Origin of the sequence: Halorubrum ruber, from assembly GCF_018228765.1 — an archaeon.
GTDB lineage: Archaea > Halobacteriota > Halobacteria > Halobacteriales > Haloferacaceae > Halorubrum > Halorubrum ruber.
Genome location: NZ_CP073695.1, coordinates 1,901,662 through 2,127,816 on the forward strand (window position 1 = coordinate 1,901,662; position 226,155 = coordinate 2,127,816).

General features: G+C 68.4%; 211 protein-coding genes, 3 tRNA genes and 10 pseudogenes (2 of these 224 cut by a window edge). 102 read left to right on the plus strand and 122 right to left on the minus strand.

Translation table 11 applies throughout. The features are described from left to right. A protein-coding gene (locus tag J7656_RS09410) for an ATP-binding protein (protein WP_211553134.1) crosses the window boundary here: on the minus strand, positions 1-45 show its start. It extends 1,521 nt beyond the left edge of the window; the window shows 45 of its 1,566 coding nt (coding positions 1-45); its start codon is at positions 43-45; the stop codon falls past the left edge of the window. 174 nt (positions 46-219) lie between these two features. Between J7656_RS09410 and J7656_RS09415 the strand changes: the two genes are divergently transcribed. From J7656_RS09415 to J7656_RS09425, 3 genes are all read left to right on the plus strand, one after another. Next, positions 220-1,386, plus strand: coding sequence for a pyridoxal-phosphate-dependent aminotransferase family protein (locus tag J7656_RS09415; protein WP_017343131.1), 1,167 nt, complete (start codon positions 220-222; stop codon positions 1,384-1,386). A gap of 78 nt (positions 1,387-1,464) precedes the next feature. Then, the gene (locus J7656_RS09420; protein WP_017343130.1) at positions 1,465-2,574 is read left to right on the plus strand and encodes a guanosine monophosphate reductase; all 1,110 of its coding nucleotides are present in this window, start codon (positions 1,465-1,467) and stop codon (positions 2,572-2,574) included. A gap of 151 nt (positions 2,575-2,725) precedes the next feature. After that, positions 2,726-3,445: a class I SAM-dependent methyltransferase gene (locus tag J7656_RS09425; protein WP_211553136.1), complete on the plus strand. Its 720-nt coding sequence runs from the start codon at positions 2,726-2,728 to the stop codon at positions 3,443-3,445. Positions 3,446-3,481: 36 nt separating this feature from the next. On the opposite strand, the gene J7656_RS09430 is transcribed toward J7656_RS09425, so the two are convergent. Then, positions 3,482-4,774 (minus strand): MFS transporter, encoded by a 1,293-nt coding sequence (locus J7656_RS09430; RefSeq protein ID WP_211553138.1) that lies wholly within the window; start codon positions 4,772-4,774, stop codon positions 3,482-3,484. A 98-nt stretch (positions 4,775-4,872) separates the two neighbouring features. On the opposite strand from J7656_RS09430, the gene J7656_RS15085 reads away from it, so the two are divergent. Next, entirely contained in the window at positions 4,873-5,001 is a 129-nt protein-coding gene (locus J7656_RS15085) for a hypothetical protein (RefSeq protein ID WP_017343127.1), read from the plus strand. 136 nt (positions 5,002-5,137) lie between these two features. Here the strand turns inward: J7656_RS15085 and J7656_RS09435 are convergent, their stop codons facing one another. From J7656_RS09435 to J7656_RS09455, 5 genes are all read right to left on the minus strand, one after another. Further along, positions 5,138-5,875, minus strand: a complete 738-nt coding sequence (locus J7656_RS09435) for an SDR family oxidoreductase (protein ID WP_017343126.1) — start codon at positions 5,873-5,875, stop codon at positions 5,138-5,140. A gap of 76 nt (positions 5,876-5,951) precedes the next feature. Further along, entirely contained in the window at positions 5,952-6,338 is a 387-nt protein-coding gene (locus J7656_RS09440; protein WP_017343125.1) for a nuclear transport factor 2 family protein, read from the minus strand. A gap of 67 nt (positions 6,339-6,405) precedes the next feature. Next, the gene (locus tag J7656_RS09445; RefSeq protein ID WP_017343124.1) at positions 6,406-6,624 is read right to left on the minus strand and encodes a YgaP family membrane protein; all 219 of its coding nucleotides are present in this window, start codon (positions 6,622-6,624) and stop codon (positions 6,406-6,408) included. 151 nt (positions 6,625-6,775) lie between these two features. Continuing rightward, positions 6,776-7,237 (minus strand): HVO_A0114 family putative DNA-binding protein, encoded by a 462-nt coding sequence (locus tag J7656_RS09450; protein ID WP_017343123.1) that lies wholly within the window; start codon positions 7,235-7,237, stop codon positions 6,776-6,778. After that, positions 7,230-7,439 (minus strand): hypothetical protein, encoded by a 210-nt coding sequence (locus J7656_RS09455; RefSeq protein WP_237738324.1) that lies wholly within the window; start codon positions 7,437-7,439, stop codon positions 7,230-7,232. Before J7656_RS09455 ends, J7656_RS09450 begins: the two co-directional genes overlap by 8 nt. A gap of 539 nt (positions 7,440-7,978) precedes the next feature. Between J7656_RS09455 and J7656_RS09460 the strand changes: the two genes are divergently transcribed. Beyond that, on the plus strand, positions 7,979-9,001 hold the full coding sequence (locus J7656_RS09460; protein ID WP_211553140.1) for a tyrosine-type recombinase/integrase: 1,023 nt from the start codon (positions 7,979-7,981) through the stop codon (positions 8,999-9,001). A 643-nt stretch (positions 9,002-9,644) separates the two neighbouring features. Here J7656_RS09460 and J7656_RS09465 read toward each other — a convergent pair. From J7656_RS09465 to J7656_RS09475, 3 genes are all read right to left on the minus strand, one after another. Further along, entirely contained in the window at positions 9,645-10,712 is a 1,068-nt protein-coding gene (locus tag J7656_RS09465) for a hypothetical protein (RefSeq protein WP_211553141.1), read from the minus strand. A gap of 226 nt (positions 10,713-10,938) precedes the next feature. After that, positions 10,939-12,558: a hypothetical protein gene (locus J7656_RS09470; protein ID WP_211553142.1), complete on the minus strand. Its 1,620-nt coding sequence runs from the start codon at positions 12,556-12,558 to the stop codon at positions 10,939-10,941. Between the two features lie 542 nt (positions 12,559-13,100). Next, positions 13,101-13,174, minus strand: a tRNA-Lys gene (locus tag J7656_RS09475). A 202-nt stretch (positions 13,175-13,376) separates the two neighbouring features. On the opposite strand from J7656_RS09475, the gene J7656_RS09480 reads away from it, so the two are divergent. Beyond that, on the plus strand, positions 13,377-14,843 hold the full coding sequence (locus J7656_RS09480) for a DHH family phosphoesterase (protein ID WP_211553143.1): 1,467 nt from the start codon (positions 13,377-13,379) through the stop codon (positions 14,841-14,843). 214 nt (positions 14,844-15,057) lie between these two features. Here the strand turns inward: J7656_RS09480 and J7656_RS09485 are convergent, their stop codons facing one another. Further along, entirely contained in the window at positions 15,058-16,032 is a 975-nt protein-coding gene (locus J7656_RS09485; RefSeq protein WP_017343118.1) for a nucleotidyltransferase family protein, read from the minus strand. Positions 16,033-16,186: 154 nt separating this feature from the next. Here J7656_RS09485 and J7656_RS09490 point away from each other — a divergent pair, with 154 nt between their 5' ends. Then, positions 16,187-16,489, plus strand: coding sequence for a transcriptional regulator (locus J7656_RS09490; RefSeq protein ID WP_211553144.1), 303 nt, complete (start codon positions 16,187-16,189; stop codon positions 16,487-16,489). Positions 16,490-16,522: 33 nt separating this feature from the next. Here J7656_RS09490 and J7656_RS09495 read toward each other — a convergent pair whose 3' ends face one another. Then, positions 16,523-17,200, minus strand: coding sequence for a type 1 glutamine amidotransferase domain-containing protein (locus J7656_RS09495; RefSeq protein WP_211553145.1), 678 nt, complete (start codon positions 17,198-17,200; stop codon positions 16,523-16,525). A gap of 482 nt (positions 17,201-17,682) precedes the next feature. Here J7656_RS09495 and J7656_RS15090 point away from each other — a divergent pair, with 482 nt between their 5' ends. Continuing rightward, the gene (locus J7656_RS15090; protein ID WP_283091175.1) at positions 17,683-17,817 is read left to right on the plus strand and encodes a hypothetical protein; all 135 of its coding nucleotides are present in this window, start codon (positions 17,683-17,685) and stop codon (positions 17,815-17,817) included. A 65-nt stretch (positions 17,818-17,882) separates the two neighbouring features. Here J7656_RS15090 and hpt read toward each other — a convergent pair whose 3' ends face one another. The 3 genes from hpt to J7656_RS09510 all read right to left on the minus strand — a co-directional run bounded on the left by hpt (position 17,883) and on the right by J7656_RS09510 (position 19,983). Beyond that, positions 17,883-18,452 (minus strand): hypoxanthine/guanine phosphoribosyltransferase, encoded by a 570-nt coding sequence (hpt, locus tag J7656_RS09500; RefSeq protein WP_006628363.1) that lies wholly within the window; start codon positions 18,450-18,452, stop codon positions 17,883-17,885. Between the two features lie 443 nt (positions 18,453-18,895). Beyond that, complete coding sequence (locus J7656_RS09505; RefSeq protein WP_211553146.1) at positions 18,896-19,672, minus strand: enoyl-CoA hydratase/isomerase family protein; 777 nt, start codon at positions 19,670-19,672, stop codon at positions 18,896-18,898. A gap of 89 nt (positions 19,673-19,761) precedes the next feature. Then, on the minus strand, positions 19,762-19,983 hold the full coding sequence (locus J7656_RS09510) for a hypothetical protein (protein WP_017343112.1): 222 nt from the start codon (positions 19,981-19,983) through the stop codon (positions 19,762-19,764). A 105-nt stretch (positions 19,984-20,088) separates the two neighbouring features. Between J7656_RS09510 and aroC the strand changes: the two genes are divergently transcribed. Further along, entirely contained in the window at positions 20,089-21,276 is a 1,188-nt protein-coding gene (gene aroC, locus J7656_RS09515) for a chorismate synthase (RefSeq protein ID WP_211553148.1), read from the plus strand. Between the two features lie 107 nt (positions 21,277-21,383). Further along, positions 21,384-21,707 (plus strand): MarR family transcriptional regulator, encoded by a 324-nt coding sequence (locus J7656_RS09520; RefSeq protein ID WP_211553150.1) that lies wholly within the window; start codon positions 21,384-21,386, stop codon positions 21,705-21,707. A gap of 22 nt (positions 21,708-21,729) precedes the next feature. Here the strand turns inward: J7656_RS09520 and J7656_RS09525 are convergent, their stop codons facing one another. The 3 genes from J7656_RS09525 to J7656_RS09535 all read right to left on the minus strand — a co-directional run bounded on the left by J7656_RS09525 (position 21,730) and on the right by J7656_RS09535 (position 23,575). Beyond that, positions 21,730-21,939: a hypothetical protein gene (locus tag J7656_RS09525; protein WP_211553152.1), complete on the minus strand. Its 210-nt coding sequence runs from the start codon at positions 21,937-21,939 to the stop codon at positions 21,730-21,732. Positions 21,940-21,990: 51 nt separating this feature from the next. Then, on the minus strand, positions 21,991-22,941 hold the full coding sequence (locus J7656_RS09530; RefSeq protein WP_211553154.1) for a ZIP family metal transporter: 951 nt from the start codon (positions 22,939-22,941) through the stop codon (positions 21,991-21,993). Between the two features lie 70 nt (positions 22,942-23,011). Further along, entirely contained in the window at positions 23,012-23,575 is a 564-nt protein-coding gene (locus tag J7656_RS09535; RefSeq protein ID WP_211553156.1) for a TIGR04206 family protein, read from the minus strand. A gap of 88 nt (positions 23,576-23,663) precedes the next feature. Between J7656_RS09535 and J7656_RS09540 the strand changes: the two genes are divergently transcribed. Continuing rightward, positions 23,664-24,521 (plus strand): DUF7847 domain-containing protein, encoded by an 858-nt coding sequence (locus tag J7656_RS09540; RefSeq protein ID WP_017343109.1) that lies wholly within the window; start codon positions 23,664-23,666, stop codon positions 24,519-24,521. 24 nt (positions 24,522-24,545) lie between these two features. Continuing rightward, a pseudogene (locus J7656_RS09545) lies at positions 24,546-25,310 on the plus strand (hypothetical protein); the annotation flags it as partial. A gap of 55 nt (positions 25,311-25,365) precedes the next feature. Here J7656_RS09545 and J7656_RS09550 read toward each other — a convergent pair. After that, a pseudogene (locus tag J7656_RS09550) lies at positions 25,366-26,708 on the minus strand (alkaline phosphatase family protein). Positions 26,709-26,843: 135 nt separating this feature from the next. Here J7656_RS09550 and J7656_RS09555 point away from each other — a divergent pair. The 5 genes from J7656_RS09555 (at position 26,844) to J7656_RS09575 (ending at position 32,338) form a co-directional block, all read left to right on the plus strand. Beyond that, complete coding sequence (locus J7656_RS09555) at positions 26,844-27,815, plus strand: phosphoadenosine phosphosulfate reductase family protein (protein WP_211553160.1); 972 nt, start codon at positions 26,844-26,846, stop codon at positions 27,813-27,815. 456 nt (positions 27,816-28,271) lie between these two features. Beyond that, a complete protein-coding gene (locus J7656_RS09560) occupies positions 28,272-29,276 on the plus strand; it encodes an arsenic resistance protein (RefSeq protein WP_211553162.1) in 1,005 nt (334 codons plus the stop codon). 131 nt (positions 29,277-29,407) lie between these two features. Beyond that, positions 29,408-30,136, plus strand: coding sequence for a type 1 glutamine amidotransferase (locus J7656_RS09565; protein ID WP_017343104.1), 729 nt, complete (start codon positions 29,408-29,410; stop codon positions 30,134-30,136). A gap of 126 nt (positions 30,137-30,262) precedes the next feature. Continuing rightward, positions 30,263-31,168 carry a 4Fe-4S binding protein gene (locus J7656_RS09570; RefSeq protein ID WP_211553164.1) on the plus strand — a complete coding sequence of 302 codons (906 nt, stop codon included), beginning with the start codon at positions 30,263-30,265 and terminating at the stop codon, positions 31,166-31,168. 249 nt (positions 31,169-31,417) lie between these two features. Beyond that, positions 31,418-32,338, plus strand: a complete 921-nt coding sequence (locus J7656_RS09575) for an NAD(P)/FAD-dependent oxidoreductase (RefSeq protein WP_211553166.1) — start codon at positions 31,418-31,420, stop codon at positions 32,336-32,338. 5 nt (positions 32,339-32,343) lie between these two features. Here the strand turns inward: J7656_RS09575 and J7656_RS09580 are convergent, their stop codons facing one another. Then, positions 32,344-33,615: a saccharopine dehydrogenase family protein gene (locus J7656_RS09580; RefSeq protein WP_211553168.1), complete on the minus strand. Its 1,272-nt coding sequence runs from the start codon at positions 33,613-33,615 to the stop codon at positions 32,344-32,346. Positions 33,616-33,761: 146 nt separating this feature from the next. Between J7656_RS09580 and J7656_RS09585 the strand changes: the two genes are divergently transcribed. The 4 genes from J7656_RS09585 to J7656_RS09600 all read left to right on the plus strand — a co-directional run bounded on the left by J7656_RS09585 (position 33,762) and on the right by J7656_RS09600 (position 34,973). Further along, a complete protein-coding gene (locus tag J7656_RS09585) occupies positions 33,762-34,025 on the plus strand; it encodes a hypothetical protein (protein WP_026046207.1) in 264 nt (87 codons plus the stop codon). Further along, a complete protein-coding gene (locus J7656_RS09590) occupies positions 34,018-34,227 on the plus strand; it encodes a hypothetical protein (RefSeq protein ID WP_026046206.1) in 210 nt (69 codons plus the stop codon). Before J7656_RS09585 ends, J7656_RS09590 begins: the two co-directional genes overlap by 8 nt. A 144-nt stretch (positions 34,228-34,371) precedes the next feature. Continuing rightward, on the plus strand, positions 34,372-34,644 hold the full coding sequence (locus tag J7656_RS09595) for a DUF433 domain-containing protein (protein ID WP_017343099.1): 273 nt from the start codon (positions 34,372-34,374) through the stop codon (positions 34,642-34,644). 2 nt (positions 34,645-34,646) lie between these two features. Then, on the plus strand, positions 34,647-34,973 hold the full coding sequence (locus J7656_RS09600; RefSeq protein ID WP_017343098.1) for a DUF5615 family PIN-like protein: 327 nt from the start codon (positions 34,647-34,649) through the stop codon (positions 34,971-34,973). A gap of 1 nt (position 34,974) precedes the next feature. On the opposite strand, the gene J7656_RS09605 is transcribed toward J7656_RS09600, so the two are convergent. The 4 genes and pseudogenes from J7656_RS09605 to J7656_RS14990 form a co-directional block, all read right to left on the minus strand. Continuing rightward, entirely contained in the window at positions 34,975-35,886 is a 912-nt protein-coding gene (locus J7656_RS09605; RefSeq protein ID WP_211553170.1) for an NAD-dependent epimerase/dehydratase family protein, read from the minus strand. Positions 35,887-35,995: 109 nt separating this feature from the next. Further along, entirely contained in the window at positions 35,996-36,748 is a 753-nt protein-coding gene (gene aglF, locus J7656_RS09610) for a UTP--glucose-1-phosphate uridylyltransferase AglF (protein ID WP_017343096.1), read from the minus strand. 118 nt (positions 36,749-36,866) lie between these two features. Next, positions 36,867-37,274 carry a glycosyltransferase family 2 protein gene (locus tag J7656_RS14985; RefSeq protein WP_249191446.1) on the minus strand — a complete coding sequence of 136 codons (408 nt, stop codon included), beginning with the start codon at positions 37,272-37,274 and terminating at the stop codon, positions 36,867-36,869. 116 nt (positions 37,275-37,390) lie between these two features. Beyond that, positions 37,391-37,651, minus strand: a pseudogene (locus tag J7656_RS14990) (glycosyltransferase family 2 protein); the annotation flags it as partial. Positions 37,652-38,100: 449 nt separating this feature from the next. Here J7656_RS14990 and J7656_RS09620 point away from each other — a divergent pair. The 4 genes from J7656_RS09620 to J7656_RS09635 all read left to right on the plus strand — a co-directional run bounded on the left by J7656_RS09620 (position 38,101) and on the right by J7656_RS09635 (position 41,564). Next, a complete protein-coding gene (locus J7656_RS09620) occupies positions 38,101-38,778 on the plus strand; it encodes an AAC(3) family N-acetyltransferase (RefSeq protein WP_249191447.1) in 678 nt (225 codons plus the stop codon). A gap of 335 nt (positions 38,779-39,113) precedes the next feature. Next, complete coding sequence (locus tag J7656_RS09625; RefSeq protein ID WP_017343093.1) at positions 39,114-40,403, plus strand: glycosyltransferase family 4 protein; 1,290 nt, start codon at positions 39,114-39,116, stop codon at positions 40,401-40,403. A 110-nt stretch (positions 40,404-40,513) separates the two neighbouring features. Beyond that, positions 40,514-41,020, plus strand: coding sequence for an NUDIX hydrolase (locus J7656_RS09630; RefSeq protein ID WP_017343092.1), 507 nt, complete (start codon positions 40,514-40,516; stop codon positions 41,018-41,020). A 19-nt stretch (positions 41,021-41,039) separates the two neighbouring features. Further along, the gene (locus J7656_RS09635; RefSeq protein ID WP_017343091.1) at positions 41,040-41,564 is read left to right on the plus strand and encodes a DUF7344 domain-containing protein; all 525 of its coding nucleotides are present in this window, start codon (positions 41,040-41,042) and stop codon (positions 41,562-41,564) included. A gap of 58 nt (positions 41,565-41,622) precedes the next feature. On the opposite strand, the gene J7656_RS09640 is transcribed toward J7656_RS09635, so the two are convergent. Both J7656_RS09640 and J7656_RS09645 read right to left on the minus strand, forming a co-directional pair. Continuing rightward, positions 41,623-42,192 (minus strand): metal-dependent hydrolase, encoded by a 570-nt coding sequence (locus J7656_RS09640; protein WP_017343090.1) that lies wholly within the window; start codon positions 42,190-42,192, stop codon positions 41,623-41,625. Positions 42,193-42,195: 3 nt separating this feature from the next. Next, a complete protein-coding gene (locus J7656_RS09645; protein WP_017343089.1) occupies positions 42,196-43,152 on the minus strand; it encodes a DUF1616 domain-containing protein in 957 nt (318 codons plus the stop codon). Between the two features lie 304 nt (positions 43,153-43,456). Here J7656_RS09645 and J7656_RS09650 point away from each other — a divergent pair, with 304 nt between their 5' ends. Then, positions 43,457-43,759, plus strand: a complete 303-nt coding sequence (locus tag J7656_RS09650) for a winged helix-turn-helix domain-containing protein (RefSeq protein ID WP_017343088.1) — start codon at positions 43,457-43,459, stop codon at positions 43,757-43,759. Here the strand turns inward: J7656_RS09650 and J7656_RS09655 are convergent. Then, entirely contained in the window at positions 43,756-45,852 is a 2,097-nt protein-coding gene (locus tag J7656_RS09655; RefSeq protein WP_211553172.1) for a hypothetical protein, read from the minus strand. The two genes, J7656_RS09650 and J7656_RS09655, sit on opposite strands and share 4 nt — an antisense overlap. Before the next feature lie 216 nt (positions 45,853-46,068). Between J7656_RS09655 and J7656_RS09660 the strand changes: the two genes are divergently transcribed. After that, positions 46,069-47,193, plus strand: coding sequence for a DUF354 domain-containing protein (locus J7656_RS09660; protein WP_017343086.1), 1,125 nt, complete (start codon positions 46,069-46,071; stop codon positions 47,191-47,193). Then, a complete protein-coding gene (locus tag J7656_RS09665; protein WP_017343085.1) occupies positions 47,190-48,527 on the plus strand; it encodes a prenyltransferase/squalene oxidase repeat-containing protein in 1,338 nt (445 codons plus the stop codon). Before J7656_RS09660 ends, J7656_RS09665 begins: the two co-directional genes overlap by 4 nt. Before the next feature lie 43 nt (positions 48,528-48,570). On the opposite strand, the gene wecB is transcribed toward J7656_RS09665, so the two are convergent. The 6 genes and pseudogenes from wecB to J7656_RS09695 form a co-directional block, all read right to left on the minus strand. Beyond that, positions 48,571-49,674 (minus strand): non-hydrolyzing UDP-N-acetylglucosamine 2-epimerase, encoded by a 1,104-nt coding sequence (gene wecB / locus J7656_RS09670; RefSeq protein ID WP_425490598.1) that lies wholly within the window; start codon positions 49,672-49,674, stop codon positions 48,571-48,573. A 2-nt stretch (positions 49,675-49,676) separates the two neighbouring features. Then, entirely contained in the window at positions 49,677-50,897 is a 1,221-nt protein-coding gene (locus J7656_RS09675; protein ID WP_017343083.1) for a glycosyltransferase family 2 protein, read from the minus strand. Continuing rightward, positions 50,897-52,290: pseudogene (locus J7656_RS09680) on the minus strand (nucleotide sugar dehydrogenase). Before J7656_RS09680 ends, J7656_RS09675 begins: the two are co-directional and overlap by 1 nt. After that, positions 52,287-53,273, minus strand: a complete 987-nt coding sequence (locus tag J7656_RS09685; RefSeq protein WP_017343081.1) for a Gfo/Idh/MocA family protein — start codon at positions 53,271-53,273, stop codon at positions 52,287-52,289. The pseudogene J7656_RS09680 and the gene J7656_RS09685 overlap by 4 nt, the downstream one beginning before the upstream one ends. Further along, entirely contained in the window at positions 53,266-54,393 is a 1,128-nt protein-coding gene (locus tag J7656_RS09690) for a DegT/DnrJ/EryC1/StrS family aminotransferase (protein WP_017343080.1), read from the minus strand. Before J7656_RS09690 ends, J7656_RS09685 begins: the two co-directional genes overlap by 8 nt. Continuing rightward, on the minus strand, positions 54,390-55,010 hold the full coding sequence (locus J7656_RS09695; protein ID WP_017343079.1) for an acyltransferase: 621 nt from the start codon (positions 55,008-55,010) through the stop codon (positions 54,390-54,392). Before J7656_RS09695 ends, J7656_RS09690 begins: the two co-directional genes overlap by 4 nt. A gap of 370 nt (positions 55,011-55,380) precedes the next feature. On the opposite strand from J7656_RS09695, the gene J7656_RS09700 reads away from it, so the two are divergent. Continuing rightward, a complete protein-coding gene (locus tag J7656_RS09700; RefSeq protein ID WP_249191448.1) occupies positions 55,381-57,195 on the plus strand; it encodes a COG1361 family protein in 1,815 nt (604 codons plus the stop codon). 67 nt (positions 57,196-57,262) lie between these two features. Here J7656_RS09700 and J7656_RS09705 read toward each other — a convergent pair whose 3' ends face one another. Together J7656_RS09705 and J7656_RS09710 are read right to left on the minus strand one after the other, a co-directional pair. Beyond that, positions 57,263-58,462 (minus strand): WD40/YVTN/BNR-like repeat-containing protein, encoded by a 1,200-nt coding sequence (locus J7656_RS09705; RefSeq protein ID WP_211553176.1) that lies wholly within the window; start codon positions 58,460-58,462, stop codon positions 57,263-57,265. Between the two features lie 8 nt (positions 58,463-58,470). Continuing rightward, complete coding sequence (locus J7656_RS09710; RefSeq protein WP_017343076.1) at positions 58,471-59,739, minus strand: Gfo/Idh/MocA family protein; 1,269 nt, start codon at positions 59,737-59,739, stop codon at positions 58,471-58,473. 138 nt (positions 59,740-59,877) lie between these two features. Here J7656_RS09710 and J7656_RS09715 point away from each other — a divergent pair, with 138 nt between their 5' ends. Continuing rightward, entirely contained in the window at positions 59,878-60,849 is a 972-nt protein-coding gene (locus tag J7656_RS09715) for a glycosyltransferase family 2 protein (protein WP_249191449.1), read from the plus strand. A 116-nt stretch (positions 60,850-60,965) separates the two neighbouring features. Here the strand turns inward: J7656_RS09715 and J7656_RS09720 are convergent, their stop codons facing one another. From J7656_RS09720 to J7656_RS09750, 7 genes and pseudogenes are all read right to left on the minus strand, one after another. Beyond that, complete coding sequence (locus tag J7656_RS09720; RefSeq protein ID WP_017343074.1) at positions 60,966-61,199, minus strand: hypothetical protein; 234 nt, start codon at positions 61,197-61,199, stop codon at positions 60,966-60,968. A gap of 82 nt (positions 61,200-61,281) precedes the next feature. Then, positions 61,282-61,500: a hypothetical protein gene (locus J7656_RS09725; RefSeq protein ID WP_017343073.1), complete on the minus strand. Its 219-nt coding sequence runs from the start codon at positions 61,498-61,500 to the stop codon at positions 61,282-61,284. 132 nt (positions 61,501-61,632) lie between these two features. Then, positions 61,633-64,506 (minus strand): hypothetical protein, encoded by a 2,874-nt coding sequence (locus tag J7656_RS09730; RefSeq protein WP_017343072.1) that lies wholly within the window; start codon positions 64,504-64,506, stop codon positions 61,633-61,635. Between the two features lie 318 nt (positions 64,507-64,824). Next, a complete protein-coding gene (locus J7656_RS09735; protein WP_211553180.1) occupies positions 64,825-66,549 on the minus strand; it encodes a hypothetical protein in 1,725 nt (574 codons plus the stop codon). Continuing rightward, positions 66,546-68,135: an alkaline phosphatase family protein gene (locus J7656_RS09740; RefSeq protein WP_211553182.1), complete on the minus strand. Its 1,590-nt coding sequence runs from the start codon at positions 68,133-68,135 to the stop codon at positions 66,546-66,548. The genes J7656_RS09735 and J7656_RS09740 overlap by 4 nt, the downstream gene beginning before the upstream one ends. 139 nt (positions 68,136-68,274) lie before the next feature. Beyond that, positions 68,275-69,448: pseudogene (locus J7656_RS15270) on the minus strand (FG-GAP repeat domain-containing protein). A gap of 107 nt (positions 69,449-69,555) precedes the next feature. Next, positions 69,556-71,061 carry a lipopolysaccharide biosynthesis protein gene (locus J7656_RS09750; protein ID WP_026046205.1) on the minus strand — a complete coding sequence of 502 codons (1,506 nt, stop codon included), beginning with the start codon at positions 71,059-71,061 and terminating at the stop codon, positions 69,556-69,558. A 199-nt stretch (positions 71,062-71,260) separates the two neighbouring features. Here J7656_RS09750 and J7656_RS09755 point away from each other — a divergent pair, with 199 nt between their 5' ends. Beyond that, on the plus strand, positions 71,261-72,214 hold the full coding sequence (locus tag J7656_RS09755) for a glycosyltransferase family 2 protein (RefSeq protein ID WP_017343067.1): 954 nt from the start codon (positions 71,261-71,263) through the stop codon (positions 72,212-72,214). On the opposite strand, the gene glmS (J7656_RS09760) is transcribed toward J7656_RS09755, so the two are convergent. Next, a complete protein-coding gene (gene glmS, locus J7656_RS09760; RefSeq protein ID WP_017343066.1) occupies positions 72,204-74,018 on the minus strand; it encodes a glutamine--fructose-6-phosphate transaminase (isomerizing) in 1,815 nt (604 codons plus the stop codon). The two genes, J7656_RS09755 and glmS (J7656_RS09760), sit on opposite strands and share 11 nt — an antisense overlap. Further along, the gene (locus J7656_RS15095; RefSeq protein ID WP_017343065.1) at positions 74,018-74,149 is read right to left on the minus strand and encodes a hypothetical protein; all 132 of its coding nucleotides are present in this window, start codon (positions 74,147-74,149) and stop codon (positions 74,018-74,020) included. The genes glmS (J7656_RS09760) and J7656_RS15095 overlap by 1 nt, the downstream gene beginning before the upstream one ends. Positions 74,150-74,536: 387 nt before the next feature. Here J7656_RS15095 and J7656_RS09765 point away from each other — a divergent pair, with 387 nt between their 5' ends. The 5 genes from J7656_RS09765 to J7656_RS09785 all read left to right on the plus strand — a co-directional run bounded on the left by J7656_RS09765 (position 74,537) and on the right by J7656_RS09785 (position 76,925). Continuing rightward, on the plus strand, positions 74,537-75,133 hold the full coding sequence (locus J7656_RS09765; RefSeq protein ID WP_017343064.1) for a DUF7344 domain-containing protein: 597 nt from the start codon (positions 74,537-74,539) through the stop codon (positions 75,131-75,133). A 201-nt stretch (positions 75,134-75,334) separates the two neighbouring features. Further along, positions 75,335-75,889, plus strand: coding sequence for a DUF7344 domain-containing protein (locus J7656_RS09770; protein WP_044965628.1), 555 nt, complete (start codon positions 75,335-75,337; stop codon positions 75,887-75,889). 112 nt (positions 75,890-76,001) lie between these two features. Next, complete coding sequence (locus J7656_RS09775) at positions 76,002-76,265, plus strand: HalOD1 output domain-containing protein (RefSeq protein WP_017343062.1); 264 nt, start codon at positions 76,002-76,004, stop codon at positions 76,263-76,265. 90 nt (positions 76,266-76,355) lie between these two features. Then, positions 76,356-76,670 (plus strand): HalOD1 output domain-containing protein, encoded by a 315-nt coding sequence (locus tag J7656_RS09780; RefSeq protein WP_017343061.1) that lies wholly within the window; start codon positions 76,356-76,358, stop codon positions 76,668-76,670. A gap of 78 nt (positions 76,671-76,748) precedes the next feature. After that, the gene (locus J7656_RS09785) at positions 76,749-76,925 is read left to right on the plus strand and encodes a DUF7511 domain-containing protein (RefSeq protein ID WP_017343060.1); all 177 of its coding nucleotides are present in this window, start codon (positions 76,749-76,751) and stop codon (positions 76,923-76,925) included. Positions 76,926-77,359: 434 nt separating this feature from the next. On the opposite strand, the gene J7656_RS09790 is transcribed toward J7656_RS09785, so the two are convergent. Next, a complete protein-coding gene (locus J7656_RS09790) occupies positions 77,360-77,596 on the minus strand; it encodes a HalOD1 output domain-containing protein (protein WP_017343058.1) in 237 nt (78 codons plus the stop codon). A 51-nt stretch (positions 77,597-77,647) separates the two neighbouring features. Further along, entirely contained in the window at positions 77,648-78,445 is a 798-nt protein-coding gene (locus J7656_RS09795) for a TrmB family transcriptional regulator (RefSeq protein WP_017343057.1), read from the minus strand. 464 nt (positions 78,446-78,909) lie between these two features. Here J7656_RS09795 and J7656_RS09800 point away from each other — a divergent pair, with 464 nt between their 5' ends. The 4 genes from J7656_RS09800 (at position 78,910) to glmM (ending at position 83,153) form a co-directional block, all read left to right on the plus strand. Beyond that, on the plus strand, positions 78,910-79,713 hold the full coding sequence (locus J7656_RS09800; protein WP_026046204.1) for a TrmB family transcriptional regulator: 804 nt from the start codon (positions 78,910-78,912) through the stop codon (positions 79,711-79,713). A gap of 294 nt (positions 79,714-80,007) precedes the next feature. Beyond that, entirely contained in the window at positions 80,008-81,507 is a 1,500-nt protein-coding gene (locus J7656_RS09805; protein WP_017343055.1) for a lipopolysaccharide biosynthesis protein, read from the plus strand. 79 nt (positions 81,508-81,586) lie between these two features. After that, on the plus strand, positions 81,587-81,772 hold the full coding sequence (locus tag J7656_RS09810; RefSeq protein WP_017343054.1) for a hypothetical protein: 186 nt from the start codon (positions 81,587-81,589) through the stop codon (positions 81,770-81,772). 40 nt (positions 81,773-81,812) lie between these two features. Further along, on the plus strand, positions 81,813-83,153 hold the full coding sequence (glmM, locus tag J7656_RS09815) for a phosphoglucosamine mutase (RefSeq protein WP_017343053.1): 1,341 nt from the start codon (positions 81,813-81,815) through the stop codon (positions 83,151-83,153). Here glmM and J7656_RS09820 read toward each other — a convergent pair. Beyond that, on the minus strand, positions 83,150-83,605 hold the full coding sequence (locus J7656_RS09820) for a toxin-antitoxin system TumE family protein (RefSeq protein ID WP_017343052.1): 456 nt from the start codon (positions 83,603-83,605) through the stop codon (positions 83,150-83,152). The two genes, glmM and J7656_RS09820, sit on opposite strands and share 4 nt — an antisense overlap. Positions 83,606-83,620: 15 nt before the next feature. Then, positions 83,621-84,178, minus strand: a complete 558-nt coding sequence (locus J7656_RS09825) for a DUF7342 family protein (protein WP_017343051.1) — start codon at positions 84,176-84,178, stop codon at positions 83,621-83,623. 128 nt (positions 84,179-84,306) lie between these two features. Here J7656_RS09825 and glmU point away from each other — a divergent pair, with 128 nt between their 5' ends. Next, on the plus strand, positions 84,307-85,515 hold the full coding sequence (gene glmU, locus J7656_RS09830; protein ID WP_017343050.1) for a bifunctional sugar-1-phosphate nucleotidylyltransferase/acetyltransferase: 1,209 nt from the start codon (positions 84,307-84,309) through the stop codon (positions 85,513-85,515). 24 nt (positions 85,516-85,539) lie between these two features. Here the strand turns inward: glmU and J7656_RS09835 are convergent, their stop codons facing one another. Then, positions 85,540-87,783, minus strand: a complete 2,244-nt coding sequence (locus J7656_RS09835) for a hypothetical protein (protein ID WP_211553183.1) — start codon at positions 87,781-87,783, stop codon at positions 85,540-85,542. 120 nt (positions 87,784-87,903) lie between these two features. Between J7656_RS09835 and J7656_RS09840 the strand changes: the two genes are divergently transcribed. Continuing rightward, positions 87,904-89,067: a sensor histidine kinase gene (locus tag J7656_RS09840; protein ID WP_249191450.1), complete on the plus strand. Its 1,164-nt coding sequence runs from the start codon at positions 87,904-87,906 to the stop codon at positions 89,065-89,067. 26 nt (positions 89,068-89,093) lie between these two features. Here J7656_RS09840 and J7656_RS09845 read toward each other — a convergent pair whose 3' ends face one another. From J7656_RS09845 to J7656_RS09855, 3 genes are all read right to left on the minus strand, one after another. After that, on the minus strand, positions 89,094-91,034 hold the full coding sequence (locus J7656_RS09845; RefSeq protein WP_211553184.1) for a glycosyltransferase family 2 protein: 1,941 nt from the start codon (positions 91,032-91,034) through the stop codon (positions 89,094-89,096). Next, the gene (locus tag J7656_RS09850; protein ID WP_044965623.1) at positions 91,031-92,128 is read right to left on the minus strand and encodes a HEAT repeat domain-containing protein; all 1,098 of its coding nucleotides are present in this window, start codon (positions 92,126-92,128) and stop codon (positions 91,031-91,033) included. The genes J7656_RS09845 and J7656_RS09850 overlap by 4 nt, the downstream gene beginning before the upstream one ends. Before the next feature lie 176 nt (positions 92,129-92,304). Then, on the minus strand, positions 92,305-92,685 hold the full coding sequence (locus J7656_RS09855) for a response regulator transcription factor (protein WP_211553185.1): 381 nt from the start codon (positions 92,683-92,685) through the stop codon (positions 92,305-92,307). Positions 92,686-92,777: 92 nt separating this feature from the next. Between J7656_RS09855 and J7656_RS09860 the strand changes: the two genes are divergently transcribed. The 3 genes from J7656_RS09860 (at position 92,778) to J7656_RS15000 (ending at position 96,078) form a co-directional block, all read left to right on the plus strand. Then, entirely contained in the window at positions 92,778-93,953 is a 1,176-nt protein-coding gene (locus J7656_RS09860) for a sugar phosphate nucleotidyltransferase (protein WP_017343044.1), read from the plus strand. A 2-nt stretch (positions 93,954-93,955) separates the two neighbouring features. Beyond that, complete coding sequence (glmS, locus tag J7656_RS09865) at positions 93,956-95,830, plus strand: glutamine--fructose-6-phosphate transaminase (isomerizing) (RefSeq protein WP_211553186.1); 1,875 nt, start codon at positions 93,956-93,958, stop codon at positions 95,828-95,830. An 86-nt stretch (positions 95,831-95,916) separates the two neighbouring features. Further along, the gene (locus J7656_RS15000; protein ID WP_017343042.1) at positions 95,917-96,078 is read left to right on the plus strand and encodes a PIN domain-containing protein; all 162 of its coding nucleotides are present in this window, start codon (positions 95,917-95,919) and stop codon (positions 96,076-96,078) included. A 40-nt stretch (positions 96,079-96,118) separates the two neighbouring features. On the opposite strand, the gene J7656_RS09875 is transcribed toward J7656_RS15000, so the two are convergent. After that, complete coding sequence (locus J7656_RS09875; RefSeq protein WP_211553188.1) at positions 96,119-96,943, minus strand: SWIM zinc finger family protein; 825 nt, start codon at positions 96,941-96,943, stop codon at positions 96,119-96,121. Positions 96,944-97,021: 78 nt separating this feature from the next. On the opposite strand from J7656_RS09875, the gene J7656_RS15005 reads away from it, so the two are divergent. Then, entirely contained in the window at positions 97,022-97,384 is a 363-nt protein-coding gene (locus J7656_RS15005) for an ATP-binding protein (protein ID WP_249191451.1), read from the plus strand. A gap of 202 nt (positions 97,385-97,586) precedes the next feature. Here J7656_RS15005 and aglM read toward each other — a convergent pair whose 3' ends face one another. Beyond that, a complete protein-coding gene (gene aglM / locus J7656_RS09885; RefSeq protein ID WP_211553189.1) occupies positions 97,587-98,909 on the minus strand; it encodes a UDP-glucose 6-dehydrogenase AglM in 1,323 nt (440 codons plus the stop codon). A 135-nt stretch (positions 98,910-99,044) separates the two neighbouring features. Here aglM and aglG point away from each other — a divergent pair, with 135 nt between their 5' ends. After that, entirely contained in the window at positions 99,045-99,959 is a 915-nt protein-coding gene (aglG, locus tag J7656_RS09890) for a glucosyl-dolichyl phosphate glucuronosyltransferase (protein ID WP_211553191.1), read from the plus strand. A 39-nt stretch (positions 99,960-99,998) separates the two neighbouring features. Then, on the plus strand, positions 99,999-101,135 hold the full coding sequence (locus J7656_RS09895) for a glycosyltransferase family 4 protein (RefSeq protein WP_211553193.1): 1,137 nt from the start codon (positions 99,999-100,001) through the stop codon (positions 101,133-101,135). Here the strand turns inward: J7656_RS09895 and J7656_RS09900 are convergent. The 3 genes from J7656_RS09900 to J7656_RS09910 form a co-directional block, all read right to left on the minus strand. Next, positions 101,125-102,543 carry an oligosaccharide flippase family protein gene (locus J7656_RS09900; RefSeq protein ID WP_211553195.1) on the minus strand — a complete coding sequence of 473 codons (1,419 nt, stop codon included), beginning with the start codon at positions 102,541-102,543 and terminating at the stop codon, positions 101,125-101,127. The genes J7656_RS09895 and J7656_RS09900 overlap by 11 nt on opposite strands. A gap of 61 nt (positions 102,544-102,604) precedes the next feature. After that, complete coding sequence (locus tag J7656_RS09905) at positions 102,605-104,077, minus strand: sulfatase-like hydrolase/transferase (protein ID WP_249191452.1); 1,473 nt, start codon at positions 104,075-104,077, stop codon at positions 102,605-102,607. A 57-nt stretch (positions 104,078-104,134) separates the two neighbouring features. Then, on the minus strand, positions 104,135-105,151 hold the full coding sequence (locus J7656_RS09910; protein WP_211553199.1) for a glycosyltransferase family 4 protein: 1,017 nt from the start codon (positions 105,149-105,151) through the stop codon (positions 104,135-104,137). Between the two features lie 1,052 nt (positions 105,152-106,203). Between J7656_RS09910 and J7656_RS09915 the strand changes: the two genes are divergently transcribed. The 4 genes and pseudogenes from J7656_RS09915 to J7656_RS15275 form a co-directional block, all read left to right on the plus strand. Beyond that, positions 106,204-107,286: a glycosyltransferase family 4 protein gene (locus tag J7656_RS09915; RefSeq protein ID WP_211553201.1), complete on the plus strand. Its 1,083-nt coding sequence runs from the start codon at positions 106,204-106,206 to the stop codon at positions 107,284-107,286. Between the two features lie 229 nt (positions 107,287-107,515). Further along, entirely contained in the window at positions 107,516-108,592 is a 1,077-nt protein-coding gene (locus J7656_RS09920) for a glycosyltransferase family 4 protein (protein WP_283091181.1), read from the plus strand. Then, complete coding sequence (locus J7656_RS09925; protein WP_211553203.1) at positions 108,589-109,239, plus strand: class I SAM-dependent methyltransferase; 651 nt, start codon at positions 108,589-108,591, stop codon at positions 109,237-109,239. Before J7656_RS09920 ends, J7656_RS09925 begins: the two co-directional genes overlap by 4 nt. A 76-nt stretch (positions 109,240-109,315) precedes the next feature. Further along, positions 109,316-109,605: pseudogene (locus J7656_RS15275) on the plus strand (sugar phosphate nucleotidyltransferase); the annotation flags it as partial. 227 nt (positions 109,606-109,832) lie between these two features. On the opposite strand, the gene J7656_RS09930 reads toward J7656_RS15275, so the two are convergent. Beyond that, positions 109,833-110,786, minus strand: a complete 954-nt coding sequence (locus J7656_RS09930) for an NAD-dependent epimerase/dehydratase family protein (RefSeq protein ID WP_211553204.1) — start codon at positions 110,784-110,786, stop codon at positions 109,833-109,835. Positions 110,787-110,981: 195 nt separating this feature from the next. Here J7656_RS09930 and J7656_RS09935 point away from each other — a divergent pair, with 195 nt between their 5' ends. Beyond that, a complete protein-coding gene (locus tag J7656_RS09935; RefSeq protein WP_211553205.1) occupies positions 110,982-114,128 on the plus strand; it encodes an oligosaccharyl transferase, archaeosortase A system-associated in 3,147 nt (1,048 codons plus the stop codon). 80 nt (positions 114,129-114,208) lie between these two features. Then, positions 114,209-115,153, plus strand: coding sequence for a DUF368 domain-containing protein (locus J7656_RS09940; RefSeq protein WP_211553206.1), 945 nt, complete (start codon positions 114,209-114,211; stop codon positions 115,151-115,153). Positions 115,154-115,190: 37 nt separating this feature from the next. Here J7656_RS09940 and J7656_RS09945 read toward each other — a convergent pair whose 3' ends face one another. Together J7656_RS09945 and J7656_RS09950 are read right to left on the minus strand one after the other, a co-directional pair. After that, complete coding sequence (locus J7656_RS09945; protein ID WP_017343031.1) at positions 115,191-115,535, minus strand: DUF5615 family PIN-like protein; 345 nt, start codon at positions 115,533-115,535, stop codon at positions 115,191-115,193. Between the two features lie 3 nt (positions 115,536-115,538). After that, positions 115,539-115,844 carry a DUF433 domain-containing protein gene (locus tag J7656_RS09950; protein ID WP_155118188.1) on the minus strand — a complete coding sequence of 102 codons (306 nt, stop codon included), beginning with the start codon at positions 115,842-115,844 and terminating at the stop codon, positions 115,539-115,541. Positions 115,845-115,971: 127 nt separating this feature from the next. On the opposite strand from J7656_RS09950, the gene J7656_RS09955 reads away from it, so the two are divergent. The 4 genes from J7656_RS09955 to J7656_RS09970 all read left to right on the plus strand — a co-directional run bounded on the left by J7656_RS09955 (position 115,972) and on the right by J7656_RS09970 (position 118,202). Further along, the gene (locus J7656_RS09955; RefSeq protein ID WP_017343029.1) at positions 115,972-116,532 is read left to right on the plus strand and encodes a thioredoxin family protein; all 561 of its coding nucleotides are present in this window, start codon (positions 115,972-115,974) and stop codon (positions 116,530-116,532) included. A gap of 97 nt (positions 116,533-116,629) precedes the next feature. Continuing rightward, on the plus strand, positions 116,630-117,325 hold the full coding sequence (locus J7656_RS09960; RefSeq protein WP_211554568.1) for a hypothetical protein: 696 nt from the start codon (positions 116,630-116,632) through the stop codon (positions 117,323-117,325). Between the two features lie 78 nt (positions 117,326-117,403). Next, complete coding sequence (locus tag J7656_RS09965; protein WP_017343027.1) at positions 117,404-117,820, plus strand: JAB/MPN domain protein-containing protein; 417 nt, start codon at positions 117,404-117,406, stop codon at positions 117,818-117,820. A gap of 55 nt (positions 117,821-117,875) precedes the next feature. Next, entirely contained in the window at positions 117,876-118,202 is a 327-nt protein-coding gene (locus J7656_RS09970; protein WP_017343026.1) for a DUF5789 family protein, read from the plus strand. A gap of 37 nt (positions 118,203-118,239) precedes the next feature. Here J7656_RS09970 and J7656_RS09975 read toward each other — a convergent pair whose 3' ends face one another. The 3 genes from J7656_RS09975 to J7656_RS09985 form a co-directional block, all read right to left on the minus strand. Then, a complete protein-coding gene (locus J7656_RS09975; protein ID WP_017343025.1) occupies positions 118,240-118,545 on the minus strand; it encodes a PRC-barrel domain-containing protein in 306 nt (101 codons plus the stop codon). A gap of 90 nt (positions 118,546-118,635) precedes the next feature. Continuing rightward, positions 118,636-120,915: an LUD domain-containing protein gene (locus tag J7656_RS09980; protein ID WP_017343024.1), complete on the minus strand. Its 2,280-nt coding sequence runs from the start codon at positions 120,913-120,915 to the stop codon at positions 118,636-118,638. Continuing rightward, on the minus strand, positions 120,912-121,490 hold the full coding sequence (locus tag J7656_RS09985) for an LUD domain-containing protein (protein WP_211553207.1): 579 nt from the start codon (positions 121,488-121,490) through the stop codon (positions 120,912-120,914). Before J7656_RS09985 ends, J7656_RS09980 begins: the two co-directional genes overlap by 4 nt. 159 nt (positions 121,491-121,649) lie before the next feature. On the opposite strand from J7656_RS09985, the gene J7656_RS09990 reads away from it, so the two are divergent. Beyond that, entirely contained in the window at positions 121,650-124,727 is a 3,078-nt protein-coding gene (locus J7656_RS09990) for an FAD-binding and (Fe-S)-binding domain-containing protein (protein ID WP_211553209.1), read from the plus strand. 51 nt (positions 124,728-124,778) lie between these two features. Here the strand turns inward: J7656_RS09990 and J7656_RS09995 are convergent, their stop codons facing one another. The 3 genes from J7656_RS09995 to J7656_RS10005 form a co-directional block, all read right to left on the minus strand. Continuing rightward, positions 124,779-124,988 carry a hypothetical protein gene (locus J7656_RS09995; RefSeq protein WP_211553211.1) on the minus strand — a complete coding sequence of 70 codons (210 nt, stop codon included), beginning with the start codon at positions 124,986-124,988 and terminating at the stop codon, positions 124,779-124,781. 21 nt (positions 124,989-125,009) lie between these two features. Then, the gene (locus J7656_RS10000; protein ID WP_211553215.1) at positions 125,010-126,005 is read right to left on the minus strand and encodes a DUF5787 family protein; all 996 of its coding nucleotides are present in this window, start codon (positions 126,003-126,005) and stop codon (positions 125,010-125,012) included. Positions 126,006-126,088: 83 nt separating this feature from the next. After that, positions 126,089-126,535 (minus strand): bis(5'-nucleosyl)-tetraphosphatase, encoded by a 447-nt coding sequence (locus J7656_RS10005; protein ID WP_004596138.1) that lies wholly within the window; start codon positions 126,533-126,535, stop codon positions 126,089-126,091. Between the two features lie 173 nt (positions 126,536-126,708). Between J7656_RS10005 and J7656_RS10010 the strand changes: the two genes are divergently transcribed. Continuing rightward, the gene (locus J7656_RS10010) at positions 126,709-127,041 is read left to right on the plus strand and encodes an uS10/mL48 family ribosomal protein (RefSeq protein ID WP_004596139.1); all 333 of its coding nucleotides are present in this window, start codon (positions 126,709-126,711) and stop codon (positions 127,039-127,041) included. A 93-nt stretch (positions 127,042-127,134) separates the two neighbouring features. Here the strand turns inward: J7656_RS10010 and tgtA are convergent, their stop codons facing one another. The 8 genes from tgtA to J7656_RS10050 all read right to left on the minus strand — a co-directional run bounded on the left by tgtA (position 127,135) and on the right by J7656_RS10050 (position 135,058). After that, positions 127,135-128,613, minus strand: coding sequence for a tRNA guanosine(15) transglycosylase TgtA (gene tgtA, locus J7656_RS10015; protein WP_211553217.1), 1,479 nt, complete (start codon positions 128,611-128,613; stop codon positions 127,135-127,137). 82 nt (positions 128,614-128,695) lie between these two features. Continuing rightward, entirely contained in the window at positions 128,696-129,472 is a 777-nt protein-coding gene (locus tag J7656_RS10020) for a Nif3-like dinuclear metal center hexameric protein (RefSeq protein WP_017343018.1), read from the minus strand. A 629-nt stretch (positions 129,473-130,101) separates the two neighbouring features. Then, positions 130,102-131,442 (minus strand): glutamyl-tRNA reductase, encoded by a 1,341-nt coding sequence (gene hemA, locus J7656_RS10025; RefSeq protein ID WP_017343017.1) that lies wholly within the window; start codon positions 131,440-131,442, stop codon positions 130,102-130,104. Next, positions 131,439-132,152 carry a precorrin-2 dehydrogenase/sirohydrochlorin ferrochelatase family protein gene (locus J7656_RS10030; RefSeq protein WP_017343016.1) on the minus strand — a complete coding sequence of 238 codons (714 nt, stop codon included), beginning with the start codon at positions 132,150-132,152 and terminating at the stop codon, positions 131,439-131,441. The genes hemA and J7656_RS10030 overlap by 4 nt, the downstream gene beginning before the upstream one ends. 31 nt (positions 132,153-132,183) lie before the next feature. Further along, on the minus strand, positions 132,184-133,269 hold the full coding sequence (gene ahbB / locus J7656_RS10035; protein WP_211553219.1) for a siroheme decarboxylase subunit beta: 1,086 nt from the start codon (positions 133,267-133,269) through the stop codon (positions 132,184-132,186). Between the two features lie 75 nt (positions 133,270-133,344). Then, the gene (locus J7656_RS10040; RefSeq protein WP_211553220.1) at positions 133,345-133,812 is read right to left on the minus strand and encodes a DUF7112 family protein; all 468 of its coding nucleotides are present in this window, start codon (positions 133,810-133,812) and stop codon (positions 133,345-133,347) included. A gap of 10 nt (positions 133,813-133,822) precedes the next feature. After that, positions 133,823-134,227 carry a 30S ribosomal protein S6e gene (locus J7656_RS10045; RefSeq protein WP_211553221.1) on the minus strand — a complete coding sequence of 135 codons (405 nt, stop codon included), beginning with the start codon at positions 134,225-134,227 and terminating at the stop codon, positions 133,823-133,825. A gap of 66 nt (positions 134,228-134,293) precedes the next feature. After that, complete coding sequence (locus J7656_RS10050) at positions 134,294-135,058, minus strand: lipoyl protein ligase domain-containing protein (RefSeq protein WP_211553222.1); 765 nt, start codon at positions 135,056-135,058, stop codon at positions 134,294-134,296. Positions 135,059-135,203: 145 nt separating this feature from the next. Here J7656_RS10050 and J7656_RS10055 point away from each other — a divergent pair, with 145 nt between their 5' ends. From J7656_RS10055 to J7656_RS10065, 3 genes are all read left to right on the plus strand, one after another. After that, positions 135,204-136,880 (plus strand): sensor histidine kinase, encoded by a 1,677-nt coding sequence (locus tag J7656_RS10055; RefSeq protein WP_211553223.1) that lies wholly within the window; start codon positions 135,204-135,206, stop codon positions 136,878-136,880. Next, positions 136,877-137,872: a DUF8155 domain-containing protein gene (locus tag J7656_RS10060; RefSeq protein ID WP_211553224.1), complete on the plus strand. Its 996-nt coding sequence runs from the start codon at positions 136,877-136,879 to the stop codon at positions 137,870-137,872. The genes J7656_RS10055 and J7656_RS10060 overlap by 4 nt, the downstream gene beginning before the upstream one ends. A gap of 73 nt (positions 137,873-137,945) precedes the next feature. Further along, entirely contained in the window at positions 137,946-138,443 is a 498-nt protein-coding gene (locus J7656_RS10065; RefSeq protein WP_211553225.1) for a PaaI family thioesterase, read from the plus strand. Here the strand turns inward: J7656_RS10065 and J7656_RS10070 are convergent. The 3 genes from J7656_RS10070 to J7656_RS10080 form a co-directional block, all read right to left on the minus strand. After that, positions 138,413-140,431 (minus strand): molybdopterin biosynthesis protein, encoded by a 2,019-nt coding sequence (locus J7656_RS10070; protein ID WP_211553227.1) that lies wholly within the window; start codon positions 140,429-140,431, stop codon positions 138,413-138,415. The genes J7656_RS10065 and J7656_RS10070 overlap by 31 nt on opposite strands. Further along, positions 140,428-141,684 carry a molybdopterin molybdotransferase MoeA gene (locus J7656_RS10075; protein ID WP_017343008.1) on the minus strand — a complete coding sequence of 419 codons (1,257 nt, stop codon included), beginning with the start codon at positions 141,682-141,684 and terminating at the stop codon, positions 140,428-140,430. Before J7656_RS10075 ends, J7656_RS10070 begins: the two co-directional genes overlap by 4 nt. Before the next feature lie 79 nt (positions 141,685-141,763). Further along, on the minus strand, positions 141,764-142,690 hold the full coding sequence (locus tag J7656_RS10080) for a CehA/McbA family metallohydrolase (RefSeq protein WP_017343007.1): 927 nt from the start codon (positions 142,688-142,690) through the stop codon (positions 141,764-141,766). A gap of 227 nt (positions 142,691-142,917) precedes the next feature. Between J7656_RS10080 and J7656_RS10085 the strand changes: the two genes are divergently transcribed. After that, positions 142,918-143,403, plus strand: a complete 486-nt coding sequence (locus J7656_RS10085; RefSeq protein WP_017343006.1) for a MaoC family dehydratase — start codon at positions 142,918-142,920, stop codon at positions 143,401-143,403. 18 nt (positions 143,404-143,421) lie between these two features. Here J7656_RS10085 and cyaB read toward each other — a convergent pair whose 3' ends face one another. Beyond that, positions 143,422-144,021, minus strand: coding sequence for a class IV adenylate cyclase (cyaB, locus tag J7656_RS10090; protein WP_017343005.1), 600 nt, complete (start codon positions 144,019-144,021; stop codon positions 143,422-143,424). Between the two features lie 176 nt (positions 144,022-144,197). On the opposite strand from cyaB, the gene J7656_RS10095 reads away from it, so the two are divergent. Together J7656_RS10095 and J7656_RS10100 are read left to right on the plus strand one after the other, a co-directional pair. Further along, positions 144,198-145,133 carry an FKBP-type peptidyl-prolyl cis-trans isomerase gene (locus tag J7656_RS10095; RefSeq protein ID WP_017343004.1) on the plus strand — a complete coding sequence of 312 codons (936 nt, stop codon included), beginning with the start codon at positions 144,198-144,200 and terminating at the stop codon, positions 145,131-145,133. Between the two features lie 133 nt (positions 145,134-145,266). Then, positions 145,267-145,527, plus strand: a complete 261-nt coding sequence (locus J7656_RS10100) for a DUF8049 family protein (RefSeq protein ID WP_211553229.1) — start codon at positions 145,267-145,269, stop codon at positions 145,525-145,527. 26 nt (positions 145,528-145,553) lie between these two features. Here the strand turns inward: J7656_RS10100 and J7656_RS10105 are convergent, their stop codons facing one another. The 4 genes from J7656_RS10105 to J7656_RS10120 form a co-directional block, all read right to left on the minus strand. Beyond that, positions 145,554-146,174, minus strand: a complete 621-nt coding sequence (locus J7656_RS10105; protein ID WP_211553231.1) for an RAD55 family ATPase — start codon at positions 146,172-146,174, stop codon at positions 145,554-145,556. A gap of 104 nt (positions 146,175-146,278) precedes the next feature. Next, a complete protein-coding gene (locus J7656_RS10110; RefSeq protein ID WP_211553233.1) occupies positions 146,279-147,001 on the minus strand; it encodes a nucleotide-binding protein in 723 nt (240 codons plus the stop codon). Between the two features lie 49 nt (positions 147,002-147,050). Continuing rightward, on the minus strand, positions 147,051-147,425 hold the full coding sequence (locus tag J7656_RS10115) for a YlbF/YmcA family competence regulator (protein WP_017343000.1): 375 nt from the start codon (positions 147,423-147,425) through the stop codon (positions 147,051-147,053). Between the two features lie 71 nt (positions 147,426-147,496). Continuing rightward, the gene (locus J7656_RS10120; protein WP_211553235.1) at positions 147,497-148,174 is read right to left on the minus strand and encodes an alpha/beta hydrolase; all 678 of its coding nucleotides are present in this window, start codon (positions 148,172-148,174) and stop codon (positions 147,497-147,499) included. A gap of 179 nt (positions 148,175-148,353) precedes the next feature. Here J7656_RS10120 and dph2 point away from each other — a divergent pair, with 179 nt between their 5' ends. After that, positions 148,354-149,397, plus strand: a complete 1,044-nt coding sequence (dph2, locus tag J7656_RS10125; protein WP_211553237.1) for a diphthamide biosynthesis enzyme Dph2 — start codon at positions 148,354-148,356, stop codon at positions 149,395-149,397. Between the two features lie 1,205 nt (positions 149,398-150,602). Here the strand turns inward: dph2 and J7656_RS10130 are convergent. Beyond that, entirely contained in the window at positions 150,603-150,818 is a 216-nt protein-coding gene (locus J7656_RS10130) for a DUF8015 family protein (RefSeq protein ID WP_017342997.1), read from the minus strand. After that, a complete protein-coding gene (locus tag J7656_RS10135) occupies positions 150,815-151,015 on the minus strand; it encodes a hypothetical protein (protein ID WP_007993996.1) in 201 nt (66 codons plus the stop codon). The genes J7656_RS10130 and J7656_RS10135 overlap by 4 nt, the downstream gene beginning before the upstream one ends. Before the next feature lie 183 nt (positions 151,016-151,198). On the opposite strand from J7656_RS10135, the gene J7656_RS10140 reads away from it, so the two are divergent. Continuing rightward, positions 151,199-152,353, plus strand: a complete 1,155-nt coding sequence (locus tag J7656_RS10140) for a cobalamin-independent methionine synthase II family protein (protein ID WP_017342996.1) — start codon at positions 151,199-151,201, stop codon at positions 152,351-152,353. A 107-nt stretch (positions 152,354-152,460) separates the two neighbouring features. After that, entirely contained in the window at positions 152,461-153,537 is a 1,077-nt protein-coding gene (locus tag J7656_RS10145) for an ATP-binding response regulator (RefSeq protein WP_017342995.1), read from the plus strand. A 9-nt stretch (positions 153,538-153,546) separates the two neighbouring features. On the opposite strand, the gene J7656_RS10150 is transcribed toward J7656_RS10145, so the two are convergent. Beyond that, on the minus strand, positions 153,547-154,014 hold the full coding sequence (locus tag J7656_RS10150; RefSeq protein WP_017342994.1) for a TIGR00725 family protein: 468 nt from the start codon (positions 154,012-154,014) through the stop codon (positions 153,547-153,549). A gap of 139 nt (positions 154,015-154,153) precedes the next feature. Between J7656_RS10150 and J7656_RS10155 the strand changes: the two genes are divergently transcribed. The 3 genes from J7656_RS10155 to J7656_RS10165 all read left to right on the plus strand — a co-directional run bounded on the left by J7656_RS10155 (position 154,154) and on the right by J7656_RS10165 (position 157,562). Continuing rightward, positions 154,154-154,810, plus strand: coding sequence for an HAD family hydrolase (locus tag J7656_RS10155; RefSeq protein WP_017342993.1), 657 nt, complete (start codon positions 154,154-154,156; stop codon positions 154,808-154,810). 115 nt (positions 154,811-154,925) lie between these two features. Further along, positions 154,926-157,331, plus strand: coding sequence for an ATP-dependent DNA helicase (locus J7656_RS10160; protein ID WP_017342992.1), 2,406 nt, complete (start codon positions 154,926-154,928; stop codon positions 157,329-157,331). A gap of 78 nt (positions 157,332-157,409) precedes the next feature. Then, positions 157,410-157,562, plus strand: coding sequence for a hypothetical protein (locus J7656_RS10165; protein ID WP_211553239.1), 153 nt, complete (start codon positions 157,410-157,412; stop codon positions 157,560-157,562). Positions 157,563-157,604: 42 nt separating this feature from the next. Here J7656_RS10165 and J7656_RS10170 read toward each other — a convergent pair whose 3' ends face one another. The 4 genes from J7656_RS10170 to J7656_RS10185 form a co-directional block, all read right to left on the minus strand. Then, entirely contained in the window at positions 157,605-158,780 is a 1,176-nt protein-coding gene (locus J7656_RS10170) for a M24 family metallopeptidase (protein WP_017342990.1), read from the minus strand. Between the two features lie 73 nt (positions 158,781-158,853). Next, a complete protein-coding gene (locus tag J7656_RS10175) occupies positions 158,854-159,465 on the minus strand; it encodes a translation initiation factor IF-2 subunit beta (protein ID WP_017342989.1) in 612 nt (203 codons plus the stop codon). A gap of 253 nt (positions 159,466-159,718) precedes the next feature. Beyond that, a tRNA-Met gene (locus J7656_RS10180) sits at positions 159,719-159,793 on the minus strand. A gap of 158 nt (positions 159,794-159,951) precedes the next feature. Further along, positions 159,952-160,191 (minus strand): hypothetical protein, encoded by a 240-nt coding sequence (locus tag J7656_RS10185; RefSeq protein WP_017342988.1) that lies wholly within the window; start codon positions 160,189-160,191, stop codon positions 159,952-159,954. Between the two features lie 99 nt (positions 160,192-160,290). Here J7656_RS10185 and J7656_RS10190 point away from each other — a divergent pair, with 99 nt between their 5' ends. Then, positions 160,291-161,907, plus strand: a complete 1,617-nt coding sequence (locus J7656_RS10190; RefSeq protein WP_017342987.1) for a long-chain-fatty-acid--CoA ligase — start codon at positions 160,291-160,293, stop codon at positions 161,905-161,907. Between the two features lie 64 nt (positions 161,908-161,971). Here J7656_RS10190 and J7656_RS10195 read toward each other — a convergent pair whose 3' ends face one another. Next, positions 161,972-162,367: a DUF5779 family protein gene (locus tag J7656_RS10195; RefSeq protein WP_017342986.1), complete on the minus strand. Its 396-nt coding sequence runs from the start codon at positions 162,365-162,367 to the stop codon at positions 161,972-161,974. Between the two features lie 106 nt (positions 162,368-162,473). On the opposite strand from J7656_RS10195, the gene J7656_RS10200 reads away from it, so the two are divergent. Together J7656_RS10200 and J7656_RS10205 are read left to right on the plus strand one after the other, a co-directional pair. Then, complete coding sequence (locus J7656_RS10200) at positions 162,474-163,154, plus strand: DsbA family protein (RefSeq protein WP_017342985.1); 681 nt, start codon at positions 162,474-162,476, stop codon at positions 163,152-163,154. A 93-nt stretch (positions 163,155-163,247) separates the two neighbouring features. After that, entirely contained in the window at positions 163,248-164,591 is a 1,344-nt protein-coding gene (locus tag J7656_RS10205) for an MFS transporter (protein WP_017342984.1), read from the plus strand. Between the two features lie 70 nt (positions 164,592-164,661). Here the strand turns inward: J7656_RS10205 and J7656_RS10210 are convergent, their stop codons facing one another. Further along, positions 164,662-165,717, minus strand: a complete 1,056-nt coding sequence (locus J7656_RS10210) for a M42 family metallopeptidase (RefSeq protein WP_017342983.1) — start codon at positions 165,715-165,717, stop codon at positions 164,662-164,664. 151 nt (positions 165,718-165,868) lie between these two features. On the opposite strand from J7656_RS10210, the gene J7656_RS10215 reads away from it, so the two are divergent. Further along, positions 165,869-166,642, plus strand: coding sequence for a prephenate dehydrogenase (locus tag J7656_RS10215; RefSeq protein ID WP_017342982.1), 774 nt, complete (start codon positions 165,869-165,871; stop codon positions 166,640-166,642). Between the two features lie 52 nt (positions 166,643-166,694). Next, a complete protein-coding gene (locus J7656_RS10220; protein WP_017342981.1) occupies positions 166,695-168,158 on the plus strand; it encodes a small ribosomal subunit Rsm22 family protein in 1,464 nt (487 codons plus the stop codon). Between the two features lie 31 nt (positions 168,159-168,189). Here J7656_RS10220 and J7656_RS10225 read toward each other — a convergent pair whose 3' ends face one another. Together J7656_RS10225 and J7656_RS10230 are read right to left on the minus strand one after the other, a co-directional pair. After that, the gene (locus J7656_RS10225; protein ID WP_211553240.1) at positions 168,190-168,921 is read right to left on the minus strand and encodes an SOS response-associated peptidase; all 732 of its coding nucleotides are present in this window, start codon (positions 168,919-168,921) and stop codon (positions 168,190-168,192) included. A 25-nt stretch (positions 168,922-168,946) separates the two neighbouring features. Then, positions 168,947-169,704, minus strand: a pseudogene (locus tag J7656_RS10230) (glycerophosphodiester phosphodiesterase). A 98-nt stretch (positions 169,705-169,802) separates the two neighbouring features. Between J7656_RS10230 and J7656_RS10235 the strand changes: the two are divergent. Then, positions 169,803-170,569, plus strand: a pseudogene (locus J7656_RS10235) (ribonuclease H-like domain-containing protein). Positions 170,570-170,678: 109 nt separating this feature from the next. Here the strand turns inward: J7656_RS10235 and J7656_RS10240 are convergent. After that, positions 170,679-171,887: a polymer-forming cytoskeletal protein gene (locus J7656_RS10240; protein WP_211553241.1), complete on the minus strand. Its 1,209-nt coding sequence runs from the start codon at positions 171,885-171,887 to the stop codon at positions 170,679-170,681. A 169-nt stretch (positions 171,888-172,056) separates the two neighbouring features. Between J7656_RS10240 and J7656_RS10245 the strand changes: the two genes are divergently transcribed. From J7656_RS10245 to J7656_RS10260, 4 genes are all read left to right on the plus strand, one after another. Continuing rightward, positions 172,057-172,239 (plus strand): DUF5786 family protein, encoded by a 183-nt coding sequence (locus J7656_RS10245; protein WP_017342976.1) that lies wholly within the window; start codon positions 172,057-172,059, stop codon positions 172,237-172,239. A gap of 140 nt (positions 172,240-172,379) precedes the next feature. Continuing rightward, positions 172,380-172,628 carry a hypothetical protein gene (locus J7656_RS10250; protein ID WP_026046198.1) on the plus strand — a complete coding sequence of 83 codons (249 nt, stop codon included), beginning with the start codon at positions 172,380-172,382 and terminating at the stop codon, positions 172,626-172,628. 115 nt (positions 172,629-172,743) lie between these two features. Continuing rightward, positions 172,744-172,941 (plus strand): DUF5800 family protein, encoded by a 198-nt coding sequence (locus J7656_RS10255; RefSeq protein ID WP_008445671.1) that lies wholly within the window; start codon positions 172,744-172,746, stop codon positions 172,939-172,941. Between the two features lie 102 nt (positions 172,942-173,043). After that, positions 173,044-173,244, plus strand: a complete 201-nt coding sequence (locus J7656_RS10260; RefSeq protein ID WP_017342975.1) for a hypothetical protein — start codon at positions 173,044-173,046, stop codon at positions 173,242-173,244. A 927-nt stretch (positions 173,245-174,171) separates the two neighbouring features. Here the strand turns inward: J7656_RS10260 and J7656_RS10265 are convergent. From J7656_RS10265 to J7656_RS15320, 6 genes are all read right to left on the minus strand, one after another. After that, the gene (locus J7656_RS10265; RefSeq protein WP_082224245.1) at positions 174,172-174,387 is read right to left on the minus strand and encodes a hypothetical protein; all 216 of its coding nucleotides are present in this window, start codon (positions 174,385-174,387) and stop codon (positions 174,172-174,174) included. A gap of 401 nt (positions 174,388-174,788) precedes the next feature. Further along, positions 174,789-174,963: transfer RNA gene (locus J7656_RS10270), tRNA-Trp, on the minus strand. A gap of 89 nt (positions 174,964-175,052) precedes the next feature. Beyond that, the gene (locus tag J7656_RS10275) at positions 175,053-176,033 is read right to left on the minus strand and encodes a hypothetical protein (protein WP_017342973.1); all 981 of its coding nucleotides are present in this window, start codon (positions 176,031-176,033) and stop codon (positions 175,053-175,055) included. Between the two features lie 105 nt (positions 176,034-176,138). After that, positions 176,139-176,366 carry a DUF5795 family protein gene (locus tag J7656_RS10280; RefSeq protein ID WP_017342972.1) on the minus strand — a complete coding sequence of 76 codons (228 nt, stop codon included), beginning with the start codon at positions 176,364-176,366 and terminating at the stop codon, positions 176,139-176,141. 105 nt (positions 176,367-176,471) lie between these two features. Next, positions 176,472-177,476 carry a DUF5794 domain-containing protein gene (locus J7656_RS10285; protein ID WP_211553242.1) on the minus strand — a complete coding sequence of 335 codons (1,005 nt, stop codon included), beginning with the start codon at positions 177,474-177,476 and terminating at the stop codon, positions 176,472-176,474. Next, complete coding sequence (locus tag J7656_RS15320; protein ID WP_484494414.1) at positions 177,477-177,908, minus strand: DUF8099 family protein; 432 nt, start codon at positions 177,906-177,908, stop codon at positions 177,477-177,479. It abuts the gene before it with no gap. Positions 177,909-177,999: 91 nt separating this feature from the next. On the opposite strand from J7656_RS15320, the gene guaB reads away from it, so the two are divergent. The 3 genes from guaB (at position 178,000) to J7656_RS10300 (ending at position 182,313) form a co-directional block, all read left to right on the plus strand. Beyond that, positions 178,000-179,487 carry an IMP dehydrogenase gene (guaB, locus tag J7656_RS10290; RefSeq protein ID WP_017342969.1) on the plus strand — a complete coding sequence of 496 codons (1,488 nt, stop codon included), beginning with the start codon at positions 178,000-178,002 and terminating at the stop codon, positions 179,485-179,487. A gap of 176 nt (positions 179,488-179,663) precedes the next feature. Next, entirely contained in the window at positions 179,664-180,248 is a 585-nt protein-coding gene (locus J7656_RS10295) for a HalX domain-containing protein (protein WP_017342968.1), read from the plus strand. A 70-nt stretch (positions 180,249-180,318) separates the two neighbouring features. Beyond that, positions 180,319-182,313, plus strand: coding sequence for a DEAD/DEAH box helicase (locus tag J7656_RS10300; protein WP_211553243.1), 1,995 nt, complete (start codon positions 180,319-180,321; stop codon positions 182,311-182,313). 52 nt (positions 182,314-182,365) lie between these two features. Here the strand turns inward: J7656_RS10300 and J7656_RS10305 are convergent, their stop codons facing one another. After that, positions 182,366-183,427, minus strand: coding sequence for a phytoene/squalene synthase family protein (locus tag J7656_RS10305; RefSeq protein ID WP_017342966.1), 1,062 nt, complete (start codon positions 183,425-183,427; stop codon positions 182,366-182,368). A gap of 177 nt (positions 183,428-183,604) precedes the next feature. Between J7656_RS10305 and J7656_RS10310 the strand changes: the two are divergent. After that, positions 183,605-184,749 (plus strand): annotated as a pseudogene (locus J7656_RS10310) (acyl-CoA dehydrogenase family protein). 18 nt (positions 184,750-184,767) lie between these two features. Here the strand turns inward: J7656_RS10310 and J7656_RS10315 are convergent. Together J7656_RS10315 and J7656_RS10320 are read right to left on the minus strand one after the other, a co-directional pair. Beyond that, entirely contained in the window at positions 184,768-186,783 is a 2,016-nt protein-coding gene (locus J7656_RS10315; RefSeq protein ID WP_211553244.1) for a PH domain-containing protein, read from the minus strand. After that, on the minus strand, positions 186,780-187,244 hold the full coding sequence (locus J7656_RS10320) for a PH domain-containing protein (protein WP_017342963.1): 465 nt from the start codon (positions 187,242-187,244) through the stop codon (positions 186,780-186,782). The genes J7656_RS10315 and J7656_RS10320 overlap by 4 nt, the downstream gene beginning before the upstream one ends. Before the next feature lie 181 nt (positions 187,245-187,425). On the opposite strand from J7656_RS10320, the gene J7656_RS10325 reads away from it, so the two are divergent. After that, positions 187,426-188,715: a Glu/Leu/Phe/Val family dehydrogenase gene (locus tag J7656_RS10325; protein ID WP_026046197.1), complete on the plus strand. Its 1,290-nt coding sequence runs from the start codon at positions 187,426-187,428 to the stop codon at positions 188,713-188,715. Positions 188,716-189,246: 531 nt separating this feature from the next. Here the strand turns inward: J7656_RS10325 and J7656_RS10330 are convergent. Both J7656_RS10330 and J7656_RS10335 read right to left on the minus strand, forming a co-directional pair. Continuing rightward, entirely contained in the window at positions 189,247-189,957 is a 711-nt protein-coding gene (locus tag J7656_RS10330) for a YqjF family protein (protein ID WP_211553246.1), read from the minus strand. 69 nt (positions 189,958-190,026) lie between these two features. Then, the gene (locus J7656_RS10335; protein WP_211553248.1) at positions 190,027-190,953 is read right to left on the minus strand and encodes a cation diffusion facilitator family transporter; all 927 of its coding nucleotides are present in this window, start codon (positions 190,951-190,953) and stop codon (positions 190,027-190,029) included. A gap of 184 nt (positions 190,954-191,137) precedes the next feature. Between J7656_RS10335 and J7656_RS10340 the strand changes: the two genes are divergently transcribed. Further along, positions 191,138-191,839: an HD domain-containing protein gene (locus J7656_RS10340; protein ID WP_017342959.1), complete on the plus strand. Its 702-nt coding sequence runs from the start codon at positions 191,138-191,140 to the stop codon at positions 191,837-191,839. 32 nt (positions 191,840-191,871) lie between these two features. On the opposite strand, the gene J7656_RS10345 is transcribed toward J7656_RS10340, so the two are convergent. Then, complete coding sequence (locus J7656_RS10345; RefSeq protein ID WP_211553250.1) at positions 191,872-192,627, minus strand: TetR/AcrR family transcriptional regulator; 756 nt, start codon at positions 192,625-192,627, stop codon at positions 191,872-191,874. Positions 192,628-192,829: 202 nt separating this feature from the next. Here J7656_RS10345 and J7656_RS10350 point away from each other — a divergent pair, with 202 nt between their 5' ends. Both J7656_RS10350 and J7656_RS10355 read left to right on the plus strand, forming a co-directional pair. Then, on the plus strand, positions 192,830-194,545 hold the full coding sequence (locus J7656_RS10350) for a COG1361 S-layer family protein (RefSeq protein WP_017342957.1): 1,716 nt from the start codon (positions 192,830-192,832) through the stop codon (positions 194,543-194,545). A 60-nt stretch (positions 194,546-194,605) separates the two neighbouring features. After that, the gene (locus J7656_RS10355) at positions 194,606-197,104 is read left to right on the plus strand and encodes an efflux RND transporter permease subunit (protein ID WP_211553251.1); all 2,499 of its coding nucleotides are present in this window, start codon (positions 194,606-194,608) and stop codon (positions 197,102-197,104) included. 46 nt (positions 197,105-197,150) lie between these two features. Here J7656_RS10355 and J7656_RS10360 read toward each other — a convergent pair whose 3' ends face one another. Further along, positions 197,151-197,573 carry a hypothetical protein gene (locus tag J7656_RS10360; protein ID WP_017342955.1) on the minus strand — a complete coding sequence of 141 codons (423 nt, stop codon included), beginning with the start codon at positions 197,571-197,573 and terminating at the stop codon, positions 197,151-197,153. Between the two features lie 252 nt (positions 197,574-197,825). On the opposite strand from J7656_RS10360, the gene coxB reads away from it, so the two are divergent. Both coxB and J7656_RS10370 read left to right on the plus strand, forming a co-directional pair. Next, positions 197,826-198,614: a cytochrome c oxidase subunit II gene (gene coxB / locus J7656_RS10365; protein WP_017342954.1), complete on the plus strand. Its 789-nt coding sequence runs from the start codon at positions 197,826-197,828 to the stop codon at positions 198,612-198,614. Beyond that, the gene (locus tag J7656_RS10370) at positions 198,611-201,109 is read left to right on the plus strand and encodes a cbb3-type cytochrome c oxidase subunit I (RefSeq protein WP_211553252.1); all 2,499 of its coding nucleotides are present in this window, start codon (positions 198,611-198,613) and stop codon (positions 201,107-201,109) included. The genes coxB and J7656_RS10370 overlap by 4 nt, the downstream gene beginning before the upstream one ends. A gap of 39 nt (positions 201,110-201,148) precedes the next feature. Here the strand turns inward: J7656_RS10370 and J7656_RS10375 are convergent, their stop codons facing one another. Next, the gene (locus J7656_RS10375) at positions 201,149-201,688 is read right to left on the minus strand and encodes a zinc ribbon domain-containing protein (RefSeq protein ID WP_017342952.1); all 540 of its coding nucleotides are present in this window, start codon (positions 201,686-201,688) and stop codon (positions 201,149-201,151) included. 79 nt (positions 201,689-201,767) lie between these two features. Here J7656_RS10375 and J7656_RS10380 point away from each other — a divergent pair, with 79 nt between their 5' ends. Next, the gene (locus J7656_RS10380; protein WP_017342951.1) at positions 201,768-201,911 is read left to right on the plus strand and encodes a hypothetical protein; all 144 of its coding nucleotides are present in this window, start codon (positions 201,768-201,770) and stop codon (positions 201,909-201,911) included. Between the two features lie 83 nt (positions 201,912-201,994). Further along, complete coding sequence (locus J7656_RS10385; protein ID WP_211553253.1) at positions 201,995-202,987, plus strand: NAD-dependent epimerase/dehydratase family protein; 993 nt, start codon at positions 201,995-201,997, stop codon at positions 202,985-202,987. 63 nt (positions 202,988-203,050) lie between these two features. On the opposite strand, the gene J7656_RS10390 is transcribed toward J7656_RS10385, so the two are convergent. Beyond that, positions 203,051-203,800 carry a GNAT family N-acetyltransferase gene (locus J7656_RS10390; RefSeq protein ID WP_211553254.1) on the minus strand — a complete coding sequence of 250 codons (750 nt, stop codon included), beginning with the start codon at positions 203,798-203,800 and terminating at the stop codon, positions 203,051-203,053. 196 nt (positions 203,801-203,996) lie between these two features. On the opposite strand from J7656_RS10390, the gene J7656_RS10395 reads away from it, so the two are divergent. Then, positions 203,997-205,484: an aldehyde dehydrogenase family protein gene (locus tag J7656_RS10395; protein WP_211553255.1), complete on the plus strand. Its 1,488-nt coding sequence runs from the start codon at positions 203,997-203,999 to the stop codon at positions 205,482-205,484. An 815-nt stretch (positions 205,485-206,299) separates the two neighbouring features. Here J7656_RS10395 and J7656_RS10400 read toward each other — a convergent pair. Continuing rightward, positions 206,300-206,575, minus strand: coding sequence for a cytochrome C oxidase subunit IV family protein (locus tag J7656_RS10400; protein ID WP_096393276.1), 276 nt, complete (start codon positions 206,573-206,575; stop codon positions 206,300-206,302). A 180-nt stretch (positions 206,576-206,755) separates the two neighbouring features. Here J7656_RS10400 and J7656_RS10405 point away from each other — a divergent pair, with 180 nt between their 5' ends. After that, positions 206,756-207,274 carry a hypothetical protein gene (locus J7656_RS10405; protein ID WP_211553257.1) on the plus strand — a complete coding sequence of 173 codons (519 nt, stop codon included), beginning with the start codon at positions 206,756-206,758 and terminating at the stop codon, positions 207,272-207,274. 59 nt (positions 207,275-207,333) lie between these two features. Here the strand turns inward: J7656_RS10405 and J7656_RS10410 are convergent, their stop codons facing one another. Next, positions 207,334-207,840 (minus strand): halocyanin domain-containing protein, encoded by a 507-nt coding sequence (locus J7656_RS10410; protein ID WP_017342946.1) that lies wholly within the window; start codon positions 207,838-207,840, stop codon positions 207,334-207,336. A 145-nt stretch (positions 207,841-207,985) separates the two neighbouring features. Between J7656_RS10410 and J7656_RS10415 the strand changes: the two genes are divergently transcribed. Continuing rightward, complete coding sequence (locus tag J7656_RS10415; protein WP_017342945.1) at positions 207,986-208,576, plus strand: hypothetical protein; 591 nt, start codon at positions 207,986-207,988, stop codon at positions 208,574-208,576. 40 nt (positions 208,577-208,616) lie between these two features. Here J7656_RS10415 and J7656_RS10420 read toward each other — a convergent pair whose 3' ends face one another. Beyond that, entirely contained in the window at positions 208,617-209,765 is a 1,149-nt protein-coding gene (locus tag J7656_RS10420) for an acyl-CoA dehydrogenase family protein (RefSeq protein WP_017342944.1), read from the minus strand. Positions 209,766-209,870: 105 nt separating this feature from the next. Between J7656_RS10420 and J7656_RS10425 the strand changes: the two genes are divergently transcribed. Both J7656_RS10425 and J7656_RS10430 read left to right on the plus strand, forming a co-directional pair. Next, positions 209,871-212,267, plus strand: a complete 2,397-nt coding sequence (locus J7656_RS10425) for a beta-glucosidase family protein (RefSeq protein WP_211554570.1) — start codon at positions 209,871-209,873, stop codon at positions 212,265-212,267. Positions 212,268-212,314: 47 nt separating this feature from the next. After that, the gene (locus J7656_RS10430; RefSeq protein ID WP_211553258.1) at positions 212,315-213,112 is read left to right on the plus strand and encodes an RIO1 family regulatory kinase/ATPase domain-containing protein; all 798 of its coding nucleotides are present in this window, start codon (positions 212,315-212,317) and stop codon (positions 213,110-213,112) included. A 37-nt stretch (positions 213,113-213,149) separates the two neighbouring features. Here the strand turns inward: J7656_RS10430 and J7656_RS10435 are convergent, their stop codons facing one another. The 6 genes and pseudogenes from J7656_RS10435 to J7656_RS10460 form a co-directional block, all read right to left on the minus strand. Continuing rightward, the gene (locus J7656_RS10435) at positions 213,150-214,085 is read right to left on the minus strand and encodes a DMT family transporter (protein WP_211553259.1); all 936 of its coding nucleotides are present in this window, start codon (positions 214,083-214,085) and stop codon (positions 213,150-213,152) included. A 28-nt stretch (positions 214,086-214,113) separates the two neighbouring features. Beyond that, a complete protein-coding gene (locus J7656_RS10440; protein WP_044965613.1) occupies positions 214,114-214,866 on the minus strand; it encodes an ABC transporter ATP-binding protein in 753 nt (250 codons plus the stop codon). Positions 214,867-214,874: 8 nt separating this feature from the next. After that, positions 214,875-215,663, minus strand: a complete 789-nt coding sequence (locus J7656_RS10445; protein WP_026046195.1) for an ABC transporter ATP-binding protein — start codon at positions 215,661-215,663, stop codon at positions 214,875-214,877. Then, positions 215,656-216,837 (minus strand): branched-chain amino acid ABC transporter permease, encoded by a 1,182-nt coding sequence (locus J7656_RS10450; protein WP_017342939.1) that lies wholly within the window; start codon positions 216,835-216,837, stop codon positions 215,656-215,658. The genes J7656_RS10445 and J7656_RS10450 overlap by 8 nt, the downstream gene beginning before the upstream one ends. After that, positions 216,834-217,793 carry a branched-chain amino acid ABC transporter permease gene (locus J7656_RS10455; protein WP_211553260.1) on the minus strand — a complete coding sequence of 320 codons (960 nt, stop codon included), beginning with the start codon at positions 217,791-217,793 and terminating at the stop codon, positions 216,834-216,836. Before J7656_RS10455 ends, J7656_RS10450 begins: the two co-directional genes overlap by 4 nt. 9 nt (positions 217,794-217,802) lie before the next feature. Continuing rightward, positions 217,803-219,135, minus strand: a pseudogene (locus tag J7656_RS10460) (ABC transporter substrate-binding protein). A 181-nt stretch (positions 219,136-219,316) separates the two neighbouring features. Here J7656_RS10460 and J7656_RS10465 point away from each other — a divergent pair. Beyond that, entirely contained in the window at positions 219,317-220,198 is an 882-nt protein-coding gene (locus J7656_RS10465) for a proline dehydrogenase family protein (RefSeq protein WP_211553261.1), read from the plus strand. 406 nt (positions 220,199-220,604) lie between these two features. Here the strand turns inward: J7656_RS10465 and J7656_RS10470 are convergent, their stop codons facing one another. Then, positions 220,605-220,814 carry a hypothetical protein gene (locus J7656_RS10470; RefSeq protein ID WP_249191454.1) on the minus strand — a complete coding sequence of 70 codons (210 nt, stop codon included), beginning with the start codon at positions 220,812-220,814 and terminating at the stop codon, positions 220,605-220,607. Between the two features lie 346 nt (positions 220,815-221,160). Further along, positions 221,161-221,898: a helix-turn-helix domain-containing protein gene (locus J7656_RS10475; protein ID WP_211553262.1), complete on the minus strand. Its 738-nt coding sequence runs from the start codon at positions 221,896-221,898 to the stop codon at positions 221,161-221,163. An 89-nt stretch (positions 221,899-221,987) separates the two neighbouring features. Here J7656_RS10475 and J7656_RS10480 point away from each other — a divergent pair, with 89 nt between their 5' ends. Beyond that, positions 221,988-223,508: an aldehyde dehydrogenase family protein gene (locus tag J7656_RS10480; protein ID WP_017342932.1), complete on the plus strand. Its 1,521-nt coding sequence runs from the start codon at positions 221,988-221,990 to the stop codon at positions 223,506-223,508. A 42-nt stretch (positions 223,509-223,550) separates the two neighbouring features. Here J7656_RS10480 and J7656_RS10485 read toward each other — a convergent pair whose 3' ends face one another. Beyond that, positions 223,551-224,456: a transcriptional regulator TbsP domain-containing protein gene (locus J7656_RS10485; RefSeq protein ID WP_211553264.1), complete on the minus strand. Its 906-nt coding sequence runs from the start codon at positions 224,454-224,456 to the stop codon at positions 223,551-223,553. A 130-nt stretch (positions 224,457-224,586) separates the two neighbouring features. Here J7656_RS10485 and J7656_RS10490 point away from each other — a divergent pair, with 130 nt between their 5' ends. Further along, positions 224,587-225,384 (plus strand): aldo/keto reductase, encoded by a 798-nt coding sequence (locus J7656_RS10490; protein WP_211553265.1) that lies wholly within the window; start codon positions 224,587-224,589, stop codon positions 225,382-225,384. Between the two features lie 30 nt (positions 225,385-225,414). Here J7656_RS10490 and J7656_RS10495 read toward each other — a convergent pair whose 3' ends face one another. Further along, positions 225,415-226,155: the 3' portion of a phosphotransferase family protein gene (locus J7656_RS10495; RefSeq protein WP_017342929.1), read on the minus strand. It continues 315 nt past the right edge of the window; the window shows 741 of its 1,056 coding nt (coding positions 316-1,056); its start codon lies off the right edge, out of view; its stop codon occupies positions 225,415-225,417.

Consider the following 226,155-nt stretch of genomic DNA (forward strand, 5'->3'; position numbering starts at 1 on the left):
TCGGAGGTCTTGGTCCGAGTCCGATCCACGCGCCGAGTCGGGCATGCGAGCGGGTACGCGGCGCGACGGTTTAGGTGCCGGGGATCCGCGGTCGAATCGGCCTCACTGACGGCGTTTCGAATCGATATGCGCTCCGTGACGCTCGGTCCGCAGGGTCGTTTTGGGCCGATCGTTCCCGGTTCCGTCGGGTTTTTCACGCCGCTGGTCCGGATCCGAGGTATGTCGAACGCCCACGCCGAGCGCGACGCCGAGGAGCGACCGCCCGAGGTCGGGGAGCTGACGCCGCCGGACCGCACGCTGATGGGCCCCGGTCCGAGCGACGTCCACCCGCGCGTGCTCAAGGCGATGAGCACGCCGCTGGTCGGCCACCTCGACCCCTCGTTCGTCGAGATCATGGACGAGGTACAGGAGCTGCTGCGCTACACGTTCCGGACGGACAACCAGTGGACGATTCCGGTGTCGGGGACGGGCTCCGCCTCGATGGAGGCCGCGATCGGCAATCTCGTCGAACCGGGCGACACGATGCTGGTCCCGACGAACGGCTACTTCGGCGGCCGGATGAAGTCGATGGCCGAGCGCGCGGGCGGCGAGGTCGTCGAAGTGGAGGCGCCGTGGGGCGAGCCGCTCGACCCCGTCGACGTTGAGCGCGCGTTCGACGCACACCAGCCCGACGTGTTCGGGTTCGTCCACGCGGAGACCTCGACGGGCGTCCTCCAGCCGGACGTCCCCGAGCTGACCGACATCGCGCACGACCACGACGCCTTCGTGATCGCCGACTGCGTCACCTCGCTGGGCGGCGTCGAGATGCGCGTCGACGAGTGGGGCGTCGACGTCGCCTACTCGGGCCCGCAGAAGTGCCTCTCGTGTCCGCCCGGCGCGAGCCCGCTCACGCTCAACGACCGCGCGATGGACAAGGTACTCGACCGCGAGGAACAGCCCCGGTCGTGGTACCTCGACCTCTCCCTCCTTGAGGGGTACTGGGGCGACGACCGCTCGTACCACCACACGGCGCCGATCACGAACGTGTACGCGCTCCGCGAGGCGCTCCGGCTCGTCGCCGAGGAGGGCATCGAGGAGCGGTGGGCGCGCCACCGCGAGGTCGCCGGCGAGCTGAAGTCGGGGCTTCAGGACCTCGGATTAGAGATGAACGCCCCCGACGAGTACTGGCTCCCGAGCCTGAACGCGGTACAGGTACCCGACGGCGTCGACGACGGCGCCGTCATCGACCATCTCTTGGAGGAGTACGACCTCGAAATCGCCTCCGGCCTCGGCGACCTCGAAGGCGACATCTGGCGGATCGGCTGTATGGGCTACTCCGCCCGGCCGAAGAACGTCGAGTACGTCCTCGCGGCGCTGGAGGACGCGCTGGCAGAGCAGGGGTTCTGAGCGGTCGCCGCGGCGCGTCTGCGGGGGTCCCGACCATCGAGGGGTTTTTTCGTGTCCGTCTCTCTCCTCGGTAAGGGTATGAACGATCTACGAACCGGACTGAGTTACGGGGACGTGCTGTTGGTCCCCCAGCGGTCGCCGGTCGACAGCCGGAGCGACGTCGACCTCTCGACGCCGCTCACGCCAAGCATCGAGCTGGAGACGCCGCTCGTCTCGGCCGCGATGGACACCGTCACGGAGGCGGCGTTGGCGATCGGCCTCTCCCGGGCCGGCGGGATCGGCGTCCTCCACCGGTTCCTCACCGTCGACGAGCAGGCGGCGCAGGTCGAGCGCGTGGTCGCGGCCGGCGAGCGCGTCGCCGCCGCGGTCGGGATTAACGAGGACTACGAGGCCCGGAGCGCCGCGCTGGTCGCGGCCGACGTGGACGCGCTCGTGGTCGACGTCGCGCACGGGCACCTCGACAGGGCGGTCGCGGCGGTCGAGGAGATCGCGGACGCGTTCCCGGAGACGGACCTGATCGCCGGCAACGTCGCCACGCCCGCCGGCGTCGAGGACCTCGCGGCCGCGGGCGCCGACTGCGTGAAGGTCGGCATCGGTCCGGGGTCGCACTGTACCACGCGGAAGGTCGCCGGCGCCGGCGTCCCGCAGCTGACCGCGGTCGACGACTGCGCGACCGCGGCCGAGGACCTAGACGTCACGATCTGCGCCGACGGCGGGATCCGCACCTCCGGGGACGCGGTGAAGGCGCTGATGGCGGGCGCCGACACGGTAATGCTCGGCAGCCTCTTCGCCGGGTCGGAGGAGGCGCCGGGTGCGGTCGTCGAAGTCGACGGGACGCGGTACAAGCGGTCGCGCGGGATGGCGACGACCGCCGCCGCCGAGGCCCGCGACGACAAGGGCGCGGACGTTGGCGCCGACGAGGGCGTCGAGGCGCTGACGCCGTACAAGGGTCCGGTCGCGACGGTCGCCGAGGAGTTCTGTCAGGGGATCCGCTCGGGGCTCTCCTACTGCGGGGGTCACACGATCGGACGCGCCCGGGAGCGGGCCGAGTTCATCCGCGTCGCCCCCGGAGCGAAGGAGCGCGAGGGGTTCCACACCGACGACGACTGGGAGGGGATCAGCGTGGACAGCGAGACGAAGCGAGTCACCGACCCGACTGCGGAATCGACCGCCGAGAGCGACGACTGAACCGCGCTCCGCGGCGGGTCCGACGGCGGAACGGCCGGTCAGGTGGCCAGTCTCAGGAACCACCTCCGCTCGGAGGCGGCGTCCGCCCGTGTGTGTCACTGCGAAGCCATCTCACGGACCGCTTTTGCCGTCCGGCGGACAGGCCGGGCACATGACCGACGCATTCGGACGCGCGATCCGCGACCACCACCGCGGCGAGCGGACGGAGCCGCTCTACCAGGGCGATGGCGAGGAGACACGCGAGCATCCGATACAGGACTTCTACTTCAGCGAATTCGACCCTGAGAGCGACGCCGGTTCGTGGCCGGCGTCGCGGCTGGAGGGCCCCCTCGTCGACCTCGGTGCCGGGGCGGGCCGGCACGCGCTGCGGTTTCAGGAGCGGTTCGAGACGGTCGCCGTCGAGCCCAGTCCGGCGCTCGTCGAGACGATGCGCGACCGCGGCGTCGCGGACGCCCGCGAGGGCGACATGTTCGCCCTCCGGGAGGCGTTCGGGCGCGACCGGTTCGCCTCCGCTCTTGCGATCGGGACGCAGGCCGGACTGGCGGGGTCGATGCGGGGGCTCTCCGCGTTCCTCGGCGATCTCGCGTTCGTAACGACGCCCGACGCGACCGCCGTCGTCGACTGCTACGATCCGGACCACCCGGCGGCCGCCGACCTGCTCGGCTACCGCGAGGACCCGACGCCGGGGCTCGCGGGCCGCGTCATGTGGTTCGAATACGACGGCAAGCGCGACCCGACGCTCCGCTTCAGGCTCTTCTCGCCGGACCGACTCCGCGAGGCGGCGATCGGAACCGGCTGGGCGGTCGACGCGGTCGACCGCGAGGGGTCGGGTGACGGCCCGCACTACCGGGCCGCGCTCCGGAAGCGGTAGGAGAGGCCCGCGGCCCTCGCTCCGCGAATCCACGCTCTACCACGCCGTCAGCGCCGCACGCCCGTGGTCGTGCGTGAGGATCGCGAGGAAGGCGAGCACGCCGGTGATCGCGAACGCGCCGCCGACGTAGAAGACGGAGCCCATGCTCACCTCGACCATCAGCCAGCCGGCGATCAGCGGCCCGGCCACGGAGCCCGGCCGCCAGACGAGTTCGCGGATACCGAAGCTGGAGGCGACGCCGCCGTCGTCGGTGCCCTCGTCGGCGAACAGCGCCATGCTCGCCGGCTCGCGGAAGGAGTCCGCGACGCCGAGCAGCCCGGAGAACGCGACGAGCGGGAGGTACGCGGGCGGCAGGTCGCCGAGGATCGGGAGCGTCACGCCGGCGCCGAGCGCGCTCCCGATGGCCGCCGAAAACGGGATCGCCATCGCGATCACGCCGTAGGCGCCGCCCCCGGCGAAGACGAACAGCGACCGGCCGTACGCGTCCGAGAGCCGCCCCGTGAACAGCTGGCCGACCATGTTGGTCGCCTTCTCGGCGGTGACGGTGACGCCGATGGCGATCCCGGTGACGCCGAGGCCGCCGGCGGCCATCTCCGTGCTGACGTAGATCGGGACCCACGTCCGCACCATCGTCACGGCGAAGGCGTACTGGGCGCGGAACGTCGTCATCGTGAGGATCCGCCGGTTGACGGCCAGGTCCGAGAACGGGAACCCCTCGACGCGCGTGTCGTCGTCGTCGAGGAAGAGCCACGTCACGGCCCACGCGGCGACCATCAACGCCGCGATGACCGCGAAGATGGGGCCGAAGCCGACCGCGTCGTACATCGCGCCGGCCGACAGCGACCCGACGATCGAGGCCGCGAAGGAGGCGGCGTTCGCCTTCCCGATCTTGTCGGCGCGCGCTCCCACGTCGGCGATCTGCCCGACCAGCGATAACGTCATCAGCCCCGTGCCGGTGACTACGAGCCCCTGGAGCGCGCGCACGAGGATGAACGACCCCGACGAGTCGACGAGCGGGAACAACGCGTACACGCCGGTGCCGACCGCGAGCACGCCGAGCAGGACGGTCCGCTTGTCGAAGCGGTCGCCCGCCCACGCCAGCGGCACCACGGCGACGGTCTGCGCGAGCGTGAACCCCGTCGTGTACATCCCGATGACGAACCCGGCCGAGACCGTGACGCCCAGCACCGTCGTCGCTTGCGGGTCGAGCGCGTTGATGTACGTCCCCAACAGGGTGATGAGCGTGATGAACCCGAACCCCTCGGCGAACCGCGTGAGGTAGAGCGCCCAGAACTGCGTTCGGCTCGCCCCGGCCGTCGCGTTGCTCACACCGGATCGGCGCGCAGCGATTTAAAAGGAATTTCGGTTCGAAGGCCGCGGCGGTGCGCGCCGAAGCTATTTGTCCGTCAGCGCCGTCGGCCCCGGACATGGGCGACCGAGCCTGCGACCGGGAGTTCTGTCCGGAGTGCGACCTCGCGGTGGCGCGCACCGACGACTCCTGTCCGGAATGCGGCGCGCCGATCGACCGCCTCGACGAGACGTCGCCCGAGCGCTGAGCCGGCGCGTTCCGCCGTCGGCGTGTCCGCCGTCGCGCGCCCCGCCATCGGCGTGTTCCACCGTCAGCACGTTCCACCGTCGGCGCGCTTTCGCGCAGTCCCGCTTCCGCCCAGTCCCGCTCTCGCCCAGTCCCGCTCACATGGTGTCGGCGTACTTGTCCCGTCGGTAGAGGTCGATCTCGTGGGCCGACGAGCCGGGCCGCGACGCGGCAAAGGCGATCGCCTCTGCGACCTCCTCCGGCTCGGTGACGCTCCCGGGCTCGAACCGCTCCTCGAACGGCTCCCCGTCCTCGCTGCCGAACTCGGTGCGGACCTCCGAGGGGTTGACCACCGAGACCGCCACGCCGTCGTCGCCGGCCTGCGCCGCGACGCTGTGGGCGAACCCGCGGATCCACCACTTCGTCGCGGCGTACACGGGGTTGAACGATCGAGGGAACTCCCCGGCGAAGCTGCCGACGGCGACGAGCGTTCCCTCGCTCTCCCGGAGGTGTGGGAGCGCCTCGCGCGTGAGAAAGAACGCCCCGTCGACGTTCGTCTCCTGCATCGCGAAGTACTCCTCGTCGGTCATCTCCGCCACGTCGCTCCCGCGGGCGAGCCCCGCGTTGACGACGGCGACGTCGAGGCCGCCGAACTCGTCGACCGCGGCCTCGACCGCCGCCGCCGACGTCGCCGACTCGCGGACGTCGCCGTCGGCGACGACCGCCTCGACGCCGTACGCCGCCCGGACGTCGTCCGCGACCGATTCGAGCGCGTCGCGCCGCCGCGCGACGAGGACGAGGTTCGCGCCGCGCTCCGCGAGCGCGTGCGCCGTCGCTTCGCCGATTCCCGAGCTCGCTCCGGTGATCACCGCCGCCGCGCCGTCGAGGTCCGTCATGGGCGTCCGATCGGCGGCGGGGCTGATAAATATCGGCGTCGCGCGCTCTCGCGCCGAGCGGACCGCCGTCCCGCGGTCAGAAGTCGACGGCGGCGCTCACGTGGAGGCCGACGAAGCGCCACCCGTCGTCCCGCCGCGCGAGCGTCCCGCTCCAGCGGGTGTCGAACTCTCGGCGTCGCCCCGTTTCCGCGTCCGTCCACGCCATCGCGACCGCGTCGCTGAACCACGCGTGGTCGTCGCGCTCCGTGACGCGGAGATCGCGGCTTTCCACGCGCCAGTCCGTCGTGGTCTCGGTCTGCGCCCGGAGTCCCTCGCGGATCCGGCCGCTCCCGACGAGCCGCTCTGAGACGCCGAACTTGACGTACGGGTCGTCGCCGTCGCGCTCGTCGGCGACGTACGGCGCCAGCGGGTCGCCCGCCCGAAGCGCGTCGTAGTACGAGCGGACGGTCTCGCGTGCGTTCATACGGGACGCCACGCGCTCGGCGGAGAAGTGTTTCGGGGTCGCGGGCGATGAGCGCTCCCGAGCTCGGTCAGTCCACCGGACAGCGGTCGATCCCGAGGACGCGGTACAGCAGACACCGCCGCGTGGCGCCCTCGACGACGAGCACGGCGCCGGCGACCGCGAGCCCGACGGCGGAGACGACGGGCACGCTGACGTCCGTCGTCGCGACGAGGACCGCGAGGACCACGACGGCGACGCCGCCGATGACTCGCGCCATCGCGTCGATTCGGCCGATGTTTCGTTTCACGTCCGCACGTGGGTGCTGTGCCGTCAAAAGCGTTGAGTCAGGCGAAAAATCAGTATCGACCCGCCTTGTGCGGCAGTGAGCGAAGCCGTCACCTCGTCGACTGTGATCTTATGAGATATTTCCAGTGATGTCTTCCCGTAAGAAGAGACCCTCAGACCGCCGTGGGCTCCTCGCCGGCGTCGCTCACGACGAGTTCCACGTCGAGGCGGATACGCTCGTACGGGAGGTACGGTCGCTTGGCGCGGTCGTCGTCTTCGACGAGGAACACGATTCCGTAGTCGGCTAAGAGGGTAACGTCGTCGTGGACCGTCTTGTAGCTGCGGTCGAGCGTCTCGGCGAGCGCGCTAATGCTCTCGGCGGCGCCGTCGACGTCCAGCAGCGTCTGAAGCACCTCGATCCGCCGGTCGGTGAGGATCTTCCGGAGCTCGCCGACCGTCCCGAACGACACCACCGCGGGTCGCGCCTCGCCGTCGTCGACCGCCTCGACCGCGTCGAGCGTGTCCTCGAACGCCTCGTCGAACGACTCGACAGTGAGACGGAGGACTGCCGGGTGCGGGCGGTCGCGAGGGTCGCTGTACTTGTCGGGCCAGCCGTCGTGGTCGGGGTCAGTCATGGGTGTTCTCCGTGTCCGCCAGTGCCGCGATCTCGTTCAGGAACCGCGTCACGTGAGCCGCGAGACCGTAGAACTCGATTTCGGCGTCCTCGCCGAACCGAACGTGTCGGTGGTGCCAGCCGAGATTATCGTCGTCGTGTGCGTCGTCGTACCTGAGCAGTTCGCCGGTTTCCGGTGGTAGTACTGAAACCGGTAGAACCACCCGTCCGGGTAGTCGTCGTCGCGGATCGCGAATATCTCGACGCGTCCCCCGGGGACGGCGCGGTTCAACTCGATCGGGCGGTGATCCGGCATCTCCCCTACTCATAATGTATGACCTCATACTACAGGATTCTGGTTACGTTTCGCTCTCGGCGTTCTTCGAAGACCGCTTGAGCCGCATTCCCTTCGGCGTCGAGATCGACGTCGCTCTGTTGCTCAACGCTGCTCATAACCCCACCCCTGAGCCGGTGAAAAAGCGCAGAAACCTGTCAGTAGAAGGTAAAAACGGTTATATGAGGAGCGGGCCGGGCGCGATTGTGAACTACGAGAAGACGGTCGCTCGCTTCGCTCGCGCTGCGACTTCTCTACTTCAAATCGCTTCCGTCCGGTTCCCTCACCGCATCGCTATCGCTCTGCGGTTCAGTGTACGGGCCGGGCGCGATTTGAACGCCTCACGCCGTGTACCCGCCGTACACGGGCGCTCGGCAGGTGATGGATACCGGGAGATCGCTGTTGGTGAGTTGAGCGCGAGGCCCACCAATGACAACCGATCTCAAGCCGATCGATCCGCAGGAAGCAAAGGAGTGGTATCTCGAAAACCGTCGCGGTGAATTGGCGGATGCGACCTACAAAGCGCACAAGTATCGACTCTCTCCCTTCGTGGAGTGGTGCGATACCGAAGGAGACGTGAGCAACATAAACGACCTAAGCGGTCGGCACTTCCACCAGTACAAGAAGTGGCGACGAGAGAAGGGCGACTGTAACAAGGTCACGATGGCGACGCAACTGAGTACGCTCAAGGTCTTCATCGACTTCTGCGAAAGCATTGACGCAGTCCGTCCCGGTCTGTCCGACTACATCGATCCGCCGACAATGAAGAACAAGGAGGATGTGAACGACGACTACGTCGATGCGGAAACCGCTCAGGCGATTATCGAGTACCAACGGAACTTCAACTACTCCCAACGCGAACACGTCATCTTCGAGCTACTGTGGCACACGGGGATGCGAAACGGTGCGCTTCGAGCTATCGATCTCGACGACTTCGACCAAGATGAGCGCACTCTCGAAGTACATCACCGTCCGGATCGAGGAACCCCGCTTAAGAACGGGAAAGAAGGCCAGCGTGTCGTCTCTCTCAAACCGAAGGTCAATCAGATCGTGCGGGATTACATCGACCATCACCGATTCGGTAAAACGGACGATTATGGACGCGAACCGCTACTAACGACTCGCCAAGGCCGCATCTCGAAGACGTCCATTCGGAGCAACTGCTACCGTGCTACTCGCCCCTGCGAGTATGGGCTTGACTGTCCCCACGATAGAAACCCCGACGACTGCGAGGCCGCAAGTTCCTATCACGCGGCCTCAAAGTGTCCGTCCTCCCACGCTTCGCACTCGTTGAGGAAAGGAGCAATCACGCACGCACGAAGGAGCGAAGTTCCGATCGAAGCGGTGTCAGAGCGGATGGACGTGAGTGCTGACGTGCTGAAGAAGCACTACGACAAGCGCACTAAGAGACAGGAAATGAAGAACCGACGGGGTTACTTCGACAACATCTAACAGGAAGCGGATGAGCATTGAGGGTGATTACTGACGATCCCCTCACAGCTACCCGACTACATTCAACAAGCCGCATCTGGAGTGTTTTCTTTTATAAACCATAGTTTCTCTATATTTTGCTATCCATCTGCCTTACTGCGATTCTCGCAACATAACTTAGAGGAGTGGGGTTGTGTGTTGTGTGGATATGAGAGTTGTAGATCCACACTAAGAGTAGAGGGAAACCCAACGAAACATGTGGTACCTATTCCGACTCAATGAATCGACACACCGGATAGAACACTACCCGGATGTACCACCAGCATATATGAGTAAGTTCCTCCGAGCAATTTCTCGTCTGGAGTCTGGAATTTGGGCTACTGAGTGCGACATTATTCCCCGTATAGGGGAGAATCGAAACGGAGAGAATGGAAGGTCGTGACAGCTCCCTGCTTTCGTCTCACGCAATCCCATGACGTGCCACCGGGGACGCATCGTGGAGTATTTGGACGGTATGAGTAGCCTTCTGGAGGCGCGTAATGACTAAAATTCTCTTTATCCCACGAAACAGTATTCAGCGCCTTCCCAACAGGTGGTGCGGGATCAGATGTGAAAGACCCGAGAGATACTCATACAGTTTGGAGCCAAGGACATTAGAGGAGAATTAAGAGAACCTTTCCTCTTCTCCTATGAGAGGATCTCCCATTTCCCTGTTTTCTGGAGTGTGGAAATTCCAGCTATCTCCACCAAATTCTACTTCGACTAATTTTTCCGGGCGATATTCCTGATTGTGGTATTCATTCGATAGTTCAGCCAAAATCTGTGCGTTGCCATCGCCATACATAGCTTCAAAGACTGTATTTGCTGTATCTATATCGTGAGGTCTTACATTCGGCTCGTCATCAGCACCAAAAATTACATAGCTCCAATCCTGTAATTTGTCAGCTCGGTAATCACGCACTTCTTCTTCAGTAGCATCATTATTTTCTATACCTCTCTCAATTAGAGCTTGTACTGATTGGTAATCCTGAGCAACATTCTGTGCCCAATCTGTATTATCTCTAAGGTCCGCCAGGTATTCTGGTTCTCCACTTCCAGGCCTATTTACTTGTCTGTTGTATGTTTCTGGGTCTGGGTCCAAGATTACTGGTTGGCTCTGTAGTTCTCCGTTTTCTACTTTGTAAAATTCGAATATTGATTCGCTATCACTTGTGAAACTCCAGTTCCGGTTGAGTACTACAGAGTTTTCTGCGTTGTCTCTTTTTCCTTTTATTCTGTGATACTCTGAAAAGATAGATGCGTAGTTTTCTTTTGAGAGTTCCTCTACAAGTGCGTCTCTTTCCTCTTCTACGGTTTCTGCTCCTTCCAGTACGCTGTTGATTGTTTCTGCTCTTGTTGCCGATACAGGCCCCGCTTCGATCATCTGATCGGTGTAGGCCCCGAGGCCGTTCAGTGGTATTCCGTTGCGAGTATCTTTCTCCCACTGAGGAGTCTGTTCTTCTTCCTCTTGCCCTTCCTCTGGATCAGAACTGTTGTCTTCTGCGGATTCAGAGTCACCTGTATCTGAACCATTACCAGCAGGATTTGTGTCAGATTCTTCGAGTCCACTGTTTCCCTCCTCTTCAGTAGAACCGGTATTTCCCGTACAACCTGCTATTGCTCCTGCCCCGGCGATTGTAAGAACTCCTCTTGCGAACGACCTCCTGTCTGAACTCGGTTGTTTTTCACTCATCTCTCAGGTTGGGTTCGTTATCCTACATGTGTGCGATACTGTACTTAAATATTGTAGACGAAGTAACCAGACAGGTGAGTCATTCTCTGGTTGGACGTTATCCGCTGGAAGCCCCTCTTTCTTTTATAAGTGATAACAGCGATAGGGAAACGCACCCCGGCGCAGTACAGCGGTTTCGCAACATAACTTAGTGGTTGTTGGTGGTGTGTTGTGTGTAGGAGAAGGGTTAGATGGGTTTGTCCGGAACATCAACGTCTTCGTATTCGGTGAACTTCGGTTCCTCTACGATCCCTCGAAGGAACTCCCATGTTACATCCGGCTTGAACTCCGACCCGTACTGTTCCTCAAACCAGTCCCACGTCGGTTGCCACCCTTTGAGGAGGTGACGACAGGCTACACGTATTCGTTCTTGATGGGTAAGTGACTCAATGTCATCCAGTTCGGCCTTTCGTTGGAGGTCTTCAGCCGGATTGCCCGAGTTCTTTCGCGCCGGCCAGATCTCCTTGGATTCGCTGGTAGATGTTTCCCCGCTCGATGTTGCCGCCTTTGTCGAGCCGGACGCACCAACGTCGTACCCTTGATCGGAGAGGTACTTCCGAGCGGCATCACGGCCTCCGTCTTCACGGCTGAGGTGGAAGCCTGTTTTTAGCGCCTCGATCTTCGTGACTGAGTGGATGATGGAGCTTCGACTTCGACCACCGTGAATTACGACGTAGTCGCCGGTTCGATATTCGCCGTTGATCCACTTCTCGTAGTCCTTTCGCGCTCCCTCTGAAAGCTGGAGTGGGCCGTGTTCTGACTCTTTCGTGAAGCTCTCATCACAGCCAACCGCCTCGATGAACCGAACTGGCACCATCGGCGCACGGGAGCGACGATCCTCTTGAACGAATACTCCACCCTTCACCTCCACTACCGCGAGACTCCGGGGGTTTCCTCCTGCGTGTGCGTACGGAGAGAACTCCTTCGCGTTGTACATCGACCACTCTGGTACATCGTAGGTATTCTCTGGGTATTCCCTCTGCTCAATGAGTGGCGTCTCAATATCGCTCTCAGGACTGTCCAGAGTGAGCGCGAACTCTTCCCCGTCCAGTTGTGGGGAGAACGTCGCTTCGAGCATATCGAGGTACGAGTCGGGGTATTCGTGGTCTTTACCAGCAGTTCGGATGATCCGGTCGTTCTCCCATGACGGATCGATTCGCACCTTTTGGAACTCGCCAGCACTTTTTCGGTGGGTTGCTCCGGGAAGTCGGAATTGCTGTTTCGGCTTGTAGATCCCCGTGTCGAGTTCCGCACCAGTCTCCTCACAGAACTGCTCAGCTTTCCCCCGAATTTCCGTCAACTGCGCATGTGTGAAGAATTTCGGGAGATGAACGTGGATCGACCGACTACCCGAATACCAGAACGTACACTCAGCGGGAGAAACACTCAGTTCCTCCTCCACGAACCCCCGAATCCACTCGACCATCGTAGGGAAAGAGACGCCGTCATCGCGAGCGTCACTCTCGGCATAGACAGGATAACAGACGCGGCCAGCGCCCTCGCACTCTCCTTGGATCTCCTTGACGATGTTCGCACTCCCCTTGATGGCGTAGGGGGAGTCAGCGAACTTCTCCAGCTGAGCGAGTTGGTCGTCCGTGACGAAGTAGATCGCACTCGATGTAATTGCCCCCTCAGGAACAGGCTCGTACAGCGACCGGAGTTTCAGTTCTTGTGTCTGACCGCCCCCATCCCGTGGAAACCCATACCGAACGAGTGGTGTCGTATTCGGATGAGCCGTCTCGAACCAGTCAGTAACAGTTGTCTTGCCACTATTCGCTGTCGTGCGCGTAGATACGTCAATCGCCATTATATGAAGTGCTGAAGGCTCTCAGCGGTTCGTTATCCACTCTCCTCAATGCGTTGACACTCCGAGAGGAACTCGATAGTTGCGACTCGTGAGTTGAGAGTCCCGCGAGAATCTGCCTTCAATTTAATGACAACGTCCAAGCGGAAATAGGTACCGGAAATCCACAGACTGCGTCGATGTAGCCGTCAAATGATTAGAGAGATGGAGGGTGATCTTGCGCGGTTGAACCCCCGGAGTTGAGGGCAGATGTGGTTAAAGAATGGACTACTTCGTCCAGAACTCCTCACTTCGTAGCTCTCATAGAGACAGTACACCGGAATATCCCCCAGTTCATACGCGCGCTCAAAGGTGTCAAATTCGAGGATGTATAGGCTGACTAAAATCGGCTAAGACGTAACTCGGGTATAGCATCGGGTCGCACCACATACGAAACGAACTGACGCCGATTATCGGGGTATTCCCGAACCTTCTAATGGCCCTAATGCGTAGATAGAGGTAGTTCAGCCGCTAACAGCCTGACTCGGTATCCGTCCTTCAGAAAGCGGGCCGGGCGCGATTTGAACACGCGACCGACGGATTAAGAGTCCGTCGCTCTCCCTAACTGAGCTACCGGCCCTCACGAGTTCGTATCCGGGTCATGGTAAAAGGCCTTTTCATTCGACCCCGTCGCCGCCGGGCGGATGCCGGTCGAATCGCACGAATGCGGCGGTGTCACATTCTCGATCGGGTGGGCGAAGCTGTCGCCCTTCGCGGCTTCGTTGACGCGGTACGGCGGAGAGAGCGCACTCGTTAAGTGTCGTGCCGCGGAAATCCCTTCAATGAGTAGTGGGGCATCCGGATCCGCGCGGACCCGGTACGCGATCCTCGGCTGTGGGAGCGTCGGGCACGCCGTCGCTGAGGAACTGACCGAGCGCGGGAAGGACGTCCTCATCCTCGACCGCGACGAGAGCCGGGTGGAGGCGCTCCGCGACCAGGACCTCAACGCGCGCGTTCAGGACATCGCCGAGCCGGACGTCGTCGATGAGCTCGACGACCGCGACATCGTGTTGATCCTCGCCAGCGACGTGGAGGCGAACAAGGCCGCCGTCTCCGCGGTCAGGGAGACCGGGGGCGACCACTACGTCGTCGTCCGGGCCTCCGACCCCGTCAGCGAGGACGAGCTGCGCGAGCGCGGCGCGGACGTGGTGATCAACCCCTCGACGGTGATCGCCGACAGCGCGCTTCAGTCGCTGGAGACCGGCGAGCTGGAGTACATGGCCCGCCAGCTCGCGGAGATCATCGAGGAGGGGGGCGACCGGATGGCGATCCTCACCCACGACAACCCCGAGCCGGACTCGATCGCGTCCGCGACCGCGCTTCAGGCGATCGCGGAGGCGTTCGGCGTCGACGCCGACATCATCTACTCCGGCGATGTCGGCCATCAGGAGAACCGGGCGTTCGTCAACCTCCTCGGGATCGACCTGCTCGCCCGCGGCGAGGCGCCGCCGCTCTCGGAGTACGAGACGGTCGCGGCCGTCGACCTCGCGAAGGCCGCCGCCGAGGACCTCGACCTCGACGTGTCGATCGACATCTACCTCGACCACCTGGAGTCGGAGGTGCCGTTCGACGCGCGCTTCGTCGACGTGCGCACCAACGTCTCCTCGACGTCGACGATCCTCACGAAGTACCTCCAGGAGTTCGACCAGTCGCCCTCCGAGGCGGTGGCGACCGCCCTCCTCTACGGGATCCGCGCCGAGACGCTCGACTTCAAGCGGGACACGACCCCCGCCGACCTGACCGCCGCCGCGTACCTCCACCCGTTCGCGAACCACGACACGCTCGAACAGGTGGAGTCGCCGTCGATGAGCCCGGAGACGCTGGACGTGCTGGCGGAGGCGATCCAGAACCGCGAGGTCCAGGGGAGCCACCTCTTTTCGACGGCCGGGTTCATCCGCGACCGCGAGGCGCTCGCGCAGGCCGCGCAACATCTCCTCAATCTGGAGGGGATCACGACGACGGCCGTGCTGGGCATCGCCGACGAGAAGATCTACCTCGCGGCGCGCTCGAAGGACATCCGGCTGAACATCGGCAACGTCCTCGACGAGGCGTTCTCCGAGATGGGCGACGCCGCCGGCCACTCGACGCAGGGCTCCTTAGAGATCCCGCTCGGCATCTTCACCGGCATCGAGGCGAGCGGCGAGAACCGGGACACGCTCCTCCACCTCACCGAGGAGGCGGTCCGCCGGAAGCTGTTCGACGCGCTCGGCGTTGAGGGCGGAAGCGGCGACAACTCGAACGGGTCCTGAACTCGGTGCGCATCGCCGGGGTCGTTTTCCGACTCGGAGCCGTAGCTCCGGACGCGACACCGCATGTACGTCCCCGACGATCCGCCGGCGACCCCGCTCTCGACTGCTACCACCACACGCACGAGCAGGCCGGCACAGACTAACGGGTCCGGCACAGACCGACGGGCTCGGAGCCGGATTTCGCAGGAAAGGACGGCCGAGCCGCGGAGTCGGCTTAGAAGTCGTCGCCCTCGGTGATCGAGGTGTGCGAGCCGATCAGCGCGCCGGAGAGGTCGACGCCCTCTAAGGTGGCGCCCGTGTCGATCACGGAGTTGCGGACCTCGGAGTCGGTGATCGTCGCGTCCTCGAACACGACCGCGCGATCGAGCGTCGAGTCGGTCACCGTCGCGCCCGACATGACGTGGACCACGTCGCCGAGGTCGCTCCCCTCGACGGTCGCGTCGTCGGCGACGAGCGTGCCGCCGTCGAGGGCGTACTCAACCGCGTCGAGGTAGCTGTCGGCGGTGCCGATGTCGAACCACGCGCCGTCGAAGGTGTACGCGTGGACCGGCCCGCGCTGCTGGAGCCACTGGAGGAACCAGCCCGGCTCGTCGGGGTTGTTGTCGTCTTCGAGGTACGTGGTGAGCTTCGGGAGCGTCTCCGCGGGGAACGCGTAGCAGGCGATGGAGACGAGTGTCGACTGCGGGTCCTCGGGCTTCTCTTGGAAGTCGATCACCTCGTCGCCGTCGAGCTGGACGAGCCCGTACGACTTCGCGCGCTCGCGGTCGCCCACGTCGTAGGCGGCCAGCGTCGGCGTCCCCTTGTCGTGGAAGAAGTCGGCGAAGTCGCCGAGATCGAAGCTGATCATGTTGTCGCCGGCGACGACGATCAGGTCGTCGTCGACGCCCTCGCGGTCGACGAGCTGTTCGAGCGCCCCCACGACGCCGAACTTCTCGTCTTCCTCGACGGTCTCCTCCACCGAGAGCGTCGGCTTCTCGAAGGGACTGTCCGCGAGGTACTCCGCGAACGTGTCGGCGAAGCGCTCGTTCGTCGAGACGAACACCTCGTCGACCCGGTCGTCGGCCTCCAAGTCCTCGAATATCTCGTCGATGACGGTGTTCTCGCCCACCGGGAGGAACATCTTCGGCCGGTGTTCGGTGATCGGCCAGAGCCTGGTCGCGTAGCCACCCGCGAGTACGACAGCTTTCATACCCCTCCTGTCTCACCCCGGTGACATACCTCTTGTGCCCGCGTCATCGGTCGGACCGCTCGCGCCGGCGATGTCGTGCGCCCGCGGCGTCGGTCCCCCGAGCCGCGGCGTCGCGATCCCGGACGGTTTTGCTCGTCGCCGTCGAAGTTCGCCCATGGAGACGACACGCCAGCGGATCGCCGACGCGCTCCGCGAGGAGCCCCGGACGGCGAGCGACCTCGCTGAGGCGCTGTCGCTGCCGACGCCGGTCGTGTACGAACACCTCGAACACGTCTCGCGGTCGGTGCGAGAGGGAAACGACGGCAGCGAAGGCGACGCGGACGAGGAGTTCCTCGTCGCGCCGCCGACCTGCCGCGAGTGCGGCTTCGACGGCTTCGACGACCCAGTCAACGAGCCCTCGCGGTGTCCCGAGTGTAAGAGCGAGCGGATCGAAGAGCCGGCATTCGTGATCCGGTAGGGAGGCGGTGCGGCCGCCGTTGCGGAGCGATGCCTACAGTTCGTCGAGCAGCGTCGCGGCCGCGGCCGCGGAGGAGCCCGGGCCGCGGGCGGTGATCAGGTCGCCGTCGACCGTGACGCTCTCGTCGGCGTCGAGCTCGGCGTCGAAGTCGGCGCCCGCGAGGACGACCTCGTCTTCGACCCAGTACGGGAGCTTCCGGCCGTCGGGCATCACATCGTTCTCGTCGACGATGTCCGCTTCCCACTCGTTGGGGAACCCGGTGACGGCGCGCCCCTCGACGAGCGGCGTTCCGTCGGCCTCGCGCGTGAACGCGAGAATCCCGACCGCGTGACAGACGACCAGGGCGACACCCTCGTCGCCCGCGACCGCGTCGAGCAGGAGCTGACGGGCGTGGCGGTCCTGGTTCACGTCCCAGACGGTGCCGTGGCCGCCGGGGAAGACGACCGCGTCGTAGTCGGCGGCGTCCACCGTCGCGATCGGTTCGGGGTCGTTCAGCTCGGGATGCTCCTCGTCGACCTCGCGGAGCTCCGCGACTCGCTCCTCGCCCCCTGCGGCCTCGGGGTCGAGCGAGCGCTCGTCGACGACCGGCGGCGACCCCGAGGGCGTCGCAACCGTCACGTCGACGCCCTCCGCCTCCAGCGTCGTCAGCGGCTCGATACACTCCTCGGCCCAGTACCCTTCCTCGCTCACGACGAACAGCGCTTCAGTCATGTGTACCCCACCATTCGCGACCTCGACATAAAAGGCGCCCGCGCCCGGCAGTCGCGAGGGACGGCGCGGGCTTTATAAACAACCGGGGCGGTGCGGTCGGCGCGTGCCCGTGAGCGGCCGCCCTCGGCGGCCGCGAACGGCACCGCGCGAGGGAGTCGGGCGCCCGGAGCGAAGCGGAGGGCGGCCGACGAGGCTGGGGAGGCGTGAGGCTGCGGTTGCTGTGCGTTCCCGCGAGCAGGGAGGGACCGGAGGTCCCTCCGGCAGCCGGCGCGTAGCGCCGGCGACGAAGCGAGCGGGAGCACGGAAGTCGCAGCCCGCGCAGCGAACGGAGTGAGCGAGCAGGACCGTCTTCCGGAGGGGTGGGACTCAAAGGGGCAGCCGTGAGGGCGGCGCAGGCGACGCAAGCACTGGAAGGAGCGAACGGAGTGAGCGACTGAAGCGCACAGCGAGCCTGCGCCGCCCTCACGGCTGGGGCTTTGGAGGTGTTCGCCGTTGATCCGCAGTCAGCCATTTATAAGCAAGCGGCTGGGGCTTTGGCGGCGTTCGCCGTCGATCCGCAGTCAGCCATTTATAAGCAAGCGGCCGGGGCTTTGGAGGCGTTCGCCGCCGCTACGTAGTCGACTATTTATAAGAGGATGACCGAGGATTTCGCGGGTTTTACTGCTGCGCTGCTCCGGACGACTTATTCGTCGCCCTGGGCGTCGACGATCACGACCTCGCCGTCCTCGACGGTGACGTTGATCAGCGTCTTCACGTTGTAATCGGTGTCGTCGAGCTCGTTCGGGCCGGCCTTCTTGATCACGGCGACCACGTCGACGACCTCCGCGCCGACCTCGTCGGTGAGCGCGTCGAGGATGGCCTTCATCGTGCCGCCCGTCGAGAGCACGTCGTCGAGCACGAGCACGCGGTCGCCCTCCTCGACGTCGTTGATGTACATCTCAGACTCGGAGTAGCCGGTCTCTTGGAACAGCGGCACCTCGCCGTCGAGGCCGTACTGGCGCTTCCGGATGACGACGAGGGGGATGTCGGTCATCAAAGAGAGCGCGGTGGAGATGTGGATCCCCATCGCCGCGGGGGTGACGATCTTGTCGACGTTCTCCAGCTCGGCCTTCCGGATGATCCGGATGACGATCTCCCGGAGCAGCTCCGGTTCGAGCATCGGGACGCCGTCGCTGATCGGGTGGACGAAGTACTGGTACTCGCCTTTCTCGATGATCGGCGCGTCGAGGAGCGACTGCCGCAACTGGTCCATGTCGCCGGTACTCGGGCGGATTAATAAAGCGTGGCGGTTACGGAATCGCGATGAGAGGTGATGGCACGGAGCGGGGGAATCGAACGTCCGCTTATGAATCTCGCAGCGATCAGAACGCCACCGAAGCCCCGGCCGCGAGGCGGACGCACGCTCGGGGCGGTCCTCGCTCGTTCGCTCCGCTCACTCGCTGCGGTCCTACCGTCGTCATCAGAACGCTTCACGTTCTGATTGGCTCACGAGAGCTCCGCTCTCGTGAACGCCTGCGCCCGCCTCGCGGCCGCCCCTTCGAGTCCCGCCCCGCACAGCACCTCTCGCCTCCCCAGCCTCGCCGTTCGCTCCGGGCTCCCTCCGGTCGCCCGTCGCTCACGGCGTCCCTCGCACGCGCTCCTCGCGCCCTATCGGGCGCTCGGAGGCGCGCGCCACCGCGTCCGTTCGCAACTCTACTACTCGAACTCCGGCTCGCGCTTCTCCAAGAACGCCTCCATCCCCTCGCGCTGGTCGTGCGTGCCGAACAGGCCGGCCCACGCCCGGCGCTCCAAGGCCAGCCCGGTCGACGCCGACCCCTCGCCGGCCGCGTTGAGCGCCTCCTTCGCGGCTCGCAGCGCGGTCGCGGGCTTCGCGGCTAACTCGCCCGCCAGCTCGTCGATCCGGTCGTCGAACTCTGCGTCGGCGACGACCTCGCCGACGAAGCCGACCTCGGCCGCCTCGGCCGCGTCGATCCGCTCGCCGAGGAAGATCAGCCGGCGGGCGACCTCGTCGCCGACGAGCGCCGGGAGCCGCTGGGTGCCGCCCCAGCCCGGAATGATGCCGAGGTCGATCTCCGTCTGTCCGAGGACCGCGCTCTCGGCGGCGACGCGGAGGTCACAGGCCAAGGCGAGTTCGCAGCCCCCGCCGAAGGCGTACCCGTCGACCGCGGCGATCGTCGGCGCCGGGAACGTCTCGATGGCCTCCGCGACGCGGTGGCCGAGCTCTGCGTACGCCTGCGCCTCGGGCGTCGACATGTCGACCATGTAGGAGATGTCCGCGCCCGCGACGAACGCGTCGTCGCCCGCGCCGGCGATCACGAGGACGCGGGCGTCGCGGTCGGCGGCCTCGTCTAACGCCCCCTCGATCGCTTCGAGCGTCTCGACGGTGAGCGCGTTGAGCTGTTCCGGTCGGTCGACGGTGATCGTCGCGACCCCGCGGTCGTCGACGTCGAAGTCGATGGTATCCCGAGTCATACGGACCTCGTCGCGGGGCGGCGTGAAAACGGTTCGGCAGGCGGAACCTTGGCTGCTTCCGCTGGTCGGCGAGCCTCCCGTGTCCCCTATTAGACCTCTTCGCGGCTGTCGATCCCTGTGTAGATGAACCACGCCGTCGTGTACACGCCGACGAACAGCAGGTAGCCGACGATCAGCCCCCCGAGCTGTCGGCTCGCGAGCCCGTCGGGGAGCGTCCGCGAGAGGATCCCGAGCGCGAGGACGAAGACGACGAGGGAGAACAGCCCCGAGATGGCGTACACGCCGAGGTCCGAAGTGAGACGTTCGCGCACGCACCCACCAACGCGTTCCCGTTACATACCGCCATCGGTCGCGCGGCAGCCGACACCGGTTGCGCGGATTGCAACCCCTATATGCCCCCGGCCACACGTGAGGGTATGAACGGGAACCGGTTCGGCCGACTCTTCCAGCTGACGACCTACGGCGAGAGCCACGGCGACGCGATGGGCGTCACCGTCTCCGGCGTGCCCGCGGGCGTCGAGCTCGACGAGGAGGCCATCCAGGCGCAGCTCGACCGGCGCAAGCCGGGCCAGTCGATGATCACTACCTCGCGGGGCGAGCCCGACGAGGTCGTCGTCAACTCCGGCGTTCAGGACGGCTACACCACGGGGACGCCGATCGGGATGGTGATACAGAACAAGGACGCGCGCTCGGGCAAGTACGAGCCGTACGTCACCGCGCCGCGCCCCTCGCACGGCGACTACACCTACTCCGCGAAGTTCGGCACGCGCAACTGGGGCGGCGGCGGGCGCTCCTCAGCCCGGGAGACCGTCAACTGGGTCGCCGCGGGCGCGGTCGCCGAGCAGGTCCTCGACGCCTCCGACCACGACGTCGAGATCAAAGCGCACGTCAACCGCATCGGCGACGTCGAGGCCGACCCGGTGAGCTTCGACCAGCTCCTCGCGAACAGCGAGGAGAACGACGTGCGCTGCGCCGACCCCGACGCGGCCGCCGAGATGCAGGAGTTAATCGAGGAGTACCAAGAGAAGGGCGACTCGATCGGCGGCTCGATCTACTTCGAGTGTCGCGGCGTCCCGCGCGGGCTCGGCGCGCCGCGTTTCGACGGGTTCCCGAGCCGGCTCGGGCAGGCGATGTTCTCGATCCCGGCGACGACCGGCGTCGAGTTCGGCCTCGGGAAAGAGGCCGTCGACGTGACGGGCAGCGAGCGCAACGAGGACTGGACGTTCGACGACGGCGAGTCGTTCGACCACGTCGAGAGCGACGAGGGAGACCCCGTCCCCGAGGGGAACGACCACGGCGGCCTTCAGGGCGGGATAACCACGGGAGAGCCGATCTACGGAGAGGCCACGTGGCACGCGCCCACCTCGATCCCCAAGAAACAGCGCTCCGCCGACTGGGAGACCGGCGAGGAGAAGGAGATTCAGGTCGTCGGGCGCCACGACCCCGTCCTCCCGCCGCGGGCCGTCCCCGTCGTCGAGGCGATGCTCTACTGTACCGTCCTCGACTTCATGCTGCTCGCCGGGCGGATCAACCCCGACCGCGTCGACGGCAACCCGGGGCAGTACGACACCGACTACCACCCGAGCAGCCCGGAGAACGAGTAGCGGGCGAGGCGGTTCGGAGCGGCTTTTCGCGGTGGCAACTGATTCGAGAGGTGATACGTCGTTGACTCGCTCACAAATTCATTACAGAATATTACAGACTATGACACATGTCGATCGGTATCGACGCGTTCGATGACGAGCCGGAGGCGGCACTCGACGTCGCTTCCGGAACGCAGCCGTATCGAATCCTCGCGTTCCTCGCCGAACACGACGACCAAGCGTTCACCCAGACCGAGATCCACGAGGAGACGGGAATCAAGCGCGGGAGCGTCGGTGCCGTCCTATCGCGACTCGAGGACCGCGGACTCGTCCGCCATCGGGGTCGCTACTGGGCGATCGCCGAGAACGAGCGGCTCGCGTCGTTCGCCGCGCAACAGGCGGCGAGCTCGGCGTCGACGACGGACGATTACTACGGCGAGGACGGAGCGTGACCGAAGAAGGCGGCCTGGGTCCTCACTCCCCCGGCGACCACTCGCAGGCGTTCCCCGCGGTGAGGTCGTTCTCGTCGACGTGCGCGGAGAGGCACGCGTAGTTACAGAAGTACGTCGGCGAGCCACAGCCGTCGTCGCAGTCGCGCACACAGATCGGGTCGTGGTCGAAAATCCGCGAGCCGCAGTACGCGCAGGTCTCGTCGGCGTCGGGCGTCGACACGGTCGTGGACATAGCCGGAGACAGTACCTGCGGCGGTGAAAAGGCGTCGCACGTCTGTGCGACTCACACCACGATGACGGCGTCGACGACGACGAGCAGGACGAAGCCGAAGAGGAAGGCGCCGGTCGCGGCGTCCGCGTGTCCGTGGCCGTGTGAGGAGGGGATCAGCTCCCGGAAGACGACCGCGAGCATCGCACCCGCCGCGAATCCCGACGATATCGGAAACAGCCCGGCGCTGAGCCCGACGAGAGAGAAGCCGAAGAGGGACGCGACGACCTGCGGGACGACCCCCGAGAGCGTGGTGTACCAAATCACTCGCAGGTTCGACATCCCCGTCTCGGCCATCGGCACCGCGAACGCGAACCCGTCCGGGACGTTCTGAAGCCCGATCACGACCGCGAGCAGCAGCGCGACCTCCTCTAACCCGGAGGCGAACGCGACGCCGATCGCCAGCCCCTCCGGGGCGTTGTGGAGGGTGATCGCCCCGCCGATGAGGATCGCCTTCCGGAGCGAGGACTCGCGCTCGTCGATGAGCCCGCCGGCGCTCGCCGCCGGTCCGGCCTCGGGGTCTTCGCTTCGGGGAGCGTCCTCGGCGACCGGATCGTCGCTTCGGGGAGCGTCCTCGGCGACCGGATCGTCGCTTCGGGGAGCGTCCTCGGCGACCGGATCGTCGGCCGGCGCTTCCATCCCCGCGACGTCGTCCTCGGTCGCGCCGCCCTCCGCGAACCACTCCCGGTACTCCGCGTGGAGGTGCGGGACGAGGTAGTTCCCGCCGAGCAGCGCGAACCCGCCAAAGAGGACGCCCGTCATCACCGCTCGGAGCGTCCCCTCTTCCATGCCGGGGATCACGAGGCCGAACACGCTGGCGGCGACCATCAGTCCGGCCGCCAGCCCGAGGGCCGCGTCGTAGATCCGGTGTGTCACGCGGTCGCGGAAGAACACGGGGAGCGCCCCGAGACCTGTGGCGAGCCCCGCGACGCTCGTCACGCCGAGGACCGAGGCGAGCGTAGTCATGCGTTCCGTGAACGCGCCCGAGTTCATAAATGGGTGGGAGCGAGCGTCGCCGGTCCGCGGGGACCCGGGCTTAGCGAACCGCCACGCGCCGGAGGTCCCGCCCGTACGCCGCGACCGCGACGGCGAGGGTCGCGAGCGCGCTCGCGGGGAGGACGGCGAACCAGCCGGCGGTCGCGCCGACGCCGAACCGGACGCCCAGCCCCGCCGCCACCCACAGGGTCGCGGCCGCGGCGAGGACGAGGAGGCCGCCTGTGACCCGGCGGTCCTCCCGGCCGAGCGCGACGCCGCTCGTGGCGCTGCCGGCCGCGAGCAGGTGGAAACCGAGGGCGAGCGGCCACGCTCGGATCGACGGCGGGAGCGTCGCGAACGGTCGCGGCTGGTCGAGGAAGTACGCCCACACGGGGTAGCCGCCGACGCCGCTCCCGTCGCCGCCGAGCGTCACGAACCCCCAGAGGCTCACCAGCGTCGGGGCGTCGTCGCCGCCCGGAACGACCGCCATCGGGACCGCGAGCAGCGCGACGACGAGGAGCCACTCGACGCGCCCGCTGGTCGACGGCGAGCCCGCTCTCTCCCGCGAGACGGATCGCGACGTCGATTCCGCCGCCGAGCGCGACGCGTCGTCCGAACTCTCCATAGGAGGGGTTCGACGCCCGGGAGTAAGTATGGTCGGGACCGCGCTGGCGCCGAGGGGTTTTTACTGTCCTCGGAGGGACCGACCAGCCATGCCAGCCCTCCGCTCGATCCGTCCGGCCGTCGGTAGCGTCGCGAGGAACCCCGTCCTCGTCGCCGTCTCGGCGCTGTTCGCGCTCGCACAGCTCCCAGACCTGATCGTGGGACCGACGGCGAACCCGGAGCTGTCCGCGGCGGTGTCCGCGCTGACGTTCGGCGTGCTGATCCTCGTCGCTCCCTTCTTCCAAGGCGGCCTGCTCGCGATGGCGGACGAAGCGCTCGACGGGACGACGGGCGTCGCGACGCTCGTCTCGGGAGGTAAGGAACACTATCTCCCGCTGCTGGTCGCGTACCTCGCGCTGCTCGGAGTGAGCCTCGCGTTCGGCTTCCTCGCGTTCTTCGGCGCCCTCCTCGGGATCGCGGGCAGCGTCGCGAGCGAGCCCGCCGGGTTCCTCGCCGTCCCCGCCGAGGACGTCACGCTCCTGGCGGTGCTGGCGATCATCGTCGTCGGCCTGTTCGCCGCGTACCTGCTCGTCACGTTCTTTCTCCAGTTTTACGCCCACGCGATCGTCGTCGACGGCGCCGAACTCGTCGCCGGGTTCCGTCGCAGCGTCCGCGTCGTGCGGTCGAACCTCGGAGCCGCGTTCCTCTACACGGCCCTCCTGACCGGCGGCGGCGCGGCGTTCGGCCTCCTCGTCGCCGCCGCGTCGCTGTCGCTCGCACCGCCGCCGGCGATGGAGTCCGCCCCGGTGTGGGTCCCGACCGTCGAGGTCGGCACACTCGGCACCGTCGGAGTCGGGGTCGGAGTGATCGCGGTCACCGGCGTCCTCGGCGCGCTGTGGGCGACCTACTCGGTGGCGTTCTACCGCGCCTGCTCGGAGCGGACGCCCGCGGCGGGGCGTCAGGCGTAACTCGCCGCCCGCCGTACGGACCGTGTGAACACCGACGACGGCGGCCACCACGACGCGGCGGTCGACGCGCTGGCGACCCGGGAGTACGAGCGCGCCGGGGACCGCTACACCCGCGGCGGGCGACGCGTGCTCGCCGACCCGCGCCCCGAACTGGACCCGTTCGAACCGGACGAGAAGGGGTGGGTCGGCCAGGGGCTCCAACAGCTGCTCGCGGCGGCGGTCGCGTATCGCGTCGCTGGCGTCGACGAGCGCGCGAACCGACGCGCGGCCGAGGGGATCGCCGCCGCCCGCGACTTCGAGTCAGTCCTCTCGGCACCGGGACAGGCCGCCTGCCTCGGTGAGTTCGTGGCCGACTTCCGAGTCGCGGGCGGGCTCGGCGGCGCCGACGGAGCGTACGACGACGCCGCGGAGCGGTACGCCGCCGCGAGCGGCGAAATCGACTCCCCGCAGGCGCTCGCGACGACCCCGCTGTTCGAGGCCGCGGCCGCGACGATCAAGCAGGTCGCGCGGGGGCAGGCGGACGGCGAGATAGCGATCAAATGGGAGGACCTCCACGGGAGCGACCCGAGCCGACCGGGCGAGTTCCTCGCGCACCGCGCCCGATTCAAGAAACAGCGGTTCCCGGGGCTGGTCGAGCGCGCGGTCGACGACGGCCATCTCGCCGCGCCGCGGGGGACGACCGAGTACGACAACGACGGCCACCAGTGTCCGCACTGCGGGTCGAACCACGTGAACTGGGCTGGAACCGGGATCCTCTGTCTGCGGTGTTCGCGGCCGACGGAGGGTTTGAGGGCGCGCGTCGCGGGCGACGAGGCGGATCCGGCCTCCGTCGGTGCGACCGCCGTCAGCCCAGCAGGCTCTCGCCGTCGAACTCGTCGTCGGCCTCGACGTCCAGCAGGTCGAGGACGGTCGGCGTCACGTCGAAGAGGTTCGCGTCGGTGAGATCGAGGTCGGGGTCGGTCGAGTACAACAGCGAGTTCTCGAACTTGTGCATCCCGTTGCGGGGCCCCTCGGTGAAGACGGCCTCCTTGCCGCTGAACCCGGACTTGAGGTCGAACCCGTCCGCGGGGATGACGACGAGGTCGGGGGCGATATCGTCGTGGTCGCCGTCGAAGACGGTCTCGCCTTTCACGATCCGCTTGCACACCTGCCGGCCGTCGGGGCCGGTGAGCGATTCGAGGTCGTCGATGAGCTCCTCCCGGGTCGCCTCGTACTCGTCTTGTGGAACGACGCCCTCCGGCTCGCGCCCCTCTAAGTTGAGATAGAAGCGGCCGGGGATGAGCGAGTACGCGCGCGCCTCGTCGTCGATGTCGGTCAGCGAGTCGTGGTCGTCGTCCGCGTACGAGAGCCACCCCTCGTCGGCGAGGAACTGGTTGCAGTTCACCTCCCAGTTCAGCTCGGTGAACCCGTGGTCGGAGGCGACGATCAGCGTGGTGTCGTCGTCGAGCGAGTCGCGTATCTCGCCGATGTACCCGTCGAGCTTGCGGTAGAACTCGAGGAACTCTTCCTTGTACTCGCCGTCGGTCGCGTAGTCGCCGAACAGGAAGTGGTTCACGCGGTCCGTGCTCATGAAGACGCCGAAGAAGAGGCCCCAGTCGTCCTGTGCGAGGTAGTGGTCGAACGCCTCGTACCGGGCGTCGAGCGTCGCGTGCGCGTTCTCGATGAACTCCGTCTTGTCGTCGTCGTGGCCGAGCTTGGCGTTGACGTCGATCTTGTAGTCGAAGCCGTCGAGCGTCGCGCGCAGTTCTTCGTCGCTCGCCGCCGACTCCAGGTCGGGCGAGAGGAAGCCGGAGACCATCCGCTGGACCCGCGTCGACGGCGGGAACGTGACGGGGACGTTGAGGACGGTCGCGTCGCGGCCGGCGTCGGTGACGCGGTCCCACAGCCGGGTCGCCTCCACGTGGCGACCGAGCGGGACGTACGTCTCGTAGGAGTCGCGCTCGCGGTCCTGGAAGCCGTACACGCCCGTGGCGCCGGGGTTCACGCCGGTCGTGAGGCTCGGCCAGCACGCGCTCGACTCGGGGGGACGATGCTCTCTAAGCGGCCGCCGGAGCCGGTCTCGGCGACGTCGGTCAGGTTCTCGAAGACGTCGGGGTGGTCCTCGACGAGGTCGAGCGGTACGCCGTCGATCCCGAGGAAGACGACGCGCTCGTCGTCGTCGCCGCGGAGCCGGTCGAACAGACCCATGTCCGGAGGTTCCGGTGGAGCCGGCATATCCCTTGTGTTCCGCGGGACAGCGGCGGCGACCGCCCTCGGTCGGCGCTCCCTCGGGCGCCCGCGATTCAGAAAGCCTATTCGTCTCGGCGGCGACGGCTACGCCGTATGAGCGACGACTTCCCGGCGAGCGTCGACGTCGATTACACCGACGGTGAGGGGGAGACCCCCGAGGATTACCCGTCGATCCAGCACAAAATCGAGAAGGCGGTCGAGGTCACCCGCCGCGGGCTCGAACAGTACGACAACCCCGCGGTGATGTGGACGGGCGGGAAGGACTCCACGCTGACGCTGTACTTCATCAATCAGGTAGCCGAGGAGTACGGCCACGAGAAGCCGACCGCCGTCTTCATCGACCACTTCCAGCACTTCGACGACATCACCGACTTCGTCGAGCACTGGGCCGACGAGTGGGATATCGACCTCGTGTACGCCCGCAACGAGGACGTCGGCGACTACGTCGAGGAACACGGCCTCGAACCCGGCGACGACATCCCCGTCGACGCACTCTCGGAGCACAACCAGCACCACATCCGGGAGATCTTAGAGTTCGAGGAGGACTCGTTCCCGTTCCTGCTCGACACGTACGTCGGCAACCACCTGCTGAAGACGGTCGCGCTCAACGACGCCCTCGAGGAGCACGACATCGACGGCGTCATCTCCGGCGTCCGCTGGGACGAGCAGGAGGCCCGCGCGGACGAGACGTTCTTCTCGCCGCGCCACGACCCCGACCTGTTCCCGCCGCACGACCGCATCCAGCCCATCCTCCAGTTCGCCGAGGCCGACGTGTGGGAGGCCTTCTGGAACTTCGTCGTCCCGGACACCGTCGAGGCGTTCCCCGACGAGGGGTACATCCCGCAGGCCGACGACGACCTCCCCGAGGGCGTCACGCAGGAGGACGTGCCGATCTCGCCGAAATACTTCGCCGGGTTCCGCTCGCTCGGCAGCGAGGTCTCGACGGAGAAGACGACCGAGGAGCCCGCGTGGCTCCAGAACCTCGACGAGACGACCGAGCGCGCCGGCCGCGCCCAGGACAAGGAGGACCTGATGGAGCGCCTGCGCGACCTCGGCTACATGTAAGCCACGCGGGCGACGCGCGGTCAATCGACGAACGGCTCCTTCTTCGGTCACGCCCCCGAGATCGACGCCCTCGCGAGGTCGGACTGACTCCGTATTCGGTTCCGACGAGCGGATCACCGGCGTGTGATTGGACAGATCGCACATCTCTCCGTTCGCCTCTGTTCCCGGAGATCGGCGTTACATATATGCGATGAATGAGCGACAGTAGCGTTTGGCTGTGAAATGTGCGGCCGGAGTCGCGACCGAGGTCGTTCCGTCCGGCCGCAGTAGAATTGTGTATACCATACATTTTTGGTTGCGTCGTGCGTTATCGCGTATAGAGTCCCGAAGCCGGCCGGAGGCGTCGACGGCCGGCCGACCGGATGCTCGAGAGATGACAGAGCGAACGCCCGCCCGACGGAAGAGAGCGTATCGGCACGGCAAGCGCCCGCATCACGAACTGTCCATGTCCATCAGATGATACGCCCGTTCCTCACCGGAATCAAGGAGAACCTCATCTACGTCGTCGTCGCCTCGCTGGTCGCCGGGCTGGCCTTCGGCCAGGTCGCGGGCTCGGGGACGAAGGCGCTCCTGCGAGCCGCGGTCGTCCCGATCCTGTTCCTGATGATCTACCCGATGATGATCAACATCGACCTTCGGGAAGTGATCAACGTCCGCGACCACGCCGGTCCAGTGGGGTTGAGCCTGCTGATCAACTTCGGCGCGGCGCCGCTGTTCGCGGTCGCCCTCTCGCGAGGCTTCTTCGGCGGCGACATCGAGTACGCCGTCGGACTGTACTTCATCGCGCTCATCCCGACCTCCGGGATGACCGCCGCGTGGACGGGCCTCGCCGACGGAGACCTCGAGGCGGCGCTGGTCGCGATGGCGGTCAACCTGTTAGCGGCGATCGTGATTCTCCCGGCGTACCTCTCCGTACTCGTGCCCGCCGACATCGGGTTCGACCCCTCGGCGCTGTACCGACAGCTCGCGCAGGTGGTGGTCATCCCGATGGCCGCTGGGACGGTCACTCGATGGCTGTTGCTCCGCCGGTATTCCACGGCGGGTTTCAAGCGCCTGAAGCCGTTGTTCGGCGGGCTGTCGTCGCTCGGCGTGATGCTGATCGTGTTCGTCGCGATGACGATGCGGTCCGGGCAGATCCTCGCGGATCCCGTCGCGTCGGCGGTGACGGTCGTTCCGCTGGTGGTGTTTTACGCGGCGGTCCTCGGCGTCGCCGCGGCCGCCGGACGGACGCTGCTCGACCCGCGACGGGGCGTCGCGCTCGTGTACGCGACCAGCATGCGAAACCTGTCGATCGCGCTGGCGATCGTCGTCGCCGGGGACGCGGTGCCCTCCGGTGCGGTGTTACCGATCGCACTGGCGTACGTTATCCAGCCCCCGCTCGGCGCGGTCTACATGCACTATCGGCGCGACGTCGTCGGTGAGGGACGCTCTCTCCGTGAAGCGGTCGCGGAGTTCATCTGAGCGGCGGGCGTCTCGCCGTCGCGGTCCGGTACCGAGCGAGCGCCACCGGCTCTCGTCGGATCGACATCGATAGTGTGTGTATAGTACATTACACACAAAGTAATTTGACCGTAGTGCGCCTCGGTAGACACATGAGCGTAACGTTCGCAGTGATCGATGCGTCGGTGGGGGAGACGCCCGCGGAGTCGAACCTCCGTCGGGAACTCGACGCGGAGGTCGTCGTTTACAAGGCGAGCGAGGGCGAGTTCCCGCCGTCGGTGTCGGCGTCCGAATGGCGGTTCGACGGCGTCGTCATCAGCGGGTCACAGACCTCGGCGTACGACGACCGCGACTGGATTCACGAGCTGACGGAGTGGATCCGTCGGGTCCACCGGGCGGACGTGCCGACGCTGGGCATCTGCTGGGGACACCAGTTCCTCGCGCAGGCCCTCGGCGGGCGCGTCGTCGACATGGCGGAGTACGAACTCGGATACGAGCGGATCGTGCGCCTCGGCGACGACCCGCTGTTCGAGGGGATCCCGGAGCGGTTCGTCAGCTTCGAGACGCACTCCGACCGCGTCGCCGAACTCCCGCCGGGTGCGACGACGCTCGCACGCAACGGCCACGGCGTCCAAGCCTTCCGCATCGGCAGTAGCTACGGGATACAGTTCCACCCGGAGTACGACCGCGAGACGGCTGTCTGGGTGACGGAAGGGAAGGACCTTCCGGACGATCGGATCCGCTCCGTGCTGGACGGGATCACCGACGAATCCGTCGAGGCGGCGCGGGCGAGCAAGCAGATATTCGAGAACTTCCGGCGCCTCGCCGAGCGCCACCAGCCGGTCCGCCGGGCGGACCCGATCCCTCCTCGGACGAGGTGACCGGCGAACCCGCTGACGGAGCGGAGTCGCGACGGCCGAGCGGGTTGGCGAGATAGTATTGTGTAGAATTGTGGTTTTTCCAAACTACTAAGTCTGACGCGCCGGACAGGATCGTCTGCGTCGAAGATGAGCCTGCGAGACCGAGCAAGCGAACTCGTGGACAGGGCGCGGTCGGTGACGGCCGGTGAGCGAACGAAGCGACTCGTCGAGAGGGTCCGACGGGTACGCGACGGGGAGCCGTGGTTCGACAAGCGGGGGCTCGACACGATCCGCCGGCGGCCGGTTGGCGATGACTCGATCGAACGACGGCGACGCTGGCAGCGCTACCTCGGCGTCGCCTTCGTCGGACTGCTGGCGGCGGCGCTCTGGTACCCCCTCGTCGCGGGGGTCGGCGTCGTCGGCTGCGCCGCCGCGGCGGTCGGCGTCGGCGCCGTCCGCGGCCGGTTCTACTGTAATCACCTCTGTCCGCGCGGCGGCCTGCTCGACGGCTACGTCCGCCTGCTCAGCCGTGGAAAGCGGACGCCGGACTGGTTCAAGCATCCGCTGACCCGCGCGGCCGTGGCCCTGACGGCGTTCGGACTCTTGGGGACGGGACTCCACGCCGCGTGGCGGCAGGGCGGGTCGCTCGGCGTGCCGTTCCTCACGATGCTCGGCGTCAGCACGCTCGTCGCGGTCGTTCTCGGCGTCGTGTACCACCAGCGGGCCTGGTGTCAGATCTGCCCGGCCGGGACGCTCTCGCACGCCGTCCACCGCGTCGCGGAGGCGCTCGGTCGCGATCCGGCGCCGCGCGTCGAGGTCGACGCGGACGCCTGCGTGAGCTGCGGTCGCTGCGGGACGGTCTGCCGACAGGAGATCCGTCCGGGGCAGTACGCCGAGGGCGAGGTCACGGACCACGGCGACGTGTTCTCGCCGGGCGGTCTCGAGGGATCGGCCCGCGAGGTCGACGGCGTCGTCGACCACGCCGACTGCCTACAGTGCGCCGCCTGCGTCGAGGAGTGTCCGACGGACGCGCTGTCGCTCGACGAAGAGTAGCCGACTGCGACCCGACGACCCGCCTTCATCGCCCGGACGAGAATGTGTTGGATATACACAACGAGGCCGCGCGGGTGCCCGTCGCGTCGATCGTCGGCGAGTTCGAAGGGGGGGGGTTCAGGAGTACGGAACCGGTCTTCAGGACCGATTCGGGCCGCAAACCATCGATGGCGGATCGGTGTGGGTCGACTACCGCACGCCGAGCGGGCGCAACGCATAAGGTAGTATAGTGCGTTTGTTACAATACAGATGTCTGGTGTCGCGATCATCGGCGGCGGACCGACGGGACTGAACGCGGCCATCTACACGGCCCGCGCGGACAAGCGAACGCTGGTGTTTGACGACGGGGGCGGGACGACCCGGGACGTGGACACCATGGAGAACGTCTACGGGTTCCCGGACGGCGTCACCGGCCCGGAGCTCGTCGATCTGGGACGGGAACACGCCCAGAAGTACGGGGCCGAGATCGTCGAGGAGGAGGTCGTTCGGATCGAGCCGGAGGGCGAGCGGTACCGCGTCGAGACGACGGTCGACGAGTACGTCGTCGACGGCGTGATCCTCGCGACGGGCGCGGACTACGAGCGGCCGGCCATCGCGGACGTCGAGGCGTACGAGGGCCACGGAGTCTCCTACTGCGTCGAGTGTGACGCCTACTTCTACCGCGACAGCCCCGTCGCGGTCGTCGGCAACGACAACTACGCCGCGACGGAGGCGCTGATGCTGCTCGATTACACCGACGACGTCCGAATCCTCACCAACGGGTCGTCGTTCGAGGCCGGCGAGGAGCTCAAAGAGCGGGTCGACGACGCCGGGATCCCTGTCATCACCGACGACTTGGACCGACTCGCCGGCGGAGAAGTACTCGAGACCGTCGTGACAAAGGCGGGAGACGAGATTTCGGTCGACGGACTCTTCGTCGCGTTGGGTACCGCCGGTGGCACCGACCTCGCGGAGATGCTCGGCGTCCCCGTCGACGGCGACGACATCGTCACCGACCCCGACCAGTCGACGCCGGTCGACCGGGTGTACGCGGCGGGCGACGTCACCGGCGGCCACCAGCAGATCGCGACCTCCGTCGGCGAGGGCGCCCGCGCGGCGATCAACCTGCTCGAGGAGCTCCGCGGCGCCGACTACATCGACTACAAGAAGCTGGACTCACAGCCGGCCTGAGCGGCTTACTCGTCGACGGTCGGCCCGGCCTCGTCGACCGAGGCGGTGAACCCGACCTCGCGCAGTCGCTCCGCGAGCGGGAGGCCGATCCCCGACGCCGGCGTCAACACGCCGCCCTCGAACGGGGAGTCGACCTCGTCGTGGGCCAGAGAAACGGCCGACTCGCCAAGCATCCGCGCGGTCGCGCCGTAGCCGGGGTCGCGGTCGGCGCCGAACTCGGCCTCGACGGTGAAGGCACCGTCAGCGCCCGTGCCGCGCCCGAGAAGCCGGATCAGGAAGCTCCCGGCCTCCGCTTCCTCCCGCGTCGGCCCCTCGCCGGGGTCAGGGAAGAAGTACCGACGGAGCGCCGAGCGGATCGGTCCGACTGACATCGCGGCCGTGAACAGGCCGAGCCCGCCGGCGACGGCGCCCGCGGTCGCCGCGCCCCGCGGTCCGGTCCCGGTCGGGATGACTTCCGTACACCGGAACTCGCGGCCCCACGAGTAGTCGAGGAGCGCGTTGCTCCGGCGCACCACGCGCTCGTTCACCGGGGCCATCGGCGAGGGAGCGCTCCACCCGCCTCGAAGCGCGTCTCGCTGCGGCCAGCGCTGTTCGCCGGCGTCGACGCCGCTCCGCTCGCCCCGCGGCGCCAGCGAGTAGGGGTTCCGGAGCGCCTCCCGGGCGAGGGGGTCGGTCGCGGCCGCCTCGAACAGCTCGCCGAAGCTCGCCAGCGTGCCGCCGCTGACACTCCCGCTGCCGCCGTCGAGGTAGATCCGGACCGTGTCGCAGGGCGCGTCGTGTTCCTTCCTCGCGAACGACTGGACGAGCAGCGTACCGAGGTCCGCCGGGACGGAGTCGAACCCGCAGCTGTGGACGATCCGCGCGCCGTTCTCGACCGCGGCCTCGTGGAACCGGTCGACGGTCTCGCGCACCCAGTTCACCTCGCCGGTGAGGTCACAGTAGTCCGTGCCCGCCTCGACGCAGGCCTCGACCAGCGGCGACCCGAGTCGGGTGTACGGCCCGACAGTCGTACAGACGACCCGAGCGTCCTCGGCGATCGCGCGCAGGCTCTGGGGGTCGGTCGCGTCGCCCACGACGACGGGCATGTCGTCCCGCGCGTCGCCGCGACGGGCGAGGTCGTCGGCGAGCGCGTCGAGCTTCTCCCGGTTCCGCCCGCCGACGGCCAGCGAGAGCTCCTCGGGCCCGTACTGCTCGGTGAGGTGCTCGGCGGTGAACCGCCCGGCGACACCGGTCGCGCCCCACACCACGACGTCGTGCGTCGGATCGGCGTCGGTCATTCGGGCGCCACTACGGAGCGGCCGCGGTAAACTGGTGGGGTCCGGGTCCGCCGAGCGCGCGAACGAGGTCGGCCGGACGGGGATCCGAGCGACGCCGACCCTGCGCCACGCGCTACCTCTTTACATACACAGCCGCAACGACTGGTATGCCAGTCGGCACTCGGTTGTCACTACAGCTCGCGGACTTCGGGACCCGATCGCTCGTCACGCACGCGCTCATGGCGGGGGGGTTCGTGGGAGCGGTCGTCACGGGGCTGTTCGTGGAGGGGCAGGTCGGCACCGTCTCGATGGCGGCGTTCATCAACTTCACGGCCGGGCTGTGGATCTGTCAGTCCATCCACTCGCTCGGGAACGCGGCCACCGACGACGAGTACCAGGGCGTCCTCAAGGAGATCCTCAATCGTGTCTAGTGAACCCGGAATCGACACCGGCCGCTTCGGGCGAATCTTAGCGCTCGTCGGCTTCGTCACGACCGTCTTCCTGTTCCTCACGGCACAGCGACTGTCGGGCGACGCCTTCCAGATCGGCGCCGTCGCCATCGGGATGGTGGGGCTGGTCACCGCGATCATCGGCTTCCTCGTCGCCGCCGGCAGCGCGGTCGACGCGTCCTGACGCCGATCGGTCGATGGGAGAGCCCCGCAGTTGGATCTCCGGAGCAACCTGACGTGTCGTCCTAAACGCGTTTTCGTAGAGAGGAACTCGGCCTGAGCAGCGTTTTCGCCAAACTGTTATGCCGCTTCACGGAGAAATATGACCATGAGCGTGACCATCCCCGTTGTTTCGACGCCGAACGTACTCGGCGGGAAGCCGCGGGTAGAGGGAACGCGCGTCGGCGTCCACCAAGTAGGGTCGCTGGTCCGCGAGCACGACTGGTCGAGGGCGGCCGTCGCCGAGGAGTTCGGTCTGACGGCCGACGAGATCGACGCCGCTATCGAGTACTACGAGTCGAATCCCGACGAGATGGAAGCGGTCGCGGCGGAGGCGGAAGCGACTCGTGACCGACTGAGCGACGCGAGTCGGACGCAATAGTAATGCGGCTCCTCTGCGACCAGAACGTCGCACGTCGGTATATCGACGCCTGTATCGAAGCGCCCGACCTTCGGGCAGTCACTGTCCGTGATGCGCTCGATCCTCGTGCGACCGATCCCGATATCGCGGCGTACGCTCGCGAAAACGGGTATGTCGTGTTAACCGCAGACGATGACTTCTTCGAGTTGTCGGAACGATGTGGCTGTCTGTATTTCCATCAACTCGATCAGCCGCCTGTCGGCGACGTACTAACTGCTATCCGGCTGATCGATGACGCGTACGACGACCATACCGAGATCGTCGAGGTCGTCCCGGACGGGTGGGCCTGAGCTACTTGTACGATTCGCACACCATCTCGACGCCCTCCTCGAAGGAGATTTCCGGCTCCCAGCCGGTCGCCTCGTGGAACGTCGAGTAGTCGGCCATCGTGTCGTGGACGTAGCCGTCGAACGGGCACTCGATGTACTCGGGGTCGGTATCGGTCCCGAGCGCGTCGTTGATCATCGCGACCATCTCGTTGAACGAGTACGCCTCCTGAGTGCCGACGTTGTACACGCCGGTCAGCTCGTGGTCGGCGGCGAGTTCGCACGCGCGAGCGACGTCCGAGACGTGCGTGAAGTCGCGCGTCTGGGTGCCGTCGCCGAACAGCTCGGGCGCCTCGCCGTTCGCGATGGCGTCCGCGAACTGCGCGACCGTGTTCGCGTACTCGCCCTTGTGTTCCTCGTTGCCGCCGAAGCCCTGGTACACCGAGAAGAACCGCAGCCCGGCCATCGCCATGTCGTGGTGGTTGGCGTAGTACTCGGCGTAGCGCTCGCGCGCGAGCTTGGAAGCCTCGTAGGCGGTGTGGGCCTCCACGTCCATGTCGACCGGGGAAGGCTCGGTGCGGCTGCCGTAGATCGAGGAGGTCGAGGCGTAGACGACCGTCTCGCAACCTTCCTTCCGGGCGCGCTCGACGGTGTTGACGAACCCCTCGACGTTGACGCGGCAGCCGCGCTGGGGGTCGTTCTCGTGCATGTTCCGCGAGGAGAGCGCGGCGAGGTGGAAGACCACGTCGACGTCGACCGGGAACTCGCCGTCGACGACCGAGGCCTCGACGAACTCGACGTCGTCGTCGAGGTTCTCGGGCGTGCCGAGGTAGGTGTCGTCGACCGCGATCACGTCGTTGTCGCTTGCGAGCCGGTTCGCGAGGTTCGAGCCGATGAATCCGGCCCCGCCCGTGACGAGGACGCGTTTGTCCTGCATAGGCACGACTCCTCGCGGGCGGGGGTTGAGCGCTTCGGTTTCGAGGCCGCCGGCGGCCGCGGCGGCGCGGTCGACCGCCCCCCGAATTGACCGCCTCACCGTCGCGGGGTCAGTCGGTCGTCGGCTCGCCGCCGGTGACCGCCGACTCCGCCTCGGCGCGCAGGCGGCGCTCGGCGCGGTCGCGGTCCTCCGGGTACCCGACGTCGACCCGCCAGCCGTCCATCAGCGTCGCCTCGATGGTCCGGCCGGACTCCAGCAGCAGCCCGATTGTGTCCGGGAGTTCGTACTCCCCGCGGTCGGAGGGGCGAACAAGGCGACAGGCGTCGAACACCGCGGGCGAGAAGGTGTAAAAGCCCGTCATCACCGTGTTCGACGGCGGGTCGTCGGGCTTCTCGACCACCTCGACGATCTCGCCGTCCGCCGTGGTCCGACAGACGCCGTATCGCCCCGCCTCGTCGAGCGGGACCTCCTCGACTAAGAAGGCGGCGTCGACGTCACCGCGGCGCTGGCGCTCGACGACGTCCCCGAGGTTCGCGCGGAAGATGTTGTCGCCGAGCATCAGCGCGAAGTCGTCGTCGACGTGCGGCTCGGCCCGAAGTAGCGCGTGCGCGAGCCCGAGCTGCTCCTCCTGGTGGACGTACGTGATCGGCGTCCCCTCGAACTCGCCCCCGTACCGCTCGGTTATCTGCTCTCTCCGGTGGCCGACGACCACGACGAACTCCGAGATGCCGACCTCGGCCAGCTGCTCGAACACGTGTTCCAGCAGCGGTCGGCCGGCGACCTCGACGAGCGCCTTCGGCTTGTCGTCGGTCAGCGGCTTGAGCCTCGTGCCTTTCCCCGCCGCGAGGATGACTGCTTTCATATCCGTCTCTCCCCGAAACACGACCTAAAGTATGAGCCGCTTACGGGCTCTCGCCGGCGTTCGCCCGGTCGTGGGCGGGGATCGACGGGGCTCGCCTCGGTGCCCCCTTCGGCGGTCGCTACCGCTCGGCGCTCGCAGTCGGCGACGGGTCCCGGTCGTTCCCGGCGGCCTCGTGGCGACGCATCCCGCTGATCCGGCCCGCGGCCCGCGCCAGGGTGCCGGCACCGTGGAGCAGCGCCGACCGCACCGGGACGCCGAGGTAGTTCGCTGGCGTGAGCGCGTCCCCGGCGATCGCCAGCCACTGCTCCCGGCGGTTCCGGCCCGACTTGCTCCACAGGTACGGCTGCTCCCGCTCCTGTCGGTACGTTTTCGTGAGGTAGTCGGTCACCGAGTCCGCGTACGGGTGGTCGACGACAAGCTCCGGGTCGTAGTAGATCGGGGAGACGGTGAGCGTCCGCTCCGCGAGGTCGACCTCCTCGTGGCCCCACGGGATCGCCTCGTCCCACCCGCCGATCTCGTCGAACACGTCCCGGTGGACCCCATGTTACAGCCCCAGAACCGGGTGACGTAGCGCGGCTCGTCGCCGAAGTCGTAGTGCCCGGTGAGCTTCCCGGCGAAGACGTCGTCGCGTGGGTGGACCGTCCGGCCCGCGACGGCGGTCTCGGTCTCGAACACCTCAGACATCCGAGCGAGGTAGCCGTCTCGCGGCCGGGAGTCGTCGTCGAGGAACACCAGCTTGTCCGCCTCGGCGCGCTCGATGCCGGCGTTCCGCGCCGACGTCGCCGTCGATTCGCTCTGAAGGCACACCTCGTAGTCCGAGAAGGAGCCCTCGGCCAGGTAGTCGAGACACTCGACTTCGTCGGGGGGTTTCAGCGTGGGGATAACGACACTGATGTCCGGCATGTGGGACCAAACGAATCTCCAAGCTTTCGTTATAGATCGCTTATCGGTTCCCCCCGGTCGCCGCTCCGCTCCGGCGGCTTCCGGTCCGGTTCGGCGTCCGGGCTTCGGTTCCGACTCACGCGTCCCGACTTGGGGGGTTCGGTGGAGAGGAGGACGGCTCGACGGAGCGGAGAGCCAGCCCGATGGCGCGGTGGGCCCGACCGATCGAGGCGAAGGCACGACCGATCGAGGCGGAGGTACGGTCTGAGAGCCGTCGGGGTGAGAGGTCTGACCCCCCGGAACCGACGCGGCGGGGAACTCCGAGCTCCTCGCGACCGAGGTCCGGCGACTCCGACCGGGTCCGCCCGCCGGTAAGACGGGATTACCGCCGGATAGACCGGGCGTAACTACGTGACGACCGCTACGATCGACGAGTACGACCGCGGCGGTCGACCGCGGCGGACCCAGCCATGGCACCCGACCCACTGACCGAGGCCAGCAGGGCCGCGAACCTGGTCAAACACCAAGCGCTCAAGCGGCTGAACCGGCGACGGAGCGCCGGCGACGCCCCGGTTTCCCGGCTGGAGGCGCTCCTCGATCGCCACGGCGACGGGCACTCGAAGGCGTTCGTTCACGTCGGGCTGCGCGACGTGAAGCGGGCGTTCGGCGGCGACCCCTACGCCCTGGTCCGGTCGACGCTCGACGAGCGATTTCGAAGCGTGCTCGCCCCGGGGTTCACCGACTACTTCGAGACTTCGGGGGTGTACCACAAGCAGCACTCCCGGCCGAAGCACGGCACCTTCGGGAAGCTGTTCCTCCGGGACGCCGACTACCGGACCGACGACGCGATGAAGTCGATCCTCGTGCGGGGGCCGTACCGATTCGACGGCTGCCGCCACGCGGACAGCTACGCCGAGGACGGCTGCTTCGCCCGCCTCGTCGAGGAGGACACGCTGATAATCGACATCGGGACGCCGTGGATCACCTGCTCGCACCTCCACTACTTCGAGAGCCGCATGGGTCTCGACTACGTCTCCGAGGAGACGTTCGAGGGCGTGATCTGTTCTGAGGGGACGGCTGCGAGCCGATCGAGCAGACCTGCGGGGTCCGGACGTCGCCGTTCTACTCGTGGAACAAGCCGAAGCTGACACGGGACCTAGAGCGCGACGGGGCGATCCACAGGTACGACCTGAACGGGTTACGACTCCTCTTTTTCACGCTCGGCGATCTGAAGTCGTCGCTCGTCCCGCGCCTCGAGGCGGACCCGGCGTACCTCGTGACGCTGTGACGACGCGGCGTGATTCCGTAACGCGCAGTCGGGTGTCTCTCCGATACAGGGCCCTCGCGAAGCGTCACCCCGGTAGCCGACGGATAACAAACCTCGCCGCCGGGGAGGCATCGGTATGACCGACTACTCTCGGCCCGGACGGTCGAGTACAAGTTCGGACGATCCGGCCGACCGTCGCGAGCGGCGAGGGACGAAATGAGCGCCGTCGGCGAGGCAGACGGAGAGGCGAGCGCTGGGGGAGAGGGATCCGCCGGCGACGACTCGAATGAAGAAGCCGCCGCCGGACGGGGCGCCGAGGCGGCGAGCGTCGACGCGTCAACCGAGGTGCTCGTCGTCGGCCCCGCGGGGTATCGGACCGAGGGGACGGGGGGCATCGGTCGGTACATCGCCGAGCAGCGGCGGTACCTCGAAGACCGGGTCGACCTCGACATCGTCGACACCGCTGTCCGCACCCCGGAGGGACCGGTCGGGTACCTCCGGGCCGCGGCGGTCGTCCTGCTCGGCTGGATCGGGTTCCTCGCCCGCCGGCGCCCCGACGTCGTTCACGTCCACACGTCCCACTCGCTGTCGTTCTACCTCTCGGCGCCGTACGTCCTGCTCGCGCGGTGGCTGTGGCGACGGCCCGTGATACTCCACGTCCACGGCTCGTCGTTCGACTCGTTCGTCGAGGACGCGTCGGCGCCGGCCGCGCGGTTTCAGGGCGCGGTGTTCGACGCCTGCGACGCGGTCGTCGCCCTCTCGGAGGGGTGGCGAGACGTCCTCTCGGCGCGCGTCCCGCCAGAGCGCATCGTCGTCATCCCGAACGCGGTCGACCCGGACGAGTACGAGGTGGACCCGACCGCCGACCCGCCGCACCTCGTGTTCGTCTCCAACCACATCGAGCGGAAGGGGATCGTCGAGGTGACCGAGGCGATCAGTGAACTCCGGGCCGACGGGGTCCGGTTCCGCGCGACGATCGCCGGCAGCGGGCCGCTCTCGGGGCATGCCGAGGCGGTCGCCGACGCGCACGACGGCGTCGAGTACGTCGGCTTCGTCTCCGAGGAGCGGAAGCGCGAGCTCCTCGGCGAGGGGAGCGTCTACGTCCTCCCGACGAGCGCAGAGGGGCTCCCGATCGCCGTCTTGGAGGCGATGGCCGGGGGGAACGCGATCGTCTCGACCGACGTCGGCGGGATCCCCTCGATCGTCGACGAGGAGAACGGCGCCCTCGTCGCGCCCGGCGACGTGCGGGCGCTGACCGACGCCCTCGAGGTCCTGCTCTCTGACTCGGACCGGACCGAGCGCATGGGGCGGGAGAGCCGCCGGCGGATCGAGGCGTCGTACGCGTGGCCCGACGTGGTCGACGAGCTGCTCGCGCTGTACGCGCGGGTCCTCGACGGCAATCGGGACGCGAACGCGGTCGACGGCGGCTCGGGGGCGACCGAGGTCGACGGCGACAGAGACGCTGACGCGGCCGCCGACACGCGAGCGCGGAATCCGGATCACTGACGCGCGCGCCGTCGGAGAGCGGAGCGAGCGTCGGAAATCGGCGAGAAAGCCGTTCCTGTCGGGGGGTATGAGCCGTATAATAATCAACACGGCTCCTGTCGGTGGGAGGTATGCGAGACCGCTCCTCCGACGGCTCCGTCCGGCGGGTACGCGATGAGCGAAGCGCTCCGTCGGCTCCGCCGAGCGTGCCGGAGACCGTGGCGGAGCGGCGAGAACTGAGGGTCGGCGCCAAGGCGTTCGTCACGGACCGCGACCGGGTGCTACTCGTCGAGGAGCGCCACGAGGACGGCTCGACGTTCTGGACGCTTCCCGGCGGCGGCGTCGAGCCCGGGGAGTCGTTCGCGGCGTGTCTCCGCCGCGAGCTCCGGGAGGAGATACGGTGTCCGGCGAGCGTCGGCGAGCGGGTCGGTCGCTGCGTCTACCGGCACACGAGCCGGCCCGCGACGACCGTCTACGCGATCTTCGAGGCGTCCCTCGGATCGGCGCCGGAGCCCAACCCGAGAGAGCGCGTCCTCGACCACGCCTGGCGGCCGCCGACGGACCTCCCGCCGGCGACCCTCAACCCCGTCGAACGCTTCGTCGACCGGTCGATGACGGCCGCGGACGGAGACCGCTGAGCGGCCCATCGACCACACAATGACAGAACACCGGGAAGACGGACTGAGTCAGGACGCGCTGTTCAGCCTCCTCAGCAACCCGCGGCGACGGTTCATCCTTCAGCACCTGAACGGCATCGAGGGGAGCGTCAAGCTCCAAGCGCTCGCCGGGGAGGTCGCGGCGTGGGAGAACGAGACGGATCCGGAGTCGCTGACGGACAAACAGCGGAAGCGGCTGTACGTCTCGCTGTACCAGACGCACATTCCGAAGCTCGAGGAGGCCGGCATCGTCGAGTACGACCGCGACACGGGAGACATCAGGCTCACCGACCGGGGCAGCGACCTCAACCGGTACTTGGACAGGGACGCGACCGAGTCCGGCGGCGAGCGCCGCTGGGGACGGTACTACCTCGCCGTCGCGCTGGGCAGCGCCGCGGCGTACGCGGCGGTCGCGGTCGTCGGCGGGGCGTCGGACCGGGCCGCGCTGGTCGTGATCGGCGTCGGGTGGCTCCTGATCGCCGGGCTCGCGGCGTTCCACTACGCCGAGACGGAAGGAGAGATGTAGCCCCGGGAGGCGGGAGCGGGGGGTCGGCGCTTGGACGCGGACCCGGAGCGAGCCCCAGTCATTCGGACCGACGCGGTCGCCGCAACAGCCCCCAACCCGGTTTCCCGTCGAGGAACCACAGGGCGACGGTCCCGCAGAGCAGGAGCGCCTCGATCAGGAAGTACGACCGACCGGTCGCGCCGCCGAGGAGCGCCCGGCTGTCTAACAACAGCTGCCACGTCTTCGCGCCGAGCCCGGGCGCCGGCGCGGCGGGCGTCGAGTAGACCGGCCACAGGAACGCCGGGAGGACCGGGGGGCGACTGAACAGGGCGGCGAAGAGGAGGTCACCGAGGACGTGGCTCGCGTGCCCGACCGCGACCGCGACGCCGAACTCCGTGTACCCCTTCGACCGGAGGAAGAGCCCGAGTGCGACCGCGGCGGGAACGCCGACGAGCAGGGAGTGCGCAGCGCCGATCCCGTTGCTCAGCAGTCCGAACTGCCAGGCGAGCGGCTTGTCGACGAGGTCGGGCAGCTGCGTGGCGACCGCGAGGACAATGACCCCGCGGTCGCTCGGCCGCTCGCCCAGTCCGAGCCGCAGGAACGCGGAGAAGGCGACGTACCCGACCGCGAGGTGACCCCACGGCCACATCGGTCACGCACCGCCCGCGGGCCGGACGTCGACCCAGACGTACACGGTCCTGTACGCGGAGTCGGCCGTCGGGTTCTCCGGCGGTTCGCCCCGGTAGAGGTGGGTCACGAACCGGACGTTCTCGCCGACGAGCGTCGCGCGGAACGACTGGGACTCGCGCCGGCTCTCGCCGTCCGCCAGCTCGAAGGATTGTTGATCGATCCCCCGCTCGTCCACGACGACCACGGAGCGGCCGTCCACCTCGACCCGCTGGAGCTCCGTGACGGCCGTGTACTCGACCGAGCGGCCCTCGTCGTTCGTCACCCCGACGGTGACCGTCGCGGACTCGCCCTCGGTCAGCGCGTCCGGGTACTCGTTCGCGACGAGCTCTCCGCCCTGCTCCGTCAGCAGGTGGAGGTCGGTCCTCGCCTCCCCGTCCGCGGGGACGGTCACCGCCGCGCCGAGCGTCGCGACCGCGAGGAGGGCGGCGACCGCGAGGAGGACGGTCGCGGCGGTCGAACCGTCGGAGAGCCAGCCGGCCGGCCCCGACGCGTCGCCGCCCGCTCCGACCCCGCGCGACCGACCGCCGCTGTGCGGGGAGCGACGGGCGCGACGGACGACCGTCGCGCCGGCGACGAGGAGGACGTACGCCGAGACTGCCGCGACGAGCCCCCACCGGGTCAGCTCCCCAGCGACGAGGGAGACGAGGAGCGCCGCGAGTGGGAGCACCGCGAGGCTGCCGCCGAGCGAGAGCGCGAACCGCTCGGCGAGCGCGGCGAACGTCCACGGCCCCCGCTCGCGCTCGGCGTACGCGAACGCCGCCGTCACGTAGCCGGGCAGCACTAGCAGGAGCAGCGCAGCGAACGGGAGCCGGACGACGCTCGTCGTCCCGACCGCGACGACGACGATCGCGACCGCGACGAGGGCGCCGACCGCGAACAGGTCGCGGCTCGCCAGCAGCTCGTCGGCCGTCGAGCTCATCGCACTCGACCGCGCCGACGGTCCGTCCGGAGTCTCGCGCCGACGCCGCGCGACGCGGTCGACCTGGGGTGCCGATTGCTCATCTTACCGTCTCCTCCGCCGCGTCGGCGTATCGTTATGCGGCGCCTATCTCGGCCGTCCGCGGCGACCGACCGGCGGCCGCCGGCGCGGTAAGCCGACGTTACCGCCGGAGGGCGTTCGGATCGTCGGCCGCGAACCGGCCGAATTCGGGCGACCAGACCGCCGCGTTCGCCTCGGTAAACGATCTCCACGCCTTATGAGCGTCCGGCGGGAAGGGGGGCCGATGGAGAACGAGCGGAACGAAGACGCCACCGACGACTGGGACCAGATCGGGTTCATCATCAGCTCCAAGTACCGGACCGCGGTGCTGGGCGAACTCGTCGACGGCCCGTCCATCCCCTCGTCGATCGCGTCCCGGACCGGGCTCCCGATCACGCACATCTCGCGGGCGCTGCGCTCGCTCCGGGAGCGCTCACTTGTCGAGCTGCTCGTCTCAAAGGAGAAGCGGAAGGGACGCATCTACGGCGTCACGGAGAAGGGGAAGCGCCTCTGGAACCGCATCGAGGTCGAGGGGCTGGCGGACTAGCCCATCGGTCGCGCCGCTCGTTCCCCGTCGACCGCCGTCGCGAACTTTCCGTCGACGGCCGCTGCGGACGCGTTCGCGGGGGTGTCGACGAAGTAGATGGTGAGCTCGCCGTTGTCCCTGACCACTCCGACGTCGGGCTGTGCCGCCACGGCCTCGAAGCTCTCCTCTGGGTACCGCAGCCCCCGGTACGCGATCACCTCGCGCTGGCGGTCGGCCTCCGCGACCGCGAAGTAGTGGTCGCGCCTGACCGCCTCGTCGGCGCTGTTTGCGTAGTACGCCGGTAGCCCGTCGAGCATCCCCTGCGCCGGCACCGGCCCGCTCGACCGCGGTCTCGGCGTCACCGGCCCCTCCCACGGCGCCGACTCCGACCCGTACAGCGCGACCTCGTAGCGGTCGGAGGAGTGTCGCACGCCGCCGAACCACACCGGCGACCCCTCGGACTGGCTCGCGAACGTCCGCTCGTAGCCGTCCATCTCCCCCTCTGGGACGTGCGAGCCCGAGAGGTAGACGAACGGCGAGGGGAACACCGTGGCCAGCGACAGCGACAGCACCAACACGACCGCGACGACCGCGACGACCGACCGGGCCTCCGGGAGGGCGGCGGCGATCCGGCTCCACGTCGACCGGGCCCCGGCCGACGCGGCGCCGACGTCCGTCAGGGGCGACTCGTCGGCCACAAGGTACCGGACGCCGACCGCTCCGAATATCGTGGCGAGCATCATGAGGAAGCCGACGTGCCGGAACAGGTACGTCGAGATGGAGCCCACGAAGTGGGCCGCGAGGAACGGGAGCAGGGCCACGAGGCCCGCGAAGAACAGCGCGGTGACGTCCCGCGTGGTGTCGGTCTCCCGCCGCATCGACCGGTGGTCGTCGAGCGGGCCGAGGAACCCGGAGATACGGCCCAACACGACGGCCGCTGCCAGAAGCGAGTAGACTGCTCCGACGCCGAACAGCTTGACGAACAGCTCCGGCAGGCTCGCGCCGATCGAGGAGGCGGACTGCCCCTGCTCCTCGACGCGGGGCGTCGCGCTCCCGTCGCCCCTAACGAACTCGCTCACCGACTGGATCATCGCTTCCGCGGTGCTGACGAACGCCCAGTCGTGGGTCGCGATCCAGACCGCGAACGTCACCGTCAGCAGCGCCGTCTGCGCCGTCAGAAGCCGGTACCCCGCGACCGAGTGGGCCGGGCGGAACCGTCGGAACGCGTGCTGCGCGACCGTCATCCCGCCGAGCAGGAACAGCACGTTCAACGCGATCTGGGGGTGGACCACCACCAGCGCGATCACGACCGGTGGCAGGAGGTACGTCGTGGGGACGGGCCGGGTCGACCCCGCGGTCACGCTGACGGTGTCGCCGAACCGCGCCGCGTTGCGGCCGGCCGCGCCGGCCCCGTCCGCGAGGCGCTCGACGGTTCGCTCCCGCCCGTCGCCGCCGATCAGGTGCGCGAAGACGAGGTAGAGCACGAACGGGGTGAACAGCATGCCGATCGAGTACGTGTGGAAGTGGAGGTACGTACTCACGTTGTTGATCGGTAAGAGCAGGAACGCGGAGAACGCGCCGACCGCCAGGGCCCGCCGGTCCGGGACGAGGAACCAGACGCAGCACGCGACGCTCGCGAAGAACGACAGCGTGTACGTCCACATGACGAGCATCATGGCGCGGGTGATCTCCACGCCCGCGACCTTCGTGAGGCTCGTCGCGATCAGGTGGCCGCCGGGGTAGAGCAGGTCGAGCGGATCGCCGCCGCCGCTGATCGTCCGTGCGAAGCCGAGGTGGACGAGCGAGTCCGCCCGGCCGTAGAAGTGGTAGCCGCGGATCAGCGGGAGCCCGGCGACCGTCGCGGCCCCGAGCCCCGCGAGCAGCACCGCGGGCGCGAGGTACCGCTCGTCGGAGAGGCAGACGGCGATCGAGACGCCGCCCGCGACCGCGAGCGCCGCCCACGTCACCGCCGGCGTCGCCGCGTACACCGACACCTCGTAGCCCGTGGCTGGCGCCGCGCGGGCGGCGGCGATCCCCGACGCCAGCGCGAGGTAGCCGCCCGCGAGCGCGACCGGGGCGACTACCCCGCGGTCCGGTTTCGTCCGGGCTCTCACGCCGTATCACGTCGGTTCCGTTCCCGCGGGTCGCGGGTCCCCTGCCGGCCCCCGCGCCCGGCGGACTGGTGAACGAACACTACCCCGAACGACCCCGGTAGCGACTTTTGTTATACATCGGCTACCGGGTTCGGGGGCGTGCACGTCCCGGGTCCCGCCGCCCGGCGGCGAGGTAAGCGATCCATTACAATCGGCCGGTCGGCCGGAGACGACCCCATGCGAGTCGTCTTCTTCACGAACACGCCCGCCCACGTCCACCTGTACAGACACGCCGTCGACCGGCTCGAACGCGCCGGACACGACGTGCTCGTGCTGGGGCGAGACTACGGCTGTACGGTCGCGCTGTTAGACCGGTTCGACCTCCCGTACCGGGTGTACGGGGCGTGCGGGACGACGAAGGGGTCGGTGTTCCGGAACCTCCCGCGCCACTACGCGAACATCGTCCCCGCCGTCCGGTCGTTCGGTCCGGACGTGATCTTCGGCGTGGGCGCCTACGCGGCCCACGCCGGCCTGGCGAGCCGGACACCGGCGGTGCTGGTCCTCGACTCGGAGCCGACCTCGATCGACCACGCCATCTCGCGGCCGTTCGCCGCTGCGTTCCTCACGCCGCACGCCTTCCGGAAGGACCTCGGCGAGAACCACTACCAGTTCCGCGGCTTCTGCGAGACGGCGTACCTCCACCCGGACGTGTACCAGCCGAATCCTGAGATACGCGACGAGCTCGGACTCGACGCTGACGAGCCGTTCGTCCTGCTGCGGTTCAACGCGTTCGGCTCCCACCACGACGTCGGCCAGTCCGGGTTCACGCCGGAGCAGCGTCGGCGGCTGGTCGAGACGTTCGCGGAGCACGCCACGGTGTTCGTCTCGGACGAGGGCGGGACGGTCGACCTCGACGCGCTGCCGGCCCGCGAGTTCGACGTCCACCCGGCGCTGCTCCACGACGCCCTCTCCGCGGCGCGGCTCGTCGTCACCGACACGCAGACGGTCTGTACCGAGGCCGCGCTGCTCGGCACGCCGGTCGTCAGGTCGAACTCCTTCGTCGGGGACGGCGACATGGGGAACTTCACCGAGCTCGAACGGCAGGGGCTCGTCGTCAACACCGCCGACTTCGACGAGGTCCTCTCCACGGGCGTCGGCGTCCTGCTCGACGAGTCGATCGGCGTCGAGTGGCGGCGGCGCCGCAACGAGTACGTGGGCGGACTGGTCGACCTCACGGGGGTCATCGTCGCGTGCGCCGAGGCGGGCGGCCCCGAGGGCGTCCCCGGGCTCGAACGCTGGCGGGCCGGCACGGAGGAGTCCGGTCCGGACCGGAGCGCGCCCGTCACGGAGGAGTCGACGTGACGGCATCCGGCGCCGCGACGCGGCCGCTGGAGACGCCGGAGCGCGACGGGGAGGGCCGGCGCGTCACCGACGACGAGGCGGCGCGGGCGCTGGAGGCGACGCTCGCGTACGCCAGGGAGCGGGAGTACACGGGCTGGGACTACTTCGACGGGATGAGCAGCCGGTTCCGCCGGTGGCTCCCGGTCGAGAACAAGTGGCTGAACATCGCGGTCCAGGAGGGGATAAAGCGGTTCCCGGTCAACGTCCGCCGGCCGATGCTGGTGGAACAGCGGCAGAGCTTCAAGGGGACGGCGCTGTTCGTCATGGCCAATCGGGCGGCCGCCGAACGCGCCGCAGACGAGGGAGCCCCGGAGTCGAATCGACTGGACGCGGAGGGGTACCGCCGCGAGGCAGACCGGCTGTCCGCGTGGCTCGTCGAGAACCGGAGCCGGGGGTACGCGGGCTTCTGTGGCGGCCACCAGCACGCGACGCAGGGGCTCGACGAGCGGCTCCCGGCGCGACACCCCGGGATCGTCTCGACCGGCTACGCCGTGCGGGCGCTGCTGTCCGGGAGCGAGGCGAGCGGGGAGGGCACACGAGTACCCGATCGATTCGACGGGCTCGACCTCGACGCCGCCGGCTCGGCCGAGGGGTTCGCCGCGGTCGCGGAGTCGGCGCTCCCGTTCGTGTTCGAGGACCTGAACTACCGGGAGACCGGCGAGACGGCGCGGATCGACTACCACGCCAGCGCCGAGCCGGGCGAGACGACCGTCATCAACGCGAACGCCATCGGCGCCCGGCTCCTCCTCGACCTCCACGCGCGCCGGCCGCGGCCCGAACTCCGCGAGCGGGCGGAGCGGATCCTCGACTACGTCGCGGAGCGGCAGGCCCCGATCGGCGGGTGGTACTACACCGACCCGCCGTCCGCGTCGCACCTCTCGATGGACAACCACCACAACGGGTTCGTCCTCGAGTCGCTCCTCCGTTACCGGGAGGTGACCGGATCGACCCGGTACGACGAGACGCTGGAGCGCGGCCTGCGGTTCTACCGGGAGACGCTGTTCGAGCCGTCCGGTGCCCCGAACTGGGACGAGACGAGCGCCTACCCGAAGGACGTCCACGCCGCCGCGGAGGGGATCGTGCTGTTCAGCGCGGCGGGCGACACGGCGTTCGCGTCGCGGATCCTCGACTGGACGCTCTCGGAGCTGTACGCCGGCGACGGCCGCTTCCGCTACCAGAAGCGGCGGTTCTACACCAAGCGGTTCACGCTGATGCGGTGGTGCCAGGCGTGGATGGCGTTCGCGCTGGGCGAGTACCTCCGCGCGCGGCGGCGCGAAGAGAGCTCGAAGGACTGAACAGAAAAAAGGCCGTTCGACCGCGACCGCTTCGCTCCTGCCGTCACTTTTCGGCCGCGCGTTCTGCTACCGACGAGCCGTCGCCGAGTACCGACTCCAGTGCGTCGACGGTCCGACCGGCCGCGTCGCCGCCGCCGTAGAGCTCGGGCTTCGGCGGGAGCGGCGAGCGGTCGGTCAGCGCGGCCGCGATGCGGTCGGCGTCGCCGCCGACCAGGACGTTCCACCCCGCTTCGACGGTCTCGACCCACTCGGTCTCCTCGCGGAGCGTGACGCAGGGCGTGTCGAGGTAGAACGCCTCCTTCTGGACCCCGCCGGAGTCGGTTGCGACCTTCGACGCGTCCGCCAGCAGGCGAAGGAAGGCGACGTAGCCGACCGGGTCGACGAGTCGGAGCCGTTCCGCGGCGTCGTCGTACAGCCCGTGCTCGTGCAGCGCGGCCTCGGTCCGCGGGTGGAGCGGCAGGACCACGGGGTCGTCGACGGCCGCGAGCCCGTCCAGGATGGCGGCCAGCCGGTCCGGGTCGTCGGTGTTCGCCGCGCGGTGGACCGTCGCCAGCACGTACTCGTCGGGCCGGATCCCCGACACCGGGAGCGGCGTCGACTCGTCGAGCGCGCGGTCGCGGACCGCGAGAACGGCGTCGTACATCACGTCGCCGGTGACGACGACCTCGCCGCGGACGTTGTCCCCGCGGAGGGTCTCCGCGGCGTTCGCCGCGGGGGTGAGGAGGAGGTCCGAGCAGTGGTCGGTGAGGACGCGGTTCACCTCCTCCGGCATCGACCACTTCCCGCTCCGGAGACCGGCCTCGACGTGCGCCAGCGCCGGCTCGCGCTTGGCCGCGACCAGCGCGGCCGCGAGCGTCGAGTTCGTGTCGCCGTACACCAACACGACGTCGGGCGCCTCCTCGGCGATCACCTCGTCGAGCAGCCGCATCATCTCCGCCGTCTGCGGGGCGTGGTCGCCGGAGCCGACCCCGAGGTTGTAGTCCGGCTCGGGGATGTCCAGCTCCTCGAAGAACACGCCGGAAAGCGCCTCGTCGTAGTGTTGCCCCGTGTGGATCAGCACCTCCTCGTGGGCCTCTCGCAGCCGCCGCGAGACGGGGAACGCCTTCACGAACTGGGGGCGCGCGCCGACCACCGAGCAGACTCGCACGGTCACTCCTCCCCCGCCGGGGTCTCCTCACCCGGCGAGGCGTCCTCGGTCTCGACGTCGACCCGCCACGGGGGCGCTTCCGAGTCGACGCGAACCTCCAGGTCGGCGTTCCGCCGCCGCTCGCCCGCGACGCCCGCGAGGAACGCGGCGACCCCGACCAGCGCGAGCGCGACGCCGACGGAGGCCGCCGCGGGGACGAGCGAGAGCAGCGACCCGAGCCCGACGGCGAGCCCGGCGCCGACCGACCCGATCCCGAACAGCTGCGCGGCTGCGGTCGGGTCGCCGAACCCGCGGCCCCGCGCCGCGAACAGCCGTCCGAGGTAGCTCCGCAACAGGAGCAGCGAGAGCGCGGGGACGAACGAGCCGTAGCGGATGTGGCTGGTCTCGTCGCCGTACACCGCCCGCATCGGGACGTCGGCGATCCGGAGCCCCTGTCGGTTGAGCCGGACGAGCAGGTGGTTGCAGAACCCGTAGTCGTCGTACAGCGACTCGAAGGCGACACGGTCGAGCGCGGTCCGGGAGATGGCCGTGTACCCGTTCTGCGGGTCCGTCATCCGCCAGTAGCCGCTGGCGACCCGGGTGAGCCCGGTGAGCAGGACGTTGCCGAACGTCCGCCACCCGGACATGTCGCGCCGGTACTCCGTGTGCCAGAGCCGGTTCCCCTTCGCGTAGTCCGCGTCGCCGCTCACAACCGGGTCGATGATCCGGTCGAGGATCGACGGGTCCATCTGGCCGTCCCCGTTCATCACCGCCACGACGTCGACGCCCGCGTCGTCGGCGACGGCGTTGCGGTAGCCGGTCTTTATCGCGCCGCCGACGCCGGTGTTCTCCCGGTGGCGGAGCGCGACGATCCGCCGGTCCGGGAGCGCCGTCCCGGAGCGGGCGTCCCGGGCGGCGATCCGGTCCCGCCAGGCCGGCCCGGTCCCGTCGGGAATCGGCCCGGTCCCGTCGGGCATCGGCCCGGAGCCGTCGGCTATCGGCCCGGAGCCGTCGGTCCTGACCCCCGACGCCTCGGGGATCCCCCGCAGCCGACCGCCGGGCCGCTCCGATCCCTCGAACCCGTCGAGGGTCTCGCGGATCTCCGTCCACGTGTCGTCGGTCGAACGGTCGTCGACGACGTACACGCGGTCGACGAACGCGGGGACCGTCTCGATCACCTCGCCCACGAACCCCGCCTCGTTGTAGGCGGGGATCACGACCGCGACCGTGGCGCCCTCGTACATCACTCCCACCCCCGGCCGACGGTGTAGACGTCGTGGGCCGTCGCGGAGAGGTCGAGCGCCTGCCGGCCGTCCACGACGGGGATCCCGGTCCGCTCGCCGTCCGGACCCGTCCGCTCGAACGCGGTCCAGTCGAAGTCGTCGAACTCGTTGTGCGCGGTGACGAGGACCGCGGCGTCGACGTCGCGGGCCGCGATCTCGTCGAGCGGGACGTGTTCGCCGGGCATCTCCGGCAGCGCGTCGAGGATCGGGTCCACCGCGAGGACGGTGGCCCCGAGGCGGTCGAGCCGGTGGGCGATGTCGATCGCCGGCGACGCCCGCGTCTCCGGGACGCCGGCGCGGTAGGCCACGCCGAACAGCGCGACCGTCGCGCCGTCGACCGACCCCGTCGCCTCGAGTTGGTCGACGAGCGTTTCGACGACGAACCCCGGCATCCGCTCGTTGACGTCGCGTGCCGTCCGGATCAGCGCCGCGCGGTCGTCGATCCCGTCGAGGAGGAAGTACGGGTAGTACGGGATGCAGTGGCCGCCGACCCCGGCGCCCGGCGTCAGGATGTCGCAGAACGGCTGCGTGTTCGCGGCCTCGATGGTCTCGACCACGTCGACCCCGAACTCGTCGGTCAGCGTCGCCAGCTCGTTGGCGAGCGCGATGTTGACGTCGCGGTAGACCCCCTCGAACAGCTTGACGCACTCCGCGGTCCGCGCGTCGCTGGTGCGGATCACCTCGTTGTCGGTCAGCTCGTCGTAGACGAACTCGGCGACGCGGGCGCTCTCGGCGTCGACCCCGCCGACGATCTTCGGATACGACCCGCGGATGTCCTCCAGCGCGCGGCCGCTGGCGGTGCGCTCCGGGGTGTGTGCGAGGCCGAACTCGCCCGGCTCGCGGTCGCCGGCGGTCAGGATCGGCCCGATAACGTCGGCGCACGTCCCCGGGGGACGGTCGACTCCACGAACACCGCGTCGCCCGGGTCGAGGCCGGCGCGAACGGTCTCGGCGGCCGCCTCGAGCGCCGCGAGGTCGGGGTCGTCGTCCCCGTCGATCACGGTGGGGACGACGATCACGTGGACGCGCGCGGCCGACGCCGCGGCCTCGCCGTCCGTCGTGGCGACGAAACGCCCGTCGGCGACCGCGTTCGACAGCAGCGACGACACCCCCGGCTCGTGGTCGAAGGGGTTGGCCCCGTCGTTCAGCGCCGCGACCCGCCCGGGGTCGATATCCACGCCGGTGACCGCGCCGGTCGCCTCGGCGTACACGAGCGACAGCGGCAGGCCGATCTTCCCCATCCCGTACACCGCGACGGGGACCTCTCCCGCGCGGAAGGCCGCCCGCTGGCGCGCCGCGCTCGCGTCGGCGCCGTACAGCCCGACGGTCTCCGTCGGCGGGGCATTCGCGGTCATCGTCCACCCGTCCCGGCGACGGTCGCCTCGGGACCGTCGACCGCGTCGCGGATCCGGCGGACCAGCTCGATCGCTCGGAGCCCGTCCTCGCCGGTGACCTCGGGGGTCGACCCCGTCTTCGCCGCCGACACGAACGACTCCAGCTCCGCGCGGAGCGGCTCGCCGTTGGCGACCTGCGGCCGCTCGACGACGCTCTCGGAGCGGTACCGGACGTCGCCGTCCGACTCGACGTAGCCGGGGAGCGAGCGCCGGTGTATCTTCACCGACTGCGTGAGGTAGTCCACGGTCACCCGGCACTCGCGGCCGGTGACGGCGAGCTCGCGGACCTTCTGGTGGGTGATCCGGCTCGCCGTCAGCGTCCCCAACACGCCGTTGTCGAGCGTGAGCGTCGCCGCGACGTGAGGGTCGCCGTCGACCCCGGCCGCGTACGTCTCCGCGACGTCGGCGTCGAACAGCGACAGCACGACGTCGAGGTCGTGGATCATCAGGTCCTCGACCACGCCGTCCGCGTTCTCGCGGTCGACCGGCGGGCCGAGCCGCCGCGCGTCGACCGCGAGCACCTCCATCTCCGGTAACACGTCGCCGAGGGCCCGCACGGCCGGGTTGAACCGCTCGATGTGCCCGACCTGGAGCCGGAGGTCGTTCCGGTCGGCGAGCGCGATCAGCTCGCGGCCCTCGTCGGGGTCGTCGACGAACGGCTTCTCGACGAGGACGTGGGTGTCGGCCTCCAGCGCCTCGCGCACGATGGGCGCGTGGAAGCGGGTCGGGACGACCACCGAGACGGCGTCGACCGCCTGGAGCAGCGTCCCCCGGTTGAGCGCCCGCGTCCCGTGTTTCTCGGCGACCTCCGTCGCGCGGTCCCAGTCGGTGTCCGCGACGCCGACGAGCTCGGCGTCAGGCGTGTTGGCGTACACGCGGGCGTGGTGCGCGCCCATGCTCCCGACGCCGACGACGCCGACGCGGAGCGGCCCGTCGTCAGTCATCGGCGGCCACCTCCGTCTCGGCGAGGCCGTAGTGGCCCCGCACGGCGGCGGCGACCCGGTCGACCGCCTCGTCGGTGAGCCCCGGGTGTACCGGCAGCGACACGACCTCGTCGGCGAGCCGGCGCGCCGTCGGAACCGCCGGGTCGTACCCGTCGTACGCCGGCTGGTCCGGGATGGTCGTCGGGTAGTAGACGGCCGTGTCCACCCCGCGCTCGTCGAGGTGCTCGCGGAGCGCGGCCCGGTCCTGACACCGGACCGTGTACTGGTGGTAGACGTGGCGCCGCCCCGGCGGCTCCGTCGGGAGCGTCAGCTCGGGGACGTCCTCCAGCGCCGCGGAGAGCCGCACCGCGTTCTTGCGGCGGCGGGCGTTGTACGCCGGGAGCTTCCGGAGCTGCTCGACGCCGATCCCGGCCGCGAGGCTCGTCATCCGGAGGTTATGGCCCACGGAGACGTGGTCGTAGCCGCGCTCGGCGCCGTCCGCGCGCCCGTGATTGACGAAGCGGGCGGCGCGGTCGGCGACCTCCTCGTCGTCCGTGACGACCATCCCGCCCTCCCCGGTCGTCATGTTCTTCGTCGGGTAAAACGAGAAGCAGCCGGCGTCGCCGAGCGCGCCGACGGACGTCCCCTCGTAGGCCGCCCCGTGCGCCTGCGCGGCGTCCTCGATCAGCGCGAGGTCGTGCTCGTCCGCGATCGCATTCAGCCGGCCCATGTCCGCCGGCAGCCCGTACAGGTGGACCGGCAGGATCGCGGCGACGTCGTCGGTCGCCGCGACCGCGTCCTCGACCGCGTCCGGGTCGATCGTGTACGTCTCGGGGTCGACGTCCGCGAACACCGGCTCGGCGCCGCAGAGTCGGACCGCGTTCGCGCTCGCGACGAAGGAGAACGGGGTTGTGACGACCGCGTCGCCCTCGCCGATCCCGAGGCCCTCCAGCGCCGCGTGGAGGGCCGCGGTCCCGTTGGCGACCGCGACGCCGCGCTCGGCGCCGCAGTGGTCCGCGAAGGCGCGCTCGAACTCCCGGACGACGGGGCCGTCGGCCAGCCGACCGCCCGTGAGCACCTCGCGCACCCGCTCTATCTCCCGCTCGCCGACGTCGGGGTCGGCGATGGCGACCCGGCTCATGCTATCGAGTTCGAGCCGTCGAGCGGTTCCGGGAGGTCACGGGGCGCGGCGGGGACGCCGGCCGCGAGCGTCTCGGGCGGGACGTCCTCGGTGACGACCGCGCCGGCGGCCACGAACGCCCGCTCGCCGACGGTGACGCCGGGGAGCACGGTCGCGTTGGCCCCGACGGAGACTGAGTCGGCGAGCTTGGGTCCGTCGAGGTCGACATCACGCCGGACCGGGTACGGGTCGTTCGTCAGCACCGCGTTCGGGCCGACGAACACGTCGTCGCCGATCGCGGTCTCCTGCGGGACGTACACCCCGCTCTGGAGGCTGACGCGCGAGCCGATCGTCGTCTCGCCGTCGACGATCGCGTTCGTCCCGACGAGCACGTCGTCACCGAGCTCGGTGTGTTCCCTGACGAGGGCGTTGTGTCCGGTCGTGAACCCGTCGCCTGCCCGCACGTCGGCGTACACGACCGATCCGGACCGCACCGTCGCGTCGTCGCCGACGACCGTGGGACCGGCGTCGTCGGCGTACTCGTACCCGAGCGTCGCCCGCTCGCTTACCGTCGACCCCGCGCCGAGCCTGACGTCCGCGACCGTCGACTCCGGGGCGCTTCGTTGTGAGTCTCGCATGGTTCGTTCGTGTGGCGCTGGGGCCGGTCCGGCCATTGTTATAGAGAGGCTTGCCGGGGTACGATCCCCATACCCGGCCGGTAGCGGCGTCCAGGCGACGGCCGAAGACGGGTCTCGAGGGCGCCGCAGTCGGCGAGTTCGAATCGGAGCGAGGCGGAGTACGGCGGGCGACCGCGCCGGCGGTCCACGCGCTCGGAGCGGATCGCTCCCGCGGATCGACGGACGGAGTAAGGGCGGGGCGGCCGGAGTGTGGCCAGCGTTACTCGAATTCGGCTCCCGACGTGGCCCGCGTTACTCGCCGCCGGATCGCGGCGGATCGAAACGGCGGCGACGCGGCGAACCGGCACTCAGCGCCCCCGAGACCGGAGGTATGTCCATCGTAACAATGTCGGTGTCCGCCGCATCCCTCGCCATGGAACTCACATCGGTTCACGCGGCGCTGGTGCTGCTAGTGGTCGTCGGCGGGGCCGTCGGCGCCTCGTCGGTCGCCGACCTCGGGGGCGGGGAGTCGCTGACCGTCGAGGGGACTGACGCGGCGACGTCGCCCGACGGCGACGCCGCCTTCGAGGTCCGGACGACGCTCAACAACACCGGGTCGGCGAACGTCACGCGGACCGTCGCGCTCGTCGTCGAAGACGACGCGAACGCCTCGTTCACCGCGGACGAGCGGACGGTGACGCTGGCGCCGGGGGAGACCCGGCAGCTGACGCTGTCGGCCCCGCGGGACGCCCTGACCGCGGGGGAGTACGAGTACGCGCTCGACGACGAGACGGGGACGCTGGCGGCGGGGACGGTCGCGCTCGACCCCTCCGTCTTCGCCGTCTCCGAGGCCGACGCGGACCCGGTCGTCCGCGGGGATGAGGGCGCTGTCGCGGCGACCGTCGCCAACGACGGCGACTTCCGGGGGGTCCGAACCGTCGAACTGCGGCTGGACCGGGACGGCGACGGCGCGTTCGACGACGCCGAGACGGTCGCCACACGGTCGCCGACGCTGCGCCCCGGAGGGGAGGCGTCCGTGCGGTTCGCCGTCCCGACCGAGGAGCTCGAACCCGGGCGCTACGCCTACCGCGTCGAGGCGGCCGGCGGCGCGCGGGAGGGGACGCTCGTCGTCCACCGCCCCGCGAGCCTCCGCGTCGAGGCGGCGTCGATGACGACCGACGCCGTCCGCGGCGACCGGTTCGAGGGGTCGGTGACCCTGCGGAACGTCGGCGACGTCCCGGGCACCGAGACGGTCCGCCTCGACGGCCCGACCGAGGCGTTCGGCTGGAACCGGACGGTGACGCTCGCCGGGAACGAGACGGCGGCGCTGTCGTTCGACGCCGCGACGGGCGGCCTCGACCGCGGGAACTACTCGGTCGCCGTCGCGACGGGGAACGACTCGGCCTCGGAGACGCTCCGCGTCCGGGAGAGCTTCCTCAAGGTCGCCGACGTGGACGGATCGGAGTCGGCCGACGTGGACGACGACGTCGGGTTCACCGCGCGGGTGTCGAACATCGGTGACGCCGCGGCGAACGAGACCGTCGAACACCGCATCGATCTGGACGGAGACGACGACCCGGAGACGGTGACGGGCAACCGGACCGTGACCCTCGCCCCGGGTGAGCGGACGACGGTCGAATTCGCGATCGCCGCCGACGACCGCGAGCGGTTCACCGACCGCGACCTGCTCGGTACGCACGTCTACGGCGTGTACACCGAAGACACCAACGCGACCGGCGTCGTCGTCGTCCGCGACTACTACTCGGGCGGTGGCGGCTCCGACTCGTCGCCTTCCCCCTCCGACGAGGCCGAGACGGTCTCGAAGGACGCGATCACTCAGGAGAAGTACGGGCTCGACTACGACGAGGTCAGCGGCGAGACGGCCGAACAGGTCGACGAACTGTACGAGCGGCAGCCGTTCGCGAACGGGCTCGCCGTCACCGAGGTGCTGACTCGCGAGGAGATCGCGCGACAGGAGTTCGGGCTCGACGTCGAGCGGAACGACGACTTCGATTTCACGTCGATCGACGTCGAGACCCAACAGGAGATCGAAGCCGCCTTCGACGCGCAGTTCGAGTCCGGCGACGGGGACCGGATCGAGTCGTGGGACGAGCTGGCCCGCGCGGAGTTCAACAGCGAGTACGAGGCGCTCACGGAGAGCCAGCAGGCGACGATCCGAGAGCGGTACGACGAGCAGTTCGAGTGAGCGCCACGGCGGTCTCGCGGACGCGGACCGCCCGTTACCACGAATTAGCTGAGTTGCGGCGGATCGGTCATCGACCGTCGATCGCGGGCGTCTCGTCGGCGACCCGCGCTATTTCCTCCGACGGGACGCGGATCACGGACTCGACGTCGCCGCGCGCGTTGAACGGGTTGACGAACAGGCCGAGCTCCTCGTCCGCCGCTAGGAACACGTACGTGCTCGCGGTCGGGACGCCCGGCACCCGCGCGCCGAGCGGCCGGCGCCGCGGGAAGGCGGCGAGCTCGTACCACTCCTCGTACGCCGAGGCGGAGGAGGCGACCAGCACCCGCGCAGCGTCGCCGCTGCGGTTCCCCCGGCCCTCGGGCGCGGTGCTGTCGGCGCCGACCTCGGCGGCGGTCGCGACCGCGACCCAGCGCTTGCCGTCGACCGGCAGCGTCGCGGCGTAGTAGGCGGAGGCGTCGGTCCGCCCGACCGTGATGGGGTCAGCCGATCCCCCACGGTCCAGCCGGAGGAGCTCGACGGACGAGGCGTACGAGCAGTCCATCCCCCACACCACCGACGAGGGGGTGAACGCAAGGCCGACCGCCCGCCACCGCTGGCTGCCGGTCCCCGCGCGGACGAACTCGTCGCCGTCGATCGTCCCCACTGCGCTCTCGTCGTCGGCGTCGCCCGACGTCGCCCACAGGTCGCCGCCGTACGGGTCGCTGAAGACGCCGTGGAAGTGGCGGACCGCGGTCGTCTCGACGCGCGTCTCCCACGTCCGGCCGCCGTCCCCGCTCCGGAGGATCCGGGCCGGGTCGTCGCCGAGCGTGTACTCGGCGAGGTAGACGTCGCCGCCGTGGAGACAGAGGGAGGTCGGGAGGACGCCCATCGGGCCGGAGGAGTCGGGGAGGCGGTACACGGGCGCCCACGAACGCCCGTCGTCGCCGGAGCGGAACACGCGGTGCCCAACCGTCGCGAGCAGCGCGTCGCCGCGCAGCGGCCACAGGTTCGTCGTCGTCCACGAGCCGACGAGCGGGCGCAAGAGCCCCTTCGCGAGCCGCCCGTGTCGGAGCCGGAACGCGGCGTCCGCGCCGCCCTCCGGGGTCGGGAGCGTCCCGAGCGTCACGCGGCCAGCGCCCGGCGTCCAGGCGCCGACCGTCCGCCCGCGCGTCCAGTAGAGCCGCCCGTCGCGGACCCCGGCGACCCGCGCCTCCGTGCCGAGGCCGAGCGGCTCGCCCCGGGCGGCGATCCCGTTCCCGGTCGTCGGATCCGCGTCGGTTCGGTCCATCGGCGGGGTCACCGGTCGGGGGCGGACTCCCCGTTCGGGTCGCCCGCGTCCCTGCCGTCGTCCGCGTCCCTGCCGTCGTCTGCGTCCCTTCCGCCGTCAGCGGCGGCAGGCGCGGGTTCGACCGCCGCGTCCTCCGAATCCGGGCCGAGCCGCCCCGAGTCGATCATGGCGACGAGCGGGTTGTCGTCGATCTCGAGCGGGAGGTCGACCCGCCCGCCGCGCCGCGTCGACTCCCAGGCGGCGAACACCACCTCCGTCGCGCGGAGCGCGTTCCGCCCGGAGAGCTCGGGCTCTTCGCCCGTCCGTAACCCCTCTACCGCGTCGGCGACCGCGCGCTCGATGAACACCGGCGACTCGCGGTCCGCCGTCGAGAGCAGCGGCACCCGGTTGCGGACCTTCTCCAGCGCGGCGCCGAGGTACCCCGGAGAGTCGCGGCCGTGGAGGTTCTCCCCGTCCGTATCGACAGTCGTCCACGTCCCGTCGTCCGTCCGGTAGCGCAGCGTCGGCCCGTCGTCGACGCCGAGTTCGACGACGCCGTCGGCGCCGACGAGCCGGAGGTAACACGCCCCCGGGGGCCTGGAGTCGCCGGTCGTGGCGAGCCCGAACGTCCCGTCCTCGTAGCGCCACTGGACGAGCGCCTGCGTGGCGTTCGGCGTCCCGAACCAGACGTTCTCCGCCCGGTAGTCGACCTGCGCGGCGACCCACTCCACGTCGGCCTCGTCGACGAAGTACTGACAGAGGTCGACCTGATGGATGCCGGCGTCGAACAGCGTCTCGCCGGCGAACTCCAGCCGCCGCAGCGGCCCGACCTCGCCGTTCTCGACCAGCCGCTTCGCCTTGCGGAACGGCGCGCCGAACCGGCGCTGGTGGTTGACCGTGAGCTGGACATCGGCGTCGTCGCACGCGCGGACCATCGCCCGGCAGTCCGCCCACGTGTCCGCCATCGGCTTCTCGCAGTGGACGCCGTCGACGACCCCGCTCTCGGCGCAGTCGACGACGATCTCGGCGTGGATCCCGGGCGGGACGCAGACGCTCACGAGGTCGGGCTCGACGGCGGCGAGCATCGCCTCGTACTCCTCGTAGGCGGCGTCCGCCCCGAGGTCGAACGTCCGGGCGAACGCCGCCCCGTTCTCGGGGACGATGTCCGCGCAGGCGACGAGTTCGCACTCCGGGTTGCTCGCGTAGGCGCGTCCGTGCCGGTACCCCATCGCGTAGCCGTCTCGACCGGGATCCTCGGGGTCGGGGCCCGTGCCGATGACCGCGACGTCGTAGACCATGTCGCCCGGAGAACGCCGACGCCGTCCAAAGAGTATAGACCGCCTACCCCCGCGGCCCCGTGCTAACTCGGCGGATCGGCGGCGGACGCCCCCGGTACGGCTCACATAACAATGTCCGTCGTCGCGGACGCTCCCGGTGTGGCTCCCCAATCCGATCCGCCGACCCCCGACCGCGCAGGCGCGGACGCGAGCGACGCCGATCTCCCGTTCGTCTCGGTCGTGATCCCGGTGTACAACGACCCGGAAGGGATCCGGGCGACGATCGACGCGCTGCGCAGGCAGACGTTTCCCGCGTCCGGGTACGAGGTGATCGTCGCGGACAACGGGTCGACGGACGAGACGCGCGACGTCGTCGAGGGGTACCTGGAGGCGTTCGACGGGCTCCGGCTCGTCGTCGAGGACGAGGTTCAGGGCTCGTACGCCGCCCGCAACGCGGGGATCGCCGCCGCGACGGGGGAGGTGATCGCCTTCGTCGACGCCGACATGATCGTCGACCCCGACTGGGTCGGCGCCGTGGCGTGGCGGATGGCGCGGACGGACGCCGACTACCTCGCCTGCGACGTCCGGCTGTTCACGCCCGGCGACGAGGGGGTCGTGGCCGAGTACAACCGGCGCAACGACCTCCACGTCGAGCGGTTCGTCGCGGAGCTCTCGTTCGCGCCGACCTGCTGTCTGGTCGTGCGGCGGTCGCTCCTCGCGGACGTCGGCGGCTTCGACTCCCGGCTTCAGTCCGGCGGGGACTACGAGTTCGGCAACCGCGTCGCGGCGAGCGGCCGCGACCTCGAGTACGCGTCGGACATCGCCATGTACCACCCAACGCGGACGACGCTCGGCGCGCTGCTCCGGAAGTCGCGGCGGGTCGGTCGCGGGAAGACGCAGCTCCGCCGGTACTACCCCGACCGCTACGGGCGACCGCTCTTCGCCGCGCTTAACCCGGCCGCGTTCCTGCCGCCGCGACCGAGCTTCATGCGGCGCTCCGTCCGCGGCTGGAACGACCTCTCCGCGCGGCGACAGGTCGTCTTCCTCCTCGTGAGCTACATCGCGTCGCTCGCGAAGGCGTACGGGCAGCTGCTCGAACTGGCGTCACCCACCGAGACGGGCGCCGAGTAGCGGACTCGACCGCAAAAAGCGAACGCTCGACCGAAACGCGATCCGACCGCCGACCGAGATTCGGTCGTCGAAGACGGCAGCCCACCGGAGTTCGGTCGTCGAAGCCGGCCGCCGCGTTACTCCTCTGCCGCTCCGTCCGCTCGGAACGCCTCGACGCCCGGGAGCTCGGAGACGCCCTCGTGTTGGCCGACGTACTCGGCGGCCGCGGTCGCGTCCGCGAACGCCGCCTCGTCCGGGTACTCGCGGACGGTCAGGACGCGCCCGTCCTCGACGGCGAACACGATCTCCACGGACCCGTCGTCGTGTCGGTACTCCGCGGCCTTCCTCGCCGAGTCGGCTGGCTCTTCCATCTCTTTCCCGGACGCGCGTCACGGCCTTACCCGTTTCGCCCGGACTCGGCTCGACGCGTCAGATTCTCGCCGGCGCCCGAGCCTACCTCTCGTCGAGCAGGTCCGCCACGTCCGCCGGCGCGGCCACGACGAACGCCTCCTCGCGGAGCAGCTCCTCGTCCCCGGGCAGGTAGAGGAACTTCTCCGAGTCGACGCCGGCCGCCCGGATCCGCTCCCACTCGTCGAGCTCGTAGCCGAGGTCTTCGCCCCCGGGATCGTCGGGCTGCGCCTCCCACTCGCCTTCGAGCGAGCTTCGGGTCACCGCGCTTCCCTCCGGTCGCTCCGTGGCGTCGCGGTCGCCGCGGCAGTACAGCCGCGACGCCGGTCGGTCGACGCGTCGCTGCGGTCCCGATGCCGGTCAGTCGTCGGACCGTTCAGGTGCGCTCCCATCGGGTCACCTCCGGAAGGTGAGCGAGGCGTCGCCGTCGACGCGCATCCGCACGACGTCGCCGGAGAAGCCGAACGTGTCGCGGTCGTCCGCGACCGTCCCGCTGGCGACCGCGCCGTCGGCGGCATCCGCCGCCTCGGCGCCCCAGCCGCCGTCGCGCTTCGCGACCGCTCCCGTCGTCTCGACGAGGTAGCTCGCCTCGGCGCCGTCGCCGACGACGACCAGCTCGTGCGGGAGGTCGTCGGCGTCGGCGTCGAGCGCGTCGGGGTCGACCCGCTCGCCGTCGACCCGCACGACCGGGTCGCCGTCCGTCTGGAAGTTGGTGAACTCGCCGGTGACCTCGTAGGAGTCGATCCCGCCCTCGACCTGGCCGGTGACGGTCGCCCCGTCGATCGCGTCGCTCTCGTTCGCACGGTCGCCGGGCTCGACGGTCCCGTCCGTGCCGAACGTGTACGCGAGGCGGTCGCTCGTGTGGCTCCCGTCGACCTCGACGAGGCGCGCGGTCGAGACGAGCTCGTCCGGGTCGACCGGCTCGCCGTCCAGCCGGACCTCGGCGTCGGCGCCGATCTCGAACGCCGTGAACGCGCCGGCGACCTCGTAGGAGTCGATCCCGCCCTCGACTAGGCCGGTGACGGTCGATCCGTCGATCTCGTCGCTCTCGTTGGCGCGGTCGCCGGGCGCGACGCTCCCGTCCACGGTGAACGAGTAGTCGATCCGGTCGTACGTGGCGCTCCCGTCGACGACGAGCGTCTGGGCGTCGCTCGCCTCGTCGGTGGTGTCGTCGTCGGTCGAGCCGTCGTCGGTCGCGTCCCCGTCGTCCGCGGACGGAGAGTCCTCGGTGTCGTCGCTCGACTCGTCCGTCTCGCCGTCCGATTCGCCCGTCTCGTCACTCGACTCGTCCGTCTCGCCGTCCGATTCCTCGGTCTCGCTCTCCGTCTCCTCGACGACGAGCTCCGCCGGGTCGACCGGATCGCCGTCCAGCCGCACCTCGGCGTCCCCGTCGACCTCGAACGCGGTGAACTCCCCGGTCACCCAGAAGGAGTCGATCCCCCCCTCGACCTGCCCCTCGACGCTCGCGCCGTCGATCTCGTCGTTCTCGTTGGCGCGGGGGCCCGGGTCGACGGTCCCGTCCGTCGCGAACGCGTACGCGATCCGGTCGCTCGTGTGGCCGCCGTCGATCACGAGCTCCAGGCCTCCGTCCGGGCCGGTCGGTGCGTCGTCGTCGGTCGTGTCGTCCGTCTCGTCGGTCGTGGTGTCTTCGGTCTCCTCGGAGTCGCTCGTCGACCCCGACGACGCCGGCTCGGGGTCCGGGAGCGGACACGACCCCTCCCGCGTTATCGACGACGTCGACGCCGTCGAGTTCTCGAAGGTGACCTCCGTCCCGGTGACGTCGATGGTCGAGTCCTCGACGACGCCGTCGTCCGAGTCGACGAAGTTGATCCCGTCGCGGCTCGACCCGGACTGGTGGACACAGCAGTTCCGGACGACGGAGCCGTCCGCGCCGACGATCCGGACCGCCTCCCGGCCGGACGCGGACCCGGTAATGCTGACGTCCTCCAGCCGGACCCAGTGGGGTTCCGGCGGCGTCTCCTGCCACTCGCGCCAGTCGATCGCGCCGGGGCGCCCTCGGCGGACCGCCCACATTCCGTCGACGTCCGTGCGGATGCGGGTGTTCTCGACCGAGAGGCTCCGCCCCTGCGGCGAGACGTTCACGAGGGCGATCCCGTTCGGGGCGTTCCGCGCCACGAGCTCGCAGTCGCGGACCGCCGCGCCCGCCGGGATCGACTCGGCGCCCTCCAGCTGAACGCCCTGTTCGACCTGGACGCCGCGCATCCCGAACCCGGACCCGGTGTCCTCGATCTCCGGGCCGGTGTACTTCTCGAAGTCGACCTCGACCGTACAGTTCTCGACGTAGCTCCCCTCGCCGCCGATCCGGACGTTCGAGGCGTTGTTGTTGAGGAAGTAGCTGTCGACGATCTCCACCTGCCCGGGCGTCCGCGAGCTGTACGTGCCGTTGTTGCCGAACTCGCGGAAGTCGCACCCCTCGATCCGGACGGTCCCCTTGTTCGTCCAGCCGACCCAGACGCCGATCCGACCGTTGCCGCCCGCGTACCCGTCCACCCGGGAGCCCTTCTTCGCGACCGCGTCGCGCAGGACCCCGCGGCCGTCCTCGTCCGTGATCCCGAGCAGGAACGCGCTGACCTGCCCGGAGTTATCGGTGAGCCCGCGGCCGAGGAACTCCACGTCCTCGATGTGGAACCGGCTCCGACACCGGAGCCGGATCCCGGTCGTCGTCCCGTCGGCGCGCATGTCGACGTCGACGTTCTCGATCAGCACGTCGTCCGGCACCGGGTCGTAGTTGAACAGGAACCCCGTGTACCCCGTCTCGGGGACGAACCGGACGTCGCCCTCGCCGAGGACGCCGACGCGGTCGGCGTCGACTTCGAACTCCCCGTCGAACAGGTAGTCGCCCTCGGGGAACCGCACCAGTGTCCCTTCGGTCAGCGCGTCGTCGAGTCGGCCGTTCACCGGCTCGGTTCCGGAGGGGTCGAGTCCGAGGTCGTCGACCGCGTCGAGTACACGGTCGAACGCGATCCCGTGGCGGGTCGTCCCCTCGGCCGCGGTCGCGCCGGCCGACCCGGCGGCGACAGCCGCCGCGGCCGTCCCGGCCAGCTTCAGGTAGCCGCGCCGGTCCAGCAGCCGACCGTCGTCGCCGTCCGGCTCGTCGCCCCCGGCCCGGTCGCCGTCGTCGCCAGGCTCCGCACCGCCGAGCCGAGCGCCGTCACCCGGTTCGTCGCCCGCGTAATCATCTCCTACCGAGGTTGGATCGTCGTAATCGTCTCCTACTGTGCGGTCGTCCGGTGTCCGTTTCTTGGACATGGCCGGGTATTCCGGGATTACTATGATATTCGTTTTCGCCAGTAACTGACCGGGTGCCGACGCGTGGGTTCGATTGGTTACCAGCTGGTCGCCGGCTGGTTGCGGTACCGTTCGTCGAGCGGTAAGAGCCGGCTACCGAAACGGGGTCGCGACCCCGATTCGACCCGGCACGCGATCGGTGCGCGTTCGGCGCGCGATCGCCGCGAGACCGTCCGCACCGGCGAGTAGGACGCTATTACCGCGGGGTCCGGGGTCCGAAACCGATCCGCCGGCCGGAGGCGAGCCGCGGACCGGCGACGGCGCGCGGGAGCGCCGCCGTCACGACCGGTTCAGGAACCGACCGACCGGGACGCCGTCGTCGAGCGCATCGATGCCGAACCGGAGCGAGTCGGGATCGGAGCTGTCGCCGAACGCGGCGGACCCAAGCCCGAAGCAGACGCGGCCGTCGCTCCGGACGAGCGTCCGCAGCAGGGACGGGTCGGCCGTGAGTCCGCCGGCGTCTCCGTCCTCGTCGAACCGCTCCAGAACGGTTTCGAGGCCGAGGCACAGGAGGCTGTCCCCCGTCGCGGTCGCGTCGGCGTCGACGACGATCGGGTGTCCGTCGGTCCGGATCGAGCTCCCGGTCACCTCGCTGCGCGGCGAGAGGTCGAGTAGGACCCCGTCCCGGTCCGCGCCCCGACAGGTGATCTCGCAGTCGGTCACGCGCGACTCGGGCGCCAGCCGGAGGTCGACCGCGACGCCGCCGGCCGCGCTCCCGCCGACGCTGACGTTCTCCAGCCGCGTCCAGTGCGGGAGCGGCGGTCGCCGCCGGTCAGGCCGGTACGGAAGCGACCCGACCGGGCCGCGGCGCACCGCCGACGTCCCGTCGATGTCGCACCGGATCTCCGTGTCGCGGACGGTGAGGCTGCGCGCGACCGGCGACTGCTCGACGACCGACTGCGAGCGCGGCGAGCTGAGCGCGCGGAGCGTGCAGCCGCGGATCTCCGCGCCGGCCTCGATCGGCGGCGAGCCCGCGCGCTGGATCCCCTGCTCGACGACGATCGCCCGGGTGTTGAACTCCGTCGTGGTGTCCACCGCCCCGCCGGTGTACCTGTCGAGGTCGATCTCGACCGTACAGTTCTCGACGTAGCTCCCCGCCCCGCCGATGCGCGGGCCGCAGACGTTGTTGTTGAGGAAGTAGCTGTCGACGATCTCGACCTGCCCGGGCGTTCGAGAGCCGTACACGCCGTTGTTGCCGAACTCGCGGAAGTCGCACCCCTCGATCCGGACGGTCCCCTTGTTCGTCCAGCCGACCCAGACGCCGATCCGGCCGTTCCCGCCCTCGTAGCCGTCGATCCGGGAGCCCTTCTTCGCCACCACGTTCCGCAGCACGCCCCGGCCGTCCTCGGCGCGGATCGCGAGCAGGAACGCGCTCGTCGTCCCGCCCGGCGACCCGTTCGTCCCGCGGCCGACGTACTCGACGTTTTCGACGTGGAACCGGTTGCGACAGTTGAGCCTGATGCCGGTCGTCGTCGCCGGCGCACGGATGTCGATGTCGACGTTCTCGACCAGCACGTTGTCGAGGGTCACGCCCTGCCCGTCGAACAGCAGGTCGCTGAAGCCGAAGTCGGGGACAAACGCGACGCCGCCCAGCCCCAACACCCCGATCCGCTCCGATTCCAGCCCGACGGTGTCTTCGAACCGATAGGTTCCCTCCGGGAACGTCACGAGCGTCCCCGAGGTCGACAGCGCCGTTTCGAGGTCCTCGTTGGCCGCGGTCTCCCCCGCGGGGTCGAGTCCGAGGTCGTCGACCGCGTTGAGCACACGGTCGAACGCGATCCCGTGGCGGTCGTCCAGTCCGTCGACGTCGATCTCGTCGTCGTCGGTCTCGTCGCCGCCGTCGGTTCCGTTCGCCGGGGCGTCGGATCCCCGGTCTCTCGGGTCGTCGTTCCCGGAACCCAGACAGCCGGCGACCGACGCCGCCGCGGCGCCGAGCGCGCCGAGGTACGCGCGCCGGCCGCGAGCCCCCTCGGCATCGTCGGCGCGCTCGTCGTCGGGGATCACAGATACCCCAGCCCGCGGAGCCGCTCCTCGACCGCCTCCTCGCTCCCGGGGGCGTCGGTCGGCGTGTCGGACGCGCCGCGGTCGACCCGCGATACCTCCCGGGTCGCGGGCGCGGATCCGGGCTCGAACGCCTCCGTCAACACCCGCCCCTGCGCGGCCGCGGGGACCGGCTCGCCGAGCGCGTGGAGCAGGGTCGGCGCCACGTCGACGACCGACGCGCCCTCGACCGTCGCCCCGGACGCAATCGAGGGGCCGCGGGCGAAGAACACGCCCTCCGGTCGGTGGTAGCCGGCGATCCCGTCGGCGTCGACCACGGTCTCCTCCGCGAGCCCCGGCTTGACGTGGTACCCCGCGACGCCCTCGACGACCACGTCGGGCGCGAACTCGTCCTCGGGGTTGAGCTCGTCGCCGTCGTGAACCGTCAGGACCCGCTCTCCGGTCTCGGGGTCCGTGAGCGCGGAGAGCGTCCGCATCACCTCGGCCTTGACCCGGTCCACGTCGGACGGGTCGACCGCCCCCCGGTCGAACCGGGCGGTGTCGTTGACGTACACGCTGCCGAGCCCGTGGAGGAACGCCGACGTGCGCTCGGCCTCGACGTCGTAGAGGGCGTGATCGCCCGGCACCGTCCGGGCGACGCCGTCAACGACCGACGCCGGGAGCCGTTCGACGAGCGTCTCGTCGTCGACCCCGACCCGCGATAAGGCGTCGAGGACGCGCGACTTCGTCACGCCCGTTCGCGAGAGAGCGGCCCGGACGCCGGTCGCCTCCTTCGGCATCAACAGCCCCGCGTCCGCCAGCGCTCGGTTGACGTTGACGACCCGCGAGACCGGCCCGAACCCGTGGTCGGAGACGACGTACAGCGTCGCGCCGAGCCGGTCGCAGTACGCCATTACCTCCGCGAGGACGGCGTCGAGTTCCCGGTAGTGGTCTAGGATGACGTCCTCGTCCCAGATCAGGTGCTGGAGCCGGTCGGGCGCCGTGAACACGAAGAAGAACAGGCGCCACGCCTCCCGCTCCATGAGCGAGCGCAGCAGCTCGCGCCGCCCCGCGAACAGCGTCTCGAACTCCTCGCGGAACTCCTCGCGCCGGTCGTCGCCGTACCGGTGCCACTTGAGCCCGACCCGGTAGTCCGGAATCTCCTCGCGGATCGCCGCGCCCAGCTCGGGCGGGTACGCGAACCCGTCCGAGTCGGGCGACGGCGTCATCATCCCGGCGACCATCGCCCCGTCCTCGCCGACGCCGCCGGCGGGGTACGTCATCGGCACGTTCGCGACGACCGACGGCGAGAGCAGGTCCCACAGCGGCGGCTGCCGGATGTCCTCACGGTTGTACGGGCGCTGCCCGTGGTCGGCGCCGAGCTTCACGAACTCGTATATCCCGTGCCGGTCGGGCCAGGCCCCGGTCGCGATGGAGGGCCACGCGACCGGCGTGTTCGCGGGCGTCGAACTCCGGAGCGGCCCAGAGGCGCCCTCGGCGACCAGCTCCGCGAACGCCGGGAGCTCGCCGTCGTCGATCCACGAGTCGATCAGCCGCCACGGAACGCCGTCGAGCCCCAAGACGAACGCGCGCTCGCCGTCCGCGGTCACCGGAACCGCCCCCGCCGCCGCGGTTCGATCCGAGTCATTGTGCCCGCTTCGGGCGGGGGCGGATTTGTTATAGCCGCCGTACCGGAGTAAGCCACTGTTACCGGGTGGGGGACCGTCGTCACTCGAGGTCGAGTGCGGGTCACGCGCCGCCGTCCCCGGACTCGTTGTACCAGAGGTCGACGTGGTGGTCCGGGGTGTACGACTTGCCGACGACGTCCGGGAGCCCGGAGCCGGTGAGGTCGACCGCCTTCGCCTCGTGGGTCTCGACCCCCTCCGCGACGACGGTCCGCTCGAAGCGGCCGTCGCCGTCGTTCCTGAACACGTAGTGGCGGGGGGTCTCGTTCTCGCCGAGGCTCATCTCCGCCGCGTAGATGTCGAGATGCCCGTTCCCGTCGAAGTCGGCTAGCTGGAGGCTGTGCGGGCAGAATAGGTCGTCCGCGAGCACGGTCCCCGCCCAGCCGTCCTCGCGCCGGTCGAACCAGCCGACCCGTCCGGGGTGAGTGCCGTAGGTGGGGGAGTCGCCCTCCGCCAGCACGACCTCCGGCTCGCCGTCGCCGTCGACGTCGCCGACCGCGACGCGGACGTCGTCCCAGCCCTCGGCGATCGGCTCCGCGTCCCACTCGTGGGTCCCCTCGCGGCGGCGGTAGAGGTCCGTCCCGACGACCAGCTCGGTGCGGCCGTCGCCGTCGACGTCGCCGATCCACACGCCCTCGGCGCGGCTGTCCCCGTCCACGACGTGGCAGTTCGCCTCGGGCCACGGACCCTCGGTCGGGTCCGCCGGCACGTCGTAGTAGAACACCGTCTCCGAGCGCTGCGAGAGCCCGACCACCTCGGGGCGGCCGTCGTCGTCCACGTCGCCGAACGCGAGGTCGTGGTACTTCTCAAAGCGGTCCGTCACCAAGTGTCGGTCCCAGCTCCCCCGGGGTCGGCGGGCCGTTCGAACCAGAAGACGCCGCTGTTGTGGATCCCCTGCCCGGCGAGGACGTCGACGCGGCCGTCGCCGTCGACGTCGCCGAGCGCGCAACCGACGCCGAGCTGCGGGACGTCGGAGATGGCGTGGCGCTCCCAGCCGGGGTTCTCGTACCAGAACAGGTTCGGCCCGGCGAGCCCCGTCGCCTGCCGGATCCCCTCGGCGCTCGGGAGCCGGGTTCGACCGCCGCCGACGAACAGCTTCGTCTCCGGGCCGGCCCCGCCGACGACCACGTCCGGCCGGCCGTTGCCGGTGAGGTCGGTCGTCAGGCAGGTGCCCAGCTTCGTCGTCGGGGGGCGGGGTCGAGGACCTCGTGGCGAAAGCGGAGTCGCTGTGTCTGCATGGGTTCACCTTCGCGGGAGGTCGGCATTGTTACCGATCGCTTACGGAGAATCAAGGAGAAAGCCTCGCGCTTCAGCGCGGAGAGGATGTCAAGTGTTCCGTCGGCGCTCAGATCGCTCCGGCGAAGCTCCGGAGCGTCTCCCGCAGGTTCCAGTTCAGTCCGAGTTCGAGCGCCGCGACCGCGGCTCCGTACACCGCGCCGCCGGCCGCGACGAGGACGATCAGTTCGAGGATCGCCCACTCGAACGCCAGCGTCGACTGGAGCCAGAAGACGACCCCGCCCATGAGGAGGCTCGCGACGGCCGGGTACGACATCTCCCGGAGCAGCCGACCGAGGCTCGTCTCGACCGAGTTGATCACGAGGTACACGTCGATCGGCATCATCGGGAAGACGTAAACGCCGAGAACGGTCGCCGCGGTCCCGACGATGCCGAACTCGCGGGTGACGGGAATGATGATGAGCGCCGTCAACACGAGTCGGAAGACACCGAGCTTCGCCATATAGTCGGGGCGACCGAGCGCCTTCCACACCGGGGAGTACGCCGAGCCGAGCGCGATGAGCAGCCCGTACACCGCCACCACCCGCATCACCGGGACTGCCGGCTCCCACCCGGGGCCGAGGACGGCCTCGACGAACGTCGGGGCGACGACCGCGATGCCGACCGCGGCGGGAAAGGAGATCACCATCGTCACCTGGAGCGTCCGGAAGAACGCCGCTCTGAGCGCCGGGATGTCGTCCTGGAGCTGGGAGTACGCCGGGAAGGCGACGCTGGAGATGATCTGCGAGATCTCCGTCGCCGGCGCCTTGGCGAACTGGTAAGCGACCTGGTAGAGGCCGAGCGACGACGCGGACAGCAGCCAGCCGATCACCGCGTCGTCGCCCTGGTTGATGAGGAAGTAGACGCTCTCGGAGCCGGTGATCCACTTTCCGAAGCCGAGGAGGTCGCGCACGACCTCTACGTCGAGCTCCGGCCACGGGCGGTAGCCGTGGACGGCGTACGACGCCAGCAGGCGCGCGGCGTCCGAGGCGACGTACCCCAACACGAGCGCCCAGACGCTCTGGGTGGCGAGCGCCACGGCGAGCGCGACCGCGAAGTTCGTCACCGACCCGCTCATCGTGTAGACGAACTGCTTGTGGAACTCCAGATTCTTCCGGAAGTAGACGATACCGGGGTTGCGAAACCCGAGCAGCAGGGGCGTGAGCGCGATGACCCGGAGCAGCGGGGCGGCGCGCGGCTCGCCGAAGAAGCCGGCGACGAGCGGCGCGACGAGAAAGAGGAGACCGCCGAGCGCGGCGCCGCGGAGGATCTCGATGCTCCAGTACGTGTTGAGGTAGCGGTCGACGTTGCCCGACGCCTTCTGGATGAGCGCCTGGTCGAACCCGATGTTCGAGAACCGCTTGAACGCCGTCAGCGTCAGCAGGGCGATCCCCAGCAGTCCGAAGTCGGCCGGCGTGAGCATCCGGGCGAGTATCGCGATCATCAGCAGCTGGAGGCCCCGGTCGAGGACGTTCGTGACCGTGGCCCAGATGCCGCTTTTCACCGTCTGTTCAGTGAGATCGCCGCCCGGGGTGAGACGGACAAGGAGTCGACGGAGCGAAGAGAGCGGTGACATAGTGCGGTGAGAACTCTGTTCCGGCAGACCCGCGTCGCGGGCATTGTTATGTACGCGTTACCGATCCGAGGCGGCGGGACGGCTCGCCGCGACGGGACGACGCCCGCGGGGCCGAAGCGGTACCGGAGCGGTCGGCGCCGCCGAGATCCGCCCGTAACGACCGTCCTAACAATACCCCTCCCGCGGCCACGTCGAACCGATGGACACGCAGGACCGACCGCTGGTCAGCGCGGTCGTGATAACGCGCGATCGCCCGGCGAAGCTGAAGGGGGCGCTCGCCAGCCTCCGCGGTCAGACGTACCCGAACCTCGAGGTCGTCGTCGTCGACGGCTCCGCGGACTCGGTCGAGCCGCTGGTGCGCCGCGGCGCCGGGGACCTCCCTGTGACGTACCGGCGCGACGACGGCGAGGGGCCGGGCGCCGCCCGCAACGTCGGGATCCGCGCGGCGAGCGGGGAGTACGTGGCGTTCCTCGACGACGACGACAGGTGGGTCCCGGAGAAGACCGAGCGACAGGTGAACGCGTTCGCCCCCGGCGTCGTCGCCGTCTACACCGGGCAGTTCGCCGTGCGCGACGGGGAGCGCGTCGGCGGTCGCACCCCGTCGCTGTCCGGCGACGTCACGGAGGCCCTCCTCCGCGGAGCGGCCTCCGGGCCGACATCGACGGTCATGGTCCGGAAGACGGCGATCGACGCCGCCGGCGGGTTCGACGAGGAACTCCCGATCTGGGAGGACCGCGAGTGGTACGTCCGCCTCTCGAAGCACGGGCGGTTCCGGGCGATCAGCGAGGAACTGGTCCGACGCGGGTTCGGGGAGTACGACCAGCTCACCGACGACTTCGAGGCCGCCCGCGACGTGGCCTACCCCCGGTTCGTCGAGACGCACCGGGAGCTGGCCGCCGAGTTCGGCCCCGACTGCGAGCGCGCGCTCGTCGCGTCGCTCTCCTTGACCCTCGGCGCGACCGCGATGGAGGCCGGGCGGTACGGCGAGGCGCGTCGGTGGCTGCTGCGCTCGCTCCGACGCGAGCCGGGGCGGAGACGGACCTGGCTGTACCTGACGCTGTCGCTCGGGGGCGAGCCTGCGCGACGCGGCGTCAGGCGGCTGCGGCGGGCGTACGAGTCGCTCGCGGCGCGACGACCCGGCCTCAGACTGTGACGCTCTTCGCGAGGTTGCGCGGCTTGTCGATCGACCGGCCGCGGCGCTTCGCGGCGTGGTAGGCGACGAGCTGGAGCTGGACGTTCGCGAGGACGCCCACGAGGTCCGGGTGCGTGGCGGGGACCGGCAACACGTGGTCGACCGCGTCCGCGACGTCCGGCGCGTCGCCGCTCGCCACGGCGACGACCGGCCCGCCGCGGGCCCGGATCTCCTGGACGTTGCCGAGCGTCTCGGTGTCCCCGTCGCGGCCGTCGAACACCGCGAACACCGGCGTGTCTTCGGTGACGAGCGCAAGGGGCCCGTGCTTCAGCTCGGCGGCGGTGAACCCCTCGGCGTGCTCGTAGGTGATCTCCTTGAACTTCAGCGCCCCCTCCAAGGCGACCGCGTGACCCGGCCCGCGGCCGATGAAGAAGTACGCCTCTGAGTCGGCAAAGGAGTCGGCGACCCGCTCGGCCGCGCCGCTCTCGACCACCTGCTGTACCTGGTCCGGCAGCGCCGTCAGCGCCGACAGGAACGCGGCCGCGTCCGGCGACGGCGAGCCGACCACGTCCCGGCGGAGCCGCTCGGCGAGCAGCGACAGCGTCGCCACCTGCGAGGAGAACGACTTCGTCGCGGCGACGCCGATCTCCGGGCCGGCCCGGACCAGCAGCGCGTCGTCGCACTCCCGCGTCAGCGACGAGCCGACGACGTTCGTCACCACCAGCGTCCGCTCCGCGCTCGCCGCCCTGACGGCCGCGATGGTGTCCGCGGTCTCGCCGCTCTGGGAGATCGCCACCACGAGCGTGCCGTCCTCCGCGGGCGGGGGCGCCGTCGCGTACTCGGAGGCCATGAACGCGCGCGCCGGGACGCCCCGGCTCGCGAGCAGCGACTCGGCGTACATCGCCGCGTGGTAGGAGGTTCCCATCGCGACCAGGTGGACCCGCTCGATCCCCTCGAAGGTCCCCGGCGGGAAGCCGTCGAGGTCGACCGTCCCCGCCTCGGGGTCGGCCCGCCCGCGGACGGACCGGCCGAGCGCGGTCGGCTGCTCGTTGATCTCCTTGAGCATGTAGTGGTCGTAGCCGCCCTTCCCGGTGTCCTTGGGGTCCCAGTCGACGGTCTCGACCGGCCGGTCGACCGGCTCGCCGCGCTCGTCGGTGACGGTGAACTCGTCCGGGGTGAGCCGGACCACGTCGCCGTCCTCTAAGTACGCCACGCGGTCGGTGAACTCTAGGAATGCGGGGACGTCGCTGGCCAAGTACCGCGTCGAGTCGCCGACGCCGACCACGAGCGGCGAGTCGTTGCGGGCCGCGTACACGACGTCGCGGTCGCCGACGACGGCGGCGACGGCGTAGCTCCCCTCGATGCGGTCGACGGCCGACCGGAACGCCTCGGCCGGGGAGGCGCCGTCCGCCAGCGCCGACTCGATCAGGTGGGGTACGACCTCGGTGTCGGTGTCGCTGTCGAACCGGTGGCCAGCCGCCGAGAGGGCGTCGCGGAGCTCGTCGTAGTTCTCGATGATTCCGTTGTGGACGACCGCCACGTCGCCCGTACAGTCCGTGTGCGGGTGGGCGTTGGCGTCCGTCGGGGGTCCGTGGGTGCTCCAGCGCGTGTGGCCGATCCCGACGGCGCCGCGCGGCGGGTCCGCCGCGACCGCGCTCCGCAGGTCGTCGATGCCGCCCGCGCGCTTGCGGACGTCCAGGCCGCGGTCGCTCCGGACGGCGATCCCGGCCGAGTCGTAGCCGCGGTACTCGAGGTTGTCGAGGCCGACGAGCAGCTCGTCCGTCGAGTCGTCGCCCTCGCCGACGCGAGCCACGATGCCGCACATCAGGCGGTCACCCCGGGCGCGTCGGCGGGCGCTGTCGTCTCGGGACCACTCGCGTCGCGGGCGGGGTTCGCGGGCCGCACCGTACGGCCGGGAGGCGCGGCGACCGCGGTCGCCTCGGATTCGCGTTGCATACCCGCTCGTTCCGGGATGTTCACTTTGTTATGGACCGAATTTACGACCGGCCCGCGAGTAAGCTGCTAGTACCTGCGTTGGTCGTCCCGATCCTCGACGCCCTCTAACCCCGACAGAGCCCCTCTTGAGGCCCGTATTGGTGCCATTCGGACACCGTTGTGGCGTCCGGGTGTCGACCCCTTAGAGTGTCACTCAGTCACTCACAACAGAAAACCGCCGTGAAAATGTCACCTATATATACCGATGTGGCGACGTTGACGGGTCAAGCGAGACCTTCTCTGCACAGAGCCGAGCACCACAATTGAGACACACGACACGTCGACACCAATGAACGGAACCACGGGCGGACCAAGCACAGATCAGACGGCACGGAGCGGGAGAGAGACATGAGCGCCGAACCGGAGGGCGAGCGCCGCGAACAGGAGCAGACCGACGCGGAGACAGAGGCCCCGGCGACCACCGCGTCGGACGTCGAGACGCCGGCGATCGAGGACGCGCCGATCGGGTTCGACCAGCTGTTCGAGATCCTGAAAAACGAGCGCCGCCGGCGCGTGCTCGGGTACCTCATCGAGAGCGGCGAAGAGGTGACCCTGGACGAGCTGGCCGAGGCCATCGCCGCGCGCGAGACGGGGAAGGACGTGCGACAGATCACCTCACAGGAGCGCAAGCGGGTGTACGTCGGGCTCTACCAGTGTCACCTGCCGAAGATGCACGACTACGGCGCCATCTCGTACAACAAGCCGCGCGGCCGGATCGAGCCCGGCGAGCACACGCTCCTGTTCGAGCGGTACCTCTCGGTCGACGAGGGGCCCGACGACTCCGCGTGGACGCGCTACCACTCGACGCTGTCGCTCACCGCCACGCTCCTGCTCGTCGTCCCCGTCCTCGTCGGCGCGGTCACCTCGAACGCGCCGCTACTGATCGTGGCCGCGCTCCTCGTCGGCGGGCTGGTCGGCGTCTCGACGCTCCGGTTCCTGCGGTAGTTCGCGCGGCGCAGCGCTGTCGCCGCCCCGTCCGCGCTCCGAGAGCCACCGCTCCAGCTCTGTCTCGACTTCGACTCCCGCCCCCGACGCCGGGTAGGAGTCTCGTACTCCCGGTAATACGGTCCATAACTAACGCCCGTATGTGGGACACACGGGCATGGACGTGGACCGAACCGACAGCCGAGACCGGTGCCCGCGGCGATGAGCGCCGCCGACGCGGAGCGGCTGACGCCCGACGGGGTCTTCGAGCTGCTGAGCAACCACCGCCGCCGAATGGTGTTGTACTACCTCCGAACGCGCGGCGAGGCGGTCGGGATCCAGGAGCTCGCCACGGAGATCGCGTCGATGGAGAACGACGTCACGGCCGAGGAGCTGACCAGCCAGCAGCGCAAGCGCGTCTACGTCTCCCTCTACCAGACGCACCTCCCGAAGATGGCGGAGATGAACACCATCGAGTATGACAAGGACGCCGGCGAGGTCCGGCTGGCCGCCCGGGCCGACGACATCGACGACCACCTCACGACGGAGTCGGACCCGTCGTACCCGTGGCGGTTTCACTACCTCGTCCTCGCGGTCACGGGGACGGCCGCGCTGGCGCTGCTCACCGTGAACGCGCCGGGGTTCGGCGCGCTCCCGACGCCGATTCTGGCCGTCGGGATCGGCGTCGCGTTCGTCGGGTCGGCCGTCGGCCAGTACTGGCACGAGCGGACCGCGACCGAGGAGATCCCGGTCGAGCTGAGCCAGTACGACCGGTGAACCCCCGAGCGGCCCGGTAAGGGGAGGGCCGCGTGCGGCCCGGGTCGAGTAAGCACGCGGGTGCGCTCGATATGTGGCTTATTATTAACCGGTCGCCGTGTGATTCGAGGGTATGAGCCGGGTTTGCGAAGAGATCTGCGTGACCGTGACCGAGACCGTCTCCGACGCGCTCGGCGAGCCGGTGGACGCGCTCCCGCCGCTCTCCGAGTCGGTCGACACCGACGGGCTGGACGCGTTAGTGACGAGCGAGCACGCGCACGACGTGGCCGTCACGTTCTCGTACGCGGGGATGGCCGTCCTCGTGCGGGGCGACGCCACGGTGTACGTCCGACCGCAGCGCGACCCGATCACCGGGTCGCCGGACCGGCGCGTCTGAGGGTGGTGCTGAGGGCGGGTCAGGCCTCCCGGGAGCGGGCGCGGAATCCACAAGAATTACTACCGGGTTCGTCAGAGTTCAGGTAAGCCGATGACCGACGTAGACCGAGTCGCCGTCGAATCGAGCGCCGAGCGCGGTCGCGAACACCGCGATACCTACGACTGGACCGCGACGTCGCCGAGCGCCGGCGTCGTCGAGACCGTGGCGACCGCGACGGGCCGCGACCCGCTGGCGCTCCCGCAGCTGTACGACTCGGTCGAGACGGACGCGCTGGACTCGCTGGTCCGAGCCAGCGGCTGCGGCCTCTCGGTCACGTTCGGGTTCGCGGGCTGTGAGGTGACCGCCGAGAGCGACGGGACGGTCTCCGTCCGGCCGCTCGGCGCGGACGACGACGCGGAGCCGTAGGCGGGCCGAGCGCGGTCCCGAGTGCGTTCTCGTAGGACGCCCATAACGATAGGCTTCGTCGCTGTACACCGAGACCGGATGAACACTGACTCACGGGCTCCCGAATACGAGGTGTTCGAGGCGGCGATCGTCAGCGACGACGGGGCGGCGACCGAGTGTACGATCTTCCCGAGAGACGCCGGCGAGGACGAGCGGACGACCGCGTGGATCACCGCCCGCGAGGGCGCGTACTGCTCGGCGGCCTCGATGCGCTGACCGGCCGGACCGGAGGTCGACGCGAGCGGCGCGCCGCCCGGGTGAGCGGTCGCTCCGGGCGGCGTTCTTTTTGATGACAGCGAGGAGCGGCGAGCGGGTGGGCGGCGCGTCCGCGACGGATCCGAGCGCCGGAGCCCGGTCGGCGGAAGGAGACCAACGGCTCGATCGCACGGGACGGGCAGTCCGACGACACGGTGCGACCGATCCGGCGATGTGGGACGAAACTGCCCCGGTATCAGGCTCCTACCGCTCGGAACGGGCTGATTACTCAAGTTACTACGGCTTAACGAGTACGTATGGAAAGCTCCATCACGGAAGCCGACAAGCAGCGCATCGCGACGTTCGTGGCCACGCCGAAGTACGATCGCGACCCGGAGATGCTGGTCCCGAGCGAGGAGTAACGTCTCCGTAGGACGGAACGCGACGGAGTACGGTCAGGAAAACGTGCCGACCCGCTCGCCGTCGACGAGGATCCGGTCGTTGCCGGTGACCTCGACGACGTGGTCCGGCGTCTCGAACTGGAGCCGCCACGAGTCGCTGTCGTGGGCCACGAGGTCGCGGATCGCGTCGGTCGGGACGTGGTCCTCCAAACAGACGTCGAGTTCGTCGGGCTCCACCGACTCGGCGTCGGCGATAGCTCGCGCGATCTGTTCTGGGAGGGCTCGCGCCATTGGCAAAAGTTGCTCGCCGGTCGTAAAAAAGGCTGTCCGTATCGATCGCCGTCAGTCCGCTGGCTCCGGGCCGAGCCGCCACGCGAAGATGGCCTTCAAAACGACGACGAGGCTGTTCGTCTCGCCGGCGCCCCAGATGGCGGTCTCCGACCGGGGGTCCGTCGGGGACGCGTCCGCGCCGTTGACGAGTACGCTCGCGAGCGTCTCCCGGCCGTCCACCAGCATGATCCGCCCCGCCGGAGTATCCGACCAGAGCCACAGCGACTCGAACATCGTCGCCCCGGGGATGTCGTCCTGGATGCGCGCCTGTACCTCCGGGGAGACGCCGCCGAGCTTGATCGTGACGCCGCGCTCCGCGGCCGCGCTCAGCGCGTCGATCACCTTGTCGGTGAGGAGGTCCTCGACGGTCATGTAGACGACCTCATCCTCGGCGTCCGCGAGGAACTCGACGACCCGTCCGGTGACCGCCTGCTGGCCCGTGACCGTCCACACGCCCTGCTGTTCGGTCCGGTGGCCCGCGGGCTCGAGTTCGCCAAGCGCCGTCCGCAGGAGCTCGGTCCGGTGTCGGAGCTCGTGTTCGAAGGTCCGGCCCGCGGTCTCGGCGGACGTCGCCCGGAACTCCTTGGGCGACGACTGGAGGACGTCGACGAGCCCCCGGTCGCGCAGCTCGTCGATCGCGTCGTACACGCGGGTACGCGGCACCGTCGACGCCTGGCTCACCTCCCGTGCCGTCCCCGACTCCAGACTCGAAAGCGCGACGAACGTCCGGGCGGCGTACTCGCTCAGCCCGAACTGCTCCAGCTGTTCGACGGCGACGGCGCGAGGGTCGTCGGCGGGGTCGTCGTTCATCGGTGTGGTCGAGCGCGAAAGACAGTCCGGCCACCCTCTGACGGCGTGGCCGGAACGGCACGCGGCAGCGCGGTGGTTGGGACACAGAGCTGATCCGCGTGCGATCGAACGGTCGATTCCCACGGGCTTATTCCTTGTGTGATTAACCGGGTTACATAGTTGGCGGGTCAGGCGACGGGCCGCCCCTCCGGGAAGCTTCTCTGACACTTCGAGCTCTCGAATTTTCTCAGACTCAGGTACGTCTCAAAAAGACGCGAAATACCTCGATGCCCCGGGAGGGAGTTCGGGCCACTGTGTGATCGAAAGAATAACAGTGTGTCCTTCTTTGGTCAGGCTGTTACGCAAAAAGTCAAAAAAGATTTTTCACCCGGTTTCGGCGTTACTCGCAGAGTAACAATACCTATCCGTTCCGGGGGACAATCATCGTCTGAATCTCGGGACGCGCTCCCGAGAGGTTGGGACACATGGACACATCAGAAAACGTGGCGGAGGCGGTCGAGATCCTTCAACAGCTCGGCCTGAAGGAGTACGAAGCGCGGTGTTTCGTGGGACTGACCCGGCTCGAGACGGGGACCGCGAAGAAGCTCAGCGAGATCACCGAGGTCCCCCGGACCCGCGTGTACGACGCGATACGCGTCCTCGAGGCGCAGGGGTTAGTCGAGATCCAGCACTCGAGCCCCCAGCGGTTCCGCGCGGTCCCGCTCGAAGAAGCGACGGAGACCCTCCGCGACCAGTACGAGGACCGCGTCGAGCGGCTCCGCGGCGCCCTCGACACGGTCGACCTCGCCGACGAGGACGATTCCAAGCCCGCCCAGCAGATCTGGGCGATAACCGGGAGCGACGCGATCGAGAACCGGACGGGCCAGCTCATCGAGAAGGCGACCGAGGAGATCGTGTTGGTCCTCGGCGACGAGTCGCTGCTCACGGACGAGCTCGTCGAGACGCTCAACGGCGTCGACGGCGACACCGACCTGATAATCGGCGCGCTGACCGAGCCGCTCCAGGACGAGATCCGCGCGGCCGTGCCGGACGCCACGACGTTCGTCTCCGGGCTGGAGTGGCTGCGCGGCACCGACCCGGTCGACGACGAGACGGCGGTCGGGCGGCTCCTCCTGGCCGACCGCTCGACGCTGCTCGTGAGTTCGATCCTCCGACAGAGCGGCCGGGAACAGGCGATCTACGGCGAGGGGTTCGGCAACGGCCTCGTCGTGATCTCGCGCCGGCTGATGGCGCAGGGGCTGATTCCCGGCCGCGACCCGAAACCCTGAGTCGCGGCTCGGCACGCCGTCGCGAGCGACCTGTTAGCGGTACTCGCCAGTGACCTCGCGATCGAGACGCGCTTTTCGGCGACGAGGAGGCCCGGAGCACGGTCCACGAAGGACGGGTCGGGGGCGAATCGCACGGTAGGACACGCATACTAAACCGGCCGTCGTCGCCCTACTGGAACGTATCTATATGACAGGTCGGCGTCTCCCCGAACCGGACGCAGTCGCGACGAGCTTCTCGGCGGACCGCTCCGTCCCCCACCTTCCCACGGACGTCGACGGCGTCCGATTCAGCCGATGAGACGGCTGCTGCGGTGGCTCAAGCGGGCGCTCTCCCCGTCCGGCAGTCTCTCGTCGCGCACGGTGACGAACGGCATCTGGACCGCAGTCACCAACGCCAGCGGACAGCTCCTCCAGATCACGTTGCTCGTCGTCCTCGCCCGTCTCCTCTCGCCGGCGGACTTCGGGCTGTACGGGATCGCGACGCTCACGCTCACCGCCCTCCAGCGGTTCTCGCGGCTCGGCTTCGACACGGCGCTCATCCAGCGACAGGAGGAGAACGTCGACCCCTACCTCGACACCGTGTTCACCCTCCAGATCCTCCGCGGGGCCCTCATCGCCGGGATCACGATCGTCGGCGCTCCCCTCATCGCGACCTTCTTCGCGGAGCCGCGCGCGACGGCGATTCTGCGGGCGATCGCTCTCGTAATGCTGTTACAGGCGCTGTACAACCCGGGGGCGGTCTACTTCGAGAAGGACCTGAAGTTCCACAAGGAGTTCGCGATGTCGTTCAGCGGCGCCGCCTCCCGGTTCGTCGTCGCCGTCGGCTACGCCCTCGTCACCCCGAGCGTGTGGGCGCTCGTCGCCGGGGCGGTCGTCGGCAACCTCGTCCAACTGGTGGCGTCGTACGTCATCCACGACTACCGCCCGTGGCCCCGGTTCGACCGCGACCGCGCCGCGATGCTGATAAACTACGGGAAGTGGATATTCGGAGAGTCGGTGATATCCTTCTTTTACACCGACGGCGACGACATCTTCGTCGGGCGACTTCTCGGCTCCGCCAGCCTCGGCCTGTATCAGGTCGCCTATCGGCTGTCGAACGCGCCGGCGACCGAGATCGCACACACCATCTCCCGCGTGTCGATGCCCGCGTACTCGAAGATCCAAGACGACGAGGCCGCCCTTCGGGAGGGATTCCACCGGGTCCTCCAGTTCTCCTCGCTGGCGTCGATCCCGATGGGCGTCGGGATCGCCGTCGTCGCACCCGTCTTCGTCCCGACCTTCCTCGGCGACGGATGGGGGGCGATGGTCGCGCCAATGCAGGTACTCGCGGTCTTCGGCGTCCTCCGCTCGGTCCGGACCTGCGCGTCGCCGCTGTTCCGCGCGCTCGGCCAGCCCGACTACAACGCGAAGATCCACGCGATCCGGCTGGTTCTCATGGTGGTCACGATCTATCCGCTGACACAGGCGTACGGGCTCGTCGGGACGGCGCTGTCGGTCCTGGTAACGAGCGTCGTCGGCATCCCGATCGCGACGGTGCTCGTGCTCCGGCTTATCGACGACGATCTGCGTTCGCTCGTCGCGGTCGTGGCGGTGCCGGTCGCGGGGAGCCTGCTCATGGGCGCCTGTGCGCTCGCCGTCCGGCGGGCCGTCACCGCGACGACCGGGCCGGCCGTTTCGTTCGTCGCCACGGTGCTCACCGGAATCGCGGTGTACGGGCTCTTCCTGCTCGCTGCCGAGCGGCGGTACGAGATCGGGCTTCAGGCGTTGCTCGGTCAATTCAGACGGAGCCTCTGATGGGGAGCCCGCACGAGGGGTGAGCGCCGCCGCGTAGCCGCCGACTTACCGGCGGCGACCCGAGAAACGGCACCCGGACATGGAGGACTTCCGCGACGGGCTTCGCGACGGCGGCGGCGGCGGCGGGCCGCGGACGGAGCAAGCGGCGTCGCGGGCCGCCGACTCCGAGTCCCGAGAGCGACGGCGAACCGAGCCCGAGGCCGGCGCGCGACGCGGCGACTCCGCGGCCGGCGACGCCGCCGGGTCAAGCGCGTTCCGACCGTAGCGACCCGAAACGTCTTTTCGCCCCGCGGAGAAGCCGCGGTATGTTCGGAACCAGCGGCGTGCGCGGACGCGTCGGCGAGGCGGTCACGGCCGACCTCGCGCTCGACGTGGGGCGCGCGCTCGCGACGGACTGCGCGGAGACGGTCGTGCTCGGTCGCGACGCGCGAGACAGCGGCCGGATGCTCACGCGGGCGCTCACGGCGGGGCTCACCGAGTGCGGGGCGGACGTGATCGACGTCGGGGTCGAGGCCACGCCCACCGTGGCCCGCGCCGTCGCCCGCGAGGGCGCCGACGCCGGCGCCGTCGTCACCGCCTCGCACAACCCGGCGCCCGACAACGGGATCAAGCTGTGGCGGAGCGACGGGCGGGCGTTCGGCGAGGACGCGAACGCGCGGATCACCGAGATCGTCGAGACGGAGGCGTTCGCGCTCGCCGGCCACGACGGGATCGGCGCGGTCGAGGAGCGGGACGTGGTCGCCGGGGGCGACGCCCGACGGCTCCACGAGCGCGCCCTCCGCGAGAGCGTGCCACTCCCGGACGACCTGTCGGTCGTCGTCGACCTCGGCAACGGCGTCGGGCGCGTCACCGCCGACGCGCTTCACGCCGCCGGCTGCGACGTGGAGACGCTTAACGGCCAGCGCGACGGCCGGTTCCCGGGCCGGCCCAGCGAGCCGACCGCGGCGAACTGCGAGACGGCCTGCGAGGTGGTCGCGGCGACCGACGCCGACCTCGGGGTCGTCCACGACGGCGACGCCGACCGGATGATGGCGGTCGACGAGCGCGGGCGGTTCGTCGCCGGCGACGCGCTGCTCGCGCTGTTCGGCCGCCGCGCGGCCGACGCGGGCGACCGCGTGGCGGTCCCCGTTGATACCAGCCTGCTCGTCGCCGACGCGCTCGCGGAGGTCGGCGCCGAGGTGACGTACACGCCCGTCGGCGACGCGTACGTGGCCGCGGAGGCGGCGAAGCCGGGCGTCGCCTTCGGCGGCGAGCCCAGCGGCGCGTGGATCTGGCCCGAGCGGACCCTCTGTCCGGACGGCCCGCTCGCGGCCTGCGTGCTGACCGCGCTCGTCGGCGCGGAGGGGTCGCTCGCCGCGCTCGTCGACGCCCTTCCCTCCTACCCGATCCGCAGAGATTCGGTGCGGACGGAGTACAAAGGGGAAATCGTCGACCGCGTCGGCGAGGTCGCGGCCGCCGAGTACGACGACGTGTCGACGCTCGACGGCGTCCGGGTCGAGACGGACGCCGGCTGGTTCCTCGTGCGCGCGAGCGGCACCGAGCCGCTGGTGCGGATCACGGCCGAGGCGCGCGACGAGGCCGACGCGGACGCGCTGTTCGAGACGGCGCGCGACCTCGTGGAGCGGGCCGCCGCGGACGCGTCTTAGGCGGATCGGTCCGACTCGTCGTGGCGTCGCTCGACGCGCTCCGCGACCCAGTCGAGAACCGAGAACAGGACGTCGAGGTGGTGGTCGCCGAGCGGTGACGGTTCGACGCCGTTCGCGTCCGACGGCGGGTGGAAGTGGGTCCTCGGCGCGTCGGTCTTCGGGTGGCGGCCCCAGCGGCACTGGAAGCGAGACGCTCCCCGCTCTTCGACGTAATGAAAGTAGTAGTCGCCCGTCACGAACCAGTGGACGTCAATCCGGGCGGCGTCGACCGCGGACGGATACGCGGTCGCGTCCAGCGTGAGCACCAGCGACCGGGGAGCGATCCGGTCCGGCTCGAACCGCCAGGACTCGACCAGCGGGTCTGTCGCCGCCCGGCGCCCGATCGTTTCCATCGTCGTCCGGTCGAGCCGACCGCTGTCTGCCGCGGTCTCGGCGTCGTCACCGTCCGACATGTGGCTCGGGAGGCCTCAGGCCGACCCGCGGAGGTCGGTCCCGTCGCGCCCGCGCGCCTCGGCCCGCGAGACGGCCCGCTGGAGGAGTTCGATGTCGTGCCGCACCGTGCGCCACCGCGACAGCGACTCCAGCCGGTCGTGGACCGCCGCGTGGTCGCCGCCTTCGACCGGCGCGACCGAGACGGCGTCCGGGTCGGGAACGCCGAACGACTCCTGGAGGTCGGCGTCCTCGGCGAGGAGGTCGTCTAAGCGCTCACGGAGCGCCGCTGCGGTGTGGTCGTCGGCCAGCGTCTCGACGCGCTTCCACTCGAAGTACGACTCGTTGCGGCGGTACTCGGCGGGACGACTCCCGCGCCGGTCGACGATCCCCAGCTCGGCCAGCTGAGTGAGCGCGTTTCGCGCGCCGTCGGGCGAACAGTCCGCGCGCTCGGCGATCTCGCTCGCCGACGCGTGTTCGGTCACGCCGGTCATCACGTCGTACACCCGCTGAAACGTGGTCCGGTCGCGTTTCCATCGACGCCGGGCCTCGCGGTCCTGATCCGACGACGAGTCGGCGGCGGTGTCGTTCGACATACCGTCTAGTCGCGGTGTAAGAGACATATATCTTTGGTAGCAGAGATATAACGTCCAATACTACGTATTCGATCCCGGCGACCGCACCGACCGCAGCGGCTAAACCCCGCCCCGCCGTCGGCCCGTCCATGTACGGAGTCGTGCTCGCGGCCGGCCGCGGGACTCGGATGCGACCGCTGACGGACCGCCGCCCGAAACCCCTCCTCCCGGTCGGAGACCGCTCGCTGCTGGAACAGGTGTTCGACGCCGCCCGCGACGTCGTCGACGAGTTCGTCGTCGTGACGGGCTACCGCGGCGACGCGATCCGCGATAGCATAGGCGAGTCGTACCGCGACCGCCCGGTCCACTACGTCGAACAGGCGGAGGCGCTGGGGACCGCCCACGCCGTGGCGCAGGCGGAACCGGTCGTCGACGACGATTTCCTCGTGCTCAACGGCGACGTCGTCGTAGACGCCTCGCTCCCGCGCGCGCTCGCCGACGCGGGCGCGCCGGCCGTGGCGGCCACCGAGGTCGACGACCCGCGGGCGTACGGCGTGCTCTCGACTGCCGCCGACGGCTCGCTCGCGGGGATCGTCGAGAAGCCCGCCGACCCGCCGACGAACCTCGCGAACGTCGGCTGCTACGCGTTCGAGCCGGAGGTGTTCGAGTACATCGAGCGCACGCCCGAAAGCGAGCGCAGCGAGTATGAGATCACGACGACGATCGACCTGCTGCTTGGCGACGGCCGCCGGATCGACGTGGCGCGGTACGACGGGACCTGGCTCGACGTCGGCCGGCCGTGGGAGCTGCTGGAGGCGAACGAGCTGGCGCTCGCGGAGCTCGACGACGAGCGCGACCTCGCCGGTACCGTCGAGGAGGATGTCCACCTCCACGGGCCGGTCGTCGTCGAGGCGGGCGCGCGAGTCCGTTCGGGTGCCTATATCGAGGGCCCGGCGCTGATCCGCGAGGGCGCCGACGTGGGGCCGAACGCCTACGTCCGCGGGGCGACCGTCGTGGGGCCCGGGGCCCACGTCGGTCACTCGGTCGAGGTGAAGAACTCGGTGCTGATGGCGGACGCCTCGGTCGGCCACCTCTCGTACGTCGGCGACTCGGTGCTGGGCCGCGCGGTGAACTTCGGGGCAGGGACGAACGTCGCAAACCTCCGGCACGACGGCGAAAACGTCCGGCAGACGGTGAAGGGCGACCGCGTCGACACCGGGCGTCGGAAGCTGGGCGCGATCGTCGGCGACGAGGCGAAGACGGGGATCAACACGTCGCTGAACGCCGGCGTCGTACTGGGCGCCGGAGAGACAACCGGGCCGGGCGAGGCGCTGACGCGCGACCGGCTCTCGGAGTAGCGCGCTGGCGACACAAGAAGGGGCTCACTCCTCTCCCCGCGCGTACCGCTCGAAGACCTCGGCGACCGCGTCGGCCGACTCCTTGAGCCGCTCCGTGTATGCCGGGCGGTCCCACGTCGGCGGCACGAACTCGAGGGATTCGAGGGCGCCGTCCGCGGCGCCCGGAGCCGCGTGCGTGAGGTTCGTTTCGGCGTCGAGCGGCCGCGCCGTCCCGTCGGCGCCGTCGGGGGCGTACGAGGCCGCGGCGACGTCGATCGACTCCATCGTCTCGTGGGTGTCGAGGCCGTCGGTCCAGAGGTCGCCCAGCCGACGCCGACGGCTCGGGTCGGCGACGTTAAGCAGCCCCCAGGGGAGCCGGAGCTCGATCGCGTCGCTCGACGGCGCGACGTGGACGTCCGCGAGCGAGTCGTACGCGGGCGACTCGGGGTTCCCGTTGCCGTAGCGCAGCTCCCCCGTCTCCACCGACTCGAAGGGGACGTACTCGTCCGTCACCGGGACGGTGTACCCGCGGTTGATCACCAGCCGGAGCGGGGTAAAGTCACCAGGGATGGGGTTTCGGTATCGGTCGAGGTCGAGGCCGGCCTCGGCGCCGTACTCGTACGCGAAGGCGTCGTACCGGGGGTGAACCGTCACCCGAGAGGTGTCGGGGCCGCCGAGGCGGACGATGAAGTCGGCGGGCGCCGCCGCGTCGACCCCGTACGGGAGCGCCCGTGCGCCGGCGTCGGTGGTCCCGATCGCCAGGAGGTAGTTCGTCGCGTCCCAGTCCGGTTCGCCGTCGAGGCCCGCGAGTTCGAGCCGGACGTTGAGGTACGCCGCGTCGCTCGTCACGCGGACCGCCGTCAGCTCGCGCGCCGCGTCGGCGCCGTCGCCGAGCCGGACGGGCTCGCGCTCAGCCGTCGCGGCGGTCGCGTCCGCCCACGCCTCGGGCGACCCGTCGAGCGGCACCGCGTCGGCCGGGTCGAACGCGAGGAGCCCGAACCGCTGTTCCGGCGTCTGGACGTTCGACCAGAACGGGCGGCGGTTCGGGTCCGAGAAGGGGGCAAGGTTCCACGTCCGCTTGAACCACTCGTCGTGCCAGCTGAACACGACCCCACCAGCGGTCCCGGCCTCGCGGATGTCCGCGTACATCGCGGCGATGATCTCCCCCTGCTCGGTCTCGGTGTGTCCGCCTTGGTCGCGGCCGTGGACGTCGCGCTGGGCGATCCCGCGGGAGGCAGGGACGCCGAACTCCGCGACGAGCAGCGGGTGGTCGGTCGCGTCGACGAGGTCGTTCAGGTAGCCGGCGTAGCTGTTCGGCTCGCCGCGGTGGTCGACGTAGTCGACGTACTCCGGCGTCTCGTTCAACAGCGGCGGGTAGTACGGGTAGACGTGGTAGGCGGCGAACGTCCCGGCGTCGTAGGCGTCGGTCGCGACGACCGCGTCCGGATCGACGGAGACCGCATCCTCGTTGACGAACGGCTCGTACGGGTGCTCCAGCGGGTCGGTGGTCACCCAGTTGGTGAACGCCGCGGGCCGTTGCGCGCCGTACTCGCTCGCCTCGTACGCGACCGCGGCGTCGAGGCGGCCCGCGAGCCATGCCTCGAACGGGGAGCCGTCGGGCGCGGCGAGGAACTTTCCGTCGTAGCCGGTCGCCTCGTTCACCCGGTCCGTCTCCGCGACGACCGCCGGCGGCCACTCGATGCCGACGACGTAGCCGAGGACGGCGTCGCTCACGTCGGCGTCGTAGGTCCCGCTCGCGTACCCGGGTTCCGGCTCGACCGTCGTCGCGCCGTGGACGGCGTCGACGACCTGTCGCACCGAGCGGTCGAAGGCGGCCGACAGCGCCGTCGCGTCCCCCGCCTCGCGGAGCGTCTCCTCGCCGATCCAGTTGCCGTGGAGGACGTAGATCGGATCCGCGTGCGAGCGGTTGTACGCCGCGAGCGCCCGGTAGAACGCGGGCGGATGGACGGTGTACACGCGGACCACGTTGACGTTCAGCTCGCCCATCAGCCGTAGCCAGCGGTCGTACTCCGCGCGGGTGATCGCCGCCTCGCCCGGAAACCGCCCGGGCTTGGCCATTCCGAGGTTCACGCCGCGGACTGCGATCGGCTCGAAGCCGCCGTCGTCGACTGCGACCTCGAAGCCCTCGTCGGCGACGCGAAAACGGCGGGAAGGGTCCGCGCCGGGACCGTCGCCCCTTGACCCGTCGGCGTCGCCGCGGAAGCCGCAGCCGGCAGTGCCGACCGCTCCCGCGACCCCGACGCGACCCAGAAACCGGCGTCTGCGCACAGCCTCACGTACGGGAGGAGATGGTTAAGCCTGCTTCTCCGACGGAGCGAGGGGCAAGCGAAACTCGCGTTTTTATCCGACGGCCGCCCCTTACCGTCGGTAACGGCCAGTTTACTCACCATGTCACCCGACACGCCCCCCTCTGACCCCTTCAAGAGCCTGCTCGAGTTGACCGCGACCGACCTCTCGGCCGAAGAGCGCATTCGGAAGGCGATCGACGTCGGCCAAGAGCACCTCGGCGTGGACAACGGCGTGCTCTCGTACACCGGCGACGGCCGGTACGAGGTCGTCGAAACAAACATCCAGAGCGGTCCCTACGCGCAGGGCGGCGTCGTCGACCTCGACGGGACGTGGTGCCGCCACGTCGTCGAGAGCAGCGAGACGGTCGGGTTCGCCGACGCGCGCGACAGCGAGTACCGCGACGACGACGCGCTCGGGATCACCGGCCTCCACTGCTACGTGGGCGCTGTCATCGACATTGACGGCGAGACGTACGGGACGCTCTGTTTCTCCGACGAGGAGCCGCGCGACGACCCGATCACGGACGCGGAGCGCGACTTCGTTTCGGTGCTCGCCGAGTGGGTTGGCAGCGAGCTCGAGCGGCAGAAACACTACGCCGAGCTGCGCGAGCAGAACGAGCGGCTCGACGAGTTCGCTGGTATCGTCGCCCACGACCTCCGGAACCCGCTGTCGGGGGCCATCGGGTTCACGGAGCTCGCGCAGGAGCACGTCGGCGGGCAGGCGGCCGACTTCCTCGACCGCGTTCAGGGGGCGCTCGGTCGCATGGAGTCGATGATCGCCGAGTGTCTGATGCTGGCGAAGGAGGGGACGGACGTGGGCGAGCGCACGCAGGTGGACCTCGACGGAGTCGTCCGCGACGCGTGGGACACGGTCCGGACGCGGAACGCGACGCTGTCGGTCGAGGTCGCCGCTGGGACGACCGTCCTCGCCGACGAGGCGCGGCTCCGGCGGCTCTTCGAGAACCTGTTTCGCAACTGCGTCGAACACGGCGGCCCGGACGTGGCGGTGACGGTCACCGGCGACGCGCACGGCTTCGCCGTCAGCGACGACGGGCCGGGGCTCCCCGCGGACGTCGAACACGCGCTCACCGCGGCCGACACGGAGAACATCAAGTCGTTCGGACTCGGCCTGTTGGTCGTCCAGCGCGTGATATCGGGCCACGGCTGGGACCTCGCCGTCGACACCGGCGACGAGGGAACCCGCTTCGCTGTGAGCGACGTCAACGCCGCGGAGCCGGTCCACGAGGCGCTGGCCGGGGACTGAGCGCCCGCGGACTGAGCGGCCGGGGACTACTCGGCGGGATCGGCCGTGTCGACCACCCAGACGAACCCCTGGTTGCCGGCGCCGGTCGCGGCGTCGGTGGTCCACACGAAGCCGCCGTCGCCCGCGCCGAGCGTCGGGTCGGTCGTCCAGACGAAGCCGCCGTCGCCGAGCCCCTCCGAGAAGTCCGTTGTCGCGGCGAGCCGGACGCTCCCGTCGGCGGCGGTCGCGAGGACGTAGCCGCCCTCGCCCGCGCCGAGCGCGGGGTCGGTCACCCAGACGAACCCCCCGTCGCCGGCTGGGAAGTCGGTGGTCCAGACGAAGCCCCCCTCGCCGACGCCGACGGCCAGGTCCGCGACGGACGCGAGCATCCCGGGCTGGCCGTCGCTCGCGATACGGTCGAGCCACCGGAGGCCGTCGGTTCCGGGCTCGTCGGCGAGCCAGTCCACCCAGACGAAGCCGCCGTCGTCCGCGTCCTCGCGGTTGTCCGTGGCCGCGGCGGCCGCGGGCGCTGCCTCGACTGTGCCGCCGGCCGCAGCGGTTTCAGTCGCCGCGTCACCGAACCCGCGCCGCTCCATGACGCCCCACGACTGCTCGCCGCGGAGGAACTCGATTAGCCCGTGCCAGGCGACGACCGTCTTCCACTGGCGGTAGCCGAAGTTCTCTAAGACGCCGTACCAGAGCAGCCTGGCAGCGTCCTGCGGCGACTCGTAGCGGTTGTAGCTCCACACCTCGCTGAACACACCGAACCACGAGAGGAACACCCCGACACCCACCGTGAGCAACAGGAAGGTGAGAAAGAACTCTATGTTGAGGATGCCGAGGTACCAGCCGAGCGGGAGCAGCACGTAGCCGAACCCCTCAATGAGCGGGCCGATCGCCTCCGCGGCGGTGAAGAAGGGGAGCACGACCGTGCCGACGCGGCCGTAGCGCCGGCGGAAGAAGAGGCCGCGGCTGGCGATCACTGTCTCCAGCATGCCGCGGTACCAGCGGCGCCGCTGGCGACCCAGCGACCGGAGCGACTCCGGCACCTCCGTCCACGCGACGGGCTCTGGGACGAACTCGATCCGGTAGTCGATGTCGTTGTCCGAGAGGTACTCGTGGAGCCGGACGACCACGTCGAAGTCCTCCGTGATCGTGTCGTGGCGGTAGCCCCCGATCTCCCGGACGCGGTCGGTCCGGAACACGCCGAACGCACCGGAGATGAGGATCAGCCCCTTGAGCCGGGCGAGCCCGAGCCGCCCGGAGTAAAAGGCCCGCAGGTATTCCATCACCTGGACGCCGGCAAGGCCGGTCTTCGGCAGTTTGGTCTCTTTTACTTGGCCGTCTTGGACGACGCAGTCGTTGGCCACCCGGATGGTCCCGCCGCTGGCGACCGTCCGCGAGGGCTCCTCGAGGAACGGCGCGACGACGTCGAGCAGCGCGTCGCGGTCGATCACGGTGTCAGCGTCGACCGCGCAGAACAGCTCCTGGTCGGTGAGCCAGACCCCGGCGTTGAGCGCGTCGCTTTTGCCGCCGTTCTCCTTGTCGACGACCAGCAGGTTCTCGTGGGTCGCCGAGCGGTACACCCCGCGGATCGGTTCCGAGGGCACGTCGTATGGCACCTCGGCGTCGACGGGCCGCAACCCGAACGCCTCTTCGAGCCGGTCGAGGGTGGCGTCCGACGAGCCGTCGTTGACGACGACGATCTCCTGGTCGGGATAGTTGAGCGCCAGCATCGAGCGCACGCTCTCGACGATGTTCGCCGCCTCGTTGTACGCCGGCACGACCATCGCGACGCCCGGATAAAACGGGCTGTCGAACGCGCGGAACGACGGGTTCCACCCCGACTCGCGGACGTTGTCGCGGAGCTGGAACAGCGCGAGCACGTGGATCAGCAGGTAGCCGACGTTGATCAGCAGGTAGTACGTGACGATGAACACGCCCGACCCGACGACGAGCGTCGTCCCGACGCTCTCCAGCGTCGTCATCCGCGCACCTCGTCGCGGAGCCGGTCCCGGTCGCGGGAGATGTCTCGCGCGAGGCGGTCGAAGCGGGTGTGTTCGGCCGCCCAGTCCCACGCGACGTCGAAGGGCGGCACAGCGGGGGCGGGCGTCTCCGGGTCGGGAGCGGACGGATCAGCGACCGCATCAGCCGACTGGTCCCCCGCCACGCCGGCGGAGTGCTGCGGCGGGTCGCTCGGCGCTGGCACGGCGTCCGGGCCGCGCTGGGCGACCAGCGTCTCGGCCGCGGCGACCTGCGCGCGCGGATCCGGATCGACCGTCCCGGCCGCCTCGATTGCCCCGAGCGCCGTCGCGTCGCCCCAGACCCCGAGCGCGCGATACGCGTCGGCGCGGACCGCCGGCGCCGGCTCGTCGGGGATCGCGTCGAGGTCGATCGCGTCGCGGAGCCGACGGTTCCAGCCGTACGCGCCCAGCGCCCGCCACGCGGCCGCCCGCACGCTCGGATCCGCGCTCGACAGCGCCGCGACGACCCACGAGAGGTCGGCGCCGCCAACCACGGTTGTGAGATGGCGGACGACGAGCAGCGCCTGCCGCTGGAGTGCCGGCGGCCACGTCGGGAAGTCGGCGGCCGCCCGCTCGAAGAACGGGCTCGGGTTGCCCTCGGCGACGCGGTACAGCGTGTCGACGCCGAACACCGAGAACGGGTCGGGGTCGTCACGGAGCAGGAGGTCGACGCCAGTTGTCGCGCAGTCGTCCGTCCTGGCCGCGTACAGCACCCGGGCGGCAGCGGCGCGCTCGCGTGGCGTCTCGGTACAGTGCGCTCGAAGCAGGTCGCGGTCAGGGGCGTCGCGGAGCAGCGTGAGCCAGACGAGGGCGTGGCTGCGGTCCCAGTAGTCGCCGGCCGCGATCTCACGGCGGGCCCGCTCATTGATTCCGAGCGCGCGGCCGAGCCCGGCCAGTTTCTCGGCGTCGCGGCCGTCGAGCTCGCGGAGATACACGTCGAGGACGGATTCGAGCTCGTCGCGTTCGGCCGCCGAGAGGCCGGTAACCCATGCGTCCCAAGCCGGCTCGTCGCGCCCGTAAAGCCGGTCGAGCAGTTCGCCGCGGAGCGCGGCGCGCATCGGCTCCCGTCGCCGGCGTCGGCGAGCCGCGAGGACCGAGTAGCCGAGGGTCACGAGCCCCGCCGCGAGCAACAGCGAACCGAGCACGAGGACGCCGATGGTGAGTACCCGCGACTGAGAGCCGGCGAGTGGACCGTAGAGGGACGCGACCACGGTCGAAGGCGCGAACAGCACTCTTACCTCCCGACCAGTCGGTCGATGCGGGCCAGCAGCTCGTTCGGGCTGAACGGCTTCGTGAGGTACTCGTCGGCCCCGGAGTCGAGCCCCGCTAACACGTCGGCCTCCTGGCCGCGCGAAGTGAGCATCACGACGGGCACGTCGGGGTCGACCGCGAGCTCGCCGCGCCGGATCGTCCGCAGCACCTGGGTCCCTTTCATCCGTGGCATCATCACGTCGAGGACGACGACATCCGGGGCCGCGCCGTTCTCGTTTAGCGCCTGCCGGCACTCCTCGCCGTCGTGACACACCGTCAGCTCGTAGCCCGCGTTCGACAGCTTGTACTGGAGGATCGACCGGATCGTCTCGTCGTCGTCCGCGATGACGGCCGATTTCGACACACAGAGTATAGACACGTTACTCTACTTGACTCTTCTCCAACGGTACGGTATCGCGCGAACGATTTAACACCCGGACGGGCGAGGTGTACGATATGGCTACCGACTCCGTGACCGCGGTGATCCTCGCCGCGGGCGAGGGCCGACGGTTGGCGCCGCTGACGAACCGACGGCCCAAGCCGATGGTCCCCGTGGCGAACCGCCCCCTGCTCGAACACGTCGTCGAGGCCGTCACGGCGACCGACATCGACCGGATCGTCCTCGTCGTCGGCTACGAGCAGGAGCGCATCCGGAACCACTTCGGCGACGGCGACGACTGGGACGTGACGATCGAGTACGTCGAACAGACCACCCAGCTCGGTACCGGCCACGCCGTCCTCCAAGCCGAACCGGTCGTCGACGGCCCCTTCGTCGTGCTCAACGGCGACCGGATCGTGGACGCGTCGATCGTCTCGCAGATGCGCGACCGGGCGCGCGACGACGACCTCCCCGCGATGGCGGTCACGACCGCGGCGAACCCCCGCCAGTACGGCGTCGTCACCCTCGACGGCGACCGCGTGACCGGCATCGACGAGAAGCCGGAGGGCCCCGTCGAGACGAACCAGATCAACGCCGGTGTGTACGCCTTTTCGCCGGCCGTCTTCGACGCGATCCGCGAGACGCACGCGACCGGAGAGTTAGCGATCACGGCGACGCTCAACGATCTCGCCGGTGACGAGTCGCTGTCGGCGGTCCGGTATGACGGTCGCTGGCTCGACGTGTCGAACCTCTGGGACCTGCTCACCGTCAACGCGGGGCTGGTCGACGAGGCCACGGCGGCCGAGACCGTGGGCGCCAGCTTGGGTGCGTCAGTGACCGTCGCCGACGACGTGGCGCTCGCTGGCAACGTGCGCGTCGGGCCGAACGTCACGCTCGGCGGCAGCACCGCGATCGGGAGTAACGCGACGGTCGAGGCGGGCGCAGTCGTCGAGAACGCCGTGGTCTTCCCCGACGCCGTGATCGGCGCCGGGGCCGTGGTCCGGGACGCGATCGTCGCCGGCAACGCGCGGGTGGGGCCGAACGCGACGATCGCGGGCGAACCGGCGACGATCGTCGTCGGCGACGCGGTCCACCACAACGTGGAACTCGCGGGCGTGGTCGGGGACAACGCGACCGTCGGCGCCGGCGCGACGCTCACGGACGGCGCGGTCGTCGGCGACGACGTCAACGCCGACGCGGGAGTCGTGATCGACGACCGCGTTGAATCGGGCGCGGTCGTGCGGAGGGGGTAACCATGTGTGGGATTACCGGCTACATCGGTGACGGGATCGTACTGGACGACGGTGACGCGGACGGCGGCGAGGGCACCGCGAGCGACGGCGGGACCGCCGGCGTCGGCGACATCGTCCACGAGGGGCTCCGTAATCTGGAATACCGCGGCTACGACTCGGCGGGCGTCGCGCTCGTCGGCGAGACGAGCGGGCTCACCGTCGCGAAGCGGTCGGGCGAGGTCGACAACCTCACCGTCCCCGACGTGCCCGACGCGGCGCTCGGCGTCGGCCACACGCGCTGGAGCACCCACGGCCCGCCGACGGACGCCAACGCCCACCCGCACACCGACTGCGTCGGCGACGTTGCGGTCGTCCACAACGGGATCGTCGAGAACCACGAGACGCTCAAGCAAGAACTGGCCGACCACGAGTTCACGAGCGACACCGACACCGAGGTCATCCCGCACCTGATCGAGGAGGAACTCGCGACCGACCCCGGACTGGGCCTGCTCGACGCGGTCCGGAGCGTCGAGGACCGCTTGGAAGGGAGCTACGCGATCTGTGCGGTCCGCGAGGGCGACGACCGGATCGTCGTCGCGCGCCGCGGAAGCCCGCTCGTGTTAGGTCGCGACGACGACGCGACGTTCGTCGCCAGCGACGTGACGGCCTTCCTCGAACACACCCGCGACGTGACGTATCTCGAGGACGGCGACGTGGCGGCGCTGTCGGCCGAGGGTGTCGAGATTTACGCCGACGGCGACCTCGTCGACCGCGGCGTCGAAACGGTGACGTGGGAGGCCGACGCCGCTGAGAAGGGGGGCTACGAACACTACATGCGCAAGGAGATCCACGAGCAGCCCGAGGCCTTGCGTCAGACCATCGCGGGGCGGCTCGACGTCGACGGCGGCGACGTCGATCTGGACGTCTCCTTCCCGCCGGGCTTCCTCGCGGACCTCGAAGAGATCCAGATCGTCGCCTGCGGCACCTCCAACTACGCGGGGCGGTACGCCGCGCAGTTGTTCGAGGAGCTGTCGGGAGTGCGCGCGACCGTCGAGATCGCCAGCGAGTACGAGTTCGGCGCGGGGCGCAGTCCGGACCGGACGCTCGTCGTCGCGGTGACGCAGAGCGGCGAGACCGCCGACACGCTCGGCGCGGTCCGGCGCGCCAACGCCGCCGGCGCGCGGACGTTCGCCGTGACGAACACCCTCGGCAGCACCGTCACGCGCGAGGTCGACGACACCGCGTTCATCCGCGCCGGCCCCGAGATCGGTGTCGCGGCGACGAAGACGTTCGCCTCGCAGGTGGCGACGCTGACGATGCTCGCGGTGGCGATCGGCCGCGAACGCGGCGCGCTGGCCGCGGCCGACGCGCGGCCCGTCCTGGAGGGGCTCCGCGACCTCCCCGGCGCGGTCCAGCAGGTGCTCGACGCCGAGCCGAAGGTCCGCGAGGCCGCCAACGAGTACGGCGACAGCGAGGCGTTCTTTTTCGTTGGGCGGCAGCTTGGCGTTCCGGTGGCGCTGGAGGGCGCGCTGAAGCTCAAGGAGATCTCCTACGACCACGCTGAGGGATTCGCAGCGGGCGAGCTGAAACACGGACCGCTCGCTTTAGTGACGCCCGACACGCCCGTGTTAGCCGTCCTGACCGACGGGTCGCGCGCCGACGAGACGATGAACAACGTCACCGAGGCACAGACGCGCGGCGCGCCCGCCATCGGCTGTGTGTCCGCCGGTGAGGAGTACGCCACGCTGGACGTGTCGCTGCCGGTTCCGGACGTGGGTCTCGTCGAGCCGCTGGTTGCGAACGTCTACCTCCAGCTGTTCGCGTACCACGTGGCGAACGACAAGGGCCGGTCGATCGACAAACCGCGCAATCTGGCGAAAAGCGTGACCGTGGAGTGAGGCCGCGGTCGGCCACAAACAGACGGGAGAACCGTGGTCCGTTGCGGAGCGAGAGGATCGATTCTCTACGGCCTTTTACTAGCGCCGTGGACTGCTTCCGGACCTACGAAAGCCTCTCATTCGGCGACGCGACTATCGCTGTGTACATGAAGCGAGAGGGGATCGAATACCTCTACTCGTTTGACGACGACTTCGACGCGGTTCAGGGTATCACTCGGCCGGAGACGGCGGACGACTCCTGTCGCTGAAGCAGTCTCGACCGGTACCGCTCGGGGGATCGTCTCAAACTCACTCAGCGCTCCTCCCCTCATCCAGTTCCGTCCGCAGTTCTGTTGCCGCGCGCTCGAACTGATCGGTAAGATACTGCGTTCCCGAAGCCGCCCGCTCTTCGAGGAAGGAAACGGCGTCCGTGACCGCATTGGCCTTACGGTCGGTGGCCACGACACACGCAACATAGCCGTCGAGCGCGCGGGAGAACGCCTGCGAAAAGTGGTCGTACGCGCCGTCGACGCGATCCATGTTGTCGTCGAGCGACTCGACGAGCGCTCGGTACACCCCGGCCGCCGCCGCGTTTCGGCCTTCCTCGCGGTACTCATTCGCAAGGTTGAACCACTCCGCAAAGTCGATCGGCTCAAAGACGACGTAGTAGTCGGGATTCGTCTCCTCGAACCGCCGGTCGATAGCGGCGCGTAGCTCGTCGACCGACCGGGTTACCGGTTCGCCAAACCGGGCGAAGAACCGCTCGCGGAGGGTGACGTCGGTCGCCAGGACATCGCGGAGGAACGCTCGGAGGTCGTCGGGCTCTGTGCCATCAAGCGCGGCGTCGAGTCGGTCGCCCTCATCGAGCGGAACGTCCTCGACACAGCGGAGCAACACCGCGACGACGTGCTTACACGCGCCTGGGCCGTCGTACGGACAGCCACACCACGAGTCGAACCCCTCGGTGGCGAGATCGACGCGAACGTCGTACTGGCGACTCCCGCTCACGATAGCGGTCACAGTGTCGTCGACGCGGTGAATCTCGCGGATACGGCCCTCGGCGAGATAGGTCTCTCCGCGCTCGAAGACCGCGTCCGTACAGATCTCTCGAACCGCCTCCTCAGTCACGTCCATGGTCGCAAGTAGCGTTCCATCGCTACTTCGAAAAATTTGCGCTTAGATCGACAGAAGTCGCCCGAGCCAGCGCCGTGTTTGTCACTTCCCTTCGGCGACCAGCTGTTCCGTCCGACCCAAGTGAATGTCCCTCCCAACAGCGATTATGATCGAAATAATATTATCGTATACATAATAATTGACAGGGAAACGGAGATCGAGAGGCTCACGTCACACCTCTCTCGAGAAGAACGACAGCTCCTCGTTGTCTATGGACGGCGGCGAGTCGGGAAGACAACGCTAGTGACGACAGCGCTTGAGGAACTGGACATCGAGTCGGTTTACGCGCTCTTTTCGCGGTCGGGATTCACCGACGAACTCCGTACAACCGCCGCCGATCGGTCCGATTCATCCCTCTACGGGCTCGACGAACTCACAGATCTGTTCGAACGCACTCAGTGATGGTCACACCCCTGTATGCTCTCGTTGATGGCCTCACCGCCCACACTCCGTATCGAGCAACCCGAGGAAGCATTTGTATGCGGGGCTGTCTCCTCTCTGCTCGCTGCCGTTGGTCGCTCGCGGAGGAGAGAGACTTAGCGCCTCAATTCAGCGGATCGAACCAATCTCGTGAAAGAGATATCGGAGCTGCCTGTGATGGCAGTCACCAAGTCAGCCCTTCGTACGTGATTCCGTCCCGGCGCTCAATGATTCGCCGTCCGTCGACGACAATCGGGGTTGCCATCGCGTCGAATTCCTCGTCGAGCGCGGCGAACTCGTCCCAGTCGGTGACGACGACCGCCGCGTCGGCGCCGTCGAGTGCCGCCGCGGCCGAGTCGGCGTAGGTCACGTCGTCGACGTAGTTGGGGGCGTTGTCGGCCGCGACCGGGTCGTAGGCGATAATAGTCGCGCCGCGCGCCTGGAGATCCTTGATCACCGGAATTGCCCGCGAGTTTCGCATATCGTCGGTGCCGGGCTTGAACGCAAGGCCGAGCACGGCGACGATGGCGCCGTCGACCCCACCGTCACGGTGGGCGTCGAGGTGGTCGGCCAGCATCGCGACCAGCCGCGCCGGCTGGCGGTCGTTGACCTCGACGGCCGCGTTCAACATCGCCGGGTCGTAGCCGGCCGCCTGTGCCGCAGAGATAATTGCGCGTACGTCTTTCGGAAAACAACTCCCGCCCCAGCCGACGCCGCTCTGGAGGAACTGTGCGCCGATGCGGTCGTCGAGGCCGATCGCGTCCGCGACCTCGTAGGCGTCGACGCCGAGCGCCTTACAGATGTTCCCGATGTCGTTGATCAGGCTGATCTTCGCCGCGAGGAAGGCGTTGTTAGCGTACTTTATCATCTCGGCGGTGCGCGTGTCCGTCTCCACGACGGGCGCGGCGGCGGCCGCGATCAGCGCCTCGAACACATCGCGCATGTCCGCGAGCGCGCGGTCGTCGTCCGCGCCGAGGACGACCTTGTCCGGATTGAGGAAATCGTGGACCGCCGTGCCCTCGCGAAGGAATTCTGGATTCATCCCGATGCCGAAGTCCTCGCCGGCAGTCTTCCCGCTCTCCCGTTCGAGGATGGGAGTGATCGTGTCCGCCGTCGAGCCGGGCACGACCGTGCTCTTGACGACGACCGTGTGCCAGTCGAGTTTGTTGGCGAGCGTCGCGCCGAGCTGGCTCGCGCCGGCTTCCATGACCGAGAGGTCGATGCTACCGTCGTCGTTCTGTGGGGTGGGAAGACAGAGGAAGGTGACGTCGGTGTCGAGGACGGCGTCGTAGTCTGTGGTGGCCCGAAGCCGGCCAGTTCCCTCGGGCCCGGCGTGGGCGGCGATGAGTTCGGCGAGTCCCTCCTCGTGGATCGGCGCGTCGCCGGCGTTGATCGTTTCGACGACCGACTCATCGATGTCGATGTTGACGACGTCGTGACCGAGGTCGGCGAAACAGGCCGCGACGGTCGTGCCGACGTAGCCGCTGCCGACGATAGAGAGGTTCATCTACTCTACTATTCAGAGGTACTCAATAAGAAATGCTTGATTAATGGGAGCAATACCAGACTATTGGACTGGGTAGCCGGGAACATATATCCACAAAAGAAATCCATTTACATCAGTTGGTGATATCATCTTACAATGCGAGTCTCGGTTGTCGTTTGTACGTATTCCCTAGATCTCTACGAACATGCTCGAGATGCCGCAGAAGCGGTGCTTAGCCAGACCTATGATGACGTCGAGCTCGTTTTGATTTCGGATGGAAACGCCTCGGTGTATGAGTCTATGTGTGCTGACTACGCTGAACTAGAAAACGTCCGCATCGGTTGTAACGACAAGAACCGCGGGCTCTCATACAGCCGTAACCACGGAATCAAACTCGCAAGTGGGGACGTGGTCGCATTCGTCGACGACGATGCGGTCCCTGAACCGGACTGGGTCGAACAGCTAGTTGCCACCTATGAGGAACGCGATGCGATCGCTGTGGGTGGAAAAATGACACCGATTTGGGTCGATGGAAAGCCGACCTTTCTCCCTGAAGAATTCTATTGGCTTATTGGCGTCACGCATCGGGGATATCCAGAGGAACAGTGTGAAGTCAGAAACACAAACGGATCCAATATGTCTTTTAGAAAGGATGTTCTTGAGAAGCTCGGTGGATTCAGCGAGGACCTCGGGCGTAAAGGCGATCAACAGATCCAGGGAGAAGAGACAGAGCTGGCGGCCCGGATGCGTGAAAAATACGGCCAGGGGATGTGGTATGTTCCGGATGCCGAAGTCGGGCACAAGGTATTCGACTATCGCACAGACCGTGTGTGGCTACTGAAACGCTCGTTTTGGCAAGGATATTCGAAACACGTTATGAGTAATCTCGTCGATAGTACTGGCAGCCAAGAGAGTGCTTTCCTGAGAGACCTCCTCTTACAGTTCGGCCCACAACGTCTCGTGGAATTGATTAAACGGCCGTCGAAGCAGAAGGTCGATCAGCTCGGGATGCTCGTCGCACTCACAGTCGCCGTAGGGTTTGGATTTCTCTACGGGATCCTACGCTACTGAACGAACAAGAATAAGAACCGAAGTAGTCAACCTCGTCATATGTCCGACTCCGGCGTCTGTGTGGTCACCCATCCGCTTAGTTCAGCCGGTGAAAACGCCACTCGAACCCTTCTCAATATACTGGCTGAACTCGGTCCGGTGTCTCTCGTGACTGCCGACCTGCCGGAAGACTCTACGATCCGCGAAGACCGTGAAGTGATTGAACTCACAACGAAGGGAGCCGGCGATGGTATTGTTGTCGCAGCGGTTCGGTTTGTGTTGAACCAACTGCGGATGTGCGATGCGATCCGACGCCGACCAGAAGAAGTGGTTTTGTTTTTCGGAGCTACCTCATATTTGCTCCCGATTCTCTTCGCGCGCAGCGTCGGGAAGATCGTCCTTGTGGAGCCTCGGGGAGATGTCCCATTGACACTTCAACTGAACTGGGAACAGCGTATGCCCAATATCGTCGCAAAGGCGCTTTCCGGGGCCGTCCGCGCACTCGAACGCGCTGGGTTCGCTGCCGCAGACCGTGTCGTCACGTATACCCCGAATATGGCCCGCGAACTCGGTCTCGAACCGGACTCAGCAAATGTGTATCCGTACGGTGCCCGGTACGTCGATACCGATGAATTCTCTGTTCAGGTTCCTTTCGAGGAACGCAGCAATGTTGTTGGGTTCGTCGGCCGTATCGACGAGGAGAAAGGGATTCGAGAATTGGCTGAGGTGGCAAAACAGCTCCCAGAGGGAGTGACGTTTCGGTTCGTGGGTGACGGTCCGTTGTACAGTTGGCTCGAAACCGAACTTGCGAATGAAATTGCGACCGGAGACGCAGAATTAGCTGGATGGGTTGACCACAGTGACGTACCAGCAGAATTTAATAAGATGAAATTACTCGTGATGCCCTCGCACCCAACCGAAGGCCTTCCGACGACAATATTAGAAGCAATGGCATGTGGGACTCCTGTCTACGCGACACCAGTAGCAGGGGTCCCAGACGTTGTGAAGTCTCAAAAAACTGGGATGCTAATGAAAAGTCGGGACCCACAGCTCATCACGAGAGATATCTCTGAACTCTTGTGCCAGAACAATTTGGCGACAATGAGTAACCAAAGTCGTGGTTTGATCGAGGATAGATATAGCTTGGAAGAAGCTGTGAAACGATATCGTGGATTGCTTAGTTCCGTCAGAGGTTGACTGACGCAGGAAGTAGAGAGAAGACTTTCGCTCGAACTTGCTTGGAAATTCCGAGCAATACTAAGGCATATACACTTGCACCTAATCCAACGAGACCGATTGTCAGGTAGTTACTTGGGGGAGTATACGAGATGATTGGATAAAGGCCAAGCATCATTATCGTACTGGCAACAACCTGTTTTCCAACCTCCAGTATAGGGAATTCCACTCCACCTAAACGCAGAATTATTTCCCTCCAGCTAATTACAAAATATAATAAGCTTGATAATAGGGTCGCAGTCGCTGCTCCGTACCAGCTAAATTGATAGACTAATATTACATTCAGAACAACATTTGTGGTGATAAAAATGCCGTTAATCCTGAACGCGATATCCGGATAGTCAAGCGCATTTAGTGCGTTTAGGGCTTGACCTCCAAATGCGTGTACCATCCTGGCAGCGATTAAAATTACTAGAATCTCATTTCCGATGCTGAATTCTGGACTGTAAATCCGAAGTAACCGCTCACCGATTACAAACGCGCCGAACGCACCTGGAATCAGAAAGATCCCGGTATATATCAACGCATCATCTAGCAGATCTCTGACCCGGTCGTACTGGTTCTCCGAATCGAGAGCGCTAATTTCAGGGAAGAGGGTTGTTGCGATAGACCCTCCGACAATTGCCAGGAACGAAGAAAGCGTCCAAGACGCTTGATAGACACCGACCAATTGGTCGCTTACAAAGAGCCCAAGAACTAATAAATCTGCCCAGCTGAGAGACACTGATTTTAGACTACCAAGCCAAGAATATTGGGCGAAACTTCGAATTTCTGAGAAAGCCTGTCGAGTCGGAATGGTGAGTTCCGATCGGAGCATGAGTAGTCCCAGAACACAAAATGCGAGTAACGAGAGCGCGTGACCGTAAACAAGACCAATAACCATGAAGCCTGCTAGTACAAACGAGATCTGCCCCCCCAACCGGAGGAGCTGTTCGGCGGTACCAATCCACCCCGAAATACTAACACGCTTGAGGCCGACAAACCCAGATTTGACGAGATCGAAGATGAGATTTACTGCGATCAACAGGGCAAGCACGAGCGCGATATCAAGCCCAATGTATGAATCAATGTAATCGCGCAAGAGCAGCATAAACACACCGACCAGAGCGGCATATAGTGTGAGAATTACTAAACCCGCAGAAAAGAACGCCGCTGATCGTGTGTCTGACTCGGACATACGCTTCGAGGCAGCAGAAGTAATGCTTCCACCGGGTAGTTTGATCCAAAAGAGTAGTGCCAGCGCCTGTGAATAGATACCAAGATCACCAGCACCCAAGTAGCGAGCAATAAAAAACGTAGTTCCGAATCCAGCGACTGAGCGGATTACTTGTGCCGCAAAATGTGAGATCGCTACTTTGCCTTCCCTCATCTGTCGTTTGTTTCAACTTGTCTTGAGTAAAAACCCTTCAGAGTGTTACAACTGAACTGGCTCATCGTAGATATCCTAGATCAGCGAGCTTATTTTCCACATCTTCGGTTAACTCTCGCTCATCTGCCTCACCCACTGTCTGCACACCGTCTCTCAGATGCTGGAAGACCTCCTCCACGACCGTGGCAGCATCAGTATCTTCGATCTCCTCCAAACTTCCGGTATCCCGAATACGGAATGTTCCCGTATTATCCCGTCGAGTCGCATATTTTACAACACCCATCTCATCGTCACGGTACACTGCCCGCCACGGACCGAAGTAGGGTTCCCGATCCGATTCACTAAGAGGCAGTTCATCTCCGGGAGGTTTGATACGATATGTAGAAGCTATTACTTGATCTTCATCGGGAACGAACGAGGCTACGGAAGAATCGTCAGAAAGGGTTTTTTTAACGACCTGCGCGAATTGTGTCAACGTCGCAATATCCTTAACGGTCTCACTGTTTTCTTGATGAGGACGCTTGACAAGGAGCGGAACATGTGTTTGGACTTCTCCGATACCCCAACTATGTCCACGAAGTCTGGCCTCTGAAAGTCTGCTTTTTTCACCAAAGGCTTCGCCGTGATCACTCGTAATAACAAGGAGAGTATTCTCATACTCACCCATATCCTTGAGGCGATCCACTAAGTTTGCAACCACAGCATCAGCCTGACGGATACAACCATCATAGAGTGGCTCTAAAGAACCTAATTTCTCCCAGAACTCATCGCTAAAGCTCTCTATCTTTGAGGCATTTTGAACGTCCTCGTACAGCTCAACGTGTTCTTGATTGGCCCACTTATTGTATCGCGGTTCAGGAGCATACGGACTATGAGCATCCATTAGGTTTAGACAGGCTGCCCAGGGAGATCCCCGATTGCTGAGCCAATCGAAGAACTCGTCAACGTACACCTCACCAAATTCTGAACTTGGATCGTGAGAGCCACCGTGTGGTGTGAGATTCGAGTAGAGACCGTTCAAGATGGACCGGATGGGCTTGTCATGGGCGAGTGCTTCGCGTAGGAACCGTCTTGCATCTACTTCCCCTTCTATATCCATTGGCGAGAGCCCTTCGTCGAATATTCGGAATTTCGTCCGTTTTGGTCCAACTTTCGTGTCAAAACACTCTCCGAGATTGGATGCCTCGGTGATCACGACGTTCGGCGAAAACATCCCTGTCGAGTATCCATGTTCTTGGCTGAGCTTGTGAAAGATGTTCGCAGACGGATTGAGATAGGAGGTGTGTTCTGTTACTTGATGCTCTTCAACATGATACCCGGAAAATATGCTGGCGTGACTAGCTATGCTGTGAATACTCGGTGCTCGTGCTTGTTCGTAAAGGGTTGCGGTCTCCTCAGCAAAATCAGTTAGGAATGGTGTCGTCTCCCTTTGATAGCCGTACGTACTACAATTTTTGGCGCGTACGCTATCCAAGACGATAAGTAACACATTCGGACGACTATCATTTGATACAGAGTGATTCGGACGAGGCATTCTATAGGGATTGTAACTGGCTCAGGGGGTTAGGATTTCTGTTCGCCCGGTGTCGTATCATGATGTTAGTTCGTCGTACACCTCTAAGTGTGTCTCTATCGCAGAGTCAAGAGTTAAGGGATTGCTATCAATGAACCCTAGCCCTCGTTGTACTTGGTCACTGTATCGCTCTTTATCGTTAAGCAGTTCCACGATTGTTTCATGTAACGCTTCAGCCGTGCGCTTTGAGTAGATGTACGCACCAGGTTCCACAGCGAACTCTTGGATATAACCTGTCGCTGTTGTAATGAAGGGCGTACCGCAGGCAATTGATTCAAGTCCGACGTTTGAGGTAACATCTGATAAGCGAGGACCAATTGTGACATCAGCCGCGTTATAATAGTATGGTAATTCCCGGTTGTTTACATAACCTTCGTATCTCACATTGGGATTTTCTTCGATATCTGACCTCAATGGACCTTCTCCGATTACGATATAAATGAATTCGTCATTAAACGAGGCCGTTTCAGAAATGAGCTCAGCTCCATAATGATTTGTGAGTTCTCCAACATATAACACTACTTTGGAATCTTGTGAGATCCCCAACTCGTTGCGAACTTTATCAATCCTGTTTTCTGTATATGGATGGAAGATTTCTCGATCGATAGTCGCAGTACATATGGTAGTCTTATAGCCGAATTTTTTCCACTCACGGCCCTCATGTACCACAATTAGCCGGTTGATTCCTAAGAACTTACCAAGATGCTGGTAATACGATTCAACTTGAATACCTGGTCCAACACCAGCCACTAAAGGACCTGAGTAAAATAATCGGACAAACGCTACTTGCCATATATTTATTGGGACATGAGCAACATCTGTATTTGTGAACACAGTTTTTGTATTTTGAAACAGATCAACCGGTTTGTTTAGATTGATCTTTAATATATTAGCTTCCTCAGTTACGAGATCCGGTTCATTTGTAAGGACTGTCACTTGATGATCAGAATTCTCAGCAACTCCATTTATGATATCCCTAGCACGTGTTCGGGGTCCTGTTCCGGAAAGATTGTAACAGAAAAAACTAATCCTCATAGAATGAGACCTATGGATACAATAATAAAAAGGCTTATGAATAAATATAGATTATTATGTAAAATATATTATATAACAGATCCGCCTCAGCTATTATGAAGATAAGTATTTGGCGACCAACACATGACCTGAGTTCCTGTCAGGCTCTGAGTCGATGATTTGATAACCACAATTATTTAACAATTTTTTTTTTACTCTTGACGTGGGTGCCCCTTTTGATGGATGTGTTTCAACAATGATAGTAGTTATATTGGCAGGTAACTGCGTAATTAGATCAACTTCTGCGCCCTCACAATCCATTTCTATTACGTCACAGTAAGGGAGTTCAGATGGATGGACTGTCTTAGCTTTGTCACCGGGTTCCTTCAAATTCGACATTTGTCCGACGATAGCGTGAATAACACGGGTTTGATAAAACACGTTATTCAAGCGTAACGTATTTTTTTAATCCTCAACTTTCATTTGCCCCTTTAAATATGAAAACTTTACCCCCTCCCCCCCCCTTCCGACTTTTTTCGCTGCCACCGTTGAAGAAATGCCGTACCCACCACCGATAACTACTACTGAGTCACCTTCTGCGACATACTGATTGATAAAATCACAATTCGGCTTTTTGTGAGACTGGGGCCACGAGAAATCCACACCAAACCAACTATCAAGTAATTTCTCACACCTTTTAGATGAATAAATGGTAACACCTTGTATATTTTGATGTTGCTCACAGGACAGATAGGGCCTGATCAGTCGGATATAAAAATGTTTGATAATTGCTCTGAATAGAGCGATGGCCCCCCTTCGTTGAAACAAATCATATCTTTTTTCAGCGTATTTTTCATCCTTACTGGGAAATATTCTGCTTGGATATTATAAATCCTACACTACACAGTTTGAATGACAGTCCGTCTATTGGTTTCCGCTACGCTTACGTGTTCTATTCAGAATAAGGTACGTACAGTAAGAGGAAACCAATGATAAATTCACTTCTGAATTGGACTCGGTCAAGCATACTGAATGTAATTTCAACAGTCGCTTAATCTAGTCAAGCGTCCACAATGGCCAGAAAAATTGCCATACTTGTTAAGGAATTCCCGCCAGACGTAATCGGTGGGACAGAGACGCAGACGAAACGAATGGCCCGTGAACTCGACGGCGCGGGTCACGAGATAACAGTGTACACGAAAGCTTACAAGACTGACCAGAGCGATGATTCACTTCCCTATGAAGTCGTTCGCGTGCCGAATTGGCGTATCAGTCCCTTCGTTTCCACGCTAACCTTCGTACTCGCGGCGACTTTCTTCCTACTGCGCGATGCACGTGAATACAACATCCTCCAGTGTATGATGATCTACCCGAACGGGTTTATTGGTCGTGTAGTAAACACCTTACGCGGCCTCCCCTATTTTGCGTGGATCCGTGGTGGTGACTACTACTTCATGAAGGACACGCCCGTTAAGAGATGGATGATCAGAAGCGTCCTCCGAGAGGCGCGTGTCCTCGTACAGACCGAGCGTATCGCAGCAGACGTCCGCTCCGAGTTCGATGAGTCTTCACTAACTGTTCTCGGAAACGGGGTAGATATCCCGTCGGTGACCGCGGAAGGTGATGAGATCGTTTTCGTCGGCCGCCTCAAAGATCAGAAAGGAGTTGATGTCTTCCTGCGCGCCGTTGCCGGCCTCAACGAGTCCGTGCTCATCGTGGGCGATGGCCCTGAACGCGAGAATCTCGAGGCACTTGCCGAGCGTCTCAACGTGGATGCCGAGTTTGCTGGAGAGGTTCCCCCGGATGTAGTCCCGGACTACCTACGCCGGGGGAAACTCTTCGTCCTTCCATCTGTCCGCGGCGAAGGACTGCCAAACGCTGTACTGGAGGCGATGGCGGTTGGACTTCCCGTGATTGTGACCGATACGGGAGGTGCCGCAGATGCTGTCGTAGACGGTGAGACAGGGTATCTCGTTAGTCCCGGAGATGAGGATGCCCTTGGTGACCGAATTGAACAGCTCTGCCGCGATGAGGACCGGCGCGAGAGAATGGGCGAAGCCGCCCGCGCATGGGTCGTCAAGAACCACGGTTGGGAGACAATTGTGGACTCTCTTGAAGATGTCTACGCGGATGTAACTAATATGATGGATCGTTGAAATTGCGTACCAGTCATTCAGGCGAACGGGGATGTGCCGGTATCGCTGATGGTGTGGCTATACTCGTTTTAATACGCTTACGACAGATCACACTGGCATCCCCGGGATCAAGGCGACTGAATATGTAGGTTACATTTGTACGATTATTGTCATTAAGGCAGAGACATATTACATTCCGGATTTTTTAATAATATTTATGTCCCATGGTAGTCTTCCCCAATCAAAGAATATGGATGTTCTCCTTTTTGGGAAGAACCATGGACAACATGGTCCCACTAGAGTCACAAGGGGAATCGGAAGTGCGCTACAAAAAATGGGTCATAGTGTTAGATTGATCACCTACGGCGATCGCTCTGATTCACCACATCCCGATATCGAAATTGATTCCCACCCACTTCCGGAACAATCTATATTGTCTTGGTGGAATCTGTATAAGAACGTTAAAAATGAGGTCTGTTCGAGTGAATACGACGTTTTCCATGCTTTAGAGCGCTATCCCTTCCGTTCCGACGTGAGAACTGTTCAATGGACTTCTGATTCATATATTGTATGGCGGCGGTCTCCCGAGTCGAGTCTACACGCTCGGTCCTTAGCGGGAGATATAATACTAAATTGGATGTCTCGAAGGGGTGCTAAGATGGCAAAATCAATTATTGCGTCTAGTCCCGAGACGGAGGACCAGATGCGATCTCTCTGGCACCTACCCCCAGAGAAAATCGTTCCACTTGGAATCGAGTCTGCCTTCCGGTCCCCGCCGTCACCGGTTAAGAATAAGGTTGAAATTCTCTTTGTGGGGAGATTCGAACAGAGAAAAGGCTATGATCGAATTTTACCGCACCTAAATCCGGATAATCCGGAATATAATATAAATATTGTTGGAGGTGTCAAGAGCGAGACTTACGCAGAGTCATTGCTTGGTCAGAAGTGGGAGAATCATTACCTCGGATATCTTAATGACCGTGAGCTGGAGCGTAAGTACCAATCTACGGATATCGTGATTATACCCTCGTATCTAGAAAACTTTTCAATGGTTGCTTTGGAGGCGATCGCGAAAGGGTGTATCGTGATAATCACACGTGATTGTGGATTCGCACAGTTCAAATGGGCAAACCCAGATAATGGGATATATGTAGCAGATTCTGGAAGCGAGATAGTGGAATGGATAAACAAAATTTTGAAGAACAGAAATGATATTCAAAATAAAAAAGCAAGTGCTTTCAAGCTTTCTGAGCGACTCACATGGGATAACGTTGCCAAGGAATATACAAAAGTTTACGAGAGTCTGACTAGTGGTGACGAATCATGAACAGAATTCGCGAATTACTGAGGCATATTTATAATATTTCCATCCGTGAATGGCTCCCTAAAAAAATTGGATCCTACAATGGAGTAGCTGTTAGACGACCCAGATTGCTGGATTCAACAGACGTGTTTCCAGAGTATGAAACTACTCTTGTGTCACACATCAGACGACACCTCCCTAATAACTCAACTACTACGATTGTTGGAGGAGGGTTAGGGGTGTCATCAGTTGTGGCTGTACAATCAGGGAGCCAGAGTGTTAACACATATGAGGCTTCATTGGATAGATTAGATATAATTCAGGAAACAGCAAAGCTTAATAAAATGTCTAGTAAGATAACTCTCCATCATGCGATTGTGGAATCTGGCATCCTGATTGAGGGATCGTCAACAGGTGCTGACCGAATCAAGGCTGACGCTCTACCAGAGTCAGATGTTCTCATTTTAGACTGTGAAGGTGCAGAGGAAGAAATTCTAGCAAATATAGATAGAAATCCTGATATGATAATTGTTGAGTGTCACCCTATGTTTGATGTAAACCCAAGAGAAATCGTAGAACTGTTGGAAGACAAAGGATATACTGTAATCGATAGAGAAGATGAGAAGGTGAATAGAGGTAAAATAACAATTGTTACTGCTACTACTGATTAATATTATTTATGAACATTGAGTGAATAGAAATGTAGGGTTAACCAAATTACGCTGACCACGCTTTAATCATTACATTATCCAGGGCGTTATACTCGCCGCAGGCAAGGGAACCCGACTTCCCCACTGAGTGACGACAAGTCGAAAGTTCTCGTCAAGGTTAACGACAAACCTCTCATTGAGAATGTGTTCAATAATCTCAACGACGTCAGGCTCGACGAGTTAGTCGTCGTCAGCTACATGAAATAGAAAATAATCAAGCAGTACGGCGATGAGTAGCGCGGACGCTCGATAACGTACGCCCATTAGCGCAAACAATTAGGTCTAGCACACGCCCTCTTACAGGCCAAGCCGCACGTGGACGATGATCATTCGCAAGCGTATCGACTACGAACCTAATCACACCGTTCGAGAGGGCCTCTGGAAATTAATTGACTGGGACGAGCCGAATCGCGACTGGTACGAACCTCGCGTCAGAAATTCCAGACTGGGCTGTTGTTTCGGCTCAATCAAACGAATCAAACCACCGTCCGACCCGCGAGACTCAGGTGGCGATACATGAAATTTCTATTTTCATACCATACATAAGTGATAGTCTATTCGGAAAGCACCTGTCGAATACTCTCTTCGACTGTTCGATACGACTCGAACCCGAGCTCGTTGGTGACGGGTGAAGTCTCCATAGCGAACCGTTCTGAAATCGCTTCGTCTCGAGGATTTTCGACACGCTCGATCGGTGGGGTGTGTCCTAGTTCGTCTTCGGCAATCCCCTGAACGAGCTCTGCGAGCTCCAATACCGAGAGCACCTGGTCAGATCCCAACGTGTACGTCGTTGCTCCATCTTCCGCATCAACGAGTGCTTCGACGGATCGGAGATACGCATCAGCGGCATCTTTGACATGAATGAAGTTTCGAGCCTGCGTCCCGGGGTCGTACACTTTAAGCGGCTCGTTCGCTCTTGCGGCGTCAATGAAGAGATCAATAACGGTACGCTTCCGGATAACCCCGTTATCGCCCTCATCGTGGGCACCAAACAGATTCGCCATCAGAAACACGTGAGCAGGGAACTTCCGAGACGACAGTGAATGTATGTCATCTTCGTTCATCTGCTTTGTGCTCCCATACACATTCAACGGATCCCGACGGAGTTCAGGTCGAAGTGGGAAAGACTCTGGCTCACCGAACACGGCGACGCTCCCCGCAAAAGATAGGGGAATACCTTTTTGGCGACATACCCATGCGACGTTTTCGGTGCCGACGACGTTCACGTCAAACGCGTGCTCTGGCGTCTCCTCACACGACTCAACATCACTGACTGCGGCTAAGTGAATAACTGCGTCGGCGTTCCCGATCACATCACGAACTGCTCGTCGATCCCGCACGTCGATGTGTTTCACTGCTTGGCCCCGAATTGATTCGACGCTTCCGGTGCTAAAATTGTCTACAGGGAGGACGTTATGACCCCCATCGAGTAGCGTCGCTACCACACAAGACCCGAGGTATCCCGCGGCGCCAGTCACAGCGACCGTCAACGCACTCCCTTTCGTCATTGTATTCCAAACTACGACCGGCCCACAAGACTATTTTGTTTGTTAAGAAGGTAACGCGTGGAGGTGAATTCAAATGGGTATGCTCGTATCCGGTTTTACAACCATGTTGTGATTTCGCATATGATTCTGCTACCTGTTCCAAGTGGCGTGTAGAGATGACAAGCCTTATGCGCGTTTTGACAGTCCCTTGCGGTAATGAGCGATTCGAACGATCCGCCGGACGAATCGGACTCGTCCCCGTCCGATCTCCTCGCACGGTGGTACCACGTTCCCGTCCTCCTCGGGATATCTGTGTTCATGCTGTGGACGCGACTGCGCTCGTACGGGAACTTCATCCAGAACGGCGAGGTGTACTTCCGTGGTAACGACGCGTGGTACCACCTCCGTGAAACGACGTATCTCATGGAGAATTGGCCAAACACACTCCCGTTTGATCCGTGGACGGGATTTCCGTACGGGAACAGCGTGGGACAGTTCGGCACTCTCTGGGATCACATCATGGCTGTCGGGATCTGGATCGCCAGGCCGATTATGGGCGGCGCCGAGGAGGTTATGCTCATCATGGCCCCCATCACTGGCGCGCTCGTCGCTGTGCCGACGTACTTCATCGCGCGGCGATTTGTCGACCGCGTGCCCGCGCTCGTCGGCGCGGCGACGCTGGCGCTGTTCTCGGGGACTTTCCTCCGGTATACGCTCGTCGGGTTTCCCGACCACAGCGCGGCGGAGATCCTCTTCCAGAGCACCGCCATCCTAGCGTTCCTCGTCGCGCTCGGCGTGGCGGAACGCGAGAAACCGGTATGGGAACTCGTCGTCGATCAGGACTGGGACGCGCTCCGTAAACCGATCGCCTACGCCGCCGCGGCCGGCGTCGCGCTCGGCCTCTACATGTGGACGTGGCAGCCGGGTATCCTGATGGTCGGCTTCACAGGGATCTTCCTCGCGGTCAAGCTTACGAGCGACACCTACCACGAGAAGAGCCCCGAGCCGGCCGCGTTTGCCGGCACAGTCACGATGATCGTTGCGGGGTTGATGCAGGTCATCCCGCTCGACACCTTCTCGTTCAACCCGACTGACTACTCGCTCCTCCAAGTTGTCTTGCCGCTTGCCGTCGCGCTCGGCGCCGTCTTCCTCGCGTGGCTCGCACGCCAATGGGAGGCGCGTGACCTCGGGACCGACACCTACCCCGCGGCCGTCGGCGGCCTCATCCTCACGTCCGCAGGATTCGTCTGGCTCGCGATCCCTTCACTGTGGTCGACGATCGTCAGCAACCTCCTCAACACCGTCGCCTTCTCCGCGAGCGCCGGCGCCCGCACCATCGGCGAGGCCCAACCCCCCCTTCAGGGCGCCTCCTTCTCCAACTTCGTCCTCTCGCAGTACGGGCTCGCCTTCTTCCTCGCGCTCGCCGCGGTCCTCTACATCCTCGCACGCCCACTGTATCGCTCCGATGACACCAATCACACCCTCTACATACCGGCCGCGCTCGCGGTCGTCGGCTCCGTCTACGCGGTCCCGCAGGCGTACGGCGCCATCGGCGGCCTCGTCGGCGTCGACTGGCAGGTGATCGGCCTGCTCATCGCCGCCGCCTTCCTCGTCGGCGCGACATTCCTCGTCGAGTACGACGCCGAGGAGCTGTACTTCGTCGTGTGGGCGGCGTTCATCGGCAGCGCGGCGTTCACCCAAGTCCGCTTCAACTACTACTTCGCCGTCGTCGTCGCGGTCGGCACGGCGTACTTCCTCCAGGTCGCGCTCGACGCGCTCGAGCTCACCTCGCTCGACGCGGTCCGCGAGATCGAGGGGTGGCAGATACTCACCGTCGCGGCCGTCCTCGCGGTCCTGATCGTCCCACTCGTCGGCGTCGCCACCCCGGTCTGGCAGGCCGGCAACTCCAGCCAGCCGGGCAGCGTCGTCCAGTGGGACGAGAGCCTCCAGTGGATGAACGACGAGACGCCCCAGCCGGGCGAGCTTGAGGGCGCGGACAACCCGATGGAGCTGTACGGCACCTACGAGCGCCCCGCCGACGGCGACTACGAGTACCCGGAGGGCGCCTACGGCGTCCAGTCGTGGTGGGACTACGGCCACTGGATCACCACGCGCGCCGAGCGCATCCCGAACGCCAACCCGTTCCAGCAGAACGCGGGCCAAGCGGCCGACTACCTCCTCGCGCCGAGCGAGGAGGAAGCCGCGGAAGTGCTCGCGAGCCAGAGCACCGAGGGCAACGAGACCCGCTACGTGATGGTCGACTGGCAGATGGCGTCGCCGAATTCCAAGTTCAACGCGCCGGTCACGTTCTACTCGGGCAACGAGACGGTGCGCGACTTCAACGAAGTGCTCTACCAGCGGGTCCAGGGGCCGCAGGGCCAGCAGGGCGGGCTCCGGTTTGCGCTCCAGATGCGGACGCAGCGCTACCACGAGAGCCAGATGATCCGGCTCTACCAGCACTACGGCAGCGCGGTCGAGCCGCAGCCGGTCGTGATCGACTGGGAGCCGCAGACCGCGCAGACGCAGTCCGGCGAGCAGGTCGAGATCAAGGTGCTCCCGACGGACGGCCAGGCGATCCGCCGGTTCGATAACCTCTCGGCGGCGCAGTCGTACGTCGAGGCGGACGGTTCCGCGCAGGTCGGCGGCGTAATGGGCGTCCCCTCCGAGCGCCTCGACGCGCTCGAACACTACCGGCTGGTCCACGCGACGGCCGAGACGCCGGGGCGGTCGCCGTACGCCCAGCAGGCGCAGATCCTCGCCCAGCGGTTCGGCGTCGACCTCCAGGCGACGTTCGGCGAGTCGCTGTTCGGCGCGTTCACCGACGACTTCGTCAAGACGTTCGAACGCGTGCCGGGCGCGACCGTCGAGGGCTCGGGCGCCGAGCCCGGCCAAGAGGTCAAAGCGACCGTCGAGATGGAGAAGCCGTCGGGCGAGACGTTCGAGTACACGCAGTACGCGACCGCCGACGAGGACGGGAACTTCGAGTTCACGCTCCCGTACTCGACGACGGGCTACGACGAGTTCGGGCCCGAGAACGGGTACACGAACACGAGCGTCCGCGCGACCGGGCCGTACAACATCACCACCGAGCGGACGACCGGCGACGACCTGTACACGACCCAGCGCGTCGGGCAGGTCGAGGTGACCGAGGGTCAGGTCGTCGGCGTCGACGACGCCGCGGCGACGGTCGAGCTCGAAGAGCGGATCATCGACTGTCCCAGCGGCGACCCCGAGTGCCCCGTCGACGGCAGCGGGAGCGACGGCGGCGATTCGACGAACTCGACCGACGCGGGGGCGCTGATCGGCGCCGAGCCGGTCGCGACGACGGCGACGGCCGCCACGACGGCGACCGCACCGAACTGACCGCGGGCGCCGAGGCGGCGGCCGAGGCGGCCGTCTGATACCCGGCCCTTCTTTACCGCGGCTGCGCTTTTTGCGAGCAGATGGCCGAACTCCGCGAGTGGGCGACGATCTACCTGAAGGGCGTGGCGATGGGGAGCGCCGACGCCGTGCCGGGCGTCTCCGGGGGCACCATCGCGCTGATCGTCGGGATCTACGAGCGGCTGATCGCGGCGGTCACCGCCGTCGATCCCGGCCGCGCACGACGCGTACTCGGCGGCGTACGACCGGGCGGCCGGGCCGACGCGCGCGACGCGTTCCGCGAGATCGACGGCGCCTTCCTCCTCGTGTTGGGCGCGGGGATCGGCACCGCGGTCGTGACCGTGTTGAGCGCGGTGAACCGATTGCTCGCGACGCAGCCGGTCGCGACGTACGGCTTCTTCTTCGGGCTGATCGCGGCGAGCGCCGCGGTGCTGCTCGGCGACGTCGACCTCTCGACCCCGCGCCGGAAGGCCGCCGCGGTCGCTGGCTTCGCGCTCGCGTTCCTCGCGTCGGGCGTCGCGGGGACCGCGCTCGGCAATCCCCTCCCGGTCGTCTTCCTCGCGGGCGGCCTCGCCGTCAGCGCGATGGTACTTCCCGGCATTTCGGGCTCGCTGCTGTTGGTCGTCCTCGGCCAGTACGAGTACATGTCCGGCATCGTGGGGCAGTTCGTCGACGCCGCCGGCGCGCTCGCGCTCGGTAACGGCGCGGACGCGCTCGTCGAGACGCTGCCGCCGGTGGCGACGTTCCTGCTCGGCGGCGTCGTCGGGCTCTTCACGATCGCCCACGCCGTCCGCTACGCGCTGGCGCGGGCGCGGGCCGCCACGCTCGCGTTCCTCGTGAGCCTCGTCGTCGGTGCGCTGCGCGCGCCGCTGGTGGAGGTGTCCGCGCGGTTAGCCGAAAGCGGCGAGTCGTGGCGCGCGGCCGCGCCGCGGTTCGCGCTGGCCGCGCTCGTCGGCGCCGTGCTCGTGGCCGTGTTGAACCGCTACTCCGCGACCATCGAGTACTGACTGGCGGAGTCGGTCACTGGTCTACGGTGAGTGAGAATCACAACCAGTCGGTGGTGATGTACGTCACCGCCTTCATGGCGTCCCGGTCGGGATACACCTCGACGACGCGCTGGATGATGTGATAGAGCTCGTGCGTTTCGAGTGATTGATCGGGCACGTAGAATACGCCACTGTGCGAGTCGACCGACATCTGGACAAAATCGTCGTCACTGGTGACGATGAGACGGTCGTGTTCGACGGCGTACCGGCGAATCGCGACGTCGTCGACGCCCTCACCGAGCTCGCTCACGGCGACGACGCGCTCTACGTCGTGGCCCGCTTTGGCGAGTTTGTCTGCCAGTGGAGCCGCGATGTTCTCATCGAGCAGAAATGACACCCGCATGCGCTACGCGTCCGACAAGTCCTCGGGACCGGTGACGACGTTCGGATCGTTCGCTGCGGCGTCGTGTAGCTCCCGACGGCGTTCTTCGACGGTTCGCATCTCCTCCGGGTGGTCGTGATAGTACGCCAGCGCGTGGTAGACCTTCGCGGCGGTGAGGTCGAACCGATCCGCGACCGTCTGTGCGTCGAGCCCGCGCTCCTCCACCAGCGCGTGGATATGACGCACGGTGATTCGTCGGTCTCGAACGTGCGGCTCGTCATGGACGTCCGACTCGTCACCAGAGACAACGGTGTTCATTTGCCTCGACATATCAGCAGCTACCGGCGTAGTGGCCTTTAGTCTTTGCCGGCGCGTTGGGGCGCTGAACGTTCTGCGACTGAACAGGTTATCGATACGTCGCGCAACGCCTTTTCGGCTCCCGCTCGTACATCTGCGCATGGTCCAGATGGAATCCGACTCGGAACTCGACCGTGGCGACGCCGCCCCCGACTTCGAGTTGCCCGGCGCGGACGGCGAGACGTACGCGCTCAACGACTTCGAGACGGACGCGCTGCTCGTCGTCTTCACCTGTAACCACTGCCCGTACGCGAAGGCGAAGATCGACCTCCTGAACGAGCTCGCCGCAGAGTACGACGACCTCGCGGTCGTCGGGATCAACCCCAACGACGCCGACGCGTACCCCGAGGACTCCTTCGAGGCGATGCGCGAGCGGGTCGCCGACGGCACGGTCGCGTACGACGCGTACCTCCGCGACGAGACCGGCGAGGTCGCGGCCGCCTACGATGCCGTCTGTACCCCTGACCCGTTCCTCTTCGGCCGCGAAGACGGCGCGTGGCGGCTGCGCTACCACGGGCGGCTCGACGACGCGCTCAACCCCGACGACGAGCCGACCGAGTTCTACGTCCGCGACGCAGTCGACGCCGTCCTCGCGGGCGAGGACGTCGAGATTCCGGACCGCCCCTCGCGCGGCTGTTCAATCAAGTGGCCCGACGCCTGAGGCTCGGGGACCGTCGCCGGACGCGGCGGGTGGTCTCGGATCGGGGTTCCGCCGGAGACGGGTTAACAAGCGTCCGGGCCGAACGGGTGGTATGGGAATGAAAGGCGACGAGCCGGACCTCCACGAGATCGATCGCTACGACAGCGGCGTCGGCTGGATCGCGTACCCCGACGAGATGATGGAGCGCGCGAGCCACGCGTTCGCGGTCGAGAACGAGGAGACGGACGCGGACGACGTGTGGGTGGTCGACCCGGTCGACGCGCCCGGCGTCGACGACTTACTCGCCGAGCTCGGCGACGTCGCGGGCGTCGTGGTCGGGCTCGACCGCCACGTGCGCGACAGCGGCGAGCTCGCCACGCGCCACAACGCCCCGGTGTACGTCCCCGAATGGATGACCGGCGTCGCCGAGGAGCTGGATCCGGACGTCGACGTCGAGCGGTTCGGCGCGCGGCTCGCGGACACCGGCTTCGAGGCGATCCGGATCCGCGACTCCTCGCTGCCGCCGTGGCAGGAGGTCGGGCTCTTCGACGGGGAGACGCTGATCGTTCCCGAGTCGCTCGGCAACGCCTCGTACTTCCGCGGCGACCGCGAGCGCCTCGGCGTTCACCCCATGTTACGACTCACGCCGCCGACGGCCGCGCTCTCCGGGCTCGACCCCGAGCGCATCCTCGTCGGTCACGGGGTTGGGGTCCACGAGCGCGCAGCGGTCGCCCTCGAGGACGCGCTCTCCGACTCGCGGCGCAAGGCGCCGAGACTGTACGCGAAGACGCTCAAGTCGGCGCTCCCGTTCTGAGCGCGGTCAGGAACGCTGCGGTGCCGGGCGACCCGTGCGTGACCTTTTGCCAATGCGTCCCGTAGCGGCTCCCGACCAGTGATCTACGTCACCCGCGATCTGTTGACGGTGCTGCGCGAGCGCGCCGCGAGCGAGGACCCCGACGAGGCGAACCTTCGCCTCTCGGCGACGCCCGCCGGCGAGTTCGAGACCAATCTCGGCCTCGACCCGGAGACACCGGTGGTGACCCACTTCACGCTCCCGTCTGTGGGGGAGTCCGTCAGCTCCGTGTTCGGCGTCGACCTCGGCACGCCGGCGGGCGAGGGCGGTGCGCGGTTCGTCTCGCACCCGGACGGGTTCCTCGGAATCTCGCGGACCGACGACCTCGCCGGCGTGGTGATCGTCGCCGTCCCGCCGTACGACGACGACTCGGTCGCCGCCTTCGACCGGGCCGGAGACGGGGTCGAGCTCGCCGTCGTCGACGCCGAGCCCCCGACCGAGTCCGTGCCGGAATGAGCGGGACGCGCCGAGAGCAGGGGTTTCAAGCCGTCGGAGGAAGTACCACGCCGTAATGGCAGCACGGCCACCCGGCGGCGGCGATACGAAGGAGCCGGAGGCGATCGAGTTCGGGATCGCCGCGCTCGACGCCCGGCTCGACGAGGCGGACGTGTCGTTTCCCGCGACGGCCGCGGAGCTACGGGACGCGCTCGGCGACCAAGAGGTGCCCTACGACGCGCAGGGACGCTCCATCGCGCTCGCGGACGCGCTCGACCGCGTGCCCAAGCGGGAGTTCGAAAACGAGACGGCGTTTCTCGACGCCTTATACCCGGTGTTCGACGAGGCGCGCCGCGAGGAGCGCGGCGTGATCGCCAGCCTCCGCGACGCGCTTCCGTTCTGAACGCCGCGCGCGACGCGGCCGACTGATCGAGAATCGGTTACGTCGACTCCGCGAGCTCGCTCGGCTCCTCCTCCGAGTCGCCGGTGTCGTACCGCTCGATGACGTCGTTGATCAGGACGACGTCGCCGACCGCGCGGACCCAGCGGTACGGGACGACGACGCCGGTCGAGCCGTCCACCTCTCCGGCGAACAGCTCGTGGTTGAGTTCAGCGAGCGCGAGGCCGGTCACGGAGCGCGCGTCCAAGTCGAGCTGGATGTCTTCGATCTCACCGACGAAAACGCCGTTGCTCGAGTACACCTCGCGACCGACGAGCGCCGTGATCTCTTCGGGGGCTGCGTTCATACACGATACGGACACGAGCGCGCCTAATAAGCGTTCGTTGTCGAACGACGCGCGTCCGACGCCGGCGGGTTCCCGGTACCCGGGACCGGGTCACCCTCGCGGCGCGATCACTTCGATCGGATGCCTCGGGGCGGCGTCGAGCAGGGCGTCGAGCTGCTCGGTACAGGACGTGCCGGGGGCGACGACCGTGCGGTCGGTGTCGCCGAACTGCTCGCGCAGCGGCTCGCCGACGTCCACGCTCAGCTCGTAGTAGTCCGTCTTGTAGCCGAACGAGCCGGCCATCCCGCAACACTCCGTGTCGGAGACGCGCACGTCGTAGCCGAGCCGCTCGAAGGTCGCGGTCGCGTACTCGCCCACCTCGACCGTTCGGGCCTGGCAGTGCGGGTGGTACGCGATCCGTTTCCCGGACGCGACCGGCCCGGTCCCCTCGCTCGGCGCGCGCAGCCCCGCCGGATCGGCGCCGTTCTCCAGTAGACCGAAGACGTACTCCATCGCGTCGTAGCTCGCGTCCGCGAGCCGCTCGGACGACTCGCTCGGCAGGAACCGCTCGTACTCGCGGCGGAACGTCGCGAGGTCGCTCGGCTCGATGACGACCACGTCGCGTCCGGCGTCGAGGTGCGGCGCCAGCCCGGCGTAGAGGTCCTCGGCCGCGGCCTCGGCGGTCGCGACCATCCCCTGTGACAGCGGCGGGCGGCCGCTCCCGGGGAGGTCCGGTACGCGAACGTGAACGCCGAGCGCCTCCAGGGCGCGCACGGTCGCCTTCCCGCGCTCGACGTCGACGTAGTTCGTCGCGGTGTCCGGGTAGACGACGGCCTCGCGGGTCGCCTCGTCGGCCGGGACCGCGGGGCCCCCGCGGGCGTCGAACCACTCGACGAGCGACTCGCGCGCGAACTCGGGGAGGTCGCGCCGGCGGTCGATCCCGGCCACCCGCTCGGCGAGCGCGCGCACCGGACCGGCGTTCGCGAGGCGGTTGGCGACCGGCGCCGTCTTGTGCCCCCACTCCGCGAGCGTCGCGTAGTTGCCGACCAGCCGGGTGCCGAGGTCGAGTCCGCCGGGCTCCTCGTCCGGCACCAGCTCCTCGAACGCCCAGTCGAGCTGGCTCGGGTCGGCCTCGCCGCGGTTGATCCGGTCGCGGACCGCGGTGTTGATCCACGGAATGTCGATGCCGACCGGACAGGCGGGCACGCAGCGCGAGCAGCCGGTACAGAGGTCGTTGAACTCGGCCGCGACGTCGAGCCCCTCGATGCCGGCCTCCCACCCTGTCGCGATCCCGCCGGAGTACGTCTCGCCGCCGAACGCGTGGCCGCCGACGCTCTGGAAATTCCCGCAGGCGTTCGAGCAGGCCGAACAGCGGATGCAGTACAGCGTCTCCTTCAGCGTCTCGTCGTCGCGCATCGCCAGCCGGCCGTTGTCGATGAGGACGAGGTGGAAGTCGCGGTCGGCGTCGGAGCCGTCGGCGAGCGGTTCCTGATCGCTTCCGAAGTCTGGCACCGGCGAGTCGACTGGCGGCGTCAGCGTCGAGATGTAGGAGGTCACGTCCTGACCCGTCCCCGACCGGCCGATCAGCTCGACGAACGGAGAGAACTCCTCGACGGTCGGGACGAGCTTCTCGACGCCCGCGACCGCGACGTGCGTGTCGGTCGCGGTCACCGTCTTCCGGGCGTTCCCCTCGCTGGTGACGAGGAGCATGGTGCCCGAGTCCGCGGCGATGAAGTTCGCGCCGGTCATCCCGAGATCGGCGTCCTCGATCAGCTCGCCGAGCCGCTCGCGGGCGAACATCGTGAGCTCCTCGGCGGTCTCGGGCGGGTCGTCCGGGTCGAACCGCTCGGCGAACAGCTCCGCGATCGCCTCGCGCGACTTGTGGATCGCCGGCGCGACGATGTGCGAGGGCTCCTCGTCCGCTAACTGGAGTACCCACTCGCCGAGGTCGGTCTCGACGACGTCGACGTCGTCCGCGGCGAGCGCGTCGTTCACTTCGATCTCCTCGGAGGTCATCGACTTCGATTTCACCGCGCGCTCGGCGCCACGCTCGGCCGCGATCTCGCGGATGTATCGGTTCGCGTCGGCCGCGTCGTCGGCGAGGTACACCGTGCCTCCGTTGGCCTCCACCGTCTCCCTCACCTCGTCGATGAGATCGGGGAGCCGCTCGATCGCGTCCTCCTTGATGGCGCGCGCCTCGTCTTTCAGCGCCTCGTAGCCGTCGAGGCGGCCGGTCGACTCGTAGCGCCCCGCGTTGAACCCGCGGGTGTTCTCGGCGACCGCGTCGCCCTCGGTCGCCAGCAGCTCGCGGATCCGCTCGGCCTTCGCCTCGCGGTCGGGGTCGCTCGCCTCCGGCCCCTCACCGGCGCCGCGCTCGGCGTCGCTGCTCATCGTTCGGCCTCCGCGTCGGGGGTGTCGTTCGGTCCGTCCGCCGCGTCGTCGTCGCGCAGCAGGACCACGTGGACCTCCTTCGGTCCGTGCGCGCCGTGGACGAGGCCGCCCATGTCCGCGGTGGCGCTCGGACCGGTCGCGAACACCACGTCGACCGACTCGTCGCGCGCCCGCGGCCCGAGCCAGTCGAAGGCGTCGGGCATGTCGGGGACGATGTCGGCCTCCCGGAGGACGACGACGTGACGGTCGATGAAGAGGCTCACCGGCTCCGTGCCGGCCGGGTCCGCCTCCAGCGCGACGCTCCCGTACTCGGCGACGCCGAGCGACGCGGCGGTGACGCCGGTGTGAGCCGCGCGCAGGTCGGCGGTCGTCGGCTCCGTCTCGACTCGGTCCGGGAGCGTCGCGGGCGAGTCGGCGAGCCCCTCGGGCCCCGAGCGACCGAGCGGCACGCCGACCACGGGCTCGCCCGCGGCCGCCTCGACCATGGTCGCGCACTCCTCAGGCGGGCCCGTAGCGACCGCGACGCCGAGGTCGTCGAGCCGCCGGGTGAACGTCGACGCGTCTGCGAGTGACATGGTCGTGCCTTCGCCGGCCAGTATATGGGTTTTGCGACGGCTCCCGGGCGGCGACAGCGCGCCCGGCACGCGGCGGGCGAGACCGCCGCGCGGGCGATCGAATTCTCGGGACGCGCAGACGGCAGGAAGTTTTTCACGGTTCGACTGCGAGGGGTTCGCATGGCGACAAACACCCCGGGTCCCGACCCGGCGGACGGCGGGGACTTCGACTACACCGGCGGCGCGGTGGAGCGACCGGATCTCGTCGACGCGCTCGATCGCCGCGTCGCGGGCGACGTGCGGTTCGACGACTACTCCAAGCGGCTGTACGCGACCGACGCCTCGGCGTACGAGGTCACCCCGATCGGGGTCGTGATCCCGGAGTCGACCGCGGACGTCGCGGCCGTCCACGAGCACTGCTTCGAGGAGGGGATCCCCGTCCTCCCGCGCGGCGGCGGCACCTCGCTGGCCGGGCAGACCGTCAACGAGGCGGTCGTCCTCGACCTGACCGGCGAGATGGACGGCGTGCTCTCGACCGATCCCGACGCCGAGCGGGCCCGCGTTCAGGCGGGCGCGTACGTCGGCGACCTCAACGCCGCGGTCGAGGGCGACGGGCTGAAGTTCGCGCCCGACCCTGCGTGGCGCGACAAGTCCGCGGTCGGCGGCGCGATCGGCAACAACTCCACCGGCTCGCACTCCCTGAAGTACGGGAAGACTGACCACTACGTCGAGGAGCTGGAGGTCGTCCTCGCCGACGGCACCGTGACGACGTTCGGCGAGGTCGCGGTCGAGGAACTTCGGGAGTCCGCAGACCCGGACGCCGACGACCTGCTGCCCCGGATCCACGCCGAAGTCGTCCGTATCTTAGACGAGGAGGCCGACGAGATCGACGAGCGGTTCCCGGAGCTGAAGCGGAACGTCTCCGGCTACAACCTCGACCGCCTGCTCGCCGAGTACCGCGGCGAGTACGGCGAGGAAGGCGTCGTCAACCTCGGCCGCCTCATGGCCGGCAGCGAGGGGACGCTCGCGACGGTGACGGAGGCGACCGTCTCGCTCGTCGAGATCCCCGAGACGAAGGCGGTCGCGCTGCTCACCTACGACGACCTCCTCGACGCGATGGAGGACGTGGCGGCGTGTCTCGAACACGACCCCGCCGCGGTCGAGGTGATGGACGACGTCCTGTTAGGGCTCGCCGCCGACACGCCGGAGTTCGAGGACGTCGTCGGAATGTTGCCCGACGGCACCGACTCCGTCCTCCTCGTCGAGTTCTACGCGGAGAACGACGCGGAGGGGAAACAGAAGGTCGCGGACCTGATCGCGGACCGAGTGGGCGGGGAGGAGAGTTCGGCAGCGGCCCGCGTCGACACCGCGGCCGACCCGAGTGCGGGCGCCGCCGAGACGACGAGTCACCCTCGCCGGGCGGCCCACGCGATGGAGGCGCACGACCCGGAGCAGCGCGACCGCTTCTGGAAGATGCGCAAGGCGGGCCTCCCGATTCTCCTCTCGCGAACCACCGACGAGAAGCACATCTCCTTCATCGAGGACTGCGCCATCCCGCCGGAACACCTCCCCGAGTACACCCGCGAGTTCCAGCAGATCCTCGAGGACAACGACACGTTCGCCACCTTCTACGCGCACGCCGGTCCCGGCGTACTCCACGTCCGCCCGCTGATCAACACGAAGGACGTCGACGACGTCGACGCGATGCTCGACATCGCCGACCGCGTCACCGACGCGGTGGTCCGGCTCGGCGGGTCGGTGTCCGGCGAACACGGCGACGGCCGCGCGCGCACCCAGTGGAACCGGAAGCTGTACGGCGACGACCTCTGGGAGTCGTTCCGCGAGCTGAAGACCGCGTTCGACCCCGACTGGCTGCTCAATCCCGGGAACGTCTGCGGCGACTTCGACATGCGCGAGAACCTCCGGTTCGACGCGGAGTACGAGTACGACGCCGGCTTCGACCCCGCGATGGAGTGGGCGGTCGACAACGGGATGCAGGGGATGGTCGAGCTCTGTCACGGCTGCGGCGGCTGCCGCGGCCCGCAGGAGACGACCGGCGGCGTGATGTGTCCGACCTACCGCGCGGCGGAGGAGGAGATCCAGGCGACCCGCGGCCGGGCGAACATGCTTCGCGGGGCCATCTCCGGCGAGCTCCCCGACGACCCGACCGACGACGAGTTCGTCACCGAGGTGATGGACCTGTGCGTCGGCTGTAAGGGCTGTAAGGTGGACTGCCCGAGCGGCGTCGACATGGCGAAGCTGAAGGCCGAGGTCGAGCACGCCCACCACGAGGAGCACGGGGTCGACCTCCGGACGCGGCTGCTCGGCCGCTTCGAGTCGCTCGCGCCGCTCGCCTCGAAGCTCGCCCCGCTCTCGAACCTCCCGAACAAGATTCCCGGGAGTGGTCTCATCGCGGAGAAGGCGCTCGGGATCGCGAAAGAGCGGGACCTCCCCACGTTCCGCTCGGAGACGCTCGTCGACTGGTTCGAGGCGCGCGGCGGCGCGGGCGTCCCGCGCGAGGAGGCCGCCCGCGAGGTCCTGCTGTTCCCCGACGTGTACACGACCTACACGAACCCCGGCGCGGGGAAGGCCGCTGTACGCGTCTTAGAGGCCGCCGACTGCCACGTTCGGATTCCGGACGTTGACGGCAGCGGGCGCCCGCCCCACTCGAAGGGGATGTTGGACGTGTCGCGTGCGACCGCCAAATCCGCCGTGGAGACGCTCGCCCCCGACGTCCGCGACGGGTGGGACGTGGTCGTCGTCGAGCCCTCGGACGCCGTGATGCTCCAGTCAGACTACCACGACCTGCTCGACGGCGATGCCAGCGACGTGCCCGACGCCGACGTGGCGGCCGTCTCGGAGAGCGCCTACGGCGTCATGGAGTACGTCGACGCCCACCGGCTCGACGAGGACCTCGCACTCGACGCGTCCACCGAGTCGCTCACCTACCACGGCCACTGCCACCAGAAGGCGACGAAGAAGGACCACCACGCGGTCGGTGTGCTCCGGCGCGCCGGCTACGGCGTCGACCCGCTCGACTCCTCCTGTTGCGGGATGGCGGGCTCGTTCGGCTACGAGGCCGAGCACTACTCGATGAGCAAGGCCATCGGCGAGAACCTGTTCGAGCAGGTCGACGCCAGCGACGGCGACGCCCTCGTCGCGCCGGGCACCTCCTGCCGGACGCAGTTGGAGGAAGGCCCCGGCGAGGTCCCGGAGCCGACGCACCCGATCGAGAAGCTGGCGGCCGCGCTGGCGTAGGGGGCGGCTGCGCGCCATCTCCGGACGACTCGACCGATCCGGACGCGTCTGTTACTCCGCGCTCGGCCAGACGTTCGCTCCGACGACGGCGATCAGGTACGAGAACGCCGGGAAGGTCACCGCGACCACGACGAGGAACGCCGGGTTGAGCCCGGCGGGGTCGGCGGAGAGCCACCCGGTGTATTGGAGGACCGCCAGCGTCAGGACCACGACGGCCGTGTTGAGCGCGTACTCGGAGAGCGGCGGGGTCGGGAACCGCATACGGCCGGGTGGCACCGCTGCTCACTCAACGCTTTCGACGCGGTCCCGCTCGCGTTCTCGCCGCCGGGCCAACACCCGTTTGAACCCCTTCCCCGGCCCGCCCTCGACCGGCCACCCCTTCGTGCGCCACTGGGGCGGTTCCGGCGAGAAATCCGGACAGGAGCCCGAACACTCCCGCGCGGTGGGGATTTTCTCCTTCGCGGCGCAGTATGGGACGAGCCCGCGCCCCTCGCGCCGCAGTTCGAAGTGTCGACAGTCGGGGCGCATCGTCTCGTGGAACGAGCGCCACCCCTTCCCGTAGGCGCGCTCGGCGATCTCCAGCCGCAGCGTCTCCGTCTCGGGGTCGCGGCGCTCGCCCTCGCCCGGCGCGAGGTCGGTGGCGTGCCACGCCACGCTCCCCGCGTCGGCGTCGACGCTCGCGGAGAAGTCGGTCGCGAGGATGCCGGCCTCGACCGGCAGCTCGCGGAGCAGGGCTGGCTCGACGCGCTCGCCGGTCGTCTCGGTGGCGAGCCACGCCTCGTCGGCGAGCGCCGTCTCGACGTCGTGGTCGAGCTGGTCGGCGAGGCGGTCGGCCGCCGAGCGGTTCAGATCCGGCTTGTTCTCGACCGCGACAATCCGCTCGACCCAGTCCGGGTACGGTCGCTTCCGGCGGATCTCGATTCGGTTGCCGTCGCGGCGCTTCTCGATCAGGTCCCGACCCGCCGCGCGGTGAACCGCCTGCCGGACGTAGCGCCACGGGTAGCCGGGGTGCGGCAGCGCGTCGCGATAGAACGCCCACTCGGCGGGCGCGCCCCGGATGACGTGGAGGAGGTCGGAGTCGATGGTTCGGTCGCCGAACTCACGCCGCCGTTCGAACGCGGCCGGATCGACTTCGATAACGACGGTGTCCCACCGCCGGTCCTTGGTGCCGAGCTGGCGAGCGACCAACGCGGGACGGGACCCCTCGCTCGGGTGCCAGGCCAACTCGGCGTACCGGCAGACGAGAAGCTCGTAGCCGAACTCGGCGTCGGGCGTCACTGGTCGACCCGTCGAGCGGAGCGGACAAAAGCGAACCGCTCGGAGGCGGGGCAGTCGTCGCCCGCGCCGCCCGAGCGTCCCGGTTAGACGTACTTGCCGTTCTCCTCGTCTTTCCGCTCGTCGAGGTAGTCGTGGGCCTCCTCTAAGATGTCGCGCGGCCCGTCCTGGGTGATCGTGTTGAGCGCCTGGTCGTAGTCGCGCCACTGGAGGTCGCGGTGTTCCTTCGAGAGCTCCGCGCTCGCCTCGAACGAGCGGGCGATGAACAGGTGGACCGTCTTGTGGATGGTCTTCCCGTTCGCCTCGAACACGTAGTCGTACTCCCTGCGGAACCCGTCGATCAGCCGGAAATCCTCGATTCCGGCCTCCTCGCCGACTTCTCGTATCGCCGTCTGCTGGAGCTCCTCGTCCCCCTCGACCCCGCCTTTGGGGAACTCCCAGTCCCCCGGTCGGCTCTTCAGGAGCAAGTACTCCCGTTCGCCGCGGGTATCGCGGAAGAGGATGGCTCCGGCACTGGTCGCTTCGACCGTCATTAGCCGCAGGTAAGCGATCACCCCTAAAGAGCGTGTCGGACTTCCGAACAGAGACGAGCGTCTCGGCGGCGTCGACCGGTCTCCGAGCGGGATTCGCGGCGCGGGCGGCCGGCCCGACGACGGGTAGATGCGTTTTTACCGCTCGGGCGGCCATTGGCGGACGACCCCCAGCCATGACCTTCGTCACGAAACTCGACTTCGCGTCCGGCGACCGCGACGTGCTCGTCGAGACCGTCCAGGAACTCAAAGAGACGCTCGAACGCAAAGGCGCCGAGTGCAAGGGCCCGCACGCGAGCCCCTCGGAGAACGTCACCGTTCCGCTGTACAAGAACCTCTCGCCGGGCGACGAGTTCTCGCCGTGGCGCTACGACGTGTATCGCCGCTCGATGGAGATCCACGGCGCCGACGACATCGCGCGCGACGTCGTCGGCCGCGACTTCCCCGACTCGATCCACGTCGAGGTTGAGGTCGACCGGAAGAAGCCGGCCGGCCACCGCCGAGACTGAGGCGACCACCCCCGAACCGACGGGCGACGCGGTCACGGCTGCGGTTTTCTCGGGGCACGCGACGCATTCACAGACCAGCGAGCGCCCCGCTCGTCAGCCGAGCGTCCGCAGATTCTCAGTCTCGACGCGCTCTGGCAGCCGTTCGAGCGCGCGGTCGCACCACGCGTCGTGACCGAGCGTGAGCGCCGTCTCGGGGTTGGCGTCCGCCAGCGCGACGACCCCCTCCGCGGCCGCGACCTGCGCCGCGTCGTCGGTCCGCTCGGGCACCTCGGCGGTGAGCGGATACGTCTCCGAGAGCGCGGGCGGGTAGGGGCCGAACGGCGGCTTCACGCGCCACACGGCGTCGTAAGTGTGGTTCGAGGGCGCCTTCGACTCGGTGAGGAGGAGGTCGTCGGGCGCCGCCAGTCGGGCGAGACGGGTCTGGTGTCGCTCCACTTCCGGCCGGCGCGCCGCCTCGTGAGAGGTGTAGAAGAACGCGTCCTTCGAGCCGGGGTCGGTGCGCTCTAACTCGTCGGCGTGGTCGAGCAGCGCGCGGTAGCCGTCGAGCATCGCCGGGTGGCCGCGGGCGCGGCGGTCGACTAAGTCGAGCAGGTTCCCGGAGCGGATCGCCTCCTTCACGCGGCGCAGCTCCTCGAAGGTGACGTGGAGGTTGTGCTCGGCGAGCAGCCGCTCCGTCTCGCCGTCGTCGAAGCCGCGGAGGTCGGCGGGCGTGTGGTCCGCGCAGACGGGACACGAGCACGGGAAGTAGTCGAGCTCTTCGAGGTGTTCCGTCCCCGAGACGGTCAGGTAGCGGCCGTCACGCGCCATCAGCGCGTAGGCGGCCGAGTCGAACAGGTCGCAGCCGGCCGCCACCGCGAGCGCGAGCATCATGGGGTGGCCGGCGCCGAACAGGTGGACCGGCGCGCCCGGCCCGAGCCCGCGCTTCGCCGCGCGCACCGCCTCGACGACCTCGGCGTAGCGGTAGGAGTTCAGGAGGGGAACCATCGCGCCGACGGGGAACACGTCGAGGTCGGTCGCGGCCGCGTGCCGCCCCGCCTCCTCGCGGAGGTCGGCGTACGTCGACCCCTGGACCGGGGCGTTGACCAGCATCTCTCCGGTCTCGGCGTCCTCCGCGTCCGCGAGCGCCTGCTTCGTCGTCGCCAGCTCGCGCTCCGCCTGCTCGCGGTCGGCGTCCGGCGGCGTGGGCACGTCGACGGGTGTCGCCACGTCGCTGCCGATCCGCCGCTGGAACTCGATGATCTCCGCGGTCGTCACGTCGATGTCGCCGTACTCGGCTAACTGGAAGGAGCCGGAGTCGGTCATGATCGCGCCGTCGAAGCCGAGGAAGTCGTGGAGCCCCTCGTCGACGACGCGGTCGCGGATGCGGTCCGTGCTGCGGATGATGTAGGAGTTCGTGATCAGCATCTCCGCGCCGAACTCCCCGCGGAGCCGCTCGGGCTCGATCGTGAGCACGTTGGGGTTGACCACGGGCAGAAGCGCCGGCGTCTCGACCGTGACGTCGGCGCGCGGGACCTCCAGCCGACCGATCCGCCCGGCGGCGTCGTGGTCCCGGATCTCGAAGTGATCGCGCATACCCCGACTGCGCGGACGCGAGCGGTAAGGGTTGCGTTCGCCGGCGAGCGCGTCGCCGACGCCCGGTCGCAACGATCGCCGACTACAGCCCGGTCGGGTGCGAGAGGTACGTCGTCTCGACGCCCCAGTCGTCCGTCAGCGACTGGAGCGCGCGGACGCCGAACGTCTCCGTGGCGTAGTGCCCGGCGAGGAACACGGTAATTCCGGCCTCCCGCGCGTCGTGGTAGACCTGCTGTTTCCCCTCGCCCGTGATCAGGGCGTCCGCGTCGGCCGCGACCGCCTCGTCGAGCCAGTCGACCCCGGAGCCGGTGACGACCGCGACCCGCTCGATCTCGTCGGGGCCGAAGTCGAGTACCCGCGTGGGCGACGCCTCGCCGTCGGGCTGGCCCTCGAAGTCGTCGAGCGTCTCGCGAATCGCGGCCGCCGACCGCGGCGACGCAGTCTCGCCGATCGTCCCGATCGTCACCGGCCCCATCTCGCCGAACGGGTCGCGGTCGGAGAGCCCCACCGCGTCCGCGACCCCCGCCGCGTTGCCCAGTTCCTGGTGCCCGTCGAGCGGGAGGTGGGAGACGTACAGCGCGAGGTCGTTTTCGACCAAGGCCGCGATCCGGTCGTGAACGCGGCCCGTGACGCGCTCGATGCCGCCCCACGAGAGCCCGTGGTGGACGACGAGGACGTCCGCCCCCGCGTCCGCGGCGGCCTCGATGGTCGCCGTCGCGGCGTCGACCGCGAAGGCGACGCGCTCGACCTCGCCCTCGTCCGGACCCACCTGTAACCCGTTCGCGCTCGCGTCGACGTCGGCATACGCGGCCGTGTCGAGTTCGTCGTCGAGTCGCTCGACGTACTCGGAGAGCTTCATACCGGTCCGTCGTGCGGGCGGGGAATAAAGCGCGGCGGTCCGGCGGGATCGGATCCGTTCGCAGGTGCGGTCGATTTTGAACTTCACGGACGGCCATTTATAAATGAATGCGCGGTGGCGCGTGCCGACGAGCGGCCGCAGGCCGCGAGTCGCACGCGCGAGGGAGTCGGTCGCCGAGCGAAGCGACGGCGACCGACGAGGCTGGGGAGGCGTGAGGCGCTGTGCGGTGCGGTCGGGTGGGACTCAAAGGGGCAGCCGCGAGGCGGGCGCAGGCGACGTAAGCACCGCAGGAACGAGCGAAGCGAGTGACGAGGAGCGCAACGAGCGTGCGTCCGCCTCGCGGCTGGGGCTTTGGAGGCATTCGCCCTCGATCTGCCAGCTGCCATTTATAAACGAGCGGCTGGGGCTTTGGAGGCATTCGCCCTCGATCTGCCAGCTGCCATTTATAAACGAGCGGCTGTGTCGTTGGGAGTGGTCGCGGTCGATCCGCCAGCAGTGATTTATAAATAAGCGGCTGTGTCGTTGGGAGTGGTCGCGGTCGATCCGCCAGCAGTGATTTATAAATAAGCGGCTGGGGCTGCTGAAGAGTTCAGCGCCGATCCGCAGACAACCGCTTATAAACAACAAACTTAGTCGTCCAGTTCCTCGGCGACGGAGTCGGGGACCGCGTCCGGGCCGCCGGCCGCGGCGTCGGCGATGTCCGCCTCCTCCGGCCCCTCGGCCCCCGACGTGAACTCGGGATCGAACAGCCGGAGCGCGGTCCGGATCGTCTCCCAGTCGTCCTCGCCGGCGGCGTCCCGGAGCGAGCGCGTCGGCGCCGCGAGCAGTTGGCCGACGAGCGCGTCCGCCAAGTCTTCGACCGTCTCGCGCTGCTCGTCGGTCAGCCCGCCCTGCGCCTCGAGCTTCGACATCGCGCGGTCGAGCTCGCGCGCCTTCACCTGGTCCGCGCCGGCGTACATTGCCGAGATGGCGTCGTCCGCGCGCTTGCGCTTGTACGCCTGAAGGATGCGGTCGAGCTCCTCGTCGATGATCGACTCGACCTTCCGGGCCTCCTCCGCGCGGCTCTCGCGGGTCCGCCGGGTGACGTCTTCGAGGTCGTCGATGTCGTAGACGGTGACGCCCTCGCGGGCGCCGGCCGCGGGGTCGACGTCGCGCGGCTGCGCGATGTCGATACAGACGACGCGACCGGCGCCGTCGACGTACGACGGGTGGACGACGAGGTCGGGGCTCCCGGTCGCGGTGACGACGAGGTCGGCGTCGGGGATGATCGCAGGGAGGTCCGCGAGCGACACCGCCTCGGCGGCGGTGTCGACCTCCTCGACGACGAACTCCGCGTGCGGCACGGTGCGGTTCGCGACGACGATCTCCGAGACTGCGGTGTCGTCGAGCGTGCGAGCCGCGAGCGTTCCCATCTCGCCGGCGCCGACGACGACAGCGGTTCCGTCCGTCAAATCGATCTCGCTGGCCGCCAGCCGGACGGCCGCGGAGCCGAGCGAGACGACGCCCTCGTTGATCTCCGTCTCCGTCCGCGCGCGCTCGCCGACGTGGAGCGCCTTCGTCACGGCGTCTTTGAGCACCGGGCCGATGCCACCGGCGGACTTCGACTCCTCGTAGGCCTCGCGCAGCTGGCCGATAATCTGGTCTTCGCCGAGTACGAGCGACTCCAGCCCGGAGGCGACTCTCATTAGGTGCTCTAAGCTCTCCTCGTGGTCGAGGCGGCGGACCGCGCCGCCGCGCACGTCCGGCGCGAACGTCGACAGCGCCGTCGTGCCGTCGACGGTCCGGTCGGTGACGACGTACGCCTCCGAGCGGTTACACGTCTGCACCGCGAACGCCTCCTCGACCCCTTCGCGCGCGAGCAGGTCGGAGACGGTCGCGCGGACGCCGTCGCCGCCGGCGGCCTCGATCTCGTCGACGGTCGCGTCGGCGTGGGCGACGCTCACGCCGGCGATCGCACCCGTCTCTCTCATCGGTCGAGTACCTCCTCAATCACGGTGTCAGCCTCTTGCCGTCCGTTGGATCTCCCCTTTTGTAAACCCTTCCAAACCCCCCGGGATCTGACAACGCGTCGGACCGCTTCCCGCCGCTTTTCGGGGGCGACACCCGCCGTTTTCAGCTCCTCGCGGATCTCCCCCGAGAGCGCCGCCATCTCGCCCGCACCCTCGATCTCGGCCTCGATCCGCTCTCGGAGCGCCTTCGCCAAGGCGGGACTCGTTCCCCCCGTCGAGAGGGCAACGGTCACCGGGTCGTCCTCGACCGTCGCGGGCACCACCACGCTCCCGGGGTCGCGACCGCCCGACACGTCCGTGCGGTTGACGAGGATTCCCCGGTCGAGCGCGGCCGACTCCACGGCCGCGTTGACCGCGGCGTCGTCCGTCGCCGCGACCGCGAGCGCGGGATCGAGGCGGTCGATCCACTCCGCGACGGCGTCGGCATCCGGCGCGGCGCGGACCAGTTCGACCGACGGCCCGTCCGGGCCCTCGTCCCCGTCTCGTTCGTCGGCCTCGCGCTGGTCCGCATCCCGCTCGTCCGCGAGCTCGCGCACCCGCTCGTCGAACTCTGGGCTGACGACGACGATCCGGCCCGCCTCGTCGAACCCGGCAGCCTTTCGCGAGCCGACGGCACCGCCGCCGAAGACGGCGACCGTCTCGCCCGCGAGGTCGTGGTAGAGCGGGGTCACGCTCGCCCTCTGAATCCCGCGATCCGGCGGATCACGCCGTGTTGCTGTCCGCCCGGTCCGCGATGCGGATGCCGGTCTTCTTCAGGATGCGCGTCGAGAACAGGGTGTCCCAGTCGTCGGCGCCGACATCCCAGTGCTCGTCCATCAGCTCCCGCACCTCCGCGATCCGGCGCTCGCTCTCCGCCTCCGTGCGCCCGTGCGTCATCGCGAAGAAATTGTACTCCCAGACGCCCGCGTGGCGCGGGCGCTCGTAGCAGTGCGTGACGAAGTCGAGTTCCGCCACCGCGGGGCCGACCTCGTCTAAGACGTCCTCGGGCACGTTCCAGACGGTCATCCCGTTCTCCGTGTAGCCGAGCGCGTAGTGGTTGGGGATGACGCCGACGCGGCGCACCTTCCCCTCCCGCTCGAACCGCTTGATCGTCTCGATCACCCACTCCACGTCGGCGTCGAGCGCGGCCGCGACGTCGGTGTAGGGGGTCTCCGTCACCGGGAGCCCGCCCTGGATCTCGACGACGAGGTCGCGCTCGTCGGGCGTGAGCGTCCCGCGGTCGCTGGGCTCCACGTCGGGCCCCAACTCCGACAGGTCCACGTCGCCCTCGGGAACCGGCCCGTCGACGAGGAACTTCGCGCCGACGTGGAACTCCCGGAGCTTCGGGAGGTTGTACGTCTCCTGACCCGTCGCGGCCTCGATCTCGTCGAGCACCTCCTCCACCCGGTCGTTCCCGTCCTTGTCGGGGTCCGGGTGGTCGGCGACGCTCACCACGAACCACATGTTGAGGTGGGGGTGTTCCCGCTCGTAGTTGTGCGCCACCGCGGTGAACTCGTTGACGGCCTCCGCGATCTCCTCGTAGCGGTCCTCGGGCGCGTGTATCGCGACGAGCGAGGCGGCGCCGCCGATCTCCTCGGCGTTGACGAGCGCGCCGAACCGCGAGAGGATTCCCTCCTCGTCGAGCTCGCGGACGCGCTCGCACAGCTCCGGGCCGGTCACGTCGACGCCGCGCTCGCGGAGCGCGGCTGCCGCCGCGTCGAAGGGGCGCTCCGTCACCGGGAACCCGCCCTGGAACGCGTTGATGATCGCGCGGTCGAGCGCCGTCAGATCCGCGTCGACCTCTTGCATGGCGCGACATCGGGCCCGAGCGAGAATAAGCGATCCGGCCTGACGCCGCGGGGCTTCTGGCCTGACGCCGCGGGGCTACTCGTCGACGTCGCGCGCGATGTCCGCGAGCGACGAGCGCGGCCCGCGGTTCGCGTCGTACACGGTCCGCTCGCCCGGTATCCGAAGCCCGTACAGCTCGCCGGGCACCACCACGTCGAGGACGACGCTGTCGCCGGGCTCCCGGCCGTTCGCGTCGAGCCACTCGACCAAGCGGTTCGCCCCCTCGCCGGCCTCGCGCGCGAGCCGCCGGTTGTCGAACGCGCCGCGGAGGAGGCGGCCCTTGGAGTCGCTCGCGACCCGCGCGTGGTGCTCGCCCCCGTCGAACGCGACGCGGATCAGGTCGCCCTGACTCACGTCGAGTGCGTCGCAGCTTCCGGACTCGACGCGGCCGTCGAGCGCGTCGTCGTCGGGGAGCCGGACGCAGGGGCGACGAGTGCCGCCGCTCCGGGCGAGCGAGACGCGGATCGAAGAGACGTCCTCGCCGTCGGAGGGGACGCGAGGCATCGCGGCGTCGTTACTCGTCGGCGTCGTCGTCCGCGTCGCCCTCGCCGAGCGCGGCCGCAACGTCGCCGTCGCCGTCGACGACACTCGCGTTGATCTGCGCGACGTCGTCGTCGATCTCGCGACCGCGGACGGTGATGCGCTTGCGCTCGCCCTCGCGGGACGGCTCGAAGCCGACGCCGCCCTCTAAGAGGAGCTCCTTCAGGCGCGTGCCGGAGACGTCCTCCCGCATCGGGCGCCCGGTCTCGTCGGAGCCGCCGGTGAGTTCGATGGTGTGATCGGAGAGCCCGACCGCGTCGCCGCCGATCTCGTCGCCGAGTTCGCGACCGAGGAATCGGTTGGCGTCCTGTCCGTCGACCTCTCGCTGGAACGTCTCGCCGGTCTCGGGGTCGGCGACGACGACTTTGAATTCGGCCATGCGCGAACCCAGTCCCCCGCGCATAAAAAGCACGTCGAAACGTCGAAAGCGCGCGCCGCGGCGCGCTCAGGCGTCTGCCCCGTCGACGCGGACGATCTCGCGCTCGCCGTCGCCCCACGGCCCGTCGACGAACGCGGCCTCGACCGCGCGGGCGACGGCCTCCGAGTCGTCCGGGCCGCCCGCGTCGGCGACGCTCCCGACCGACTCCGGATCGAACGGCACGTCGAGCGCGTCGTAGACGGGCTCGGTGACCCGCGCGATCGGCTCAGGATCGTCGGCCGAGACGACGAGGACGCCCGCGACGAGCGTCGCGTCGGCCCGGACGCGCTGGGCGAGGCCCGCGACCTTGCCGCCGACGACGACGCGCTCTGCGCCCTCGGTCGCCGCGCCGTCCGCGGTGCGCTCCCCGCCTGCGACCCGAAGCGAGTGGTCGCCGGGACAGAAGGCGTCCGGCGGCTCCCCCCGGACTACGTCGGCGCCCAGGTCACGGAGCGCGTCGCGGAGCGTCTCGGTCGCGGTCTCGTACCGCGAGTCGATCGACCCGCGCCCGTCGCCCGTCGGCACCGCGACGCCGAACGAGAGCGTCGACCCCGTGTACGCGACCGCGCGCCCGCCGACGTCGCGCTCGACGGGCGGAAACCCCGCCTCCTCGGCCGCCCGCTTCGCCGCCTCGAACCCGGACTCGCGGACGTCGCGCCGACCGAACGCGACCTGCCGCGGCGGCGCGGCCACGCGCACGGCCGGGACGCCGTCAGCGGCCGACGCGAGGAGGTCCGCCGTCGGCTCGCGGTCCGCGGCGGGCGTCTCGAACTCACCCCTGTACACGCGCATGCCGGACCAGACGACTGGAGCGCACAAGCCCTTTGCGCCGGGCGCGGTCGCCCGTCGGCGCGCTGAGAGCCCCGGTGACGAGACGGCCCGTCGGCCGGCGCGTGACACAACAGTTTTGTCGGCTCTGGAAGTGGTTCAGATATCGATGAGCGACCTCGGCGCGCTGCCGGTCCAAGCGTACCTGACCGCCTGCCTGCTGGCGGGTGTCATCGGGCTCTGGCTCGGCCGGGTCGCGTGGCGCGAGCGCGACGAGCCCGGGGGGATCGAGGTCGCCCTCTACCTGCTGTGCGGGGGCGGCGTCTCCCTCCTGTACGCGCTCCGCGTCGCCGCGCCCGGCGAGGTCGCGATGACGGTCGCGTTCAACCTGGCGACGCCGCTCATGGGGGCGTTACCCGTCCTCTGGATGCTCTTCGCCTTCGCGTTCACCGGGCACGACCGCTGGCGGACGGAGAACCGGATCGTCGCGCTCGCGACCCCCGCGTTCGTCTGGGTGCTGCTCGCGTGGTCGAGCGGCACCCACGGGCTCGCGCGGCGCTCGGTGGCGCCCGTGGTCGACGGGCCGTTCACCCTGCTCGGCTACGGGCTCGGCCCCGTCGGGGGCGCGTTCGTCCTCCTCGCGTACGGGCTGTGCATCGCCGGCGTCCTCCTCGTCGTCGACCTCTACGAGCGGACCGGGAACCGCTACCGGCTCCAGACGTTCGTCGTGCTGCTCGGCACGCTGTTCCCGTTCCTGGCGGGGATCGCGACGTTCGTCGACGTCGGGAGCTACGCGCACCTCTCGTGGCTCCCGACGGCGTTCGTGATCCACGGCGTGTTCCTCTACGGCACCGTCTTCTGGCTCGGTACCCTCGACGCCGCTGTCGTCGCGCGCGACACCGCCGTCGAGGTGATGCAAGACCCCGTCATCGTCTCCGGCTCGGACGGCCGCATCCGCGACCTGAACCCCGCCGCCGAGGCGATCCTCCCGCCGGACGCGGTCGGCTCGTCGCTGTCGGAGGCGTTCCCCCGCCTGGAGGGTGGCGACGAACACCCGATCGCCATCGGCGACCGGCAGTTCGACATCCAGGAGAACCCGATAACCGACCCGCGCGGGACCGACCGCGGGCACGTGTTCCTGCTGCGCGACGTGACCGCGAGAGAGCGGCGACAGACCGAACTCGAACGCCGGGAGGCCGAACTCGAACGCCAGAACGAGCGGTTAGAGGAGTTCGCCGGCGTCGTCTCGCACGACCTGCGGAACCCCCTCGCCGCCGCGTCCGCGGCCGTCGAACTGGCCCGCCAGCGCGGCGACGACCCGGACGGCGCCTTGGAGCGGGCGGCGAACGCCCACCAGCGGATGGACGACATGATCGAGGGCCTCCTCGCGCTGGCGACGGCGGGGGAGACGGTCGACGACCTCGACCGCGTCTCGCTGGACGCGACGGCCAGGCGGGTCTGGTCGCGGCTGGAGACCGCGGACGCGACGCTGACCGTCGAGGCCGACGCGACCGTGCTGGCCGACCGCGACCGCCTCGAACAGCTGCTCTCGAACCTGTTCCGTAACGCGATCGAGCACGCTGGCGAGGATGTCGCCGTCACCGTCAGCGTCGCGACCGACGGCGACGGGGTCGCGCTCGCGGTGGGCGACGACGGCCCCGGGATCCCGCCCGCTGAGCGCGAGCGCGTCACCGAGCGCGGCGTGTCGCTCGGCGACGGTACCGGGCTGGGGCTCGCCATCGTCGGCGACATCGTCGAGGCGCACGGGTGGACGCTCTCGGTCGCCGAGTCCGACGCCGGCGGCGCGGAGTTCGTCATCGAGGGGATGGAGGCGGCGGAGTCGTGACCGACGCAACGGTCTCGCTCCCCGCGGACGTGGTCGAGCGGTACGAGAAGTTCTCGCGGTTCAACTCCCCGTACCCCGCCCACGACCGCGGCCGCGCGGTCGACCTCTACCCGGGCGACGGCGTCGGGCGCTCGCCGGTCTCCGGGACCGTGCGTGAGGTCCGCACCGTCGGCTGCCCCGATCGCCCGTACGCGGCCGCCGAGGACCACCTGATCGTCGTCGACCTCGCCGACGAGTGGTGCGCCCGCGCCGGCGCTCCGCCGGGCACCGTCGCGCGGATCCTCCACGTGATCCCCGAGGTCGACCCCGGCGACCGGGTCGCTGTCGGCGACGCGCTCGGGCCGACGACGCGCTCGGGCTTCTTCGGCCAGTGGGTCGACGACCACGTCCACCTCGGCTTCCGCCCGCCGGGCGCGAACCCCCTCCGAGCCAGCGGGTCGCTGCCGGTCGCGGCCGACGTCCCCGTCGAGCCGGTCGCGTGGGACGGGACGGGAGCCGTCGTCGAGCGCGGCCCGACGCACGTCGTTCTCGACGGCCCGCGACGCGCTGCCGGCGCCGACCGGTCGTTCGCCGCGCTCGCGAGCGACGAGGGAGTTCCGCTCGACGGCGGGCTGACGCACTACGCGGGCGGCGGGACGTTCGAGGCGGACGAAGGCGCGCCCACGACGGGGGACGCGGAGGAAGGCGCATCCGCGACGAGGGACGCGGAGGAAGGCGCATCCGCGGCAGACGGGACGACGCTGTCGCTTCTCGGAACCAAGGTCGGAACGGTCCGAGCGGACGATACGGACGCCGGGGCGCCGCGCGTCGAGTGGGCGGCAGTCGACGTCCGCGCGAACGGCCGGCGCGTCACCGGGCTGTCGCTGTTCGCCGCGCGCGGCGATCGGTTCGGCGTCAAGGTGGTCTGCCCGGACCGCGAGTTCGAGATCGGCGAGTCGGTGACGCTCGACATCGTCCCGAGCGACGACCCGATCCGGCTCGGCGTCGGGTGAGCGGACGGGAATCGATCGCCGGTTGTCGTGCGTTTCCGGGGAGTACAAGCCGTCCCGGGATATTCCCCGGAACATGGACCGCACGGAGATCGCGGCGATGGACCCGCTCCCGGACGGGGCGACGGAGTTCGTCAGGCGGAAGTTAGAGGACGACCACGGCTACCTCTCGTGGCTGAACACGGAGGTAGAGACGATCGAACGCGGCCGGGTCGTGCTCTCGATACCCTTCGACGACAAGCTGACGAACGCGGACGGCCGGACGATCCACGGCGGCGTCGCGGCGACGCTTATCGACACCGCGGGCGGCGTCGCCCAGCGTACGACGTTCGAGGACCCGCTTGACGGCGGCGTCGCGACGGTGAACCTCAACGCGAACTACCTCCGCCCCGCGAACGGCGACCTCCGCGCGGAGGCCAAGGTGGTGCGGGCCGGGGGATCGATCGGCGTCAGCGAGATGACTGTCACCACCACCGGAAACCGGGGCGAGGGAGCCGCGGGAGACGACGAGAGCGACGCCGACCGCTCGGAGGTCGTCGTCGGTCAGGGGTCGTTCCGGCTGTTCCGCGAGTAGCCCGGGAGGTCGGCGAGGATCGCATCGAGGGCCGCACCGTCCGCAGTCGCGTCTGCGTCGTCGTCACCGCCGAGTTCCGCCGCCAGCGCAGCGACCGGCCCGCGGTCGACGCGGTCCGCGGCGGCGCGCACGACGACCGACTGCTCGCCCAGCGAGACGAACCCGCAGCCCAGCCGCTCGGCCGTCTCGCGGAGGCCGAGGCCGGCGTCCGCGTCGCTGGCGGCGACGGCGCGGGCCGGGCTCTCGAACGCCTTCGCAGTCCGCTCGTAGCCGTCGATATCCTCGGCGAGTTCGCGGCGGTCGGCGTCGCGCTCGGCCGCGAGGTCGTCGAGCGCGGCGTCGAGGCTCCGGCGGAGCCCCGAGACGGTCGGCCGGTTCCGGAAGCGGAGGTCGCGGTCGATCAGGTCCGCGATTCCTTCGATTCCCTCGGGGTTCCCGTCGGGGACGACGAGCCCCCACTCGCGGGTCCAGCCGCCGAGCTCCGCGGCGTCGACGTCGCGGTCGGTCGGCCCCGCGGTCACGGCCACGTCCGGGACGCCGTCGCGGAGCCGCCGGAGGCCTTCGCGCGAGCCGACCGGGAGGTAACGAGGGTTGTCGAGCCGGTCGAGCAGGCGGTTGAGCGCGGGGTCGTCCTCGCCGACGCCGAGCAGCGTCGGCGGGCGCACGTCGGGCGAGAACAGGTCGACAGAGACCGTCTCGCCGACGTCGAGGTACTCGGTGTCGGGGTCGACCGCGACGACGCCGTCCGCCTCGACGAGGCTCGTCGTCGCGCCGGAGCCCTTGTCGACCGGGTAGACGAGCGGGCGGTCGTCGCCCGCGTCCCGCGCGTCCGCGCCGAGGTCAAGCAGGCCGACCGGCATCAGCCGCAGCCGCCCCTCGGCGTACCGCTCCTCGACGCCCATCCGGCCCTCGACGGTCGCCGTTGCCGGCTCCGGCTGCCCGGCCGCCTCGCGGATCGCGGGCGCGACGAACGTCCGGAAGATCGTGAGCGCGGACACCGGGTAGCCGGGGAGGCCGACGTAGGCGGACTCGCTTCCCCGGGAGTCGTCAGCCTCTTCGGTACGGTCGAGCCGCCCGATCAGCATCGGCTTGCCGGGCTTGACCGCGACGCCGTGGAGAAGCAGCTCGCCGCGCGCCTCGATCACGCGGTAGATGACGTCGACCGCGCTCGCCGAGGTCGACCCCGAGGAGAGCACGAGGTCGCACTCGTCGGCCGCGCGGCGGAGCAGGCGCTCCATCTCGTCGTAGTCGTCGCCGGCGTGCGGGTACAGCACCGGCTCGCCGCCCGCCTCCTCGACGCCCGCGGCGATCGTCGTCGAGTTCACGTCGTAGATCTCGCCGCGCGAGGGGTCGAGCTCTTCCCCGGGTCGGACCAGCTCGTCACCGGTCGAGACGATGCCGACGCGCGGCCGTCCCCTGACCGGGACCTCGTCGACGCCGAGCGCCGACAGCAGCCCGATCTCGCGGGGCGTGAGCCGCGTGCCCGGACCGAGCGCGCGGGCGCCGGCCGCGATGTCGGTCCCGGCGGTCATCACGTGGTCGCCCGGGGCGACCGAGGTTCGGACCGCGATCCGGGCGGAACCCTCGTCACCGTCGCCGCCCCCGCCGACCTCGTCGGTGCGCTCGACCATCACGACCGCGTCCGCGCCGTCGGGCATCACCGCGCCCGTGGAGATCTCGGCGCACGTCCCCGGTTCGACCGTCACGTCGGGCGCGGCGCCCGCGTGGACCGCGCCGACGAGGTCGAGCTCGGCGGGGTCGGCCTCGTCCGCGCCGAAGGTGTCGCGCGCCCGCACCGCGTACCCGTCCATCGAGGCGCGGTCGAAGCCCGGCACGTCGATGTCGGCGTCGACGCGCTCGGCGAGGACGCGCCCGCGGGCCTCGCGCAGCGGGACCGTCTCCGGCGCCGGAGAGAGGTCGAGCGACGCGATCGCCTCGCGGGCGGCCTCGGGGGTCGCGAGGTCGCGGAACTCCTTGCGGTCGCTCATTCGGTCACCTCCCACAGCTCCACGTCGACGGTCTCGCCCGCGTCGAGCCCCTCCCGCGGCTCGGGGACGACGACCCAGCCGTCCGCGAGCGCGACGCTCGAGAGGATGCCGGAGCCGCTTGCGCGCGTCGGCGTCGCGGTCGGGAGGGCGTCGGCGCTCTCGTCGCCGTCTCCGTCGCTTTCGTCCTCAGAGAGCGACACCCGCGCGAACGTCCGCACGCCGGGCTCGCTGGCGACCTTCCGTTCGAGCGTCGCGCGGCGCGTCGGGAACGGCTCGGCCTCGGTCCCCCCCGCGCGCTTCAGGGCGGGCCGGAGGAACTGCGCCGCGTTGACGATACACGCGACCGGGTAGCCGGGTAAGGAGACGATCGGCGTCCCCTCGGCCTGACCGAGACACACCGGGTGACCGGGCTTCAGCGCGACGCCGTGGACGAGCACCTCGCCGAGGCCGTCGACGACCTCGGGGATCAGGTCGCGCTCGCCGACGGAGGAGCCGCCGGTGGTGACGACAACGTCGGCGTCGAGGTCGGCCGCGACCGCCTCGCGGAGCGCGTCCGGGTCGTCGGTGACGACGTCGCGGTAGCGCGCCTCGCCGCCCCAGCGCTCGACGAGCCGGGAGACGGTGAGCCCGTTCGTCTCGATCACCTCCCCCGGGCCGGGGTCGGACTCGACCAGCTCCTCGCCGGTCGGGATCACGGCGACCTCGGGCGGCTCGTGGACGGTCACGCTATCGAGCCCGACCGAGCGCAGGAGGCCGAGGTCGGAGGGGCGCAGGACGTGGCCGGGCTCGTACAGCCGCTGGCCGTCGGAGACGTCCTCGCCGGCCTCGCCAACGTTCTCGCCGGTCGCGACCGCGTCGAACACCTCCACGTCGTCGCCGACTTCTTCCACCTGTTCGATCATCACGACCGCGTCCGCGCCCTCGGGCACCGCGCTCCCGGTGTGAACGCGCTCGGCCTCGCCGGGCGCGACCGCGTCCGATTCGGCGGGCTTGGCCGCGAGGACCGCGGGCGAGCGGTCGCCCGCACCGAAGGTGTCGCTCGCGCGGACCGCGTACCCGTCCATCGCGGCCCGGTCGTACCCCGGAACCGGCGCGGGCGCATCGATCGGTTCGGCGACGACACGGCCGTCCGCCGCCTCAACCGGGACCGATTCCGTCCGGTCGAGGGGGGTGACGGCGTCGAGCAGCGTCGCCCTCGCGTCCGCGACCCGGGTCCGTCGCTTGAACCCGGACTCGCGTCTGTCGTGGCTCATGCGATCACATTCGCGGCCGCGGGCAAAAACCCCGTTCTCCGCGCGCGCCGCCAGGAGGGCCGCCGGCGGCCGCGACCCGTCAGGCGAACCAGGAGAGGAGCCGCCGCGTGCGGTGGATCGACTGGAGCGCGGCGACCTTCGCGGCCACCGCACCGTCCACCGCGGTCCGCTTGGTGGCCCGCGCGCCGCGGGCCGCGCCGGTCCGCGCGTAGTACGCCGAGCGGCGCCCGGCCGCACCGACGTAGTGTTTCGCCGCCATCCGGATCGGCGCGCGGCGCCCCTCGACGGTCGTCGTGCCGCGGCGGATCGCCGCCAGCACGTCGTCGGCCGTGACCTCGCGGACCGACTCGGCGCCTTCGACCGTCAGCTCCGTGAACGCCCGGCCGACGTACTGGAGGTGATGCGCGTCGCTCGCGGCGACGCCGGGGTAGCCGTGTTCGGCCGCGAACCGCCGCGCGCGACGGTTGCGGTACCCGGTGAACAGCCACGCGTTGAACACTTCGATCGCGTCCACCTCGGCGACCGCCGCGGCTGGTCCCGGATCCGGGTCCGGGTCAGCTTCGACGCCTTCGCCTTCCGGGGCGCCGTCGGCCGCGACGGGTTCGTCCGCGTCCGCGGCCGACCCGGGCGTCGGGATGTTGCGCTGGCGGACGCCGTGACGCGATCGCTGGAACGGATGGGGGACGATGGCGACCCCGCCGCGGTCGCGGATCCAGCGGACTGTCTCGGCGTACGAGCGCCCGCGGGGCGGCATCCGGTCGATGCCGATCGCGAGCAGGTGCCCGTGTGCGGTCGACACCTCCACGCCGGGAATGCCGATCAGCCCGTACTCGGAGGCGATCGCCGCGGCGCGTTTCGACTCCCGGATCACGTCGTGGTCGGTGATGACGACCGCGTCGAGCCCGATCTCGGCCGCGTGTTCGAGTATCAGCTCGACCGGCTCGTGGCCGTCGTAGCTCCCTTCAGAGTGGACGTGCGGGTCGATACTGACGGTGACGCTGGACACGCTCGGACTACGCGGCGGGGGATATATAAATGGGCGAACGACGGCCGTCGGACGACTGCCTCGCGTCCATTCGCAAATTGACTCGCGGCTGGGGCTTTGGCGGTGGTCGCCGCCGATCCGCCAGCAGCCATTTATAAGCAAGCGGCTAGACCTCAGAGTGCGTCACTACGGGTGGCCACACGGTCGAGAGCGGTACCGATTTCACGTCGCCGGTCGAGCGAGGGTCCATGCCCGGACTGTACTACGAGGAGTTCGAGGTCGGCGAGACCATCGAGCACGCGAAGCGACGGACGATAAGCGAGGCCGACAACCAGCGCTTCTGCGATATGACGATGAACCAGCAGCCGCTCCACCTCGACGCCGACTTCGCCGAGGAGACCCAGTTCGGCGAGCGACTGGTGAACGGGCTGTACACGATGTCGCTCGCGGTCGGCATATCCATCCCGGAGACGACCGACGGCACCATCGTCGCGAACCTCTCGTACGACGACGTCGAACACCCGAACCCGGTGTTCCACGGGGACACGATCCGCGCGCAATCGACGGTCACCGACAAGCGGGAGACGAGCGACGGCGAGCGCGGCGTCGTCACCATGCGCGTGGAGGCGTTCAAGGTCGTCGACGGCGACGACGACATCCTCGTCTGCGAGCTCGAGCGGACGGTGCTCTCCGAGAAGCGGCCGGAAGACGCCGAGAGCGACGCGGACGACTGACGCGCGGTTCCGTCGAGCTCAGTCCTCCTCGCCCGCCAGCAGCAGCCCGAGGTAGGAGGTCCGGACCTGCTCGTCCGCGTCGAGGCCGAGCCGGTCGAGCGCCGCTATCGCCGCCTCGCGCGCCGTGTCGACCTCGCCCTCTTCCGCGACCTCCCGCTCGATCTCGACGTACTCGTCGAGCCCGGTGACGGCGTCGAGCGTCACCGTGAACCCGTCGTACGACCAGAACTCGCGGCGCTTCTCGACGGTCGCGGCCGGCTCGAAGCCGAGCCCCGAGAGGACCGCAGCGAGCGCCTCGCCGTCGTCGACGCCCGTCTCGTGTTCGGTCCGCGTCTTCGAGGCCGCCTCGATGAGCGGGCCTTTATAAGTAACCGTCGCAGACGCGGCGGGTTCGGCGTCCGACGGCGCCTCTCCCTCCGACGACGATCCCCCGTCCTCCGCCAGCGGCGTCTCGCGCCGGATCCGGAGCGCCTCGTCCGTCTCGGCGAACTCGCGGTGCGGCGCGTCGTAGTAGGTGTCGCGCTGGCGGCGCGCGTCGACGCGCTCGGCGCCGGCCTCGCGGAGTCGCTCCCGCGTCGCCTCCAGGTCGGCCGGGACCTTGATCTCGACCTCGTACATGTTCGAGGGTGCGGCCGGGGCGTTCATAAGCGACGCGGGACTCCGCGGGCTCGGCGGCCGGTCGACGGGACCCGCTGGGCGGCCGTGTCGACCGCCGAACCGCCGCTGTCGCCCGTTCGTCGGCGGCCTTCGGGCCGAACCGTGCTTCTTAAGGGTGTAACAGGTGACGTTCGGGTATGAGCGATCAGGAGCAAGCGGACGCGGCCGACGAGGCCGAGGAGAGCGAGACCGAGACTGACGCCGGCGGACTCGAGGACGGCGACTTCGTCCGCGTCGCGTACACGATCCGCACGGCCGACGACGGCCGCGTCATCGACACGACCGACGAGGAGACGGCCGAGGACGCCGAGATCGACACCGACGAGTACGACTTCGAACCCCGCATCATCGCGCTCGGCGCCGGGCACGTGTTCCCCACCGTCGAGGAGGCGTTCGTCGGCGGCGCCGTCGGCGACGAGGGCACGATCGACGTCCCCGCCGAGGACGCCTTCGGCGAGTACGACCCCGACGAGGTCGAGACGGTCAAGGCCGACAAGATCCCCGAGGACGACCGCTACCCCGGCGCGCAGGTCCAGATCGACAACCAGCAGGGCCACCTCGAGACGATCATCGGCGGCCGCGCCCGCGTCGACTTCAACCACCCGCTGGCCGGCGAGGACCTCGAGTACGAGTACGAGATCCTCGAAGCGATCGACGACCGCGAAGAGCAGGCCGCCGGCATGCTCGGGATGTACCTCCAGGAGGCCCCCGAGGTCCGTATCGAGACGGAGACCGAGGAGGAGGAGACCGTCACCGAGGACGACGACGGCGAGGAGACCGTCGAGACCGAGGAGGTCGAGAAGGACGTCCTCTACGTCACGGCGACGCAGGCGATGCAGATGAACCAGCAGTGGATGTTCCAGAAACAGCAGATCGCGCAGGACCTCATGGACCGCCTCGACCTCGACCGCGTGGTCATCGAGGAGGTCATCGAGGGCGGCGGCATGGGCGGTCTCGGCGGCATGATGGGCGGCATGGGCGGCGCCGGCGGCGGCGACGTCGACATCGAGGAGGCGCTCGAAGACGTCGACGTCGACGCCGACGAGATCGTCGACGAGATCGACGAAGAGTAGTCGACTCCGCTTTCCTATCCACCCGAATTTCGCGTTTTTCCTGCCCGGCGAGCGGCCGCCCTCGCTTCGCCGCGAGCGGCCGCTCCGACCGGCGAACGGAGCCCTTTTGCCCGCCGACGCGTCCACACCGAGTATGGAGATCGAACGGGCACGCGAGGACGCGCTCGTCGCCGGGGTCGCGGGCGCGGCGACGGTCGCGCTCGCGCTGCTGTCGAGTTTCACCGGCGTCGTCTCGGTCGCGACGCTCCCGACGCTGGCGCCGCTCGCCGTGTACGCGCTGTACCTCTTCTCGCGGAAGGGCGGGCCGTACGGGGCCGCCGACACCGCGCGCAACTGGGCGGTCGCGGCGGCCGTCGTCGGCGCGGTGGTGCTCCTCGCGTCCGCCGTACTGTAGGCTCGGAACGCCGACGAACGGCCGCCTCAGGCGATGTCGCGGCTCGTGTCGACGGCGACCTCGTCGGTGAGCTTCAGCTTCAGCGGCTCTTCGAGGGCGGCGCCACCCCGGAACTTGGGGACGACAAGGCGGTTCGCGATCTCGGTCCCGGTGACGGTGGTGCGGAGGTCGAACACCACGTCCGCGACCTGCTCCGTGACGCGTCGCGTCCGCGGGTCCTCGCCGCCGCGGAGCGCGTGGAGCAGCGCGACGCCGCCGGCGTCGACCACCCGCGACCGCACGTCGTCGAGGAACTCGGCGTACGCCGCCGGGGACGCGCTCTCTTCTACCGGCCCCACGGAGTCGACGATCAGCGTGCCCTCCTCGGGGAGATCGTCGGTCAGCGACGCCAACTCGTGGAGGTCGCCGGCGTCGTCCGTGGCCTCGACGCTCGTCTCCTCGTCGCCGTCGCGGCTGAGCGCCGCGGCCACCGCGTCGGCGGACCGGACGGTCGTCAGGTAGCGGCACTCCCGGACCCGGGCGAACCGGTTCAAGATGAGTTCGGACTGGCTGTCGGGGTTCGCCTTCAACACGACGACGCTACCGCTCGGGAGCCCTCCGCCGAACTGTCGGTCCAGCACCGAGATCCCAGTCGGAAGCGTCTCCATACGATCGCTGCCGCCTGTGGACGCTTGGGTCTGTCGATGGCGGCTCTCTCGGCCGCTCGTGACCCCGTCGTCCGCCGTTTCGGCGCCGCCGGTAGGGGCGATCCTCACGCGATCTGCCACCCGCTCGCCGCCTCGATCTCGCCGAGCCGTGAAGCGAGGCCGTCGTACGCGCTCCGGACGCCCGGATCGGACAGCGGGGCGGCCCCGCCGTCCGGAATCGCGCCGAGGACGGGACAGCCGAGCAGCGTCCCCACCCGATCCGGCACGTCCGTCTCGCCGATCACGACGGCTCCGACCGGCGGGCAGTCGAGCCGGCGGGCGATCGCCGCCGTCTTCGCGGCGTCGCGGAGCGCGGCGCGTCGGAGCGGCGTCGCGATCAGCGCGCGGTCTGCCGCCCGCAGCGGCGCGGCCACGTCCGGCGACGCGCCCGCTGGACTGTCGAGCAGGACCGGCGCACCCTCGGGCGTCGCGCCGTCGAGCGCGTCGAACGTCGCGTCCGCGTCGACCGACCGCGGCGCATCGGGAGCCGCGAGCACCGTCGGCGCCGAGCGGTCGGGACGGACCGGCTCCGTCCCGCGAACCGCTTCGAGGACGGTCCGCGCCTCAGTCCCGTCGGCGCGACGGCCGGCACTGATCGGCGGGCCCTCGGCTCCGGCCTCCGTTGGGCCCTCGGACCTCGTCTCCGCGGCCAGCCGCGCGAGGTTCGGGAGGTCCCAGTCGGCGTCGGCCGCGACGACCGGCGCGCCGCGCCGCGAGAGCGCGCGGGCGAGCCCGAGGGTGGTCGTCGTCTTTCCGCTTCCGCCCTTGCCGCCGGCGACGGCTATCACGGCGGGCGTGGGTCGGTATCCGGTATAAAAAGTCGGCCGTGAACTGGCGTTAGTCCTGACAGCAGCCGCCGGCCTCGCCGCCGAAGTCGACCGCGAGGGGCTCGGAGATGGCCTCGTTGACCGCTTCGAGCGTGTCCTCGAGCTCGTCTTGCGCGTCGAGGTACTCGCTCATCACCGGCATCGAGTGGAGTTCATCCTGCGCCTCCTGAACGCGCTGGAGCCCGTCGTTCGTCGCCTGTCCGGTCTGCCGGGCCTGCATGAACTCCGCGCGCAGCTGCTCGAACTCGTCGATCCGCTCTTGGACTTCCTCGTCGCGCTGGACCGCGGCTCTCGCCTCCTCGAAGCGCTCGTACTCCGGGGTTTCGGCGATCCGCTCGCCGAGCTCTCGGCCGAGGTCCTCGATGGAGACCTGTTCGACGCTCATATCCGGACATCGTGGCCGAGCGGTTTGAACCTGCCGGAGCCGGGGGTCGGCGGGGTCGACCTCGGTGCCCGCTACGCCGTCCGCGACGCGACGAACTCGACGACCGCCTCTAGCTCCTGCGGGCCGATGCCGTGGCCGCCCGGGAAGCTCCCGTGAGTGACGTCTGCGCCGACGGATTCGAGCTGGTCGACGGCCGCCGTCGTCCGCGACTCGGGGATCACGCGATCGCCCGCACCGGCGCCGACGAAGACGGGCTTGCCTTCGATCCCGTCCGGGTTCAGATCCGCGTGCGACTCCGCGAGGTAGCCGTGGAGCGCGACGACCCACGCGTAGCGGTCGGGGGCTTCGAGGAGGAGCGAGAGGCTGGTGATCGCGCCCTGGCTGAACCCGAGCAGCCCGATCCGGTCGGCGTCGAGCCCGTAGGCGTCGACCGCGGCCTCGACGCTCTCGACGATCAGGTCGAGGCTCCGGCGGAAGTCCTCGGCGTCGGGCTGGCTCGACTCCAGTCCCCCCGCCGAGAGGTCGAGTTCGTACCACGTGTACCCGCCCTGGAGCGGGTCGGGCGCGCGGAGGCTGACGACGTGGTGGTCGTCCGGCAGTTCGGCGGCGACCGGGAGCAGGTCCTCTTCGTCGGCGCCGCGGCCGTGGAGGACGAAGACGGCGGGCGCGGGCTCGTCGTCGGTCCCGTCGTCGGGCGCGACGTGGACGTGTTCGAGGGGGAGGTCGGCGTCGGGCGCGGTGTCTGGCATGGGTGCCGACTTGTCGAGGACGGCGGTTAGGTCCGTCGGCCGCGGCAGGCACACGAGGACGCTCGGCGAGAGTGAACACCGGCCGACGCCGTCGGCCCCGGAATCTGGTAACCGGGAGGGGTTACACCATCCGTCGCCGAACGCGCCGTTTAACCGTCCTGCCGCACAATTCGCTCGATATGAGCGGCTCCACGGAGGGCGACCTCACGAAGACCGGGATGGCCCTGAAACACGACCGCGAGTGGGACTACGAACTCGACCGGATCTTAGAGGCCATCGAGGAGCGCGACGCCTCGAAGGTCGGGCTCCAGTTCCCCGAGGGGCTCAAGCGCCGCGGTCCGAAGGTCGCCGACGACCTCCGCGAGGTCGCGCCCGACGACGTCACCTTCATGCTCTCCGGGCAGCCCTGCTACGGCGCCTGCGACCTCGACACGTACCTGATGCGCCGCACGGACGTGTTCGTCCACTTCGGCCACACGCCGATGAAGGAGTCCGACAGCATCGTCTACGTCCCCCTGTTCTCGAACGTCGACCCCTTCCCGATCATGGAGGACGCGCTCGACGAGGAGCTGACCGCTCCGGAGGAGGACGCCGACGTGGGCCTCGTCACCACGGCCCAGCACATGAACCGGTTCGAGGAGATGACCGACTGGCTCGAAGAGCGCGGCTACGAGGTCCACACCCGCCGGGGCGACGACCGCCTCACGAAGGAGGGGCAGGTGCTCGGCTGTAACTACGCCTCCGCTGACATCGACGCCGAGCAGGTGCTGTACGTCGGCGGCGGGAAGTTCCACCCGGTCGGGCTCGCGATGGAGCACCCCGACAAGCGCGTCGTCATCGCCGACCCCGTCAACAACGCCGTCTCGGTCGCGGAACACGACCAGTTCCTCAAGCAGCGCTACGCCGCGGTCCACAAGGCGATGGACGCCGAGAAGTGGGGCGTCATCTTCTGTACGAAGATCGGCCAGGGCCGCTGGGAGAAGGCCCAGGAGATCGTCGACAACAACGACAACGCCTACCTGATCACCATGGACGAGGTGACGCCGGACCGCCTGCGCAACTTCGACATGGACGCGTTCGTCAACACCGGCTGCCCCCGGATCACGACCGACGACGGCCCGCGGTTCCACAAGCCGATGCTGACGCCCGGCGAGTACGAGGCCGCCATCGGCGAGAAGCCGCTCGACTCGATCGAGTTCGACACGTTCCACGACACCTGGTAGAGCGGCGCGAAGCGCCTTTCGAACGACAGCGAGCGTGCGCTGTCCTCGCGGCTGGGGCTTTGGGGGAGTTCTTCGGGGTATCTGACTCCGTTTCCGTTCTCCGGACACGCTGTTTCTCCGCCATCGATCGCTCAGTACGGGTGACTGATATGTCGGCTACGTTTCCGCATACAGGAGGGTTCGTCGACACTCAGGGCAAACGTACGGAACTGGCGTCAGAATCTCGTCCGCTCGGATACTACTGAGAAATCCGTCGTCCGTCGATGGTGAAACGATGGATAGTTCGCCAACGGCGTCGGTTCCTTGTAGTTCCATCCGTTCCAGTGGTTCCTCGCAATCGGGACACGTCTTCTCGGAGGGCATACCTGTCGAAAGTATGGTTGCCCCTCCGGAAAATTAATTCGATGTGGTCTCTGGTTCGGACAGAACTGTATTCGTTCTAACAGAGATCGAGACGCAGCATCCATCTACCGGCCGTTTCACTTGAGATAGTACTTATAAATTAGAATTTCATGGCTCTGTTGAAATCCTTAGGAAGTGACACACTTTGACCAGGGCGTGGTCAGTATAGCGGTAGCGGTGAGCGATAGCGGGAGTACGTGTAGTACGTCGTGAGTGAGGTCATTTATAAACCAGAGTGCGGTGTTGCTGTCGGCTGTTTATAAGTGACTGACGCCACCGCGGCGAGTGTCTCCAAAGCCCCAGCCGGGAGGGCGTCGTACGCTCGCTGTCGTTCGAAAGGCGCGAAGCGCCTTTCGTGATGACGAGAGAGCTTTGCTCTCTCGAACCACGCTCCTCGGTCGCTCACTCCGTTCGCTCCCTGCGGTGCTTACGTCGCCTACGACGCCCTCACGGCTGCCCCTTTGAGTCCCGCCCCACACAGCGACCGCACCTCACGCCTCCCCAACCTCGCCGCTCACGCCCTGCGGGCGTTCGCGGCGTCCCTCGCGCGTGCGACTCGCGCCCTCCGGGCGCTCGTCGGCACGCGCCACCGCACTCCTTTTATAAGCGCTCGTCGCCGTGGCTCACGGCAATTTAAATACTGAATCGCTGCTACCGATCTGCGATACTCACTCCCGAAACCGATCGAAAAGCACCATTCAGCGACCGGGTGTTTCATCCTAATTTATATTTGAAGAATAGGGTTTCAACAGAGCCAATTTCATCAAATCCCCTTTCCGATTTGATTCCGTCCCAATCGGTCGTCACGCCTCGTCCGGCGGGTTCAGGAAGAGCCCGTCGACGACGAGGGCGCCGGCCGCGAGCGACCCGCCGGCGACGGGGAGCGTGTACCCACGGACGACGAGCGACGTCGCCGCGTATGCGGCGCAGAACGCGAGGGGGATCGCGAGCAGAACGAGGTCGGCGCGGTCGACCCCGCCGAGGTCCGGCGACCGGGCCTCCCGGTGCCGCCCGCTCATTCCATGTACCCTAAGTCCCGGAGCTTCTGGGCGATCTGTTTCGCCTCCGCCTCGGAGACCCCCTCGTCGGACTCCATCTCTTGGACGACGACGTGTTTCACGAACTCCTTCACCGAACCGAACGGCTCGTCTTCGATGTACGCCTCGACGTCCGCAACGAACTCCTTCCGCAGCGAGATCGTGGTGTAGTCGCTCATTGCCGGACCCCTCTCGCCGCGATCTGATAAATCTTAATTACATCTAATTACTTGCCGTCGCGCTCCGGAAACCCCTGTCCGTCGACGGACGACGAGGCAAGGAAGCTCCCGTACCGCGGCGCGAACCTGTCGATTCCGCCGGATCCTCGGCCCTTTTGAGGAAGCGACCCGTGGTTGTAATCGATGACGACGAACGACGGCCATATCTCCACCACACACATCGGTAGCCTGCCGCGACCCCCGGAACTACTCGACCTGCTCACCCGCCGTCAGGACGGCGAGTCGGTCGACCCCGACGAGTGGGACGAGACGGTCGCGGACGCGACCCGCGACGTCGTCGACCGGCAGGTCGAGACCGGCCTCGACTCGATCAACAACGGCGAGCAGTCCCGCGTCTCGTTCAACTGGTACGTCGCCGACCGGCTGAGTGGCATCGACGGAAAGCGGGAGACCGAGCTGTGGGCCGACCTCCAGGAGTTCCCCTCCTACGCCGAGGAGACGTTCAAGACCGACGTGATCGACCTCTCGATGCACCCGGTCGTCGCCGAGGCGGTCGAGTACACCGGCCGCGAGGAAGCCGAAGCGGAGATCGACGAGTTCACCGACGCGCTCGCGGCCGCAGACCGCGACGTCGACGACGCGTTCATGACCGCCGCGTCGCCGAGCGTCGTCACCGCCACCCACGTCGACGAGCACTACGGCGACTACGAGGAGTTCCTCTTCGCGGTCGCCGAGGCGATGAAGACGGAGTACGAGCTCGTCGCCGACGCGGGCCTCACGCTCCAGATCGACGCCCCGGAGCTGCTGACGGTCGGCCACACCGCGGCGTACGCGGACGAGCCGCTGGAGGCCGCGAAGGACGCGACGCGACTCCACGTTCAGGCGCTCAACGAGGCGCTCACGAACGTGCCCGCCGAGCAGGTCCGCCTCCACACCTGTTGGGGGAGCTACGAGGGGCCGCACCACCTCGACACGGACCTCGCGGAGATGCTGCCGCTGATCTACGAGGCTGACATCACCGGACTCAGCGTCGAGCAGGCGAACCCGCGCCACCAGCACGAGTACCGCGCGTTCGCCGAGCACCCGGTGCCCGACGGCTGGACGCTGATTCCGGGCGTCGTCGACGTGAAGACGAACATCATCGACCACCCGGAGACGATCGCCGACCGCTTAGAGCGCGTCGCGGACGCGGTCGACGACGGGACGCCGCTGGTCGCCGCGCCCGACTGCGGCTTCGGCACGCAGGCCGGCCTCGGCATGGTCGACCCCGAGATCGCGTGGGCGAAGCTCGAAGCGCTCGTCGAGGGCGCCGAGATCGCCAGCGGGCGGCTCGCCTAAACGGTCCGCGAGCGGCGCTGTGCGCCGCGAAACGGTTCTCCAGTTGACAGAACTCTTGCTAACGTTTATCACACGAGCGGACGGCCGTTCAGGGAAGGCTCTCCGCGATGTCCACAGTCAGGGATTCGATCGCCGCCGTCCTCGTCGCGAGCACGTCCGACCGAGCGGCGGCGCTGCGGACGTCGCTGGAGCGCGCCGACGACCGCCTCGCCGTCGAACCGGTCGCGACGGTCGACGCGGCGCTGGAGATCCTCCGGGACTCGCCGGTGGACTGCCTGGTCGCGGTCGGTCGACCCGCGGAACCGACCGGCCTCCCCGCCGTCGAGGCTGTCCGGGACCAGCACCCGGCACTGCCGATCGTGTTCTGTCCCGACGAGGCGCTCGACGCGTCGGGCGTGGCCGAGGCGTTCGACGCGGGCGCCACGGACGTCGCGAGGGCGTCGGCCGATTCGGACCGAGCGCCCGTTATCGCTCGCCGCATCTCGAACGCCGTCGCGTCCGCCCGCGCGGTGGCGGAGGCCGAGCGACAGCGCGACCGCCTCGAAGGGTTCGTTCACGGCGTCTCGCACGACCTGCGAAACCCGCTTAACGTCGCACAGGGACGGCTCGAGATGGCGCAAAGCGAAGGGGACCTCGAACACGTCGACACCGCGGCGTCGGCGGTCGACCGGACGCTCGAACTGATCGCGGACCTGTTGACGCTCGCGAAGCAGGGCGAGCAGCCGGGGGAGCTCGAAGCGGTCGACCTGTCCGCCCTCGCCGACGAGTGCTGGGCGAACGTCGCGACCGGCGACGCGACGCTCGTCGTCGACACCGATCGGCGGATCCTCGCGGAGCGCGGGCGCCTGAAGCGGCTGTTGGAGAACCTGTTCCGGAACGCGGTCGACCACGGCGGCGACGACGCCACCGTCATCGTCGGCGACATCTCGCCGATGTACACGACGACGCGCGCCGGCGCCGTCCTCCCGTCGGGGTTCTTCGTCGAGGACGACGGCCCGGGAATCCCCGAAGACGAGCGCGACCGCGTGTTCGAGGTCGGGTACACGACCGACCGAGACGGGACCGGGTTCGGCCTCAACATCGTCTCGGAGGTCGCCAGCGCCCACGGCTGGGAGGTCGCCGTCTCGGACGGGTCTCGCGGCGGCGCGAGGTTCGAGATAACCGGTGTCGAGCGGGACGACTGACGCCGCGGGTCAGTCCCTCTCCGAACCGCTCGGGCGCCCGACGCTCCGCTCCACGTACTCGACCGCCGCCGCGGGCGAGTCGACGGCCTCGACGCCGTCGACGTCGTGGGTATCGAGGCCAGCCACGGGGCGGCCCTGTGCGAGCGCAAGCCCGATCTCCGAGAGCGTGCCGCTCGTGCCGTCGACCGCGACCGCGGCGTCGCCGTTCATGACGACGAGCGCGTTGCGCGCGTGACCCATCCCGGTCGCGATCGGCGTCGTGACGTGCGGGTTCGCGTCCCCGCGGTCGTCCGTCGGGAGGATTCCGATCGTCTCGCCGCCGGCCGCGCGGGCGCCGCGGCAGACGGCCTCCATGACGCCGCCGAGGCCGCCGCAGACGACGACGTGGCCGCGCTCCGCGAGCCGCTCGCCGAGGGCCTCCGCGACCGCCGCCGTCTCCCCGTCGATCGAACTGCCGCCGATGACGCTGACGCGCATGGCCCGCACCACGGCCGACCGGCAAGTAAAACCGACCGATAGGGAACCGATTATCGGCGGAAAAAGGCCGCAGCGGGCCGATTCTCGCCGCTGAAACCGCCACTGAAACCCTTATCCCCCCTCGCCGTGAATAGGGGCTATGACGTACGATACCGTCGTGTTCGACAACGACGGTGTCCTCGTGGGCCGCACGCGCTTCGACGTGCTCCGGGAGGCGACCCGGGACGCGTTCGAGGAGTGCGGCGTCGAGGAGCCCGATCCGGACGACGTAGAGCAGATGACCATCGGTGCGACACCCGGCAGCGTCGGCACGGTCTGTCAGACGTACGACCTCGATCCGGGGTCGTTCTGGCGGACGCGCGACGACGTGGTGTCGCGGGCCCAACAGCAGGAGGCGCGCGAGGGACGCAAGACCCCCTACGACGACCTCGACGAGCTCCAGGACCTCGACGTCCAGATGGGGATCGTCTCGTCGAACCAGCAGGCGACCGTCGACTTCCTCGTCGACCACTTCGACGGCTTCGACCGCATGGGCGCCGCCTACGGCCGCGAGCCGACGATCCACTCGCTCCAGCTCCGCAAGCCGAACCCCCACTACATCGAGCAGGCGCTCGGCGACCTCGACGCGGGCAACGCCCTGTTCGTCGGCGACAACGAGTCCGACGTTCGCGCGGCCGAGAACGCCGGGATCGACTCGGCGTTCATCCGCCGCCCGCACCGCCGCGACTGGGAGCTGAACGTCTGGCCGACCTGGGAGATAGACCGGCTCTCCGACCTCCACGACATCGTGGAGTGAGGCCGCACTGCTCCCGCGTACTCCGCGTCCCGGCAGCGACGCGTCGACCTCGTCGGCAGCGACCCGGCGTGCCGCCGATGAAGCGTTTAAATCGGATGGGGCGTAACTCGCGCTCGTGACCGACTCGCCCCCGTGGGCCGACCTCTTCGGCCATCCCGAACCCTACCCCGAGCAGGCCGACGGCATCGACGCCGCCGTCGACGCCGCCGAGGACGGCGGCTTCCTCGCGCTGGAGGGCGCCTGCGGGACGGGGAAGACGATGCTCGCGCTCACCGCCGGGCTCGACCGCGTCCGCGACCCGGACTCCGACTTCGAGCGCGTCTTCGTCCTCACCAGCGTCAAACAGCAGCTGCGTCAGTTCGAGACGGACCTGCGGACGATAAACGACGACCTCCCCGAGGAGTACGACCCGGTCTCGGGGCTCACCCTGGTCGGCAAGGCGGACGTCTGCCCGTACGCGCGGGAGAACCGCGGCGGGATCGACCGCGAGAACGTGTACGAGCGCTGTGAAGGGCTCCGCGAGCGCACCCGGAACCTCGTCGGCGACGGCGGCGCGACGACGACCTCGAACCTCGTGAGCGAGGCGCGAAGTCAGCAGGTGGGGCTGATGGACTCGGGATCGGCGGGAACCGCCGGAGCCGCCGCGAGCGACGGATCCGGGCCGGGCGACGCGTCCGACGAGGGCGGCGCGCCGGCCGCCGACTACCTCTCCGTCGACGGCGAGCCGACCCCGTACCGCCCCGACACCGAGGAGTACGACGACGTCGAGTTCTGTCCGTTCTACGCCGGCTTCCTCGACGACCTCCCGGACGACGGGGACCCCGCGGAGGCGGTCCCGTTCGACGTCACCGAGCTCGGTCACGTCGACGCCGACGAGCTCGTCCGGCTCGCGGCGGGCCACGGCTCGTGTCCCCACTCGATCATGGGCGCGCTCGTCCCCGAGGTTGAGGTCGTCATCGGCAACTACTACCACGCGTTCGATCCCGTGACGACCGGGACGTTCACCGGCGCGTTGCTGGACGATTCGACGTTCGTCGTCTGCGACGAGGCGCACATGCTCGAACCGCGCGTCCGGGACCTCGTGAGCGACGCGGTCGCGGACGCCAGCCTCCGCGACGCCGAGAACGAGCTCACCCGCGTCGTACAGCCGCTATCCTTCGAGTCGGCGGGCGCGGAGTCCGACGACGCCGCCTTGGTCCGCGGCGAGCTGGAAGACGCGGACGTGACGATCGAGGAGATCGAGGCGGTCCGGGAGTTCTACGCCGACCTCCGCGCGGAGCTCGACCGCCGCGTGACCGCGCACCTCGACCGCGAGCGCCCCGACTGGCGGGCGTCGATGCGCAACCTCGACGACGAGGAGATCCCGCTCCGCGACCCCGAGGAGCCGGGCGAAGACGAGATCACGGCGTGGGCGGACGGCGAGGGGTACGGCGAGCGCGTCTGGGCGCGCGCCGAGCAGGTCGGCGCGGTCGTCAAGCGCGTCCTCGACTCGCTCGAAGACGAGGACAAGCAGCGCGCGGCGCCCGGCGTCGGCCGCACGCTTAACGCCTGGTACCGGGAGGGCCACACCGACTTCTTCCGGGCGATCGAGCTCGAACGCACCTTCGACGAGACGGAGCCCCCGGACTCGTGGCGCCGGGCGTACAACGGGCGCTTAGCGCTTCACAACTGCCTCCCCAGCGAGCCGATCGGCGACCGCCTCGCAGAGTTCGGCGGCGGCGTGCTCATGAGCGCGACGCTGGAGCCGATGGACCTGTTCCGGGAGGTGACCGGGCTCGACCACCTCGCGGAGCGCGGCCGCCCGGTCGTCGAGCGGACGTACGGCCTCTCCTTCCCGGAGGAGAACCGGGCGAGCCTCGCGGTCGACGCGCCGAAGTTCACCCACCAGAACCGCGGCGCGCCGGGCGAGGAGAACCCGACGCGGCTCGCGCATCTCGACGCGACGGCCGCGGTCGCGCGCCGCGAGGGAAACGTCCTCGTGGGCACCCCGAGCTACGCGGAGGCAACGTGGATGGCAGAAGAGCTCTCCGAGCGCCTCCAGAAACCGGTCCTCTTAGACGAGTCCTCCGGTGACCGCGAGACGGAGTCGCTGAAGGACGACTTCTTCGCGGGCGACGGGAAGGTGCTGGTGACGAGCCTCCGCGGCACGCTCACCGAGGGCGTCGACTACCGCGGTGATCGCCTCGCGGCCGCGGTCGTCTGCGGCGTCCCGATCATCAACACGGCGCGACCGCAGACCCGCGCGGTGATCACCGCCTACGACCGGCGGTTCGAGTCGGGGTTCGAGACGGCGCTCACCGTCCCCGCCGTGCGCAAGGCCCGGCAGGCGGTCGGCCGCGTCATCCGCGGGCCGGACGAGCGCGGCGTCCGCGTCCTGCTCGACGCCCGCTACGCGCGCGACTCGTGGAACGGTGTCAGAGAGTACCTGCCCGAACACGAGCGCGAGGAGTACCAGCCCGTCAGCCCGGACATGCTGGATGTCGCGCTCGACCGGTTCGCGTCGCGCCGGTCCACCGAGTGAACCCTACCCGCCGGTTAACGGGTCGTTATCCGACGGTAATCGGGTCGTAACTATGCCGTTAGGAACGGTGTCGAGGATATGGACGCCGCAGCCCGAAGCGAACGGTACCACGTCGTTTGTCGCGAGTGTCAGCTGGAACGCCTGTGCGACACGCCGGACGAGGCGGACGGGATCGGTCGGGAACACATCGACGAGACCGGACACCGCGTCGCCGTCGAACGGGTCGAGTAACCGAGAGCGGGACCGACGACGTGCTCCGGTATCGGCCCGCACTCAGACCACGTTCGAGTCGATGTCGCGCGGGAAGTTCGTGAGCCGCTCCGTCCCCGACTCGGTGATCGCGACCGTGTCGGAGTGGCGGTAGCCGTACTCGTCGGTGTAGATTCCGGGCTCGATGGTGTACACGTGGCCGGGCGCCATCACGGCGTCGTCGCCGTCGTAGCGCTCGCCCCAGCCGCGGTCGATGTACGGCGGCTCGTGGGCGCCGAGCCCGATGTTGTGGCCGACGTGGTGTTGCGCGAGGTCGGTCACGCCCTGCTCCTCGAAGTACTCCCAGACGACCTCGTCGACTTCGGCGACCGGGACGCCCGGGCCCAGGGCGTCGATGGCGAGCGTCTGCGCCTCCAGCATGAGCTCGAAGTAGTGCGCCTGCTCGTCGGAGTAGTCGCCGACGAACATCGTCCGCTCTAACTCCGAGCGGTAGCCGTCGACGTTCGCCGTCGCGCCGGTGACCAGCACGTCGCCCTCGGAGAGCCGCTCGTTCGGCGTGTGGCCGTGCGGGAGCGCAGTCTCCTCGCCGGAGATGTAGCCGGCGTGGACCGGGCCGTCGCCGCGGACGCGGACGCTGTACGCCTCGCCGAGCGCGTCGAGCATGGCGCGGGAGGCGTCGGCGGACGCGCGCTGCGAGACGGTCGCGGGATGCGCGCCCGGCTCGGAGTAGTCGGCGAGGTAGCGGTGGCCGAGGTTCGCCCACTTCGCGGACTCGCGGATCAGGTCGACCTCGGCGTCGGACTTCGCCCAGCGCATCCGGTCGACCCACGACTGCGTCTCGACGTCGAGGAACTCGGAGAACGCGGGGCCCTCGTACCCCATCACGCCCGGCGGGCCGTCCGCGTCGGCGGCGATCGCGTCGGCGCCGAGCCCGTTCAGCATCTCGACCGCGACCGAGACCGGCTCGCCGCCGGGGTAGTCGAAGTAGTCGTGGACGGCGTCGATCCGCGGGTTCGGCTCGACGCGCTCGACCTCCAGTCTCGGGACGGTGATCTCGACGCGGTCGTCGGTGACCGCGAGGACCACCGGGCGCTCCGTCTGGATGTGGTGGAAGCCGGTGAGGTACTCTATCGCTGTCGCGCCGACCCACGTCGCGGCGTCGGCGTCGGTGTCGGCGAGTTGGTCCCGCACGGCTGCGAGCCGGTCTGCGAAGGCCGACTCGGGGAGTCGCGTGGCCATGGCTCAGGATACGAGAACGCGCGGATAAACGGTCGGGTAGCGGAACGGCGGGGACGGGCTCTTCCGGCTCTGCTCAGTTCTCTCGGCGGGCGAACGCGAGGTTGCCGGAGACGTTCTTGATGTAGGCGGTCACGGTCTCGCCCTCCTGCGCGCCGGGGACGAAGATGGTGTACTCGCCGCGCTCGGCGACGCCGTCGCCCTTGCGGCCCGTGCCGACGATCTCGAGCTCGTACGTGTTGCCCGACTCGACGGCGTCCTCCTGCCGCTGGGTGTTGGAGGTGTTCTGTTTCGCCACCGGCCGGAACGCCCCGCAGGCCTCACAGCGGAGCATCGGCGTCCGGTTCTCGGTCTCTAATCGCGTGTCGGGGAGGCCGCACTCCGAGCAGGTGACGAACGACTCGATGTACGAGTCGATCGCGGCCTGGAAGTCGCGCTCGCGGAAGTTCCCGCTGTAGCGCGCGCGGCCGTCCTCGTACTGGCCGGCCGTGCCGAGCTCCTGCTGGATCTTCGAGTGGACGTGTTCGGGGTCGCGGCTCAGGGCGTCGGCGATCGCCGAGAGATTCGTCAGGCGGGTGAACGCCCCGTCCTTCTGCCATTCCGGGTCCGGGACCGACAGCCGCTCGTCGGAGCCGCCCAGATCTGGTACCTCATCCATCGCGCGGTCGAGGCTCGATTCGTAATCCATACGCGAGGAAACGACAGCGCGACGGAAATCGCTTCCGGGTTCGGTGGCGGCGGCTCCGGAAGGTGGAAACGACGTTGGTGTGTAATGACCGGTCAGGAGTCAGTCGGCTTCGAAAGAAAGTAGCGGGAGGTAGATTTGAACCACGGTCACTCCGCTTCGCGCCGTTCCCTGGTTCAAACTGCTCCGGGGCTATCTCGTCGACGACGCCGTTCACGCCTCGCTGTGCTCGGCGTTCACTGTCGTCGACAAAAGATAGCGGGAGGTAGATTTGAACTACCGATCTCCGGGTTATGAGCCCGGCGGAATCTCCTGGCTATCCCATCCCGCTATCGTAGCACAATCGGGTGCGACTGTTAAGGGTTCTGATCCCGACGCCGGTGTGCGATTCGTCCACGCGTCCGCGGCGGTCGCGAACCCTCGCGTGGGCGCCCGAATCGGAGCCGCAGATCGCACCGAGCGGCCGCTTCGCGGACCGCCTTTCCGTCGTCACTCCCCGCCTGCGCCCTCGTCGTCGCTTGTCTGCGCCGCGACGGCCTTCATGCGGATCCGGAGCGCGAGGACCGCCACAAAGGCGAGGCCGACGGTCACGGCGACATCGGCCGGGTCGCCGGAAAGCGCCCGCTGCGCGGTGAGCCCCGCCATCAGCGCGAACATGAACGACAGCAGTCCCGCGATCGGAATCACGTACCCCTCGCCGAACGCCGACCCTTCGGACTCGTCGCTCATTTCTCACCCCTCTGCCGCCGACCGTGAAAAGGCTCCCGCGACCGTCCGTCCCTTGCGTCGGCCGCAAACGATTTCACGCATCATCGATAGTGATAGACGATGCACAAGCCGCTGTTGACGACGGACTTTCTGGACCGAGCGCGGCGCCACTACGCCGACGAGGAGGCCGTCCTCGCGGTCGACGGGACGCGATACACGTATGCGGAGCTCGGCGAGCGCGCCGACCGCTTCTCCGCCGCGCTTCAGGCGCGCGGGATCGAGAAGGGCGACCGGGTGGCGGTGTTGGACCCGAACACGCACTACCATCTGGAGGCCGCCTACGGCGCGATGCAGGTCGGCGCGGTTCACACGCCGCTGAACTACCGGCTCACGCCGGACGACTTCTCGTACATGCTCTCGGACGCCGGCGTCGACGCCATCTACGCCGACGCCGAGTACGCCGCGAACGTCGAGGCGATCCGCGACGAGGTGCCCACGGAGACGTTCCTCACGAACGATGCGGACGCGGTCGAGGGCGACTGGGAGTCGTTCGACGCCGCGCTCGACGACGCGGACCCCGACGCCTACGAGCGCCCGGAGATGGACGAGGACGAGGTGATAACGATCAACTACACCTCCGGGACCACCGGCGACCCGAAGGGGGTCTGCCGGACTCACCGCGCGGAGACGCTCCACGCGTACCTGATCTCGATCCATCAGGAGATCACCGACGACGACGTGTACCTCTGGACGCTGCCGATGTTCCACGTCAACGGCTGGGGCCACATCTACGCGATCACGGGGGCGGGCGCCCGGCACGTCTGTACCCGCGGGGTCGACGTCGCGGAGACGTTCGACCGGATCCGCGGCGAGGACATCTCGTACTTCTGTGCGGCGCCGACCGTCCTCAACATGCTCGGCGACCACCACGCCGAACACGGGGGCGCGACGACGGGCGACAACGACGTGCGGGTCGCCACGGCGGGCGCGGCGCCGCCGGAGGCGACGATCCGCACCGTCGAGGAGGAGTTCGGCTGGGAGCTCAAACACGTGTACGGTGCGACCGAGACGGGCCCGCTGATCACCACCTCAGACGCGAAGCGGCACTTCGACGAGGGCGCCGACGACCGGTTCGCCGTCAAGAAGACTCAGGGGATCGGCTACCTCGGCACGGAGGTGCGCGTCGTCGACGAGGACGGCGAGGACGTGGCCGCCGACGGCGAGACGATCGGCGAGATCGTCGTCCGCGGCAACCAGGTGATGGACCGCTACTGGAACAAGCCCGAGGCCACCGAGGAGGCGTTCTCGGAGCGGTTAGAGGGGTACTACCACATGGGCGACCTTGCGGTCGTCGACGAGGACGGCTTCGTCTCGATCCAAGACCGCAAGAAGGACATCATCATCTCCGGCGGGGAGAACATCTCCTCGATCGAGTTAGAGGACACCCTCTTCGAACACGACGTCGTCTCCGACGTCGCCGTCATCCCCGCGCCCGACGAGCGCTGGGGAGAGACGCCGAAGGCGTTCGTCGTCCCGGAGAGCGGCGATCCCGACGACGCGGGCGCGACGCCCGAGGAACTGAAGGCGTTCGTCCGCGACCGCGTCGCCGACTACAAGACGCCCGGCGAGGTGGAGTTCGTCGCGGAGCTTCCCACCACCGCGACCGGGAAGATCCAGAAGTACGAGCTGCGCGAGCGCGAGTGGGACGAGGAGGACCGGATGGTCGGAGAAGGGTAGCGCACCCCGGCCGAGTTCGCGAGGCGCCCCGGACGGTCAACGGCTCCGTTTTTCGGCAAACCGCTCAGTTCTGGTCGGCATCCGCGCCGCTCCGGTCCGCGCCGGTATCCTCCCCGTCTGCGTCGCTGGCACCGTCGTCCCGGACGTCGTCGTCATCGCCGCCGGAGTCGCTCAGCCGGTCGGCCTCGATGCTCACGCCCGGTGGAGTGACCACGAGGAAGCCGCGGAAGTGCATCAGCTCGCCGTCCATCTCCTTCACGTCGCGCGCGAAGGGGGCGGCGAGCTCGTTGAGGTCGCCCTCGATCGACAGCACCAGCGTGTTCCCGTAATCAACGCTGCGGACCCACTCCTCCGGGTCGGTCGTGCCGTCCAAGACGCCGAGGACGACGTCGCCCGCCGCCGCGAACGCCTCGTCCATCTTCGCTTCGGCGTCCCGCAGGTCGAGGTCCCAGTCGCTCATACGTGGGAGTCGACAGGTGGCGGCAAAAGCGTTCGGGAGCCGGTCTGCCATCCGGACGCCGCCCGGTCGCGGAGTCGTTAAGTACGCGCCGACCCCAGCAGCGGACATGGAACGCACGCGGCGATCCCTGCTCGCGAGTGCGGCGTCGGTGGGCGTCGTCGGCGCGGCGGGGTGTCTCGGCGGTGGCAGTGGAACCAGCCTCGACCTCAGCGGCGTCGAACTCGACACGGGCGAGTACGACTGCGACCTGACGGAGCCGTCGGACCCGAACCTCGACTACCGGCCGACCCTCGGCGACCCCGACGCCGACGTGGTCGTTCAGGCGTTCGAGGACTTCACCTGCGGACACTGCGCGAGCTACAAGCTCGACCACTTCCCGACGATCCGCGACGAGTACATCGAACCCGGCGAGATACGGTACGAACACTGGGACTGGCCGATCCCGGTCGACGAGACGTGGGCGGTCCCCGTCGCGAGCGCGGCCCGCGGCGTCGGCGCGCGCAACGGCGACGAGGCGTTCTTCGAGTTCGCCTCGGCGGCCTACGAGACGCAGGGGAGCTACAGCGGGGAGACGCTCGGCGCCGCCGCGGAGGCCGCCGGCGCGGACCCCTGCGCGGTGCTGTCCGACGCGCGGTTCGCGGCGTACGGGGAGGCGTCGGCGGACGATAGGTCGGAGGGCGCGTCGATGGGCGTCGAGGGGACGCCGACCATCTTCGTGAACGGGAGCCCCGTCGAGGAGGGGTACGGCGCCCAGTCGATCGCGGTGGCGATCGACGCCGAACTCTGAGACCGACGGCGTCTCGTCGCGGCCGTGGAAATATCAGGAAGCCACTTTTACGGAGCGTCGATCTTTTGACTGTTCGACCCGTTTTATAAGTAGATGAGCGACGCCGACTCCCCCGCCGCGGTCGAGCCCTCCGCCGACGGCCGCTCGGTCGACGCCGCCGGCCCGGCCGACGGCAGCGCGTTCGACGCGGGCGAGGCTGACGCCGCCGATCGCCGTCGCCTCGGCGCGGTCGTCCTCGCGGTGCTGATCTCGCAGGTCCTCCTCTACCCCGGCGTGCCCGACCTCGTCGTCGCGCTCGGCGCGCCCGCCGGTATCGACGCGGGGATGTGGTTCCTCGTCGCCGAGTTCGGCGCGTTCGTGACGTTCGCGGTCGTCTGGGGGGCGCTCTCGGACGCGCTCGGGCGGCGGACCCCCCTGATCGTCGCCGGCGCGCTCGGCGGCACGGCCTCGTACGTCGCGCTCGCGTCGCTGCCGGGGCTCGGACTCGGCTTCGAGGCCGCGCTCCTCGTCAGGGTCGTCGGGGGCGCGCTCACCATCGGCGCGTTCTCGCTCTCGATCACGCTGCTGATGGATCTGCGCGGCGGCAACGGCCGCAACATGGGGACCGCGGGGCTCGCGATCGGGCTCGGGGCGGCGGTCGGCTCGGTCGTCGGCGGGGCGCTCGCCGACCTCGGCGCGCTGTACCCGGTGTACGCGGGTGGGGCCGTGCTGGCCGCGGCGGGCCTGCTCGCGGCGACCGTCGACGACCGGGCGGGGGCTGGCTCCACGGACCCGGAAGTCGACTCCGAGGCAGTTGAGATCGACGACGTCGGCTTCGGCGCCGTGATCGCTCGCGCCCGGACGACGCCCGGCCTCCTCGTACCCCTAGCGTTCGGCTTCGTCGACCGGCTGACGGCGGGCTTTTTCGCCTTGGTCGGCGTCTACTACTTCCAGGACCCGGCGACGTTCGGGCTCTCGGCGGCCGGCGCGGGCGCGACGCTCGCGCTCTTTTTCGTTCCGTTCGCGCTGCTCCAGTCGCCGTTCGGGGCGCTCTCGGACCGGATCGGTCGCTTCCTCCCCGTGGTCGCCGGCTCGCTCGCGTACGGTGTCGTCACCATCGGCGTGGGCGTCGCGCCGGCGTACCCGATCGCCGCGGGGCTGATGGTGCTGGTCGGGGTCTGCGGCGCGCTGATGGCGCCGGCGACGATGGCGCTCGTCACCGACCTCGTCGAGCCGGAGGTCCGCGGCGCGGCGATGGGACTGTTCAACGTGTTCGGCTCGCTCGGCTTCCTCACGGGCTTTCTCATCGGCGGGAGCGCCACGGACGCGTTCGGCTACACGCCCGCGTTCCTCGCGGTCGGCGGGCTGGAGCTGGCCATCGCGATCGCGCTCCTCCCGGCGGTTCGCTCGATCTCGCCCGGCGCGGGCGTGATCGGCCGGCTCGGCGCCGAGGGGTGAGGTCGCTTCGACCGGCCCGAGAAAGGGGTCGACGCGCCGTCGCCGTCGCGTGCCTCCTCGCGGGCCGGGATCAGCTCGGCGCGTACCCCTCGCCGTCCTCGGTGTCGAGGAAGGCGGTGAGGAGGTCGACTGCGGCCTCAACGTCGCGCGCGTCGGCCGTCTCGACGGCGGAGTGGTGGTACCGGACGGGGACGGAGAGGGCGCCGACCGGTCGCGCGCCCCCGGCGTTCTGGAGCGCGCCGGCGTCGGTCCCGATGTTCCGAGCCACCTCGCGCTGGAAGTCGATTCCGCGCTCCTCCGCGAGGGACTCGAGCCGTTCGACGACCGCGGGCGTCGGGACGACGCTCGCGTCCTTCCGCTTCACGCCCACGCCGTCGCCGAGCTTCGACATTGCGTCCGCCGGGTCGACGCCGGGGTACGACTGTTCGAGCGTCCCGTCGATCGCGACGGCGAGGTCCGGGTCGACGTCCACACCTAAGGCGGCCGCGCCCCGCAGGCCGACCTCCTCCTGGACGGTCGCGGCGTAGTGAACCGTCACGTCGGGGTCCGCGCGCCGCGCGGCCTCTACGAGCACGTACACGCCCGCGCGGTCGTCGAGCGAGGAGCCGGCGACGCACCGCCCGATCTCTCGGAGGTCGGCGTCGAACGTGACGACGTCGCCGACGCGGAACGTCTCGGCGGCCGCCGCGGAGTCGAGCCCGGTGAACACGTGCGCGTCGTCGAGCGTCCACTCGTCCGGCGCCGCCTCGGCGGCCGTGTGCGCGGCCGTGACGCCGACCACCGCGTCGTACTCCCCGTCGTCGGCGTGGACGGTGACCGGATGGCCGCGGAGCGCGTCCGGGTTCCAGCCGCCGAGCGGCTCCACGGAGAGGAAGCCCTCGTCGTCGACGTCGCTCACGACGAGCCCGATCTCGTCCATGTGCGCGGCGACGAGCACCTCGTAGCCGGGAGTTGCGTCTCCCTCGGCGGTCGCGACGACGTTGCCCATCGCGTCCGTCCGCACGGCGTCGACCGGGGGAAGTTCGTCTCGCACGACGTCCCGGATGCCGTCCTCGCGACCGACCGGCCCGGGGGCGTCCGCCAGTCGCGCGAGCAGGTCGAAGTCGAGCGTGGCGTTCGCGGTCACGTCCCGACCTTGGCGGGTCGCGCGTGAAAGTCCGGGGGTCGCGGCAGAACCGGCGCCCCCGCGATCGGCTCGGCGGGACGCAGCGCCGATCGCCCGCTCCGCCCCGAGGCGAGTCCTTTTAACCGTCGCGTCGCCTCGGATCCCGTAACCGATGGACCTCCTCGTCGTCGGCGCCGGTGAGATCGGGCGCTGGGTCGCCGACACGGTCTCGGCCGACGCCGCACCCGTCGACGCCAGCGTCGCGTTCACCGACCGCGACCCCTCAGTCGCGGCCGACGCCGCGGCGGGTCGCGACGCCCGGACAGTCGATGTCGACGGGGACACCGTCCACGACGCCGTCTGCCTCGCGGTGCCGATGTCGGCGGTACCCGCGGCGGTCGAGGCGTACGCGCCCCGCGCGGAGGAGGCGATCGTCGACGTCTCGGGCGAGATGACCGACGCGCTCGCCGCGATGCGCGAACACGCTCCCGGCCTCGAACGGGCGAGCTACCACCCGCTGTTCGCCCCGCCCCGAGTCCCGGGCAACGTCGCGGTCGTCATCGACGAGGGCGGGCCGGCCGTCGAGGGGCTCACCGCGTCGATCGAGGCCGGCGGCAACGACGCCTTCGAGACGACCGCGGACGAACACGACGAGGCGATGGAGACCGTTCAGGCGGGCGCGCACGCGGCGGTCCTCGCGTGGCGGCTCGCCGCGGAGCCGGTCCGCGAGGAGTTCCACACCCCCGTGTCGGCCGCGCTCGACGAAGTCGCCGACACCGTCACGGAGGGGTCGCCCGCGGTGTACGCCGAGATCCAACGCGCCTTCGACGGCGCCGAGGACGTGGCCGACGCCGCGGCGGCGATCGCCGACGCGGACGACGAGGCGTTCGCCGCCCTCTACGAGCGCGCCCGCGGCGACCGCGAGGGGCGGGACCGGCTGGAGTGAGACGACGCGAAGCGGACGGGACACACCAACACGCGAGACAGACGAGACACCAATGATCGACAGAACCGCGGTCCGGAACAACGCGAACTACCTGCGCAACGTCAGACCGATCGACCCCGAGGAGATCGCCGAGTACATCGAGGGGACCCCGCATCCGGCGGTCGTCCGCGAGACGCTCCGCGAGGAGGCGTTCGACCTCCGACTCCGCGAGCGCGAGGACGGGGCGTTCGTCCCCGTCGAGGAGTCGCCCGTCGACCCGCCGGGCTGGGCGCCCGAGGCGCTCCCGGAGACGTACGCGTTCGCGGTCGAGGACCTGCTGGTCCGCGAGTACGGCGCCAACTGGCACCGCGGCGAGTCCGGCGACGAGCTCCGCGAGCGGGTCCGCCGGCTGAAGACCGACTACCTCTACGAGAACGAGGTCGAGTACGACCGCGTCGCGGCGCTCGGCTACGCGATATACCACCTGCCGGCGTACTACGCGACGGTCGGCTACGTCCTCGACGACCTGACCGAGAACGGCCTGCTCGACCGGACGCTCCGCGTCCTCGACGTGGGCGCCGGCGTCGGCGGGCCCGCGCTCGGCCTCCACGACTACCTCCCCGACGACGCGGTCGTCGACTACCACGCCGTCGAACCGAGCGCCGCGACCGACGTGCTCGACCGGATGTTGGAGGAGACCGGCCGCAACTTCCGGACGACGGTCCACGAGACGACCGCGGAGACGTTCCTCGGCCTCGACGAGGGAGAAGAGCCCGCCGGCGCGACGAACGACCCCTTCGACCTCGTCCTCTTCGGGAACGTCCTCTCTGAGCTTGCCGACCCGGTCGCGGTCGCGGACGCCGCGCTCGACGCGCTCGCGGCCGACGGGAGCCTCGTCGCGTTCGCGCCGGCCGACCGGAACACCGCAATCGGGCTCCGCCGGGTCGAGCGCGCGCTCGTCGCGGGCGACGACGGCGGCTACCCCGGTAACGACGCCGAAATCTACTCGCCGGCGCTGCGGCTGTGGCCCGACGCGGTTCCGACGGATCCCGGCTGGTCGTTCGACGTCGCCCCCGACCTCGCGGTGCCGCCGTTCCAGCGCCGGCTCGACGAGGCGACGGCGCGCGGCGAGACCGACGAGCCCGGCGAGTTCGTCAACGTCGACGTCCAGTTCGCCTACTCGATCCTCCGCCGCGACGGGAAGCGCCGCGTCGACGTCGAGGCGAGCGCGGAGCGGTGCGCGCGGATGGCCGAGTCCGAGCGCCACGTCACCGACCGGGTGAACCTGCTCGCGGTGAAGCTGAGCCACGACTTGAGCGAGGGGGAAAACGCGCTCTACCGCGTCGGCGACGGCTCGCAGGCGACCGACCACTACCTCGTCTGTACGCGCGAGACGGCGCTGAACCGCGACCTCGGCGAGGCCGGCTACGGGTCGGTCGTCTTCGTCGAGAACGGGCTCGTCCTCTGGAACGAGGACGAGGGCGCGTACAACGTCGTCGTCGACGACGAGACGGTCGTCGACCTGGTCGCGCCCTGACAGGGCCGCTTTTCGGCGTCGGACCGCCCAGTCAGTCGCCCGCGACGGGCTCGATCAGGTCCGGCGCGTCGACGCTCGGCGAGTTCACCCGCGTCGACACCGGGTGCGCGGTCAGCTCGTCGCTCGGGTACGGGTCGAGCAGCGCGGCGGCCTCGTCCGCGTCCCCCCGGAGCCACGTCTTCTCCTCGCCGGCGTTGGGGTCCAAGATCACCGCCATCCGGTGGTGGAGGTCTTCGACGAGGTCGTTCGGCTCGGTGGTGACGACCGCGAACGTCTCGACCACGTCCGGGTCGTCGGCTCCGGCGGCGCCGTCCCCGTTCCCGCCACCGAACGTGCCGAGCCCGGTCTGGGTCGTCTCCGGCTCGGGCGGCTCCCAGCGCTCGTAGATGCCCGCCATCGCGAACGGCCGGTCGTCTTCGAATGCGACGCGGTAGGGGGTCTTTCCGGAGCCGCGGTCGCCGCCGACCCACTCGTAGAACCCGTCGGCGGGGACGAGACAGCGCCGGCGCTCGAACGCGTCGGCGAAGCTCCGCTTCTCGCGGACGGTCTCCGCCCGGGCGTTGATGAGGTCGAACGACTCGTCGGCCCACGAGGGCGTCAGCCCCCACTCCATCCGGGTCGACACCGTCGGGTCCTCGTCCGCGATCACCGGGAGCGACTGCCCGGGCGCGCAGTTGTAGCTTGGCTCGTGGTCGCCGAAGTCGGCGCCGAACCGGGCTTCGAGGTCGGCGGTCGGCGTGAACAGCGTGTAGCGGCCGCACATGTCGCGGGCTAGGGCCGGAGGCCACTTAATCTCGCGACGTTCCGCGTATCCCCGGCAGCAGGTCCCACCGGTCGGCGATCACCCCGTCGACGCCGGCCGCGAGGAGCCGCTCGGCGTCCTCGCGGTCGCGCGCGGTCCACGCGTTCACCGCGAGCCCGGCCTCGCGCGCCGCGTCGACGAACCCCGACTCCGTCGCGAGGTCGATCGGGAGATGGACCGCGATACAGCCCAGCTCGGTCGCCCGCTCGACCGCGCGCTCGGGGCCGCGTCCGCGACGAGCAGCGCACGGTCCGTCTCGGGATCGCGGTCCCGGAGCGTTGCCAGCGCCTCCGAGTGAAACGACGAGAACAGCACCTCGTTGTCGGCCCGCCGAGCGACGCCGAGCGCGTCGCTCGCGACGCCCGGCTCCTTGAGTTCGACGTTGACGAGGAGGTCGTCGGGCGCCGCGTCGAACACCGCTTCGAGCCGCGGGATCGGCTCGCCCGAGTCGAGGACCGTCAGATCGCGCAGCGCCTCCCAGTCGGCGTCCGCGACGCGCCCGAACGCGTCGGTCAGTCGGTCGAGCTCCGCGTCGTGGAAGACGACGAGCTCGCCGCTCGCGCACCGACGCACGTCGACCTCGACGGCGTCGACGTGCGGGGCCGCGCGCTCGACGGCCCCGACCGTGTTCTCCGGGTACTGGCCGGCGCAGCCGCGGTGGGCGATCAGAGTGACGTCGGAAGGCTCCGCCCGGTCGGCCTCGGCGTTCGCGTCTGCTCCCCATCGGCTCGCGCGGTCGCTCACGCGTTCACCTCGGGGTCGAACCGTGTTATCCCTTCCCCCGGCTTCGCCGCGCGACCGCTCCCGTCGGGTTTTTGCCCGCGCGCCGCTCCGGGACGGATATGCGCATCGAGAACAGCTTCATCCCCGTCGAGGGGTGGGCGAGACGACCGAACGGCGCCTCTGGGGGCGAGGGGTCACCACGTGGGAGGAGTTCGACCCCGCGGTCGACGTGGCGGGCGTGGGCCCGACGACCGCCGACCGGATCGAGTCGTTCATCGCGGAGGCGCTCGCGCGCCTCGACGACGGCGACTCGGCCTACTTCGACCGGGAGTTCCCCTCCGGCGAGCGCTGGCGGCTCTACGAGAACTTCCGCGAGGAGACCTGCTTCTTCGACATCGAGACGACGGGGCTCGACGAGCGGCGCGACCGCGTGACGACCGTCAGCTTCCATCAGGGCGGCGAAACGACGACGCTCGTCGCCGGCGACGACCTCACCGCGCGGCGCCTCCGCGAGCAGTTCGCGGACGCGAGCCTGCTCGCGACGTTCAACGGCGCGCGCTTCGACGTCCCCTTCCTGGAGACCTCCTTCGACGTCGAAATCGACACGCCGCACCTCGATTTGATGTACCCCGCGAAGCGGATCGGTCTTTCTGGGGGACTGAAACCGATCGAGAAGCAGTTGGGGATCGAGCGCGACCGCCCGGACATCTCCGGGCGCGACGCGGTCCGTCTCTGGCGCGAGTACGAGCGCGGCGACGAGGACGCGCTGGAGACGCTCGTCTCGTACAACCGCGAGGACACCGTGAACCTGCGGACGCTCGCCGACGCGGTCTGCGACCGGCTCGACGACGAGGTGTTCGTCGCTCCTGACGGAGACGGCGACTGAGAGGGGTCCGATAGGTCGCGGACGGGAGGTATGAACCGTTGCGACGGATCGTCGAGGTCGTTACCTCGCAGGAGAATTTCGCAAAACTCGACGCCCGATCCGTCCGCGCTCAGGACTCGTCGTCGGCTGTCGGCGCGTCGGCGGTCACCGGCGCGGCCTCCTCGGCGGTCTCGTCGTCGGTGGTCTCGTCGTCGGCGGTCTCGTCGTCGGCGTTTTCGGCCTCGTTCGCGTCGGCTTCGGTGACCGCTTCGCCGTCGACGGTCTCGTCGTCGTCGGCCTCCAGTCCATCTGCGCCGTCGGACGCCGACGGTTCGTCCTCGACCGGCTTGTCGTCCGTCTCGGATTCGTCGCCGTTGGTATCGGCGTCGGCGTCGTCGGCAGCCACTTCGTCCGAATCGTCGAGGTCGGTCTCGCTCGCGTCGTCGGCCGCTTCGTCTGCGTCGGCGGGGTCGGTCTCGTCCGCATCGTCGTCCGCTTCTTCCGTCTCCTGGATCAGCTTCATCTCGCCGCGCGCCCGGAGGGTGCCCTGTATCTCCGCGCCGTCGTACACGACCAGGTCGCCCGCGGAGACATCGCCGAGGACGCGCGCGCCGCTCTCGACGGTCACGGTTCCTCCGCGGGTCGTCACGTCGCCGTGGATGACCGTGTCGGCGCCGACGGTGACGTCGTCGCGGGCGCGCAGCGAGCCGAACACCTCGTTGCGCTCGCCGACGCGGATCGACTCGGCGCGGAGGTTGCCGTGGAGGCGGCAGTCGTCGCCGACGGTCGCCGGCGTCGACACGCGCCACGCGTCGTCGGAGATCTCGGCGCTCCGCGGGACTAACAGGGGATCCCGGACGTCGTCGCCGTCGGCGAGCGCCTCGGCTAACTCGTCCGCGGCGTCGGTCTCGCCGACGCGCAGCAGCTGCGAGAGGACGATGAAGTAGAAGACGATCGTCGGCACCGGGTTGCGGATGACGATCCAGCCGTTGGCCTCGAACCCCTCCTCGATCGTCACGTCGTCGCCGATGTCGAGGTCGCCGGAGACCATCAGGCGGCCGGTGACGGTCACCCGCTCGCCGAGGTACGCGTCCTCGCCGACCAGCACGTTACCGTCGACGGAACACCACGTGTCGAGCCGGCAGTCGCCCTCGGCCTCGATATCGTCGCCGACCCTGACGCGCTCGCCGATCGCGACGTTGCGGCCGCGGACGCCGAGCTCGACGGTCGACTGTCCGCCCACGAGCACGTCGCCGTCGACGACCACGTCGTGCTCCTCGACGGTCGTCCCGGACGGGATCGAGAGCTCCTCTATCGGACCGTCTCCTCGCAGCGACACACCGGGAGCAGTCGCCCCGCGCTTATAAACGGTGCGGGGCGTCGGACGGGCGTCGGACGCACGCGCGCAGCGTCAGGTCCGGAGAACTCCCTCTCGGACCGAGACGTGAATCCCTACCGCGGCGGATCACGGTCGCTGCGCTTTTCAGTGCGCCGCCGAAGAGACACCCATGGGATTCGGATCGTACGACGAGAGCGAACAGAAGGACCAGGACGTCGACACCGACGAGGACGACGCGGTGAACGTCCACGAGAACGACCACGACGGCGACGTCACCATCGAGGGCGACGCCGACACCGACGACCTCGTCGGTCGCCTCTCGGAGATGCGCGACGACGAAGCCGAGGACTGAGTCGCCGCCCGCCGCCGAGACGCTCTGTAGCCCGAGACGCTCTGTAGCCCGAGACGCGGACGGCGTGGACCGACCGTGGGTGTGCGTGTCGTTCACACTCCCGATTTGGATTTATTTTCTACCGCTCCCGTTGGTACTGTATGGCACGGAGACGTAACCGAGCCCCTCGATTCGGCCGACGAGCGCGCTCCCGTCGTCGGGGGCACGGGCGCTCTAGCGGTCGATCGGACGAGACCGACGACGCCGGAGGAGACGGCCACGGCGACGAGGCCTCTGCTGCGACGGTTGCGCTCGCGCGCCGGCTCTGCGCGGGCGGAAACGGACAGGCCTGTGAGATGCTCGAACGGCTCTGCGAGTCGGGCTACGACGCCGCCTGCGACGCGACCTGAGGTCGCCTGCGGTCGCGGTCCGCGCGAGCGAGACCGGCGCCGCTGGTTCGCACGCGCGACGGTCGTCTCCCGGCAGTGCGTGTTCCTTATCACCTCGAACGGAGTACTCGGAACCATGAGCACGGACCTGACGTTCACTGACCGCGGCGTCGACGTCGTCTACGAGGGCACGGAGTTCGAGTTAGAGAAGACGCTGATCGAGGAGGCGACCGGGAAGTCGTACCGCGACGTCACCGACCACGAGGTCCTGACGATCGTCGCCGAGGACCCGAATCTGGACGGCGAGCCGGTCCGAATCGGCGACGTGCTGTAGCGTCCCGGGACGGCGCTGTCCCGCTCACTCGACCGCGGCGCTGCCGCTGCGGTCCCGCGTTCCGACCGGACGACTTTTTCCCACGCCCACCGAAGCGAGGGTATGGAGATCGGATTCGACCTCGGCGCGAACGTCCCGTCCGGCGTGCTCGCGCTCCACGCCGTCATCGCCGTCGTGTTCCTGGGTCTCGCGGGCGTGAACGGCTCGAACGGCGAACTGATCGGGTTAGGGATCTACCTCGCGATGGCGGGCATGATCGGGCTCGTCGGCGTCATGGCCGCGCGGATCGTGGCTCGTCGGTAGTTGGAAGCCAAATCGAATTTTCGACGACGCCGATCGGTAAGTGATACATTCTGACCGGGGCGTGGTCAGTACAGCGGTAGCGGCGAGCGACAGCGGGAGTAGGTATCGCAGCTCGGTGGCGACGAGCGTATTTAAATAGCCGCGAGCGACGGCGACAAGTGCTTATAAAAGGAGTGCGGTGGCGCGCCTCCGAGCGGCCGGAGCAAAGCGGAGGCCGCGAGCCAGCCCGCGAGGGACGCCGCGAGCGGAGCGAGCGGCGAGGCTGGGGAGGTGTGAGGCTGCGGTGCTGTGCGGAGTGGGTGGGACTCAAAGGGGCAGCCGTCGAGGCGGGCGGAGGCGATGTAAGTAGCGTGGCGCTACGCGCCACTGAAAGCCGGCGGCGAAGCCGCCGGCGACACCGCAGGAACGAGCGAAGCGAGTGACGAGGAGCACAGCGAGCGTCCGCCCGCCTCGACGGCTGGGGCTTTGGAGGCACTCACCGCAGTAGCGTCAGTCACTTATAAACAGCCGACAGCAACACAGCTATTCTCCTTATAAATGGCCTCACTCACAACCTACGACACCTACTCCCGAAACCGATAAACAAGCACCATTCAGCGACCAGGTGTTTCATCCCAAGTTATATTTGAAGAATAGGGTTTCAACAGAGTCGCTCGAAGTCGTTCCTGTTGAGACCGATGAAGAACGCCAGACCGCGCTCAAGGCTGTGAATTATCTCGATGACCGAATGATCGCGTTCGATTCGTTCCATGCCGCTACTGCCAAAAATCGTGGCATCTCATCTCAAGCTCTGACAAACCATACGAGGATGTCGATCCCGAGCGTCTTCCGCTGGAACCGACTGCGAGGAGTGAGCCATGCCTCAGACGGACTGAGCACACCGAACCTATCCGTTTCTAAGCGTCCCAACGACGTCCAAGCTGAATGTCACCGCTCTCTAAATTTGACCGTGTAGCCGTTATTGCGGAGTGCTTCAACGAGTTCGTCTCCACGCTCGATTGTGAACTCGTGGAACGAGTTAGTGGGGCTATCTGCCGAATACAGCTCTGAGTCGATATTCTCCGGAATTTCGTTTTGATGGGTATCCTCTTGGACAACAACGGGCTGGCTGGGTACGTGGGTAGAACTGCTATCTTCTGACATTCGGACGTCCCATGTTACAACCACTCGGTCATTTGAATTCCGATTCTGATTTCTGTTGAGAGAGCTATCTGTTTTCTATACCTCTCACGGCGTTTTTGCCAGAATAGGGTGGAGAGCTTCGGCGCATTGAGGACGCTCAAGATAGTCTACTTCGCTTTACATCATCTTTCCAAATTGTATCATGTCGCGTGTCATCATTCCCTGATCGAATAAAATACAATTATCCTTGGGGCAGAGAACTTAACGGACAGAGCCTCTGCTGCCAATTACGGAGTGTTTCGGAGTAATATGGGGCCGGAGGGATTGTGAACCACGCGGACTTCGCTCCGCTCGTCCGCTGGGTTCAAATCCCTCCTCAGCACGTCGCCGTCGCTCGCGAGTTTGCTCGCGACGGCAGAAAGTGGGGCCGGAGGGATTTGAACCCCCGATCGACTGATATCTCCGGTGCGCCTCGGAACTCCAGAGGGTCGTCAACACGACCGATGATCAGTCGGCCGCTCGGTATATCAGTCTGGAGTGTCGTCCCGGGCGCAAGCCTCTGGAGTCAGTCGCCATGCCTGGCTTGGCCACAGCCCCGCGTGATCTCGCATCAGAGCGTTACCGAAACGCGGATAAAGGGGTTTCGATCGCGTTCATCGGCGGACGGCGGGGCCTCCGCCCGGCCGTCAGGAGAGCCGCCCTGAGACCGTCCGGTACCCGCGGTAACACAGGTGTTTCGCCGCCGCCGCGGTGAAGGAGACCGGGTTCTCCTTGAACCGCGAGACGTACCGCTCCGTCGTCCGATACGCCCGCTTCGCCCGTCCGGGCTGGATCATCTCCATCGTCTCGTAACAGAGGACCGGCCTGTCGGTCCGGCGGCCGATCTCCGCCGCCTGCCGCGGGTCGCTCTCGATGAAAAGGGACGCGTCGGTCGCGTCGTAGACGTCCGCCTTGTACTCGGCGTCGTTCCCCCGTCGCTGGCGCGCCGCCTTGCTCGACAGGTCCATCATCATCAGTTCATCGTACCGCACCCCGTGTTCGTCCAGCCACGCCTCGGTCTCCGGCCGGTACTTCTCGAGGCGACTCGTGACGAGGCGTCCGATCCGCTGGTCCGGGACGACGCCCGGCGCCACCGTCGACAGGAACTCTCGATAGCGCTCTCCGTCGTCGTTCTCGGCCGGCGTGGGGTCGCGACAGAGCACCCCGTCGATCTCCACGCAGGCGTCGTTCAACACCGGGTGGTGGATCGCGTTCCACTCGAACACCCGCGGCATCGACACGACCTCCGCCCAGCGGTCGACGTACTCGGGCCCACGCGGCGAGACGTACACCGCCCCGTACGTGAGGTCGAACGGGAACTCGTGCCCGTCGAGCCTGTTCCGAGTCTCGGTCATCTGGCTCCCGGACCGCACCGAGTCGTCCAAGACCAGCACGGAGTCGAGGTCGCCGAACGACCGCCCCTCCACGCACCGCTCTCCCGAGTCCATTCGACGCCCCTCGCAGAGCCCGTCGACGTCCGTCATCGGGACGTTGAGATGGAGACAGACGAGGTTCGCAGCCAACAGCCCGCTCCTCGGGATGCCGACCACCAGGTCGACGTCGGAGAGGTCGTCCCGCGCCAGCCGGCGGGTGTCGGCGGCGAGGTCAGCGACACTCTTGTAGTTCATTACCGACGACGGACGGCCGTGAGCCACAAAGTTATGGTATCCCTAGGCCCGTAGCCGGCCCCTACCTGGGTGCGCGCGGCGCCCTCCCCGGCGTCGGCCGCTGGCCTACTCCCCCCTGTCGTCGTCGCTCCAGTCGCAGTCCTGACACTTGTACCCGGTGACGAACTCGGTCACGCTCGGCATGTACCCGACGGAGATGACGTCGCCGCCGCACTCCGGGCAGTCGCGGTCGGCGTCCGTGATCGACTCGGCCTCCAGTACCGACTCTCCTTCGACCAGCTCTGCGAGCTTCTCGGGTGTCACCATCCGTCCCTGAACGACGCGGTTCGACATACCTGCCGTTCGGGGTCGAGTACCTAAACCCCGGCGACACGCGCGAGACCCGGAGCGACGAACGAGGCAGTCGGACGTGCGCGTCCGCGGTCGATTACCGCCGGGTCACAGCCACGGCGCCCGGGAGTCGTCGTCCGTGAACGGGTCCGGGTCGTCGTCGGTCTCGCGCGCCTCGCCGCCGTTCGCGAGGACCGCGACGTCGTCGTCGACGATGGGGGCGGGCCCCTCGGGCGGCGCGTCGAGCGGCGGCTCGCTCGGCGCCTCCTCGGGTCCGTCGCCGGCGTCGGTGGAGTCCTCGCCCTCCTCGTCGGCAGGGGCGTCCGGCGCGTCGCCGTCGTGCGCGTCGCCATCGCCGGCGGCGCTCGCCACCCCGTCCGAGTTCGGGTCGTACGCGAACAAGGTCGTCACGGCGAGCACCGCGAGCGCGATCGGGGCGTCCGTCTGCATGAGGTCGAACGGGCCGAGCAGGATCGGTAACGCGAGCACGCCCAGCGCGACCGCGGAGCCGAACCGGAATCGGTCGATGTCGACGCGGCCGCGGAGGTGCGGCGACAGCAGCGCGATCGACAGGGCGAACCCGACGCCCACGGCGGCGGCCGCGGTGCCGTTGACCACGTACTCGGTCGAGGTCCGCAGGGCGAACCCCGACGGGTCGAAGCTCGCGACGAGGCCGAGCCCGATGATCACGCCCGGGCTCGGCAGGTACTCGCCGACCTCCGAGCTGGCGGTCTTGGCGGCGACGGTCAGGATGACGAGCCCGGCGAACCGCTCGAAGACGGGTAGGTTCAGCAGTCCCTGAAGCGTCGGCGCGAGTGCGGCCTCGACGGCGGCGACCGGGATGATCACCGCGCCGATCAGCAGGATCGAGGCCGCCATCTCCCGGCGGGAGCCGTCCATCTCCGCGAGGATCACCGCGGCGGTCGCGGAGCCGCCGAAGATGAGGATACCGGTCTCGACGACGCCCGTGGCCGATCCGAGGACGCCGGCGACGACGAGAGCGGGGAAGATGCCGTCGACGAGCGGCAGGGCCATGACGGTCGCGAGCAGCTTCGTCGCGCTCCCGACCTGCTGTTCGAGCCGCAGGGCGACCGGGTGGCGTGACGTGCTCATTTAGGGACGATAGCCCTGACCGGCGGGGTGGCGGTGGGACGCGTGCGACTCGCGGTGGTCCGGGGACCGGCACGCGGAGTCCACGCCGCGGGGGGTCCGACGAGCCCATGTAAAGGGTTTGCGCGGATTGCCGGCTGTAAAGCGGACGCCGAGGTCGGCGTTCGGCTGGCCGGCGATGCGCGCGTTCACGGGACTGTCGGAGTCCATACCTAATATACGTGTTTCGGTCGCGTTAAAGGTTGTGTGAGACGTGTCCGCACGACACGAAGGATCGACGACGAGAATAGCTCCTCGATGACGATACATCGACATTCCCGGAACATCTCCGATCATCTCTCGGTTTCGAATCCTCGGACGTCGGGCGGGCCGGTCGATCGAGGCCGCCACGCACGCGCCGGCGGCAGCCGCGGCCTCGTCCGCCGAAATATCCATAATCGTGTATACAACACGGATTCGAATGTGACCAACCACCACGTCCGTGCCGTCTCGCAACGCTTTTCATCGGCCGTTCATGACGCATTATATGGCGACAGATTCTGGCCGATTCTCGGCGAAGCTCGAGGTTCCGGAAGCGCTGACGTTCGACGATGTACTGCTCCGACCCAAGGAGAGCCGGGTCGAGCCCGACGACGCCGACCTGAGTACGCGGGTGTCGAAGCACGTCGAGCTCACCGTGCCCGTGCTGTCGGCGGCGATGGACACCGTCACCGAGAGCGACCTCGCGATCGCGATGGCCCGCGAGGGCGGGCTCGGCGTCCTCCACCGCAACATGACCGTCGAAGAGACGGCCGCCGAGGTCGAGCGCGTCAAGCGCGCGCACGAGCTCGTCATCCGCCGCGAGAACGTCGTCACCGTCTCGCCGGACGACACCGTCAGCGAGGCGGACGCCGTGATGGAGCGACAGGGCGTCTCCGGGGCCCCCGTCGTCGACGAGGACGACGCCGTCCTCGGGATCATCTCCGGCACCGACATCCGCCCGTACCTCGAGGTCGGCGAGGAAGACGCCGTCCGCGAGGCGATGACCGACGAGGTCATCACCGCGCCTGAGGACGTCGAGGCCCGCGAGGCGCTGGAGCTGATGTACGACCACAAGATCGAGCGCGTCCCGGTCGTCGACGGCGACGACCGGCTCGTCGGCCTCGTCACGATGCAGGGCATCCTCCAGCGCCGCGAGCACGAGGAGGCCGCCCGCGACGAGACGGGGCGCCTGCTCGCTGGCGTCGCCGTCGGGCCCTTCGAGGAGGAGCGCGCCGTCGCGGCCGACGAGGCCGGCGTTGACGTCATCTTCATCGACTGCGCCCACGCCCACAACCTCAACGTCCTCGACTCCGCGGAGGCAATCAAGGCGACCGTCGACGCCGACGTCGTCGTCGGCAACGTCGGGACGCGCGAGGCCGCCGAGGCCGCAGTCGACTTCGCAGACGGGCTGAAGGTGGGCATCGGGCCGGGCTCGATCTGTACCACGCGCGTGGTCAGCGGCGCGGGGATGCCCCAGATGACTGCGGTCGCTGAGGTCGCGGACGTCGCCGCCGACCACGGCGTGCCCGTTATCGCCGACGGCGGCATCCGCTACTCCGGCGACGCGATCAAGGCGCTCGCGGCTGGCGCCGACGCGGTGATGCTCGGCTCCTACTTCGCCGGTACCGACGAGGCCCCCGGCCGCGTCATCACGATGCAGGGCAAGAAGTACAAGCAGTACCGCGGGATGGGCTCCGTCGGCGCGATGAAGTCCGGTGGCGGCGACCGCTACCTCAAGGAGGAGGACGAAGACGAGGAGTTCGTCCCCGAGGGCGTCGAGGCGGCGACCCCGTACAAGGGGAGCCTCGCCTCCGAGCTCCACCAGCTCACCGGCGGGATCCGCTCCGGGATGGGGTACGTCGGCGCCGAGACCGTCCCCGACCTCCACGAGCGCGCGGAGTTCGTCCGCGTCTCCACCGCGGGCCAGAGCGAGAGCCACCCGCACGACGTGATGATCACGGACGAGGCGCCCAACTACAGCCCGGACGAGTAGCTCGAACGAGTAGCTCGGAGGAGTATCCCGGGTAACCCGGACGGCCGGCTCGGGCGCACGCGACCGGACCCGAGCCGGACGCCGGGACCGATCCCGCGGAGCGTCGAAGAGGTATTTTAATATAGCCAGCGGCGAGATGAAACGTGTGAGCGAACACCCCCTCGCTCCCGTCATCCATGAGTGAGCAACCGCCGCTGGTCCTCGTGGTCGAGGACGAACCCGACTTAGCCGACCTGTACGCCGCATGGCTCGGTGACGAGTATCGCGTCCGAACCGCGTACGGCGGTCGTGAGGCCCTCGACGAACTCGACGAGGCCGACGACGAGGTCGACGCGATCCTCCTCGACCGCCGGATGCCCGGCCTCTCCGGCGACGAGGTCCTCACCGCCGTCCGCGACCGCGGCATCGACTGCCGGGTCGCGATGGTCACCGCAGTCGAGCCCGACTTCGACATCTTAGAGATGGGGTTCGACGACTACCTCGTCAAGCCTGTCACGAGCGACACGCTTCGTGAGACGGTGGAGGGACTACTGCGCCGCGGCGAGTACGACACGGAGGTCCAAGAGCTGTTCTCGCTGACCTCGAAGAAGGCGATGCTGGAGTCGGAGAAGAGCGCGAGCGACCTCGCCGACAACGAGGAGTACCAGCGGCTCACCGACCGGATCGAGGAGCTCCGCGAGCAGGCCGACGAGTCGCGCGACGCGGTCGCGACCGACGACGAGGACTACGAGAAGCTCTTCCAGGACTTCGACACCGAATAACCCGCGCCGACGCCGACCGAGGGGGTATCCCGCCGACTCTTTATGACCGGTCCCGCCGAACGAGCGGTATATGCGCGTCCGGGACCTGCCGCTGTCTCAGCCCGTCGTCGACCACTTCGCCGAGCGCGGCGTGCGCGAGCTGTACCCGCCGCAGCGCGCGGCGGTCGAGGCGGGCGTCTGCGAGGGCGCCGACGTCGTCGCGGCGGTGCCGACCGCGTCGGGCAAGACGTTCATCGCCCAGCTCGCGCTGCTAACCGCGGACGGGCCCGGGCTGTACGTCTGCCCGCTCCGCGCGCTCGCCCGCGAGAAGTACGAGACGTTCGCGGCGCTCCCCGGCGTCGACGTGGGCATCTCCACCGGCGACTTCGACGCCACGGGCGAGGCGCTCGCGGGCAACGACGTGGTGGTCGCCACGAGCGAGAAGGTGGACTCCGCGATCCGCAACGGCGCCTCGTGGGTCGACGAGCTGGCCTGCGTCGTCGTCGACGAGGTCCACCTCCTCGGCGCGAAGCGGCGCGGGCCGACGCTCGAAGTGACGCTGGCGACGCTGCGGCGGCGGAACCCGGAGCTCCAGACCGTGGCGCTGTCGGCGACCGTCAACAACCCTGACGCGATCGCGGACTGGCTCGACGCCACCCTCGTCGAGTCCGAGTGGCGCCCGGTCGAGCTTCGGACCGGCGTCGCCGTCGGCGGCGAGGTCGCGTTCGACGATGGGACGGGCCTGTCGGTCGATGTCGACTCCGGTGAGACGGAGGCCGACGGCGAGCGCAACGGCGACGACGCCGGCGAGCGCGGCGACGAGGACGAGAGCGATCCCACCGAGGTCACGGCCGCCCTGGTCGCGGACGCCGTCGCCGACGGCGGCCAGTGTCTCGCGTTCGTCCGCTCGCGGCGCGAGGCGGTCGACCTCGCTGAGCGGCTCGCGGACGACGGCCTCGCCGCAGAGTTAGGAGTCGAGGAGGCGGCCGCGGCGGCGGCCGAGGAGGCGACCGACGTGGACGGCACCCTCACCGGCCGACAGCTCGCGGACTGCCTGCGCGCGGGCGTCGCGTTCCATCACGCGGGGCTCCGGTCGGGCCACCGCGCGGTCGTCGAGTCGGCGTTCCGCGAGCGCGACGTGGCCTGTATCTGCGCCACGCCCACGCTGGCGGCCGGCGTCAACGTCCCCGCCCGCCGCGTCGTCGTCCGCGACCAGCGTCGGTACGGTGAGGGAGGTATGGCGTGGATCCCAACGCTGGAGGTTCACCAGATGTGCGGCCGCGCGGGGCGCCCGGGGCTCGACCCGCACGGCGAGGCGGTGCTCGTCGCGGACGCCGACACGCGCGAGGAGGTTCACGAGCGGTACGTCGAGGGCGAGCCCGAGGCGGTCGAGTCGCAGCTCGCCGACCCGGCCGCGCTCCGGACCCACGTCCTCGCGGCGATAGCGACGGAGTTCGCCGCGACCGAGACGGAGATCCTCGACGTGTTCGAGGGGACGTTCTACGCACGAGAAGCGGGCGCGGGCGGCCTCGCGGATGCCGTCGCCGTCGCGGTCGACGACCTCGTCGCGGCCGGGATGATCGCCCGGGAGACGGGCGGCGTCGAGGACTACAGACTCGTCGCGACCGCGGTCGGCGAGACGACCTCGAAGCAGTACGTCCGACCCGAGACGGGCGAGCGGATCGTCGCCGGGCTCCGGGCGGCGGTCGACCTGGCGGACGCGACGACGCTCACCGCGTTCGAGGTTATCTGCGACACGCCGGACATGCAGGACACCTATCTCGGGAACGCCGAGCGCGCGGACGTCTACCAGTTCGCGCGGACGAACGCCGCGCACCTCACGACGGACATGACCGAACCGGACGACTTCGAGGGGTGGCTGGAGTCGGTGAAGACGGCGCGCATCCTCGACGAGTGGATCGGCGGGGCGACCGTCGAGGAGCTCGTCGAGCGCTACCGGATCGGCCCCGGCGACCTCGACTCGCGGGTCGAGCGCGCGGAGTGGCTGCTGAGCGCGGCCGAGGCGCTGGGGGAGACGATCGGCGTCAGCGTCCCCGCGGTGTCGCGGGCGCGGTCGCGGCTGTGAGGGACGGGAAGAAGCACGGACGAGAAGAAACGATGGCCACGGCGTCGGCGCTTCAGTCGGCCGAGCCGACGGCGCGGTGGAACGGGGTCCGGGCGATGGTCTGGCGGAGCTCCGCGAGCGAGTCGCGGCCCACGTCGCTCGCGGCGGACATCACCGCGAACACCTCCTGTCTGGACACCTTCACGCCGGTCTCGGTGAGCGCGTCCTCCGGGCGGCTCCCGAGCTCGCGGAGGGTGCCGACCGCGAGCAGGTACGGCACGGTCCACGCCTCCATCGTGTTCCCGTTCGAGAGCGGCATCGTCTCCAAGTACGCCTGCGCGTCGTCGAGGAACGAGCGGGCGTAGTCGGCGGTGCGGTCGACGACGCGCGCGGACGACTCGCGGTTCTCGGGGTGGACGACGCGCTCCTGGTCGACGCCCTCGGCCTCTAGCCACTCGGCGGGGAGGTAGACGTTGTTCTCCTCGGTGTAGTCGTCGTAGACGTCCTTCGAGACGTTGACGAGCTGGAGGAGGAGTCCGAACTCCTCGGCGGTCTCCCGCAGGCGCTCCGCGCGCTCCTCGCCGATGTCCTCGCGGGTGAGCAGGTTCGTGATGAGGTTGCCGACGGTGCCGGCCGCGTAGTAGCAGTACTGCTCTAACTCGTCGCGGTCGTCGATGCGGAGCCCGCCCTCGGTGGCGTGGCGGTCGACGAACATCGCCATCCCGTCGACCATCTCTAACACGGGCGGGACGATGGCCGCCTGAGCCTCCGGGTCGAGCTCCTCGAACGTCGCGGCGATGGTGGGCGCTTCGGCGACGACGGTCCAGTCGTCGTCGCGCTCGGCGGGCAGCCACTCGTCGACCGCCTCGCGGAACGCGCCGATGTCGGTCTCGTCGTCCGGGTCGATCGCTCGTCGGTAGGTCCGCAACACGTCGCTCTGGGCGTCCGGCGGGATGTGGCCGGCGTCTTCCACCGTGTCGGCGACGCGACAGAGGAGGTAGCCGACGCAGATCTGCGAGGCCATCGGCTCCTCTAGCACGTCGACTGTCAGCGCGAAGGTCCGCGAGACCCCCTGGACCGCCTCGTGACACCACGCAAGGTCGGCCTCCGCGGGGCCGTGTTCTCGTCCGCTCATTCAGTTGCCAGCCTTTACGGCACAACGCATAAAAACCCTCGTGGAACGTCCGTCGGGCGTCGCCCGCGAGACGACCGGACGAAACCACACGACCCGGTCCCCGCCCGCACCGACGAACCGCCGGCCCGTGTACAACCGTGTGAAAACGGCTAAGTCCGCCCGGCCGAACGCTCCGATATGGAGTTCACGCTCACCGAAGAGCAGCGTCAGATCCGCGACACGGTCGCGGAGTTCGTCGACGAGGAGGTCGTCCCCCGCGCGGCCGAGATCGACAAAAAAGATGAGTTCCCCGCAGACCTGATCGAGGAGATGGCCGACCTCGGCCTGATGGGCATGCCGTTCCCGGTCGAGTACGAGGGCGCCGGCCTCGACTACCACAGCTACGCGATCGGGCTCGAGGAGATCTCCCGCGGCTCGGGCGGGCTCGGCACCGTCGTCGCGGCCCACACGTCCTTGGCCGGTAACATGCTGTACGAGTTCGGCGACGAGGCGCAGAAGGAGGAGTACCTCACCGCCCTGAACACCGCCGAGGACATCGGCGCGTTCGCGCTCTCGGAGGCGGAGGCCGGCTCCGACGTGCCCGCCATGTCGACCACGGCCGAGCGCGACGGCGACGGCTACACAGTCAACGGCGGGAAGCTCTGGATCTCGAACGGCTCCGTCGCGGACACGGTCACGCTGTTCGCCAAGACCGACCCCGACGCGGGACGGAAGGGCATCTCGTCGTTCGTCGTCCGTCCCGAGGAGGACGACGGGTTCATTGTGGAGGGGACGGAGGACAAGCTCGGCGACAAGGGGTGTCCGACCGCCGAACTCCGGTTCGACGACATGTGGATCCCGAGGAGCGACGGCTCGGCGAGGAGGGCGAGGGGTTCGTCCACGCCCTGAAGACGCTCAACGGCGGCCGGATCACGATCGCGGCACGGTCGGTCGGTATCGCGCGCGCCGCGCTCGACGAGGCGAAGGGGTACGCGCAGGAGCGCGAGCAGTTCGACCGCCCCATCTCCGACTTTCAGGCCATCCAGCACAAGCTCGCGGATATGGACACGAAGGCGCGCGCCGCGGAGCTGCTAATGCACGAGGCGGCCGACCTGAAGATGCGCGACGAGGAGTACATCAAGGAGGCCGCGCAGGCGAAGCTGTACGCCTCCGAGATCGCCCGCGAAGTCGCCAACGAGGGGATCCAGATCCACGGCGGCTACGGCTACACGAAGGACTTCCCCGCCGAGCGCTTCTACCGCGACGCGAAGCTCTCGGAGATCTACGAAGGCACGAGCGAGGTCCTGCGCAACACGATCGCTCAGCAGCTGCTCGAAGAGTAGCGTCGCCCGCTGCGCCGCTCAGGGCCGCGAGTCGGAGTCGCCGTTCTCGGGGCCTTCGTCGCCGTTCTCGGGATAGTCGTCAGCGTCGTCGGCGTCCGCCCGTTCGTCATCGTTGCGGTCGCCGTTCGTCTCGTCTCCGTCCCGGTCGTCCTCGGTCTCGCTTCCGTCCCGCTCATCGTCCGCGTTCGGGCCGTGCGCGACGTCGGCGTCTGAGGGGTTCTGGTCGACCGCGTAGCCGCCCGTGTCGATCCGCTCCGCGGGCTCCGAGTAGTCGCGGTCGCTCGGCGAGAAATCCGGACGGACGACGCCGTCGTCGGGTATCTCTGGCTCGTCGTCCGCAGGCGCCTCGGTCGTCGCGTCGTCCGCTTCCGCGTCGACGACCGCGTCCTCGGCGGGACCGTCGCTGCCGGTCTGGTCGCCTTCGGGCTCCTCGTCGCCTTCGACGCTCTCCGTCGCTCCGGTCCGTTCGTCGCCTTCGACGGCCTCGTCCGCTCCGACGCTGCCGTCTCCCTCCGCGCCGTCGTCGATCCACTCGAAGGAGTCGGTCCCCTCGCTCCGGCGCTCCGCGACGGCGGTCGCGAGGCGCTCTGTGATCGTCTCCTTCAGCGTCTCGGCCTCGTCGACCTCGAAGTCGACGGCCGCGGCGTCGCTGCCGGTCAGCGAACTGGTCCCCGCCGTGTCGGCGACGATCGTCGCGACGCCCCACCGCCGCTGGAACACGGTGCGGCTGTCGATCACGTTCTGGATCCGGTAGTACGGGACGACGGCGACGGTCCGGCTCCAGAACCCGTTCCGCGTGAGGAGGTGGTCCTCGCCGACCCAGTAGCCGCGGTGCTTCCACTTCAGGTGCGCCGCGGGCGGAACGACGACGAGGATCCCGGCGACGCCGTACCACGGGAGCGACGGCGAGACGTACCAGTTCACGCCGTACGCGACGGCCGTGAGTACCCCGACGATCATCGCGTACCGGATGACGTACCGCCACCGGATCCGCTTGGGCGGCCGGTTGAAATCCGGCGTTCCGAACGACTCGATCTCGTGTGCGAGCCGGTAGACGCGCTCCGTCGCGGCGATCGGCACGGCGGACTGGTTCCCGGAATTCGCGTCCTGTCCGGGCGCGTACCCCGCGGTCTCGATGGAGAGGCTCGCGTAGCCGAGCGCGCGCTTGGCGGGGTTGTCCGTGATCCGCAGCGTCTGGACCTTCTCGGTGGGGATAGACCCGCTGTACCGGCGGAACAGCCCGCGCTCGTAGCGGAGCTCGTCGCCGGCGCGTGAGAGCCGGAACCCGTAGTAGTTCGAGAAGGCGACGCCCGCGCCGATCAGCCACGACGCGATGAAAAGCGCCGCGACGCCAACGAACGCCGTCGCGGTGAGCGCGGCGGCCGACGTCTCCGGGAGGAAGCTCGATAACACCGGGAACGACCCGGAGCTCAGGAAGGCGAGGAGGCCGATCAGGCGCCCGTCGAACGACAGCGCCCCGACCAAGGCCAGCTCGCTCGGCGAGATGGCGAACAGCTCCTCCTCGTCGGGCGCGAACGCGTCGTCGCGGCCGCCCCCGACCGCGTCCGGGTCCGTCGCCGCCCCGTCGCCAGCGTCCTCGGCCCGCGAGTTCGCCGACTTCCGGCGCTGAACCTCGCGCTGGAGCCGCGTCGCCTCCGCGGGCGTGACGAAGCGGATCGACCCCTCCGTGCTGGAGCCGCCGGCGGTCTCTAAGTCGACCGCGGCGACGCCGATCGCGCGCTGGAGCACGCCGCGGCTCACGTCGACGTTCTGGATCCGCCGGTAGGGGATCTCCCGCTCGCGCCGGGAGATGACGCCGGAGGAGATGTCGAGCGTGTCCTCCGTGAGGACGTACTCGAACCGGCGGTAGTACGCCACCTCGTAGGCGAGCATCACGAGGAGGATCGCGGCCCCGCCGCCGACCGCGAGCGGGAGGCCGAACCCGCCGCTGTTCACGATCACGAACAGCGCGACGGCGGTCCCGGCCGCCTTCTGGAGCGCGCGGTACGGGACCGACTGCGGCGCTAACTTCACACCGCGTCCTCCCCGTCGGCGCGGATCGCCAGCCGCTTCAGCTCCTCGCGGAGGTCGCTCGCGCCGTCCGGCGTCAGCCCGGGGATCCGCACGTCCGCGCCGCGCGATCCCGCGGTGTACACCACGCAGGAGGCGAGCCCGACCGTCCGCTCGATCGGGCCGCGGCGGGAGTCGACGTGCTGGATCCGGACCAGCGGCACCGTCGTCCGCACCTGCGTGATCACGCCGCGGTCGAGGTAGATCGCGTCCTCGCGGATCTCGTAGCTCCAGCGGCGGTAGCGGAGCAGCGCGTGCGCGACGGTGAGCGTCAGGACGACGGCCCCGACGGCGACCGGGGCCCACCGCGGGAGGTATTCGAGGTACGCGCCGCCGGCGAACGGCGCGGTGACGAGCGCCGAGAGCAGCACCGCGCGGAGGACCCACACGACTTGGACTCGGGGGTGAAGCGTCTGTGCCGTCATCGACGGTCCCCCGTCGCGTGTCCGTGTGTCATGACCGGCGATTGACGGTCCCGACGTATAAGTCCGGTCGGAAGCGGCCGAGAAGAACGGCCGGCAAATTGTGTGTTCGAATGCGTGTTATTCTCTCTCGAAGGCGATACTTGCCGAAACCGATATGCCGGGCGACGGAGTCGTGCCGGCCATGGCCGACGATCCGTTCGAGAACATGCTCGCCCAGATGGACCGCGCCGAGGAGTACGCAGACGTGGATCACGGGGTGTTCGAGCGGCTCAAACACCCGGAGCGCACGCTGAAGGTGACGCTCCCGGTCAGGTTAGAGTCCGGCGAGGTCGAGGTGTTCGAGGGGTACCGCTGCCAGTTCGACAGCGCCCGCGGCCCGTTCAAGGGCGGCGTCCGGTTCCACCCCTCGGTCACCCAGCGCGAGGTCGAGGCGCTCGCCGGGTGGATGACCTGGAAGACGGCGCTGGTCGATCTCCCCTACGGCGGCGCGAAGGGCGGCGTGATCTGCGAGCCGAAGGAGCTCACCGACCAGGACCTCGAACGGCTCACGCGGCGGTACACCGAGGGGATCCGCCGGATGATCGGCCCCGAGACCGACGTGCCGGCCCCGGACATGAACACGAACCCGCAGACGATGGCGTGGATGATGGACACCTACTCGATGTACGAGGGCCACTCCATCCCGCAGGTCGTCACGGGGAAACCGCTGGAGATCGGCGGGACGCCGGGCCGCGTGGAGGCGACCGGCCGCGGCGTCTCGCTCGTCACCGAGCGGCTCTTCGAGTACCTCGACCGCGACCTCTCCGACGCCTCCGTCGCGATCCAGGGGTTCGGGAACGTGGGGTCGAACGCGGCCCGGCTCCTCGACGACTCCGGCGCCAACGTGGTCGCCACCTCCGACGTGTCGGGGGCGGCGTACGACCCGGACGGCCTCGACGTGGCGGCGCTCGGCGCGCACGTCGACGCCGGCGGGCTGATCGAGGAGTACGTCGCGGGCGAGTACCGGGGGAACGCGGACGGCTCCAGCTGGGACGATCCGGACGCGATCACCAACGCGGAGCTGCTCACCCTCGACGTCGACGTACTCATCCCCGCCGCCGTCGAGGGCGTGATCACCGCCGACAACGTCGACGACCTCCGCGCGTCGGCTATCGTTGAGGCCGCGAACGGACCGACGACGGTCGCCGCCGACGAGGTCCTCACCGAGCGCGACGTCCAGGTCGTGCCCGACATCCTCGCGAACGCGGGCGGCGTCATCGTCTCGTACCTCGAGTGGGTCCAGAACGCCCAGGAGTTCTCGTGGCCGCTGGAGACGGTCAACGCCGAGCTGGAGCGCCGCATCGGCACCGCGTTCGACGAGACGATCGAGCAGTACGACACGAAGGACCTCCCCGACCTGCGGACCGCCGCGTACACCCTCGCCTTGGAGCGCACCGCGACGGCCCACGAGTACCGCGGGCTCTTCCCGTAGACCGCGAGCGACAAGCGATAGTGGGAGTTGTCGAATTGGAGTAATTGCGTGGTTGTTTATAAGTGGATTTTCGGTTCCGTTGCCGGCCTTTTATAAGCGATAGACGAAGCGGTGAACGCCTCTGAAGGCCCGGCCACTCGTTTATAAATGAGTTGCCTCAGATCGGCAACGAACGCCTCCAAAGCCCCAGCCGCTCGCTTATAAATCGTTGATTCCGAGTCGACGCCGAACACTTCCAAAGCCCCAGCCGCGAGGCGGCCGCACGCTCGCTGCGCGCTTCGGTCGCTCGCGCTGCTCGCTCCCTCCAGTGCTTGCGTCGCCTGCGCCCGCCTCGCGGCTGCCCCTTTGAGTCCCACCCCGCACCGCTCCGCACAGCACCTCACACCTCCCCAACCTCGTCGGCCTCCCTGCGGTCGGCCGACTCCCTCGCGCGTGCTGCTCGGCCGCGAGACGGCCTCGCAGGCACGCGCCGCCGCACCGCTCTTTATAAGTAATCATCGTACTCGCTCGCAATTATTTAAACACCGTTCGTCAGACCGACCGAATTCGGTCCGCGCCCACCTCGATCGGCTCCGCGTAGCGGACGATCGGGTCGCCGTCGGGCCGGTCGAACCCGTTCGCCTCGAACAGGCTGTTCGCCCGGATGTCGACGGTCGCCTCCCGGAGCCGCCACGGGTCGTGAGCGATCTCCCCGCGGTATAGCCGGTTCCCGGCGGCGTAGAACCGGTAGTTCTCCGCGAGGAACTCGTCGAGCGACCCCGGCTCGGCGGCGAACGCCTCACCCGTCGGCTCGTAGGTCGCGTCGAACCGCACGTGGGGAACGCCGGGGTATGTCCGGCGGCTGGTGAACCGAACGGGGCCGCTGGCATCTTTCGAGCGATCGGCGGCTTCGGGGCGAGACACGTCCATCGCCGCGCGGTAGTACGGGAGCGCGAACAGTCGCCGCGCGGCCGCGACGCCGATCCGGTCGTCCGCGTCGAGGTTGTAGAAGTAGACGCCCGGACCGTCGGGACCCTCAACGTAGGTCCGGAGGTTGAGCTCCGGGAACGAGAGCCCGACTGGCGCCCCGCGCGGACGGATGTCGTCCATCACGAAGGCGACGACGCTCAGGTACGCGTCGCCTCCGTGGGTGGCGACCGAGAGCCCGTCAGGGAGCGTGCCGGAGACGACCTCGGGATCGACGGGCCAGTGACAGAACAGCGCGTCGCGCCACGTCATCTCCAGCAGGCGGCGACCGAGCATGTCGGACCGTAGGGACCGAAGGGGCAAAACCCGCACGCCATCGGCGGTTTCAGGTCGGTTCGCGCGGTCTCACTCCGCGACGTCCGACCCCTCCGGCGCGTCCTTCCACTCGCCCAGTCCCGAGGGGTCGAGGTGGACGTGGACGTCGCCGACGTCCTCCATCGCGCGGAGGGTCGTGACGAGCTCCGTCTCCACGTCGTGGGCCTCGCGGAGCGTCATCTCCCCGTCGACCTCGACGTGCACCTCGACCTCCAGGTCGGTCCCGTCGTAGTACACCGTGAGGTCGTGGACCCCCTCGACGGCGGGGTACTCGCGGAGCGCGGCGACGACGCGCTCGCGGTCGCCCGGCGGCGGGGCGGCGCCCACGAGGTAGGTGACGTTCTCGCGGCCGATCTCGATCCCCTGGTAGACGACGAGGACGCTGACGAGCGCGCCGGCGACCGGGTCGAGGATCGGGACATTCAGGAACACGCCGAACACGCCGACGAGGGCGGCGATCGTGGTGTAGATGTCGTTGAGGCAGTCGACCGCGAGCGCGGCGAGCGCCGTCGAGCCGAGGTCGGCGTTCACGCGCTCGGTGTACCAGTACAGCAGGTACATGTCCGCCATCGCGAACAGCAGCGCGGCGACGAGGAGGAGGCTCTTCCGGGGCGGAGTGTGCGCGCCGAGCAGCCCGAGGGCCGACTCGCGCAACAGGAGGAGCCCGAGAACGACGATGGTCGCGCCGACGAGCAGCGCCGTCAGCGGCTCGATCCGCTGGTGGCCGTGCGGGTGCGTCTCGTCGGCGCTCTCGTACCGCGAGCCCCCCCAGACGAACACGACCGCGCTCGCGACGAGGTCGGCGACGGAGTGGGCGGCGTCGGCCACCAGCGCGACGCTGCCGAACGTGAGCCCCACCGCCCCTTCGACGACGATCTTCACCGCGTTGCCGGCGACGTTCACCGCCGCCGCCCGCTGGAACCGAGCGCGGTCGCCGCCGCCGAAGGGGCTCGACATAGACGCCATTGCGCTCGCGCCCCTGTTAAGCGTCCCGCGTCGCGACGACGCCCGTCCCTCCCCTCGCGAGCGGGCCGCTCGCGCCGGCGATGTCCGCCGCCGAGTCGGCTGGAGGCTCCGTCGTAACGCCTAAGACCGAAACGCTCCTCGGTGACGGTAATGAATCACGATCTTTTCGTCCGAGGTGGTCCCGGTGGGCGTCGAAATTAAGGAAACGGAGGTGAGCGACGAGGATTTCGAGGAGATGAAGGGGTTCGTCCGCGACTACCTCGCAGCCAGCGTCGAGGGCGAGGACGACGGCGGACGGATGCGCTGGTACCCCTGGCACTCGGCGTCGTACCGATTCAACCACATCCTCAACGTCGTCGACCTCGCGACGGAGATCGCCGAGGCCGAGGGCGCCGACGTGGACGTCGTGCGGGTCGCGGCCGTCTTCCACGACGTCGCCAAGCTGGAGGCCGAACAAGACGTCCACGCGGAGGCCGGCGCCCGCGTCACCCGCGAGTACCTCCAGAGCCGCGGCAACTACCCCGAGTCGTTCATCGAGGAGGTGTGCGGGGCGGTCGTCGACCACTCCTACACCGGCGACCTCGACGACGTGCCCCTAGAGAGCCGGTGTCTCATCGAGGCCGACGTGCTCGACAAGGTGGGCGCCAACGGCGCCGTCCTCATGCTGTTACGGATGGGGTACGAGTCGCGCACGCACATGGACTCGGCGAAGATGGTCGACCGCGTGCTCCAGCGCGCCCACGACCACACCGAGCGCGTCGTTTCGGACACCGCCGAGGGCATCGCACACCAGCGGATCAAGCGCGTGAAGTGGCTCCGCGAGTGGCTCGAAGAGGAGGTCTCTCGGATGGACGCCGAGGGCGTCACCGACCGCTGAGGACGCATCGGCCGCTGAGGACGTCCCCGCCCCTACTCCTCCGAACCGGTCGTGTCGACGAGCGGTAGCATCGCCTCCAAGTAGCGGTCGATCCCGGCTCGGGAGTCCCCGACCCACGCCCCGTCGTTCGTCGTCGCCCAGCGGAACATCCCGCCGGTCGCGAACGTCTGGAGCGTCGCGGCCACCTCCGACGCGGCGACGGTCCGCTCGCCGTCCGACACTCCGTCGCCGCCGCCCGACACTTCGTCGCCGTCGCCGGCGACCTCGGCCGCCGCCTCGCGGACGAGCCGTTCCAGGTACTCGCCGAAGACGCGGTCGCTGCGGTCGAAGTGGTCGCGGTACGCCTCGTCGCTCGCGGCTTGCGAGCGGAGCTCGGTCATCACCGTGACGAACCGCTCGTCGGGCGCGTACGCGTCGTCGAGCGACGCGGGGTCGACGGCGGCCGTGAGGTAGCCGTCGAGCTGCTCCCGCGCAGAGCGGTCGAAGGCCTCTTCGGGAGCCACCTCCGGCGCGTCCTCCCCCGCGGCATCCGCATCCTCGCCCGGCGGCTCCGTCACGGGGCCGTCGGCGACGGACGCTTCGAACTCGTCCAGCAGGAAGCCGAGAAGGTCGATCAGCAGGTCGTCTTTCCCGTCGTAGTGGTGGTAGACGAGCGACGGGCTCTTGTCGAACTCGTCGCCGATCCGCTGGATCGTGACGTTCGCGTACCCGTGTTCACAGAGCGCGCGGAACGCCGCGCCGAGGATTGCCTGTCGGGTGTCCGACGGCTCCGCGAACGGGTCGTTCATACGACGCATAGAGGGGTCCGGTATATATCGGCCCTGATTGAACGTTCATTCAACACGCTTATGCCGCGGGCCCCTGACAGCAACGTATGACTCGACCCGACGCGCCACGGTACGACCGGTCGCCGCGCGCGACCAGACCCTCCCACCGATCCGGCCCCTCCCACCGATCCGGCCCCTCCCACCGATCCGACGGAGGCGACCGATGAGGCGGTCGATTCGGCTCGCGACCGCCGCGCTCGCCGTCGTCGCGGTGGGAGCGTTACTCGTCGGCGTCTCGCTCGCGGGCGCCGCGGCCCCGAGCGCGGGGACGGCGGACGGCGGCGCCGCGTCGCTCTCCGGAATCGGCGGCCCGGTCGCCGACGGCGCAGTCGCGCAGGCAGGTACCGAATCGGACCCGACTGACAGACAGGTCCGCGGCTCGCCCGTGTTGGAGCTGTTCGCCTCCCAGCGGTCGGTACCGGCGGGCGCGGAGTCCACCGTCAGGATCGACATCGTCAACACCGGCGAGATGGAGATCGGCAACCAGCTCAACTCCCGGGTCACCACCGCACGCGGGCTCACCCTCGAGATCGACGACAGTGACGTGCCGATCGACGTCGAGGACGGCGAGATCCCGGTCGGCGACGTGCCGACGTCGGCGAGCCCGGTCCCCGTCGAGCTGGACGTGACCGTGCCCGACGACGTGCCCGACGGCAGGTACGAGGTGGAGGCGACCGCCCGCTACCGCTACACCTTCGAGATCATCCCCGAGTTCAACGACCACAAGGACCGGCGCGGCATCGACGACTTCGACCTCACGATCGTCGTCGACGACGGCGCGCGGTTCGCCGTCCTCGAGACGGACACCGACGCGCAGGTCGGCGGCAGCGGCGACGTGACCGCGACGCTCCGGAACGTCGGCGACGAGACCGCGCGCGACGCCGTCGTCTCCGGAACGACGACCAGCCCGGGGGTCCGGCTCGGGGCCGGCGAGGGCGGCGGCCAGTCGTTCGTCGGCGACTGGGCGCCCGGCGAGAACCGGACGGTGACGTTCGACTCGTCGGTCGGCGAGGCGTTCGGCGGCGGCGCGTACGCGCTCTCCTCGACCGTCGAGTACCGGGACCCGAACGGGATCGACGAGACCGCGGCGCCCGCACGCGCCGGCGTCGTCCCGCTCCGTGAGCAGTCGTTCTCGCTGGAGGACATCTCCGGCACGCTCGAGGTCGGCTACTCCGGCACGGTCTCCGGGACGATCACGAACGAAGGGCCGCTCGACGTCGAGAACGCGGTCCTCGTCGCGGACTCCGGGAGCAACCGCGTGAGCCTCGGCGAGAGCCGGTACGCGCTCCCGACGATCCCCGCAGGCGAGTCGGCGAACTTCAGCTTCGACGCCGACGTGAGCGGGAGCGCCGACCCCGGCCCGCGGCAGTTCCGGTTCACGACCGAGTACGAGAGCGGCGACGCGACGCTCGCGACCGAGGAGAGCCGGCGCGTCGAGGTCGCTCCGAGACAGCCCGAGTTCGACCTCGCGGTCGACGGCGCCACGGTCTCCGCCGGCGAGACCACGCGGATCAACGCCACGATCACGAACCGCCGGCCGGAGACGCTCTCGTCGATCAACGCCGGGCTCTACGCCGACAGCCCGCTGACGGCGGTCAACGACGAGGCGTTCGTCGACGAGCTCGAACCGGGCGAGTCCGAGGAGATCTGGTTCGAGGTGTCCGCGGCGTCGAGCGCGAGCGTCGAGGAGCACCCGATCGAGCTCGACTTCCGGTACGAGGACGAGCGCGGCAACGACCGCATCTCGGACATCACCCAGGTACCGGTGACGGTGACCGAGGCCGTCGACGACGGCGGGACGCCCGTGGGACTGATCGCCGTCGCCGCCCTGCTCGTCGTCGCCGCGATCGGCGGCGCGGTCTGGTACCGACGGCGGTGATCGGATGAGGGGACACGTCACAGAACGCCGAGAGGGGACGCGCCCGACAGCGGGGCCTCCGTGACCGCGGCCGACCGGCTGATCGAGGAGATCGACCGCGTCGTCACGGAGCGGCCGCTGGCGGTCATCGCGGTGTTCCTCCTTGTCACCGCGGGCTTCGCCGGCGGGCTGACCGGGATCGAGACGAGCGCGGGCGCGGACCAGTTCACGCAGGACATCCCCGCCCAGCGGGCGCTCGACGAGATCGACGAGGAGTTCGAGACGTCGATCGGCGGCTCCGCGACGTCGGCGCAGGTGATCGTCTCGGACGACAACGTCCTCTCCCGCGACGCCTTGGTCCGGACGCTGGAGACCCAACACCGGCTGGAGTCTCGCTCCACCCTCCGGGTCGCGTCGACGTCGAGCCACGCGGACGCGGTCGCGCGGCAGCTGGACCCGAGCGCGGTGAACGCGGCCGAGCGGCGTGACGCCGTGGCCGAGGCGACGCCCGCCGAGCTGCGGACCGCCATCGCCGACGCCGACGCGGCGGGCGCGATCGCGGCGCAGGTGTCCGTCGACTACAACCCGACCGCGCAGGCGGCCGACACCGCGATCGTCGGGATCACCTACGACCTGCCCGAATCGGCGACGACGGCGCGGGTGACGGAGCTACAGACGCGCAGCGTCGAGGTCGTCGACTCCGTCCCGGGCAACGAGGCCGGCGAGAACGCGATCCTCTTCGGCGATGGCGTCCTCCAGTCGGAGATCACCGCGCTGCTGACCGACACCGCGATCATCGTCTTCCCGGCGGCGCTGATACTGATCGTCGGGTTCCTCATCTTCTCGTACCGCGACCCGTTCGACATGGCGATCGGAATCGCCGCGCTCCTCCTGTCGCTCCTGTGGACGTTCGGCTTCATGGGGTACGCCGGGATCCCGTTCTCCGACTCGCTCGTGACCGTCTTCCCGCTGCTGCTCGCGGTCGGGATCGACTTCGGGATCCACATCGTCAACCGCTACCGCGAGGAGCGGGCGACGGGGACCGGGATCGAGGCGTCGATGCGGACGACGACGGACCAGCTGCTCATCGCGTTCCTGCTCGTGACGATCACCACGGTGTTCGGGCTCGTCTCCAACGTCGTGAGCCCGTTCGACCCGAACCGCGACTTCGGGATCGTCGCAGCCGCCGGGATCACGTTCACGCTGGTGATCTTCGGCGTCTTCCTCCCGGCCGCGAAGGTGCTGGCCGACCGCTGGCGCGAGCGGCTCCCGATACCCGAGTTCGGCACGAGCGCGCTCGGCGCCGGCGGCTCGCGGCTCGCCCGCGTCCTCCACGTCGGCGTCGACCTCTCGCGGATCGCCCCCGTCGCGGTCGTCGCCCTCCTCCTCGTCGGCGGCGCGGTCGGCGGCGCCTACGGTACCGGCGTGAACACGGAGTTCTCGGAGGAGGCGTTCTTCCCGGACGAAGAGCGGCTGGAGACGTACTCGAACCTGCCGGAACCGTTCGCGCCGACGGAGTACACGTTCCTCGACGTGTTGACCCTCTTCGAGGAGGAGTTCGAGCAGGACTTCGTGGGGTCGGTGACGCTGTATATCGACCAGTCGGTGCGAGACGACGACGCCTTAGAGCTGATCGATCGGACCACGCGGAACCCGCCGGACACCTTCGCGACGACCGACGAGCGCCGCGCGCAGGCGACGAGCGTCGTCACCGTGATCGAGGACCGGGCGGAGCGGGACCCCGAGTTCGCGGCGCTCGTCGAGCGCAACGATCGCCTCGGCAACGGCGTGCCCGACCGGAACGTCGACGAGGTGTACGACGCGCTGCTCGACTCCTCCGCCGAAGGCCAGGCGCGCGGCTACGTGGCCGCCGACCGCGGCAGCGCGCGGATCGACTACACGATCGAGCCGGGCGTCGACAACTCGGAGGCGGTCGCGGACGTGCGCGAGCTGGCCGAGCGCACCCCGCTCGAAGCCGTGCCGACCGGCTCCCTCGTCGTCAACGAGGCCGTGATCGACCTACTGACCGAGTCGGCGATCCGCAGCCTCTTCGCCGCCTTCGGGCTCACGGCGCTGTTCTTAGCGCTGTCGTACGCCTACCTCGAAGGGAAGGCCGTCTACGGCCTCCTCAACCTCGTCCCCGTCCTCGTCACGGTCGGGCTGCTCGTCGGGTCGATGCGGCTGTTCGACATTCCGCTGACGCCCATCAACGCGCCGATCCTCTCGGTGTCGATCGGGCTCGGGGTCGACTACACCGTCCACTTCGTCCACCGGTTCGTCGACGAGTACCAGGCGGGACTCCCGATCGACGAGGCGCTCGACGTCACCATCGCCGGGACGGGCGGCGCGCTCACCGGCAGCATGCTCACCACGGTCTCCGGGCTCGGCGTCCTGTGGCTCGCGGTGATCCCCCTGCTCCGCGACTTCGGCGTCCTGCTCGCGCTGGGCGTGTTCTACGCGTACCTCTGTTCGATCCTGCTCGTCCCGTCCCTCGTCGTCGTGTGGGACCGGTACGGTGGGATAGTCGGTCTCGGTCTCGACGACGGGCTCCGCGGGTCCGGCGCCGAGGGCGGGCGCTGACCGGAGAGCGACTTCGATCGGACTGCGGACGCGAAAACGAGGCGAGTCAGCCGACCACGCCGAAGACCAGCTGGACGGTGACGAGGACGAGGAACGCGGCGCCGGTCGCGAGGGATCCGGCGGCGACGCCGTGCGCGTTGCCGAGTCCGCGGCTCCGCGTCGCGAAGTAGGCGCCGAGGAAGACGAAGCCGACGAGGAGCAGCCCGACGATCAGGTACGCGACGCTCACCAGCGTTCCGGCGAGCCCCTCGGAAATCCCGAAGCTCCCGACGCCGAGGAGGATGCTCCCGCCGACGAGGACGGTGATGCCGACGAACGAGACCGCCCACACGACCGGCGTCCGGGCGATCTCGCCGAGCGTCTCGACGATCGCCTCGTAGCTGCCGCCGTCCCCGTCGCGGCCGGGAGCGACTCGCTTCCCGCCGATCTCGGCGACCGCGACGAACGTGGCGACGACGAGGAGGCCCATCAGCCCCGTACTCAAGAGGGTGAGTGATGTCATGGATGTCCGTTGTTAGGGGCTCCGTTCGCGCGTACAAATACCCTTCGACGCGCGGGCTTCGGCACGCTCGACGGTCCTGCGCTCGACGCGCCGATCGACCGATCGGCGGGGTCGCGTCCGCGGCGGGAGATCGGCGCTCCGACCCTCCGATCCCCCGTCCCGCTACACAAGAGATAAGTGTGCCATCGCTAAGGGTGGTACAAGAGCAGACAGACGAACATGATAGATCCAGTTATCCTACAACAGGGGAGCGACTGGCGCGCACAGGCGGAGATCTTCGACGAGATCTTCTTCGTCTTCCTCGCGCTCGGTACCCTCGTCGGCACCATCGTCGTGTCGTACACGCTGTGGAACGTGTACAAGTACCGCGACGACGGAAACCGGTCGGACGAGGAGTTCGACGCGCCGGTGGTCGGCGAGCTCCCGACGGGACAGGGCGGTCCGAAAGCGAAGAAGCTCTTCCTCTCGTTCGGGTTGAGCGCGATCGTCGTCATCAGCCTCGTCGTGTACGCGTACGGGCTCCTCCTCTACGTCGAGCAGGGACCGGACACCGGCGACGAAGGAGACATCGAGATCATGGTCGAAGGGTACCAGTACGGCTGGGCCTTCGAGTACCCGAACGGCCACACCGAACGCGAGGAGCTGATCGTGCCGGCCGACCAGCGGATCGACCTCAACATCACGTCGAGAGACGTCTGGCACAACTTCGGCTCGTCGGACTTACGGATAAAGTCCGACGCCATCCCCGGAGACTACAGCGAGACGTGGTTCGCCGTGAGCTCCGAGGACGTCGAGGCACAAGGCGGGGAGGCGACCTACCGCGTCGAGTGCTTCGAGTTGTGCGGTGCGGGTCACTCCGCCATGAAGGGACAGATCACCGTCCTGCCGGAAGACGAGTGGGAAGAGTGGTACGCGAGTACGGGGAACAGCTCCGAGAGCGCCGGCAACAGCTCTAGCATCGCTGCGTCCGGCGTCGGAGCCGTCGCGCCCAGCGGGGTGAGCGCATGAGCGGACTCCCGCCGACGACCTCCGTCAAGCGCTGGTTCGTGACGACCAACCACAAGGACATCGGAATCCTCTACACGATCACCGCGCTGTTCTTCCTGCTGTTCGGCGGCGTGATGGCGCTGCTCATCCGCCTGCAGCTGTGGGACCCGACGAGCCAGATACTCTCCGGCTTAGCGTACAACGAGGCCGTCACCGCCCACGGGCTGATAATGGTGTTCTGGTTCCTCTCGCCGTTCGCGTTCGGGTTCGCGAACTACTTCGTGCCGCTTCAGATCGGCGCGGACGACCTCGCGTTCCCGCGCCTTAACGCCTTATCGTACTGGCTGTACCTGGGCTCGGGCCTCCTGCTCGCGGTGAGCTTCTTCCAGGGCGGCACGCTCTCTGCGGGGTGGACGATATACGCCCCGCTCAACGTGCCGATGTACACGCCGAGCATCGGGTCGACCGGCGCGGTGCTCGCGCTCGCGATGTTCGTCACCGGCACCACGGCGTCGACGGTGAACTTCCTCACGTCCATCCACCACTCCCGCGCGGAAGGGATGGGGATCATGGACATGCCGATGTTCACCTGGTCGATGCTCGCGACCGTGTGGATGATGCTGTTCGCGTTCGCCGCCCTGCTCGCGGTGGGGCTCATCCTCGCAGCGGACCGCGTCCTCGGCAGCGTCTACTTCTCGGCGACCGAAGGCGGCTCCCTCCTGTGGGGCCATCTGTTCTGGTTCTTCGGGCACCCGGAGGTGTACATCGTCTTCTTCCCGGCGCTCGGCGTGATGCTGGAGCTGTTCCAGACGTTCTCCGGGCGGCGCCTCGTCGGCCGGAAGTGGGTGATCATCTCCATCTGTCTGATCTCCGTCCAGTCGTTCCTCGTGTGGATGCACCACATGTTCCTGACGACGATCAACCTGGAGATCAAGACGCTGATGATGGCGACGACCATCGGTATCTCGTTACCGTTCGACCTCGTCGTCTTCGCGCTGATCTACACGCTGATCAAGGGGCGGATCCAGTTCACGACCCCGTTCCTGTTCGCGTTCGGCGCGCTCCTGCTCTTCATCCTCGGCGGGATCACGGGCGTCTTCCTCGGCGCCATCGTGCTCGACTACGAGTTCCGCGGCACCTACTGGGTGGTCGCGCACTTCCACTACGTGATGTTCGGCGGCGCAACGGCGCTGTTCGGCGGGGCCTACTACTGGTTCCCGAAGATCACGGGGAAGATGTACGACGAGTTCCTCGGGAAGCTCCACTTCGTGATCTTCTTCATCGGGTTCAACGCCGTCTACTTCTCGATGTTCCTCGGCTGGGAGACTCCCCGCCGGGTGTTCGAGTACAACCCCGAGTTCCAGATCTACCACCAGTTCGGGACGATCGGAGCCTTCGTGCTCGGATTCTCCTTCTTCATCATGTTCTACAACTTCGCGAAGTCCTACGTCTCCGGCGAGCCCGCCGGCGACAACCCGTGGGACTACTCGCGGACCGCGGAGTGGGCGGTCTCCTCGCCCCCGCCGCTTGAGAACTGGCCCGACCGGCCCTCGTACGCGTCGGGCAAGCTGGAGTTCGTGAAAGACTACGTGCCGGACGGCGGGCCCGCGATGAAGACAGACGACAACGGCGACGTCGCCACCGACGGCGGCGACAGCCACTCGGCGCACATCTCCGAGTACCCGTACTGGGACAAACACCCGAGCCACGCCAGCATCTGGCCGTTCGCGCTCTCCGTGGCGCTCGGCGTCACGCTGTTCGGCTTCTCCGGCTTCGCGGACGCGGTCACCGTCGAGTTGGGCGAGACGGCGATACAGAGCAGCGTCACCATCTCTAACGCGTTGTACCCGACCGCGATCGTGGCCGGCCTCGTCGGGCTCCTCTACACCGGCGTGAAGTGGGGGCTTGAGGACTTCTACGCGCCGCCATCGGAGTTCGCCGAGCGGTGGCCGTTCAACGGCGTCGAGAAGGTGAAGCTGGGGATGTGGTTCTTCCTGGCCTCCGACGTGATCGTCTTCGGCGCGTTCCTCTCGGCGGCCATCTTCGTCCGCTACAACGCGGGCTGGATGACCTGGTCGCCGCTGACGGAGTCGCTGCCGGGGCTCATCAACACCTTCGTGCTGATCACGTCCTCGTTCACCGTGATCCTCGCGCTGGTCGCGGCCCGCCGCGAGAGCCGACAGGGCCTCCTGGCGACGCTCGGCGCGACCATCCTGCTCGGGTTCACGTTCATGGCGATCAAGCTGTGGGAGTGGAACCACGAGATCTTCGACCGCGGCGTGACCATCTCCGCGAACGCCCACGGCGACCCGATCCAGGCGTCGATCTACTACGTCACGACCGGGCTCCACGGGATCCACGTGCTGCTCGGCTTAGTGATCGCCATCTTCCTGTTCGTCAGGGCGTACCAGGGTCACTACCTCGACGACGAGCGGCCGATCGAGTACTTCGGCCTCTACTGGCACTTCGTGGACATCGTCTGGGTGTTCATCTTCCCGCTGTTCTACCTCTTCTGAGGCGGTTCGCGGTTCGGTTTTCTTTTCGGCTCTGTCGCCTCACTCGCTTTCCCCGATCGGCTCCGCGCACCACTGACAGAATTTGAACGTCGGGTCCGTCTCCTTCCCGCACTCCGGACAGCGCACGGTCCCGTCGCCGGCAGCCGCCCCCGCTGACGGCGCGTGCGGTTCCTCTGCCGTTCTCGCGGACGGCGCGTCTGGTTCCTCTGCCGTTCTCGCGGACGGCGCGTGCGGTTCCTCTGCCGTCCCGTGGTCGGCCGACTCCGTGCGGCCGGTCGCGCGCGCTGTCTCTCGCTCCCGCTCGTACGCTCGGTTGTTCCGGCGCGCGACGACGTACGCGTCGATCACGCTGGCGCCGACGACCGCGGCGGCGGGGGCGACCTCTCGGACCGTCGGGGGGTCTCCGGCGAACGCGCCCGAGATCGCCGACTCGGGAACGAACACGAACACCGCCGCGGTGACCGCCACGTACCAGCCGAGCGCCCGGGCCCATCGGCGGAGGTAGGCGTGACCGAGTCCGGAGACGACGAGCGCGAGCAGGGCGGCGAGCCAAGGCCGCCGGCGAGTGCGTTCAGCCATGGGCGGCCGTAGGAGTTCCCGCCCCGATAAGCTACCCATCTCTCGGAGCGTTTATGTGCCGGACGCGCCGAACTGGGGTATGTTCGGCGTTCCGCTCGGCGAGTTCCTCTACGGGGCCGCGTTCGCGGTGTTCGGCGTCGGGACCTGGGGGATCGGGCTCGGCGTCGCGTACCTCCTATACCGGCGCTGGCGCGGCGACGGTCCGCGCGACAACGACGACTGAGCGGCGACGCCCGGCGACGACTGAGCTGGCCCGTCGCGTTCCGGTTCGGCCACGCTTTTCACCTCGCTCGTCCGATCGCGAGTATGACAGACACGGCGCTCGTCGTGGGCGGGACGCGATTCATCGGCCGCCACACCGTCGAGGAACTGCTGGCACACGACTACGAGGTCGCGATATTCAACCGCGGCAACCACGAGAACCCCTTCGCGGACGACGACCGCGTCACCCACGTCGAGGGCGATCGGAAAGACGAGACCACGCTCCGCGCCGCGAAGCTGTCGGTCGAGCCCGACGTCGTGATCGACTGCGTCGCCTACCACCCGACCGACGTGGAGACCGCGACCGAGATATTCGCCGACGTCGACGGCTACGTGTACATCTCGTCGGGCTCCAGCTACGCCGCCGAGGAGATCCCCAAGCGGGAGGGGGAGACGCCGCTGGAGCCGTGTACCGACGCGCAGGCGACCGACGACGCCCACGAGACGTACGGCAACCGGAAGGCCGAGGGCGACCGCGCGGTGTTCGCGGCCGCCGAGGAGGGCGTCACCGCGATGGCCGTCCGTCCGTGTATCGTCTACGGCCCGCACGACTACACGGAGCGGCTCGACTACTGGATCGACCGCGTGCTCACGCACGACCGCGTGGTCATCCCGGGCGACGGACAGAACCTCTGGCACCGGGCGTACGTCGAGGACGTCGCGAGCGCGCTGCGGGTCGTCGCCGAGCGAGGCGAGCCGGGCGCGGCGTACAACGTCGGCGACCGGCGCGCGCTCACGCTGCGGGAGACGCTGGAGACGATCGCCGACGTCGCGGGCGTCGACTGCGAGCTCGTCACGGCGAGCGACGACGCGCTCGCGGCCGGCGACCTCGAACCCGACGACTTCACCCTCTACCGGGAGTACCCGCACCTGCTCGACACGTGCGCGCTCGCCGACCTCGGCTGGGAGTCGACGCCGGTCGACGAGGCGATGGAACGGACCGTCGAGGAACACCGCGAGTCGGACCGCGACGGGAGCGAGTGGGACCCCGGCCGCGAGGCCGAGGAGCGCGTCATCGGCGTGAAAGAGACCCTCTGAGAGCGGAGACCGCGGCGACGACTGCGAGGAGGAGAGCCGCGGCGACGAGCGGATCGAGCAGCGTCAGTACGCCGCGTCCCACCGCGTCGGCTTCCGGCGGTTCCCGCAGTCGCGACACTCCATCCGGTCCATCGTGTCGATCGCGACGTCCGTCCCCTCGCAGTTGCCACAGAGGTAGCCGTACCGGCGCTCGTGGTCCGGGTCGACGTACGCGACGTAGAACGGGGCCTGCGAGCCGCGGTCGCTCTCGTCGAACGCGACGTGGACCGTCTCGCCGTCCTCGGTCTGGTAGGTCGCCTCGGAGATGCCCCTCAGCCGGCCGACCTGTTTCCGGAACTCCCGCTCCGCGAACGTCTCCCCGCCGATGTCGACGTCGCGCTCGCCGGCGAGTTCGTATCCCTCTCGCTCGTAGAACGCCGTGCCAGCCTCGTTGTCGGCGAGGACGCGCGCCTCGATGCGGTCGACGTCGGCGGAGCGCAGCGCGGACTCGACCCGTTCGAGGAGCGCGGAGCCGATCCCGGACCCCCTGTGGTCCGGGTGGACGTGGAGCCAGTCGATCTCGCCGACGCGCTCGCGACGCCCGACGACGTAGCTCTCCGCGAACCCGACGACGACCCCGTCCACGACGGCGACCGGGAACACCGCGTCGTCGTCCTCGACGTCGTCGCCAAGGTCGCCGGCGTCGTACCACTCCTCGACGGCCTCGTCCAACAGTTCCTCCTCGACCGCGTGTCCGTACGACGCCACGAGCGATTCGCGGGCGACCGACCGGACCGCGTCGACGTCTGCGGCGGTTGCTTCGCGTAGGTCCATACGTGCTGGTTTCGTCCCGAGTACAAAAAACTCGGCCGGGGGCCCGCCCCGTCGAGTCGCGTCGCTCCGCGTCGTCGAATTCGCGATACACGGCCGCGCGAACCGGTCACGGCTTCGGGGTCGACTCCGTGTCGAACCGGCGGAGGTCTCCGCTATCTCTCCCCTTTTCACCGCTTCTACCGTTTGGTAAAACGTAATGAGCGACCTATCGATCGACGCGGCGTGGGACGAGCTCTACGTCGACGGCGAGTGGCGCGCGAGCGAGAGCGGCGAGACCATCGCCGTCGAGGACCCCTCGACGCGCGAGGCGGTGACCGAGGTGGCCTCGGGGACCGAGGCCGATGTGGACGCCGCCTACGAGGCCGCGGCCGAGGCGCAGGAGTCGTGGGGCGAGCAGCCGCCCGCCCGGAGGCAGGCGGTCGTCGAGCAGTTCCACGAGGCGCTCGACGCGCACAGCGAGGAGATAATCGAGCTGTTAGAGTACGAGGTCGGCGGCTCCGCCATCATGGGCGAGACGTCGATCCAGATCGCGTCCGATCACGCGAGCGAGGCCGCGACGCTCCCGCGCCGGATGAAGGGCGAACACGCCGCCTCCAACATCCCCGGCAAGGAGAACCAGCTCCAGGTCGGGCCGAAGGGCGTCGTCACGGTGATCTCCCCGTGGAACTTCCCGCTGAACCTCTCGATGCGCGCCGTCGCGCCCGCCATCGCGGCCGGGAACTCGGTGGTGCTCAAGCCCTCGACGAACTCGCCGATCACCGGCGGGCTGCTGTTCGCGAAGCTGTTCGAGGAGACCGACCTCCCCGAGGGCGTCCTGAACGTCGTCACCGGCCGCGGCTCGGAGATCGGCGACCGCGTCGCGAGCCATCCCGAGAGCGACGTCGTCGCCTTCACGGGCTCGACGGAAGTGGGCAAGCACGTCGCGGGCCTCGCCGGCGAGAACCTCGCCGTCCCGGCGATGGAACTCGGCGGTAACAACGCGCACGTCGTCACCGCGGACGCCGACCTCGACCGCGCGCTCGACGCCGCCGCGTTCGGCTCCTTCGTCCACCAGGGGCAGGTGTGCATTTCGATCAACCGCCACGTCGTCCACGAGGACGTGTACGACGAGTACGTCGCCGGCCTCGTCGAGCGCGCCGAGTCGCTACCGACCGGGGGCGTCCACGACCCGGAGACGATCGTCGGGCCCATCATCGACGAGTCGCAGCGCGACGAGATGCTCGGCTACGTCGAGGAGACGGTCGACGCGGGCGCGACGCTGGAGACCGGCGGCGAGACGGTCGCCGTCGACGGCGTCGACGACTCGCTCGTCGTCGCGCCGACCGTCCTCTCGGGCGTGACGAACGATATGCCCGCCGCGGCGAACGAGCACTTCGGCCCGATCGCGCCCGTGATCCCGTTTTCCGACATCGACGAGGCGGTCGAGATCGCCAACGACACCGAGTACGGGCTCTCCGGGGCGGTCCACTCCGGCGACCTCGCCACGGCGAAGGAGATCGCCGACCGCATGGAGACGGGCAACGTCCACATCAACGACCAGCCGATCAACGACGAGGCGCACGTCCCGTTCAGCGGGATCGGCGCCTCCGGCGTCGGCCACTACAACAGCGACGCGTTCCTCGACGAGATCACCGAGACCAAGTGGATCTCGATCCAGCACGAGCCGCGCGAGTACCCGTTCTGAGCGGGTCGACGGGGTCGGAGTGAAGCGGTTTTGACGGCGAGGGCGGATCGAACCCCGCCGCCGGCGAAACGCGACCGAATCGGATGCCGACCGATCGTCGGAAGGCGACAGCGCGGATCTGTTGGAATGATTTGTCAGGGGTAGGTTCCCGCTGAAATGGCCGGCCGCTGAGCGCCGCTTCTTGACCGGTTGCGGGAGGAGTATCTCAGATCGGCTGCCGCGATGAAGTATTTAAATAGTCTTGAGCGACAGCGGCGATCGATTATAAATGCGGCTGCGGTCGGCGCGCCTGCGAGCGGCCGGAGCGAAGCGGAGGCCGCGAGCCAGTCCGCGAGGGACGCCGCGAACGCCCGAAGGGCGTGAGCGGCGAGGTTGGGGAGGCGTGAGGTGCGGTTGCCGTGCTGGGCGGGGCGGGACTCAAAGGGGCAGCCGCGAGGCCGACGTAGGCGACGCAAGCACTGGAAGGAGCGAACGAAGTGAGCGACTGAAGCGCGCAGCGAGCGTACGTCGGCCTCGCGGCTGGGGCTTTGGAGACGTTCACCGCCGCAGCGTCGGTCACTTATAAATAGCCGACAGCAACACCGCGGTCCAGCTTATAAACAACCACGCCATCACACTGAGCGGCGTACTACACGTACTCCCGCGATCGCTCGCCGCTACCGCTCTACTGAGCGATTCGTGATCCACCCGCGTTGACCGGGACCTCGCTAGTTCGACTCGCTGTCTGCGGATCTCGACAGGACGAATAAAAGAGGCCGACGCGAAACGGAACGGAACGGAACGACGCGCTGCGACCGCGGAAGGGCAGTTCTCGACTACGAGATGGAGTACGTCGCGGCCGCCATCAGTAGCATGGTGAGCGCGAGCGCGAGCCCCATCAGGTAGGTGAGCGAGCGATTCTCCCAGCGGAGGTGCTGGAAGTACGCGACGATGAGCAGCGTCTTGACCGACGCGATCACCAGCGTTCCGACGATCGCCTGTGTGTACGTGAACTCGATGAACGACGTCTCGAAGAGCGCGAAGTTCAACGTCGCCGCGACGAGGAGGGCGACGTAGATCGCCGAATACAGTTTCACGGAGTCGTGCGCCATCTTACCTCCCACTTCGTCCCAGCGCTTAAAGAATTAACCATCGGGGGATCGCGCGCGCCGATGCCGATCGGGCCGCGCGCCGGCGCCGGGCGGGGCCGCGCCGACGTTTCGGATCCCGAAACGCCTATCCGCGCGACGGCCGGAACTGTGGCCGGTCGCAGTCCGCGATCGGGACCCCACGTGACTCCGCTCGAACCGACAGACGACCTGCTCGAATCGCTGTACGTCGTCAACAAGGTCGCGAAGCAGTTCGCCGACGAGGCCACCGCGGCCTACGAGCGCGGCGACGTCACCGAGAGCAACGTGCGCTCGGCGCGGAAGGACGCCCTCTACCGGCTCAAGACCGCGGTCCTCTCGCGGGTCGTCGCGTACGACGCCGACCGGGTCACCGGCGAGTACCACGCCATCAACGGCGACGTGTGGCTGTTCCTCACCGTCGGCGACTGGCACTTCCACCAGCCGCCGCACGCGATCGGCGGCGACCTCACCGACGCGATCGCGATATCGAACTCACGAGCGGACCCGATCGATGCCCCCTACGAGCGCGACTCCGCCGTGAAACGCTCCGACCGGACGCTCGAAGCGGCCCTGTCGCACCTCGCCGAGGTCGGCGCCAACGCCAACGACCACCTCGCGAGGCCGACGGTCACCAGCGAGCACGACCGGATCGTCGACGTCCGGTGGTCGTTCCTCTCCTGAACTCCGTCTCGTCGCTACAAAAAGCGATTTCGCGTCCGAACGGCCCGCCGAGAACCCCCCTAGGCTTCGACGACTTCGATCGCGCCGAGCATTCCGTTCGCTTGGTGAGGCGTACACTGGTACAGCTGGATGCCCGTGTTGTCGAACGACTGCTCGAAGGTGTACCCCTCCTCGGCGATGGTCTCCCCGTTGTCGAAGTCGGACTCCGACCCCTCAACCGAGGCCACGTTGTGTCCCCCACCGGTCCCGGTCCACTCCCAGACGACGGTCGTACTCGAGTCGATCCGGACCGCGGCGGGCGAGAAGGCGAACCCCACGTCGCCGGCGCCGACGTCGATGGTCACCTCGTCTTGGCCCGTGAGATCCGCCATGGTGCCGTCGTACATGCGGGCCTCCGAGAGGTAGTCGTCGATCTCGCTCGGGACATCTTCGATGACGTTCCCGCCGTCACCGCCGTCCCCACCGTCGCCGCCGTCCCCGCCGCCGGAACAGCCGGCGAGCGTTCCGATGGTCAGCGCGGCGCCGGTTCCGGCGAGATACCGCCGTCTGGACAGGTTATCAGACATCAGCTATTGTAGGGGCTGAAGATATACAAACCCCCGGATGGGTCTCGATCACCGGGAACATTTCGGCACCGCTCGACCCGTCCGGCGTCGGCGTCTCGCGGCGCGAGGGGCGGGTTTATCGCGCTCCGGACCCTCCCGCCGACAAATGCGCGAAGACGCGCTGGCGACCCGGCTCGTCGAACACTACGAGGCGACGGTCGACGACCCGCAAATCCGGCTCGAAGAGCCGTACGACGCCGACGGCCGCGAGGGGGTCGTCGACCTGTTCGTCCGGACGCGGACGCCCGAGCCGGTCGACCGCGTGATCGAGCTCAAGGCGGACGCCGCGGTCCGCCGGGCCACCGGCGCGAACGAGGTCCTCCGGCAGTACCGCCGGATGGAGCGGTACTTCCACGCCGACGAGCGCCACGCGCTCCGCCCCAAGCTCGGCCGCACCGAGCCGGGCGCCCGCTACCTGCTGTGTTTCGCGCCGACGCCGACCTGCGTCCACCACGTCGCGACGAACCGCACGCTGTACGGCTCCGTCGACCCGGAGGCGCATGCCGGCGACGTCCCCGCCGTCCGCACCGTCGCGTTCCTCACGGGACTCGACGGCGACCCCGCCGACCTCGGGATGGTCTCGGTCAACGGCGAAGCCCGGTTCGGCTCGGATGCGTTTCGGCAGGCGGTACCAGACGACTCGCGGCTCGCCGAGAGCTTACGCGGCGTCGACGACGACCTGATCGAGTTCCCCTGAGGCCGACGGCGGTCGGAACCGATCGGGGCGTTGAGTCCGCCTACAGCCCCAGTTCGCGGCCGATGACGACGTGTTGGATCTCGCTGGTTCCCTCGCCGATCTCCATCAGCTTCGCGTCGCGGTAGAAGCGCTGCGGCGCGAAGTCGGTGGTGTAGCCGTAGCCGCCGAGCGTCTGGACCGCCTCCTCGGCCACCTCGCGGGCCGCCTCGCTGGCGTCGAGCTTCGCGAGCGCCGACTCCCGGGTGACCGACTCGCCGGCGTCGTACCGTGACGCGGCCCGGTGGGTCAACAGGCGGGCGCGCTCGATCTGGCGGTGCATGTGGACCACCTTGTCGCGGATCGCGTCGAACTTCGCGATCGGTTTCCCGAACTGTTCGCGCTCGCCCGCGTACTCCTTCGCCGCCTCGTAGGCGCCCTGCGCGAGCCCGACCGAGAGCGCGGCGATGGAGATCCGCCCGCCGTCGAGCGTCTTCATCGTCTGTGTCCACCCCTCGCCCTCCTCGCCGAGCAGCCGATCCTCGGGGAGCCGCACGTCGTCGAAGGTTATCTCGCAGGTGGGCGAGCTGTTGAGCCCCATCTTCTCCCAGACGGTCGTCACCTCGAACCCGTCGTCGTTCTCCGGGTCAACGATGAACGTCGAGATGCCGTCGTAGCCGGCGTCCGGGTCCGTCACCGCCTTCACGAGGATCGAGTTCGCGACGTTCGCGTTCGTGATGAACTGCTTCGTGCCGTTCAGCACGTACTCGCCCGCGTCGGCGTCGTACTCGGCGGTCGTGTCCATGTCGGAGGCGTCCGAACCGCTGCCCGGCTCCGTGAGCGCCCACGCGCCGAGCCCCTCGCCCTCCGCGAGCGGACGGAGCCACTCCTCTTTCTGCTCGTCGGTGCCGAACAGGTCGATCGGCTTCGCGCCCAGCGAGGTGTGCGCGGCGTACGAGAGCCCGATCCCGCCGGAGACGCGCCCGAGCTCCTCCGTGACTAAGGCGTACATCAGCTGGTCGCCGCCGAGGCCGCCGTACTCCTCCGCGACCGGAATACCCATCATGTCGAGCTCAGCGAGCGAGTCGAACACCTCCTCGGGGAACCGGTGTTCGTCCTCGATCTCCTGCGCGATGGGGGCGATCTCCTCCTCGCAGAACTCCCGGACGGTGTCGCGTATCATCCGGTGTTCGGCGGGTACCTCGAAGTCCATGGGCAAGAATTGCGACCCGCGGGCATAAACGATGCGAACGATCGTGACGGACCGCACTCCTCGTCGCTGTAAGAGCTAAGTGCGTCCTCGATGAGTTCTGTCGACATGGACCGAGACGGGATCGCGGCCGTCGTGGCGGATCTGACGCTCGCGGAGAAGGTAGGCCTCGTTCACGGGGCCGAAGACGTCGAGGGGACGGCGACGGGGTTCGTCCCCGGCGTCGAGCGCGTCGGGATCCCGCCGATCAGGCTGACCGACGGTCCGCTGGGTGTCCGGACCGACGACCCGGCGACCGCCTTCCCCTCGTCGCCGGCGCTCGCCGCGACGTTCGACCCCGATCTCGCCGAGCGCTTCGGACGAGCGCTCGGCCGTGAGGCGACCGCGCGCGGGCAGGACATCCTCCTCGGCCCCGGAACGAACCTGATCCGGGTGCCGCACTGCGGACGCAACTTCGAGTACTTCTCCGAGGACCCGGTCCACGCCGGCGCGTTCGCGGCCGCGGTGACCGAGGGCGTCCAGTCCGCCGGCGTCGTCGCGACGCCGAAACACTACGTCGCGAACAGCCAGGAGACCCGCCGCGCCGAGGTCAGCGCCGAGGTGGACGAGCCCGTCCTCCGCGAGCTGTACCTGCCCGCGTTCCGCGACGCCGTCGAGGCCGGCGCCGGGTCGGTGATGTCGTCATACAACCGCGTCAACGGAACGTACGCGAGCGAACACGAGTGGCTCCTCACCGACGTGCTCAAAGGCGAGTGGGGGTTCGACGGCTACGTCGTCTCCGACTGGTTCGGCACCGAGAGCGTCGTCGACAGCGCGAACGCCGGGCTCGACCTCCAGATGCCCGGTACCTCGGTCGAGGAGCTGATCGAATCGATGGGGGTCGCGCCCGACGCCGCCGCCGAACAGATGGACGGCGACACGGCGGGGGCGGACAGCGCGGCAGCGGTGGACGATACAGCGGCGGCGGTGGACAGCGCGGCGGCAGACGACGCGGAGGGAGCGGGCGGCGAGGGCGAAGAAGCCGCCCCTGAGGGCCCCTTCGACGCGGCCGAGGACTCCCCGTTCGCGGGCGGGATGCCGGACCCGACGAGCGGGGGCCGATACGCGACGGAGCTCGGCCCCGCGGTCGAGCGCGGCGACGTGCCCGAGTCCCGGCTCGACGACATGGTGACGCGGATCCTCCGGTCGCTCGACGCGGTCGGGCACCTCGACGACGAGGCAGGCGGCGACAACGAGGCGAACGGAGACGACGAGGCGAGCGGCGACGAGGCGGCGGGCGCGCTCGACACCCCGGAACACCGCGACCTCGCGGCGACGATCGCGACCCGCGGAACCGTCCTCCTGAAAAACGACGGCGCCCTGCCGCTCGCGGACGACGCCGACGTCGCGGTCGTCGGTCCGAACGTCGACGAGGCGCTGCTCGGAGGCGGGGGCTCCTCCGAGGTGACGCCGTTCGTCCGGACGACTCCCCGTGAGGGGATCGAGGCGCGCGCCGACGGAGCGGTGACGGTCGCCCACGGGTTGCCCCGCGTCGAGGGAATCTCGATGTTCGAGGCGATGGACGACGCGGGCGATCCCGAGGTCGGCACGGGCGGTCTCGACGGTGATGCGGGCGATCCCGAGGGCGGCCCGGGCGATCCGGGGTCCGTCGACGCCGACGGCGACGCCGAGCGATCGGTCGACATCGAGGGGGCGGCGTCGGCGGCCGCCGACGCGGACGTCGCCGTCGTCTTCGTCCGCGACCGCGCGACCGAGGCGGCCGACCGCGACTCGCTCCGACTCCCGGGGCGACAGGACGACCTGATCGCCGCGGTCGCCGACGCCGCCGACAGGACCGTCGTCGTCGCGAACGCGAGCGGGCCGATCGAGACGCCGTGGCGCGACGCGGTCGACGCGGTGCTCGCGGCGTGGTATCCCGGACAAGCGCACGGGGAGGCGGCCGCGGCGGTCCTCTACGGCGACGCCGACCCCGGCGGGCGGCTCCCGGTGACGTTCGCCCCCGAGGACGCGTATCCGACGGCCGACGAGCGCCGCTTCCCGGGCGTCGACGGCGAGGCGGTTTACGACGAGGGCTTGCTCGTCGGCTACCGACACTTCGACGCGACCGACGCGGAGCCGACTTACCCGTTCGGACACGGTCACAGCTACGCCGAGTTCCGGTACGAGGGCGTCGAGGCCGTCGGCCCGTCGACGGTCGAGACGACCCTCTCGAACGTCGCCGACAGGCCCGGTCGGGAGGTCGTCCAGGCGTACGTCGGCGTCTCCGACACGCCAGCCGCGCCCGACGTCCCCGACGAGCGCGCTCGTCCGCCCCGCGAGCTCGGCGGGTTCGCCGCGGTCGAGCTCGCTCCCGGCGAGTCGGCGACAGTCGAGATCGACCTCGACGAGCGCGCGTTCGGGCGATACGACGCGTCCGCGGGGTGGACGGTCGACGCGGGGGAGTACGTCGTCGAGGTGGGTCGGTCCTCGCGCGACCGACGCGGCTCCGCGACGATCGAGCGGTGACGGCGCCCGAGGACGCAATTTAAGCTTCGCCGCCGCGTTCCGCCGATATGGAGTTCCGGCAGCTCGTCCGCGGTCGCGTCGACTGGCCCGACATCGAGCGGGTCGCGCGAGAGCTGGCGGACCGGTACGACCGCGACGAGATACGCGTGCGGTTCCTCGACGCGGACAACTGGCTGTCGACGCCGATGGTCGTCGACGACGACCTCTTCGTGAAGGTGATCACCCGGCAGAACACGCTCGTCCACGCGCTGTTCACCACCGGACGGAACCTCGGCGCGGTCTCGGCGGGCACGGAGGGGTTCTTCGAGCGCCACGAGACTCCCTACGAGATGGCGCGCCACGAGCTGGAGGCGACCCGGCGAGTCCGCGAGCTCGGGGTCAACGCGCCGGAGCCGATCGAAGCGTTCGAGGTCGACGGCCTCGGCGTGCTCGTCTTGGAGTACCTCCCCGAGTTTCGCACCCTCGGCGAGCTCGACGCAGAGACCGTCGCCGGGCTGGCGCCCGACCTGTTCGTGACGCTTCGGACGATCCACGACGCCGGGCTCGCCCACGGCGACCTCCGCGCCGAGAACGTCCTCGTCGCGGACGGCGAGCTCTACGTCATCGACGCGACCCGCGTGAGCGAGGACGGCCGCGAGGCGGCGCGCGCCTACGACCTCGCGAGCGCGCTCGCGGCGCTGGAGCCGCTGATCGGCGCCGCCGACGCGATCGAGGCCGCGCTGACGAGCTACTCGCCCGACGAACTCCTCGCGGCGCGCCGGTTCCTCGACTTCGTCGCGATCCGCCCCGACCACGACTTCGACGCCGCGGAGCTGACGGGCGAGCTCGAGAAGCGCACGGCATAGGGGTTCCTCGCCGTCGGTCCGCGCCTCACTCCACGCCTCACTCCGCGGTCGACTCCGCCGGCCCGTCGGCGGGATCCGCGCGTTCGCGGCTGACGACCCAGATGCCGACGGCCATCAGCGCCCCGCCGGCGAGGAAGCCCGGGCCGAGCGCCTCGCCGAGCAGCGCCCCGCCGAGCGCCGCGCCGACGACGGGCTGCGCGAAGAAGAACACGGCGACGGTCCCCGCGGAGACGTACTCCAGTCCCTTGTACCAGAGGAACCACGCAGCCGCCGTTGACGCGAGTCCGAGGTACAGCACGGCGGCCGCCGATTCGACCGTGAGCGGGACCTCGGCGGGCGAGCGCCCGAGATACCACAGTTCGCCGGCCGCGAGGGCTCCGAGCATCGGAACGCTCGCCAGCGAGGAGTACGTCGCGGCGCGGAGCGCCCCGTGCCGCCTGACCGCGCGGAGCCCCCAGACGGTGTACCCGACCCACGCCGCGCTCGCGACGAGCAGCAGCGCCACGCCGAGGAGGTTGCCGGCGGCGATCGACGCGAACTCGTACCGCCCGGCGAGGACGACCGCCGTGCCGGCGCCCGCGACGGTCATCCCTCCCGCCTTGGCCGGCGTGACGCGCTCGCCGAGCACGAGCGCCCCGAGCGCGACGGTGAACACCGGGGTGAGGACGGTCAGCAGCGAGCCCTGACTGGCGTTCGTCAGCTCCGTGCCGACGAACTGCGTCGCGACCGTCAGGGTCACCCAGCCCCCGAGCGCCGCGAACGTCGACCACTCGTCGCGTGCCGGGGCGGGACCGCCGCGACCGGCGACGACGAGCCAGAGCGCCCCGGCGCCCAGCGCGACCCGGAGGAACCCGAGCGTCACCGGCGGGACCAGCGCGAACCCCCACTTGCTGACGACGTACATCCCGCCCCACAGCGCCGCGGCTGCGAGGGGTGCGAGCGCGAACGCGTACCGTCCGAACGTGGCTGACATAGAGCGGGGGGGCGAGCCGGGCGAGGGCTCAGCCGCCGAGGTACAGCTGCGAGACCTCCTCGTCGTTCAACAGCTCCTCCGGCGTCCCCTCGAACCGGACCGTCCCCTGGTCGAGGACGTAGCCGCGGTCGGAGATGCCGAGCCCCTTCGTCACGTTCTGCTCGACCATGAGGATCGCCGTGTCCATGTCGTTGACCTCTTTGACGTCCTCGAACACGTCGTCAGCCGTGTTGGGGGCGAGCCCCGCGGACGGCTCGTCGATGAGCAGCACGTCGGGCTCCATCACGAGGGCGCGGGCGAACGCGAGCACCTGCCGCTGGCCGCCGGAGAGCGTCTTCGCCTTCGAGCCGCGCTTCTCGTCGATGATCGGGAACCGGTCGTACAGCGTCTCGATGACCTCCTCGAGGCTCCCGTCGCGGGCGACGCCGCCCATCCGGAGGTTCTCGTCGATCGTCAGCGAACCGAACACGTTGTCGGTCTGGGGAACGTAGCCGATCCCCTCGCGGACGATCTCCTCGGGCGCCATCCCGCCGATGTCGCGGCCGTGGTACTCGACGGTCCCCGTCCACGGGGTCAACATCCCGAACGCGGTCTTGAGGACCGTCGACTTCCCGGCGCCGTTGGGGCCGACCAGACAGACGATCTCGCCCGGGTCGAGCCGGACCGAGCAGTCGTCGAGCACCTGCACCTCGCCGTAGCCGCTGTCGACGCCCGACAGCGAGAGCACGGGATCGGTTCCGCCGTGAGGCCCGTCCGCGGCCCCGGTCGTGTCGTCCGTCATACCGTCGCTCATGTGCCGCCTCCGAGGTACGCGTCGATGACGCGCTGGTCGTTCCGGACCCCCTCCGGCGTCCCCTCCGTCAGGACGTGTCCCTGGTCTAAGACGACGATCGGGTCCGCGAGGTCCATCACGAACTCCATGTCGTGTTCGATGAGCAGGAACGTCGTCCCCTGCTCGTTGAGCCGCCGAATCTGTTCTTTGAGCTTCTTCGCCAGCGTCGGGTTCACCCCGGCCACCGGCTCGTCGAGCAGCAGCACCTCCGGCTCGGCGAGCATCGCCCGCGCGAGTTCGACGAGCTTCATCTGGCCGCCGGAGATGTCGGTGGCGGGCTGGGTCGCGAGGTGGTCGATCTCGAAGTCCGCCAAGATCCGCTCCGCCTCGGCGAGGTTGGCCGACTCGCTCTCGGCGACCGTTCCCGGCGAGGTGAACAGTGTGAGGAACGACTCGCCGGGCTGTTTCCGCGGCCCGACTAACATCGCCTCGCGGACCGTCATCCCCTCCAGCTTGCGCGGCGTCTGGAACGTCCGGATGAGCCCGTGTTCCGCGACCTCGTAGGGCTCTAACCCCGTCACGTCGGTCCCGTTCACCTCCACGGTCCCGCCGTCCGGCTCGTAGAAGCCGGAGATGAGGTTGAAAAGCGTCGACTTGCCGGCCCCGTTCGGGCCGATGAGCCCGGTGATGGTGCCGCGCTCGACCGCGAACGTCGCGTGGTCGGTCGCCGCGAGCCCGCCGAACGACTTCTGGAGGTCGTCGACGCGGAGGACGGCGTCGTCCTTGGGAAGCGCGCCCTCACTCATCGTCACCACCTCCCTTCCGCTCGCGGACGCCGCTGTCCGGCGTCTCGGGCGTTCCGCCCCCGTCGACCGCGCTCGGCCAGATCAGCTCCCGCTGCGGCGGGAGGACGCCTTGCGGCCGGTAGCGCATGACGGCGACGATGACGACGCCGATCAACAGCAGCCGCAGCGGCGCGGGGTCGATCGGCAGCGCCACGTCGTTGAGGAAGCGCGTCCCCTCGCGGATCGTGACGATGACGATCCCGCCGAACAGCGCCCCGCGGTTGGAGCCGCTGCCGCCCAAGATCACGGCGACCCACGCGTAGAACGTCGTGATCGGGTCGAGGTCGCCCGGCCCGACGTAGAGGTTCAGGTGCGCGTAGAACACGCCCGCCAGCGCCATGATCAGGCTGCCGAGGATGAACGACTGCATCTTGAACGAGTAGGTGTTCTTCCCGAGCGCCCGAGCGAGGTCCTCGTCGGAGCGGATCGTGCGCAGCACGCGCCCCCACGGCGACCGGTGCGCGCGCCGGAGGACGAAGTACGCCGCGCCCGCGAACGCGAGCACCAACAGGACGTTCAGCGCCGCCTGCCAGAACGCCGTCTCTAAGATTACCGGCGACCCGGGGATCACCACCAGCCGGAGCCCCGGCATCGCCTCGGGGAACGTCGAGAGCACCGGCCACCCGTCAAAGAAGCCCGGGATGCCGCGCAGCCCCGCGCTGCCGTTCGTCAGCCAGCGCTCGTTCAACACGATCAGCCGCACGACCTCCGCGAGCCCGAGCGACGCGATCGCGAGGTAGTCGGCCCGGAGCCGGAGCGTCGGAATCCCGATGAGTAGCGCCAGCGCGAGCGCGACGACGAGCGCGACGGCGAGCCCGACGATCGGACTGAATCCGCCGGCGATCGGCGAGCCGCTCGCGGTCATCAGCGCGGTGCCGTACGCGCCGATGCCGAAGAACGCGGCGACGCTGAAGTTGATCAGGCCCGTGAACCCCCACTGGGCGTTCAGCCCGAACGACAGCAGCGCGTACATCCCCGCCAGTCCGACGAGGAACAGGAAGTACGTCGGGCCGAGCGCGCCGGTGAGCATCGCGACGAAGAGGAACAGCAGGAACGCGACGCTGACGCCGAGCACCCACCCCTCCGGGCGAGACAGGTCGGCGAACGCCGCCTTCGGGTCGTCGAGGAGGCTCACGTCGCGGCCTCCCCGGCGATCCCGTTGGGCCGGACCAACAGCACGACGACCATGATCACGAACGCGATCGCGTTCGCGTACTCGATGGTGATCATGTTCTCGATCACGGTCGCGAGCCAGTTCGGACGGATCGGTAGCGCCTCGACGACGTTGGAGAAGAACGGCGTGAGCTGGTTTATCATGCCGATGAGGAAGCCGCCCGCCATCGCGCCGTAGACGGAGCCGATCCCGCCGAGGATCACCGCCGCGAAGATCACCAGCAGGAGGTTAAAGCCCATCCGGGGCGCGAGCTGGTTGAAGAGCCCGAGGAACACGCCGCCCGCGCCGGCGAGCCCGGCGCCGATGACCCACGTCCACAGCTTGACCCGCTTCGTCCGGATACCGCTGACCCGCGCGAGGTCGGGGTTGTCCGCCATCGCGCGCATCTTCCGACCGAGGTCGGTGTACTGGAGCAGGACGTGGAGCCCGACGACGAGCACCACCGCCGACCCGAATATCGCGACGTCGTGGAGCGTTATCCGGACGCCGTACGGCACCAGCGCCTCGATCGGCCGCAGCGGCTGGACGTCGAACCGGGTGAAGTCGGAACCGAACCGGATCTGGATCACCGCGCGGTAGATGAACGCGATCCCGATCGACGTGATCAGCAGGCCGATCGAGTCGACGTCGAGCGGCTCGTAAATGAGCTTCTCGGTGGCGACCGCGACGACCGCGGCGACGGCGATCCCGACGACTAACGCCACGAAGAAGCCGTACGGGAGCCCCAACACCGCGCCGCCGAGCCCGCCGACGGCGCCGAAGGTCACGAGCGCCGAGTACGCGCCGATCGTCATCGTGTCGCCGTGCGCGAAGTTCGCGAAGTCCGCGATGCTGTACACCAGCGACAGCCCGATGCTGCCGAGGACGATGATGCTGCTGAACACCAGCCCGTTAGCCAGGTATCCGAGGACGGTCATCGGTCGAGATTAGCCTTCGATGAAGTCGATGCCTTCGTACTCGTGGTCCTGGACCTCCAGGACCTGAAGGAAGCCGACCGGGTCTCCGTTCTCGTCGAAGTCGATGGGGCCGCTGACCCCTGGTAGTCGACGTCGTCGGGCCCGCCGCCGTCCGCGAGAATCTGGCTCGCGGCCTCGAAGGAGGTCACCTCCTCGCCCTCCGGGCCGGAGACGCGCCGGACGGTGTCTTGGAGCGCCTCGCCGGTGAACTCGTCCGCGGCCTGGATCGCGAGCGCGGCGTTGATCACGCAGTCGTACGCGTACGCCGCCCACGAGGTCGGCTGTCGGCCGTACTCGGACTCGAAGGCGTCCGCGAACGACTGGTAGTTCTCCTCCTCGACGGGCGCGGACGGGACGACGATCTTCATCCCCTCGATGCTCCCCTCCGGGGTGTTCTCCAAGACGTTGTCGCCGGAGACGGAGTCGGCGCCGTAGAACTGCGCCTCGTACCCCGAGGAGAACACCTCGTTGACCATCGTCGCGAACTCGGCCTGGTAGGTGATGAACAGCCACGCGTCGGCGCCGGAGCTGTTCATCTCCGAGATGACGCCGGAGTACGACTGCTGGTCCTGGTCGTGGGGCGTGTTGTAGACGACCTCGCCCTCGTACGCGTCGACGAACGCGTCCGTGAGGCTCTGGCCGTAGTCGTTGTTGACGTAGGTGATCGCCACCTCGTCGTAGCCGTCGTCGGTGATGAGGTTCGAGAGCGCGAGCGACTGGCTCCGTCCCGACGGCGACATCCGGAGCAGTCCCGGGAACTCGGTGAGGTTGAGTCCGGTGGAGTTCTGGCTCAGCTGAACGACGTCGGTCCCCTCGACGACGCTCTCGTAGATGGCCAGCGAGACGCCGGAGCCGACCGCGCCGATCAGGAAGGGGACGCCGTCCTGGTTGACGAGCTTCTGGGCGGCGGCGATCCCGCCCTGATTCTCGCTCTCGGAGTCCTCGACGACGATATCGAGGTCTCGCCCGTCGATCCCGATCTCGTTGACGCGAGAGAGCGCGAGGTTGACGCCGCGCTGGTTCCGCTCGCCGAACGCCGACAGCGACCCGGTCTGGGAGTCGACCATCCCGATCTCGTAGGCCTCGGTCGAGTCTCCCCGTCGTCTCCGTCGCTTCCGTCGCCGCCGTCACTGCCGTCGCTGCCATCGCTGCCGTCGCCGCCGTCGTCGCCGTCGCTCCCGTTCTCGCCGTCGCCGCCGTCGTCGGTCGTGCTGAGACAGCCCGACAGTCCGACGAGCCCCGCACCGCCGGTCAGTTTCAGCAGCGTCCGCCGATCCGTCATGTCCGTGGTATCCCGTGACATATGTATCCGATAGTCCCGAGCACATTCGGCTACCTTAACCCCGGCCCGTCCATGGTCGGGGCGAGCGGGGCAGATCGATGAATCGGCTGGTAGTGGCACTGGAAACGTTTTATACAAAAATATATTTCTGGAACGATTGGTCGGGTGCCAATATATACCGCTCCGGATCCGCAGTGATCGCATGATCCCGCCCATCGCGAGCAACTTTGTCGCCGGCGAGACGCCGGAGGCGGCGCTCGCTCACGTCGAGGGGCTCAACGACCGCGGCGTGGCCGGCATCCTGAACCTGCTCGGCGAACATTACGAGGAACGGCCCCCAGCCGACGCCGACGCCGACGCGTACGTCGACCTCGTCGAGGCGATCGCGGAGCGCGACGTCGACGCCTGCGTCTCCGTCAAATCGAGTCAGATCGGCCTCGACATCGGCGACGACGTCTTCGAGGAGAACCTCGCGCGCATCGTCGAGGCGGCCAACGCGCCGTCCGCGACCGGGTCGGCGGAGACCGGAGCGGACGGGACGGGCACCTTCGTCTGGATCGACATGGAGGACCACGAGACCACCGACGTGACGCTCGACGCGTTCGAACGGCACGCGGTCGAGACGGACGGCAACGTCGGCGTCTGCGTCCAGGCGAACTTAAAGCGGACCCGCGAGGACCTCGAACGGCTCGCCGCCCTCCCGGGGAAGGTCCGACTCGTCAAGGGCGCGTACGACGAGCCGGCCGAGATCTCGTATAAAAGGAAGGCGCGCGTCGACGAGTCGTACCGCGACTGCCTCGCGTACATGTTCGAGGCGTTCGACGACGGCGTCGCCGTCGGGAGCCACGACCCCGCGATGATCGAGTACGCGAAGGAGCTGTACGCCGACCATGGGACCCCCTACGAGGTGCAGATGCTGACCGGCGTCCGGGAGTCGGCGCAGTTCGAACTCGCCGCCGAAGACGACGTGAAAGTCTACCAGTACATCCCGTACGGATCTAAGTGGTTCTCCTACTTCTACCGGCGGATCCGGGAGCGCAAGTCGAACGCGCTGTTCGCGCTGCGCGCGATCGTCGGGAAGTAACCGACCCCACCCTACTTCGCTCGGCCTTGCGGCCTCGCTCGTTGAGGGTGGGGCTTTGATGTGGTTTTCGCCCTCGGTTGGCGCGACGGGGCGTCTTGTGCGCCCCGCCTACCGGACGCCCTTCGGGGTCGACAAACCCACCATTCAGGGCCGGGCTACTGCGGCCCGTACTGCGCGCCACTTGTGGACGCACAGCACTAGCTGGCAGTGAGATATGGTGTAACATAGTGGTTGCGAAAGTTCGTGTCGGCTTCCTCTCCGGCCTACTCGCGTCGCGCTTCCGACTGAGCGTCGGAACCCCTCGCTCCTTGAGGCCGGAGGCTCCGCCTCGAAAACTGCTGAACGAATCGGGTCAGGAACTGGCGATCCGGCGTTACGATCTGTCAATCGGAGTGTGGTGATGCGGTCAGATTTTTATAAGTGATTGACGGACCGACGACGGACGCTCCAAAGCCCCAGCCGCTCGCTTATAAATAGCCGCTAGCAGATCGGCGGCGAACACCTCCAAAGCCCCAGTCGCTCGCTTATAAATAGCCGCTAGCCGATCGGCGGCGAACACCTCCAAAGCCCCAGTCGCTCGCTTATAAATAGCCGCTAGCAGATCGGCGGCGAACACCTCCAAAGCCCCAGTCGCGAGGACGGCGCACGCTCGCTGCGGTCCTCAGTCGCTCGCTTCGCTCGCTCCTTGCGGTCCTTACGTCACCTGCGCCGTCCTCGCGACTGCCCCTTTGAGTCCCACCCGACTGCGACCGCACAGCACCTCACGCCTCCCCAGCCTCGTCGCTGGCGGCGACCGCCGCCAGCGACTCCCTCGCGCCGTCGGTTCGCGGCCCTCCGGGCCGCTCACCGGGGCGCGCCACCGCCTGCCATTTATAAACAATCGCCGCTATCGCTCGCGGGTATTTAAATATCGTATCGCAACCGACGCTGTGTAACACTCGCTCCGCTGTCGACACCGCCGATCACGGGTCCAGCAGCTTCGACTCCGCCTTCCGGAGGTGTTCGAGCAGCGTCGTCTTCGAGACGTCCATGTCCTCGGCGAGCTCGCGCGTCGACGCCTCTCGGGGCCACTCGTAGTAGCCCGCATCGCGGGCGTGTTCGTACACCTTCCGCTGGGTCGTGGTCAGCGTGTCGAGCCGCTGCTCGCGGGGAGTTCGTCCCGCGTGGCCCGACGACGACATCGACTCCACCGTCACCTCCGCGCCGGCCGCCTCCTGAACCGCGTCGAGCGACTCTCGGATATCGGTGCGCTCGCCGACGAAACACACCTGCCACTCCTCTCGTCCGCCCTCGATCCGGACCGGCGCGCTGTGGACGAAGCCGTGTTCTAAGAGCGTCGGACACACCATGTCGGCCGGGTCGTACTCCAAGAAGAACTCGCGGACGACGTTGCCCGGGGCGTCCCGGGCGCGCCCGAACCGCTCCTGTAGCTCCAAGAGGTTTCCCGCGCGGTCGGACTCGCGGATCGCGTCGAGCAGCGCTTCGACCTCCTCGTTCGTGTCTCCGAACGCCGTGAACAGGCCGTTCACCGTGTTCGGCGCGTCGCTCTCGGCCCGCGGCGAGTTGTATATCGCGTGTGCCAACACGCCGCCGCCGGTCCGGCCCGTCGCCTCGATCGCCCAGCAGTTCGGATGCCACAGGTCCAGCGTGAGCCTGGTTCCGGCCCACTCTCCCGCCCCGTCCGCGTCGGTTGTCGCCATTGTTCACCTTTCCTTGGTAGCGAACCACGAAGACCCTGCCGACCATGGTAGGGTGGGTTATTTGGACGTGCCGACGGGATGTCCCGAACATGGCGCAGCCCTACCAGCACTACATCGACGGCGAATGGGTCGACGGCGACGGGTCCGAGACCTTCGAGAGCGAGAACCCCGCGACCGGAGCGACGCTCGGGGAGTTCCGCCAGGGAACCCCCGAGGACGTGGACCGCGCGGTCGACGCCGCGGACGCGGCGTTCGAGGAGTGGCGCGAGCTCTCGCGGGTCCAGCGCGCGGAGTACCTCTGGGACGTGTACCACGAGCTTCGCGACCGGACCGACGAGCTCGGAGAGATCGTCACGAAGGAGTGCGGCAAAGAGATCAGCGAGGGGAGAGCGGACGTGGTCGAGGCCGCGCACATGGTCGAGTGGGCCGCGGGCGACGCCCGACACCCGAAGGGGGACATCGTCCCCTCGGAGATCCCCTCGAAGGACGCGTACATGCGCCGGAAGCCGCGCGGCGTCACCGGCTGCATCACGCCGTGGAACTTCCCCGTCGCGATCCCCTACTGGCACATGGCCATCGCGCTGGTGGAGGGGAACACCGTCGTCTTCAAGCCGGCCGAGCAGACGCCGTGGTGCGCGCAGATCATCGCGGAGATGTTCGACGACGCCGGTATCCCCGACGGCGTGTTCAACATGGTCCAGGGGTTCGGCGACGCGGGCAACGCGATCGTCGAGAACGACGACGTCGACACCGTCATCTTCACCGGTTCGGCCGAGGTCGGCCACCACATCCAAGAGAAGCTCGGCGGCGTCGCCGGCAAGCGCGCCGCCTGCGAGATGGGCGGCAAGAACGCCATCGTCGTCACCGAGGAGGCGGACCTCGACGTCGCAGTCCACTCCGCAGTGATGTCCTCGTTCAAGACCACCGGCCAGCGCTGCGTCTCCTCCGAGCGCCTGATCGTCCACACGGACGTGTACGACGAGTTCAAGGAGCGGTTCGTCGAGGTCGCGGAGTCGGTCGCGGTCGGCGACCCCCTCGACGAGGACACCTTCATGGGGCCGCTCATCGAGGAAGAACACCGCGAGAAGGTCACCCGGAACAACGAGGCGGCCCGCGAGGAGGGCGTGAACGTGCTCGTCGACCGGACCGAGCTCGACGACGAGGAGATCCCGGACGGCCACGAGGACGGCTACTGGGTCGGTCCGTTCGTCTACGAGGCCGACGCCCACGCCGACCTGACGTGTACCCACGAGGAGGTGTTCGGGCCCCACGTCGCGCTCATGGAGTACGACGGCGACATCGAGGAGGCCGTCGAGATCCAGAACGACACCGACTACGGGCTGGCGGGTGCGATCATCTCCGAGGACTACCGGCAGATCAACTACTACCGCGACCGCGCCGAGTTAGGGTTGGCGTACGGGAACCTCCCGTGCATCGGCGCCGAGGTCCAGCTGCCCTTCGGCGGCGTGAAGAAGTCCGGCAACGGCTACCCCTCCGCCCGGGAGGCGATCGAGGCCGTCACCGACCGCACCGCGTGGACCCTGAACAACTCGAAGGAGATCGAGATGGCGCAGGGGCTCTCGGCGGACATCAAGACGAAAGACGACTGATCCGTCCGGGATGACGCCCGGAGACGGGCATCCGAACGCTTCTCACTCCGTTACACCGCGAACCGCCGCGACCGTCTCTTCGGGCGTCTCGGCCGCCGCGAGCGCGCCCCGCGCCGCGAGCCGCTCGCGCGGGCGCCCGACCGGCTGCGGCTCGGAGACGGTCTCGATCAGGTCGGCCTCGCGAAGGAGCCGTTTTATTCGCGTGAACGTCGAGGGGCTCCCGAGCCCGGCGTCCTCGCAGGCCCGTCGGAGGGTGCGGTCGAGGGCGCCTTCGCGGGCGCCGACCGCGTAGGCGCGAATTCGGGTCTCCTCCGGGTCGGGACCCCCGTTCCCCGCTGGTTCAACGTCGAGCGCGCGAAGCACCGCGGTCGCGACCGACTCGTCGCACCGCGCCGCGAACCCCTCGTACACGCGCCGCCGGCTCGGCGTTCGGAGCCCGTACGGCTCGGCCGCCGCGAACGCCGAGGCGTACCGCTCGCGGAGCGAGGCGTCGTCGCCGACGCGGTGCCACCGACTCGGCGCTCCGGCCGCGTCACGGTCCACCGATTCCACCAGCGCGAACCCCGTCTCCGCCCCCGCCAGCACCGGGTTCGGCTGCGGCGCGTCGAGGACCCGGAGATCGAGCAGGTCCGCGTCGAGCAGCGCCGCGAGCCGGCTCGCCGGTCGAAACCCGGCCGTCGCGACGTCGATCGCGCTCTCGCCCGCGACCACCTTCAGCGTCGGTAGTTCCCACGAGTCGAGGTTGCCCTCTTCGCCGCCCTCGACGTCCCCCTCAGCTTCACCTGACAGATTCTGGACGGTCGGCTCGACGAGCGCCGGGGCGGCCTCGCGGTACGCCTCGACGACCGCGTGGAGCAGCCGCGGTCCGGGGTCGACGAGGAGCGGGTCGGAGAGCGCGCCAAGCGGGAGCGGCTCCGGGGTCGAGGGGAGCGCGGGGCCGGTCGCCATCGACCGGTCCTACGGACGCGACGGATTAATGGTGCGGGACGCAGCAGGCACGCGGGACACGCACGAAGCCGCGGGATCGCGGCGTGCCGGCTCGCGCGCCTTTTTGGCCTCGCGCTCGAAAGCGAAACTCGTGCCACCGCTCGACCTGTCGATCGGGCTCGGAACGTCCGGGCTCGACGACCCTGAGACCTGTACCGACACCGTCGCCGCGGCGCTGGAGGCCGGCTACCGCCACGTCGACACCGCGCAGATGTACGACAACGAGGCCGCCGTCGGCGAGGGGATCGCCGCGAGCGACGTCGACCGCGACGACGTGGTCGTCGCCACGAAGGTCCACCCGGAGAACCTCGCGCCCGAGGACGTGCGCGAGACCGCACACGAGAGCCTCGACCGACTCGGCCTCGACCGGGTCGACCTCCTGTACGTCCACTGGCCGATCCGGGCGTACGACGCGGAGGCGACGCTGCCCGCCTTCGACGACCTCCGCGACGCGGGCGTGACGGACCACGTCGGCGTCTCGAACTTCACCCCCGACCTGCTGCGCGAGGCCCGGGAGATCCTCGACGCGCCGATCGCGGCCCACCAGGTCGAGTGTCACCCGCGGTTCCGGCAGCCGGAACTGCGCGCCCTCGCCGACGAGTTCGACCACCGGCTCGTGGGCTACTCCCCGCTCGGCCGCGGGGAGATCCTCGACGACCCGGCGATCCTCGAAATCGCGGAGCGGAACGACCTCTCGCCGGCGGTCGTCGCGCTCGCGTGGGCGCTCGATCGCGGGATCGTGCCGATCCCGAAGGGGCGAGGCGACCACCTGCGGGAGAACCTGCGCGCAGTCGATGTCGACCTGCCCGACGCCGACCTCGATGAGATCGACGGGCTCGACCCCGAAGAACGCCAGATCGATCCCGACGACGCCGCGTGGAACCGGTAGAGCGGCGCTTTCGCCGCATCGGAGCCGCGCTCAGACCGCGTCGAGCCGCGCCCGCAGCTCGGCGTCCGCCCGCTCGACCAAGGCATCGAGGGGCTCGTCGAGGTACGGTACCCACTGATCGATGAACTCCGAGCGCCCGAGCATCCTGATGACCTCGTAGACCGGCCGCCGTCGGTCGAACCCCTCCGGCAGCGACCCCGCACGCTCGCGGTAGCCCTCTCGTAGGGCCGCTACGAACCGGTCCGGGCCGGTCGAGTCGAACCCGTTGAGCAGCTGGTCCTCCGCGCGCACCAAGTCCCGAGCCGGGTCGCCGACGTGTGACAGCTCCCAGTCGATCGCCGCGACGCCCGGGTCGTCGGTAGCGGTTGCGTCCGCCCTGCCGCCTTCGGCCGTCACGAAGAGGTTCGGCTTCGTGACGTCGCCGTGGAGCAGCGCCGCCGGCGCGCCGTCGAGCAGGTCCCGGTTCGCGCGCACGCAGTCGACGACGGCGTCGTAGTGGTCCGCGAGCCGCTCGGAGGTGCCGATCTCACGCGTCCGCTCGACCGTCGCGAGCAGCACGTCCGTCCACGACGCGAACTCGATCGCGAGTCCGGTCGGCGCGTCGGCGTCCGCCGTCACCGCTCCCTCCGCCGCGCTTCCGGTCTCCGTTCCCGCGCCGACGATCTCCCCGTGGCTCTCGAACCGGTCGGCGTGGAGCGCGGCGAGCGCGCCCCCGACGCGGCGGAGCAGTCGCTCGCGCTCGTCGCCGCTCGCCGCCTCGTAGACGCCCAA

Coding starts and splice junctions, on each gene's coding strand:
- J7656_RS09520 (WP_211553150.1), top strand. CDS start 21,384: ATGTCGATCGGTATCGACGCGTTCGATGACGAGCCGGAGGCGGCACTC.
- J7656_RS09695 (WP_017343079.1), bottom strand. CDS start 55,010: ATGCGAGACTCACAACGAAGCGCCCCGGAGTCGACGGTCGCGGACGTC.
- J7656_RS10185 (WP_017342988.1), bottom strand. CDS start 160,191: ATGAGCGACGAGTCCGAAGGGTCGGCGTTCGGCGAGGGGTACGTGATT.
- J7656_RS10480 (WP_017342932.1), top strand. CDS start 221,988: ATGGCGCAGCCCTACCAGCACTACATCGACGGCGAATGGGTCGACGGC.
- J7656_RS09905 (WP_249191452.1), bottom strand. CDS start 104,077: ATGCCTCGTCCGAATCACTCTGTATCAAATGATAGTCGTCCGAATGTG.
- glmS (WP_211553186.1), top strand. CDS start 93,956: ATGTGTGGGATTACCGGCTACATCGGTGACGGGATCGTACTGGACGAC.
- J7656_RS10130 (WP_017342997.1), bottom strand. CDS start 150,818: ATGAGCGGGCGGCACCGGGAGGCCCGGTCGCCGGACCTCGGCGGGGTC.
- hpt (WP_006628363.1), bottom strand. CDS start 18,452: ATGGACCAGTTGCGGCAGTCGCTCCTCGACGCGCCGATCATCGAGAAA.
- J7656_RS10380 (WP_017342951.1), top strand. CDS start 201,768: ATGTTCGGCGTTCCGCTCGGCGAGTTCCTCTACGGGGCCGCGTTCGCG.
- J7656_RS10220 (WP_017342981.1), top strand. CDS start 166,695: ATGATCGACAGAACCGCGGTCCGGAACAACGCGAACTACCTGCGCAAC.
- J7656_RS10285 (WP_211553242.1), bottom strand. CDS start 177,476: ATGAGCACGTCACGCCACCCGGTCGCCCTGCGGCTCGAACAGCAGGTC.
- J7656_RS09840 (WP_249191450.1), top strand. CDS start 87,904: ATGTCACCCGACACGCCCCCCTCTGACCCCTTCAAGAGCCTGCTCGAG.
- coxB (WP_017342954.1), top strand. CDS start 197,826: ATGATAGATCCAGTTATCCTACAACAGGGGAGCGACTGGCGCGCACAG.
- J7656_RS09980 (WP_017343024.1), bottom strand. CDS start 120,915: ATGAGCAGCGACGCCGAGCGCGGCGCCGGTGAGGGGCCGGAGGCGAGC.
- J7656_RS09845 (WP_211553184.1), bottom strand. CDS start 91,034: ATGACGACGCTGGAGAGCGTCGGGACGACGCTCGTCGTCGGGTCGGGC.
- J7656_RS09930 (WP_211553204.1), bottom strand. CDS start 110,786: ATGACGAAAGGGAGTGCGTTGACGGTCGCTGTGACTGGCGCCGCGGGA.
- J7656_RS10330 (WP_211553246.1), bottom strand. CDS start 189,957: ATGCTCGGTCGCCGCCTGCTGGAGATGACGTGGCGCGACGCGCTGTTC.
- J7656_RS10100 (WP_211553229.1), top strand. CDS start 145,267: ATGGAGATCGAACGGGCACGCGAGGACGCGCTCGTCGCCGGGGTCGCG.
- J7656_RS09825 (WP_017343051.1), bottom strand. CDS start 84,178: ATGTCGAACGACACCGCCGCCGACTCGTCGTCGGATCAGGACCGCGAG.
- J7656_RS09765 (WP_017343064.1), top strand. CDS start 74,537: ATGAGCGCCGAACCGGAGGGCGAGCGCCGCGAACAGGAGCAGACCGAC.
- J7656_RS10265 (WP_082224245.1), bottom strand. CDS start 174,387: ATGTCAGAAGATAGCAGTTCTACCCACGTACCCAGCCAGCCCGTTGTT.
- J7656_RS10420 (WP_017342944.1), bottom strand. CDS start 209,765: ATGGACTTCGAGGTACCCGCCGAACACCGGATGATACGCGACACCGTC.
- J7656_RS09920 (WP_283091181.1), top strand. CDS start 107,516: ATGGATGTTCTCCTTTTTGGGAAGAACCATGGACAACATGGTCCCACT.
- J7656_RS10205 (WP_017342984.1), top strand. CDS start 163,248: ATGAGCGACGCCGACTCCCCCGCCGCGGTCGAGCCCTCCGCCGACGGC.
- J7656_RS10055 (WP_211553223.1), top strand. CDS start 135,204: ATGAGCGACCTCGGCGCGCTGCCGGTCCAAGCGTACCTGACCGCCTGC.
- J7656_RS09420 (WP_017343130.1), top strand. CDS start 1,465: ATGAACGATCTACGAACCGGACTGAGTTACGGGGACGTGCTGTTGGTC.
- J7656_RS10440 (WP_044965613.1), bottom strand. CDS start 214,866: ATGACGGACGACACGACCGGGGCCGCGGACGGGCCTCACGGCGGAACC.
- J7656_RS10415 (WP_017342945.1), top strand. CDS start 207,986: ATGCGCGAAGACGCGCTGGCGACCCGGCTCGTCGAACACTACGAGGCG.
- J7656_RS09600 (WP_017343098.1), top strand. CDS start 34,647: ATGCGGCTCCTCTGCGACCAGAACGTCGCACGTCGGTATATCGACGCC.
- aglM (WP_211553189.1), bottom strand. CDS start 98,909: ATGAACCTCTCTATCGTCGGCAGCGGCTACGTCGGCACGACCGTCGCG.
- J7656_RS09640 (WP_017343090.1), bottom strand. CDS start 42,192: ATGTGGCCGTGGGGTCACCTCGCGGTCGGGTACGTCGCCTTCTCCGCG.
- J7656_RS09790 (WP_017343058.1), bottom strand. CDS start 77,596: ATGGCGCGAGCCCTCCCAGAACAGATCGCGCGAGCTATCGCCGACGCC.
- J7656_RS09435 (WP_017343126.1), bottom strand. CDS start 5,875: ATGACGGACCTCGACGGCGCGGCGGCGGTGATCACCGGAGCGAGCTCG.
- glmM (WP_017343053.1), top strand. CDS start 81,813: ATGTTCGGAACCAGCGGCGTGCGCGGACGCGTCGGCGAGGCGGTCACG.
- J7656_RS10395 (WP_211553255.1), top strand. CDS start 203,997: ATGAGCGACCTATCGATCGACGCGGCGTGGGACGAGCTCTACGTCGAC.
- J7656_RS09485 (WP_017343118.1), bottom strand. CDS start 16,032: ATGAAAGCTGTCGTACTCGCGGGTGGCTACGCGACCAGGCTCTGGCCG.
- ahbB (WP_211553219.1), bottom strand. CDS start 133,269: ATGCAAGAGGTCGACGCGGATCTGACGGCGCTCGACCGCGCGATCATC.
- J7656_RS15320 (WP_484494414.1), bottom strand. CDS start 177,908: ATGGATATTTCGGCGGACGAGGCCGCGGCTGCCGCCGGCGCGTGCGTG.
- aroC (WP_211553148.1), top strand. CDS start 20,089: ATGAACGGGAACCGGTTCGGCCGACTCTTCCAGCTGACGACCTACGGC.
- aglG (WP_211553191.1), top strand. CDS start 99,045: ATGCGAGTCTCGGTTGTCGTTTGTACGTATTCCCTAGATCTCTACGAA.
- J7656_RS09535 (WP_211553156.1), bottom strand. CDS start 23,575: ATGGAGAGTTCGGACGACGCGTCGCGCTCGGCGGCGGAATCGACGTCG.
- J7656_RS09460 (WP_211553140.1), top strand. CDS start 7,979: ATGACAACCGATCTCAAGCCGATCGATCCGCAGGAAGCAAAGGAGTGG.
- J7656_RS10345 (WP_211553250.1), bottom strand. CDS start 192,627: ATGAACGACCCGTTCGCGGAGCCGTCGGACACCCGACAGGCAATCCTC.
- J7656_RS10280 (WP_017342972.1), bottom strand. CDS start 176,366: ATGTCGAACCGCGTCGTTCAGGGACGGATGGTGACACCCGAGAAGCTC.
- J7656_RS09585 (WP_026046207.1), top strand. CDS start 33,762: ATGCCAGTCGGCACTCGGTTGTCACTACAGCTCGCGGACTTCGGGACC.
- J7656_RS09630 (WP_017343092.1), top strand. CDS start 40,514: ATGCGAGACCGCTCCTCCGACGGCTCCGTCCGGCGGGTACGCGATGAG.
- J7656_RS10260 (WP_017342975.1), top strand. CDS start 173,044: ATGGAGATCGGATTCGACCTCGGCGCGAACGTCCCGTCCGGCGTGCTC.
- J7656_RS09705 (WP_211553176.1), bottom strand. CDS start 58,462: ATGGACCGAACCGACGCGGATCCGACGACCGGGAACGGGATCGCCGCC.
- J7656_RS09580 (WP_211553168.1), bottom strand. CDS start 33,615: ATGACCGACGCCGATCCGACGCACGACGTCGTGGTGTGGGGCGCGACC.
- J7656_RS10190 (WP_017342987.1), top strand. CDS start 160,291: ATGCACAAGCCGCTGTTGACGACGGACTTTCTGGACCGAGCGCGGCGC.
- J7656_RS10155 (WP_017342993.1), top strand. CDS start 154,154: ATGACGTACGATACCGTCGTGTTCGACAACGACGGTGTCCTCGTGGGC.
- J7656_RS09785 (WP_017343060.1), top strand. CDS start 76,749: ATGAACACTGACTCACGGGCTCCCGAATACGAGGTGTTCGAGGCGGCG.
- J7656_RS09495 (WP_211553145.1), bottom strand. CDS start 17,200: ATGACTGAAGCGCTGTTCGTCGTGAGCGAGGAAGGGTACTGGGCCGAG.
- J7656_RS10195 (WP_017342986.1), bottom strand. CDS start 162,367: ATGAGCGACTGGGACCTCGACCTGCGGGACGCCGAAGCGAAGATGGAC.
- J7656_RS09650 (WP_017343088.1), top strand. CDS start 43,457: ATGGAGAACGAGCGGAACGAAGACGCCACCGACGACTGGGACCAGATC.
- J7656_RS10410 (WP_017342946.1), bottom strand. CDS start 207,840: ATGTCTGATAACCTGTCCAGACGGCGGTATCTCGCCGGAACCGGCGCC.
- J7656_RS09530 (WP_211553154.1), bottom strand. CDS start 22,941: ATGACTACGCTCGCCTCGGTCCTCGGCGTGACGAGCGTCGCGGGGCTC.
- J7656_RS09700 (WP_249191448.1), top strand. CDS start 55,381: ATGTCCATCGTAACAATGTCGGTGTCCGCCGCATCCCTCGCCATGGAA.
- J7656_RS10225 (WP_211553240.1), bottom strand. CDS start 168,921: ATGTGCGGCCGCTACACGCTGTTCACGCCGACCGCCGACCTCGAAGCC.
- J7656_RS10040 (WP_211553220.1), bottom strand. CDS start 133,812: ATGCCTCGCGTCCCCTCCGACGGCGAGGACGTCTCTTCGATCCGCGTC.
- J7656_RS09800 (WP_026046204.1), top strand. CDS start 78,910: ATGGACACATCAGAAAACGTGGCGGAGGCGGTCGAGATCCTTCAACAG.
- J7656_RS10095 (WP_017343004.1), top strand. CDS start 144,198: ATGAGCGATCAGGAGCAAGCGGACGCGGCCGACGAGGCCGAGGAGAGC.
- J7656_RS10200 (WP_017342985.1), top strand. CDS start 162,474: ATGGAACGCACGCGGCGATCCCTGCTCGCGAGTGCGGCGTCGGTGGGC.
- J7656_RS09810 (WP_017343054.1), top strand. CDS start 81,587: ATGGAGGACTTCCGCGACGGGCTTCGCGACGGCGGCGGCGGCGGCGGG.
- J7656_RS09795 (WP_017343057.1), bottom strand. CDS start 78,445: ATGAACGACGACCCCGCCGACGACCCTCGCGCCGTCGCCGTCGAACAG.
- J7656_RS09645 (WP_017343089.1), bottom strand. CDS start 43,152: ATGAGCTCGACGGCCGACGAGCTGCTGGCGAGCCGCGACCTGTTCGCG.
- J7656_RS10250 (WP_026046198.1), top strand. CDS start 172,380: ATGGCACGGAGACGTAACCGAGCCCCTCGATTCGGCCGACGAGCGCGC.
- J7656_RS09945 (WP_017343031.1), bottom strand. CDS start 115,535: ATGCGGGTGTCATTTCTGCTCGATGAGAACATCGCGGCTCCACTGGCA.
- J7656_RS10375 (WP_017342952.1), bottom strand. CDS start 201,688: ATGGCTGAACGCACTCGCCGGCGGCCTTGGCTCGCCGCCCTGCTCGCG.
- J7656_RS09440 (WP_017343125.1), bottom strand. CDS start 6,338: ATGAACGCACGCGAGACCGTCCGCTCGTACTACGACGCGCTTCGGGCG.
- J7656_RS10305 (WP_017342966.1), bottom strand. CDS start 183,427: ATGAGCGGACGAGAACACGGCCCCGCGGAGGCCGACCTTGCGTGGTGT.
- J7656_RS09720 (WP_017343074.1), bottom strand. CDS start 61,199: ATGGAAGAGCCAGCCGACTCGGCGAGGAAGGCCGCGGAGTACCGACAC.
- J7656_RS10370 (WP_211553252.1), top strand. CDS start 198,611: ATGAGCGGACTCCCGCCGACGACCTCCGTCAAGCGCTGGTTCGTGACG.
- J7656_RS10435 (WP_211553259.1), bottom strand. CDS start 214,085: ATGTCAGCCACGTTCGGACGGTACGCGTTCGCGCTCGCACCCCTCGCA.
- J7656_RS09915 (WP_211553201.1), top strand. CDS start 106,204: ATGGCCAGAAAAATTGCCATACTTGTTAAGGAATTCCCGCCAGACGTA.
- J7656_RS10175 (WP_017342989.1), bottom strand. CDS start 159,465: ATGGATTACGAATCGAGCCTCGACCGCGCGATGGATGAGGTACCAGAT.
- J7656_RS09685 (WP_017343081.1), bottom strand. CDS start 53,273: ATGACTGACGACGGGCCGCTCCGCGTCGGCGTCGTCGGCGTCGGGAGC.
- J7656_RS10045 (WP_211553221.1), bottom strand. CDS start 134,227: ATGGCCGAATTCAAAGTCGTCGTCGCCGACCCCGAGACCGGCGAGACG.
- J7656_RS10165 (WP_211553239.1), top strand. CDS start 157,410: ATGGACGCCGCAGCCCGAAGCGAACGGTACCACGTCGTTTGTCGCGAG.
- J7656_RS09950 (WP_155118188.1), bottom strand. CDS start 115,844: ATGTCGAGGCAAATGAACACCGTTGTCTCTGGTGACGAGTCGGACGTC.
- hemA (WP_017343017.1), bottom strand. CDS start 131,442: ATGAGAGAGACGGGTGCGATCGCCGGCGTGAGCGTCGCCCACGCCGAC.
- J7656_RS10350 (WP_017342957.1), top strand. CDS start 192,830: ATGAGGCGGTCGATTCGGCTCGCGACCGCCGCGCTCGCCGTCGTCGCG.
- J7656_RS09860 (WP_017343044.1), top strand. CDS start 92,778: ATGGCTACCGACTCCGTGACCGCGGTGATCCTCGCCGCGGGCGAGGGC.
- J7656_RS10485 (WP_211553264.1), bottom strand. CDS start 224,456: ATGGCGACCGGCCCCGCGCTCCCCTCGACCCCGGAGCCGCTCCCGCTT.
- J7656_RS09935 (WP_211553205.1), top strand. CDS start 110,982: ATGAGCGATTCGAACGATCCGCCGGACGAATCGGACTCGTCCCCGTCC.
- J7656_RS09690 (WP_017343080.1), bottom strand. CDS start 54,393: ATGAGCCGGGTCGCCATCGCCGACCCCGACGTCGGCGAGCGGGAGATA.
- J7656_RS10335 (WP_211553248.1), bottom strand. CDS start 190,953: ATGTCGAGCCCCTTCGGCGGCGGCGACCGCGCTCGGTTCCAGCGGGCG.
- J7656_RS09750 (WP_026046205.1), bottom strand. CDS start 71,061: ATGTCACCGCTCTCTTCGCTCCGTCGACTCCTTGTCCGTCTCACCCCG.
- J7656_RS10255 (WP_008445671.1), top strand. CDS start 172,744: ATGAGCACGGACCTGACGTTCACTGACCGCGGCGTCGACGTCGTCTAC.
- J7656_RS09775 (WP_017343062.1), top strand. CDS start 76,002: ATGAGCCGGGTTTGCGAAGAGATCTGCGTGACCGTGACCGAGACCGTC.
- J7656_RS09565 (WP_017343104.1), top strand. CDS start 29,408: ATGAGCGTAACGTTCGCAGTGATCGATGCGTCGGTGGGGGAGACGCCC.
- J7656_RS09450 (WP_017343123.1), bottom strand. CDS start 7,237: ATGACTGACCCCGACCACGACGGCTGGCCCGACAAGTACAGCGACCCT.
- J7656_RS09575 (WP_211553166.1), top strand. CDS start 31,418: ATGTCTGGTGTCGCGATCATCGGCGGCGGACCGACGGGACTGAACGCG.
- glmU (WP_017343050.1), top strand. CDS start 84,307: ATGTACGGAGTCGTGCTCGCGGCCGGCCGCGGGACTCGGATGCGACCG.
- J7656_RS10170 (WP_017342990.1), bottom strand. CDS start 158,780: ATGGCCACGCGACTCCCCGAGTCGGCCTTCGCAGACCGGCTCGCAGCC.
- J7656_RS09960 (WP_211554568.1), top strand. CDS start 116,630: ATGAAAGGCGACGAGCCGGACCTCCACGAGATCGATCGCTACGACAGC.
- J7656_RS09525 (WP_211553152.1), bottom strand. CDS start 21,939: ATGTCCACGACCGTGTCGACGCCCGACGCCGACGAGACCTGCGCGTAC.
- J7656_RS09875 (WP_211553188.1), bottom strand. CDS start 96,943: ATGGACGTGACTGAGGAGGCGGTTCGAGAGATCTGTACGGACGCGGTC.
- J7656_RS10465 (WP_211553261.1), top strand. CDS start 219,317: ATGATCCCGCCCATCGCGAGCAACTTTGTCGCCGGCGAGACGCCGGAG.
- J7656_RS09605 (WP_211553170.1), bottom strand. CDS start 35,886: ATGCAGGACAAACGCGTCCTCGTCACGGGCGGGGCCGGATTCATCGGC.
- J7656_RS10065 (WP_211553225.1), top strand. CDS start 137,946: ATGGACCGCACGGAGATCGCGGCGATGGACCCGCTCCCGGACGGGGCG.
- J7656_RS10300 (WP_211553243.1), top strand. CDS start 180,319: ATGCGCGTCCGGGACCTGCCGCTGTCTCAGCCCGTCGTCGACCACTTC.
- J7656_RS09570 (WP_211553164.1), top strand. CDS start 30,263: ATGAGCCTGCGAGACCGAGCAAGCGAACTCGTGGACAGGGCGCGGTCG.
- J7656_RS09805 (WP_017343055.1), top strand. CDS start 80,008: ATGAGACGGCTGCTGCGGTGGCTCAAGCGGGCGCTCTCCCCGTCCGGC.
- J7656_RS10120 (WP_211553235.1), bottom strand. CDS start 148,174: ATGCCAGACACCGCGCCCGACGCCGACCTCCCCCTCGAACACGTCCAC.
- J7656_RS09555 (WP_211553160.1), top strand. CDS start 26,844: ATGAGCGACGACTTCCCGGCGAGCGTCGACGTCGATTACACCGACGGT.
- J7656_RS09730 (WP_017343072.1), bottom strand. CDS start 64,506: ATGTCCAAGAAACGGACACCGGACGACCGCACAGTAGGAGACGATTAC.
- J7656_RS10010 (WP_004596139.1), top strand. CDS start 126,709: ATGACCTTCGTCACGAAACTCGACTTCGCGTCCGGCGACCGCGACGTG.
- J7656_RS09985 (WP_211553207.1), bottom strand. CDS start 121,490: ATGTCACTCGCAGACGCGTCGACGTTCACCCGGCGGCTCGACGACCTC.
- guaB (WP_017342969.1), top strand. CDS start 178,000: ATGGCGACAGATTCTGGCCGATTCTCGGCGAAGCTCGAGGTTCCGGAA.
- J7656_RS09540 (WP_017343109.1), top strand. CDS start 23,664: ATGCCAGCCCTCCGCTCGATCCGTCCGGCCGTCGGTAGCGTCGCGAGG.
- J7656_RS10145 (WP_017342995.1), top strand. CDS start 152,461: ATGTCCACAGTCAGGGATTCGATCGCCGCCGTCCTCGTCGCGAGCACG.
- J7656_RS15095 (WP_017343065.1), bottom strand. CDS start 74,149: ATGCAACGCGAATCCGAGGCGACCGCGGTCGCCGCGCCTCCCGGCCGT.
- J7656_RS10425 (WP_211554570.1), top strand. CDS start 209,871: ATGGACCGAGACGGGATCGCGGCCGTCGTGGCGGATCTGACGCTCGCG.
- J7656_RS10325 (WP_026046197.1), top strand. CDS start 187,426: ATGGCCGACGATCCGTTCGAGAACATGCTCGCCCAGATGGACCGCGCC.
- J7656_RS09925 (WP_211553203.1), top strand. CDS start 108,589: ATGAACAGAATTCGCGAATTACTGAGGCATATTTATAATATTTCCATC.
- J7656_RS10275 (WP_017342973.1), bottom strand. CDS start 176,033: ATGAACTACAAGAGTGTCGCTGACCTCGCCGCCGACACCCGCCGGCTG.
- J7656_RS10215 (WP_017342982.1), top strand. CDS start 165,869: ATGGACCTCCTCGTCGTCGGCGCCGGTGAGATCGGGCGCTGGGTCGCC.
- J7656_RS10245 (WP_017342976.1), top strand. CDS start 172,057: ATGGGATTCGGATCGTACGACGAGAGCGAACAGAAGGACCAGGACGTC.
- J7656_RS10455 (WP_211553260.1), bottom strand. CDS start 217,793: ATGACCGTCCTCGGATACCTGGCTAACGGGCTGGTGTTCAGCAGCATC.
- dph2 (WP_211553237.1), top strand. CDS start 148,354: ATGAGCGGCTCCACGGAGGGCGACCTCACGAAGACCGGGATGGCCCTG.
- J7656_RS10020 (WP_017343018.1), bottom strand. CDS start 129,472: ATGAAGCTCTCCGAGTACGTCGAGCGACTCGACGACGAACTCGACACG.
- J7656_RS09490 (WP_211553144.1), top strand. CDS start 16,187: ATGGAGACGACACGCCAGCGGATCGCCGACGCGCTCCGCGAGGAGCCC.
- J7656_RS10445 (WP_026046195.1), bottom strand. CDS start 215,663: ATGAGTGAGGGCGCGCTTCCCAAGGACGACGCCGTCCTCCGCGTCGAC.
- J7656_RS09710 (WP_017343076.1), bottom strand. CDS start 59,739: ATGGTCTACGACGTCGCGGTCATCGGCACGGGCCCCGACCCCGAGGAT.
- J7656_RS09995 (WP_211553211.1), bottom strand. CDS start 124,988: ATGCGGTTCCCGACCCCGCCGCTCTCCGAGTACGCGCTCAACACGGCC.
- J7656_RS09780 (WP_017343061.1), top strand. CDS start 76,356: ATGACCGACGTAGACCGAGTCGCCGTCGAATCGAGCGCCGAGCGCGGT.
- J7656_RS10085 (WP_017343006.1), top strand. CDS start 142,918: ATGCCCGGACTGTACTACGAGGAGTTCGAGGTCGGCGAGACCATCGAG.
- J7656_RS09635 (WP_017343091.1), top strand. CDS start 41,040: ATGACAGAACACCGGGAAGACGGACTGAGTCAGGACGCGCTGTTCAGC.
- J7656_RS09910 (WP_211553199.1), bottom strand. CDS start 105,151: ATGAGGATTAGTTTTTTCTGTTACAATCTTTCCGGAACAGGACCCCGA.
- J7656_RS10105 (WP_211553231.1), bottom strand. CDS start 146,174: ATGGAGACGCTTCCGACTGGGATCTCGGTGCTGGACCGACAGTTCGGC.
- J7656_RS09415 (WP_017343131.1), top strand. CDS start 220: ATGTCGAACGCCCACGCCGAGCGCGACGCCGAGGAGCGACCGCCCGAG.
- J7656_RS09755 (WP_017343067.1), top strand. CDS start 71,261: ATGGACACGCAGGACCGACCGCTGGTCAGCGCGGTCGTGATAACGCGC.
- J7656_RS09620 (WP_249191447.1), top strand. CDS start 38,101: ATGGCACCCGACCCACTGACCGAGGCCAGCAGGGCCGCGAACCTGGTC.
- J7656_RS10135 (WP_007993996.1), bottom strand. CDS start 151,015: ATGAGCGACTACACCACGATCTCGCTGCGGAAGGAGTTCGTTGCGGAC.
- J7656_RS10385 (WP_211553253.1), top strand. CDS start 201,995: ATGACAGACACGGCGCTCGTCGTGGGCGGGACGCGATTCATCGGCCGC.
- J7656_RS09975 (WP_017343025.1), bottom strand. CDS start 118,545: ATGAACGCAGCCCCCGAAGAGATCACGGCGCTCGTCGGTCGCGAGGTG.
- J7656_RS10475 (WP_211553262.1), bottom strand. CDS start 221,898: ATGGCGACAACCGACGCGGACGGGGCGGGAGAGTGGGCCGGAACCAGG.
- J7656_RS09940 (WP_211553206.1), top strand. CDS start 114,209: ATGGCCGAACTCCGCGAGTGGGCGACGATCTACCTGAAGGGCGTGGCG.
- J7656_RS09595 (WP_017343099.1), top strand. CDS start 34,372: ATGAGCGTGACCATCCCCGTTGTTTCGACGCCGAACGTACTCGGCGGG.
- J7656_RS09660 (WP_017343086.1), top strand. CDS start 46,069: ATGCGAGTCGTCTTCTTCACGAACACGCCCGCCCACGTCCACCTGTAC.
- J7656_RS10070 (WP_211553227.1), bottom strand. CDS start 140,431: ATGAGCGACCGCAAGGAGTTCCGCGACCTCGCGACCCCCGAGGCCGCC.
- aglF (WP_017343096.1), bottom strand. CDS start 36,748: ATGAAAGCAGTCATCCTCGCGGCGGGGAAAGGCACGAGGCTCAAGCCG.
- J7656_RS09970 (WP_017343026.1), top strand. CDS start 117,876: ATGGCAGCACGGCCACCCGGCGGCGGCGATACGAAGGAGCCGGAGGCG.
- J7656_RS10140 (WP_017342996.1), top strand. CDS start 151,199: ATGACGACGAACGACGGCCATATCTCCACCACACACATCGGTAGCCTG.
- J7656_RS10050 (WP_211553222.1), bottom strand. CDS start 135,058: ATGCGCGTGTACAGGGGTGAGTTCGAGACGCCCGCCGCGGACCGCGAG.
- J7656_RS10115 (WP_017343000.1), bottom strand. CDS start 147,425: ATGAGCGTCGAACAGGTCTCCATCGAGGACCTCGGCCGAGAGCTCGGC.
- J7656_RS09505 (WP_211553146.1), bottom strand. CDS start 19,672: ATGACTCGGGATACCATCGACTTCGACGTCGACGACCGCGGGGTCGCG.
- J7656_RS09560 (WP_211553162.1), top strand. CDS start 28,272: ATGATACGCCCGTTCCTCACCGGAATCAAGGAGAACCTCATCTACGTC.
- J7656_RS10150 (WP_017342994.1), bottom strand. CDS start 154,014: ATGCGCGTCAGCGTCATCGGCGGCAGTTCGATCGACGGGGAGACGGCG.
- J7656_RS09675 (WP_017343083.1), bottom strand. CDS start 50,897: ATGTACGAGGGCGCCACGGTCGCGGTCGTGATCCCCGCCTACAACGAG.
- J7656_RS09895 (WP_211553193.1), top strand. CDS start 99,999: ATGTCCGACTCCGGCGTCTGTGTGGTCACCCATCCGCTTAGTTCAGCC.
- glmS (WP_017343066.1), bottom strand. CDS start 74,018: ATGTGCGGCATCGTGGCTCGCGTCGGCGAGGGCGACGACTCGACGGAC.
- J7656_RS09480 (WP_211553143.1), top strand. CDS start 13,377: ATGAGTAGTGGGGCATCCGGATCCGCGCGGACCCGGTACGCGATCCTC.
- tgtA (WP_211553217.1), bottom strand. CDS start 128,613: ATGCGCGATCACTTCGAGATCCGGGACCACGACGCCGCCGGGCGGATC.
- J7656_RS10390 (WP_211553254.1), bottom strand. CDS start 203,800: ATGGACCTACGCGAAGCAACCGCCGCAGACGTCGACGCGGTCCGGTCG.
- J7656_RS09955 (WP_017343029.1), top strand. CDS start 115,972: ATGGTCCAGATGGAATCCGACTCGGAACTCGACCGTGGCGACGCCGCC.
- J7656_RS09850 (WP_044965623.1), bottom strand. CDS start 92,128: ATGCGCGCCGCGCTCCGCGGCGAACTGCTCGACCGGCTTTACGGGCGC.
- J7656_RS09770 (WP_044965628.1), top strand. CDS start 75,335: ATGAGCGCCGCCGACGCGGAGCGGCTGACGCCCGACGGGGTCTTCGAG.
- J7656_RS10360 (WP_017342955.1), bottom strand. CDS start 197,573: ATGGGCCTCCTCGTCGTCGCCACGTTCGTCGCGGTCGCCGAGATCGGC.
- J7656_RS10295 (WP_017342968.1), top strand. CDS start 179,664: ATGAGTGAGCAACCGCCGCTGGTCCTCGTGGTCGAGGACGAACCCGAC.
- J7656_RS10005 (WP_004596138.1), bottom strand. CDS start 126,535: ATGACGGTCGAAGCGACCAGTGCCGGAGCCATCCTCTTCCGCGATACC.
- J7656_RS10430 (WP_211553258.1), top strand. CDS start 212,315: ATGGAGTTCCGGCAGCTCGTCCGCGGTCGCGTCGACTGGCCCGACATC.
- J7656_RS09425 (WP_211553136.1), top strand. CDS start 2,726: ATGACCGACGCATTCGGACGCGCGATCCGCGACCACCACCGCGGCGAG.
- J7656_RS09465 (WP_211553141.1), bottom strand. CDS start 10,712: ATGAGTGAAAAACAACCGAGTTCAGACAGGAGGTCGTTCGCAAGAGGA.
- cyaB (WP_017343005.1), bottom strand. CDS start 144,021: ATGTACGAGGTCGAGATCAAGGTCCCGGCCGACCTGGAGGCGACGCGG.
- J7656_RS15085 (WP_017343127.1), top strand. CDS start 4,873: ATGGGCGACCGAGCCTGCGACCGGGAGTTCTGTCCGGAGTGCGACCTC.
- J7656_RS09820 (WP_017343052.1), bottom strand. CDS start 83,605: ATGTCGGACGGTGACGACGCCGAGACCGCGGCAGACAGCGGTCGGCTC.
- J7656_RS10320 (WP_017342963.1), bottom strand. CDS start 187,244: ATGACGGCACAGACGCTTCACCCCCGAGTCCAAGTCGTGTGGGTCCTC.
- J7656_RS09470 (WP_211553142.1), bottom strand. CDS start 12,558: ATGGCGATTGACGTATCTACGCGCACGACAGCGAATAGTGGCAAGACA.
- J7656_RS10400 (WP_096393276.1), bottom strand. CDS start 206,575: ATGGCGCACGACTCCGTGAAACTGTATTCGGCGATCTACGTCGCCCTC.
- J7656_RS09625 (WP_017343093.1), top strand. CDS start 39,114: ATGAGCGCCGTCGGCGAGGCAGACGGAGAGGCGAGCGCTGGGGGAGAG.
- J7656_RS09900 (WP_211553195.1), bottom strand. CDS start 102,543: ATGAGGGAAGGCAAAGTAGCGATCTCACATTTTGCGGCACAAGTAATC.
- J7656_RS10075 (WP_017343008.1), bottom strand. CDS start 141,684: ATGAGCCACGACAGACGCGAGTCCGGGTTCAAGCGACGGACCCGGGTC.
- J7656_RS09990 (WP_211553209.1), top strand. CDS start 121,650: ATGGCGACAAACACCCCGGGTCCCGACCCGGCGGACGGCGGGGACTTC.